The organism is Agriterribacter humi (assembly GCF_009192765.1).
Lineage (GTDB): Bacteria > Bacteroidota > Bacteroidia > Chitinophagales > Chitinophagaceae > Agriterribacter > Agriterribacter humi.
The window spans coordinates 57,672-288,357 of record NZ_VOHQ01000006.1; the positions used below are offsets into that span (position 1 = coordinate 57,672).

Annotated in this window: 198 protein-coding genes, 1 tRNA gene and 1 riboswitch (2 of these 200 only partly in view); of the genes, 123 read left to right on the plus strand and 76 right to left on the minus strand. The window is 42.1% G+C overall.

Annotated features, from left to right (window positions below; translation table 11 throughout):
• Window positions 1–899, plus strand: the final stretch of a protein-coding gene (locus FRX45_RS11865; RefSeq protein WP_152268648.1) for an ATP-binding protein. 946 nt of this gene lie to the left of the window's left edge; 899 of the gene's 1,845 nt are visible here — the last part of the coding sequence; its start codon lies beyond the left edge, outside the window; it ends in the stop codon at window positions 897–899.
• A 30-nt stretch (window positions 900–929) separates the two neighbouring features.
• Here the strand turns inward: FRX45_RS11865 and FRX45_RS11870 are convergent, their stop codons facing one another.
• Together FRX45_RS11870 and FRX45_RS11875 are read right to left on the minus strand one after the other, a co-directional pair.
• Window positions 930–2,732, minus strand: coding sequence for an ABC transporter ATP-binding protein (locus FRX45_RS11870; protein WP_152268649.1), 1,803 nt, complete (start codon window positions 2,730–2,732; stop codon window positions 930–932).
• A gap of 795 nt (window positions 2,733–3,527) precedes the next feature.
• Window positions 3,528–4,889 (minus strand): pyridoxal-phosphate dependent enzyme, encoded by a 1,362-nt coding sequence (locus FRX45_RS11875; protein WP_152268650.1) that lies wholly within the window; start codon window positions 4,887–4,889, stop codon window positions 3,528–3,530.
• A 71-nt stretch (window positions 4,890–4,960) separates the two neighbouring features.
• Between FRX45_RS11875 and FRX45_RS11880 the strand changes: the two genes are divergently transcribed.
• The gene (locus FRX45_RS11880; protein ID WP_152268651.1) at window positions 4,961–5,257 is read left to right on the plus strand and encodes a hypothetical protein; all 297 of its coding nucleotides are present in this window, start codon (window positions 4,961–4,963) and stop codon (window positions 5,255–5,257) included.
• A gap of 2 nt (window positions 5,258–5,259) precedes the next feature.
• Here FRX45_RS11880 and FRX45_RS11885 read toward each other — a convergent pair whose 3' ends face one another.
• Window positions 5,260–6,861 (minus strand): S41 family peptidase, encoded by a 1,602-nt coding sequence (locus tag FRX45_RS11885; protein ID WP_152268652.1) that lies wholly within the window; start codon window positions 6,859–6,861, stop codon window positions 5,260–5,262.
• Between the two features lie 61 nt (window positions 6,862–6,922).
• On the opposite strand from FRX45_RS11885, the gene FRX45_RS11890 reads away from it, so the two are divergent.
• From FRX45_RS11890 to FRX45_RS11910, 5 genes are all read left to right on the plus strand, one after another.
• Entirely contained in the window at window positions 6,923–7,768 is an 846-nt protein-coding gene (locus FRX45_RS11890; RefSeq protein WP_152268653.1) for an N-acetylglucosamine kinase, read from the plus strand.
• 60 nt (window positions 7,769–7,828) lie between these two features.
• On the plus strand, window positions 7,829–8,647 hold the full coding sequence (gene murQ / locus FRX45_RS11895) for an N-acetylmuramic acid 6-phosphate etherase (protein ID WP_152268654.1): 819 nt from the start codon (window positions 7,829–7,831) through the stop codon (window positions 8,645–8,647).
• 296 nt (window positions 8,648–8,943) lie between these two features.
• Window positions 8,944–10,125 (plus strand): FG-GAP repeat domain-containing protein, encoded by a 1,182-nt coding sequence (locus tag FRX45_RS23710; RefSeq protein ID WP_152268655.1) that lies wholly within the window; start codon window positions 8,944–8,946, stop codon window positions 10,123–10,125.
• Between the two features lie 109 nt (window positions 10,126–10,234).
• A complete protein-coding gene (locus tag FRX45_RS11905; RefSeq protein WP_152268656.1) occupies window positions 10,235–11,038 on the plus strand; it encodes a type II toxin-antitoxin system antitoxin SocA domain-containing protein in 804 nt (267 codons plus the stop codon).
• A complete protein-coding gene (locus tag FRX45_RS11910; protein WP_152268657.1) occupies window positions 11,035–11,379 on the plus strand; it encodes a hypothetical protein in 345 nt (114 codons plus the stop codon). Before FRX45_RS11905 ends, FRX45_RS11910 begins: the two co-directional genes overlap by 4 nt.
• Before the next feature lie 151 nt (window positions 11,380–11,530).
• Here the strand turns inward: FRX45_RS11910 and FRX45_RS11915 are convergent, their stop codons facing one another.
• Window positions 11,531–13,087, minus strand: a complete 1,557-nt coding sequence (locus FRX45_RS11915; protein WP_152268658.1) for a hypothetical protein — start codon at window positions 13,085–13,087, stop codon at window positions 11,531–11,533.
• Window positions 13,088–13,301: 214 nt separating this feature from the next.
• On the opposite strand from FRX45_RS11915, the gene FRX45_RS11920 reads away from it, so the two are divergent.
• The 13 genes from FRX45_RS11920 to FRX45_RS11980 all read left to right on the plus strand — a co-directional run bounded on the left by FRX45_RS11920 (window position 13,302) and on the right by FRX45_RS11980 (window position 32,328).
• Window positions 13,302–14,471, plus strand: a complete 1,170-nt coding sequence (locus FRX45_RS11920; protein ID WP_152268659.1) for a 2-isopropylmalate synthase — start codon at window positions 13,302–13,304, stop codon at window positions 14,469–14,471.
• An 80-nt stretch (window positions 14,472–14,551) separates the two neighbouring features.
• Window positions 14,552–15,949, plus strand: coding sequence for a 3-isopropylmalate dehydratase large subunit (gene leuC, locus FRX45_RS11925; protein ID WP_152268660.1), 1,398 nt, complete (start codon window positions 14,552–14,554; stop codon window positions 15,947–15,949).
• A gap of 35 nt (window positions 15,950–15,984) precedes the next feature.
• The gene (gene leuD / locus FRX45_RS11930) at window positions 15,985–16,581 is read left to right on the plus strand and encodes a 3-isopropylmalate dehydratase small subunit (protein ID WP_152268661.1); all 597 of its coding nucleotides are present in this window, start codon (window positions 15,985–15,987) and stop codon (window positions 16,579–16,581) included.
• A gap of 41 nt (window positions 16,582–16,622) precedes the next feature.
• On the plus strand, window positions 16,623–17,738 hold the full coding sequence (gene leuB / locus FRX45_RS11935) for a 3-isopropylmalate dehydrogenase (protein ID WP_152268662.1): 1,116 nt from the start codon (window positions 16,623–16,625) through the stop codon (window positions 17,736–17,738).
• 295 nt (window positions 17,739–18,033) lie between these two features.
• Entirely contained in the window at window positions 18,034–19,731 is a 1,698-nt protein-coding gene (ilvD, locus tag FRX45_RS11940; RefSeq protein WP_226805299.1) for a dihydroxy-acid dehydratase, read from the plus strand.
• An 83-nt stretch (window positions 19,732–19,814) separates the two neighbouring features.
• Window positions 19,815–21,593 carry a biosynthetic-type acetolactate synthase large subunit gene (gene ilvB, locus FRX45_RS11945; protein WP_152268663.1) on the plus strand — a complete coding sequence of 593 codons (1,779 nt, stop codon included), beginning with the start codon at window positions 19,815–19,817 and terminating at the stop codon, window positions 21,591–21,593.
• A gap of 163 nt (window positions 21,594–21,756) precedes the next feature.
• Window positions 21,757–22,344 (plus strand): acetolactate synthase small subunit, encoded by a 588-nt coding sequence (gene ilvN, locus FRX45_RS11950; protein WP_152268664.1) that lies wholly within the window; start codon window positions 21,757–21,759, stop codon window positions 22,342–22,344.
• 146 nt (window positions 22,345–22,490) lie between these two features.
• Window positions 22,491–23,540 (plus strand): ketol-acid reductoisomerase, encoded by a 1,050-nt coding sequence (ilvC, locus tag FRX45_RS11955; protein ID WP_152268665.1) that lies wholly within the window; start codon window positions 22,491–22,493, stop codon window positions 23,538–23,540.
• Between the two features lie 19 nt (window positions 23,541–23,559).
• Window positions 23,560–24,864, plus strand: a complete 1,305-nt coding sequence (gene ilvA / locus FRX45_RS11960; protein WP_152268666.1) for a threonine ammonia-lyase IlvA — start codon at window positions 23,560–23,562, stop codon at window positions 24,862–24,864.
• A 146-nt stretch (window positions 24,865–25,010) separates the two neighbouring features.
• Window positions 25,011–29,522: a glutamate synthase large subunit gene (gltB, locus tag FRX45_RS11965; RefSeq protein WP_152268667.1), complete on the plus strand. Its 4,512-nt coding sequence runs from the start codon at window positions 25,011–25,013 to the stop codon at window positions 29,520–29,522.
• Window positions 29,523–29,579: 57 nt separating this feature from the next.
• Window positions 29,580–31,091: a glutamate synthase subunit beta gene (locus tag FRX45_RS11970; RefSeq protein WP_152268668.1), complete on the plus strand. Its 1,512-nt coding sequence runs from the start codon at window positions 29,580–29,582 to the stop codon at window positions 31,089–31,091.
• Between the two features lie 40 nt (window positions 31,092–31,131).
• The gene (locus FRX45_RS11975) at window positions 31,132–31,323 is read left to right on the plus strand and encodes a hypothetical protein (RefSeq protein WP_152268669.1); all 192 of its coding nucleotides are present in this window, start codon (window positions 31,132–31,134) and stop codon (window positions 31,321–31,323) included.
• A gap of 324 nt (window positions 31,324–31,647) precedes the next feature.
• Window positions 31,648–32,328, plus strand: a complete 681-nt coding sequence (locus FRX45_RS11980; protein ID WP_152268670.1) for a porin family protein — start codon at window positions 31,648–31,650, stop codon at window positions 32,326–32,328.
• Window positions 32,329–33,094: 766 nt separating this feature from the next.
• Here the strand turns inward: FRX45_RS11980 and FRX45_RS11985 are convergent.
• Complete coding sequence (locus FRX45_RS11985) at window positions 33,095–35,542, minus strand: glycoside hydrolase family 9 protein (protein ID WP_152268671.1); 2,448 nt, start codon at window positions 35,540–35,542, stop codon at window positions 33,095–33,097.
• A 207-nt stretch (window positions 35,543–35,749) separates the two neighbouring features.
• On the opposite strand from FRX45_RS11985, the gene FRX45_RS11990 reads away from it, so the two are divergent.
• The 4 genes from FRX45_RS11990 (at window position 35,750) to FRX45_RS12005 (ending at window position 41,055) form a co-directional block, all read left to right on the plus strand.
• On the plus strand, window positions 35,750–38,098 hold the full coding sequence (locus tag FRX45_RS11990) for a hypothetical protein (protein WP_152268672.1): 2,349 nt from the start codon (window positions 35,750–35,752) through the stop codon (window positions 38,096–38,098).
• 88 nt (window positions 38,099–38,186) lie between these two features.
• Entirely contained in the window at window positions 38,187–38,663 is a 477-nt protein-coding gene (locus FRX45_RS11995) for an RDD family protein (protein WP_152268673.1), read from the plus strand.
• A 244-nt stretch (window positions 38,664–38,907) separates the two neighbouring features.
• Window positions 38,908–39,744 carry a rhomboid family protein gene (locus FRX45_RS12000; RefSeq protein WP_226805301.1) on the plus strand — a complete coding sequence of 279 codons (837 nt, stop codon included), beginning with the start codon at window positions 38,908–38,910 and terminating at the stop codon, window positions 39,742–39,744.
• Window positions 39,745–39,876: 132 nt separating this feature from the next.
• Complete coding sequence (locus FRX45_RS12005) at window positions 39,877–41,055, plus strand: hypothetical protein (RefSeq protein WP_193311677.1); 1,179 nt, start codon at window positions 39,877–39,879, stop codon at window positions 41,053–41,055.
• A gap of 175 nt (window positions 41,056–41,230) precedes the next feature.
• Here FRX45_RS12005 and FRX45_RS12010 read toward each other — a convergent pair whose 3' ends face one another.
• On the minus strand, window positions 41,231–41,779 hold the full coding sequence (locus FRX45_RS12010) for a hypothetical protein (RefSeq protein ID WP_226805303.1): 549 nt from the start codon (window positions 41,777–41,779) through the stop codon (window positions 41,231–41,233).
• 206 nt (window positions 41,780–41,985) lie between these two features.
• On the opposite strand from FRX45_RS12010, the gene FRX45_RS12015 reads away from it, so the two are divergent.
• Genes FRX45_RS12015 through FRX45_RS12070 form a run of 12 tightly spaced genes read left to right on the plus strand, consistent with a single transcriptional unit; the run spans window position 41,986 to window position 51,653 of the window.
• A complete protein-coding gene (locus FRX45_RS12015) occupies window positions 41,986–42,651 on the plus strand; it encodes a MarR family winged helix-turn-helix transcriptional regulator (RefSeq protein WP_152268675.1) in 666 nt (221 codons plus the stop codon).
• 3 nt (window positions 42,652–42,654) lie between these two features.
• The gene (locus tag FRX45_RS12020; protein WP_152268676.1) at window positions 42,655–44,163 is read left to right on the plus strand and encodes a phytoene desaturase family protein; all 1,509 of its coding nucleotides are present in this window, start codon (window positions 42,655–42,657) and stop codon (window positions 44,161–44,163) included.
• An 18-nt stretch (window positions 44,164–44,181) separates the two neighbouring features.
• Window positions 44,182–45,129 carry a fasciclin domain-containing protein gene (locus tag FRX45_RS12025; RefSeq protein ID WP_152268677.1) on the plus strand — a complete coding sequence of 316 codons (948 nt, stop codon included), beginning with the start codon at window positions 44,182–44,184 and terminating at the stop codon, window positions 45,127–45,129.
• A gap of 34 nt (window positions 45,130–45,163) precedes the next feature.
• Window positions 45,164–46,096, plus strand: coding sequence for a phytoene/squalene synthase family protein (locus tag FRX45_RS12030; protein WP_226805305.1), 933 nt, complete (start codon window positions 45,164–45,166; stop codon window positions 46,094–46,096).
• Window positions 46,093–46,554: a hypothetical protein gene (locus tag FRX45_RS12035; RefSeq protein WP_226805307.1), complete on the plus strand. Its 462-nt coding sequence runs from the start codon at window positions 46,093–46,095 to the stop codon at window positions 46,552–46,554. Before FRX45_RS12030 ends, FRX45_RS12035 begins: the two co-directional genes overlap by 4 nt.
• Before the next feature lies 1 nt (window position 46,555).
• The gene (locus tag FRX45_RS12040) at window positions 46,556–47,020 is read left to right on the plus strand and encodes an SRPBCC family protein (RefSeq protein WP_152268678.1); all 465 of its coding nucleotides are present in this window, start codon (window positions 46,556–46,558) and stop codon (window positions 47,018–47,020) included.
• A gap of 4 nt (window positions 47,021–47,024) precedes the next feature.
• Window positions 47,025–47,483 (plus strand): sterol desaturase family protein, encoded by a 459-nt coding sequence (locus FRX45_RS12045; RefSeq protein ID WP_152268679.1) that lies wholly within the window; start codon window positions 47,025–47,027, stop codon window positions 47,481–47,483.
• Window positions 47,480–48,199 (plus strand): lycopene cyclase domain-containing protein, encoded by a 720-nt coding sequence (locus FRX45_RS12050; RefSeq protein ID WP_152268680.1) that lies wholly within the window; start codon window positions 47,480–47,482, stop codon window positions 48,197–48,199. The genes FRX45_RS12045 and FRX45_RS12050 overlap by 4 nt, the downstream gene beginning before the upstream one ends.
• Window positions 48,196–48,981 carry a tryptophan-rich sensory protein gene (locus FRX45_RS12055; protein ID WP_152268681.1) on the plus strand — a complete coding sequence of 262 codons (786 nt, stop codon included), beginning with the start codon at window positions 48,196–48,198 and terminating at the stop codon, window positions 48,979–48,981. The genes FRX45_RS12050 and FRX45_RS12055 overlap by 4 nt, the downstream gene beginning before the upstream one ends.
• Before the next feature lie 3 nt (window positions 48,982–48,984).
• On the plus strand, window positions 48,985–49,545 hold the full coding sequence (locus FRX45_RS12060) for a lipocalin family protein (protein WP_152268682.1): 561 nt from the start codon (window positions 48,985–48,987) through the stop codon (window positions 49,543–49,545).
• The gene (locus FRX45_RS12065; protein ID WP_152268683.1) at window positions 49,535–50,839 is read left to right on the plus strand and encodes a cryptochrome/photolyase family protein; all 1,305 of its coding nucleotides are present in this window, start codon (window positions 49,535–49,537) and stop codon (window positions 50,837–50,839) included. The genes FRX45_RS12060 and FRX45_RS12065 overlap by 11 nt, the downstream gene beginning before the upstream one ends.
• Entirely contained in the window at window positions 50,832–51,653 is an 822-nt protein-coding gene (locus FRX45_RS12070; protein ID WP_152268684.1) for an NAD(P)H-binding protein, read from the plus strand. Before FRX45_RS12065 ends, FRX45_RS12070 begins: the two co-directional genes overlap by 8 nt.
• Before the next feature lie 282 nt (window positions 51,654–51,935).
• On the opposite strand, the gene FRX45_RS12075 is transcribed toward FRX45_RS12070, so the two are convergent.
• Together FRX45_RS12075 and FRX45_RS12080 are read right to left on the minus strand one after the other, a co-directional pair.
• The gene (locus tag FRX45_RS12075) at window positions 51,936–53,018 is read right to left on the minus strand and encodes a glycosylase (protein WP_226805309.1); all 1,083 of its coding nucleotides are present in this window, start codon (window positions 53,016–53,018) and stop codon (window positions 51,936–51,938) included.
• 182 nt (window positions 53,019–53,200) lie between these two features.
• Complete coding sequence (locus FRX45_RS12080; RefSeq protein WP_193311678.1) at window positions 53,201–55,780, minus strand: alpha-L-rhamnosidase; 2,580 nt, start codon at window positions 55,778–55,780, stop codon at window positions 53,201–53,203.
• 152 nt (window positions 55,781–55,932) lie between these two features.
• On the opposite strand from FRX45_RS12080, the gene namA reads away from it, so the two are divergent.
• Window positions 55,933–57,003 carry an NADPH dehydrogenase NamA gene (gene namA, locus FRX45_RS12085; protein ID WP_152268686.1) on the plus strand — a complete coding sequence of 357 codons (1,071 nt, stop codon included), beginning with the start codon at window positions 55,933–55,935 and terminating at the stop codon, window positions 57,001–57,003.
• Between the two features lie 72 nt (window positions 57,004–57,075).
• Here the strand turns inward: namA and FRX45_RS12090 are convergent, their stop codons facing one another.
• From FRX45_RS12090 to FRX45_RS12150, 13 genes are all read right to left on the minus strand, one after another.
• On the minus strand, window positions 57,076–57,585 hold the full coding sequence (locus FRX45_RS12090; RefSeq protein ID WP_152268687.1) for a DinB family protein: 510 nt from the start codon (window positions 57,583–57,585) through the stop codon (window positions 57,076–57,078).
• A 125-nt stretch (window positions 57,586–57,710) separates the two neighbouring features.
• Window positions 57,711–58,811, minus strand: coding sequence for an acyltransferase family protein (locus FRX45_RS12095; RefSeq protein WP_152268688.1), 1,101 nt, complete (start codon window positions 58,809–58,811; stop codon window positions 57,711–57,713).
• A gap of 118 nt (window positions 58,812–58,929) precedes the next feature.
• On the minus strand, window positions 58,930–60,099 hold the full coding sequence (locus FRX45_RS12100; protein ID WP_152268689.1) for a trans-sulfuration enzyme family protein: 1,170 nt from the start codon (window positions 60,097–60,099) through the stop codon (window positions 58,930–58,932).
• Window positions 60,100–60,217: 118 nt separating this feature from the next.
• The gene (locus FRX45_RS12105; RefSeq protein WP_226805311.1) at window positions 60,218–60,646 is read right to left on the minus strand and encodes an OsmC family protein; all 429 of its coding nucleotides are present in this window, start codon (window positions 60,644–60,646) and stop codon (window positions 60,218–60,220) included.
• A gap of 277 nt (window positions 60,647–60,923) precedes the next feature.
• The gene (locus FRX45_RS12110) at window positions 60,924–62,435 is read right to left on the minus strand and encodes a TSUP family transporter (RefSeq protein ID WP_152268691.1); all 1,512 of its coding nucleotides are present in this window, start codon (window positions 62,433–62,435) and stop codon (window positions 60,924–60,926) included.
• Window positions 62,436–62,590: 155 nt separating this feature from the next.
• Window positions 62,591–64,264 (minus strand): NADPH-dependent assimilatory sulfite reductase hemoprotein subunit, encoded by a 1,674-nt coding sequence (locus tag FRX45_RS12115; protein WP_152268692.1) that lies wholly within the window; start codon window positions 64,262–64,264, stop codon window positions 62,591–62,593.
• A 97-nt stretch (window positions 64,265–64,361) separates the two neighbouring features.
• Complete coding sequence (locus FRX45_RS12120; RefSeq protein WP_152268693.1) at window positions 64,362–66,059, minus strand: diflavin oxidoreductase; 1,698 nt, start codon at window positions 66,057–66,059, stop codon at window positions 64,362–64,364.
• Window positions 66,043–66,894, minus strand: coding sequence for a uroporphyrinogen-III C-methyltransferase (gene cobA / locus FRX45_RS12125; RefSeq protein WP_152268694.1), 852 nt, complete (start codon window positions 66,892–66,894; stop codon window positions 66,043–66,045). Before cobA ends, FRX45_RS12120 begins: the two co-directional genes overlap by 17 nt.
• Window positions 66,895–66,945: 51 nt before the next feature.
• Window positions 66,946–67,752, minus strand: a complete 807-nt coding sequence (gene epsC / locus FRX45_RS12130) for a serine O-acetyltransferase EpsC (protein ID WP_152268695.1) — start codon at window positions 67,750–67,752, stop codon at window positions 66,946–66,948.
• A gap of 64 nt (window positions 67,753–67,816) precedes the next feature.
• Window positions 67,817–69,061: a sulfate adenylyltransferase subunit 1 gene (locus FRX45_RS12135; RefSeq protein ID WP_152268696.1), complete on the minus strand. Its 1,245-nt coding sequence runs from the start codon at window positions 69,059–69,061 to the stop codon at window positions 67,817–67,819.
• Window positions 69,062–69,144: 83 nt separating this feature from the next.
• Entirely contained in the window at window positions 69,145–70,053 is a 909-nt protein-coding gene (gene cysD, locus FRX45_RS12140) for a sulfate adenylyltransferase subunit CysD (RefSeq protein WP_152268697.1), read from the minus strand.
• Between the two features lie 115 nt (window positions 70,054–70,168).
• Window positions 70,169–70,903, minus strand: a complete 735-nt coding sequence (locus tag FRX45_RS12145; protein ID WP_152268698.1) for a phosphoadenylyl-sulfate reductase — start codon at window positions 70,901–70,903, stop codon at window positions 70,169–70,171.
• A 260-nt stretch (window positions 70,904–71,163) separates the two neighbouring features.
• A riboswitch (SAM riboswitch) is annotated at window positions 71,164–71,286 on the plus strand.
• 139 nt (window positions 71,287–71,425) lie between these two features.
• Complete coding sequence (locus FRX45_RS12150; RefSeq protein ID WP_152268699.1) at window positions 71,426–71,770, minus strand: hypothetical protein; 345 nt, start codon at window positions 71,768–71,770, stop codon at window positions 71,426–71,428.
• A gap of 21 nt (window positions 71,771–71,791) precedes the next feature.
• On the opposite strand from FRX45_RS12150, the gene FRX45_RS12155 reads away from it, so the two are divergent.
• The 4 genes from FRX45_RS12155 to FRX45_RS12170 all read left to right on the plus strand — a co-directional run bounded on the left by FRX45_RS12155 (window position 71,792) and on the right by FRX45_RS12170 (window position 79,850).
• Window positions 71,792–73,117 (plus strand): O-acetylhomoserine aminocarboxypropyltransferase/cysteine synthase family protein, encoded by a 1,326-nt coding sequence (locus FRX45_RS12155; RefSeq protein ID WP_152268700.1) that lies wholly within the window; start codon window positions 71,792–71,794, stop codon window positions 73,115–73,117.
• Window positions 73,118–73,200: 83 nt separating this feature from the next.
• Window positions 73,201–74,268, plus strand: a complete 1,068-nt coding sequence (locus FRX45_RS12160) for a homoserine O-acetyltransferase family protein (RefSeq protein WP_152268701.1) — start codon at window positions 73,201–73,203, stop codon at window positions 74,266–74,268.
• Window positions 74,269–74,272: 4 nt separating this feature from the next.
• Entirely contained in the window at window positions 74,273–75,529 is a 1,257-nt protein-coding gene (locus tag FRX45_RS12165; RefSeq protein WP_152268702.1) for a homoserine dehydrogenase, read from the plus strand.
• Window positions 75,530–75,647: 118 nt separating this feature from the next.
• A complete protein-coding gene (locus FRX45_RS12170; RefSeq protein ID WP_226805313.1) occupies window positions 75,648–79,850 on the plus strand; it encodes a hybrid sensor histidine kinase/response regulator transcription factor in 4,203 nt (1,400 codons plus the stop codon).
• 149 nt (window positions 79,851–79,999) lie between these two features.
• Here FRX45_RS12170 and FRX45_RS12175 read toward each other — a convergent pair whose 3' ends face one another.
• Window positions 80,000–80,851, minus strand: a complete 852-nt coding sequence (locus tag FRX45_RS12175; RefSeq protein ID WP_152268703.1) for a dienelactone hydrolase family protein — start codon at window positions 80,849–80,851, stop codon at window positions 80,000–80,002.
• Window positions 80,852–81,206: 355 nt separating this feature from the next.
• Between FRX45_RS12175 and FRX45_RS12180 the strand changes: the two genes are divergently transcribed.
• Complete coding sequence (locus FRX45_RS12180) at window positions 81,207–81,482, plus strand: hypothetical protein (protein WP_152268704.1); 276 nt, start codon at window positions 81,207–81,209, stop codon at window positions 81,480–81,482.
• Between the two features lie 76 nt (window positions 81,483–81,558).
• On the opposite strand, the gene FRX45_RS12185 is transcribed toward FRX45_RS12180, so the two are convergent.
• The 4 genes from FRX45_RS12185 to FRX45_RS12200 form a co-directional block, all read right to left on the minus strand.
• Window positions 81,559–82,239: a T9SS type A sorting domain-containing protein gene (locus tag FRX45_RS12185; RefSeq protein WP_152268705.1), complete on the minus strand. Its 681-nt coding sequence runs from the start codon at window positions 82,237–82,239 to the stop codon at window positions 81,559–81,561.
• A 330-nt stretch (window positions 82,240–82,569) separates the two neighbouring features.
• Window positions 82,570–82,995 carry a hypothetical protein gene (locus FRX45_RS12190; protein ID WP_152268706.1) on the minus strand — a complete coding sequence of 142 codons (426 nt, stop codon included), beginning with the start codon at window positions 82,993–82,995 and terminating at the stop codon, window positions 82,570–82,572.
• A 572-nt stretch (window positions 82,996–83,567) separates the two neighbouring features.
• Complete coding sequence (locus tag FRX45_RS12195) at window positions 83,568–84,884, minus strand: Gfo/Idh/MocA family protein (protein ID WP_152268707.1); 1,317 nt, start codon at window positions 84,882–84,884, stop codon at window positions 83,568–83,570.
• Between the two features lie 22 nt (window positions 84,885–84,906).
• Entirely contained in the window at window positions 84,907–85,869 is a 963-nt protein-coding gene (locus FRX45_RS12200; protein WP_226805315.1) for a formylglycine-generating enzyme family protein, read from the minus strand.
• 274 nt (window positions 85,870–86,143) lie between these two features.
• Between FRX45_RS12200 and FRX45_RS12205 the strand changes: the two genes are divergently transcribed.
• Window positions 86,144–87,073, plus strand: a complete 930-nt coding sequence (locus tag FRX45_RS12205; protein ID WP_152268708.1) for a hydroxypyruvate isomerase family protein — start codon at window positions 86,144–86,146, stop codon at window positions 87,071–87,073.
• 8 nt (window positions 87,074–87,081) lie between these two features.
• Here the strand turns inward: FRX45_RS12205 and pdxA are convergent, their stop codons facing one another.
• On the minus strand, window positions 87,082–88,188 hold the full coding sequence (gene pdxA / locus FRX45_RS12210) for a 4-hydroxythreonine-4-phosphate dehydrogenase PdxA (protein WP_152268709.1): 1,107 nt from the start codon (window positions 88,186–88,188) through the stop codon (window positions 87,082–87,084).
• Window positions 88,189–88,253: 65 nt separating this feature from the next.
• On the opposite strand from pdxA, the gene rsmA reads away from it, so the two are divergent.
• The 14 genes from rsmA (at window position 88,254) to FRX45_RS12280 (ending at window position 104,125) form a co-directional block, all read left to right on the plus strand.
• Complete coding sequence (gene rsmA, locus FRX45_RS12215; protein WP_152268710.1) at window positions 88,254–89,006, plus strand: 16S rRNA (adenine(1518)-N(6)/adenine(1519)-N(6))-dimethyltransferase RsmA; 753 nt, start codon at window positions 88,254–88,256, stop codon at window positions 89,004–89,006.
• A gap of 143 nt (window positions 89,007–89,149) precedes the next feature.
• Window positions 89,150–90,073, plus strand: a complete 924-nt coding sequence (locus FRX45_RS12220) for an NAD(P)-dependent oxidoreductase (protein WP_152268711.1) — start codon at window positions 89,150–89,152, stop codon at window positions 90,071–90,073.
• Window positions 90,074–90,214: 141 nt separating this feature from the next.
• Window positions 90,215–90,688 carry a transcription elongation factor GreA gene (gene greA, locus FRX45_RS12225; protein ID WP_152268712.1) on the plus strand — a complete coding sequence of 158 codons (474 nt, stop codon included), beginning with the start codon at window positions 90,215–90,217 and terminating at the stop codon, window positions 90,686–90,688.
• A gap of 143 nt (window positions 90,689–90,831) precedes the next feature.
• Window positions 90,832–91,362, plus strand: a complete 531-nt coding sequence (locus FRX45_RS12230) for a hypothetical protein (protein WP_152268713.1) — start codon at window positions 90,832–90,834, stop codon at window positions 91,360–91,362.
• A 119-nt stretch (window positions 91,363–91,481) separates the two neighbouring features.
• Window positions 91,482–92,054 carry a carboxymuconolactone decarboxylase family protein gene (locus FRX45_RS12235; protein ID WP_152268714.1) on the plus strand — a complete coding sequence of 191 codons (573 nt, stop codon included), beginning with the start codon at window positions 91,482–91,484 and terminating at the stop codon, window positions 92,052–92,054.
• An 18-nt stretch (window positions 92,055–92,072) separates the two neighbouring features.
• Window positions 92,073–94,844 (plus strand): TonB-dependent receptor, encoded by a 2,772-nt coding sequence (locus FRX45_RS12240; RefSeq protein ID WP_152268715.1) that lies wholly within the window; start codon window positions 92,073–92,075, stop codon window positions 94,842–94,844.
• A 6-nt stretch (window positions 94,845–94,850) separates the two neighbouring features.
• Complete coding sequence (locus FRX45_RS12245; protein ID WP_152268716.1) at window positions 94,851–96,095, plus strand: MFS transporter; 1,245 nt, start codon at window positions 94,851–94,853, stop codon at window positions 96,093–96,095.
• 23 nt (window positions 96,096–96,118) lie between these two features.
• On the plus strand, window positions 96,119–96,664 hold the full coding sequence (locus FRX45_RS12250) for a carboxymuconolactone decarboxylase family protein (protein ID WP_152268717.1): 546 nt from the start codon (window positions 96,119–96,121) through the stop codon (window positions 96,662–96,664).
• 114 nt (window positions 96,665–96,778) lie between these two features.
• Window positions 96,779–97,330, plus strand: coding sequence for a carboxymuconolactone decarboxylase family protein (locus FRX45_RS12255; RefSeq protein WP_152268718.1), 552 nt, complete (start codon window positions 96,779–96,781; stop codon window positions 97,328–97,330).
• A gap of 20 nt (window positions 97,331–97,350) precedes the next feature.
• Complete coding sequence (locus FRX45_RS12260) at window positions 97,351–97,758, plus strand: HIT family protein (RefSeq protein ID WP_152268719.1); 408 nt, start codon at window positions 97,351–97,353, stop codon at window positions 97,756–97,758.
• A gap of 212 nt (window positions 97,759–97,970) precedes the next feature.
• The gene (locus FRX45_RS12265; RefSeq protein ID WP_152268720.1) at window positions 97,971–99,044 is read left to right on the plus strand and encodes a hypothetical protein; all 1,074 of its coding nucleotides are present in this window, start codon (window positions 97,971–97,973) and stop codon (window positions 99,042–99,044) included.
• Window positions 99,045–99,425: 381 nt separating this feature from the next.
• Window positions 99,426–101,168: a toll/interleukin-1 receptor domain-containing protein gene (locus FRX45_RS12270; protein WP_152268721.1), complete on the plus strand. Its 1,743-nt coding sequence runs from the start codon at window positions 99,426–99,428 to the stop codon at window positions 101,166–101,168.
• Between the two features lie 190 nt (window positions 101,169–101,358).
• Window positions 101,359–102,324 carry an N-acetylmuramoyl-L-alanine amidase gene (locus tag FRX45_RS12275; RefSeq protein WP_193311679.1) on the plus strand — a complete coding sequence of 322 codons (966 nt, stop codon included), beginning with the start codon at window positions 101,359–101,361 and terminating at the stop codon, window positions 102,322–102,324.
• Window positions 102,325–102,415: 91 nt separating this feature from the next.
• Window positions 102,416–104,125 (plus strand): serine protease, encoded by a 1,710-nt coding sequence (locus FRX45_RS12280; protein WP_152268723.1) that lies wholly within the window; start codon window positions 102,416–102,418, stop codon window positions 104,123–104,125.
• Between the two features lie 67 nt (window positions 104,126–104,192).
• Here the strand turns inward: FRX45_RS12280 and FRX45_RS12285 are convergent, their stop codons facing one another.
• Together FRX45_RS12285 and FRX45_RS12290 are read right to left on the minus strand one after the other, a co-directional pair.
• Window positions 104,193–105,152, minus strand: coding sequence for a hypothetical protein (locus FRX45_RS12285; protein ID WP_152268724.1), 960 nt, complete (start codon window positions 105,150–105,152; stop codon window positions 104,193–104,195).
• Between the two features lie 311 nt (window positions 105,153–105,463).
• Window positions 105,464–106,117, minus strand: coding sequence for an ABC transporter ATP-binding protein (locus FRX45_RS12290; RefSeq protein ID WP_152268725.1), 654 nt, complete (start codon window positions 106,115–106,117; stop codon window positions 105,464–105,466).
• A gap of 230 nt (window positions 106,118–106,347) precedes the next feature.
• Here FRX45_RS12290 and FRX45_RS12295 point away from each other — a divergent pair, with 230 nt between their 5' ends.
• The 4 genes from FRX45_RS12295 (at window position 106,348) to FRX45_RS23565 (ending at window position 108,275) form a co-directional block, all read left to right on the plus strand.
• Window positions 106,348–106,569, plus strand: coding sequence for a DUF2795 domain-containing protein (locus FRX45_RS12295; protein WP_152268726.1), 222 nt, complete (start codon window positions 106,348–106,350; stop codon window positions 106,567–106,569).
• Between the two features lie 292 nt (window positions 106,570–106,861).
• On the plus strand, window positions 106,862–107,095 hold the full coding sequence (locus FRX45_RS12300; RefSeq protein ID WP_152268727.1) for a hypothetical protein: 234 nt from the start codon (window positions 106,862–106,864) through the stop codon (window positions 107,093–107,095).
• 189 nt (window positions 107,096–107,284) lie between these two features.
• Window positions 107,285–107,917, plus strand: coding sequence for an MCP four helix bundle domain-containing protein (locus FRX45_RS12305; RefSeq protein ID WP_152268728.1), 633 nt, complete (start codon window positions 107,285–107,287; stop codon window positions 107,915–107,917).
• A 49-nt stretch (window positions 107,918–107,966) separates the two neighbouring features.
• On the plus strand, window positions 107,967–108,275 hold the full coding sequence (locus FRX45_RS23565; RefSeq protein ID WP_226805317.1) for a transposase: 309 nt from the start codon (window positions 107,967–107,969) through the stop codon (window positions 108,273–108,275).
• A 3-nt stretch (window positions 108,276–108,278) separates the two neighbouring features.
• Here the strand turns inward: FRX45_RS23565 and FRX45_RS12315 are convergent, their stop codons facing one another.
• The 21 genes from FRX45_RS12315 to FRX45_RS12410 form a co-directional block, all read right to left on the minus strand.
• A complete protein-coding gene (locus FRX45_RS12315) occupies window positions 108,279–108,695 on the minus strand; it encodes an SRPBCC family protein (RefSeq protein ID WP_226805319.1) in 417 nt (138 codons plus the stop codon).
• Between the two features lie 377 nt (window positions 108,696–109,072).
• Window positions 109,073–109,522, minus strand: coding sequence for a GNAT family N-acetyltransferase (locus FRX45_RS12320; RefSeq protein WP_193311691.1), 450 nt, complete (start codon window positions 109,520–109,522; stop codon window positions 109,073–109,075).
• Window positions 109,494–111,038, minus strand: a complete 1,545-nt coding sequence (locus FRX45_RS12325; RefSeq protein WP_152268732.1) for a carbon-nitrogen hydrolase family protein — start codon at window positions 111,036–111,038, stop codon at window positions 109,494–109,496. The genes FRX45_RS12320 and FRX45_RS12325 overlap by 29 nt, the downstream gene beginning before the upstream one ends.
• A 131-nt stretch (window positions 111,039–111,169) precedes the next feature.
• Window positions 111,170–111,898 (minus strand): YggS family pyridoxal phosphate-dependent enzyme, encoded by a 729-nt coding sequence (locus tag FRX45_RS12330; protein ID WP_262884208.1) that lies wholly within the window; start codon window positions 111,896–111,898, stop codon window positions 111,170–111,172.
• 98 nt (window positions 111,899–111,996) lie between these two features.
• Entirely contained in the window at window positions 111,997–112,902 is a 906-nt protein-coding gene (locus tag FRX45_RS12335; RefSeq protein ID WP_152268734.1) for an alpha/beta hydrolase, read from the minus strand.
• Window positions 112,903–112,944: 42 nt separating this feature from the next.
• Complete coding sequence (locus FRX45_RS12340; protein ID WP_193311680.1) at window positions 112,945–113,196, minus strand: winged helix-turn-helix domain-containing protein; 252 nt, start codon at window positions 113,194–113,196, stop codon at window positions 112,945–112,947.
• 95 nt (window positions 113,197–113,291) lie between these two features.
• On the minus strand, window positions 113,292–114,575 hold the full coding sequence (locus FRX45_RS12345) for a Gfo/Idh/MocA family protein (RefSeq protein ID WP_152268736.1): 1,284 nt from the start codon (window positions 114,573–114,575) through the stop codon (window positions 113,292–113,294).
• A 419-nt stretch (window positions 114,576–114,994) separates the two neighbouring features.
• Window positions 114,995–118,246: a PVC-type heme-binding CxxCH protein gene (locus FRX45_RS12350; protein WP_152268737.1), complete on the minus strand. Its 3,252-nt coding sequence runs from the start codon at window positions 118,244–118,246 to the stop codon at window positions 114,995–114,997.
• Between the two features lie 151 nt (window positions 118,247–118,397).
• A complete protein-coding gene (locus FRX45_RS12355) occupies window positions 118,398–120,014 on the minus strand; it encodes a RagB/SusD family nutrient uptake outer membrane protein (protein WP_152268738.1) in 1,617 nt (538 codons plus the stop codon).
• 11 nt (window positions 120,015–120,025) lie between these two features.
• Complete coding sequence (locus FRX45_RS12360; protein WP_193311681.1) at window positions 120,026–123,340, minus strand: TonB-dependent receptor; 3,315 nt, start codon at window positions 123,338–123,340, stop codon at window positions 120,026–120,028.
• A gap of 270 nt (window positions 123,341–123,610) precedes the next feature.
• Window positions 123,611–124,816 (minus strand): FecR family protein, encoded by a 1,206-nt coding sequence (locus FRX45_RS12365; RefSeq protein ID WP_152268740.1) that lies wholly within the window; start codon window positions 124,814–124,816, stop codon window positions 123,611–123,613.
• A gap of 293 nt (window positions 124,817–125,109) precedes the next feature.
• Window positions 125,110–125,694, minus strand: coding sequence for an RNA polymerase sigma factor (locus FRX45_RS12370; protein ID WP_152268741.1), 585 nt, complete (start codon window positions 125,692–125,694; stop codon window positions 125,110–125,112).
• A 238-nt stretch (window positions 125,695–125,932) separates the two neighbouring features.
• On the minus strand, window positions 125,933–126,094 hold the full coding sequence (locus tag FRX45_RS23300) for a hypothetical protein (RefSeq protein WP_193311682.1): 162 nt from the start codon (window positions 126,092–126,094) through the stop codon (window positions 125,933–125,935).
• Window positions 126,095–126,142: 48 nt separating this feature from the next.
• Window positions 126,143–127,495 (minus strand): amidohydrolase family protein, encoded by a 1,353-nt coding sequence (locus tag FRX45_RS12375; RefSeq protein ID WP_226805324.1) that lies wholly within the window; start codon window positions 127,493–127,495, stop codon window positions 126,143–126,145.
• Between the two features lie 22 nt (window positions 127,496–127,517).
• Window positions 127,518–129,911 carry a VPS10 domain-containing protein gene (locus FRX45_RS12380; protein ID WP_152268742.1) on the minus strand — a complete coding sequence of 798 codons (2,394 nt, stop codon included), beginning with the start codon at window positions 129,909–129,911 and terminating at the stop codon, window positions 127,518–127,520.
• A 7-nt stretch (window positions 129,912–129,918) separates the two neighbouring features.
• Window positions 129,919–132,429, minus strand: a complete 2,511-nt coding sequence (locus tag FRX45_RS12385) for a beta propeller repeat protein (RefSeq protein ID WP_152268743.1) — start codon at window positions 132,427–132,429, stop codon at window positions 129,919–129,921.
• Window positions 132,430–132,511: 82 nt separating this feature from the next.
• Entirely contained in the window at window positions 132,512–133,966 is a 1,455-nt protein-coding gene (locus FRX45_RS12390) for a RagB/SusD family nutrient uptake outer membrane protein (RefSeq protein WP_152268744.1), read from the minus strand.
• A gap of 104 nt (window positions 133,967–134,070) precedes the next feature.
• Entirely contained in the window at window positions 134,071–137,616 is a 3,546-nt protein-coding gene (locus FRX45_RS12395; RefSeq protein ID WP_193311683.1) for a TonB-dependent receptor, read from the minus strand.
• 259 nt (window positions 137,617–137,875) lie between these two features.
• A complete protein-coding gene (locus FRX45_RS12400; RefSeq protein ID WP_152268746.1) occupies window positions 137,876–139,132 on the minus strand; it encodes a FecR family protein in 1,257 nt (418 codons plus the stop codon).
• A gap of 119 nt (window positions 139,133–139,251) precedes the next feature.
• The gene (locus tag FRX45_RS12405; protein ID WP_193311684.1) at window positions 139,252–139,842 is read right to left on the minus strand and encodes an RNA polymerase sigma factor; all 591 of its coding nucleotides are present in this window, start codon (window positions 139,840–139,842) and stop codon (window positions 139,252–139,254) included.
• A gap of 53 nt (window positions 139,843–139,895) precedes the next feature.
• Window positions 139,896–142,202 (minus strand): DUF7133 domain-containing protein, encoded by a 2,307-nt coding sequence (locus tag FRX45_RS12410; RefSeq protein ID WP_152268748.1) that lies wholly within the window; start codon window positions 142,200–142,202, stop codon window positions 139,896–139,898.
• 243 nt (window positions 142,203–142,445) lie between these two features.
• Between FRX45_RS12410 and FRX45_RS12415 the strand changes: the two genes are divergently transcribed.
• From FRX45_RS12415 to FRX45_RS12430, 4 genes are read left to right on the plus strand one after another with little or no spacing between them, the layout of a single operon-like run.
• A complete protein-coding gene (locus FRX45_RS12415; protein ID WP_152268749.1) occupies window positions 142,446–142,757 on the plus strand; it encodes a hypothetical protein in 312 nt (103 codons plus the stop codon).
• Between the two features lie 33 nt (window positions 142,758–142,790).
• On the plus strand, window positions 142,791–143,327 hold the full coding sequence (locus tag FRX45_RS12420) for a hypothetical protein (RefSeq protein ID WP_152268750.1): 537 nt from the start codon (window positions 142,791–142,793) through the stop codon (window positions 143,325–143,327).
• 29 nt (window positions 143,328–143,356) lie between these two features.
• Window positions 143,357–143,707: a hypothetical protein gene (locus FRX45_RS12425; RefSeq protein ID WP_152268751.1), complete on the plus strand. Its 351-nt coding sequence runs from the start codon at window positions 143,357–143,359 to the stop codon at window positions 143,705–143,707.
• A 25-nt stretch (window positions 143,708–143,732) separates the two neighbouring features.
• Window positions 143,733–144,968: a T9SS type A sorting domain-containing protein gene (locus FRX45_RS12430; protein WP_152268752.1), complete on the plus strand. Its 1,236-nt coding sequence runs from the start codon at window positions 143,733–143,735 to the stop codon at window positions 144,966–144,968.
• 405 nt (window positions 144,969–145,373) lie between these two features.
• Here FRX45_RS12430 and FRX45_RS12435 read toward each other — a convergent pair whose 3' ends face one another.
• Window positions 145,374–146,759 (minus strand): Gfo/Idh/MocA family protein, encoded by a 1,386-nt coding sequence (locus tag FRX45_RS12435; protein WP_152268753.1) that lies wholly within the window; start codon window positions 146,757–146,759, stop codon window positions 145,374–145,376.
• Window positions 146,760–146,842: 83 nt separating this feature from the next.
• Entirely contained in the window at window positions 146,843–147,727 is an 885-nt protein-coding gene (locus FRX45_RS12440) for a TIM barrel protein (RefSeq protein WP_152268754.1), read from the minus strand.
• A 127-nt stretch (window positions 147,728–147,854) separates the two neighbouring features.
• On the opposite strand from FRX45_RS12440, the gene FRX45_RS12445 reads away from it, so the two are divergent.
• The 20 genes from FRX45_RS12445 (at window position 147,855) to FRX45_RS12540 (ending at window position 172,607) form a co-directional block, all read left to right on the plus strand.
• Entirely contained in the window at window positions 147,855–148,625 is a 771-nt protein-coding gene (locus FRX45_RS12445) for a 3-keto-disaccharide hydrolase (RefSeq protein WP_152268755.1), read from the plus strand.
• 194 nt (window positions 148,626–148,819) lie between these two features.
• Window positions 148,820–151,636, plus strand: coding sequence for a TonB-dependent receptor (locus tag FRX45_RS12450; RefSeq protein ID WP_193311685.1), 2,817 nt, complete (start codon window positions 148,820–148,822; stop codon window positions 151,634–151,636).
• Window positions 151,637–151,999: 363 nt separating this feature from the next.
• Window positions 152,000–152,884, plus strand: coding sequence for an ATP synthase F1 subunit gamma (gene atpG, locus FRX45_RS12455; protein WP_152268757.1), 885 nt, complete (start codon window positions 152,000–152,002; stop codon window positions 152,882–152,884).
• Between the two features lie 90 nt (window positions 152,885–152,974).
• Window positions 152,975–153,838, plus strand: coding sequence for an SMC-Scp complex subunit ScpB (scpB, locus tag FRX45_RS12460; protein ID WP_152268758.1), 864 nt, complete (start codon window positions 152,975–152,977; stop codon window positions 153,836–153,838).
• A 108-nt stretch (window positions 153,839–153,946) separates the two neighbouring features.
• Window positions 153,947–155,239: a phenylacetate--CoA ligase family protein gene (locus FRX45_RS12465; RefSeq protein ID WP_152268759.1), complete on the plus strand. Its 1,293-nt coding sequence runs from the start codon at window positions 153,947–153,949 to the stop codon at window positions 155,237–155,239.
• A 72-nt stretch (window positions 155,240–155,311) separates the two neighbouring features.
• Window positions 155,312–156,886: an HAL/PAL/TAL family ammonia-lyase gene (locus tag FRX45_RS12470; RefSeq protein ID WP_152268760.1), complete on the plus strand. Its 1,575-nt coding sequence runs from the start codon at window positions 155,312–155,314 to the stop codon at window positions 156,884–156,886.
• Between the two features lie 61 nt (window positions 156,887–156,947).
• Window positions 156,948–157,676 carry a 3-oxoacyl-ACP reductase FabG gene (gene fabG, locus FRX45_RS12475; protein WP_152268761.1) on the plus strand — a complete coding sequence of 243 codons (729 nt, stop codon included), beginning with the start codon at window positions 156,948–156,950 and terminating at the stop codon, window positions 157,674–157,676.
• 76 nt (window positions 157,677–157,752) lie between these two features.
• Window positions 157,753–158,979 carry a beta-ketoacyl-[acyl-carrier-protein] synthase family protein gene (locus FRX45_RS12480; protein WP_152268762.1) on the plus strand — a complete coding sequence of 409 codons (1,227 nt, stop codon included), beginning with the start codon at window positions 157,753–157,755 and terminating at the stop codon, window positions 158,977–158,979.
• Window positions 158,980–158,985: 6 nt separating this feature from the next.
• Entirely contained in the window at window positions 158,986–159,246 is a 261-nt protein-coding gene (locus FRX45_RS12485; protein ID WP_152268763.1) for a phosphopantetheine-binding protein, read from the plus strand.
• On the plus strand, window positions 159,246–160,130 hold the full coding sequence (locus FRX45_RS12490) for an LpxL/LpxP family acyltransferase (RefSeq protein ID WP_152268764.1): 885 nt from the start codon (window positions 159,246–159,248) through the stop codon (window positions 160,128–160,130). The genes FRX45_RS12485 and FRX45_RS12490 overlap by 1 nt, the downstream gene beginning before the upstream one ends.
• A gap of 446 nt (window positions 160,131–160,576) precedes the next feature.
• The gene (locus FRX45_RS12495; RefSeq protein WP_193311686.1) at window positions 160,577–161,134 is read left to right on the plus strand and encodes a restriction endonuclease subunit S; all 558 of its coding nucleotides are present in this window, start codon (window positions 160,577–160,579) and stop codon (window positions 161,132–161,134) included.
• A gap of 5 nt (window positions 161,135–161,139) precedes the next feature.
• On the plus strand, window positions 161,140–162,699 hold the full coding sequence (locus FRX45_RS12500) for a type I restriction-modification system subunit M (RefSeq protein WP_226805326.1): 1,560 nt from the start codon (window positions 161,140–161,142) through the stop codon (window positions 162,697–162,699).
• Entirely contained in the window at window positions 162,696–163,877 is a 1,182-nt protein-coding gene (locus tag FRX45_RS12505; RefSeq protein ID WP_152268767.1) for a restriction endonuclease subunit S, read from the plus strand. The genes FRX45_RS12500 and FRX45_RS12505 overlap by 4 nt, the downstream gene beginning before the upstream one ends.
• A gap of 1 nt (window position 163,878) precedes the next feature.
• A complete protein-coding gene (locus FRX45_RS12510; RefSeq protein ID WP_193311687.1) occupies window positions 163,879–164,415 on the plus strand; it encodes a TIR domain-containing protein in 537 nt (178 codons plus the stop codon).
• A 4-nt stretch (window positions 164,416–164,419) separates the two neighbouring features.
• Window positions 164,420–165,211 carry a TIR domain-containing protein gene (locus tag FRX45_RS12515; RefSeq protein WP_152268769.1) on the plus strand — a complete coding sequence of 264 codons (792 nt, stop codon included), beginning with the start codon at window positions 164,420–164,422 and terminating at the stop codon, window positions 165,209–165,211.
• Window positions 165,208–166,368: a toll/interleukin-1 receptor domain-containing protein gene (locus FRX45_RS12520; protein WP_152268770.1), complete on the plus strand. Its 1,161-nt coding sequence runs from the start codon at window positions 165,208–165,210 to the stop codon at window positions 166,366–166,368. Before FRX45_RS12515 ends, FRX45_RS12520 begins: the two co-directional genes overlap by 4 nt.
• 2 nt (window positions 166,369–166,370) lie before the next feature.
• Window positions 166,371–167,333, plus strand: a complete 963-nt coding sequence (locus FRX45_RS12525; RefSeq protein ID WP_152268771.1) for a hypothetical protein — start codon at window positions 166,371–166,373, stop codon at window positions 167,331–167,333.
• 16 nt (window positions 167,334–167,349) lie between these two features.
• Window positions 167,350–168,438 (plus strand): Fic family protein, encoded by a 1,089-nt coding sequence (locus tag FRX45_RS12530; protein ID WP_152268772.1) that lies wholly within the window; start codon window positions 167,350–167,352, stop codon window positions 168,436–168,438.
• Between the two features lie 249 nt (window positions 168,439–168,687).
• Window positions 168,688–171,912: a type I restriction endonuclease subunit R gene (locus tag FRX45_RS12535; protein WP_152268773.1), complete on the plus strand. Its 3,225-nt coding sequence runs from the start codon at window positions 168,688–168,690 to the stop codon at window positions 171,910–171,912.
• Window positions 171,912–172,607, plus strand: coding sequence for a M48 family metallopeptidase (locus FRX45_RS12540; protein ID WP_152268774.1), 696 nt, complete (start codon window positions 171,912–171,914; stop codon window positions 172,605–172,607). Before FRX45_RS12535 ends, FRX45_RS12540 begins: the two co-directional genes overlap by 1 nt.
• 132 nt (window positions 172,608–172,739) lie before the next feature.
• Here the strand turns inward: FRX45_RS12540 and FRX45_RS12545 are convergent, their stop codons facing one another.
• From FRX45_RS12545 to FRX45_RS12575, 7 genes are all read right to left on the minus strand, one after another.
• Window positions 172,740–173,861, minus strand: coding sequence for an ABC transporter permease (locus FRX45_RS12545; protein WP_152268775.1), 1,122 nt, complete (start codon window positions 173,859–173,861; stop codon window positions 172,740–172,742).
• Entirely contained in the window at window positions 173,858–174,964 is a 1,107-nt protein-coding gene (locus FRX45_RS12550; RefSeq protein WP_152268776.1) for an ABC transporter permease, read from the minus strand. Before FRX45_RS12550 ends, FRX45_RS12545 begins: the two co-directional genes overlap by 4 nt.
• A gap of 18 nt (window positions 174,965–174,982) precedes the next feature.
• Entirely contained in the window at window positions 174,983–175,726 is a 744-nt protein-coding gene (locus FRX45_RS12555; protein WP_152268777.1) for an ABC transporter ATP-binding protein, read from the minus strand.
• A gap of 9 nt (window positions 175,727–175,735) precedes the next feature.
• Complete coding sequence (locus FRX45_RS12560) at window positions 175,736–176,680, minus strand: ABC transporter ATP-binding protein (RefSeq protein ID WP_152268778.1); 945 nt, start codon at window positions 176,678–176,680, stop codon at window positions 175,736–175,738.
• A gap of 105 nt (window positions 176,681–176,785) precedes the next feature.
• On the minus strand, window positions 176,786–177,724 hold the full coding sequence (locus tag FRX45_RS12565; RefSeq protein WP_152268779.1) for an HlyD family secretion protein: 939 nt from the start codon (window positions 177,722–177,724) through the stop codon (window positions 176,786–176,788).
• Between the two features lie 17 nt (window positions 177,725–177,741).
• Window positions 177,742–179,022, minus strand: a complete 1,281-nt coding sequence (locus FRX45_RS12570; protein WP_152268780.1) for a TolC family protein — start codon at window positions 179,020–179,022, stop codon at window positions 177,742–177,744.
• Window positions 179,023–179,070: 48 nt separating this feature from the next.
• Window positions 179,071–179,685 carry a TetR/AcrR family transcriptional regulator gene (locus FRX45_RS12575; RefSeq protein ID WP_152268781.1) on the minus strand — a complete coding sequence of 205 codons (615 nt, stop codon included), beginning with the start codon at window positions 179,683–179,685 and terminating at the stop codon, window positions 179,071–179,073.
• A gap of 171 nt (window positions 179,686–179,856) precedes the next feature.
• On the opposite strand from FRX45_RS12575, the gene FRX45_RS12580 reads away from it, so the two are divergent.
• From FRX45_RS12580 to FRX45_RS12645, 14 genes are all read left to right on the plus strand, one after another.
• On the plus strand, window positions 179,857–180,285 hold the full coding sequence (locus tag FRX45_RS12580; protein ID WP_152268782.1) for a 3-hydroxyacyl-ACP dehydratase: 429 nt from the start codon (window positions 179,857–179,859) through the stop codon (window positions 180,283–180,285).
• Window positions 180,282–180,929: a hypothetical protein gene (locus FRX45_RS12585; RefSeq protein WP_152268783.1), complete on the plus strand. Its 648-nt coding sequence runs from the start codon at window positions 180,282–180,284 to the stop codon at window positions 180,927–180,929. The genes FRX45_RS12580 and FRX45_RS12585 overlap by 4 nt, the downstream gene beginning before the upstream one ends.
• Before the next feature lie 42 nt (window positions 180,930–180,971).
• Window positions 180,972–181,397 (plus strand): acyl-CoA thioesterase, encoded by a 426-nt coding sequence (locus tag FRX45_RS12590; RefSeq protein ID WP_152268784.1) that lies wholly within the window; start codon window positions 180,972–180,974, stop codon window positions 181,395–181,397.
• 120 nt (window positions 181,398–181,517) lie between these two features.
• On the plus strand, window positions 181,518–182,660 hold the full coding sequence (locus tag FRX45_RS12595; RefSeq protein ID WP_152268785.1) for a beta-ketoacyl-[acyl-carrier-protein] synthase family protein: 1,143 nt from the start codon (window positions 181,518–181,520) through the stop codon (window positions 182,658–182,660).
• A gap of 38 nt (window positions 182,661–182,698) precedes the next feature.
• Window positions 182,699–183,769 (plus strand): methyltransferase, encoded by a 1,071-nt coding sequence (locus tag FRX45_RS12600; protein ID WP_152268786.1) that lies wholly within the window; start codon window positions 182,699–182,701, stop codon window positions 183,767–183,769.
• A gap of 274 nt (window positions 183,770–184,043) precedes the next feature.
• Entirely contained in the window at window positions 184,044–185,288 is a 1,245-nt protein-coding gene (locus FRX45_RS12605; protein WP_152268787.1) for an NAD(P)/FAD-dependent oxidoreductase, read from the plus strand.
• A 140-nt stretch (window positions 185,289–185,428) separates the two neighbouring features.
• A complete protein-coding gene (locus tag FRX45_RS12610; protein WP_152268788.1) occupies window positions 185,429–186,073 on the plus strand; it encodes a hypothetical protein in 645 nt (214 codons plus the stop codon).
• Window positions 186,054–186,317, plus strand: a complete 264-nt coding sequence (locus FRX45_RS12615; protein ID WP_152268789.1) for a phosphopantetheine-binding protein — start codon at window positions 186,054–186,056, stop codon at window positions 186,315–186,317. Before FRX45_RS12610 ends, FRX45_RS12615 begins: the two co-directional genes overlap by 20 nt.
• A gap of 139 nt (window positions 186,318–186,456) precedes the next feature.
• Window positions 186,457–187,656: a beta-ketoacyl-[acyl-carrier-protein] synthase family protein gene (locus FRX45_RS12620; protein WP_152268790.1), complete on the plus strand. Its 1,200-nt coding sequence runs from the start codon at window positions 186,457–186,459 to the stop codon at window positions 187,654–187,656.
• The gene (locus FRX45_RS12625; protein WP_152268791.1) at window positions 187,656–188,705 is read left to right on the plus strand and encodes a beta-ketoacyl synthase chain length factor; all 1,050 of its coding nucleotides are present in this window, start codon (window positions 187,656–187,658) and stop codon (window positions 188,703–188,705) included. Before FRX45_RS12620 ends, FRX45_RS12625 begins: the two co-directional genes overlap by 1 nt.
• Entirely contained in the window at window positions 188,699–189,472 is a 774-nt protein-coding gene (locus FRX45_RS12630; RefSeq protein ID WP_152268792.1) for a polysaccharide deacetylase family protein, read from the plus strand. The genes FRX45_RS12625 and FRX45_RS12630 overlap by 7 nt, the downstream gene beginning before the upstream one ends.
• Complete coding sequence (locus tag FRX45_RS12635) at window positions 189,465–190,100, plus strand: LolA family protein (RefSeq protein WP_152268793.1); 636 nt, start codon at window positions 189,465–189,467, stop codon at window positions 190,098–190,100. Before FRX45_RS12630 ends, FRX45_RS12635 begins: the two co-directional genes overlap by 8 nt.
• The gene (locus FRX45_RS12640) at window positions 190,078–190,704 is read left to right on the plus strand and encodes a hypothetical protein (RefSeq protein WP_152268794.1); all 627 of its coding nucleotides are present in this window, start codon (window positions 190,078–190,080) and stop codon (window positions 190,702–190,704) included. Before FRX45_RS12635 ends, FRX45_RS12640 begins: the two co-directional genes overlap by 23 nt.
• Window positions 190,688–191,062, plus strand: a complete 375-nt coding sequence (locus tag FRX45_RS12645) for a 3-hydroxyacyl-ACP dehydratase (RefSeq protein ID WP_152268795.1) — start codon at window positions 190,688–190,690, stop codon at window positions 191,060–191,062. The genes FRX45_RS12640 and FRX45_RS12645 overlap by 17 nt, the downstream gene beginning before the upstream one ends.
• A gap of 35 nt (window positions 191,063–191,097) precedes the next feature.
• Here FRX45_RS12645 and FRX45_RS12650 read toward each other — a convergent pair whose 3' ends face one another.
• Window positions 191,098–191,370, minus strand: a complete 273-nt coding sequence (locus FRX45_RS12650) for a SelT/SelW/SelH family protein (RefSeq protein WP_152268796.1) — start codon at window positions 191,368–191,370, stop codon at window positions 191,098–191,100.
• Between the two features lie 46 nt (window positions 191,371–191,416).
• Window positions 191,417–191,821: a hypothetical protein gene (locus FRX45_RS12655; RefSeq protein WP_152268797.1), complete on the minus strand. Its 405-nt coding sequence runs from the start codon at window positions 191,819–191,821 to the stop codon at window positions 191,417–191,419.
• Window positions 191,822–192,120: 299 nt separating this feature from the next.
• On the opposite strand from FRX45_RS12655, the gene FRX45_RS12660 reads away from it, so the two are divergent.
• Window positions 192,121–194,082 (plus strand): acetoacetate--CoA ligase, encoded by a 1,962-nt coding sequence (locus tag FRX45_RS12660; protein ID WP_152268798.1) that lies wholly within the window; start codon window positions 192,121–192,123, stop codon window positions 194,080–194,082.
• A 335-nt stretch (window positions 194,083–194,417) separates the two neighbouring features.
• Here FRX45_RS12660 and FRX45_RS12665 read toward each other — a convergent pair whose 3' ends face one another.
• Window positions 194,418–195,545 carry an AI-2E family transporter gene (locus FRX45_RS12665; protein WP_152268799.1) on the minus strand — a complete coding sequence of 376 codons (1,128 nt, stop codon included), beginning with the start codon at window positions 195,543–195,545 and terminating at the stop codon, window positions 194,418–194,420.
• Window positions 195,546–195,645: 100 nt separating this feature from the next.
• Here FRX45_RS12665 and FRX45_RS12670 point away from each other — a divergent pair, with 100 nt between their 5' ends.
• Entirely contained in the window at window positions 195,646–196,911 is a 1,266-nt protein-coding gene (locus FRX45_RS12670) for a neutral/alkaline non-lysosomal ceramidase N-terminal domain-containing protein (RefSeq protein WP_152268800.1), read from the plus strand.
• A 60-nt stretch (window positions 196,912–196,971) separates the two neighbouring features.
• On the opposite strand, the gene FRX45_RS12675 is transcribed toward FRX45_RS12670, so the two are convergent.
• From FRX45_RS12675 to FRX45_RS12685, 3 genes are all read right to left on the minus strand, one after another.
• On the minus strand, window positions 196,972–197,976 hold the full coding sequence (locus FRX45_RS12675) for an aldo/keto reductase (RefSeq protein ID WP_152268801.1): 1,005 nt from the start codon (window positions 197,974–197,976) through the stop codon (window positions 196,972–196,974).
• A gap of 18 nt (window positions 197,977–197,994) precedes the next feature.
• On the minus strand, window positions 197,995–198,468 hold the full coding sequence (locus tag FRX45_RS12680; protein WP_152268802.1) for a GAF domain-containing protein: 474 nt from the start codon (window positions 198,466–198,468) through the stop codon (window positions 197,995–197,997).
• Window positions 198,469–198,633: 165 nt separating this feature from the next.
• On the minus strand, window positions 198,634–199,395 hold the full coding sequence (locus FRX45_RS12685; RefSeq protein ID WP_226805328.1) for a 3-keto-disaccharide hydrolase: 762 nt from the start codon (window positions 199,393–199,395) through the stop codon (window positions 198,634–198,636).
• Between the two features lie 332 nt (window positions 199,396–199,727).
• Between FRX45_RS12685 and hisG the strand changes: the two genes are divergently transcribed.
• The 6 genes from hisG (at window position 199,728) to hisB (ending at window position 206,071) form a co-directional block, all read left to right on the plus strand.
• Entirely contained in the window at window positions 199,728–200,579 is an 852-nt protein-coding gene (gene hisG, locus FRX45_RS12690; RefSeq protein ID WP_152268803.1) for an ATP phosphoribosyltransferase, read from the plus strand.
• Window positions 200,580–200,704: 125 nt separating this feature from the next.
• Window positions 200,705–201,976 carry a histidinol dehydrogenase gene (gene hisD, locus FRX45_RS12695; protein ID WP_152268804.1) on the plus strand — a complete coding sequence of 424 codons (1,272 nt, stop codon included), beginning with the start codon at window positions 200,705–200,707 and terminating at the stop codon, window positions 201,974–201,976.
• Window positions 201,977–202,082: 106 nt separating this feature from the next.
• On the plus strand, window positions 202,083–203,141 hold the full coding sequence (gene hisC / locus FRX45_RS12700) for a histidinol-phosphate transaminase (RefSeq protein WP_152268805.1): 1,059 nt from the start codon (window positions 202,083–202,085) through the stop codon (window positions 203,139–203,141).
• A 26-nt stretch (window positions 203,142–203,167) separates the two neighbouring features.
• Complete coding sequence (locus FRX45_RS12705; RefSeq protein WP_226805330.1) at window positions 203,168–204,460, plus strand: PQQ-dependent sugar dehydrogenase; 1,293 nt, start codon at window positions 203,168–203,170, stop codon at window positions 204,458–204,460.
• Between the two features lies 1 nt (window position 204,461).
• Window positions 204,462–204,890, plus strand: coding sequence for a c-type cytochrome (locus FRX45_RS12710; RefSeq protein WP_152268806.1), 429 nt, complete (start codon window positions 204,462–204,464; stop codon window positions 204,888–204,890).
• Window positions 204,891–204,928: 38 nt separating this feature from the next.
• On the plus strand, window positions 204,929–206,071 hold the full coding sequence (gene hisB / locus FRX45_RS12715) for a bifunctional histidinol-phosphatase/imidazoleglycerol-phosphate dehydratase HisB (protein ID WP_152268807.1): 1,143 nt from the start codon (window positions 204,929–204,931) through the stop codon (window positions 206,069–206,071).
• 53 nt (window positions 206,072–206,124) lie between these two features.
• Here hisB and FRX45_RS12720 read toward each other — a convergent pair whose 3' ends face one another.
• The 7 genes from FRX45_RS12720 to FRX45_RS12750 all read right to left on the minus strand — a co-directional run bounded on the left by FRX45_RS12720 (window position 206,125) and on the right by FRX45_RS12750 (window position 212,705).
• On the minus strand, window positions 206,125–206,697 hold the full coding sequence (locus tag FRX45_RS12720) for a hypothetical protein (RefSeq protein ID WP_152268808.1): 573 nt from the start codon (window positions 206,695–206,697) through the stop codon (window positions 206,125–206,127).
• 267 nt (window positions 206,698–206,964) lie between these two features.
• Complete coding sequence (locus FRX45_RS12725; protein WP_152268809.1) at window positions 206,965–207,591, minus strand: hypothetical protein; 627 nt, start codon at window positions 207,589–207,591, stop codon at window positions 206,965–206,967.
• A 137-nt stretch (window positions 207,592–207,728) separates the two neighbouring features.
• Window positions 207,729–208,544: a ZIP family metal transporter gene (locus FRX45_RS12730; RefSeq protein WP_152268810.1), complete on the minus strand. Its 816-nt coding sequence runs from the start codon at window positions 208,542–208,544 to the stop codon at window positions 207,729–207,731.
• Between the two features lie 16 nt (window positions 208,545–208,560).
• Window positions 208,561–209,235, minus strand: coding sequence for an O-methyltransferase (locus FRX45_RS12735; RefSeq protein ID WP_152268811.1), 675 nt, complete (start codon window positions 209,233–209,235; stop codon window positions 208,561–208,563).
• A 5-nt stretch (window positions 209,236–209,240) separates the two neighbouring features.
• The gene (locus FRX45_RS12740) at window positions 209,241–210,032 is read right to left on the minus strand and encodes a 3-keto-disaccharide hydrolase (protein WP_152268812.1); all 792 of its coding nucleotides are present in this window, start codon (window positions 210,030–210,032) and stop codon (window positions 209,241–209,243) included.
• A 186-nt stretch (window positions 210,033–210,218) separates the two neighbouring features.
• The gene (locus tag FRX45_RS12745; RefSeq protein ID WP_152268813.1) at window positions 210,219–211,889 is read right to left on the minus strand and encodes an alkaline phosphatase family protein; all 1,671 of its coding nucleotides are present in this window, start codon (window positions 211,887–211,889) and stop codon (window positions 210,219–210,221) included.
• Window positions 211,890–212,033: 144 nt separating this feature from the next.
• A complete protein-coding gene (locus tag FRX45_RS12750) occupies window positions 212,034–212,705 on the minus strand; it encodes a peptidylprolyl isomerase (protein ID WP_152268814.1) in 672 nt (223 codons plus the stop codon).
• 117 nt (window positions 212,706–212,822) lie between these two features.
• Here FRX45_RS12750 and FRX45_RS12755 point away from each other — a divergent pair, with 117 nt between their 5' ends.
• Entirely contained in the window at window positions 212,823–213,350 is a 528-nt protein-coding gene (locus FRX45_RS12755; protein ID WP_152268815.1) for a hypothetical protein, read from the plus strand.
• On the opposite strand, the gene FRX45_RS12760 is transcribed toward FRX45_RS12755, so the two are convergent.
• The gene (locus FRX45_RS12760) at window positions 213,311–214,399 is read right to left on the minus strand and encodes an acyltransferase family protein (RefSeq protein WP_193311688.1); all 1,089 of its coding nucleotides are present in this window, start codon (window positions 214,397–214,399) and stop codon (window positions 213,311–213,313) included. The two genes, FRX45_RS12755 and FRX45_RS12760, sit on opposite strands and share 40 nt — an antisense overlap.
• Window positions 214,400–214,640: 241 nt before the next feature.
• Here FRX45_RS12760 and FRX45_RS12765 point away from each other — a divergent pair, with 241 nt between their 5' ends.
• The 8 genes from FRX45_RS12765 to trpA all read left to right on the plus strand — a co-directional run bounded on the left by FRX45_RS12765 (window position 214,641) and on the right by trpA (window position 222,257).
• Window positions 214,641–216,077 carry an anthranilate synthase component I family protein gene (locus FRX45_RS12765; protein ID WP_152268816.1) on the plus strand — a complete coding sequence of 479 codons (1,437 nt, stop codon included), beginning with the start codon at window positions 214,641–214,643 and terminating at the stop codon, window positions 216,075–216,077.
• A 91-nt stretch (window positions 216,078–216,168) separates the two neighbouring features.
• The gene (locus FRX45_RS12770) at window positions 216,169–216,762 is read left to right on the plus strand and encodes an anthranilate synthase component II (protein WP_152268817.1); all 594 of its coding nucleotides are present in this window, start codon (window positions 216,169–216,171) and stop codon (window positions 216,760–216,762) included.
• A 47-nt stretch (window positions 216,763–216,809) separates the two neighbouring features.
• Window positions 216,810–217,802, plus strand: coding sequence for an anthranilate phosphoribosyltransferase (trpD, locus tag FRX45_RS12775; protein ID WP_152268818.1), 993 nt, complete (start codon window positions 216,810–216,812; stop codon window positions 217,800–217,802).
• A 125-nt stretch (window positions 217,803–217,927) separates the two neighbouring features.
• Window positions 217,928–218,710, plus strand: coding sequence for an indole-3-glycerol phosphate synthase TrpC (trpC, locus tag FRX45_RS12780; protein ID WP_152268819.1), 783 nt, complete (start codon window positions 217,928–217,930; stop codon window positions 218,708–218,710).
• A 5-nt stretch (window positions 218,711–218,715) separates the two neighbouring features.
• The gene (locus FRX45_RS12785; protein ID WP_152268820.1) at window positions 218,716–219,348 is read left to right on the plus strand and encodes a phosphoribosylanthranilate isomerase; all 633 of its coding nucleotides are present in this window, start codon (window positions 218,716–218,718) and stop codon (window positions 219,346–219,348) included.
• Window positions 219,349–219,455: 107 nt separating this feature from the next.
• Window positions 219,456–220,019 carry an REP-associated tyrosine transposase gene (locus tag FRX45_RS12790; protein ID WP_152268821.1) on the plus strand — a complete coding sequence of 188 codons (564 nt, stop codon included), beginning with the start codon at window positions 219,456–219,458 and terminating at the stop codon, window positions 220,017–220,019.
• A 157-nt stretch (window positions 220,020–220,176) separates the two neighbouring features.
• Window positions 220,177–221,397, plus strand: coding sequence for a tryptophan synthase subunit beta (trpB, locus tag FRX45_RS12795; RefSeq protein WP_152268822.1), 1,221 nt, complete (start codon window positions 220,177–220,179; stop codon window positions 221,395–221,397).
• Window positions 221,398–221,474: 77 nt separating this feature from the next.
• Window positions 221,475–222,257, plus strand: a complete 783-nt coding sequence (gene trpA / locus FRX45_RS12800) for a tryptophan synthase subunit alpha (RefSeq protein WP_152268823.1) — start codon at window positions 221,475–221,477, stop codon at window positions 222,255–222,257.
• Window position 222,258: 1 nt separating this feature from the next.
• Here trpA and FRX45_RS12805 read toward each other — a convergent pair.
• Window positions 222,259–222,331, minus strand: a tRNA-Gly gene (locus FRX45_RS12805).
• A gap of 16 nt (window positions 222,332–222,347) precedes the next feature.
• On the opposite strand from FRX45_RS12805, the gene hisH reads away from it, so the two are divergent.
• From hisH to hisF, 4 genes are read left to right on the plus strand one after another with little or no spacing between them, the layout of a single operon-like run.
• The gene (gene hisH / locus FRX45_RS12810; protein ID WP_152268824.1) at window positions 222,348–222,956 is read left to right on the plus strand and encodes an imidazole glycerol phosphate synthase subunit HisH; all 609 of its coding nucleotides are present in this window, start codon (window positions 222,348–222,350) and stop codon (window positions 222,954–222,956) included.
• Between the two features lie 24 nt (window positions 222,957–222,980).
• Window positions 222,981–223,694: a 1-(5-phosphoribosyl)-5-[(5-phosphoribosylamino)methylideneamino]imidazole-4-carboxamide isomerase gene (hisA, locus tag FRX45_RS12815; protein WP_152268825.1), complete on the plus strand. Its 714-nt coding sequence runs from the start codon at window positions 222,981–222,983 to the stop codon at window positions 223,692–223,694.
• Between the two features lie 42 nt (window positions 223,695–223,736).
• A complete protein-coding gene (locus FRX45_RS12820) occupies window positions 223,737–224,138 on the plus strand; it encodes a four helix bundle protein (protein WP_152268826.1) in 402 nt (133 codons plus the stop codon).
• Between the two features lie 29 nt (window positions 224,139–224,167).
• On the plus strand, window positions 224,168–224,947 hold the full coding sequence (gene hisF / locus FRX45_RS12825; protein ID WP_152268827.1) for an imidazole glycerol phosphate synthase subunit HisF: 780 nt from the start codon (window positions 224,168–224,170) through the stop codon (window positions 224,945–224,947).
• 133 nt (window positions 224,948–225,080) lie between these two features.
• Here the strand turns inward: hisF and FRX45_RS12830 are convergent, their stop codons facing one another.
• Complete coding sequence (locus tag FRX45_RS12830; RefSeq protein ID WP_152268828.1) at window positions 225,081–226,058, minus strand: DUF4249 family protein; 978 nt, start codon at window positions 226,056–226,058, stop codon at window positions 225,081–225,083.
• A 3-nt stretch (window positions 226,059–226,061) separates the two neighbouring features.
• Window positions 226,062–228,440 (minus strand): TonB-dependent receptor plug domain-containing protein, encoded by a 2,379-nt coding sequence (locus tag FRX45_RS12835; RefSeq protein ID WP_152268829.1) that lies wholly within the window; start codon window positions 228,438–228,440, stop codon window positions 226,062–226,064.
• A 473-nt stretch (window positions 228,441–228,913) separates the two neighbouring features.
• Between FRX45_RS12835 and hisIE the strand changes: the two genes are divergently transcribed.
• The 3 genes from hisIE to FRX45_RS12850 all read left to right on the plus strand — a co-directional run.
• Window positions 228,914–229,516 carry a bifunctional phosphoribosyl-AMP cyclohydrolase/phosphoribosyl-ATP diphosphatase HisIE gene (gene hisIE, locus FRX45_RS12840; RefSeq protein ID WP_226805332.1) on the plus strand — a complete coding sequence of 201 codons (603 nt, stop codon included), beginning with the start codon at window positions 228,914–228,916 and terminating at the stop codon, window positions 229,514–229,516.
• A gap of 212 nt (window positions 229,517–229,728) precedes the next feature.
• Window positions 229,729–229,983 (plus strand): hypothetical protein, encoded by a 255-nt coding sequence (locus FRX45_RS12845; RefSeq protein WP_152268830.1) that lies wholly within the window; start codon window positions 229,729–229,731, stop codon window positions 229,981–229,983.
• Between the two features lie 89 nt (window positions 229,984–230,072).
• Window positions 230,073–230,686 carry the start of a right-handed parallel beta-helix repeat-containing protein gene (locus FRX45_RS12850; protein WP_152268831.1) on the plus strand. It continues 895 nt past the right edge of the window, so the window shows 614 of its 1,509 coding nt (coding positions 1–614); it begins with the start codon at window positions 230,073–230,075; its stop codon lies off the right edge, out of view.

Consider the following 230,686-nt stretch of genomic DNA (forward strand, 5'->3'; position numbering starts at 1 on the left):
AATATAACCTGAAGCAAAAGGAGCAGCAAAACAAAATGCTGGGACTTGAAATCGCCAGGCAAAAACTCGAAAAGAGGAATATTCTTTTTATGGCATTGGGCATAGCGGCGTTGGCTGTTTCGGCCTTTATTAGTTTACTGCTTATAAGAAGAAAGAATAACCTGCTGAAAAAGCAAAATGAGTTGATACAAAAACAGAATGGTAAACTTGCCCGGCTTAATGCCGAAAAAAATTCTCTCATCAGCGTAGTCTCTCATGATTTGAACGGGCCTTTTACCAGCATAAAAATGTGGAGCCAGATATTATTATCGGATGTTTCTAATTTTACTGCAGACCAGAAAAAGGCACTCTACCGCATTCAGTCATCGGCAGATAATGGAGAGCTTTTAATACGAGATATTCTGTACATCGAAAAAGAGGAAATTAAACATCATACATTAAACCTGGAGCAGTTGGATGTGAATGCTTTTTTAGATGATATTGTAAATATGTACCAGCCACAGGCGCAGCAAAAAGAAATTAGTATACTATATACCGCGGGAAATGAGCCTGTAATACTGATCAGCGATCGTCATCTTATAAGCCGGATTTGTGAAAATTTGCTGAGCAACGCCATTAAGTTTACGCCCCGCGGCAAAAAGGTTTTGGTGAGCCTCCTGGATACAACAGATGAGATTCATATTAAAGTAGAAGATGAGGGCGTAGGAATAGCCAAAGAAGATATTCCATACCTCTTTTCCAAATACAGGAAAATCTCTTCCATGCCCACGGAGGGCGAATACTCCACCGGGCTGGGCCTGTCTATTGTTAAAAGGCTGGTGGAAGAGTTGAACGGGAAAATATTGTGCGAAAGCGAGCCCGGTAAAGGAAGCCTGTTTACTGTAATCCTTCAGAAATAAATGCAATCCTGAAAAAAGAAGCAATGCTTCTTAGACGGGTTCGGCAGGAGCCTCCTGTAGGGTGACCGGTTTTTTCCTTTCCCCGATTTGTTGCCTCCACATAGCATAGTATAATCCTTTTTCGTCTACCAGCGATTCGTGCGTGCCCTTTTCCACTATTTCTCCTTTTTCAAGTACATAAATCCTGTCGGCATGCATAATAGTAGAAAGACGATGGGCGATGAGTATGGTGATCTGGTTACGCTGGGAGGATACCTGCCTGATGGTGCCGGTAACTTCTTCTTCCGTAAGTGAATCCAACGCGGACGTAGCTTCATCAAAAATAAGCAGCCTTGGATGACGCAATAAAGCCCTGGCGATAGATAAACGTTGCTTTTCGCCCCCGGATAATTTTAATCCCCCTTCTCCTATCATTGTTTCTATTCCTTTTTCGGCCCTGCTCAGTAAATTGCTGCAGGAAGCTTTATTTAATGCATCTAAAAGGTCGTGCTCACTGGCAGCCGGATTTACAAATAACAGGTTCTCTTTAATAGTACCTGCAAACAATTGGGTGTCCTGTGTAACAAAACCAATCTGGTTACGCATGTCCTCATAATTAATGGAGCTTTCGTCAATGTCGTTGTATAATATTTTGCCTTCCTTTGGCCGGTAAAGTCCGACCAATAATTTCATGAGTGTAGATTTTCCCGCACCTGAGGGACCTACAAAGGCGATGGTTTCACCTCTTCGTACATTAAAGCTAATTTTGTCAATGGCATTTTGCTGGGCGGTCTGGTGTTTAAAAGCAACATTTCTGAATTCGAGTGTATTGATTTCGCCTAGGTGTAAAGGCGTATCCGGTTGTGGTTCCGGTTTTTTCTGCATTAATGTTCGAAAGTTAATGAGTGAGGCTTCCGCTTCGCGATACGAAAGGATAATATTTCCTATTTCCTGCAAAGGACCAAAAACAAAAAAAGAAAAGATCTGCATGGTTACCAATTGACCGGCATTCATTCTGTCTTTAAATATCAGCCAGAGCAGCATGAACAAGATTACCTGGCGCAATGTGTTTACAAATGTGCCCTGTATAAAACTGATGCTGCGTATGCGTTTTACTTTAGTGATCTCAAGTCCCAGTATTTTGTAGGTATTTGTATTTAAACGGCTTACTTCCTGGTGGGTAAGTCCAAGGCTCTTTACCAGTTCAATGTTGCGCAATGACTCTGTGGTAGCTCCCGCAAGAGAATTGGTTTGCGCAACGATGTTTTTTTGAATGGTTTTTACTTTTTTACTGAGGAGATTGGTAATGATGACCAACAAAAATATGCCACCAAAATAAATGGGAGGCAATGACCAGTGAATGCTAAAAGCAAATGCGCCTACGAAAGCGATGCCTATTATTACAGTAAAAAGCACATTTACGAAATACGACATGAATCTTTCCGTATCTGTTCTTACTTTTTGCAAAATGCTAAGCGTTTCCCCACTGCGCTGGTCCTCAAATTCCTGGTAGGGAAGCTTCATGGCGTGTTGCAAACCCTCTGTAAATACTTTTGCCCCGAATTTTTGGATAACAACATTCAAAAAATAGTCCTGGAAGTTCTTTGCTATGCGGCTGATCATGGCAACACCTATTGAAGCAAGCAGCAGCCACAGAACACTATTATAAGGTTTCGTAAAAAAATCAGACCATGCATAGCCCGTGGGATTTTTGGCATAGTCATTTGCCAGGTTCACTAAGTTGCCAAAAATGATTGGGTCAAATAAGGAAAAACCTATATTCATGGCAGCCAATACCAGCACCAGCAATACCAGCCATTTAAATGGTTTCAGGTAAGTGAAAAGAATTTTCATACTTAAAAGTAATAAGAGATTACGACCGGAAAAGACTTATTACATCAAATTATGTACAAATTTCATTTTTGTGACAGGATGGCTGGGAAATGTGAAAATGGGTTTAAAGAGGAAGTAGAACAAGTTCTACAAAATAAAAACCTCCACCCAAAAACAGGTGGAGGAATCTTTTTAATCGAGCCTACTAAGATTAGATGGGCTTCGCAGGATTGGACTTTGGTTCAACAGTAATAATCAATTCAATTCAATTTCGTTGTCCAAGGTTGTTGTTTCAGGTTTTGCAATATTGGATTCGATTCGGGGCGGTTTTTCAGGTCGTGGAAATTGGATTTTGATAAGATCTTTCGGTTTTAGGAACTGAACTTTTTTTCTTTGGATATAGGTTTTTGGTTTCCTCTATGGTATTGGGTTATTATTCAATATGGTTTAACAACAAAAAGAAAGTTGATTGATATTGGATTTTATTCTACCCTTTTCAAAGGATTTGGAATTCAATTTTTTTCAGGACGGTTTTCAGGACTTTTGGACGGTTGAGGCGTAGCTTCCTCATCAATCAACTTCAAAACAAAAATACTAACCAGTTATCCACCGTGCAAGAGCGCTTTTCCCCATTTTTTATGTTATGTTTTTACGGACTGGATACGTAAACCTGCTAAATATTTGTCGGGTATATACCATTCCCATTGCAGGTACAACTACTAAGCGGCAGTTAAAAAAGGAAAATATAAACTTATGAAATGGGCTGTTACACAGCGTTTGAGCGTAATTGATAAGGAATCATACCAAAGCTCAAAATTAGCCCCTGGTAAGAGATTGTATTATATCGTATTTAGTTATAATGTGTAAATCTCCTGTCTCATCCCTGCTTAATATGGCTCCATTGTCTTTATTGATCAGTTTGCCCAATCTTTCAACAGGTGTATCATACGACACAATAGGATAGGGCGGCTCCATCACTTTGCTTATTTCCTGGTTTTTAATATCGGGCGAAGCAAACATTTTACTGAATAAGCCACTTTCCGATACAGAGCCTTCAAGGGATCCGTCTTTCATTACCGGTATGTTTTCAATATCATATTTTTTCATCAGTTCAAATCCTTCTGCCACGGTTTGGTTAGGCTTAACCGTTACAATAGGCTGATTGCCTTTTCCGATTATAATATCTTTAAAGGTTTTAATTTCAAGAAATCCCCTTTCCAGCATCCATTGATCATTATAAACCTTGCCCACATAACGACTGCCATGGTCGTGAAATATGCACACTACCAGGTCGTCTTTTTTTAAAAGATGCTTTAACTGTAATAAGCCCTGCAGGCAGCTACCTGCACTATAACCACAAAAAAGACCTTCTTCTTTGGCCAGCCGTCTGGCCATTAAGGCTCCGTCTTTATCTGTAACCTGCTCAAAATGATCAATTACCCGCATGTCGAAATTTTCAGGAACAAAATCTTCACCAAAACCTTCTGATATGTAAGGGTGTACTTCTGTCATATCAATTTTTCCGGTGCGGAAATATTTTGTAAGCAGGGATCCATATGCATCAATTGCCCAGATCTTAACTGCCGGATTTTTCTCTTTCAGGTACATCGCTGTTCCTGTAACCGTTCCTCCCGTACCGGCCGTACTAACTAAGTGTGTAATCTTGCCGTCTGTTTGTTCCCATATTTCCGGGCCCGTAGTTTCATAATGCGCTATGCGATTGGCAGGATTATCGTATTGATTGCACAAAAAGGAGTCGGGAATTTCCTTCGCTAATCTTTTGGCAACAGAATAATAGCTTTTAGGGTCATCCGGTTCAACATTAGTAGGACAAACAATTACTTCGGCTCCTACGGCTTTCAGTATATCAAACTTTTCTTTGGATTGTTTATCGGTAGAAGTGAAAATGCATTTGTATCCTTTTACACTGGCCACCAAGGCAAGCCCCATACCAGTATTGCCCGAGGTACATTCAATGATGGTGCCGCCGGGTTTTAGTTTGCCTTCCTTTTCCGCCACCTCAATCATCTTCAGCGCCATCCGGTCTTTTATAGAGTTACCGGGATTAAAATAATCCACTTTTGCAGCTACCATACAGGGTAGCCCTTTGGTTATTTTATTTAATCTTATCAAGGGCGTATTACCAATGGTTTCGAGTATATCGTTTTTAATAGTCATGCTATAATTTTCTGTTGCAGTAAAGATACAATTTCAAAGGCTTTGTGTCCTTTATTATGAACAGGCACTTTATGTCTTTAAAAGCAAGTGTTAAACAAACAAAAGGCGGGAAAACTGTTTTTGCAGTAAATGATGATATGTATTCCATTACGGGCAATATAGCTATAGCGTCAGACAAAGGAACAATGAATGGAAAGATAGTTGAACCATTGATCAGTAAAATGAGTTGCGGAGATATTACTGAAGGAAACATTGAATTTAAGATAGATACTACTACGCCGGTATTGGATTTTGGAAATGGCGAATGCGATAAAAAAGGAACGGTGCAAATAGGCGCCTCCAGCTTTCCTGTTGATTTTCCTTTTTAAATTTACTGTTCATTCAATTCCTCCAGCGCTTTTATAACCATCGGATCCTTTGCATTGTTTACTTCATAAAATCCTTCATTCCGCCACTGCTGCCGCGCAAACAGGCTTTTCAGTCTGCGTATTATAAATTGCGTATCTGCTGCAGGCATGGTATTTATTTTAATACTGTCGTGTAATGCAAATGCGGCAAATGCATTCCAAACCTGTCCGCCGTGGCGGATATCAAATCCTTTTTCGAAATCAGCAGGATTTGCAAATAATTTAAAATGATCAATATGATCTACATAATACCGGTATACAAAATTTCCAATAGTGTTTTTTGTATACAATTGAGCTACTTTATTACTAATGCCCGTTGTATCCATAGCAACAAAAACATCCGGCGTTATACCGCCGCCACCATATACCAATTTGCCCTTTGGTGTATGATACGGCTCACCCGTAGCCATTTTATTGCTGTCGGCATTGATCAATGCACCATTATGATAACGATCGTATAATTCTTCATTATAACTTTCAATGCCTTTATCGTATGGCTTTTGTATAGAACGCCCCAGCGGGGTATAATAACGGGCAATGGTTAACCGTAAAGCAGAACCATCATTCAGGTTATATTGCTCCTGCACCAGCCCCTTTCCAAAGCTTCTTCTGCCAATTACCTCGGCTCTGTCCCAATCCTGTAGAGCGCCGGTAAGCACTTCACTGGCAGAAGCAGATCCTTCATCTATCAGCACTATTAATTTTCCTTTTTCAAAGATTCCTTCCCGTCTTGCCCTGAATTCCTGCTTTTTTACGTGGTCTCCCTGTGTGTAAACGATGAGCTTATTGCCATCTAAGAACTCATCGGCAATCTCTACAGACTCCTGCAAAATACCGCCACCGTTGCCCCGCAGGTCGAGTATTAATTTCTCTACGCCATTTTCTTTTAACTTTTGCATGGCTTCCATAAATTCCTCGTAAGTGGTTTCAGAAAATTTGTTGAGGCGGATATAACCCGTTGCCGGGGCAATCATATAACCTGCGTCTAACGAGTAGAGCGGAATAATACCCCTGGTAATCGTAAACTGCTTTATCTCCCTGCCACGAAGAAGGGTAACCTGCACTTTTGAGCCATGTAAACCCCTGAGCAATTGTTTTACTTCATCGGAATCGGTGTTGTTGCCTGCTACAGTTGAATCGCCTATTTTTAAAAACTTGTCGCCGGGATGTAAACCGGCATCTTCCGAAGGACTGCCTTTAAGCACGCTCAGTACGTGAATGGTATCATTAAAAATATTGAACTCAATGCCAATGCCTTCAAATTTGCCCGCAAGATCTTCATTTACCTGTTGTAAATCGCTCGATGGAATAAAGATGGAATGAGGATCCAGGTGGCTCAGCATTTCTTCAATTGCGGCATCGGCAAGCGTGTCGGTTTGTATAGGATCAACATATCTTTTCGAGATAAGATCAAGCACTTCCTGAACTGTTCCTTTTCGCTCGGCAGAAAAAAAACGGGCTGTAACCGGCATTTTTTCTTTCATCTTATATCCCAGAAACATTCCGCCAATCATTACTATGGAAAAGATCAGCGGCAGCCAGAGCTTTAATTTATTATTAACCATCAGTCTGTATTTGTATATTATCTTTGAGAGCACGAATTTCACGAAATAAGTTCAATTAAAGATGTCATCTGTAAAATTGATAGCCGATAGCGGGGCAACTAAGGCCGAATGGTGTTTATTGCAGGGCAAAAAGAAAAAGAGCATTTTTACCCAGGGGATCAGCCCCTATTTTTTTGATACCGCTCAAATAACGAACATACTGGAAAAGGAATTGCTTCCTTCCCTTAAGGGTATAAAAGTAGATGAAGTTTACTATTATGGAACAGGATGCATAAACCCCAACAATAACCAGATCGTAAAGCGATCCATAAAAAATATTTTTAAAGAATTAACTAAGGTTGAAGTTACACATGATGTGATGGCGGCAGCCAGGGCGTTATATGCCGACGATAAAGGTGTAGCCTGTATTCTGGGAACCGGATCCAGTTCCTGCTATTACAACGGGAAAAAAATAGTGATCAATAAACCCGGATTGGGTTATGTGCTGGGTGATGAAGGCAGCGGGGCCTATCTCGGTAAAAAGGTATTGCAATATTATTTATATAATACTTTCGATGAGGAACTGACGGGACGTTTTAATATCAAATACAATATAGGCACTACAGACATCCTGGAAAGTGTATACAAAAAGCCGCTGGCCAACCGTTACCTGGCATCTTTTACTCCTTTTTTATCTGAAAATCGCGGGCATTATATGATTGAAAATATAATAGAGGATGCGCTAAATGATTTCTTCTTTCATCATATTTGTAAATTCAGGGAAAGCTGGACTTTACCTGTCAGTTTTGTTGGCGGAGTGTCGTATTATTTTCAGGATGTGCTGAAAGAACTTTGCCGGTCGTACGAATTTACAATGGGGAAAATATTAAAAAACCCGATGGAAGGACTTGCTGTGTATCATCAGTAACCTTAGATGTAATGAAATGTTATATTTATCACTATACATCCATTGTAATTAATATAGCTTATGGCATCTTTTATAAAGATCACGGAACAACCTTCTGCTTACCGCCACCTCGAAAAAATGCCTGTTGCCGAAATTCTTACCCATATCAATGATGAAGATAAAACAGTTCCCTATGCTATAGAAAAAATGATTCCGCAAATTGAAAGATTAGTGGTAGTTGCTGTAGACAAAATGCTGGCGGGCGGCAGGTTGTTTTACATTGGCGCCGGAACCAGCGGGAGATTGGCTATAGTAGATGCCAGCGAATGTCCGCCTACATATGGCGTATCGCCCAACCTGGTTATTGGCATAATTGCAGGCGGAAAAAAAGCGATGACACAGCCCGTTGAATTTGCAGAGGATAGCCTTACCCAGGGATGGGACGATTTGCAAAAACACCATGTAAATAATAAAGATGTGGTAATAGGCATAGCGGCAAGTGGTACCACGCCTTATGTAATAGCCGCATTAAAAAACTGCCGCGAAAATGGAATTATAACAGGTTGTATAACCAACAATCCCGGATCACCCTTAACAAAGCAAGCCGATTATCCTATTGAACTGGCTGTAGGCCCCGAATTTGTAACAGGCAGCACACGCATGAAAAGTGGCACTTCCCAAAAGCTGGTGCTCAATATGATCTCCACTGCTATTATGATTCAATTGGGCAGGGTAGAAGATAATAAAATGGTGAACATGCAGTTGAGCAACCAAAAGTTATTGGACAGAGGCGCTAAAATGCTGATGGAAAAATTACCGGGTACGGATTATACCAAAGCCAAAGCCCTGCTGGTAAAATATGGGAGTGTAAAGAAAGCCATGGAATCGGCAGGTGGGTAAAAGCACTAAGAACCGAATCGCAAAAAACAAATTATATACAGATGATTCGTGCCACGGCGGACATGCTACCAATGACAAATAAAGTTAAATCCGAAGCCTGAATTTCGAAATCCGACGCCCATACAACCATAAACGATAAATCCAATATTGAAACTAATTTTTCCCTGCAACCTGTGTAGTACTCACCACTCAGCATTCAGGTATTCATCCTGTTGTTAGTAGTTAATCACCTGAAAGCCGAATGCTGAAAGCTGACTACTGATAGCTGATTGCCATAAATCATAAACCTGTACGTTATGTTTGAACAAAAAAAGAATATCTGCGCCATTGGACTATGCCTGTTATGCCTGGTTTCCCTTCACGCCGTATCACAAACAGCAGGCAACGATGTTAGGTTCAAAAAATATCATTTGTGGGATGAATTTTATACAGAAGCCGCTACCGTAGCTGATGTTAATAAGGATGGCAGAATGGATATCATAGCCGGCGCCAGGTGGTTTGAAGCACCGGACTGGAAGGCGCATGATATATGGAAGCACAAAAAATTTGATTACACCAAAGGGTACAGCGATTCCTTCCTCAATTTTGCCATTGATGTAAATGAAGATGGGTGGATGGATTTGATTTGTTTCGATTTCCCGGGTAAAGAAGTGTATTGGTTCGAAAATCCAAAAGGTGCTGATATGCTTTGGAAAAGATACCTGATTGATTCCATCGCTTCCAACGAATCGCCAATGGCGGTTGATATTAATAATGACGGCAAAACGGATTTGGTATTTGGGAATGAAAAGCTTGGACAAATGGCCTGGTTCAGCACGGTGGTAAAAAACAATAAAGTGAGCTGGCAACGGCATCCCATAAGCGAAGCAAATGCCAAAGGTGTTGGCATGTTTTCGCACGGATTGGGTTGGGGAGATATTAACGGCGATGGTATTAAAGACGTGATGATCCGCGGCGGCTGGTGGGAAGCGCCCCAAGACACGAAAACCTTTCCCTGGATATTTCATGAGGCTGATTTGGGAGCATCATGCGCGCAAATGATCACTTATGATTTTGATGGCGATGGCGATAATGATGTGCTTACCAGCTCTGCGCATGATTATGGCGTATGGTGGCATGAACAGATACGTGATGGTAAAGGGCAGATCGCTTTTAAAACGCATGCCATTGACACCACTTTTTCTGAAGGCCATAGCATCGTATTGCAGGATGTTAACGGCGATGGCCTGCCGGATTTTATCACCGGTAAACGATTTTTCTCTCACCAGGGCAAGGGACCCGGCGGACTGGAACCTGCGGTATTGTATTGGTTTGAATTATTGAAAGATGGAAAGAACAGGCCCGTGTGGGCACGTCATCTCATTGATAACAATTCGGGAGTGGGCATACAGTTCATTACGGAAGATATGAATAAGGATGGTAAGCCGGATATTGTTATCGGTAATAAAAATGGTGTGTATTATTTTGAGCAGGAATAGAAGGGAAATGGGACGGGGTAATCGCTTGTTGATAAAATTAGAACAATTATTTGTTTCATTTTAAAACAATAATTATTTTTGCTCAGTTCACTTGTAATTAACAAATGATATGAGTACAAAACTGTCACAAAAACAAATTGGTCAAAGGATAACTGAACTTCGTAAAATGAAGGGGTTATCTCAAGAAGATTTAGCGAAAAGTGTCAAGATTTCAAGACCTTCTTTGGCTCAAATAGAGTTGGGTAACAGAACTGTTGATGTTCTTGAACTGCAACGCTTGTCAATGATGCTGGGTTTTTCTTTGGATGATTTTGTGTCTAAAGATTTTTCAGTTAGTCAGGATGCAGAAGTTAAAGCCGAAGCAAAGGCAAAGAAAACAGAAGAGCGTATTTCTGTCCCAACGCTACGGGTCAATAAATTTAAGAATGTCCTCCTTTATATTTTAGAAAGATGTGCCGGTAAACCAAATGTCGGTGAAACGGTGCTATATAAGCTACTCTATTTTTCCGACTTTAATTATTATGAGCTGTATGAGGAACATTTAACTGGCGCTAAATACCGAAAGCTGCCTTATGGTCCTGTTCCGCAAAAGTTGGATGCTATCATTACTCAAATGATGGGAAGCGGGCAAATACAAAGAATTAAAACCAACTACTTTGACAAAATTCAAACCCGTTACATTCCGCTTGTGAAAGCAGATTTAACCGAACTGAAAGCCAGCGAAAAAGAAGTCATTGATAAGGTTATTCAGCAACTAAGTGATTGGAGTGCGGCTGCCATAAGCAATTATTCTCATCAGGATATGCCTTGGTTGGCATCTAAAGAAGGAGAAGAAATAAATTACGAATTGGCTTTTTACAGAGATGCTCCCTTCTCTGTAAGAAATTACGGAGACGAAATTGAAGAAAAATGACTTTTGATGAACTTGCGGAGTTTAAGAAGGATTTGAAAAGCCTTTTAAAAAAATACAGAACGCTTAACGATGATTTGGACGTGGTGAAAAAAGTATTAGAAGTAACACCACATGAAAAACCACCGTTTAGTTTTCGTATTGATAATTTGGGTTTGGAAACTTGTGTTATTAAAGTAAAAAAGATTGCGTGTAAAGCATTAAAAGGTAGAGGTGTAAATTCCGGATTGAGACTAATTTATGCTCACTTTGAAAAAGAACAAAAAATAGCATTCATTGAACTTTATCATAAGAACGATAAAGAGAATGAGGACAAACAAAGAATTTTAAACAATTTTAAATAAACAATATCATGAAAATTTAGAAAACTCAGGTAAAGAATGGTCAGCAAAAGCAGGAAAAAATTGCTTCATTTAATAATGAAATCTAATGGTTTCCACTGCCCCGGTACCTGTCTCACGTACCAGGTTCATTAATAAATTCAATGCCCTGAAATCACCTTTTCTTTGTACCCGTTGCCGTCTTGTACTTTTCCCGCATAATTTCCTGCACCGGCACATTTTTAATCTTACTTTCGAGCCACGAAATAATATCCAAATACATGAAGGAGCGGCTTTCGAGCGGGTTGTCTTTGTATTTTTCTAACTTTGCTTTTAGCGCGATAAATGCAGCTTTAACCTGCTTCTTATCCAGATGAAATGATTTTCTCAGGAAGCGGAAAATCTCTTCCTCCACCACGCTCAGGTTCTGCATTTTAGCCATAAAGCGGTACACCGACTTCACTAAGTATTCTAACAGGTCGTAATTGCCCAGTTCGTAGTGCGCGATAAGATGCAATAACCTGGAATAACATTGCAGGTCTGTACGCAGGTCTACTTTCCAGTTGATAATACGGTTAAGATATTCAATGGCTTTTTCATTGTCACCGCTGCCAAAGTACAGGCAGGCTATTTTATAGTAGAATACTAAAATGCGGTGCCGGTCCATCTTTAACCTGAATTCCCCGATCTTCTCTTCAATTTCAGGAATGATCTTTAAGCCCGAAGTAAAGCTGCCTTCCAGGAAATGCTTATTGAGTTTTCCCGTATATAAATAAATAAAAGATTGCACCCGGTTATTGTCGTTGCTGTTGGCCTGTTTGGAATGATAAAAATGTTCGAACTTATCAAGCACCATATTGAACTTGTCGTAGTTCTGCAATACAAAATGGGCATTCAGCAAATTGTGCAGGCCTTTAATATACAAGGGGGTGTCTACTTTTTTCATCAAAGGTTCCTGTTCAAAAGCATCTACCCATTTCTGGCAATAGCGATAATACATGAGCAGGTCCTGCAAAATAAACCCGTACCAGCAATAACTTTCATAGAGATAATGCTTTTCATAAAAACCACTATACAGGCCGGCGGCCGCCGGGAGATTGGATTCAAAAAAAGCTTTGATCGCCATCCTGTCCTTACCATCGCGGGCATGCCCAAGATTGATATACCAACTGTATAATTGAAGGGAAAGATTGGACAGCCTGTTCATCATGGTGAGCTTATCACCGGCTTCTTCTACATCTTTTGCCAGTGTTTCCGCCCTGTTTTCCATGCTGCGGGTAATGTACAACGCCTCAATTTTCTTTTCAAAAATCAATGCCTGCAGCCTGTAGGTAAGCTGGTGTTGCTCTTTGGCATATTCCTTTACGCGGTCTAAGGTTTTTAAACTTTGGAGATAAAGCCCTTTGTCGTAAAGAATCCGGGAATAGTCCATTAATTCATGCAACTGGAGCTGGATGTTATTGTCATCTTTCAATATCCGGAGGCTGGCCAGTATTTGGCGGTAAAGGTGCGATTTAAGGTTGGAGAGTTGCTGCTTCTTAATGTCTGTATTGCGTTTTAACAGCGACTCCTCGTCGTAATCCTCCAGCTTATCTAATGCATCGAACAATTGAACGGTTTTCATATCTGAACTGGTGGCATTCCGTTGCACAAAAAGCTTAAAATTCCGCTTTTCAGCCTTTTCTAGGGATTTAATCAACTGGAACAGTTCGTCTGTAGATCGTTTGGGCATCGTAATCAAATTTCTTTAAAACCCTTAACCATAAAGGTTTTTAACAAAAAAACACCGGCTTGCACAGCGTAATATAATGTTTAATTTGGTTTTATTCCTTTGTTATCAACCACTACATTCGTGACCGGATAGCAAATATCCGATTTTTAATAAAACAGTTATATGAAGTAATTGCCTTTTACGGTGGGCTGATTTGATCATCTAAAATCCATCTATGTCTCAAAACAAGATTTATATTTTTGATACGACGCTGCGCGACGGCGAGCAGGTTCCCGGATGCAAATTGAATGCAACTGAAAAGATAGAACTGGCGCTTGCTCTTGAAAATCTTGGAGTGGATATTATTGAAGCGGGATTCCCTGTTTCCAGTCCCGGCGATTTTGAATCGGTGCGTAATATATCGGCTGTTATTAAAGATGCAACCGTTTGCGGTTTAACCCGCGCCATAAAAAAGGATATTGAGGTAGCAGCAGAAGCATTGCAGGGTGCTAAACGCCCCCGCATTCATACCGGAATCGGGGTTTCTGATCTGCACATCGCCACCAAGTTTAATTCTAATAAGGAAGACATTCTGGCACGTGCTGTGGAAGCTGTAAAATTTGCCCGCAATTTTGTGGATGATGTGGAGTTTTATGGGGAAGATGCCGGTCGTGCAGAATTGGGTTTCCTGGCCAGGGTGGTGGAAGCTGTTATTAATGCCGGTGCAACAGTTGTAAATATTCCCGACACTACGGGCTATTGTCTTCCACACCAGTATGGCGAGAAGATTGCCTACCTGGTGAATAATGTGCCCAATATTGATAAAGCCATTCTTTCCTGCCATTGTCACAACGATCTTGGGCTGGCAACAGCCAACTCCATTGCCGGTGTAATAAATGGTGCAAGGCAAATTGAGTGTACCATTAACGGCCTGGGTGAAAGGGCTGGCAACACTTCTCTTGAAGAAGTAGTGATGATCATTAAGCAGCACGAATCATTGGGTTTATATACAGATGTTAAAGCCGAACAACTTAACCCGATGAGCCGTTTGGTGGCCGATACCATGCGGATGCCGGTGCAGCCTAACAAGGCTATTGTGGGCAGTAATGCTTTTGCGCATTCTTCGGGTATACACCAGGATGGATTTTTGAAGAATGCAGAAAATTATGAGATCATCCGGCCGGAAGAAGTGGGAGCAGACAGTTCAAAGATCGTTTTAACAGCCAGAAGCGGGCGGTCCGCCCTGGCGCACCGTTTTCAAAAATTGGGGTACAATTTTAACCGCAATGATATTGATGTATTGTACCAGGCCTTTCTTAAGGTTGCCGATGTAAAAAAAGAAGTGGGGGACGAGGATCTGAATGCATTGGCGGCCAATAATCATCCGGAAGTAGCCATTGCATAATAAGCAGATGTTTTCTCATGTTGCGTTAAGCACTCTGGTTAGCGTGACGCTCAGGCGTCACGCTTCTTTAAAAAAGAAAGATGGGTAAGACTTTATTCGATAAGATTTGGGACAGGCACGTGGTAAAAACCATTGCCGGTGGGCCTTCGGTGTTGTATATTGATAAACATTTTATTCATGAAGTAACCAGTCCGCAGGCTTTTAAAGGATTACAGCAAAGAGGACTTAAAGTATTTCGGCCCGGGCAGGTGGTGGCCACTGCAGATCATAATGTACCTACCTTAAATCAGCATCTTCCTATTAAAGAAGAATTATCGCGCATACAGGTAGAGCAGTTAAAAAAGAATTGCGCTGAATTTGGTATTGAATTATACGGATTAGGGCATCCCTACCAGGGCATTGTTCATGTAATTGGCCCCGAGCTGGGCATTACGCAGCCCGGGATGACTATAGTATGCGGCGACAGTCATACCTCAACGCACGGCGCTTTCGGCACTATTGCTTTTGGTATTGGTACCAGCGAAGTAGAAATGGTGCTGGCTACCCAATGCCTTATGCATACAAAGCCTAAGCTGATGCGTATTACTGTAGACGGGGAATTGAATAAAGGTGTAGTGTCAAAAGATATTATCCTCTATATCATTGCTCAAATTTCTGCCAGCGGCGCCACCGGTTATGCCGTGGAATATGCCGGCTCTGCCATACGGAATTTGTCTATGGAAGCCCGTATGACCATTTGCAATATGAGCATTGAAATGGGTGCACGTTGTGGTATGATCGCTCCAGATGAAACTGCGTTTGCTTATATAAAAGATAAGGAATTTGCGCCGCAGGGTGATGCCTGGGGGAAAGCAGTAAATACCTGGAGAACTTTATACAGTGATGCCGATGCGGTATTTGATAAAGAGCTGCATATAAGCGCTGAAAATATTGAACCGATGATCACCTATGGTACCAATCCCGGTATGGGTATAGGCATAACGGGTCATGTGCCGGCTTTGGGTGAGATTGATGAAAGAGAAAAACCTTCTTTTGAAAAATCGCTCCTGTATATGGGATTAACTCCCGGCGAAAATATTAAAGGTAAAAAAGTAGATTATGTATTTATAGGAAGCTGCACCAACAGCCGTATTGAGGATCTGAGAATGGTGGCTGCATTTGTAAAAGGGAAAAAGAAAGCCGGCAATGTAGAGGTATGGGTGGTGCCGGGAAGCAAGCAGGTAGAAAAACAGGCCATTGAAGAAGGGATCAATAAAGTGTTTGAAGACGCCGGATTTGTATTAAGGCAGCCCGGATGTTCGGCATGCCTGGGTATGAATGAAGATAAAATTCCCGCCGGAAAATACTGTATCTCAACTTCCAACAGGAATTTTGAAGGAAGGCAGGGACCCAATGCCAGAACATTGCTGGCAAGTCCTTTAACTGCCGCCGCGGCCGCTATAACGGGTGAAGTAACGGACGTAAGGGAATTGATTTAATTTCAAATTTGAAATTTGAAATCTCAAATTTAAACATGGGCAAATCAATCAATATAATACAAAGCAGGGCTGTTCCTTTAACAATAGAAAACATTGATACGGATCAGATTATTCCCGCCCGCTTTTTAAAAGCTACCAGCAGGGATGGCTTTGGGAAAAATTTATTCCGCGACTGGCGTTATGAGAATGGGGATGAACAAAAGCCAAAAGCCGGTTTTCCTTTAAATAATCCTGCGTATAGTGGGAAAATTTTGGTAGCCGCAAAAAATTTTGGATGTGGCTCCAGCAGGGAACACGCTGCATGGGCTATTAAAGATTATGGATTTGATGTGGTAGTGAGCAGTTTCTTTGCGGATATTTTTAAGAACAACGCCTTAAATAATTTTCTCCTGCCTGTGCTGGTATCAGAAAATTTTCTTCAGCAGCTATTTGATGAAGTACAAAAGGATCCGTCAACCGTATTGGAAGTAAATCTCGAAGATCAATATATAAAAATCGCATCAACAGGAGCAAAGGAATCATTTGATATTAACAGCTATAAAAAAACCTGCCTGTTGAACGGTTACGATGATATAGACTATTTACTAAACATGAAACCTGAGATTGAAAAGTTTGAAAAGCAGTATGCATAATTAATTCATGCGTAATCCTCCGTACCCCTGAACTAAAGTGTATGAAAAAAAAGATAGCAGTCATTTTTGGAGATGGCATTGGACCAGAAGTAACGCAGCAATCCATAAATATTCTTGATGCTGTTGCTAAAACATTCTCACATGAGTTTGAATATACGTATTGCCTGATGGGAGCAGATGCCATTGACAAAACAGGTAATCCATTACCCGATGAAACCATAGAAACCTGCCTGAACAGTGATGCTGTATTATTTGGGGCCATAGGACATCCCAAATATGATAATGATCCGGCAGCGAAAGTGCGTCCCGAACAGGGTTTATTAAAACTGAGGAAAACTTTGCAGTTGTACGCCAATATCCGCCCGGTTACCACTTACCCCTCTTTGCAGCATTTGTCGCCTCTGAAATCAAAAAATCTGGAAGGGGTTGATTTTGTTATTTTTCGTGAGCTCACCGGCGGTATTTATTTCGGAAAAAAGGAAACGAACGAAGAACAAACGCAGGCATCAGACGATTGTGTATACACCCGAAGCGAAATTGAACGTATAAGCCATCTTGCTTTTCAATATGCGCAGCAGCGCCGAAAAAAGCTAACACTTGTTGATAAAGCCAATGTGCTGGAAACTTCAAGATTATGGCGGAAAGTTGTGCAGGAACTGGCAGGTCAGTACAATGATGTGGCGGTGGATTATATGTTTGTTGATAATGCTGCTATGCAGATCATCATCAACCCCAAACAATTTGATGTGATATTAACGGAAAACATGTTTGGCGATATCATCAGCGATGAGTCAAGTGTAATTGCCGGATCGCTGGGGCTATTGCCTTCGGCATCGGTTGGGAATGGTGTTGCTTTATTTGAACCTATCCATGGTTCTTATCCGCAGGCAGCCGGTAAAGACATTGCTAATCCGTTGGGATCCGTCTTATCGGCAGCTATGTTGCTGGATCACTTTAACCTGAAAGCAGAAGCTGCATTGGTACGGGAAGCGGTAGACTGGACACTGAAGCACAATTTTGTAACCAAAGATATTGACCCGGTAAACTTTTATTTAACCAGTACCATTGGCGAGCTGATATGTGAATATGTAAGCAATAAAGTGCCGGGAGAGGAACATGAATCCGATATGGAATTGAGAAGGTCAACGATAATATAAAATTTCAAATCTCAAATCTGCCTGTCGGCAGACAGGTTTAAAATTTAAATAGTTCTTTGTTTTTTTTAATAGCGGGTGTATATTCGCATTATACAAATTAGAGTATGGGAACAATCAGGAGATATAATTTTGTTGACGCGGTTATCATTATCGTCGTTGTCATTATTATTCCTGCAATGCATGGAGGCGGAATTTGTATGTAAAACGATAAATACAGTATACAATATACCCCGCCTCCGCAAGGCGGGTTTTTTTATGCATACAATACACACAAAAAGGATAAAATAAATAGCAGATGAGCACAACAGATAAAAATATGGAGTTGAATAAATTTTCAAAAACAATTACACAGGATCCTACGCAGCCCGCTGCACAGGCTATGCTGTATGGTATTGGGCTTACCGATGAGGATCTGAAAAAAGCGCAGGTTGGTGTTGCCAGTATGGGATGGGATGGTAATACCTGTAATATGCACCTCAATGACCTGGCGAAGATTGTAAAACAGGGCGTATGGGATAATGATATGGTGGGACTGATCTTCAACACCATTGGTGTAAGCGATGGCATCAGCAATGGTACGGATGGTATGCGGTATTCATTGGTTAGTCGTGATATTATCGCGGATAGTATTGAAGCGGTTTGCGGAGCTCAATATTATGATGGATTGATAGCATTGCCGGGTTGCGATAAAAATATGCCGGGAAGCATTATGGCGATGGGACGGCTGAACCGCCCGGCTATAATGGTATATGGCGGTACTATTGCACCGGGTCATTATAAGGGCCAGGATCTCAATATTGTTTCTTCATTTGAAGCATTGGGACAAAAAATTGCCGGCAACCTCAGCGAAGCAGATTTTAAAGGTATTGTAATGAACAGTTGTCCCGGTGCGGGGGCCTGTGGCGGTATGTATACGGCAAATACAATGGCATCGGCTATTGAAGCGCTGGGTATGAGCTTACCTTATTCATCTTCGAATCCTGCACTCAGTGAAGAAAAGAAAGCGGAATGTCTTGCTGCAGGTAAAGCTATCCGACTGCTGCTGGAAAAAGACATCAAACCTTCGGATATCATGACACGTAAAGCATTTGAAAATGCAATTACAGTGATTATGATAACAGGCGGAAGCACAAATGCGGTACTGCATTTTATTGCAATGGCAAAAAGTGTTGGCATTGAAATAACACAGGATGATTTTCAGCGCATAAGCGATAAAACACCTGTGCTGGCTGATTTTAAACCTTCAGGGAAATACCTGATGCAGGATATGCATGAACATGGCGGTATTCCCGCGGTAATGAAATACCTGCTCGAAAAAGGCTTGTTGCACGGCGATTGCTTAACCGTAACCGGTAAAACCGTAGCAGAAAATTTAGCAGGTATTAAAAGTATAGATTTTGAAACGCAGGATATTATTTACCCCCTGGAAAAACCCATTAAAAAAACGGGTCATCTTCAAATCCTTTATGGCAACCTGGCCGAAAAAGGAAGTGTAGCCAAGATCAGCGGCAAAGAAGGTGAACGTTTTGAAGGACCGGCAAGAGTATTTGACGGAGAGAAGAATTTGATTGCCGGACTTTCCAGCGGACGTGTTAAGCCCGGCGATGTCGTCGTCATTAAAAATGAGGGGCCAAAAGGCGCCCCGGGCATGCCCGAAATGCTAAAGCCAACAGGAGCTATCATTGGGGCGGGCTTAGGGAAATCGGTGGCGTTAATCACTGATGGAAGATTTAGCGGCGGTACGCATGGATTTGTCGTCGGACACATTACGCCTGAGGCTTACGAAGGCGGGTTAATAGGTTTGGTGGAAGAAGATGATATAATTGAGATAGATGCAACAAAAAACCTGCTCTCCTTAAAAGTAAGTAATGAAGAGATTGCACGGCGCAAAGCAGCCTGGAAAAAACCTGCATTGAAAGCTACCAAAGGTGTTTTATATAAATATGCTGTCAGTGTTAAGGATGCCAGCGAAGGTTGTGTAACGGATGAATAATAGTAAAAGATGAAGGGAGAAGAAAAAATATGTTTAGTCTCTCCAAATCATTATTAAAAACAAGTTTTGATAAAAAGAATCGTATGAGTGATACAATATTGTCAGAAAAAACAAAGAGGACTTCCGGTAAGGAGAAACCTGCTGCCCAAAAAAACGGACGATACGCAGCAGGAACTGAAATCAGCGGAGCGCAGGCTGTAATGGAAGCCTTAGTAGCTGAAAATGTGACGGATTTTTTTGGTTATCCCGGCGGCGCTATAATGCCCATATATGATGCATTATATGATTATACGAATGTTTTAAACCATATTCTCGTTCGTCATGAACAGGGAGGAATACATGCGGCGCAGGGCTATGCACGCACATCGGGAGAAGTAGGAGTAGTGTTTGCCACCAGTGGTCCCGGCGCTACCAACCTGGTAACAGGGCTGGCTGATGCACAGATTGACAGCACACCGCTGGTATGTATTACCGGCCAGGTATTCGCTCATTTATTGGGTACCGATGCCTTCCAGGAAACAGATGTAATTAATATTACAACACCCGTAACCAAATGGAATTACCAGATAACGGATGCTACAGAAATCCCGTCGGTACTGGCTAAAGCATTTTATATTGCCCGTACCGGGAGACCGGGGCCTGTATTAATAGACATTACCAAAAATGCGCAGGTACAAAAATTTAATTATCCGGGGTATACGCCATGCAATCATGTGCGCAGCTATCGCCCAAAACCGATTGTGCGGAAAGAATATATTTCGGAAGCCGCAGCATTGATCAATGCGGCAGAGAGACCTTTTGTGTTGTTTGGACAGGGTGTTATTTTGGGTAAGGCAGAAAAGGAATTTAAAGCATTTATCGAAAAAGCGGGAATCCCCTCTGCATGGACGGTATTGGGCTTAAGCGCATTGCCCACAAGTCATCCGCTCAATGTAGGTATGTTGGGTATGCACGGCAACTATGGTCCTAATGTATTAACCAATGAATGCGATGTGCTGATAGCCGTAGGTATGCGCTTTGATGACCGGGTTACAGGGCGGCTTGATAAATATGCCCGGCAGGCTAAGGTTATTCATTTAGACATTGATCCTGCGGAAATTGATAAAAACATACAGACTACGGTGCCTGTATGGGGCGATTGCAAAGAAACCCTCCCTTTATTAACTGCATTAATTAAGCAAAAGCAATATCCTGAATGGCTGCAGAAATTTAAGGATATGAAAAAACAGGAAGAAGAAATTGTTATTAATGATGAATTGAACCCTGCCGGCGAAGTAATGACAATGGGAGAAGTAATAAATGTATTGAATGAACTTACAGAAGGCAACGCCATTCTTGTAACGGATGTGGGACAACACCAGATGGTAACCTGCCGCTACGCAAATTTCAATGAAAGTAAAAGCAACGTTACTTCCGGAGGACTGGGAACAATGGGTTTTGCATTGCCGGCTGCAATAGGGGCCAAATTTGGCGCACCTCACCGGAGTGTGATTGCTATTATCGGGGATGGCGGTTTTCAAATGACGCTTCAGGAACTGGGTACTATTATGCAGTTCAACGTGAATGTAAAGATCATTATTCTTAATAACCAGTTTTTAGGAATGGTTCGCCAATGGCAGCAATTGTTTAATGATAAAAGATATTCTTTTGTAAATATAACCAGTCCTGATTTTGTGATGGTGGCCAAAGGATATGGCATTGCAGGCAAAAATATTTCAAAACGGGAAGAATTAAAAAGTTCCCTTAATGAGATGTTGCAGCATAAAGGATCGTATTTATTGGAAATTATGGTAGGCAAGGAAAATAATGTATTTCCAATGGTGGCCCAGGGTTGTGGGGTATCCGAAATAAGATTGAAGTAGGGAGGTGAAAGGTGAGAAGGGGAAGGGGAGAAGGTACCAGCGGATCGCCCGGTTGGTGTCCTCGTCAGCCGGCAGCAAATGCACCCCGTGAAATATAAGAAGGAGCAGGAAAATATTTATATTAAAAATTAAATTTCCCGCAGTTGCGGGATGGAGGTTATATATGAAACAGGAATATACCATTACGGTTTACACCGAAAATCATATTGGTTTGCTGAACCGCATTGCCATTATGTTTTCAAGACGCAAGATCAATATTGAAAGCTTAAATACTTCGCCTTCTGAAATAGAAGGAATACATCGATTTACGATTGTGATTAATGAGGTGGAAGAGGTGGTAAAAAAACTAATCCGCCAGATTGAGAAACAGGTGGAAGTACTAAAGGCCTACTATAATAACAATGATGAAATTGTATGGCAGGAGCTGGCTTTGTATAAAGTGTCTACCGATAAAGTAATTGAAGATGTAAAAGTGGAAAGATTATTGCGCAAGTATGGTGCACGGGCGGTAGTGATCAGGAAGGATTATACTGTTTTTGAAACTTCAGGTCACCGCGAAGAAATCAATAATCTTATAGAAGTGCTTGGTCCCCTGGGACTGATAGAATTTGTACGCAGTGCAAGAGTAGCGATTATTAATGAGAGCAACGGTTTTTATGAAAAACTCAGGGAATTTGAAGAAGAGAAACCTGGTGATGAAATAGTGGAAAATGAGTTTTTAGACAGGCAGGATGAGGTGTTTAGTATGTAAATATTAGTTAGGCGGGTTGGTGGGGACACCCGCCCCCGTTTCATCCTTAACCAAACGGCATTAAAATAAGTATAGGAAAACTCTTTCAAAAAGGTTATAATTTAATAATTTTCAATTTTCAAATCATCAATTTTCAAATTAAAAAGATGGCAAAATTAAATTTCGGCGGTGTGGAAGAAAACGTAGTAACTCGCGAAGAGTTTCCACTAAGCAAAGCCCAGGAAGTATTAAAGAATGAAACAATTGCCGTAATAGGTTATGGCGTTCAGGGACCCGGGCAGGCTTTAAATCAGCGCGACAATGGCATTAATGTGATCGTTGGCCAGCGCAAAAATTCAAAAACATGGGATAAAGCAGTAAAGGACGGTTTTGTACCCGGCGAAACTTTGTTTGAAATTGAAGAAGCGCTACAGCGTGGCACCATTATCTGCTACCTGCTTAGTGATGCTGCGCAGATTGAATTGTGGCCAACAGTAAAGAAGCATCTTACACCCGGTAAGGCTTTATATTTTTCTCATGGTTTTGGGATTACGTTCAATGAGCAAACCGGAATCATACCGCCCAAAGATGTGGATGTGTTTTTAGTGGCTCCCAAAGGATCGGGCACTTCCCTGCGCCGCATGTTTTTGCAGGGACGTGGTTTAAACAGCAGCTATGCTATCTTCCAGGATGCTACCGGTAAAGCCAAAGAAAGAGTAGTAGCCCTGGGTATTGCCGTAGGCAGCGGGTATTTATTTGAAACAGATTTTAAAAGAGAAGTATACAGTGACCTTACAGGTGAGCGCGGTACTTTAATGGGCGCTATACAAGGTATTTTTGCCGCACAATACCAGGTGTTGCGCGATAAAGGTCATACCCCATCCGAAGCATTTAATGAAACGGTGGAAGAGCTTACCCAATCGCTTATGCCGTTGGTTGCCGAAAACGGGATGGACTGGATGTACGCCAACTGTTCTACCACTGCGCAACGCGGCGCATTAGACTGGTGGAAAAAATTCCGCGATGCAACAGCACCCGTATTTAAAGAGCTGTATGAAAGTGTGGCAGCCGGAAAAGAATCACAACGCTCCATTGATAGCAACAGCAAGCCCGATTATCGCGAGAAATTAGAAGTAGAATTAAAAGAATTAAGGGAAAGTGAATTGTGGCAGGCCGGTAAAGCCGTAAGAAGCCTGAGACCTGAAAATCAGAAATAAATTTATAAAGTTATACAAAATGAGTGTGGAGGATAAGATAAACGGGGCAGGAAAAAATACTCAAATAACCGATAGCCTTCCTGTATGGTCAGGGAGGCTTAATTTTTATGAGGCAGCTAACCGGTTAAAGGGAATATCTACTCATACACCGCTGATATACAATAGCAATTTGTCGCGTAAATATGATTGCGATGTGTATCTGAAAAGGGAAGATCTCCAGGTAGTGCGCTCTTACAAATTAAGAGGTGCATATAATATGATATGCGGCCTTGATAAAGATCAGCAGCAGAGGGGAGTGGTGTGTGCCAGTGCGGGTAACCATGCACAGGGTTTTGCATACAGTTGTAAAAAACTCAATATTAAAGGCGTGGTATTTATGCCCGTGATCACACCAAAACAAAAAATCAGTCAGACAAAAATGTTTGGCGAGGACAAGATTGAAATAAAACTGGTAGGCGATACTTTCGATGATTGTGCTATTGCAGCAAAAGCGTATACCCGGGCCAACAACATGATATTTATTCCTCCATTCGATGATTATAGTATTATTGAAGGACAGGGAACTGTGGCAATAGAAATACTGGAAGACCAGGATAATATTGACTATGTTTTTGTTCCTGTAGGCGGTGGCGGATTAGCTGCCGGTGTTGGCGCTTATTTTAAAAAATACAGCGCTAATACAAAAATTATCGGAGTTGAGCCTGAAGGTGCACCTTCAATGAAAGCAGCATTACAGGCCGGGCATCCCGTAACATTAGAGAATATTGACCGTTTTGTAGACGGGGCTGCCGTAAAACGCGCAGGCGATATTACATTTGAAATATGTAAAGAAGTGTTGGATGATGTGCAGTTAGTGCCCGAGGGCAGAATATGTACTACCATATTAAGGCTTTACAATAAAGACGCTATAGTAGCGGAGCCCGCAGGCGCTTTGTCTATTGCAGCCCTTGATGCCGCTTACGCTAAAATCAGGGGAAAGAAAGTGGTTTGTATTGTAAGTGGAGGCAATAACGATATTGACCGCATGCCGGAAATAAAGGAGAGATCGCTTCAGTATGAAGGACTGAAGCATTACTTTTTGATTAGTTTTGCACAGCGCCCCGGCGCTTTAAAAGAGTTTGTTAATAATGTATTGGGACCTTCCGATGATATTACCCGTTTTGAATATATGCAGAAAACCAATAAAGAAGCCGGACCTGCTTTAGTAGGTATTGAACTGCAGGATAAAAATGATTATCATAAGCTTATTCAGAACATGAAAGATTACCAGGTCAATTTCTCCGCGATCAATAGAGACGATAAACTATTTGGTTATCTCATATAGAAGATATTAACACTTGTTAGTAATTTTTAGACGGAAAATTGATTTGTCATGTTTTTTTAGTACTTTTAGGTTCTTGCCTGCCATATAATTAAATAATATTTAATAATTCTCTGTTTCTTTGATTTTTTATTAATAATTCCACGTCTATGGTTAGTAACGGTTTGTATAGGGCGGAATTTGAGCACGATGCATGCGGTGTAGGGTTTGTGGCTAATATTAAAGGCAATAAATCTCACCAGAATGTATCTGACGCACTTACCCTTCTTGAAAACATGGAACATCGGGGCGCCTGTGGTTGTGAAAACAATACCGGTGATGGCGCAGGTATTATGATACAGGTTCCGCATGAGTTTTTTTTCGCCGAATGTGTAAAGCTGGGTGTGCATTTACCCGCTTTTGGCCGCTATGGCGTTGGTGTAATTTTCTTTCCCAAAGAGGTAAGAATGCGGGAAGAATGCCGCGAAATATTTGCACGGGCTGCCGAAAAGCTCGGGCTGGAAATACTTACTTACCGCAAGGTACCCGTAAATGTTACTGATATTGGTCAAACCGCTCTTTCTGTTGAGCCGGAAATTGAGCAGGTGTTTATAGCATGCCCCGACCATATTCAAAATTCAGACGACTTTGAAAGAAAGCTGTTTATATTGCGCAATTACGCTAGCCATACCATTAATAACACGGTAAAGAAAGACAGCATTGGTTTTTATATAGCTTCTCTTTCTTATAAAACAGTTACCTATAAAGGGCAATTAACCAGTACGCAGGTACGCACTTACTTTCCCGACCTCAGCAATAAAAGGGTAGTAACTGCTTTTGGGTTAATACATTCCCGTTTTGCAACCAATACATTTCCTTCCTGGAAGCTGGCTCAGCCCTTTCGCTTTATAGCGCACAATGGTGAGATCAATACTTTGCAGGGTAATTTAAACTGGTTAAAAACCAGTGAAAACGGACTTTCTTCTCCTTATTTCAGTGAGGAAGAAATGGATATGCTGTTGCCTATCGTAACAAACGGGCAGTCGGATTCGGCCTGCTTAGATAATATGGTGGAATTGCTTACGTTGTCGGGCCGCTCTTTGCCGCATGTAATGATGATGCTCATTCCTGAAGCATGGGATGATAATGATAAGATGGATCCTGTAAAAAAGGCATTTTACGAGTATCATGCAGCCGTTATGGAGCCCTGGGATGGCCCCGCCTCTATTTCATTTACAGACGGAAAGATCATTGGCGCTACATTAGACAGGAATGGACTGCGCCCTTCCCGTTTTTGTGTAACCCACGATGACCGGGTGATAATGGCATCCGAAACAGGAGCTTTGCCCGTAGATCCGCGTATGGTAAAAAGCTATGGAAGGCTTCAGCCGGGAAAAATGTTCGTGGTGGATATGGAGCAGGGGCGGATCATCAGCGATGAAGAATTGAAACAGGATATCTGCTCGCAAAAACCCTACAGCGACTGGCTGAATCAGTATAAGATACGGTTAGAAGAACTGGCTTCTCCACGCGTAACCTTTACACATCTGTCTGAAGAATCTGTTTTTAAATACCAGAAAGCATTCGGCTACAGTACAGAGGATATAGATACCCTCGTTAAACCGATGGCTATTGATGGCAAGGAGCCCGTTGGATCAATGGGAACAGATGTTCCATTGGCTATCCTTTCCGATCAGCCCCAGCATCTCAGCAGTTATTTCAAGCAGTTATTTGCCCAGGTAACCAATCCTCCTATTGATCCTATACGCGAACGCCTGGTGATGAGCCTGGCCTCTTACGTAGGCAATAATGGAAACCTGCTGGTAGAAGAACCTCATCATTGTCATGCAGTTGCTCTTAAGCAGCCCATACTTACCAGCACCGAACTGGAAAAGTTGCGTAGTATTGATACCGGTATTTTCCAGGCTAAAACCATTCAATGTTATTTCAGATCGGATGGCAAGCCCGGATCGCTGAAAGCCGCTTTAGACCGTATTTGCCGTTATGCAGTAGATGCAGTGGAAGATGGGTTTGAAGTGCTTATTCTTTCGGACCGGGCAATAGACTCAGATCATGCTGCTATACCTTCTTTGCTCTGTGTTTCTGCCGTACACCATCATCTTATCCGCAAAGGATACCGGGGTCAGGTGGGTATTGTGGTAGAAGCCGGCGATGTATGGGAAGTACATCATTTCGCCTGTTTGATAGGATTTGGCGCAACCGCCATCAATCCCTACCTGGCACTGGCAACCATCCGTACCATGAAAGCCACCGGCAAATGGGAAACAGACCAGGCATGGGAAGTGCTGCGTAAAAATTATGTGAAAGCGGTATGCGATGGACTATTGAAAGTATTTTCTAAAATGGGTATTTCCACGCTCCAGTCATACCAGGGCGCTCAAATATTTGAAATATTAGGATTGAACCAGGATGTGGTAAACAAATATTTCACGGGTGCTGTAAGTCGTGTTGCGGGAATGGGATTAGATGAAATTGCGAAGGAAGCGCTTGCCAAGCATTCCCTTGCGTTCAATCTTAAAAATATTCCTGTTGATCGTTTATCCGTTGGCGGTATATACCAGTGGAAGCGCAAAGGTGAAGTGCACCTGTTCAATCCGCAAACCATTCACCTGTTGCAGCATTCAACACGCATGAATGATTACAATACTTTTAAAAAATACAGTAAGGCGGTAAACGACCAGGGCGAAAAAGCATGCACGTTACGCAGCTTGTTCCGGTTCAAACGCAACCGTCCTTCCATATCAATTGATGAGGTAGAACCGGCTGAAAATATTTACAAACGTTTCGCTACCGGCGCCATGTCGTTCGGGTCTATTTCCTGGGAAGCGCATACTACCCTGGCTATAGCAATGAACCGGCTGGGTGGTAAAAGCAATACCGGTGAGGGGGGAGAAGACGAAAGGCGCTATGAAAAATTGCCGAATGGCGATTCCATGCGTTCTGCTATAAAGCAGGTAGCTTCTGCCCGGTTTGGCGTTACCAGTTTATATCTTACCGAAGCAGATGAGTTGCAGATTAAGATGGCACAGGGGGCAAAACCCGGAGAGGGCGGACAGTTGCCCGGCCACAAGGTAGACGACTGGATAGGAAGGGTGCGTCATTCCACACCTGGTGTGGGATTGATTTCTCCTCCACCCCATCATGATATTTATTCTATTGAAGATCTTGCTCAATTAATATACGACCTGAAGAACGCCAACCGTGCGGCACGCATCAATGTAAAACTGGTGTCTAAGGCAGGTGTGGGAACAATTGCTGCCGGCGTTGCAAAAGCAAAAGCCGATGTAATTCTTATTGCAGGGTTCGATGGGGGAACGGGAGCGTCTCCGGTAAGTTCCATTAAGCATGCAGGTTTGCCCTGGGAACTGGGGTTGGCAGAAAGCCATCAAACACTGGTAAAAAACCGCCTCAGGAGCCGCGTGGTATTACAGGCCGACGGGCAAATGAAAACGGCGCGTGATATTGCTATTGCTACATTGCTTGGCGCAGAAGAATGGGGTGTGGCTACGGCTGCATTGATAGTAGAGGGTTGTATTATGATGCGCAAATGCCATCTCAATACTTGTCCTGTTGGCGTGGCAACGCAGGATCCCGAATTGCGTAAACGGTTTACCGGTAATGCCGATCATGTGGTAAACTTCTTTAAATTTATTACGCAGGATCTTCGTGAACTGATGGCTGAGCTTGGCTTTAGAACGATCAATGAAATGGTGGGTCAGGTAGATTGTCTGGAAAGAAGAGAGGGTGTTGATCACTGGAAGTACAAAAAGCTGGATCTGTCGCCAATACTGTATAAAGAACCCGCCGCCGAAGGCACGGGCCTATACCACCAGGAAGAACAGGATCACGGGCTGGCAGGGGTATTAGACTGGCAGTTGCTTGAAAAAGCAAAGCCGGCGCTGGAACAACGTGAAAGGGTATACGCCGAGTTCAGGATCCGTAATATTGACCGTACTGCAGGTACCATTCTCTCTAACGAAATTACAAAACGCTACAGGGCGGCCGGATTACCTGATGATACGATTCATTTTAAATTTACAGGTACAGCGGGACAAAGCTTCGGCGCCTTTAATACGAAGGGTGTTACGTTTGAACTGGAAGGTGATGCCAATGATTATTTTGGAAAAGGGTTAAGCGGCGCCAGACTTATTGTATATCCTTCAAAGGAAGCAGGGTTTGTTCCTGAAGAAAATATCATTATTGGTAATGTAGCTTTTTATGGCGCTACATCGGGTGAAGCATTTATAAGAGGTAAAGCAGGTGAACGCTTTTGTGTAAGAAATTCCGGCGCTAATGCTGTGGTAGAAGGAGTAGGTGACCACGGTTGCGAATATATGACGGGAGGCCGTGTGATAATATTGGGAGATACCGGCAGAAATTTTGCTGCAGGCATGAGCGGCGGCATTGCATATGTTTACGATGTAAAAGGCCAGTTTGCAGAAAATTGCAATCCCGAAATGATAGATCTGGATCCTGTCATCAATGGCGAATCGGAAGAGTTGTATGACATGATAACCAGGCACTATGCTTTTACCGGAAGCGCGGTTGCCAAATTCATACTCGATGATTTTGACAACCAGTTAAAGAATTTTATAAAAGTATATCCCAAAGATTATAAAAACGCGGTTCAAAAAGCAAAAGTGCAAGTGGAAAAAAGATAACCGGTGTCAAGGCCGGGAAATAAATATTTTTAATCTCATAATGCAGTAATTAGTACAATGGGTAAGCCAACAGGGTTTAAAGAATTTACGCGTGAACTGCCGGGGAAAAAACCAGTAGCAGAGCGGTTGAAGAACTACAATGAATTCATTGACCGTTTTTCTGAACCGAACCTGGTACAACAGGCTTCACGGTGTATGAATTGCGGGGTACCTTTTTGCCATAGTCACAACGGCTGTCCTTTGGGCAATCTTATTCCCGACTTTAATGATGCAGTATACCGCAAAAGCTGGCGCGAAGCATACGATATACTTACATCTACCAATAATTTTCCTGAATTTACGGGGCGAATCTGTCCTGCCCCTTGTGAAAGCGCCTGTGTATTGGGCATTAATCAGCCCGCGGTTACTATTGAAGAAATCGAAAGACATATTATTGAGATAGCATTTGAAAAAGGTTTTGTACAGCCACGCAAACCTAATATCCGGACAGGGAAAAAAATAGCGGTCATTGGTTCCGGTCCTGCAGGCATGGCAGCAGCAGCTCAATTGAATTATGCGGGTCACCTGGTTACTGTTTTTGAAAGAGACGATGCCGCCGGCGGACTATTGCGGTATGGCATCCCTGATTTTAAATTAGAGAAATGGGTGGTTGACCGCCGTATTGAGATCATGGAGCAGGAAGGCGTGGAGTTCAGGTACAATGCGAATGTAGGGGTGAACATAAGCATCAATGATCTGTTGCGCGAATACCAGGCCATTGTACTCGCCGGTGGTTCTACCAAACCAAGGGATCTGCCTATACCCGGTAATACCCTGAAAGGCGTATATTTTGCCATGCAGTTTCTGAAACAGCAGAACAAGCGGAATGCAAATAAAAACCCATTGGCGAATGCTTTAATAGAAAGCAATATCCTTAAAGAAGAAATAAAAGCTACCGGTAAAAATGTAGTAGTAATTGGCGGAGGAGATACCGGCAGCGATTGCGTGGGTACTTCCAACAGGCATGGTGCAGCATCCGTTACGCAATTTGAATTGATGCCCAAGCCCCCGGACGATCGTACACCATTTATGCCCTGGCCTACCTACCCCCTCATATTAAAAACATCTTCCTCACATGAAGAAGGCGCCGAAAGACGATGGGCCATTGCTACAAAAGAATTCCTGGGAGATGACAATGGTAACCTGAGGGCATTAAAAATAGTTGACCTGGAATGGAAATTTTCGGATGATCAAAGACCTTCCCGGTTCGTGGAAGTAGCCGGCACTGAAAGGGAAATTCCCTGTGAACTTACCCTGCTGGCAATGGGGTTTGTTCATCCTCAGCATGAAGGCTTGCTGGATGAAATTGAAGTGGAATATGATGAACGGGGTAATGTTAAAGCTTCCGAACGCGCTTATCAAACCAATATACCTAAAGTGTTTACTGCAGGTGATATGCGCCGCGGCCAGTCGCTGGTGGTATGGGCCATAAGCGAAGGAAGAGAATGCGCCCGGAAAGTGGATGAGTTTTTGATGGGTAGTTCTTTACTGGAAAGCAAAGATGCATCGCTGGTATCTTTGGCAATATAGATAAGAAGTAAGTGGTAAGTAGTAAGAAAATATACGCGTTATGATTACATTTTTGTTATGGCTAATATTGCTGGTGCTTTGTGCGCCGCTGGCTATACTTGCCATTGTACTGTATCCAATAGTATGGCTGCTGTTGCTCCCGTTTCGTTTGCTGGGTATAGCTGTTGATGGTGTGCTATCAATTATTAAATCGGTTTTTTTACTGCCTGCCAAATTGCTGCAGCGCATATAAGTTTTAATCCATAAAATTGCTAATACATTTGCCAGGTTATTGCCTGGCATTTTTTTGTAGATAATAAGGACGGACCCGATGGAATTACAAAGCACCAAACGACAAATAGCAAGAACCAGATAAATTTCAAATATTGAATTTCAAATTTCAAATCCTTTAACTGACATCTCACCATTCAAGTATGCATCCTGTCGTTGGTAGTTTACTCAACTGATACCTGGTACCACCCAACTTTAAGAACTCTTTAATAAAAGAAAATGCTAAAGACTAATGTTATGTGTATGCGGGCTATATCTTTGCCTCCACTAAATAATTTTACCCATTATGAAAAAACAATTCATTGTATTAACAACGGTATTGGTATTAGGCATTACGATGGCTTATGCGCAAAAAGGTGAAGACAAGCTCGTTTCCTTTGGAATAAGAGCGGGGGTTAATCTTCAAAAAATTTATGGCGATGATTTCATGGGCAATAAACTGACCAATGATTTTAAAACCGGTTTTCATGCAGGCATCAATGCCGACCTGTTTATTTCGGAAGGATTTTATTTGCAACCGGGGTTATTATATTCCACTAAAGGCGCTAAAAAAACAAATAACAATACCGAATACACGCAAAACATTTCTTATATCGAGCTGCCGGTGAATCTTTTGTTCAAACCGCAATTGGGCAGCGGAAGATTATTATTGGGCGCAGGACCCTACGCGGCCTATGGCATTTCAGGCAAAAGCAAAACCAAAAGCGGCGACGCGGCTGTAGAACTGGATGCGAAATTTAAAAACAAGATCAATGCGGCCGATTACCTGAATGGGCTCTATTATCTTAAGCCATTCGATTTTGGCGGTAATATATTAGTGGGATATGAGCTGAACAGCGGCTTCAGTCTCCAGTTAAACGCTCAGCTCGGGTTATCTGAAATCAATCCGGAGATAGATGGCGTTACCGCAGATAAAAGCAAATGGAAGAACATGGGCTTCGGCGCATCGCTGGGATATAGGTTTTAGTGGTGAGAGGTGAATAGTGAATAGTGAATACTGAGTAGTGAGAGATGAAAAGTGAATAGTGAGAAGTGAGGTGAAAGGTTTATTGTTTCACGTTTATCGTTTGACGAAGTGAGAAAAGCGAGAGCATATCTGCTAAACACATTTTTGTAAAAGGGTTGCACGGTTTTAATGGTGCACCCTTTTTTTAACGATCAGGATAATCAGGAAAATGAATGAATATTGTTTTTGAGTCCACAGTATGCTCTTACAGATTTCATAAACAAAATAATAATTAGAGTACCCATCTTCGCTCAGCATTCGCCGGGGTCTCACTCCACACACAATAGCCCGGCTGTGAAGACCCCAGCGCGACAATAATAAGTAGAGGAATGGAGGTTTGGCTTTTGTACTACAGTTCGGCACTCACTGCTGTTTGTTATAATTTACCCCGAAGCATTGCGGGCTGACACAGGAAGCATTCATGTTGTGAATCGTTATGGATGCTTTGTTGGGCTTTATTGCTAATGCTCAATCATACTCCTGTTGCTTGTCATGCTGACGCAGGAAGCATCCGTTTTCGCTGCAATGATTTTACTACCGCTTATCATTCACGATTCAGATGCTTCGTTCCTGCCAGATAAAATTAAATCAGAAGCCTGAAACCCGATGGAAATACAAAGCACCAAAAGATAAATAACAAGCACCAAATAAATACAGATGGTTCGTACCTGACAGGCAAAATCCGAAATTCGAAGCGAAATGCAACCGTGAACTGCAAACCACAAATTTAAAATTCAGCAATCAGGGATAGCCACCTTGCCGCCGAAGCTCCCCATAATTCTTTATAGGTAGCCGTATTAAACTGCGGCCAGTAAGGTATGTCTTCATTAAATCTCGACTGCATCCCAACAGGAATACCACCAACCGTTTCTCCCGGCAATGCGGTATAGAGTTGGGGATAATTACTGCCCTCTCCCCATATAATGGACTGACCGAACGGATTTTTTCCTACTATCCAAAAAAGTTGCTGTTCTGCAATATTGATCAGATCTTTATCATTAAGGAATTTGCCGGCCAATGCAGCGGCTTTACCTGTGGACAGATGTACAGCCGCATTGCCTTTAAAAGAAAACCATACAGGAAATACACGCAGGTAATGTTCCCTGTCGAGCTTAACGCCATTTTCTAATTGTTCTTTATAATCCTTTTCTGCTCCGCGGAAAATGCCTACCTGCACCTTATAAAAATTAACAGAATCTTTTACCTCATCAATATGGTACACACCACTGGGCAACATACCATAAGGTTGAACATACTGCATGATGGTTTTCAAATAGTCTCCATATAACCGGATGGATCCTTTCCACTTGTTATAATCCGCATGACCGGGCTGGGTTTCGCAAAGCATGGTCAGCGCCTGCATATATACCTGGTCGCGCGACTGGTGTGTATAATGAACGATGGATTTCTTATTTAGATCGCGATAAAAGAATCCTCTTAATTTATCCTTATCTTTAAGAGGCGCTGTGCGTTGGCAACTCAATGTATAACGTATGGCGTTTGCGGCCTCACTGGCGTAATAGGAATTACCTGTTAGTTTATAAAGTATGCTGGCAGCGAACGAAATGTTGGCCATGTACTGGCTGTTAGACGCCATAGCAGCATGATCCCCTCCGCCGCCAATGCTGCTCAGATCGTTAAAGCTCAGGCTGTCGAACCGGCGTTTTGCAAATGCGAAATCTTCTATAGCTACCTTTCGCAGGTTTTCTTTCAGCATTTTATCTTTCTCTTCCACCAGCGATGCATAAGCTTCTATACCCGCAAATACAAAGTTTTCAAAAGCCCTGTTATGCACATGAATGCGTCGCCTCCCTGTGGAGTCATCTTTTGTGCCAATGAACCCGTCTGTCCATAAATTGGTACCCCAGGTTTGTGCGCGGTAACCGTCTCCAAAACGGGATTTGAGTATCATATCAATTCCCCACGCTGCCTCCTCCATCAAACGCAGGTGTAAGGCCGTGTTGCCCTTTTGCCTGGCGCTTTCTGCCATTTCCAGTAGAGACTGTGCAATTTCCCCTGACTGCAATATTTGTTGCGACATATCAGCAGCATCGTGCCAGCCACCATTCATGGCAAACAGTTTACCATTATGTTCGCCGTTAAGGTCGGTGTGGCAAACACCGTGCTTTCCCGGAACCGGGTAGCCGCATCGCTCACAAAAAATAAAATTCAGCACACGCCATGCAGCATTGTCCCAGATATTTTTATTGATGTAAAAGGAAGGGGTTGTGATGTTTCCTACTTTAATATAGTATTCGCCTTCTTTTTTAAAATCGCTGAAGTCAATAGTTTCAAAGGATCCGAGTCTTGTTTTTTGTGATTGAATTTTTCCCTGGTACACCAGTCCGTTTGAAATATGATCTATCAATTGGAAGGTGCCATTATGATTTTTTACATTGACGATGGCTGTTTTTTGGCTTTCATCACCATAGCCGGTAGTCGAATAGATGATCCTGTTCTCAGCAGGCGCCCATCCGCTCACGACTTCGGGATTTTCTATCGTTTCAAGGGTAACGGCATCAATATCAAATTTTAATGAATCGCCCATGGTACGCTCTTTTCCAAACACCTCGATGGCAAACTGTAACGCTGTGACCTTATCTCTCGCCAGTTCGGGCATTTCCACAAAGCATTCGTTCCACTGGCCGTTAACCAGGTTTATCTCATGATAGCCTTCACGCCCATACTTATCCGGCACTTTTATTTTTCCATCATTAACCACGTAAAGATTAAGATAAATGCTGCGGGCGCCTTCACAATCGGGATATATAAAAAACCTGATGCGGTTGTATTTCTCCCAGTTAACTTCTCTCACATCGAAACTGGCAAGTGAGGTGCCAAAGCCCAGTCCCCAGCCGAGGAACTGCGGATAAGTGGTGGGAGCCACCAACCGAAGGCTATGGCTGCCTTCGATCCATCTTTCTGCCGTCATTGACATGCCGCCAATTCCCTTATGCGACCATTTGTCCATGTTTTCCATATTGCAAAGCATGTCAGAAACCAGTACTTTTTTGGTAAGCCCGAAAGACTCAAAGGACTTACTGTAATCCAGCGGCAATGGGCTGTGCACATAACCACTGTTGCGAATATCTTCTTTTAACTTTTCATCAATTTGCGCAAACAGAAAGCAGGCAGGATAAACAATCAAAAAAACAATTGTTGTTATTCTTTTCATTTTGGGGTAGTTGTTTTGCCTTTTATGACTGGAATATAATGGAGGAATAATGTACACGCTTTCACCACGGCCTTAGCAGGTATTAAATATACTATTTTTTTGTTGTGCCACATCAAAAATGGAGCAGGATATAACCATCTGCCTGTTTTGAGTATATTCGCTTTTCTTCCTTCTCTTTGAAGCATACCTCAACAATTATATATACCCATGCACAGACCTTTAGCAAAATTCATTTGTGTAATAATATTACTGCTTGCCTTTGTCTTTTCATCAACAGCCCAACCGGTGCAATTAAAAAACGCAGTAATACTTGTATCTCCATCTGTTCCCTCTGGTATGCAAACAACCGTTTCGCAGGTGCTTTCCGAAGAAATTGCCAAACGCACCGGCATTGTGCTTAAAAATGGTGACAATTGGCCGAAAAAGAGAGCAGCCGTTGTTGCATTGGTATTGTCATCAGATGAGCAATTGCTGGGAACCGCAATCCCTGTCCGGAATAATATGAATGGGGCTGAATATAAAAAAGAAGGATTTCGGGTAGTGAGCAGCGTTAGCGATAAGGGTACTGTAGTGTGGATTATTGGGGCCGACAGCCGGGGTATACTGTTTGGCGCCGGATGGCTCCTGAGAAATTTAAGCATGGAGCATAATCTCCTTCAGCTTGATGAAAAAACGGATGTAGCTTCTTCTCCTGCATATCCTATTCGCGGCCACCAGTTGGGATATCGTACTACAGCCAACTCATACGATGCGTGGACGGTAGCGCAGTTTGACCAGTATATCCGTGAATTGGCCATTTTTGGAACGAATGCTATTGAAGGTATTCCTTTCCAGGAAAGTGAAAACCCCAGTCCGCTGTTTACGATTCCGGTTAATGAAATGCGCATTAAACAAAGTGAGATATGCCGGAAATACGATATGGACTACTGGGTGTGGACGCCGGCAACTTTCGATCTAACGGATAAGGCTAAGCGAAAAGCTGAACTGGATATGCATGAAGATTTTTACCGGCAGTGCCCGAGGCTGGATCATATATTTTTTCCCGGAGGCGATCCAGGCGATAACCATCCTTCGGAAGTATTGCCTTTTCTCAAAGATTTGCACGACCGGCTGATCAAATACCATCCCAACGCTAAAATATGGATTTCACTGCAGGGGTTTAGTGTAGAACAGATTGATTATTTCTACCGTTATCTTGACCGGGAAAAGCCTACCTGGCTCCGGGGAGTAGTGTCCGGTCCCGGTAGCCCGCCTATAGCCGAAACCCGTTACCGGCTGCCCAGGCAATACCAGCACCGGCAGTACCCGGATATTACACATTCCGTGCGTTGTGAATTTCCTGTTGAGCAGTTCGACCAGGCCTATGCATTAACCTTAGGCCGCGAATCCGTAAACCCACGGCCTTACGCTTTCGCAAAGATCCATCAAACTTATGCCCGTTTTACAGATGGGTTTGTTTCCTATTCAGATGGTTGTCATGATGATATTAATAAAGTGATCTGGAGTATGCGGGCCTGGGATCCGCAAAAAGATGTAAATGAAATTTTAAAAGAATACAGCAGGTTTTTCTTTGGCGGAAATGGTGCAGCACTGATAGCTGACGGTATTGCCGCACTGGAACAAAATTGGAAAGGGCCTTTGGCAGAGAACGGTGGGGTAGAAGCTAACTTCTCTTTCTGGAAAAAGCTGGAATCGGATCATCCAAAATTAAAAAACAACTGGCGCTGGCAAATGTTGCTGCTGCGTGCGTATTATGATGTGTATACCCGCAGAAGGCTGATTTACGAACAGTTGCTTGAGCAGCAGTGCAATCAAATACTTGCGGCTGCAAAAAAAGAGCATATAAAAGATGCGATGGACATCGCGCTTGCAACAGTGAATAAAGCGGATAAGGACGGGGTTGCACCGGAACTCAGAAAAAAGATTGAGGGACTCTGTGCCGGTTTGTTCGCTTCTATCGGATTACAAACCAGTGTAACCACATACAAAGCAAAAAATTATGAGCGGGGCGCTGTGCTCGACCACGTAGATTACCCGTTGAATAACCGCTGGTGGCTGGCGGATGAGTTTGAAAAAATACGGTTAATGAAAACGCCGGAGGAACAAATGGAGGCGTTACAAACAATCGCTACCTGGGAAAATCCGGGTAATGGAAGCTACTACGACGATATTTCCAGCGTAAGCAAAGGCCCGCGGGTAAAAACCATTTCTGATGATGCTACCGATGTGGCCTGGTGGGACAATGGATTTAGCCGCAAACGACTTTCTTCCCAATTGTTCCAGAACGCTCCTGTGCTGGATTACGATAAACTGCAGCCGGGTGCAAGGTATGTTATCAGGGTTTGCGGGTATGGCGATGCATTGCTTCGTGTTGACGGGGTAAGGCTCTCTCCTGTAATATACAATAAGGAAGCGGATACTTTTAAAGAATGGATCGTTCCCCTATCGCTCACCGGTGACGGGAAAATAACAGTAACTTTCGATGAACCGGAAGAATCTAACCTGAACTGGCGGCAGCATTCCCGCATTTCGGATGTTTGGTTGCTGAAGCGGTAAGCCCGGAAGAAGGTTTTGATTTCTATGAAAGTATCATGCAATTTTTACAAATATCTTCCGTTCTAAAAAGACCTTAAACACTTAAACTATGGATGCACCTTCAACCCATCTGCTCACGGATATTGAAACAACCCATATTGTACAGGCAGGAACCGGTAAACGTTTTGCCAATTATATTATTGATGTTATTGTTTTTTATATTGTTGTGTTTTTCCTGGGAATGGTGGTTGCAGTCATTGATCCTTCTCTTCTTTTATGGATGGAAGCAACAGATGCGGGGACTAACCTGTTAAGCAGCTTAATCAGTTTGCTGTTATACGGCATTATTATGGGAATAACAGAAGCGATTACCGGTGGACGCTCGCTGGGCAAATTAATAACCGGCACCCGCGCGGTAAACGCCGACGGCTCTCCTGTTAGCATGCAAACTGCCTTTTGGCGTGGATTGTGCCGTGCTGTTCCTTTTGAAGCTTTTAGCGCGCTTGGGGCTCCTTCTTATCCGTGGCACGATAAGTGGACAAATACCTATGTGATAGATATAAAGCAATCGGTTCTGAATCAATAGGGGCCCTCCGTTATCGCATTTCCCGACAAAATATTACCTTCATTGCGTTTTTTTCGGGCTATACCTATTACCTGCTGATACAATATTTGTATTGCAGGAATAATGTGGCCTTTTTATTCATGCTTCTCTGTTAATTTGTAATGTTCAGGCGGCGGCTTCTTCGCGCGGTTCAGTGTTACCAGAAAATTCTGCATGCTGCTGCAACGGGCTATGCCGGTTCAAATGAAGCATAAATATATTCACTATGGGAATAGTAACACTGCTTCTTATCATTATCAATAGTACCGTAACTTATAAAGGACTCAGGAACCACAGCTTTTTTGAAAGCTATTCTTTTGAAATAGACAGGATATTCATTAATAAAGAATATACAAGGATGATCACGTCCGGCTTTTTGCATGTAAGCTGGATACATCTTATTGTTAATATGCTTTCTCTTTATTTTTTCAGTGATGCGCTGGAAATACAAATGGGGCTTATTAAGTTTTTACTTATCTATTTTGGCAGCCTGCTGGGTGGAAATATTTTTTCTTTGATCGTTCATAAAAATCACGGCAGTTACAGCGCTGTGGGTGCATCCGGTGCGGTGAGCGGTATTATCTTCGCAGCCATTGCTTTATTCCCCGGCTTTGGAATCCGTTTCTTTGGTATTCCTTTTTCTGTGCCTGCATGGTTATATGGTATTGCTTTTGTATTGTTCGCTATTTATGGCATCCGGTCGCCTAAGGATAATATCGGGCATGAAGCACATCTTGGCGGGGCGCTCACGGGTTTGATCATCGCCATTATAATGGAACCCTCATCGCTGGTATACAATTATCTGACTATCCTTATTATCCTCGTTCCTTCCGTAATTTTTATATACTTTATTTTAACCAAACCGGCATTTCTTTCTATTGACAATTACTTCCACAAAGAGCAGCGGAATTTCTATTCTATTGAGCACAGGTACAATGCGGAGAAAGCAGATGTTCAGCGAAAAGTGGATATGATATTAGAAAAGATCCATCGAAAGGGACTGGAAAGCCTCAGCAAAAAGGAAAAAGAAATACTGGAAGAATACTCCAGGAGGGGCAGATAACCGAGTGATAAAGTAAAGTCGGCAACTATTGATTTAGCTGATGAATTTATCTCAAGCGACATTTCATGGGAGGATAATTTCCCTCTTTTTTATAAAAATCAACAGACTTATTCATATTATTTCGGAAAGCGATTGTTTGAATTGCTAAAAGACGATAAAAATAGAATTAACCGTTTCATTGATTTGTCATTAAAAATAATTTCGGAAATTCCTGCACACGAAAGAAATGTTACAGTCCTTGGTGGGTTTATTGCTGATTCAAGTAATCAGATTAAAAATGAATTTTATTCAACAATAGCACAGTCAACGGAATATAGCTGTCTATTATTTCATTTTCTATCCATTGACACATCAGGTAAAAACTATTTTGATTTATTATTCACACTTATTGACAGCGACAAATGCCAACTGTCCAATTTTTATTCTTTTACTTATAGCAACGTTTTAGGTCAATTAAGTTTGGAGGAATTAAACAAGTTCAGCGAAAGATTATTTGCATATCCAGATGAAGGTTATGAAATAGTTTTTGACCTATATTTCGACCTTAGCTATGGAGATGAAACTAAAAAGCAATTGCTTTTACCAATCTATAAAAAGTGCCTTTACAAATTAGGTGTGAATAGGAAATTCAAAAGGCAATTAGATGACTATAAATGGTCAGAGGCGGTATTGCTAATCATATCAAATAAAGATGAAATTGATTTTGTCCAATTCATTAATAAATCAGTAATAAATTCCATTAGTTGGGAAAACTCATATCATCTTGATCACTATATACAAAAGGTTTATGAAATATTACTGAAAGTGCATTTCAATTCTATTTGGCCTGACCTTTCAGAAGCATTACTATCAAAAGAAGAGAATTACATAACTTTCTATGGCTTAAAACATATTCTCGGCTCTCATATTGGCGGTGTGGGCAGGACAATAGGTGTTCTATTTGAAGGAGACATTGATGCAATTTTTAATTGGTGCCATGAAAATAAACCATTAGCCCCGTATAGACTTGCAGAATTGGCCCCAATTTTTAGTAACAACAATACTGATTACTCAGAATGGCATCCAGTTGCTCTTCGATTGTTGAACGAGTTCGGCGACATAAAAGAAGTGCTTAGTAGTTTAAGCTCAAACATGGGTACATACTCATGGACAGGTTCCGTAGTTCCATTCCTTGAAGCAAAGAAGGAATTATTCAAGCAAATAAGCAACCATCCAATTGAACTAGTAAGAAATTGGGCGACTTCTTACATTGCCTATATAGACAAGGATATTGAACGGGAAAAAAATAGAGATGCAGAATCATTTATATAGTTATGATTGTTATGCTGACTAGCACGAACCGCTAACATTCCATTGGCAATATGGCGGGGTTGCAATTAAGAAGCACCAATAAATGCAACATGACTTTGCCTACTGCCAAAACAGGCGGGTTCGCGAAAATGCAAGCAGACGGAATACGTTCGTCACTTTTGGTTCTTTGAATTCATCATTCCTTTTCCTTCAAATCTTCCGATGTAGCCAAAGCAATCACTCTTCCTTTTTCACCCACCGCATTATAAAAATGATATACCACACCATTCCATTTTATTACCCAGGGTTTGTGCGCATATTGTTTATCATATGGCTCAGATGGTTCTATAAGATTTTCACCTTCCCATGCTGTCCAGTTCACAAGATCGTAAGAGCAGGCAAAGCGGTCAAAAGCAGAAGGGTCGCCATCTTTCCAGTTGTGTCCGAAATAAAACATAACATACAGATCTTCCATCTTTACAATTTGTGCATCCCCGCAAATGCCTCTCCCTTTCGATAGTAAAGGGCGATCGCCTTTGCGCTGCCAGTGCTGCATATCATTTGAAACAGCCATAGCAATGCTTTCAAAGCTATGCCCGTTAACACCCGTACTAGGGCCTGCGGCATTGTAATACATTACTAAAGGATAACCGGTTTTTTCATTTGATATGGCATTAAGCGTATCTGTTCCTTTAATTGTGACAACCACATCAAAAAGAATTCCCCTGCTGTTTTTGTCTTTCATGCTGCCGGCTATAGTTCCTGTTGTTCGGTTATTTAAAGAAAAAGCCAGGAAATAAGCGACAGGCTAAAATAGGATCAAAAATTATAATTAGAATAAAAATATACTAATTTTTACATCTTAAATAAAATAATGGTACTATTTTGGGTTAATTTTATAAATAAAGGTATATTTGTATTCTAATTTTGTTTATTGTCAAAAATTTGAAAATGAATTACCAGTTATTGAAAGACTTAATAGACCTGAGCAGTGAATTTGAGCATTCAGGTTCCGAAACAGGCAGTTATTCAAAATCCATTGATGGTTTTAAAAAATGGATTATTGATACTTATAAAACTGATCTCAAAGAAGACGAACCCGATTGGGAAGGAAAAAATAATGGCAGAAGCCCTGAAAGTGTTATTGCCAGCAGCATCGTTCACATGAACCGTTTTGGGAAAACCTATTTCAAAGCAGCCATTGATGGTTCGGAGTTTTCTACACAGGATGATGTGATTTACATGATTATTCTAAAGTTTTACCCTTCCATAACTAAAATGGAATTGATAAAAAGAAATGTGCATGAAAAGCCTGCCGGCATGCAAATTATAAACCGCCTGATTGCAAAAGAATGGGTAAAGCAAAGCAAATCCGAAACAGATAAGAGAAGTAAGGTTTTGAACATTACGCCAAAGGGCCTTAAAACCCTGGATGATTTATTTTTTAAAGTACGCCAGGCAACAAATATCGTATCAGGTGATTTAACTCACGATGAAAAAATGCAACTTATACGGTTGCTCAATAAGCTGGATGATTTTCACCAACCTATTTATTCTAAGAATTTAGAGCCTGCCGAATTATTGAAAACTGTATTAAAAGAAATCAATAAGAATTGAATAATGAGAAGGAAAATCGCCATTATAGGTTCCGGCTTTTCAGGCCTTTCGGCTGCAGCTTATGTGGCGAGGCAGGGGCATGAAGTTCATGTATTTGAAAAACATGATAAGCCAGGAGGCAGGGCAAGGCAGTTTACTACTACGGAAGGATATGTATTTGATATGGGGCCAAGCTGGTATTGGATGCCCGATATTATAGAAAATTTCTTCAACGATTTTGGATTCAATACTTCCGAATTTTTTGAATTGGTTTCATTGGACCCGCAGTTTGAGATCATTTTTGCTGATGAAAAACTTTCCCTGCCCGATTCGCTTCAGGAGATGAAAATGCTGTTTGAAAAAATGGAAAAGAACGCTGGTGGGCAACTGGAAAAATTCATGAAAGCCGCGCAATATAAGTATGAAGTAGGCATGAAAGATTTTGTGCAGAAGCCTTGCTACAAATGGCTGGAATTCATTTCGCCAAAAATTGCTGTAAGCGCGTTAAAATTAAATCTGCTCACCAATTTCAGAAGTTATGTATCCAAATACTTCTCAAACCCGAAACTGAAAGCATTGATGGAATTCCCGGTTATTTTCCTCGGCGCCTCACCCGGTAAAATTCCTGCACTTTACAGCCTGATGAATTATGGCGGTTACGCCCTGGGTACTCACTACCCAATGGGAGGATTTTACCAATTGGTTTTAGCCATGCAGAAAGTGGCTGAATTCCAGGGCGCCACTTTTCACTTCAACAGTAACATAGAAAGAATCAATACTCAAAACGGGAAAGTCACTTTACTAATCATCAACGGGAAAAAGCATTTTTTTGATGCAGTGGTTGCCTCCTCTGACTATCATCATACAGAATCCTTATTGGATGCATCGGTTAAAAACTACGATGAAAAATACTGGCAGCAGAAAACTTTTGCGCCTTCCTGCCTGATTTTTTATTTAGGATTCAACGAAAAAATTCATGGGCTCAAGCATCATACTTTATTTTTTGAAAATGATTTTGACGAACATATTGATGCTATCTATAGAAAGAAACGATGGCCTGAAAATCCACTCTTTTACTCCTGCTGTCCTTCTAAAACAGATCCGGGCGTAGCGCCAAAAAATCACGAAAATGTTTTTTTACTGATGCCTGTTGCAATTGGGCTGAATGACGAGGAAGATATCCGTCAAAAATACCTTGTCAATATGATAAGAAGAATAGAAAAACATACGGGCACAACCAACCTGATGGAAAAAGTTGTTTACCAGAAAAGTTATTGTGTGTCAGACTTCAGGAGTGATTACAATGCTTATGGTGGCAACGCTTACGGCCTTGCCAACACGCTGTCGCAAACGGCAGTTTTAAAGCCAAAAATCAGGAATAAAAAAGTTGGCAATCTCTTTTACACCGGACAATTAACAGTGCCCGGTCCAGGTGTGCCGCCGTCAATTATTTCCGGAAAAATTGTGGCAAATGAAGTAAGTAAATTTTTGACGATCCAAAATGAAAAACATCCGGTAACAGCACATTTTTAATAATTAAAATTTGAACAAATGAAAAGTAGATTCGTATCAAAAACTGGCATTGCAACCTTTGCCATTTTTTTCTTGGCATTTTCTTTTACTTCCTGTAAAAAAGACAAGGATAAAGAGGGTTCCCCAAAAACCATCACAGATGTCGTTTCAACAAATGCCAATTTTTCAACTTTAAAATCGGCAGTGGTAAAAGCAAACCTTGGAACAACCCTTAGCGGCCCCGGGCCTTTTAGCGTTTTTGCACCGGATAATGATGCTTTTACTGCTTCCGGAATTACCAGTAGTGTAATTGCAGCCCTTTCTGCCGCCCAGCTTAAAGACATTCTGCTCTATCACACTATTGGCTCCAAAATAATGGCTGCGGATGTTCCCGCCGGTCCAAATGCTGCGGTAACAACCGCAGGAGGAGGAACTGTGTATGTTACAAAAAGCAGCAATGGCGTTTTTGTAAATGGATGGAAAGTAACCGCTGCGGATATCGCGGCAAGTAATGGCGTAATCCATTCCATTGAACATGTGATGATGCCGCCTGCCGGTAATTTGGTTGAGGTGGCTCAAGCCAACAGTAGTTTAACTTACCTGTTAGCTGCCGTAGTGCAGGCTAGTGAGGGTAACACCAATGTGGCGGACGTGCTTTCTTCAGCCGGACCTTTCACTGTATTTGCACCAACCAACCAGGCTTTTATTGATGCAGGGTTTCCAACCATCGCTTCCATACAGGCCGCTGACCCGAATACATTGGCTTCCATTCTTACCTATCATGTATTATCTGCAAGAGCTTTCTCATCTGACCTGGCTGATGGACAAAGCTTAACTACGGTAAATGGCGGAACCATTAAAGTGGGCCTGGGCAGCACTGCAACAGTGAAAGGAAATAGCAATACAAGCGCTTCAACCATTACTGCGGTAAACATTATGGCTGCTAATGGCGTAGTGCATGTCATAGACAAGGTGTTGCTTCCTTAGCTGGAAGAACAAAGAGTGCCTGAACCGAAGTGCCATGAGTTGGATCAGGAGGCAGGAACATTACAAATTAAATGATGTTCCTGCCTTAAAACTCACAGACAGAAAAGTAATAAACGGCTCAATTAGAGATATGAAAAAGCTATTTGATGAACTTTCTTATGAAGTAAGTAAAAGCATCACGAAGAAATACAGCACCAGTTTTTCGCTTGGCATCCTTGCTTTGAAGCCGTCCATACGACCTGCTATTTATGCGATTTACGGATTTGTTCGGCTTGCTGACGAAATAGTGGACAGCTTTCATGGTTATGATAAAAAAACATTGCTGAACAGATTTAAAACAGAAACAGATTTGGCTCTGAAAGAAGGCATATCACTGAATCCTGTGTTGCAATCATTGCAGGAAACAGTAGCACAGTACAAAATTGAAAGAAGTTTGATAGACCAGTTTTTGCACAGTATGGAAATGGATTTAAATGAGATAAATTACAATAACGATTTGTATAAAGAATACATTTTTGGATCGGCAGAGGTAGTTGGCTTAATGTGTTTGCAGGTGTTTACAGAGGGAGATATGAACAAATATCACGCTTTGAAGCCTTATGCAATGAAATTAGGTTCAGCATTTCAAAAAGTTAATTTTTTGAGGGATTTAAAAGATGATTATCAGGTTTTGGGGCGTACTTATTTCCCCGGAATTGATATGAATGTATTTGATAATTGCGTAAAGTGCAGGATTGAAATAGAAATCGAACTGGAATTTAAAGAAGCTTTGGCCGGCATCAAACTTTTGCCCCATTCGTCACGGTTTGGCGTATATCTGGCATACAGGTATTATTTATCATTGTTCAAAAAAATTAAATCAACACCTGCACAGAAAATTTTGTGTGAGCGAATAAGAATTCCGGATTCACAAAAGCTTTCTGTAATGATGCGAAGTTACGTGCGGTATAAAATCGCTATGCTATGATGAAGTGGGTTTTGATTTACGGCTTCAGTACCTTATTATCAGATTTTGGAACAGTTCATGACATACGATTAAAGTTTCTGAGAGATAATTATGAAAAAGCTGTATCCGATAAAAAGCTGTGCGAAACCATAATTATTGATTTGGAAAGAAATTCAAAAAGCAATGTGCACCTCGCTTATTTGGGAGCATTCCAAACCATCTGGGCCAATCATGTTTTCAATCCTTTTAGTAAGTTAAAAACCTTTAATAAAGGGAAAGCAAATATAGAATCGGCAATGAAGAATGAGGATAGCAACATAGAAATTCGTTTTCTCAGGTTATCGGTACAAAAGAATTGCCCGGGATTTTTAGGATACGCCGATAATATAAAAAATGATAAATTGTTCCTGAAAAGTAATTTAGATGGAGTGCAATCCGGCCAGTTAAAGAAAATGATAGCAAATATTCTAATGAAGTGAAATGAAATATCAATTACATAGAGAGCAACAATTGAATTGTGATATTGACATTGCCTGGAAGTTTTTCTGTGATCCGCATAATTTGTCAAAGATAACGCCAAAGGATATGGGATTTGTAGTGTTAACCCAAATAGAAGATAAACCAATATATGAGGGGATGATAATTGAATATAAAGTGTCGCCTCTGTTTAATATGCCGATAAAATGGAAATCACGTATCACCCAGGTTGAGTATCATAAAAGCTTTACTGATTTTCAGGAAGAAGGACCATACAAGTTGTGGAATCACCACCACGAATTGATTCCCAATGGTAAGGGGGTATTGATGAAGGACAACCTGAAGTATGAATTGCCCTTTGGATTTTTAGGAACGATTGTTCACACTTTGTTGGTTAAAAACAGGCTGAATAAAATTTTCGAATATCGTTTTCAGGTTTTGGAAGACCTGTTTAACAGGGAAAAATAATAGTATGAATTATTTAATTGTTTTAATTGTTTTTATAGTTATGGAAGGAGCTACATGGCTCATTCATAAATATATAATGCATGGATTTTTATGGATGCTGCATAAAGATCATCATGACCATAGCAATGAGGGACCGCTGGAAAAGAACGATTATTTTTTTGTGATTTTTGCGCTTCCCACCATTGCATTATTGTGCGTTGGTTCACTAAACAATTTCAACTATCTGTTTTATATAGGCCTTGGAATCATGCTTTACGGGATGGCCTATTTTTTTGTGCATGACATTTTCATTCATCAGCGAATAAAATTTTTGACACACAGCAAGAACCCGTATTTTCTGGCATTGCGCAGGGCGCATAAGCAACATCACAAGCACATCGGCAAAGAAGATGGCGAGTGCTTTGGATTCTTATTTGTTCCGATGAAATATTTTATAATGTTTTTTAAGACCAGACAGGAATGATGCCTTTCACTTATTTATTAATTGATTTTTTCACTGTCATAGTCTGTTTTATTGCATCTTTTGATAAAAGGATTCAGTTCAACAATTACTTTGCGGCATTTCTGAAAGCCACCATGTTGGGGGCTATTCCATTTATTGCGTGGGATATTTGGTTTACGTCACACGGTGCCTGGTGGTTTAATCTCGACTATACTATCGGCCTTACAATCGCCGGATTGCCGGTGGAAGAATGGCTGTTTTTTATTTGTATCCCCTTTGCATGCGTGTTTACTTTTTTCTGTTTGGACAAATTTTTCCGGTTAGATTGGGCAAACGGATTCAACAACATTATTGTATTCGTAAGTGTTATCCTTTTTACTGTGACGGCCTTGCTGCACTACAGCAAAATTTATACACTGGTTACAGCCATAGCGACGATTTTCACGTTAATTTATTTGCATTTTATAGCCCGTGCAGAATGGATAGGGCGCGCCTCTTTTACCTATTTTGTTCTCATGCTGGGATTTTTTCCCGTAAATGGAATACTCACTGGCACGGGATTGGAGTCGCCTATAGTAAATTATAATCCCGATGCATTTCTGGGCATCCGGATGCTTAGCATTCCCATAGAAGATGCGGTTTACGGATATACCCAGTTTTTATTAGTGCTTTATTTTTTTAAAATATTTTCCCAAAGGAAAAGAGCAGTTATGAAACTTGACATTAATTCAGCATGAAGAAGACTTTTCAAATACTGAACGGTGTTGTACTGGTGATTACCCTGGTAATAAACTATCTATCCAACACAGGTGTTTTTAATGGACAGACCATGGAAACAGTATCGGACAAGTATCAAAATCTTTTTACACCGGCGGGGTATGCGTTTTCCATTTGGGGGCTTATTTACCTGGGCATGCTTGGTTTTGTGTTCTACTATGGTCCTTTGTTTAAGCAAAGTAAAGAGAAGGAGCAAGTCGTAATGCAAATCGAATGGTGGTTCATCGTCTCATGCATTGCCAATAGCCTGTGGGTGTTGACGTGGCTTTACGGCCTTATTTTATTGTCGGTGTTTTTGATGATTCTCTTGTTATTTTCTCTTCTAAAAATAGTGGTGAATACTAAAATGGCATTGCATAATGCGCCATTAAAAGAGCTCGTGTTTTTTTGGTGGCCATTTTGTTTTTATTCAGGATGGATATCAGTAGCATTGATTGCTGACATCGCAGCGTATCTTACCAAAATAGGGTGGAATCGTTTTGGAGTATCGCAAGCCACATGGACAATAATAGTTTTTGTGGTCGCAGCATCGATTCACATTTTTATGATTTGGAACCGCAACATGAGAGCATTCGCGTTGGTGGCAGTGTGGGCTTTGATAGCCATTGCAGTGGCCAACCAGCGTGGGAATGATTTAGTGTTTTGGGCGGCTATTATTGCAGCAGTAGTTGTATTTATAAATATCATAATTCATGGATGGCAAAATAGAAAAAATGCTTTTCTATATGCTTCAAAAAGATAGGCTATGAAAAATAGAGAGAAACTCTTCATTGGCTCTGTGCCTGTTGCGGCGGGTGTTGTTCTATCGTATTTTAGATCACGTTCTGATATTCATGAAGATGCAGAACCGGTAGAAGATTTTGATGTTAAATGCAACTTAGGAACGTGGTACGAAATTGCACAATTTGATTACCGTTTTGGAAAGAATATAGGCAATACGGTAGCGCAATACAGCCTGAACGATACTAAACATGTACAAGTGCGCAATAGTGGTTATGACCACAAAAAGCAAAAATGGACATTCGCAAAAGGAATCACAAAATTTAGGGATAAGACTACAGCAGCATCAAAGATCAGTTTTTTCGGTCGTCTCTGTGCTGGTTATCATGTGATTGCTTTGGATGAAGATTACCAATATGCGATGGGCACCGGAAGCAATCCTGACTATCTGTCGACTTTTTCACGTACGAAAACAATTCCTGAAAATATAAAAAGAGCATACCTGAAAATTGCAGAAAAAGAAGGCTATAACACTTCGGAATTGGTATGGGTAAAGCACGATAAAACCAATCCGTATGCTGCCTAAAGCTCAGGTGGTAATATTTTGGTTCAGACGCGATTTGCGCCTGGAAGACAATGCAGGTTTATATCATGCATTGCAATCGGCGGCGCCTGTTTTACCCATCTTCATTTTTGACACCAGCATTTTGGAAAAATTAGAAAATACAAATGACCGGCGCGTTGATTACATTCAGCAGGCATTACAGGCTATCAATCAGGGATTGAAAAAGTATGGTTCAAAACTGAATACGTATTTGGGACGACCTTTGGAGATATTTCAAAAGATGGATGAACAATTTGAAATTGAGGCCGTTTATTGCAACAGGGATTACGAACCGGAAGCGATAGAGCGTGATACCAATATTTATCATTTTTTCACACAAAGAAATATTCCCTTCAAAGCATATAAGGACCAGGTCATTTTCGACAAAGATGATATTGTAAAAGACGATGGTACGCCCTATACAGTTTATACGCCCTACTCCAGGAAATGGAAAGAAAATGTTCAACCTAAAAATTACCGATTGTATAGATCTGATTTTTCTAAATTTTACCAGCAACCTTTTTCAGAAATTCTTTGCTTAAAAGAAATTGGATTTGAGAAAACTGATATGCTTTTTGAAAAGCCGGCTTTAGATAAAATAATTATTGACACATATCATAAGTACCGCGATTATCCTGCCATGCAAAACACAACTCAGTTAGGTATTGCGTTTCGCTTCGGTACTATCAGCATCAGAAAATGCGTAGCTTTTGCTTTATCACATAGCCAAACCTGGCTTGGCGAATTGATATGGCGGGAATTCTTTATGCAGATTCTTTATCATTTTCCTTATGTTATTCATCACTCATTTAAACCCAAATACGATAAGATTGAATGGAGATACAATGAGGACGAATTTAAGCTTTGGTGCAAAGGGAAAACTGGTTATCCGATTGTGGATGCAGGGATGCGGCAGTTGAATGAAACAGGCTATATGCACAACCGCGTGAGGATGATCGCCGCCAGTTTTTTGTGCAAACACCTGTTGATAGACTGGCGCTGGGGAGAAGCTTATTTTGCTGAAAAGCTCAATGATTACGATTTATCTGCCAACAATGGAAACTGGCAATGGGCTGCCGGTTCGGGTTGTGATGCTGCACCTTATTTCAGAATATTCAATCCGGAACTTCAGACAAAAAAATTTGATAATGATTTTCAGTACATACGAAAATGGATTCCTGAATTTGGAACGGCGGCTTATCCTAAACCGATTGTAGAACACAGTTTTGCCAGGGAAAGGGCATTATCGGAATATAAAAAAGCTTTAAGTGAATAGTTCGAAACAAATATCTATTTTAGGCTGCGGGTGGCTGGGATTACCCCTTGCAAAACACCTTGCATCAAAAGGGCATAGAATAAAAGGCAGTATGAGAAAAAAAGAAAGCCTGTCTGAACTTGCCCAATCTCCTGCGCAGACTTATATTCTTGATGTTGGTACAAAAGGGATAACTGGCAATCTGCCAGGTTTTTTAAAAAATTCTGAAATACTCATCATTAGCATTCCACCGCGATTAAGAAAACAGTCATCCGAAAATTTTGTTGATAGAATAAAAATTATTGTGCCTCATATTGAGCAATCCGGTATAAAAAAAGTGCTCTTTATTAGCTCAACTTCTGTTTATGCCAATGATGATTCAACAGTGACCGAAGAGACTTTCCCTATGCCGGAAACAGAATCGGGAAAGCAACTTCTTGCTTCTGAGAATATCCTGAAAATGAATTCGCATTTTCAAACAACCATTATACGCTTTGGTGGGTTGATAGGACCCAATAGGCATCCTGTAACTTCATTAGCAGGGAGAAAGAATTTGAAAGATCCTCAAGCCCCTGTTAATCTGATCCATCTTGATGATTGCATACAAATCATAAGCAGCATCATAGCGCAGGACAAATGGGCTGAAATCTTTAATGCGGTTGCTTCTTTTCATCCAATGAAAGAAATATATTATGGACAAACCGCCCGTAAAATAGGATTAAGCGAACCTTATTTTAACAAAGCGTTTCCTTCAAGGGGAAAAATTGTTTGCAGCCGAAAAGTACAACATGTTTTAAATTATAGATTTATAAAAGGTGACTTGAATTCTTTGTAAAACTATTTTTTAATTGCAAATACATTCAAACAATCTTTGCCGGTATTAATTGGCAAATTAAATGCAAATGAACACAATCTTATTAGCGGGGCTTTATCGGTAAAGCGCTTGCCTCTTTTTTAATAGAGATCGGCTTCAAATTACAATTCTCAATTCAACGTTAGGAATGCCAAGCCCTGCCTTCAGCAATAGCTGAACCGTTATCGGTAATCAATTGTCGCTATAGACTCTTTACGGCCCGGGCCGTTCCGTGTAGATGAGACCCTTGCGAATGGAGATGTATCATTCCTTTTCCCTCAAATCCTCAGAAGTAGCCAAAGCGATAACTCTTCCTTTTTCACCCACCGCATTGTAAAAATGATATACCACACCATTCCATTTTATTACCCAGGGTTTGTGCGCATATTGTTTATCATAGGGCTCAGATGGTTCTATCAAATTTTGTCCATCCCATTCCGTCCAGTTCACAAGATCGTAAGAACAGGCAAAGCGGTCAAAAGCAGAAGGATCGTCATCTTTCCAGTTGTGTCCGAAGTAAAACATAACATACAGATCTTTCATCTTTACAATTTGTGCATCTCCGCAAATGCCTCTCCCTTTCGATAATAAAGGGCGATCGCCTTTGCGCTGCCAGTGCTGCATGTCGTTTGAAACAGCCATAGCAATGCTTTCAAAGCTATGCCCGTTAGCACCTGTACTGTCCCCCGCAGCATTATAATACATCACAAAAGGGTAACCGCTTTTTTTATCCGCATCATGAATAACCGAACTTTTAAAGATCGTTTTGTTATCATACCATCGGGACGATGAATCAATAGCCGACAGTACAGGCTGCGGCAGTCTCTCTAATTCCTTTGCTTCAGCTATATTACCTGTATACGCCATGCCCACGCCCAGGCGGCCTGCTTCATAGCCCTTATCGGCGCCTCCGAGGTAAGATATCCAGTAGCGTTCATTGTACTTCATGGGAGCATAAGTTCCGTTCCATGTAATGTCTACCAGTGCAGGATAACCCGCTTTTTGGTTGGAGTCCCATGTGTTTTCAGTAAAGGACATTATTTTTCCCCGCGTTTCCCATTGCAACAGGTCATCGCTTTCTGCTATCCAGGTTTCGTAACCCGTGCCATCAAAAATAATATAGGTCATATACCATTTACCATTCAACCGGAACACGGTTGGACTGTCGGCCATTTTCGTGGAATCGGGTGCTGTAACTACTATGCCGTATTTAAAAGGCGTTTTTACTTCTTCGTATACTTTTTGCATCGTTTCCTGCGAAACTATTTTGGGTGTTGTATCACTGCAACTCAGCAGAGCTATGAAAATCCAGAAAAGAGAGAAACGCATGATGATATTATTGTTCATAATTAAGGTGCTGTAATAAATATATAACTGCCGGAAGCAATGGCAAAACTAAGCTTACCGGCTTCTTGTTGTATATCAGTGATCCATTTATTTTGATTAATTGGCTGGTTACTTTCGGTGATGCTTCCTGTATTGGAAACAGGCAAAATAATTTGAGCGGTTGTATTAGCCGGAATACTTACTTACAATAATATTTTATTTCCTTCTTTTTTCCAGGCGGTGTGAATAACCCCGTTTGGCGTAGCATACGTGGCGCTTACGGCATTCATGCCATCTATCACCTGTGGCGCGATGCGAATTTTGCGATATCCCCGATCATCTTCCTGCTGGTTAATGCCTCCTAACCCGCTGTAAAGCCATTCCATCAAATGTCCCAGCATCATGTGATTATTGGAAACATATCTGAGGGCGGGCCAGGATTCCGTTAAAGCGGTTGCACCATGCCGTATCTGGTATCCGTAACCTGGTACATCATCCCTGTTGTTCATTTCATATAATAATTGTGAGGCGCCTCCGTCTTCAAGTACCCTTACTAAGTAACGGTAACCCACATCACCTGCGGTTAATGCCTTATTGCCGGCATGGATAGAAGCCACCAGGTTGTTGAATACTTTGTCGCGGTACTGTTCTTCCACGATTCCTGTAAACAGCGGCATGGCATACGCGGTTTGACTACCGGTGGCGTATACCTGTGTTTCTTTATCAAAAAATTTGTCATTAAAAGCCTTTTTAATATTTTCCGACAAATCGGCGAACCGTTTTTGATCGTCATCTTTTCCCAGAAGGGCTGCGGTTTTGCTCAGTATTACCGCGTCGTAAAAATAAATGGCGGTTGCTGTTAATGCCAGGGGTGTAAGCTGCGATGGCCCGGGATCTTTTGGTCCAAGGTCAAACCAGTCTCCCAGTCCATACGATAACATGTGACTATCCGCTTTCGTGGCTAAATAAGTCACATAGCGTTTCATCATATCATACGATTTTACCAGTGCATCTTTATCGCCATACCACAAATACATATACCAGGGGATAATGACTGAAGCGCTACCCCATTCGGGCGAATCGCGGAAGCCGCCTTCAAAAGGAACATATTCCGGGGCTATATCCGGTACCAGCCCGTTGGGCAATTGTGCTTCTATCATATCGTCAATGATCTTCCTGTACAGATGCTGAATGTTATAGGCGTAGCGCATGGAAGCGCCTACCAGGTGGGTTTGCTCCAGCCAGCCCAATTTTTCGCGGTGCGGGCAATCGGTGGCAACGCTTGCCATATTGCTTTTTATGGACCAGTCAATAAGCTGATAGATTTTGTTGAACAAGGAATCAGAACAGGAAAAGCTTCCTGCAGCCGGTGAACTGTTTCGGGTATGCAGCATCGTTACATCTATCCATTCCGGAGCAGATGCAGTGCCGATGTATTCTACCAGCGCATAGCGGAAACCGTAATAGGTAAACCGGGGTTCCCATGTTTCCACCTCCCCGCCTTTTAATATATAGGTAAAGTAATAGGGTTTCCCTGAAGCAGATTGTTCGGGCAGTCCATCGTCATTCAATAGTTCGGCAGGCGTAATGCGTATACTATCTCCTTTATTGCCTTTTACTTTTAGCCTTATGATGCCTGAAGCATTTTGTCCAAAATCATAAAGTGCTTTTGTTGCGGTAATATTGGTTTTCTTTTTTACGGCAAAACTATCCATCACTTTTAGGGGGTAATCGTCATGTGTTCTCATTGCTCCGCCAGGACCTTTTGCGATCAGCACTTTTTTCCAGCGGGTGCCGGCAAACCCGGGCTTGTCCCATCCTGCCTGTTCCATATTGGCATCATAATCTTCGCCACCATATATGCTCGTATATATAATGGGAGAGGGGGACGAACTCCAGCTTTCATCGGTTACGATTTCTTTTGTACTGCCATCCGTGAACCTTATAACCAGCCTGGCGCGCAGCATCGGGTATCCTTCGGCACGGATCAGTTTCCGGTACCTTTCGCGGTTGATGTAAAAAAAGCCTGTTCCAACCATAGCGCCAAGGGCATTTTGTCCCTGCTTTAAATGATCGGTAACTTCATAGGTATTGTACAGGCAACGTTTTTCATAATTCGTCCAGCCGGGCGCCAAAAAATCATCGCTTACTTTTTTGCCATTGAGGTGCAGTTCATAATGACCTAAGCCAGATATAAATATAAAGGCTTCCTTAACCGGTTTTCTCAATTCAAATGCTTTTCTGAAATAAGGAATCACAGGGCGTTTCATGGCTTTGCTGCCCAGCGCATTGCCGTTGCCGTGTACACCGGGTACTACTTTCATGCTGTCGGGTAAAATATCGTATGCTATCCATTTCGACATATCCCATTCCTTTTGCTCCAGCATGCCGGTGATAAAGCTGCTTGCTTCACTCCATGCAGATGGGTTACCGGCGGCATCCCATATTCTTACTTTCCAGTAGTATTTTTGGGCCGATTGTAGTGGCTTGCCGCCATAAACGTTATTGTTATTGCTGTTTGAAGCTATGCGGCCGGAGTTCCACATATCAGCATTTTTTTCGTCGAGTTTACCGGCGCTTGTGGCAACGAGTATTTGCCATGCAGATTGCACCACACCCCTCTCCGTTGCGTTGATCCACCAGCCCAATAAGGGCTTTGTATTTTCTATGCCATATGGATTGATCTTATGTTCGCAGTTGAGATGGTTCGGGAAGAAATTAGCTTTTACCATCACGGCATATAGGATCAACCAGCACAACAGGAATAATTTTTTATAATGCATGGTATATACTTTGCCTGAAAGATAACAAATGGAATATAATAATTGTCCTGTACATTCATGTGGGCACTCCATTCGGTTAAGGCATCGTTCGTGTTTAACTGGCTTTGTCCTTTATTTTTAGATTATTCCTTATTTTGAATAAACTTTTCATCATGTCCAGGCTGTTCTCATCTTATACATCTAAAAGCATAACCTTTAAAAACCGGATCGTGGTTTCACCGATGTGCCAGTATTCGTCGGATGATGGTTTTGCCACCGACTGGCACCTGGTACACCTGGGCAGCAGGGCGGTAGGGGGTGCGGCGGCAGTGATTGCCGAAGCTACTGCCGTTTCGCCTGAGGGAAGGATCTCAGCCGATGATTTGGGCATATGGAAAGATGAACATATGGATAAGCTGAAGCAAATCGCTTCGTTTATAAAAGCACAGCATGCTGTTGCCGGTATTCAACTGGCTCATGCGGGGCGCAAAGCCAGTACACATTCTCCATGGAAGGGTAATAAGCAGGTGCCCCCGGGAGAGGAAGGGCACTGGCAAACCGTAGCGCCCTCAGCCATTGCTTTTAATGAGGGGGAAAGCACACCTGCTGCCTTAGATGAGAAAGGTATTCAAAAAGTAGTCCTTGATTTCAGATCCGCGGCTCAAAGGGCAGTAGAGGCCGGGTTCAGCCTGATAGAGCTTCATGCGGCACACGGATACCTTATTCACCAGTTTCTTTCCCCACTCAGCAATAAACGAACGGATAAATATGGCGGAAGCTTTGAAAACCGCATTCGCTTCTTATTGGAAATCATTGCGTCTGTACAAATCGTATGGCCGGAAGCGTTGCCCCTGTGGGTTCGTATTTCGGCAACCGACTGGGCTGCGGGCGGATGGAATATAGACGAATCAGTAGCGCTGTCGGGCATCTTAAAGGAAAAAGGAATTGACCTTGTTGATGTGTCCAGCGGAGGATTGGTACCGCATGTGCAAATACCCGTGGCGCCTGCTTACCAAACGCCCTTTGCTTCGCGTATAAGAAAAGAAACGGGCATGCCAACCGGAACGGTGGGATTGATTACCGGCGCGCAGCAGGCCGAAAATATTTTGCAAAATGAAGAGGCGGACCTGATCGTTATGGCCAGGGAATTTTTGCGCGATCCGTACTTTCCCCTGCATGCAGCAACACAATTAGGCGATGATATAGCATGGCCGGTGCAATACGGGAGAGCGAAGAAAAAATAAAGGGGGGGGATAGGTGAAAAGTGAAAGGTGAAGTTTTTCACAACTTACCACTTATCACCTGTCACTTACGACTCACAAAAGATATCGTTCAGCCAGTATGCGTTGATGATGCGTCCAGTGGCCTGCAGTAATATATCCGAGGCTCAGTGCGGTAATGGATTTGTTACTGGCAATGCCTTTTGCCTGTAACATGTCATCAGTAAAACTTTCAAACAAAGCAACAGATGCTTTTCTCAGCAGGAGCATTTCTTCCTTTAGTCCATTTAACGAGCGGTGCTGAACAGCAGCGTTTTCTGCGTATTCGTTCTCATCAAAAGAAGGTAATGATTGCATTTCGCCACGCGCAATACACATGGCCCGGTAGGCAAAAACCCTTTCGGCATCTATAGTGTGCTGCAATACCTGCTTCACCGTCCATTTATTTTCTGCGTAAGCATAATCACTTTTGTTTTCGGGTACCGATTGCAGAAAGTTTTCCATATCGGGCAATGAGGTGGAAAGCGCCTGTTTAATATCGTCATTCTTTACCAGTGAAACGTAAGTTTCGTAAAATGGAGCATAGTCAGAGGGAAGTGGCCGCATGATTGTACATTTTTAATAATGATAATAGTTTCGGTAAAGGTATCAATGGTTTTTGACAGCCATATTGAAAATTGAAGGAAGTTTGGGATATGTTCAATGGTTGTCGTTTATGCAAAACTTTCGCTTTAAACTTTGACGAATATTTTTTTCCTGTACAAAAAGTACAACAGTAACCAAACCAATATCAATGCGCCCAATGCATTGCAGGCCGGTTGCCATTTTTCGGCTACATGCATATACCATCCGCCAAAAAGCAATTTCGAACTGTAATCAAAATCTATAAAACGCATTCCCAGGTAAATGACAAGCGAATTCATGCCGATCACCTTAAAAAAGAAAGCCCATTTGCGGTAACCCTGCACATCAATGATCCAGTAAAACAGTGCGAGGAAAAGAAAAGCCATGCCGGCCGTAAGAAGAATAAAAGAACTTGTCCATAAATGCTTGTTGAGCGGGAAGAACGTGCTCCACAAAAGTCCCGCACAAATTCCTGCGACACCCATTATCCCCATTTCCAGCAATTTTTTATATTCCGATTTTTGCTTTTGGAGTATGTCTCCGGCAAATGCACCCAAAACCGTAAGGCAATGCGCGGGCAGTTGGGTGAGCAAGGCATTTTCATCGTAGATTTTTTGCAGCAGGCGACCGGGCATAAAATGCCTGTCGAACCAGCCCACCAGGTTTCCTTCAAAAGAAAGATCACCCGCGCCATAACCCGGAACAGGTACCAGGAACAGGGCGGCACAATAAACGATCAGCATACCCCCTACCCAATACAGCCTTTGCCTGGAAGAGAGATTCACGTATAACAGGGTGGTAATAAAAGTGGCGATGCCAATACGACCCAGCACGGTACCATACCGTATTTGGGCCGGGTCAAAAATATTCAACGGAATATTTTTATCCAATATGCCCAGCACGATAAGTATAAGCATACGGCGGAATGCCTTCCTGTATAGTTCTTTTTTGTTCATTCCCCTGCTTAATCCTGATCGTATGGAATAGGATAGTGCAATACCCGCTGTAAATAAAAAGAGCGGGAATATAAAGTCGTAAAAAGTAAAACCATTCCACGCCGGATGTGTGAGTTGGTCGGCTGTCCAATCTATCCATGACAAACCGGTAGTTCCTTTGAGGCGGAGGATAAAAGCGCCGCCACCGGAAATGAGCAGCATGTCAAAACCCCGGAGTGCATCAACCGAAAGCAGTCGTTTTTGTTTTTCCATACAATCGTTTGCTATTTTAACAGTAAGCAGGTTATGTTCCCTGAAGATAAAAAAACAAAACGATCACCTCTGGAAAAAATGAGCACAAATCTTTTTTTACAAGATGGCAGGCCGGTTACTAACTCTTTTCCAATGCCTGTACAATGTCGGCAATAATGTCATCTGCATGTTCAAGCCCTACGGAAATGCGTATCAGTCCGGGCGTAATGCCCACAGATTCCTGTTCTTCCCTGCTAAGTTTGGAGTGTGTAGAAGATGCAGGATGTGAAGCAATACTGCGGGTGTCGCCTAAGTTAGAAGTTAAAGAGAGCATCTGTAAGGCATCCATAAATTTTTTGCCGCCTTCAACGCCGCCTTTCAGATCGAAGGTAACCAGGCCGCCTCCGCGTGTCATTTGTTTTCTGGCAATTTCATACATGGGATGAGAAGGGTGGAAAGGATATTTGATCCAGTTTAGTTTTCCGTGGCCATCCAGCGCCTTCACCAGTGCTTCGGCGTTATCGCAGTGGCGGTGTATACGCACATCCAGTGTTTCTAGGCTTTTGCTTAATATCCAGGCATTGAAAGGGGAGAGGGATGGACCGGTGTTTCTGCAGAATAAATACAATTCATTGATAAGGTCTTCTCTGCCCACTACTATGCCACCCAGCACACGTCCCTGTCCATCGAGCCATTTGGTTGCGGAATGCAATATCAGGTCGGCGCCGTATTCAGCGGGTTTTTGGAGGATTGGCGTAGCGAAGCAATTATCCACGAGCAGTATAATGCCATGTTTTTTTGCCAGCTTACCCAGCCACTCCATATCCACGATATCAAGCCCCGGGTTGGTTGGGGTTTCTACGTAGATCATTTTAGTATTGGGCCTAATCAGTGATTCCCATGTTTCGGGTTTATTGATATCCGCGTAGCTGTAATCTATTTTCCAGCGGTGGAGGTATTTGGTAACAATAGTATGGGTAGATCCAAAGATGGATTTACAACTCAGCAAATGATCGCTACTGTTTAAAAAAGCCATAAAGCAACCAAAGATGGCGCTCATGCCAGAAGAAGTGGCAAATCCGGCTTCAGTACCTTCGAGCACGCACATTTTATCAATAAACTCCTGAACGGTAGGGTTGCTGAACCTGCTATAAATGTTGTTTTCATTTTCTCCCGCAAAAGCGGCGCGCATTTCTTCGGCATTCTCAAAACAAAAACTGGAGGTAAGGAATAACGGGGTGCTATGTTCCATTTCACTGGTACGGGAGGTTTGAATACGCACAGCCTGCGTAATGGGATGTTGCTTCATCTGCTTAAGTTTTTTAAAAATTACCAAAAGTGAAGTGCGAAAGACTGGTATATAGCGGGCAGCTTGTTGCGAATAACGGCTACGCTGATGTTCATTTCACATTCCCTGCATGTTCATATCATAATTTCACCTCATTTCCATTCACCACTACTTTCCACTTTAATGCTGCTCCTGCCTTGCGTAAGGTTGCTGCAACAGAGCAATATTTATTCATGGATAGCTCAACCGCACGGTGCGCTTTGGCGCCATCAACCTCTCCGGATAACTGAAACGTAATCTCCACTTCTTCCCAGAGAGAAGGTTCTTTACCTTTTTCTCTTTCACCGTCTATACTAATAGAAAAGTCTTTTATAGTTTGTTTTTGTTTTTTTAATATGCTTACTATATCCACTGCGCTGCATCCGCCCAAACCGGCCAGTAATAACTGCATGGGACGAAAACCTTTGCTGTTGCCTCCCTGTTCTTCAGGGATATCAATAGACAGCTTATTACCTCCGGAATCTGTAGCGGTAAATCCATAGTCATTTTCGGTGCGGTGTAATTGCATTAACGGCATTGCTCTTAAAATTTGGGGGCAAAGATACAAAGCAATCGGGTTTTTTGAACTGTTCTGCTTAATTAACTGGTAGTTAAACCCTCTTGCAAGATCATATGCATTTCATTGCATAGCGTAATAGCGGGCTATCTATTGTTAAGTAAAGCGTTAAACGGCAGACGGGAAACCTGAGAATCCGACGTCTGTCGCCTGCCTGCAGGTAATTTCTCTTCTTACGTATAAAGGCGACAAAATATTATTTACACAACACTATATCAATAAAAGAATGTTATAATATCCCCGCCGACTTTAATAATATCCTGAGGCTCCAGATGATTACCATAGAACCTACGGTTATAAGCATGGTTTTGGCGGGTAGTTTACCAACCAGTCTTGCAGCCAGTGGAGCCGCTATCATACCCCCGATAATCAACCCGACAATAACCTGCCAGTGGCTTACACCAATCATAGTAAAAAAAGTTAGTGCACTGGCAAACGTTACAAAAAATTCTGTTATGCTTACGGAGCCTATCACAAAACGCGGGCTTCGGCCTTTCGATATCAGTGTGCTGGTAACCAGCGGACCCCAGCCTCCGCCGCCAAACGAATCTAAAAATCCGCCTGCACCGGCCAGCCATCCTACGCGTTTTACTTTTTTTGCTTTTTTACTTTTCTTCCTGAAAGAAATGATGAGGATGCGTACACCCAATAGCATGGTATAGGTAGCGATCAGCGGCCGGATGTATCCCGCATATTCCTCACCAAATTTGGAAAGCAAAAAAGCACCCAATACGGCGCCCACTATCCCGGGGATCAATAGCGCTTTGAATAATTTTTTGTTTACGTTGCCGAATTTATAATGGGTATACCCCGAAGCGCCGCTCGAAAACATTTCGGCAGTATGTATACTACCGCTGATAGCGGCAATATTAACGCCAAGCGACATTAATACCGTAGTAGACACCACGCCGTAGCCCATGCCCAGTACACCGTCTACCATTTGTGCAAGAAATCCGGCGAGGATCATCCAGTAAAACTTACTGTCTAATTGCTGTGCGCCATCTTTAATAGAATCAATAAGACTTCCTATGGGAAGGTAGGAGAGTACCACATGACCTGCGAACATAAAAAAGAATGCAAACAAGCACCAGGTAGCGATGCGCCGCCATCGTTTTTCACTATTGCTTTTTGCGTCAGGAATATCCTTTACAGAAAGCACTTTGGTAATGTGGTTCAGCTCATGTACTTTTTGTGCAAAATTGCCATTCATTTTTGCGCGCAGGGCTTCCATATTATGCAACACATCGTCTAATTCTTCGGGTAATACATCATTAAATGCTTCCTTCAAACGCTTGGCGATAGTAGGTGATTTGCCATTGGTTGAAATAGCTACTTTGAGATTACCTTTTCTTACAATTGATCCCAGGTAAAAATCACATAAATGCGGCGTGTCGGCAACGTTTACCAGTAAGCCTCTTTCGTGAGCGTCTGATCTTACCTGTTCGCCTAATGTTTTATCATTTACAGCTACTATCACCAGGTCGGCATCATTTAAAAATGTGTCATGATAAACGCTTTCAATAATGGTGATACTGGAATATCTTTCAGCCAAAGATTTTACGCCTTCCTTTACTTCCGGTGCAACAACGGTAATAGCAGTAGCAGGAGAATTTTGCAGCACTGCATGCAGCTTCTCCAACCCAACATTCCCTGCTCCTATAATCAGCAGCTTCAATTGTTCCAGCTTTAAAAAAACAGGGAAGAGCTGATTGGTTTCCTGTATGGTTGTTGTTTCAGTCATTATATTATTAAGTAAAAGCTGTCGTAGTTTATAATTTGTTGTTTATAGTTTAAGGTACAGGGTACAGGTTACAGGGTACAGGTTACAAGGTACAGGTTACAAGGTACAGGTTGCAAGGTACAGGTTGCAGGGTACAAGGCTGTCCAATTTCCACATTAGTATTCCACCCACTTCGCTCTTTTCGCAAAATCACCAAAGGTTTCACCGGCTTCGCGTTCATCACTGTATATTTTGAATAAACCATCCAGTTCCTCTACGATGGCTTCTTCATTTAAACTTTCTTTATACAATTTATTTAATCTTGTACCTGTTCTGTCGCCGCCAAGATGCAGATTATAATATCCATATGCGGTTCCTATAAATGCGATTTCTGCCGCATAGGGCCTGGCGCAACCATTAGGGCAACCTGTCATCCGTACACTAATTTTGTCATCATTCAATCCATACTTATTCAGTATGGGTTCCATTTTTGAAATCAAGCCCGGTAAAACACGCTGCGCCTCTGCCAGTGCCAGCGGGCAGGTATTGAATGCTACACAGGCAATTGATTCTTTGCGAACGGCACTTGCATTATCTGTATGATCACTGATCCTGTATTTTTTCAGTATAGCAGTAATTTCCGCTTTATCTTCTTCGTGTACATCGGCTATTATAATATTCTGATTGCAGGTAAACCTGAAATTGGTTTTACGCAACTGTGCGATTTCGAGAAATGCTGTTTTTAAAGCCTGTTGTTCATCATCGAGTATCCGGCCATTTTCAACAAAAACCGTATAGTACCATTTGCCCTCATGATTTTTGTGCCAGCCATAAAAATCTGTACGACCCGTAAATTCATAAGGCCGCTCTGGTTCAAGTGCAAATCCGCATCTTTTTTCCAGCTCAGCTTTAAAAGCATCCACTCCCATTTTGTCGAGCGTATATTTCAGCCGTGATAATTTCCTGTCGCTGCGATTGCCATAATCACGCTGAACAGTAATCATTTCGTAAACAGCTTTAAAAACTTTTTCTTCTCCCGAAACAAAGCCCAACACGGTTCCGAGCCGCGGATAGGTGGCGGCGTTACCATGCGTGGCTCCCATGCCGCCGCCGGCAGCAATATTGAACCCTACCAGTTTGTCGTTTTCCAGTATGGCAACCAGTCCGCAATCATTTGCAAAAACATCTACATCATTGTTGGGGGGAATGGCGATACCGATTTTGAATTTTCGCGGCAAATACCTGTCCTGGTATAATGGATCTTCCTCTTCCTTTTTATCTGTTAATGGTTTTTCATCTAACCATACTTCATAATAAGCCTTTGTTTTAGGTAACCCAAGCTGGCTTAGCTTTTTGGCATAACCGAATATCTCCTCATGTACAGGTGAAAATTTAGGATGTGCCGCACAAATTACATTCCTGTTCACATCGCCGCAGGCCGAAATGGAATCCAATTTGGCAGTATTAAATGCTTTTATTGTGGGCTTTACATTTGATTTTAAAATGCCGTGCAATTGGATGGTTTGGCGGGTAGTGATTTTAATTACACCTGTTGTATAGTTTCCTGCCACATGATGCAGCGCCTCCCATTGCTCACTGGTGATAAAACCGCCGGGAATGCGCAAACGGATCATAAAAGAGTAGAGCCATTCTAATTTTTTTGCACTTCTTTCTGCTCTCCTGTCACGGTCGTCCTGCTGGTACATACCATGAAACTTTACCAGCGCCCGGTCATCTTCCCGGATGGCGCCTGTTATCTGATCTCTCAGGCTTTCCTTTAAAGTACCGCGCAGACCATCGCTCTTCATTTTTATATGTTCTGTTGACGACAGGTTATTTTTTTCAGACATGTAATATTTGAGATTTGAAATTTAAGATTTGAAATTTGAGATTCAAGATTTAAGATTTAAGATTGGGGATTTGATTTCAAATTTGAAATCCCAAATCCTAATATACATCCAGCAAATACCTTCCTTCCTCTTTCAGCTTTTCAACAAATGAAACCGCTTCAGTTACCGATTTGCCGCCATAATGCTGTGCGATCTGGATCAGGGCATTTTCCACATCTGTACTCATCGGTTCCCTTGTTCCGCATACATAGATATAAGCTCCTTCATTAATCCACTGCCATAGTTCCGCCGCATGTTCCAGCATACGGTGCTGTACATATATCTTGGATTTCTGATCGCGTGAAAAAGCAAGATGTACATTCGTTAATACACCGGTATCGGCCCAGTTTTGGATTTCTGTCTGGTAAAGAAAATCGGTAACAAAGCATTGATCGCCGAAGAAAAGCCAGTTACGCCCGCCTGCGCCTGTGGCATCTCTTTCTGCAAGGAAAGACCTGAACGGCGCAATGCCTGTTCCCGGGCCAATCATAATAACATCTTTGCCGGCAGCGGGTAATTTGAACTGTGTATTCTTATGTACGTAAAAATCAATCGTGGAATCAGGCTCCAGTTGCGATAAGAAATCTGAGCATAAGCCATACTTTGTTTCTCCATTGATATTGAATTTATCTCTTGCCACTGTAATATGCACTTCACCGCTATGTGCTTCAGGTGAGGAAGAAACGGAATATAACCGTGGAGCAATGGGTTCAAGTACAGGTATTACCTGTTCAAACTGCGCCGCATCTTTTACGGGGTAAATACGCAGCAGGTCAATCAGGTCTATGCGTGTATCCGGTATTTCCTGTTGAATAACAGATGCATATTGTTTTACCACTCTTTCCGGAAGGTGAATGATATTTATTTTACGGGTTAATACATCGGCTATGGTATACCGCTCTTTTCTGAATTCAATTTGGTTATCCGGGTCTGCGCCGCTAAGGGCTAAAATATTTTCTACAAGATCTTTTCTGTTGTGCGGGATTAAGCCAATGGAATCACCGGGTTCGTAACTGATTTCTTCATCCACCGCAATCTCAATGTGATGTGTTTGTTTATTCGAGCCCCTGTCATTAAGGTTCAGGTTGGTGAGTATGGTTCCTGTATAATTTTTTTTGCCTTTTGGCTTTCTGGCAGGTGCAGGCCCTGTATTGCTGTTTCCGCCATCACTTAAAGCTTTCATTACCTGCGAAAACCAAATAGCCGCCTCTTCAGCATATTCAGTATCACATTTTTGCAGGGGCACAATACGTTTTGCTCCGAGTTTATTGAGCTGGCTGTCCACATCCTCACCTGCTTTGCAGAACATCGGATAGGAGCTATCGCCTAATGCCAGCACACTGAATTTCATTTTATCAAGCGAAAGCTGTTGCTGGTGAATATGATCGTAAAATTTTTTTGCGGTAACAGGCGGTTCGCCATCTCCCTGCGTGCTGATAACGAGGAATGTATATTCTTCTTTAACCAGGTCGGTAATGCGATACTGATCTATAGAACTGAGCTTTACATTAATACCATGTTTTTTTGCCTGTGCGGCAAATTCCGTGGCTACCTTTTTTGAGTTGCCGGTTTCGGTACCAAATAAAATAGAAATCTTATTTACACGGGGCGTTGCCTGTGCCTCTGCGGGTGCACCGGTTCCATTAGCCTCCGCCGATACCAATCCCGCAATAAATCCATTCATCCATATCAGTTCTTCACGTGATGACTGGGTAATAAGATCCTGGAACGCTTTTAATCTATGCTCTGCTAACATGGGCTTGCTGATTATTATTAATATTATTTTGTAATGATGCCACGGGTTTAAAATAATGTTCCCGCCCTGCACTGTTCGTTAACCAGGCGAACTGCTCATGCAGGGCTACTACTTTGCCTATGATGACCAGTGACGGAGACAAAAATGACATTTCACCGAATTGACCGTTAAAATCATATATATTAGCCGTATGCACCTGCTGGAAGGGTGTGGTGGCCTGTTCTATTACCGCAATATGCTTATCCCTGCCAACGCCATACCGGATAAGTTTGGATACGATGCCTTCTACCGTTTCGGCCGACATGTAAAATACCAGTGTGTCATTGGTTGCTGCCAGTTCCTGCCAGTACTGGTCAGATACAATATCGGATTTATAATAAGTGAGTAACCGCACCGCTGTTGCATATCCTCTTGCTGTTAAAGGGATACCTGCGCATGCTGCTGCACCTAAAGCGGCGGTTACTCCCGGTATTATTTCATACGGAATTTTATTTTCGGCAAGTACCTGCAGTTCATCCAGTATATTGGAGAAGATGGATACATCGCCGCCTTTTAAGCGAACTACTAATTTTCCGTTCTGTGCATATTGCAGCATCAGCCCGTTAATGGTTTGCTGGGGAGTAGACGCTCCGCGGCGGCATTGCTTGCCTACATATATAACTTCCGCTAAGGGATTTACATATTCCTTCAAAATATCGTTGCTCACCAGGCGGTCTGTTAATACGATATCCGCCTGCTTCAGGTAGCGTGCAGTCTTCACTGTAATCAATTCCGGATCGCCCGGACCCGCGGCTGCCAGTACCACTTTTCCATATGTAGAAATTTCTGCTGACATGATTAGTTAACTTATTTTGTAGACTTTCAAAAGAAAAAAAATTATTATTTATTAATGTTCTGTTTTCGCTGTTTGTGTTATGCCGCTCTGCTCTGCAATTGTATTCCGGGGCACACTTTTGGTTAGCCACATATTTCCGCCAATAACGCTGTTTTTACCAATCACCGTTTCTCCGCCTAATATGGTTGCACCTGAATAGATGATAACATTATCTTCAATGGTTGGATGACGTTTGCCTGTTGCTTTCTCCCTGGAACTGCTTAGTGCGCCGATGGTTACTCCCTGGTAAACTTTTACATTCTTTCCTATTATGGTCGTTTCACCTATTACAATACCCGTTCCGTGATCAATAAAAAATGATTCGCCGATGGTTGCACCCGGATGTATATCAATACCCGTTTTGCTATGGGCGTATTCAGTAAAGAGACGCGGCAGCATTTTTATGTGCTGTTTCCACAACTGGTTGGAAAACCGGTATATGGCTATTGCATAAAACCCGGGATAGGCAATGATTACTTCTTCAGGAGACTGAGCGGCGGGGTCGTACAGGAATATAGCCTGCGCATCTTTTTGCAAAGTATTGTACAGGCCGGGAAGCTCGGAAAAAAAATCATCGCTTGCCGTTTGCGCTGCTTTGCCATCTTTTACCACTTCATATACCAATGTAGAGAGGTGACTTTTCAGGGATTCAAAGGCCTTCTCCAGTTCGTAATGATTCTGCTGTCTTAAAGTAGCAGGAAGAAATAATAAGCTAAAAAGATCATCAATAAAAAGCGTAGCCAGTTCCGTATCGGGAATAGCTGAGAAAGTTTTGTTTTTCTGTTCGGCTAATTGCGCTATGAATTTTTTTTGAGACATTTTGGCTTTACGAGTATGTGTTGTTTTACATATGAAACGAAAATCGCTTTATTTTTTATTGCTGCTATTGGATCATGCAGGCGCCTACCGTTACATTACTGGTTTCATCAATTAATATAGCGCCCCCGTTAACCCTTAAATCTTTATAGCTGTCATATACCACGGGGAGTGCCGTTTTGATCACTACTTTTACAATATCATTCAGTTCCGCCTGCGCCGGGGCATAGTTTTTTTCTAATGAGTTAACATCCATCCGGTAGGTAATATCCTTTACTATACTTCTTACCCTTGTACTGTTGATCTGCAGTAAATATTTATTGCCGGGGATCAGCGGCTTGCTGTCCATCCAGCATAAGAGTACTTCCAGTTCCTGTGCGGTTTGCGGCAGATCATTGTTCAGCACAATAACATCGCCGCGGCTAACGTCAATATCTTCTTCCAGGTGCAATACAATTGCCTGTGTTGCAAATGCTTCATCAACGGGCCTTCCTCCATCTGTTTCTATCTCTTTGATCTTGCTGGTTGCTCCCGATGGTAAAACAGTTACGGCATCACCTTTTCTGTAAATGCCACTTATTATTTTACCTGCGTATCCACGGTAATCGTGTAGTGTTTCAGTTTGCGGGCGAATAACGTATTGTACGGGAAAACGTGCTTTATCCAGGTTGATCACTTTTTCTACCTCTACATTTTCCAGGAGGTGAAGCAACGACTGCCCTTCATACCATTGCAGTTCCGCAGATCGTTCTACAATATTATCTCCTTTTAATGCGCTGATGGGAATATAGGTCACATCATTTAATCCCAGGGCCCTGGCGAGTTTGGCATATTCTATAACGATGTTATTATACACGTCCTGCGAATAATCTACCAGGTCCATTTTATTAACGGCAACGATCACCTGCGGCATGTTAAGCAGGGATGCGATAATAGAATGCCGGCGGGTTTGTTCAGCAACGCCATTTCGTGCGTCAACCAAAATAATAATCAAATCGGAATTGGAGGCCCCTGTTACCATATTGCGGGTATATTGAATGTGCCCCGGTGCATCGGCAATAATAAACTTACGTTTGGGTGTAGTAAAATATTTATACGCCACATCAATGGTGATGCCCTGTTCTCTTTCTGCACGCAAACCATCTGTAAGCAGGGCCAGGTCAATATCGCCTTCTGCCCTGTTTTTGGTTTGCTTTTCCATGGCTTCCAGCTGATCCACCATTATGTTTTTACTGTCGTACAGCAAACGCCCTATTAGTGTGCTTTTGCCATCGTCCACACTTCCTGCTGTTATAAACCTGAGTATATCCATTAATATTATTTGTAGTTTATCGTTTGTAGTTTGTGTTTGCAGGTTTCAAAACCCCCTGCAACCTGTATCCTGTACCTTGCAACCTAAAAATATCCATTCTTCTTCCTGTCTTCCATTGCCGCTTCCGACACCTTATCATCTATCCTTGTTTCGCCCCGTTCACTTGTTTTGGTAGCAATAATTTCGCTGATAATATCCTCAATGGTTGAAGCATTTGAAGCCACTGCGGCTGTACAGGTCATGTCGCCCACTGTGCGGTAGCGCACTTTTTTCTGTACAATTACATCTGTTTCGTCAATCCGTATAAAATCGGATATTGCCACGTATTGTCCTTCGTATTCCAGCACTTCACGGTCGTGTGCAAAATAAATGGAAGGCAATTCTATTTTTTCGCGGCGTATATAGTTCCAAACATCCAGCTCCGTCCAGTTGCTGATAGGAAACGCTCTTACGTTCTCGCCTTTATGAATTTTACCATTATAAATGTTCCACAATTCAGGCCGCTGGCGTTTAGGATCCCATTGCCCAAATTCATCGCGAACAGAAAAGATCCTTTCTTTTGCCCTTGCTTTTTCTTCATCTCTGCGGGCGCCGCCAATACAGGCATCAAAACCAAACTCCTCAATGGTATCTAACAATGTATAGGTTTGCAACTGGTTGCGACTGGCAAACTTTCCTTTTTGTTCTGTAAGCCGTTTCGCTTTAATGGTGTCTTCCACATGCCGCACAATCAGTTTTTCTCCAATCTGCTCCGCCAGGTAATCCCGGAATTGTAAAGCTTCAGGGAAATTATGCCCGGTATCAATATGCACTAAAGGAAAAGGAAACTTTCCGGGGCGAAATGCTTTCAGGGCAAGATGCACCAGTGTTATAGAATCTTTTCCGCCGCTGAATAATAAGGCCGGTTTTTCGAACTGCCCTGCTACTTCACGAAAAATATGTATTGATTCCGATTCCAGTTCGTCTAAATAATCCAAATGATAGTTACTCATCTATTTTAATTAATTGCGTTATCGTTAAATTTCATTTTCACAGTTCCAAATTCTGTATGCGGTCCGACGTTCCTTCGTCACGTGCCGACCGCAACATTTTCCACATTTCCACACTTCATATTTTCACATTTTCCTCATGTACATGCAGTCCGCACTCTTTTTGAGTTGCATCTTCCCACCACCATCTTCCGGCCCGGAAATCTTCACCCGGCTTAACGGCTCTGGTACATGGCGCGCAGCCGATGCTTACAAAGCCTCTGTCGTGTAGGGGATTGTAAGGAATATTATTGGTATTGATAAATGCAATTACTTCATCTGTTGTCCAGTGAAGCAGCGGATGATATTTTATGATGTTATTGGTAGCGTCCCATTCTATTTGCTGCATATCGCTGCGATTGGGCGAATGTTCTGCACGGATGCCGGTGATCCATACTTTTTTATTTTTCAGGGCTCTTTGAAGAGGCTCTACTTTGCGGATAAAGCAGCATTGTTTGCGGTTGTCAACCGACTCATAAAAGCTATTGGGACCTTTTTCGGCAACAAATTGCTGGAGTGCAGAACCGTTGGGATAATAAGCTGTAATAGGCTGATTGTATTTTTCCAGTGTGCGGCTCCAGGTAGAATACGTTTCCGGAAACATGCGGCCGGTATCTAAAGTAAATACCTGTATATTCAGCGCTTCACTAAATATGAAGTGGGTGATTGCCTGGTCTTCCCAGCTAAAGCTGGTAGAAAAAACCACATCACCGGGATACTGCTCCGATATGTTCCGGAGATTTTGGATGATATCCGGCGTTTGAGTAAGTTGGGAAATTCTTTGAATTTCGCTTTGAGGAATCGTCTGAGTCATAATACACTAAAATTGATAGCAAGCAAAGGTATCCGTTGATACTATTTTCTCCTGAAGGTTGCGCTGAAATATTACCGGCAACAACAACAGCAACAATATTTTTTTTCGATTACCATCAAAGCGATATGATTACCCTATTAAACTGGTGGACAAAGATAATATAGAAATTTATACGGCCAACTTATTTCAAAAACAATTTGCATTTTTTTTTGATTATTCAATTGATTTGATCTTATCTTTGCGCCAGTTCTTATTATTATTACTTATCAAGAAAGGCTGAGGGACTGGCCCAACGAAGCCTTGACAACCTATTTCGCGCTGCAATTATTGCGGTGTGAGAAAAGGTGCCAATTCCATTTCCGCCCATGCGGAGCAGATAAGTCGGACGAAAAGCTGATTACTCTTAAACTGGTTATACTATCAAAGCTCTTCCCGCTGCTGCCGGAAGGGCTTTTTTATTTACTGGCTGCCGGAAAGCACTTGCTACTGGTTGTTAGTTGCTTTGCTCCTATTTCTTGCAGGTTATAATTTATATGAGAACAAACTTATTTGCCTGGATAGCTCTCCATTGGAATGATCATCCATTGATTTGCAGTTCCAGGCGAATATTAGCTCGGTGGATATACGGCGAAACTTTACGTCCAAAAAATTGGGAATGATGGTAAAGTCTATTAATTTTACCTGATATATTAGTGATATGTCATCAGCAACAATAAATAGAACATATTTTGTTAATGCATGCCCGTGCATTGGTTGCTGTTGTTGTATGCCTAACGGCATACCATCTGACATATAACCCCACTTCAGGTTGTTTACCGCTTTGCAGTATTCACAGCACTTCTTTTTTGTATATTTAATATTTATCATTACTCAATAAATTAATTTTCCATGAGCAACTATCGTTTCGAGACCTTACAATTGCATGCCGGCCAGGAAATTGATCCCACTACCAAATCAAGGGCCGTTCCTATTTACCAAACTACCGCATTTGGATTTGATAATACCGAACATGCGGCCAACCTATTCGGACTGAAAGAGTTTGGCAATATTTACACCCGTATTATGAATCCTACCACCGATGTATTTGAAAAAAGAATTGCAGCGTTGGAAGGAGGAGTAGCTGCGGTAGCAACAGCTTCAGGGCAAGCTGCCCAACTCCTGGCATTGCATAATATTCTGCAGGCAGGTGAGAATTTTGTAACCAGTTCTTACTTATACGGCGGCACGTATAACCAGTTTAAGGTAGCATTTAAACGGCTTGGAATAGAAGCCCGTTTCGCTGATGCTGATAATGTAGAAAGTTTTGTAAAGCATATTGACAAAAATACCAAAGCTATTTACCTTGAAACGATTGGTAATCCAAGGTTAAACATACCCGATTTTGAAAAATTCGCAGCATTGGCCAAAGAGTACGACCTGCCATTGGTTGTTGATAATACTTTTGGCGCCGGCGGCTATCTTTTCCGTCCGCTGGAGTGGGGTGCTAATGTGGTAGTAAATTCTACTACAAAATGGATCACGGGTCATGGCACAACCATTGGCGGTATAGTAGTGGATGGTGGAAATTATAACTGGGGCAATGGTAAGTTTCCTCAATTTACCGAACCCAGTGAAGGATATCATGGATTAAAATTCTGGGATGTATTTGGTGAAGGCAATCCACTGGGCCTGCCTAATATTGCTTTTGCTATCCGCACAAGGGTGGAAGGGTTGAGAGATTTGGGCGCCTGCCAAAGTCCTTTTAATGCATTCCTGGGTTTGCAGGGATTGGAAACGCTTTCATTACGGGTAGAACGCCATGTAGAAAATGCGCTGACATTGGCCAAATGGCTGGAATCGCACCCCCAGGTTGAATATGTATTGTATCCCGGATTGGAAAGCAGTCCCTATCATACACTGGCAAAAAAATACCTGACCAGGGGTTTTGGCGGTATCCTCAATTTCGGTATTAAAGGCGGTAAGGAAACCGGAAGGAAGTTTATTGATTCGCTGCAGTTGGTAAGCCACCTGGCCAATATGGGTGACACGAAAACTTTGGCTATTCACCCGGCATCCACTACGCACGAGCAATTAACCGAAGAAGAACAAAAGGCGGCAGGAGTAGAGCCCAACCTGGTAAGGATTAGTGTGGGTACCGAACATATTGATGATATAAAAGCAGATTTTGAACAATCATTTGAAAAAGTGTTTGCTTCCAAACATGCATTGAATTAGAAATAATGAAACGTGAAACCTGAAAATTTCACGTTTCCTTTTTATGTTATAAATACGATGCAATAAAGTTAGTTGCTACAAATATGTCTACACAGGTGTACACACATACAGAACCATTTATACTTGAAAGCGGAGAAACCATTTCCCAATATCATTTGGCTTATACAACACTGGGCAGGCTCAACGCCAGGAAGGATAATGTGGTATGGGTTTTTCATGCGCTTACTGCCAATAGCAATCCTACAGATTGGTGGCCGGGGTTAGTAGGCGAAGGAAAATTGTTTGATCCCGCAACCTGGTTTATTATTTGCGTAAACATGCCGGGAAGCTGTTATGGCAGTATTGGTCCGCTGGAAATTAATCCGGCCACCAATGAGCGCTGGTACCACGATTTTCCGCTATTTACCACAAGAGACATGGTAAGAACTTACCGTTCTTTGAGGGAACATCTCGGCATCAAAAAAATACAAATAGGGATCGGCGGTTCTATGGGTGGTCAGCAATTATTGGAATGGGCGATAGAAGAACCGGAGCTGTTTGAGCATGTAATCGCATTGGCCACCAATGCGCAGCATTCGCCATGGGGAATAGCTTTTAATGCATCGCAACGCATGTGTATAGAAACAGATGCTACATGGAAAGAGAAAATGCCGGAAGCGGGTTTACAGGGTATGAAGGCGGCGAGAAGTATTGCATTGCTCAGCTATCGCAATAACAATACGTATAATCTTACCCAACCCAGGGATAAAAAAACGGCCTGGCCTGTTTCGCATCCTTTTGGCGGAGAAGCGGCCGAAAGTTATCAGCGTTACCAGGGCGAAAAATTGGCCAAACGTTTCAATGCATTCAGCTATTATCGCCTTAGCCAGGCAATGGATGCGCACGATGTAGGCAGGGGAAGGAATTCTGTAGAAGAAGCTTTGGGCCGTATACGTTCCAAAACGCTGGTGATTGGCATTACCAATGATCTGCTTTTTCCGCCGGATGAGCAGAAAAAGATTGCGGATCATATACCCGGAGCTGTATATCATTTAATAGAATCGGCCTACGGACACGATGGCTTTTTGCTGGAATATGAAAAAATTGAACAGCTATTAAAGTCTTTTATAAAAGAAGATAAGGTGAGTTATTTAAAAATTGTAAATCAGTAAAGACATGAACACACAGCGGCAGTTGAATATTGGATTATTTGGTTTTGGAGTGGTGGGAGAAGGCCTGTATAAAGTGCTGGAGCAAACGCCTTCACTGCAGGCCACAATAAAAAAAGTTTGTATAAAAAACCCCGGTAAAAAAAGAAACGCTCCTGCCGCGTTGTTTACTACAGACAGGTTTGAATTGCTTAATGACCCTGACATCAACGTAATTGTAGAAGTGATCAATGAATCCGAACCCGCATTTGAGATTGTGTCTACCGCATTAAAAAATGGCAAAGCTGTAGTAAGTGCAAGCAAAAAAATGATCGCGGAACATCTTCCCGAAATATTGGCGTTGCAAAAGAAATATGATCAGCCTTTTTTATGCGAATCAGCCGCCTGCGCTTCCATACCGGTAATCAGAAACCTTGAAGAATATTACGATAATGATTTGCTGCATTCCATAAGGGCTATTGTAAATGGTTCAACTAATTTTATTCTCACCAAGATGTTTGAAGAAACGCTTGACTTCAAACAGGCTTTAATACTGGCGCAGCAATTAGGATTTGCCGAAGCAGATCCTTCATTAGACGTAGACGGATGGGATGCATTGAACAAGTGGACATTTTTGCTTACCCATGCTTATGGCATTGTTGAAAAACCGGAAAACATTGTTTTTAACGGTATTCAGAATATTAAGCTGAGCGATGCTGCTGTAGCGAGGGAAAGAAATTATGAAATAAAATTAGTGGCACAGGCTAAAAAATTAAATAACGGCAAAGTAGCCGCTTTTGTATTGCCGCAGTTTGTAACACACGATGATCCGCTGGCATTTGTAAAGAATGAATTTAACGGAGTGGTTATTGAAAGTAGTTTTGCCGACAAACAATTCTTTTATGGTAAAGGCGCCGGAAGTTTTCCCACGGCTTCAGCAGTGCTGAGTGATATTTCTGCGCTCAGGTATGATTACCGCTATGAGTATAAAAAACTCTACTATCATAATCCCCCTGAGCTTACCAATGATTTTTATGTCCGTACTTACCTGAGTTTTGACGAATGGAAGAGCATTCCCCGTGAAAAATTTGAGTGGATTGAGGAGTGGCATGCGGGTGAACGTAAATATCTTTCAGGAGTATTGCATTTTAACAACCTGAAAGGTGTTTCCTGGTGGAAGGAGAACAATGTTTCGCTGATACTCACCCCGGATGCGATTATCGAAGATATAGAAATACGAAAGCTTAAAAAGAAAAGCCTTGAACTGGCAGGCATTGTGGATTAAGTTTTTTTGTGCTGTTAAAAAAGAATAACTGTAATTGTTCGGGTATTAATCCTTTATCAAAAATAAAGTCGCTCTCTCAAAGAGGCGACTTTTATTTTATCTTTATCAGGGTAATGAATTGTTCCAAACCATAACTGCATGGGCTGCTGCTATGTGTATTAAGAAATGCTATATTTCAGGTATTATTCTGTTGTTTTGCCTGCGCGCTTCTTCGCAGGGAGAAGGATACCAGTTCATGCGGCTTGACCTGCGCCAGGGACTTTCACATAACCAGGTAAACTGCATATTAAAAGATAGCCGGGGATTTATGTGGTTTGGCACTATGTCGGGTTTAAACCGGTATGACGGCTATGATTTTAAAGTGTTTAAAAATGATCTTCGTGATTCCACTTCGCTTAGTGATAATTATGTAGAAAGAATTTTTGAATTGCCCGGCAGGAAGTTGTGGATAGCTACCCGGAACGGCAACAATATTTATGATCCTGTTACCGATAATTTAAGCAGGAATGATCTTCAGTATTTGTCGCAGTTGTCGCTCCCTCCCGGAAATGTATATGCTGTTGTAAAAGACCGGCAGGGAAATTACTGGTTCTTATACCAGAATAATGCAGGTGTATACCGATACTCGCCTTCCACTAAAAAAATCATGCCGTTGCAGCATAATCCGGATGACAGCTTAAGTATTGCTACTAATGATGTGGCGGCATTGGCACAGGATGGAAATAACAATATCTGGATCGTTCACCGCAATGGCATCATTGAAAAATTAGATAAAACTACCTACGATGTTATTCAGAGGAATGATCAAATGAAAAACATCACAAAAAACAGTATTCAGAATTATACCCTATTTATAGATAGTGACAATGAGCTTTGGGTGAGTGTATTGTTAGCCGGTAATCCGGGGGGTGTTTTTTATTATCAGCCTGCCGATGATCATTTGTCACATTTTTCTAAGGAAAAAGGAGCGATCAGGCTTAATACCAATATTGTAACCGGTATAACCCAGGATGAGGATGGTATGATATGGATAGGTACCGATCATGGGGGGATTAATATTGCAGATAAAAGAAACAAAACTGTTCGTTACCTGCTCAACGATGCCGAAGATCATACTACCATCAGCCAGAACAGTATTTATTCGGTATATAAAGACAGCAGCGGTATCATATGGCTGGGCACCTACAAACAGGGTATTTGCTATTATAATAACAGCATAGCCATGTTTAGTTTATTCCGGCATAAAGTTTCTGATTCCAATAGCTTGCCTTATGAAGATGTGAACAGGTTTGCGGAGGATGCAAAAGGAAATTTATGGATAGGGACCAATGGCGGAGGGCTGGTATATTATGACCGCAGTAATAATAAATTTTCTGTTTTTCGTCACAACCCCACCGACCCTAACAGCCTGAGTAATGATGTGATCGTAAGTTTATTTGTGGATCACCGGCAAAAGCTATGGATAGGTACTTATTTTGGTGGGTTGAATTGTTACGATGGTAAAAAGTTTACGCAGTTCAGGCACAGCGCTGCCGATACCAACAGCATTTCAGACAACAGCATTTGGGAAATATTTGAAGACAGTGATAAAAACCTGTGGATAGGTACGCTTAGCGGCGGATTAAACCGTTACGACAGGGAAAAAAATATTTTCCATCATTACAGGGTAGAAGACGGGCGTTCGCTGCATTCCAATTATATCTCCGCCATTATTGAAGATACCGGTCATAACATCTGGATTGGCACATCCAATGGCATTGATGTACTCAACAAAAAAACCGGCACTTTCCAGTACATGGGTCACGATGATAGTGACAGCACTTCGTTAAGCAATAACAATGTAATTGCCATTCTGCAGGACAGCAGGGGACTAATATGGACAGGCACGCGGGAAGGGCTTAACCTGCTCAATAAAAGCAACAATACATTTACTGTTTTCCGCAAGGAGGACGGACTGGCAGATAATACCGTTCTTACTTTACTGGAAGATAACAAAGGTGATCTTTGGGTGGGTACGCCCAACGGCTTAAGCAATGTGACAATAAAAAATATTTCAGGCAAAGTAACCATCCAGGTTGAAAACTATGATGAATCGAACGGTTTGCAGGGAAGGGAATTTAATGATAAAGCGGCTTTTAAAACCAGGGCAGGCGAACTTATTTTTGGAGGACCTTATGGATTTAACCTTTTTAATCCCGAAAAGTTTCTTTTGCATAAAACCATACCCAGGATAGCACTTACAGAGTTTTTGCTGTTCAACAAAACGGTAAATGTGGGAGAAAAAATAAATGGACGCATCGTATTAAATAAGGCTTTTACAGAAACGGAATCCATTACACTGCCCTATAATCAGAATGTATTTTCTATAGGGTTTGCTGCGCTGGGTTCCATCCAGTCGCTGAAGGGTAAGTTCATATATATGCTGGAAGGGTTCAACAAGGAATGGCTTACTACCGATGGTAAGCAAAGAATCATCACCTATACCAATCTTGATCCGGGCGAATATACATTCAGGGTGAAAGCGGAAGGCGACTTCCCGGAAACGAACAATGAAGGAATCGCACTGCGCATCACCATCCTCCCCCCTTTTTGGAAAACCTGGCCTGCTTTTCTGCTGTATATTGTTTTTGCGGCCGGCATCCTGTTGCTGGCACGCAGGCTTACCATTCAGCGGGCTAAAATGCGTTTTCAGTTTGATCATCAAAAAAAAGAAGCGCAACGCATACATGAACTGGATATGCTGAAGCTAAAGTTTTTTACAAATGTGAGCCATGAATTCAGAACTCCTTTATCGCTGATCATCACTCCTGTGGAAAAAATGATGAAACAGCCGGGAGATGACGGGCAAATAAAGCAGTTTCAATTGATATACCGTAATGCCAAACGGCTGCTCGGGCTGGTAAATCAATTACTGGATTTCAGGAAACTGGAGATGCGTGAATTGCGCCTTTATCCTTCTCTTGGCGATATTGTTGTTTTTGTGAAAGAGCTTACTTTATCCTTTACCGATCTGGCAGAAAGAAAAAATATCAGCTTTACTTTTTGTTCTTCGGCCGAATCATTGGAAATGCTGTTTGATCCTGAAAAGATCGAACGGATCATGTTCAATCTTTTATCCAATGCATTTAAGTTTACTCCGGAACATGGACGTATAAGCGTGAATATGGCTGTTAAAGAAACAGCAGATGCAGGGGAGCATATAGAAATTTCCGTTCAAGACAGCGGAATAGGGATCCCGCATGAAGAACAGGATAAAATATTTGAAAGATTTTTTCAGCATGAGGTTCCCGATAATATATTGAACCAGGGCAGTGGTATAGGCCTGGCTATTACACGTGAATTTGTTCGTTTGCATGGAGGAGGCATTGGGGTTAAAAGCAAACCCGGCGAAGGAACCGAATTTACCGTAAGTATTCCCGTGAAATCTCAATCTGTCATTCATGAGCGTGATGGCATTGCAGAGACGGAAATTGTAATGCATACTGCGCACGATAGAGCAGCAGATGAAATGCAACATAAGCCATCACGGAAAAAGGAAAGCGTATTGATAGTGGATGATAACGATGATATTCGTTTTTATATTAAAGATAATTTGCGGGCGAACTATACAGTATATGAAGCAATAGATGGAAAAGAGGGATGGAAAAAAGCGCAGGAATTTCAGCCCGACATGATCATCAGTGATATCATGATGCCTGGAATGAATGGTATGGAGTTGTGTCATAAAATAAAGAACGATGCACGAACCTCTCATATACCAGTGATATTACTAACGGCACGAAGTGCCGAAGAACAAAAACTGGAAGGTTTTGAAACAGGCGCCAATGATTATATCACCAAACCGTTCAGCTTTGAAATGTTGCAGTCGAGGATTAAAAGTTTACTGGCACACCAGGAAGCCTTGAGGAGATTGTTTCAAAAGCAGATTGAAATTGAGCCCAGCGCCATCAGTGTAACGCCTGTGGATGAACAATTTATAAAACAGGCAGTTGAAGAAGTGGAAAAGAACATAGGTGAATCTGAATTTTCTGTTGAAGATTTGAGCAAAGCGTTGTTTATGAGCAGGGTGGCTTTATATAAAAAATTACTTTCGCTTACGGGCAAAGCACCTTTAGATTTTATTCGTGCCATCCGTATGAAAAGAGCGGCGCAACTGTTGGTTAAAACCCAAATGACCATTTCCGAAGTGGCGTATGAAGTAGGGTTCAGCAATCCAAAATATTTTACAAAATTTTTTAAGAAGGAATTCAGCATGCTTCCTTCTGAATACATTGCCGCCAACAGGGGTAAGCAATCAAAAATGAAAGATAAGGAAGGATGAGTAGTGCAATAAGGAGTAAATGACAATATCAGGATTACAATAGTTTGCAGTTCAATTCGAAATACAACAGGTGAAAAAATTGAGCATTGAATACGGTTAAAACTTCAATGCTCATGGTCAGATTCTAATCGCGGAACACTTTATAATGTTTACTTCACATATTTTGCAAAAAAATCCATTGAGCGTTGCCAGGCTAATTTAGCGGCAGTTTCATTGTAACGGGTGGGCGCCGTGTCGTTGTGAAAAGCATGGTTCACTCCTTCATAAATATATTTCTCATAAGTAATACCGGCTTTTTTCAGCGCTTCCTCATAAGCAGGTATGCCGGCGTTAACGCGTTCGTCGAGCCCTGCATAATGCAATTGTACCGCAGCCTTTATTTTAGGCACGTCAGCCGCATTGGGTTGTCCGCCATAAAAAGCTACAGCCGCCTGCAGCGAGGGCACATTTACCGCTAATTTATTAGCCATACTGCCGCCCCAGCAAAAACCAACGCAACCTGCATGCCCGTTATAATCCCTGCGGCCGGGCAAATAGTCAAATACTTTAATAAAATTGGACAGGCTCTCTTCTGCGTTTAACTGCTGGAATAATTTACGGGCATCATCTTCATTGGCAGGTGTGCCACCTAATGGAGATAAAGCATTGGGTGCAATGGCCAAATAACCGGCGTTGGCGGCTCGGCGGGTAACGTCTTCAATATGTGCATTTAAACCCCGGTTTTCATGGATAACAACAATAGCCGGGTATTTTGCTTCTTTTTTTGGCCGCGCTACATAGGCCTGCATATTTCCTTTTTCTGCCGGATAACTGATGTTCTCGGTAAATAGATCGGCCGCCGGTATTGTGGCTGCATGAGCATAATTTAATTCGAGCATGGGCAATAACGCCATAGCCGCAGTAGTACTTCCTGCTAATTTTGCAAGGCGCCCCAAAAATTCCTGACGGCTTAAGGGTTTATGCGTGTACTCATCGTATAGATTAATGATTTGCTGATCCATATAGACTGATTTGGAAGTATAAAAATGAGAAAAATAAATTGTATACTAATATGGTTCAGGGTAGTTTTTTAATCAACAGCTTCAAAATCACCTTCTGTTTTAAGTGAGCCATTGCTGTTTGCCGTAATTTTTGTAGTAACTATAATATAAGTTAAAATTAAAATGCTAAAATAGCAAATTTATATCCGGCTGAAGAAAGAGCCCCAACTTCCGGACGGAATTATGAAATGAACAGGAATAATGGTTGGGAATTTTTCCCGGTGTGAAAAAAATTACTCAATAGCGGGCTTTTTTAAATGGTTTATCCTCATTTCTTATTGGCATGGTATTCGTTTTTTTACATAAAACAAATGTTATGGATAAAAATGAAAAACGCATGCTCATGGATAAAGTGCTCCGTGAGCTGGAAGATACCAGAAACACAGAGACATCCGTGGTTAAAAAGCTGGCGCAATTAGAAAGTGAAAATATTAACCTGGGAGACCGCTTCCTGGAAAAAAAATTGCCAGAAATATTCAACCTCGTAGACGATGCATTAAGTGCTACTATTGATTTACAAGCTGAATATACAGAGGTGAGGGATAAGTTTGTAAAGGACAATAAACTGGATGAAATTAATGCCGGGCAATAAATAAATTAAAAGCAAAGCTAAATTAACAGCAAAGCGTTTCAATTGCTGAAGCCTGAAACGCTTTGCCTGCTGTTTTTCATCCCTTTATTAAGGGCATCGAAAGAAGGTCTTTACTGTTGATCAGCACTTCAAGAAAATAGTTGCCGGGGGCCATCGTTCCGGTTCCATCCAGTTCGTATGTGTTTAATCCTTCGTTGCCGGTACCTTTTCTTTTAACAACCTCCCTCCCATTTTCATCAGTAACTTTCATAACAATATAGGCGCGGTTTTTCAGTTGTACATTAATGTGCAGATCTTTTAAGGCGGTATTTGGCGTTACGCTTACCATGTATAAGTCATCCGAATTATACAATTGTACCACCATTGTTTTTGAATACTTCACGTTGCCCTTATTGTCTGCAATTTTTAAACGGTAGTAATTGGTATTGCGTAGCGGGTTCTCGTCCGATAATGCGAATTCCGCTATTTGTTTATTATCGGAAAGTGTAGCTATGGCTGAAAAACGTTTTCCGTTGCTGCTGCGTTCTACTATAATATTATAGCAACAATTGCTTTTTATTTTGCAGAAAAGATCAATCTTTTTATTTTCTGCCGATTGTCCGCTAAAAGAAAGTATTTCTACACTTGCAGGAGGATCTAAGGCTTCGGAAGTGCTTTTCGCGGGGTTTAGGTCGGATGCATTTGCTGGAAAAGGCACAACTGTCAATAACATACAACAGCAGGCGATAATTGCAATATTCCCGATAATACGTTTCATTGTCTCTTGTTTTAGTTGATGAATACAGATTCGAACAGGGATGATTTCCTGATTGCCGGTTTTAATCAAAGGAGATAGAAATAGACAGATTACAACAAGGGATTAAGAAATGGTATTTCGGGGGGTATAGATATATTAACTTAACTATTTTGGAATACCCGGGATCAGATAGCCGGGGTATTTTTGCTGCTTACCTGAGAAGATACGACATCTTATTGAATGTACAACAACGGAATAAATAATATGGAGGTTTTTTTAAAGGCCCCTTAGACAAGGGGCCTTTTTCCGATTAGGAATTCACAACCTCTATAAACGCTTTCAAAAAATATTTTATAAAACCGGGGAAACTGCTTTGCTGAAGGTATATCCTTCACTGGTATCTACCTGTTTAATTCTGTACCTTAAGCTTTTCCCTTTTACGCCTTTGAGTTCATCTTTAAACTTATAATTTTTCACATCGTTGCTGTCGTCTAATGTAAATACGATAGCAATTGTTTTAAAATCTTCGCCGTTCGTACTTCTCTGAATTTCAAATTGCTTATTGTCTTTTTCGGTTATAGTGGACCAGTTGATTTCCGCCTTGTTTTTTACCAGTTTAACGGTCAGGTCTTCAAAATTGACAGGAAAATCAATCGCTGGTTTATTGTTAATGATAACAGAAGATGAAGGAACGATATGGTTGAACACACCCGCCTTTGCATATCCGAACAGTATTGTTGCAGCAGCTATATAAATCAATACGATCAACTTTTTCATTTTTATAGATTTAAGAGGTGGTAAAATCTTTTTTGGCCACAGGTAGAATTCGGATGGCTTTTGTACTGTGATATTGAAAAAGTGGATATGGTAATACAGCATTGCTGTATACGGCTGTAAACAGGATAAGGATGATTACGGTAATAAGAATGGTTATGACTGAAGCCTGAAAATACAATTCCAAATGACAGTTCCCGGATCAGGAAGTTTGGCTTTATTCAGGAAGTTCCCCGCGGGATAGTTATGATCTGTTGGGGTGGATTGTTAAAACAAAAATAGGGGATGCGAGGTAATAAAAGTTGGTTTATTGTGTGTTTTTAGTTGATATAGATCAATTAATGAAAAAGCATCAGGTGAGCCTGTGTTATCCTGCATGAATCCAGTATTTTACGCATATCCATAACTGTTATGTATGAAACAGGAAAAGAAAAAAGGATGCCATTTTGAAGCATCCTTTAGGTATCAGCTTAGCTGTTAGCTGTCAGCCTTGAGTTATCAGATAAAGATTACTACGATGGGCTATATACTCTCCTCTCACTTTTCACCTCTCGCTACTCACCAGCCATGGCACCTTATGCGTACGTTGTTACGCCAGGTACAGCTACAGGGTAAAACCCATCCGCATTGGGAACAACCGGCGGCATTGCTGCCCAGTCGTATTCTTTAGGATGAATGTCTATGCCTGAATTAATCGCTTTATCCCATTCAATAACCTGTCCGCTATAGGTAGCCATACGGCCAAGTATAGACGTCATGGTGCTTTTAGCTCCCCGTTCGGCATCCCAGAATTTAAATTGTCCTTTGGCCACAGCTTCGAACAGTTCATCATGCTCTGTTTGATAAGGATTGTTTTCTGTTTTGCGGTCAAACTGGTACAATACTTTTCCTTTATGATCTACGATGTTGGCGGCGCCTGTAAATATTTTTCCTTTTGTGCCTATCAGCAATTCATCAACTTTGCTCATGGTTTTAGGCTGGTGGCGGCACTGGCTGTTGAGTATAGAGCCATCGGCATAATGAAATTCCACAAAGTGATGATCGAATATTTCGCCATAGTCTTTTCCTTTTCTAACTTCTCTGCCCCCTATACCCTGTGCTTTAACAGGATAGGCGCCTTTAAACCAGTTGATCACATCAATATTATGAATATGCTGTTCAGTAATGTGGTCGCCGCAGAGCCAGTTAAAATAATACCAGTTACGCATTTGATATTCCATTTCAGTTTGGCCTTCTTTACGGGGATGAACCCACACGCCATCACCATCCCACCAGGCTTGTGCAGAAGTGATGTCGCCGATAGCATCTTTGCGTTTAAATAATTCACGGTAAGAATTTTGATAATGCCTTTGCAGGCCTACCACTACGTTTAACTTTTTTTGTTTGGCAATGGTTGCCGCTGCCAGCACTTTTTGAATGCCTGCAGGATCTGTTGCTACGGGCTTTTCCATGAAGATGTGTTTGCCTTGCTTAACGGCTTCTTCAAAATGTATGGGGCGGAAACCCGGAGGGGTTGCCAATATTACCACGTCGGCTAATGCTATGGCTTTTTCATACGCATCAAATCCAACAAATTTTCTGTCCTGCGGAACATCTATGCGCTTGGCATCTATTTCTTCAGAAATGGCTTTGTATGAATTGTCGAGCCGGTCCTGGAAGGCATCCGCCATTGCTACGAGCTTCACATTTTGTTTGGTAGATAAAGCCTGGGTAGCGGCGCCTGTTCCGCGGCCTCCGCATCCTACCAACGCTATTTTTATGGTATCATCGGCGCCGGAAAAATAATTGGCTTTTGAAAATAATGGTGCAGCCAGTAAACCTCCCGCAAGAAGAGAAGAGTTTTTTACAAATTCTCTCCGGGTTGATTGATTTGAAGAATTATTCTTATTCATACAACTTGTTTTATGTGAGCAATCATTTGTTTAAATACTTATTATAAAATGTTTCTGCTTCCTCTGCTGTGGGTTGTTTTTCGGGACGCACTATCCTGAATCCTACAAACATAGCATCGGTGAGCCACCAGCGGCTCCTCGGTATCTGGGGGTCTCTCTTGTTCCAGGAAGACTCCGAGTGCTGACGATCTGCACTTCTTAATCCTTCCGCCTCATCTAAGTAGCTTCCGCCTCTTATGCTCCTGGGATAACGTGTTGCCGGTGGCGTAAGCGGATCGGTAGCACCATCGCTTAACTTTTCGAAATACTTTTCATCATATTGATCCAGTGTCCATTCCGATACATTTCCCAGCATATCATATAAGCCCAGTGTATTGGGCTGTTTTTCTCCTACTTTGTGGTACTTGTTTTTACTATTGCCTTTATACCATGCATATTTACCCAATTCTTTCGGATTATCGCCAAAAGGATAAACGGTTGTGCTACCGGCCCTGCAGGCATATTCCCATTCTGCTTCGGTGGGCAAGCGATAAAAAATGCCCGTATTTTTATACAGCCAACGACAGAACATCAGCGCCGCATCCTGGCTCATGCTGTTAACGGGGTAACCACCTGTTTTACCCATTCCCCAGCTAAGATCTATATACTGCGGGGTGGGCCGTGTTACTGCATCCACTTCGGAACCAACGGGTGTGCCCTCATCGCGAAAAAAAGCATCAAATATATCATGCGATACTTCGTATGCGCCCATCCAGAAAGAAGAAACCGTTACTTTTTTGGCGGGTATTTCATCAGGTTGCTTTGCATTGTCCGCAGCATTGCTGCCCATGGTAAATGATCCTCCCTGAACAGGAACCATTTTTAAATTAAACTGTGTGCCGGGAACTTTTTGATCATACGCTTTAAAATCCTGTTGGGTACTGTTTTGCGCATGCGTAATAAATGTCAGATTGATCAATACACATGCAAATCCAAGCTTTCTCACTATTTGTAATCGTTTTTATATAAAGGAAAGGTAAGAAAAGAATTAATATCACCATTCATTTTCTTCGCATGCAGGCAAATTACAGAACAGCGGCATTATTGCTGTTCTGTGCTGTCCTGTAGAACCAATCATTTACCATAGCATTAAAAAATTGATGGGGAAAAATGAGCGGGATCAGCATTTATAAAAAGTAATGTGAAAGACAAGGATCATAAAAATGTTTTAATTATTGATGCGGTTTGTTCTATTTTTAACCCTTAAACTAACGATCAATATGCAACGCAGAAATTTTTTACAAAAAGGAATTTTGGCCGGGGCTTCTACTTTAGTGGGGTCGGCTGCTTTTGCCACTGGAAATAAAAATGAAAAAGGAAACAGTCCCCTGGCGGAAAAGACGTTTAACCTGAATTACGGTCCGCATGATGGCATGTTTAAGAATAGTGGCGGTAATGATTTTATTGACCAGATAAAATATATGTACGACCAGGGTTTTCGGTCTATTGAAGACAATGGAATGACAGGAAGGAGTACAGACCAGCAAACCAAAATAGGTGAAACGCTTGCCAAATTAGGAATGACAATGGGTGTTTTTGTAGTGCCAAAAGGTGGCAACGGTGAAAATACACTTGCTGCTGGTAAGCAGGAGAATATTGATATTTTTTTGAAGGGTTGCCGTCAGTCGGTAGAAGTAGCCAAACGTGTAAATGCAAAATGGGTAACTGTAGTGCCTGGTGATTTTGAAAGGAATTTGCCCATCGGTATTCAAACCGGTAATGTAATTGATGCGCTCAAACGGGGTGCGGAAATCCTGGAGCCACATGGTATTATAATGGTGCTGGAACCATTGAGCGATACGCCCAATCTTTTTCTGCGCACATCAACGCAAACCTATGAAATCTGCAGGGGTGTAAACAGCCCTTCCTGTAAAATATTGTATGATATTTACCACATGCAGAAAAATGAGGGCAACCTTATTAAGCATATAGAATTAACCTGGAAGGAAATCGCTTATTTCCAGATAGGCGACAATCCCGGCAGAAAGGAACCTACCACGGGTGAGATCAATTATAAGAATGTATTCAAATACATTTATGAAAAAGGATACAGGGGAGTTATGGGTATGGAACATGGCAATTCCAAACCGGGCAAAGAAGGAGAACAGGCGCTCATAAAAGCGTACAGGGAAAGCGATAACTTCCTGTAAGTGGAATATTATTTTTCTGCTTCTCCCGCTTCTTCTATCTTTTCATCTTCCACATTGGTGAGTACAACGTCCGACATCCGTTTCATTGGATTGGAGCGGTTTTGGGCGTATTCGTACTGCTGTTGCAAAATGTCAACTGCGGTGTATATGGATTGCCGGAAAGACGATTCATCGGCCTTATCTTTTCCTGCAATGTCAAAGGCGGTTCCATGATCGGGAGATGTTCTTACGCCGGGCAAACCCGCGGTATAATTGATGCCTTCGCCTTTTGCCAGCGATTTAAACGGGATCAATCCCTGGTCGTGATACATAGCTAATACGGCATCAAATTTTTCATAGCTTCCCCTGGCAAAAAAAGCATCCGCGCTATAGGGACCAAAGGCAAGTATATTATTGTGTTTGGCTTCCTTAATGGCCGGTTTTATTTGTTCTTCCTCTTCTTTTCCTACAAGTCCTTCATCACCTGCATGAGGGTTAAGTCCGAGCACGGCGATTTTGGGTTTATCTATGCCAAAATCTTTTTGCAGGCTTTCTTTTAGTATAAATAATTTTTTAAGAATGACCTGCCGTGTTATTTGCTGGGCAATGTCTTTTACGGGCACATGTTCCGTTACCAGTCCCACCCGCATATTATCGGAGCACATGAGCATCACTACATCATCTACCCCAAAAAATTGTTTTAAAAAGGGTGTATGTCCACTGAAACTGAATTCGGGCGACTGCACATTTTTTTTATGAATGGGCGCTGTAACTAAGGCCTGGATGTGTTTGGCTTTTAAGGCCTGTACTGCCGCCTGGAGCGATCTAACAGCATACTTACCGCCGGCATCAGTTAACTGGCCAGGGGTAATATTCACTTCCTCTTCCCAGCAGTTATATAAATTTACCTGCCGTGCATAGGGCCTTGCGGGGTCTTTCAGGTTTTGAAAGCTGAAGCTGGATTCCGGTAATGTTTTCCTGTAAAAGTTGATCAGTTTGTTGGAGGCGAAAATTACAGGTGTGCAAACATCCAGCATCCTGCTGTCGGAAAAAGTTTTAATGATCAATTCTATTCCAATGCCATTAATATCGCCGCAGGAAATACCAATAGCCGGTTTGCTGTTCTGATTTGACATACTACGCTGAGTTAATCCGCGAATTTACGGGATTGTAACTGGTTTTCGTATTTTTAGGCCTTTCAATGTATACTTTAAAGAAATCATTAGGCCAGCATTTTCTGCGCGATGAAAATATGGTGCTCAGGATCATCGCTGCATTGCAGGAGCGGCCTTTCGGGCAATTGCTGGAAGTGGGCCCCGGCGGAGGCGCTCTTACCAAACACCTCATTCAATTACCCGGTGTGGTATTTAAGGCAATAGAATTAGATGAAGAAAAGATCCGCTTTCTTGAAAATACCTGGCCCGAAATAAAAGGGAAGCTCATTCATCAGAGTATCCTGGATGCAGACCAACCCTTTGAAGGGAAATTTACTGTGGTGGGCAATTTCCCTTATAACATATCTTCGCAAATCCTTTTTAAAATATTGGACTGGAAGAAAGATGTGGAAGGAATGCTGGGTATGTTCCAAAAAGAGGTGGCACAGCGTATAGCCTCAAAGCCGGGTAATAAGGTATATGGAATTCTCAGTGTGCTGGTGCAGGCTTTTTTTGAGGTGGACTATTTATTTGAAGTGCATGAACAGTGTTTTACGCCGCCGCCCAAAGTAAAGAGCGCTGTTATTCGCTTAACGCCAAAAGCTGAACCACTGCAAATCCATAGTGAAAAACATTTTTTTTTATTGGTAAAAACCGCGTTCAATCAAAGGCGCAAAACCCTGCGCAATGCCGTTAGGAATTTGTTTGATGAAGAAACGCTGAAAAAACCGATTTTTGACAAAAGGGCCGAGCAGTTAAGCGTGGCCGATTTTGTGGCGCTGGGAGATATGATGAAATGAAGGGGGTAAGTGGTAAGTGGGCGGTTGTCAGGTGTGAGGGAATTTCCTGCAACATGCAACTTGTAACCTGCAATCTTCTCTTCTCACTTTTCACCACATACCCCGGCATTCACTATTCACTATTGACAATTCACAATATAAATATGAGAAAGGTAATCGTTACCGCAAAAGTACATCAGTACCTGTTAGATACCCTGCAACAAAAAAATTATACAGTAGTTTATTCCCCGCAGATCACTTACCAGGAGTTAAGTGATGAGATCAAAGATGTTGAAGGTTTAATTGTTACCACGCGTCTTAAAATTGACAGGGCTATATTGGATAAAGCGCCTCATTTGAAATGGATCGGCCGTTTGGGCAGCGGTATGGAACTGATTGATGTTGATTATGCCGAATCGAAGGGCATACAATGCGAAAGCAGCCCCGAAGGCAACCGCAATGCGGTAGGAGAGCATGTATTGGGGGTATTGCTTGCACTGATGAATAAAATTTGCAGCAGCAGGCAGGAAGTAGCGGAGGGCAAATGGATAAGGGACGCCAACAGGGGAACGGAACTTACCGGTAAAACAGTGGGTATTATTGGTTTTGGCAATGCAGGCGGCGCCTTTGCCAAACTACTGTCTTCCTTTGATGTGGAAATACTGGCCTACGATAAATATAAATTTGGTTTTGCCAGCGGTAAGGTACATGAAGCCGGTCCGGAACAAATAGTCCGTTATTCAGATGTGATCAGCCTGCACGTGCCTTTAACGGATGAAACTTTTCACATGGCAAACGATGCTTTTTTTGAGTCGTTGCAGCGAAAACCTTATTTTTTAAATGCCTGCCGGGGCAAGGTGCACGACATTAATGCTGTTATTAATGCCCTAAAAACCAATAAAATTTCGGGCGCGGGGTTAGATGTACTGGAAAATGAAAAATTGGATGCTTATACCGCAGCAGAAAAAGAGCAGTTAAACTGGTTGTCGGCACAGCCCAATGTAATAATTACACCGCATATAGCAGGCTATAGCCATGAAGCCTTTTATAAAATGTCGAAAATAATACTCGAAAAACTGGGCATCTAAGGATCAATATTTGCACCCCGCATCCTTGTTTGGCATGATTTTTTTACTACTTTTGCTTCATAATACAATTGCAACGCTTCAGACAACCGTTTGGGGCGTTGTTATTTTTTTATTTTTAATAATCTAAAAACGAAGTCAGCCATGAGTGAAGTAATGTACGTTACGCACGAAACACTGGAACAACTGAAAAACGAACTGCAAAAGATGAGAAGTGTGGACAGACCTGCTGCTTCAAGAGCAATTGCGGAAGCCCGTGAAAAAGGTGATTTGAAGGAAAATGCCGAATATGATGCAGCCAAAGAAGCACAGGGGATGCTGGAGGCCAGGATCGCCAAACTGGATGGCGAAATTGCCAATGCACGCATTATTGAAATAGAAAGTATTGATACCAGTAAAGTGAGCATACTCACCAAAGTAACTTTAACCAATCTCAATACAAAGAAAAGAGTAACCTACCAGGTGGTTTCCGAAAAAGAAGCCGATCTTAAAGTGGGAAAAATATCTGTTACTTCTCCCATTGGCCGGGGTATTCTTGGCAAACAGGTAGGCGAAGTGGCCGAGGTAAGAGCACCCGCAGGCTTATTGAAATTCAAGATAGAAGAGATTGCTATTTAACCAGGCATTTCAAAAATTGTATAAAGGAGGCGGATAATACCGCCTTTTTTTATTTAAAATTTTTCCTGCATAATAGTGAAAAAATATATAATTTGTGCAACTCATATGCCTAACTGCAGCTGAAAAAGATTGTAACCATATTCATGCTTGCTGTATACCTGTTTAACCTGGCAGGTTATTCCCTCGTTTTTCAGTTGATGATCAACCACAGCAATAAGCAAGCTTCTGCTGCTATTAATACCGGCAATTATTCCAATGCTGAACTGGTTCATATAAAAATACCCGTGCTGCTGCCCTATAGCACCAACTGGAGCGATTATGAACGGTACGATGGAGAAGTGGAATATGAAGGTATTTATTACAAATACGTCAAACGCAAAATATACAATGATACCCTTCACCTGCTTTGTTTGCCAAATTATAAGCGTACCCGGTTACAAAGCGCTGAAAATAATTATGCACGGCAGGTAAATAATGTGAATGCTTCTTCCAGTGAAAAAACTGAGAACCTGGCCAAAAAGAATACGGCGGCGTCTGAATATGATCAATTCCAAATGCAGTACACCCTCCCGGCTATACCTTTACATATACCTTCATTTCATAGCTTCATCTCTCCTTTTTTAACGGAGACCGACAGAGACTGTTTGATCCATCCTCCTGATGACAGGGCGTAATTTTTCTTATCCCATTGCTGTTTCGTGAACACCAATGGGTCTGCAACCTCATTTCATCATAGACATAATGTGGACTAAGCCACCTGAAGTATTTGTATTCAATCAATTCTGAATATACCATGCCTTATATAACATTGGAATCTCATTTACCCGGTATTACCGGACTGCTGGAATATCGTAAAGATTCAGCGCAACCTATCCGGGAGCTAACACAGTTCCTGCTTCGTGGACCTTCATCGTTATCGGAAGGTGAGAGAGAGCTTATCGCTTCCATAGTAAGCTCCGGTAATGAATGCCGCTTTTGCACTACAGCGCATACTGCCGCCGCCAATATGCTTTTGGGTGAAAATGAAACTTCGGACAAAGCACTTAAAGATATTGCTACAGCGCCTGTAAGCGATAAAATGAAAGCGCTGCTGGTTATTGCAGCCAAAGTAAGAGAAAGTGGTAAGTCTGTAACGAATGAAGTCATTGCCGCGGCAAAAGCTGCAGGTGCAACGGATATCGAAATCCATGATACCGTATTGATTGCCGCATTGTTTTGCCTGTATAACCGCTATGTTGACGGGCTCGATACTTTTACACCCACTGATCCGCAGTACTATGAAAACCTTGCTGATCGTATTGTACATCATGGGTATACCCGGCTTCCGGAAGGGTATGATCATTTAAAAAAAACAATTTCTTCCTAAACGTTACAACCAACTGCAATGAAAAATTTTCTTATTATAGTTCTGTTATTCGTTTCCACCGGTCTTTTTGCCCAGCAGGTAAAAATTACAGGCACGGTAACCACTTTCAATTCGGGTGAACCTGTTGAAGGAGCCAGCATCAGTGTTAAAGATAAGATCAGCGGTGCCGTTTCCGATTCTAAAGGTGCGTTTACGCTTTCACTTTCCAAAATTAAATTACCTTTTACTATTATCATTTCCGCAGCAGGTTATGCTAATGCAATAGTTGAAATAACCGATGGACAGCAAACTGTAAATGTGAAGCTGCAACAAAGGGAAGGCTGGTTGAATGAAGTTGTTTTTGCCGCATCCCGTGTGCATGAAAGCATTCTTCGTTCGCCCGTGAGCATTGAAAAAATGAATCAGAAGGCGATCAGGGAAAATCCTTCCTTTTCTTTTTACGATGGCATACAAAATCTTAAATCGGTGGAAGCGGTTACCAGCAGCGTTACCTATAAACAAATCAATACCCGCGGCTTTAATAATACAGGCAACCAGCGCTTCCTGCAATTGATTGATGGCGTAGACAACCAGACACCCGGTTTGAACTTCCCTGTGGGTAACCAGTTTGGCGTTTCTGATCTTGATGTTGAAAGTGTTGAAATTATCCCGGGCGCTGCTTCCGCTTTATATGGGCCTATCGCCTTTAACGGTGTGCTTATGATGCATACCAAAGATCCTTTTCAATACCAGGGATTGTCGCTGCAGGCCAAAACCGGTATCAATCATATAGGTGAAGATGATGTTAAACCACATGGCTTGTATGATTTTGCTTTGCGTTATGCAAAAGCGTTTAACAACCGTTTCGCGTTTAAAATAAATGCTGCTTACCTGGGCGGGCTCGACTGGTATGCGAACAATTATAATGATGTAGATCCGCAAACACCCGAAAATTTACGCGGACCCAATAATCCCGCACGGGATGCCGTGAATATATATGGCGATGAAGTTGTGCGTACCATAGAAGGTATTGGGCGCATATCAAGAACGGGTTACGAAGAAAAAGACCTGATGAATTACAACGTGTATAGCCTCAAATTAAACGGATCGCTGCATTACCGCATCAACAATAATATGGAGCTTTCTTACCAGTATGATTATGGCAAAGGAACCGCCAGCTATACGGGCAGCAGCCGTTTCGATCTGAATAATTTTGTGCTGCAAAGACACCGTGCCGAATTAAAGGGCAGCAATTATTTTTTACGCAGCTACGCCGTTATTGAAAACTCGCACGATTCCTATAATACCCGTTCGCTTGCACAGTTCATTAACCGGACATGGGTAAAAGATATTGCAGGCAATACCGTGGCGCCAAACCTGGCTGATGATACCTGGTTTGAAAGATACACGGCAGCATACAATGGTGATATTGGAAGTATAACTGCAGCTAATCACGCTGCTGCAAGAGCCTTCGCCGATGATGGAAAACTGGCGCCCGGTAGTTCTGCATTTGAAGCAGCTAAAGACAATTTGATCCATAACTATGGATTAAGCGGCGCCGGTGTTTTCAGCAACAGCAAGTATTACCATACCGAAGGGCAATATGATTTCAGCGATAATATCAAAATATTTGAACTGCTGGCCGGTGGTAATTTCCGCAATTATCACATGTTTACCAACGGGTCTTTGTTTGATGACAAAGACAATGATATTACCATCAAAGAATATGGCGCGTTTGTGCAGGTAGCAAAAAGATTATTGAATGATAAATTAAAAATAACAGGCTCCGTACGGTATGATAAAAATGAAAATTTTGAGGGCAGTTTTACGCCACGTATATCCGGTGTGTATACAGTTGCAAAGAATCATAATTTCCGCGCTTCTTATCAAACCGGCTTCAGGAATCCCACGCCGGTAGACCTGTACATTCACCTGAATGTTGGGCCCATTACTATTCTTGGCGGAGCGCCCGATAACAGCAAGGGAATGAACGTATATGAAAATTCATTCACTGCTTCTTCAGTGGGAGCTTTTGGCGCTGCTTTCGGACAGGCAATGGGCAGCGGTACACCTTTTCCGCAGGCAATATCAGAAAATAAAGGGCTGCTGGAGAAGTCGGATGTATCCTATATCAAACCCGAAAAACAAAAAGCATTTGAAGTAGGATATAAGGGACTTATTAATAATAAGCTGATGATAGACCTGAATTATTATTATAGCACCTACACCGATTTTATTATTAATACAGTGGTTATTCGTCCGGAACACACCATATTAGCGGGCGATGGTACAATCAGCAATGAAGCTGCCATGGATATACCTAACGGAGATATCCAGGTTTTTCAGTTGTATACCAATGCATCAGATAAAGTATCATCGCAGGGCATTTCGGCCGGACTTACCTGGATGATGAACAGGGGTTATACAGCAGGCGCCAATATTACCTGGGCCGATTTTAATCTGAAAGATGCCAATCCCAATAATATCCCCGCTTTCAATACACCCGAATACACTAGCAATGTAACTTTCGGAAACAGCAATGTGTACAAAAACTTTGGCTTTAACCTGGCATGGCACTGGCAGGATGCGTTTGACTGGTACGGGACCTTTAATGGCAACCGTCCCGGCCGTATCAATGCGTATTCGCAGGTTGATCTGCAGGTCAATAAAAAAATCCCTTCTGTTAATGCTATAGTAAAACTGGGCGGCAGTAATATTTTAAATCACAGGGTATATCAGGCCTTCGGATCACCCAGCGTTGGGGCGCTGTATTATGTATCGGTTGTATTTGACGGACTGTTGAATAAATAATTAATTATGAATAGCAGCATAACAAATAATGAAGGCCAAAAAATAACGCCATACCTCTGGATGTTTTTTGCCGTATGTTTTATCAGCAGTGCGTTTGGAGGTATCGTGTCTACGTTAATGTCTGTTTACCTCCCCGTTGTAATTAAGGATGTACAACTGTCATCAGACCCTGGCGAACATGCACGCATCAGCGCTTACATCAATGCGGTATTCATTTTTGGATGGGCCATTGGTGGCTTTGCATGGGGGGTGATCAGTGACCGGATAGGAAGAAAAAAAGCATTATTGCTTGCTATCGGCTCCTATGCGGTGTTTACCATTTTAACCGGCATGCTGCCCAACTGGTGGAGTATCGTATTGTGCAGGGTGTTGAGCGGGTTTGGCGTAGGAGGCGTGCTGGTGATTGGATTTACTTTTATAAGCGAAGTATGGCCCACAAAAAGCAAAGCCGTTTTCATGGGTATTTTGTCTATTGCTTTTCCCGTGGGCATTTTTTCTGCCGGTTTGATTAATTATATGGTATCATCGTGGCGGCAGGCTTTTTTATCAGGATTTGTACCATTGATCCTCGCTATTGCAGGAGTATGGATCATAAAAGAATCAGCAAGCTGGAAAAAAGGTAAGCAGCATATCCTGCAAAACAATAACCCCGCTGAAAGCTTTTTATCCCCGGAGTTCCGGAAAGACCTGCTGATCGGATCCATCACTTTTGGATCCATGTTAATTGGCCTGTGGGCAATCTTTTCGTGGCTGCCTACATGGGTGCAAAGCTTAATTGCAGATTCCGATGGTCAAAAGGAAAGAGGAATAACCATGATGCTGCTGGGCATGGGTGGATTAACAGGCGGGTTTTTTTCGGGCTGGTTCCTCAATGCGGTGGGCACACGAAAAGCGATGCTTATGTGCTTTGCGGTATGTTCGGTGTTGTCTTTCGTACTTTTTAAAACCAATACGGTATTTACGCCCTTAGTGTATATAGAAACGGGCGTTCTCGCTTTTTTCTTTGGCATAAGCCAGGGTGTGCTGTCTTATTATATACCGCAGCTTTTTCCTACAGGCATCAGGGCAACAGCAACGGGTTTTTGTTTTAATATAGGCCGGTTATTTACCGGCACCGCTGTATTGTTTGTAGGTATACTGGTAACGGTGCTGGGCGGCTATGGCAATGCTATATACTTGTTTTCACTGGTGTTTATAGTAGGATTGCTTGTGGTATTACTGATTAGAAAGATGGAACATAAACTTGTTTAAATCAACTTAAAAATTATTGACCAATGGCACATATCAACGTTCCGGAAGGCGTACCCGGTATAAGAAGCCTGGTAATGTTCAGACCCGAAACCGGGAAACATTTATACGAACTGGCACAGGTGCTGCTGCGGGAAGATTCTCCGCTATGCCCCGCCGACAGGGAACTGATAGCGGCTTACGTATCGCACAGGAACCATTGCATGTTTTGCAGGAACAGTCATGCTGCCGCTGCAAGATGCTTATATCATGAAGCTGCATCCGTAGTTGATGCGGTATTCCTGGATATGCAAGAGGCGCCCATAAGTGAAAAATTAAAGGCTTTACTCAACATAGCAGGTAAGGTGCAGATCAGCGGAAAAGCGGTTACTGCCGAAGACATTGAAGCGGCAAGGCAATTGGGTGCGGGAGACAGGGAGATACACGACACGGTTTTAATAGCGGCCGCTTTCTGCATGTTTAACCGTTACGTAGACGGGCTGGCAAGCTTTACACCAACCAATGCAGACGATTATGCGGAGATGGGCAGGCGTATGGTGGAGAAAGGATATGTGCTGCCGGGGGAGAGGTGAGTAGTAAGTAGTGAGTGGTGAGTAGTAAGTAGATAGCTTATGCGTGCAGGAGTATGAGCATTTAAGTAATCGGTAAATCAAAAATATCAAATCAAAAATCTCCAATTGCATCTTATGGCACATATTAATTTAAACAACGACTTGCCGGGTATTAGAGGCCCCATGGCATACCGGCCGGAAACTGCAAAGCCCCTGAATGAACTGGCGGAAATATTACTGCGTGATGACAATAACACGCTGAGCCGCGGCGACAGGGAACTGATTGGAGCTTATGTATCTTACCTCAATGATTGTTTTTTTTGCCAGAACGTGCATGGCGCCATGGCGCAGCATTATATGCAATGCGATATGCATTTCATTGACGGTATAAAACAGGATTTCACCGCTGCCGCTATTTCCGATAAAATGAAATCGCTGCTGGCCATTGCGGCAGCCGTGCAAAAAGGTGGCAAACATGTAACTGCTGCATTGATTGACCAGGCCAAAGAACAGGAAGCCACCGACACGGAGATACATGATACGGTATTGATCGCTGCAGCTTTTTGTATGTTTAACCGGTATGTGGATGGATTGGGCACTTTTGCGCCGCAAGACAGGCAGTTGTATGTTAACCGTGCGCCGCAAAGGGCCGAAGAAGGGTATGCAGGACTGGATTTATATAAATAGTATTTGCATAATTTTGCTGCATGACCATTTTTTCAAAAATCATAGCGGGCGATATTCCTTCTTATAAAATTGCGGAGAATGATAAATGTTATGCTTTCTTGGATATATTTCCATTGGTAAAAGGGCATACATTGGTAATTCCCAAAATTGAAGTGGATAACCTTTTCGATCTTCCTCAGGATTATTTAAGTGAGCTGCTGGTTTTTGCGCAGCCCATTGCCAAGGCCATTGAGCGCTCTTTTCACTGCAACCGCTGCGGGATCAGCGTTGTAGGACTGGAAGTGCCGCATGCGCATATTCACCTGGTGCCTATCAATAGTATGGACGATCTCAATTTTACAAGGGGAAAGCTAAAACTATCGCAGGATGAATTAAAGGAAGCGCAGCAGAAGATATTATCAAACTTAACAAACTCATCAGATAAGTAAGCATTGTCCGTTTTTACTAGTGCTAAGTCAGGCAAATTACCCTTGTATGTTATCGTGAAAAGTGAATGCCATTCGGACGGGGATAAAGGTGAAAGGAAGTGAATAGGCAATAGTGAATAGTGAATTCACCATTCCTCCACTCACTTCTCACGTTTGATGCAGCAGTAACACTTTAATTAACCTAACTTTAAGGTATCACTAAAACCAGGCAAATGAAATGTCTCTTTGTTTTTGGCACTATATTCCTGGTTTTATATTTTGCCTCCTGTGCTAACAATGCAAATACCAACATGCAACAGCAGCAACAAATTACAGAAGAGCTTACTCAAATTACAAAGCTACTCCGCGACAGCAGCTTCGCCTTAGACATGGCAAAAAACCAGGAAGCTGCTTATTACAGGGCAGAGGGCCAACCGGCGCAGGAATTTTTACCTGCCAATGAGGAACCCGGCACCATAGAAAGAAGTGTAAAGGATGAAAAGATCGCAACCAGCATAGCGGCCTTTTATGCACTGGAATGTGCTATTGGTGAATTAATGGAGCAGGAAGGAGGAACGCCGTTGGAGTGGCTGAATAAAATAAAAACGAACCAACTGGATTCTTCCGGAGTGTTACTGGTGAACCGTTTTGCCAATGCTACCTGGAAAGCGGGCCAGCCCTTTCGCGGACTGGAGCGTATTACCCGCGAGGTTTTTATATCACCGGTGTTTTTACCGGAGGCTGAAGTAAAGAAAGATTATGATCAGATATCCGCTGCGGCAGATAAACTGATAGAAGCCATGTGGGGTGTGAAGGATGCATCAAAAGAAAACCAGTTGCAAAAGCTGAAGGCGTTGCTGCAGGACAAATCATTTGCACTGGAGATGGCACAACATATGGAAGCCGCTTATTATACGGCGCAGCAACAGGACGTGCCTGTTTTTGTAAAACCCGGTGAAGATACTGCCACGGTCAGCAAAAACGCGAAAGAAGAAAAGATCGCTACCAATATAGCCGGTTTCTATGCGCTGGAATGCGGACTGAGCTACCTGGCAACGGCACAGCAAAAATTGCCTTCGGTAGTGCTGCAGTCTATAGTAAACGATAGCCTTAATGCAAAATACAAAAAATTGTTTGCACGTTTTGCCAATGCTACCTGGAAAGCGGGCCAGCCCTTCAGGGGGTTAGACAGGATCACCAGGGAAGTGTTTATTCCTTTTGACCTTCTCTCTAAGGAAGAACAGGAAAAAGACTGGGTGCAGGTAAAAGCGGCTGCGGAAAAATTGCTGCAATCGCTTTCTTTGTAACTTTATAACCATAAGCTCCGTTCCCCGGGGTAGTCAAAAATGCTTCGTCTGATTCAACTCCTTTCCATTTTATAGCCCACTCCACTGATGTATATTCCGCTCCAATGTAAATGGCTACTTCGCCTTTATGTGGGTGGAACCAATGATAACCGCTTTTTTGCCATCATAAGTTGTGGCTAAAAGCGGATGCTTTATTTCTTGTTCATCTTTTCTCATTGCTTTTATTTCTTCATAAATTATAATAGTGTAATCAATTGCATTCTTTTCTATCTTTATAGGGCCTACAACGGCAAGAAGGTGAGCAACCTTACGAGGAAAGGCATATCAGTCTATCCAAGGTGAAAGCCTGGTTAAGAAGGCGACTTTAATAAGCCTGATTTTATGTTTATTACATTACAATTTCCGTTGTTTGATTACCGCTTTTTTAAAGCGGATCCCAACAAAACGGAAAGACCCAAATGGCCCGAACCCGGCAGCAATGACCGGGTGCGCTATTTTGGAGAAATTTTAGGCCGAAATAAAAAATACCTCGGCCCGTGGGATGATGAAAAAAAATATTGCAATGCAGGCAGTGTATTGAATTTTTGCGGATTAAAGGACGAGCACTTTTTTAAATCTCTATACAGCGATCCATACCGCGCCAGGATTCTTTTTCGCAGGTTTCAGTCGGACGGCAGATGCATGGCCAAATTTGAAGTGGGTTTCAATGATCAACTGTGCAATAGGGTAGCTGCACAGGCGGCCGGCCAGGAAGTTTCTCCCTTTAATCTTTTTAAACATATCGAACGATATCTGCTCTGTCCTGTAAAAATAAAAATTGGCAGCCGGTTATCAGCATATCTTCCTTTAATTGAAGCGGGAGAAAAATTACGGGATGCCTATTACTGGACTACAACCAAAGGAAAAAAATCTTTCGATGCCAGAGATATACGGCACCAGGCAGAACCCTGTGAACCCGTGCTTTTAATACAGCTTCATGCCGGTGAAATAAATCCGGATCAACTGTTTGCGCAAAAGGTAGATATGCCCTTTCTCAGCAAAGAAGGCATTGAGCTGTACTGCACGCATATTCCTTATACTATCGGGCGAAGAAAGTATCAGCTAAAAACATGGATGATCATTACGGCAGGCGATGAGGCCAACCCTTTATATTCCGGACAATTTCGTGCATACAATCAAACGGTTCGTTACCTGCGGATCAACCTGCTGCGCATACATGTGGAAACATGCATGCAGAAGAAACTCATAGAAACTTTTGGCACTACGGATGAAGCCTATCAAATAAAGGATCCCGCGGTAAGAGACAGACTTTATTTTTACCTGCACAAGATTTTACTCAATTTAACCAATATTCAACGCAATGACCAGCCTCAGACTGCGCTGGTGGAAGCCGCATTCCGGCTGGATGAGTATTATTATGGCTCTATGCGCATCGAAGACCAGGTGAAAGTACTGGATGAATATAAAACCTGGCTGAAAGCATTGGAGCTTAATCCCAAAAATCAACAGGTGCTTGGATATATACAGAAGAATACCGAAGACCTCCGGGATCAGCAAAAGCAGAAACCCGAAAATTGTGTTGTTTTTATTTCCTATAACCATGCAGATGAAGCAACCGCCGCCTTGCTGAAAGATAAGCTGGAACAGGAGCGCATAACGGTTATCCTTGATTCGGCTTCCATGCAGGCTGGTACGGCTATAAAGGATTTTATCAGTAAAAGTATACTCATGTCACATGCTATACTTTCAGTGGTTTCCGTAAACAGCCTTACATCGGGTTGGGTAGGAGTAGAAACGATAAACGCTATGTTTATAAAAGACTTTTTTCCTGACAAGAAATTTATTGCCTGTTGCCTTGATGTCAATTTTATGGAGGACGATTTTACGGAAAAAGCCAATAAGAAAATTGATCAGCGGATTACAGCAATAAAGGAACTCGCCAGGTCACGGTCAGATAACGCATTGCGTTCAACCGATATAGATGACGAATGGAGGCGCCTGGAAAGCCTTCGTTTGAAATTGCCGGATATAATAACACATCTGAAGAATGATCTGGGTATTGACATAATGGCAAAAAACATCAATGCTAATTTTCCTAAAATCCTGGAAGCGATAAGAAATTAGAACAGTTATAAGGCAGTAGAACCAGTTGCAGCATTTTAAGACAGCTATTGCATTTCCTTTATATTTTGCTTACTTTTCTATTGGCCATACCGGTAACATTATTCCGTACCCCTGATTTAATGTTCGATGAATGTACCGATGTATGTATTACAGTTTACACAGGATGGTTAATGCTCAAAAATCTATTCCCATGCGTTTCACGTCACTCTTTCAACTGGAAGAAAATTTACTTCAAACCGGAAATAACGGTGAATATGCTTTTAATAAAATCTCAATTCCTGTTAAAGGAGAAGATATTGTTTTAAACGGTATGCTTACTACGGCTAAAAACCGTTCAAAATATTATTATGCAGTGGAGCATCCCAAACAAAGGATCGTTGTGCATTTTACGGCAGGGCAGCTTCGTTCCGACCTGTCGGCGCTTACCAGGGATAATTATCATGTTTCTGTAGCTTTTGTAATTGGCAGAAATGGTATGATCTACCAGTTGTTTTCTTCAAAATACTGGTCGGGCCATATTGGCAAAGGTATCGGCAATGAAGGAACGGGTAATGCGCAGGACAAATGCACAATAGGGATAGAATTATCGAACTATGGTTATTTAACTCAACGCAATGGCAATCTCGAAACTTATTATTCCAGGCAAAGAGATGCGCAGGGCCGGGAAGGTCCGGCTGATGTATATTGTTCATTGGATGAACTGGCGGCCTATCAAAAAATTGAAACAGCTTTCCGCGGGCAATCCTATTATGCTTCGTTTGCCGGCGAACAAATGGAAAGCCTGGTGATACTGCTACGCTATCTTACTGCACAATATAATATTCCACGGGCTTTCATGCCAGAACCTAAACGGTACCAGGCTACGGAAGAGGTGCTTTCATTTAAAGGCATCGTGTCACATATTAACTACCGTCCAACCGGTAAATGGGATATTGGTCCCGCATTCGACTGGAACACCCTCATCGCTGATGTTCAGGCGCCCGTATTTGAACCCCGGTTTGCAAAACCGGAACCAGAACCGAAAAGCATACTTGAAAACGCAGATATGGAACTGAATTCAGAGGAACAGTTAGACGCATTTTTGCCTGAGCCAATGGATGCCGCCCGTGAAGATGAGCCCTATGAGGAAATACCTCACTTTGAAACGAATAAATAAAACGTAGTTATTCCGATTGAGCTTTGCCGTAATGCTATAATGCCGGATTTTTCTTTTAGATTAAACAGGAGTGAAAGTTAAAATTGCAAAAATGTCTTTAGATGTAAATACTACCGCTTCACGTATTAAGGAAAGATTAGACAGGATGGATAAAAAAAGCGCCGCAGCATTGTGCGAAGAACTGATCCTATCCTTGTACGGGTCGGACGATGCATTTCCATCAGCCGAAGGCGAAAAGATATTGCAGTACCTGCGCAATAAAAGAATGTTTACACAAATGCAGCGGGTAGCAGATGCGCTCATTCAAACGGGCAGGGATACATTTACTATACAGCGACAATATGCGCAGTCGCTGATTGACCAGGGAAATTATACGGCTGCCCTGGCTGTGTTAAACCAGTTGATCGCTGAAACAGGCAAAGCGGATAATAAAAATGCAAAAGCCGCAAAAGAAAATATGGAATCAAGGGGCTTGCTTGGGCGGGTATATAAACAGTTATATGTTAATGCAAACAATAATAGTGTACGTAAGGCAGATTTTATCCGGCGGGCCATTGATGCTTATAAGGCGGTGTATAATGCTGCTCCCGGAACCGCTTTATGGCATGGCATTAACGTAGTAGCGCTTGTGCAGCGGGCAAAATCAGACGGTATAGAAGACCCCGCGTGGCCCAATGATCAGGAACTTGCCCAATCTATACTTACGCTAATTCAGCAAAGGTATGATGACCGGGAAGCCACGATATGGCAATTTGCCACGGCCTGCGAAGCATGCGTTGCGCTGCAAAAGCCGAAGGAAGCTATGCATTGGTTAAGCGGCTACCTGCGCATGCCCAACGTGGATGCTTTTGAAGTGGCAAGTATGCTAAGACAAATGAAAGAGATCTGGCGGTTAAACATGCATTCGGAAATGGGTCAAATGATCCTTCCCCTGCTACAGGCTGAACTGCTGAAGCGGGAAGGAGGTAGCTTTACAATAGATACAGGCATGTTGCAGGAGCAGGCCGAAATGGAAACGCATATTACCACTGCGTATGCAGGTATTAAGGGAAAGTCCTCATCCAATAAACAGATACCAAAATTAGAAAAGATCTTTGGAGAAGATTCCTTTAACACTTACAGGTGGTATATGACGGGCGCCAGCCGTTGTATGGCTATTGCCAGGATAGGCAGGGATGCTACCAAAGGATTTGGCACCGGCTTTTTGGTAAAAGGCACCGATTTGCATGAAAGCCTGGGAGAGGAGTTGTTGTTGATAACCAATGCGCATGTAGTAAGCAATGATGCCGCGGAAAAAGCGCTCCATCCCGATGAGGCCATAGTAACTTTTGAAGTGTTAGACAAAGGCGCTGCCGAACTTCGGATCTCAGAATTAATATGGTCATCGCCCAGCAGTTTATTAGATGCTTCCGTATTGCGTTTTGATAAGGAAAGCCTTGCTATAGTGAAAGCATTAACGAAGGATATTAGCTTTTATCCGTTGGCTAAAAGGTTGCCTGCTATTCAAACTGATGCGCCGGTGGAGGAACGGATTTATATTATTGGCCACCCGGCAGGCGGCACGCTGCAGTTATCTTTCCAGGATAATTTGTTACTGGATTATGAAGATCCCCGCATTCATTACCGTACGCCCACAACGGGTGGTAGCTCGGGCAGCCCGGTGTTTAATCAGCAGTGGGAGCTGATAGGATTGCATCATGCCGGAAGCGAAGAAATGCCCAGGCTGCATGGCAAACCCGGAACATACCAGGCCAATGAAGGCATGTGGATACAGGCTATTAAAAATGCGATCACATTATAGAACACAGATCATGCGAATACCGGAATCAGTGTTTTCGCCACAATCCGTGTTCTATATTCTTGCCATTTTAAAAAACATTTTCTTTCAGATCCACTTCTTTGATCTTCGCCTTTATGATAGCGTAAGTAATTTTTGAGAACGGGTTGTTGCCACTATCCTGTAAAGCATCTATTTCACTCATGCCATCGGGCGCCAGAATACCAAATCCGGAATAGTAAACAGGGTTGGCGCTGAGGATGGTGTCATAATCCGTTTTACGGGCCATTACCCATAATCCCGGGTTCAGGCAGCTTACTTTAACGGTTGACAAGTCGCCGCCCAATTCTTCCTTTCCCGCCTGGGTAAAACTTAATTTTACTGCCTGGCTTTGAAAAAGTATCTCAGGTTCTTTATCAAAAAGATTATCCAGCATGCCTGCAATGGAATTAACAGCTACTTCTGTAATGCCGCCGAATCCTATTAAAGACATAAGGTTTTTTGCGGAGTCGGATTTTGCAAAGGAAAATATCTTCTGCCACCATTTCGGCTCATCGTGCTTAACTACGTTTAATGAAATTTGTCCTACGCCACCCGGTAATGAAATGGGTTTATTTCCTAAAGCGGTTTCCGTGCTTTGTTTAAAATCCTTAGGTTCTGCTCTTTTTCTTTTCACTTCATTATATAGGTCCAGCCCGCCGTTAATGCAATAAAAGAGTTTTTCCAGTCCTGTAATTTTGTGTTCCTGTCCTACCTTTAATTGTAAAGTAGCTTTTGTTTTAGGATCAATGTTTTCATTGGAGCCGATTTTAAAGCCCTCAAAGTCGAGCAGCATATTAATGTCGGGTTTTTCCGTTCCCTTTAGTTTGGGCACTACTTCGGTAGTATTGAGCACCCTTTTATCACCGTCTGACAATTGCAAAAGAATGAACTGGTTAGATGCTTCATCAGCGCTTTCCAAAAATGATTTAGGCTGATTTCCTTCCTGCAGGTTTTGTTCCCAGGCTGCCTGGTTAAAAAGAGACCCGCTTTTTGATTGAAAAATGGGCATAGATAAAAGTTTACAGTGTAAAAAATAGAGCGGTATTTATTCTGAGGCGCTGTATCTTTCTGTGGCGGCTTTATTATTTTTAGGGTGGATGCTTTCGCAGATGCCGGATAAAAGGATTTCAGTCAGTATAGTAATATTGGAGTGTATATTTTCGCAGAGCAGGAATGTGAATTAACAGGAGCAATATGACATAGTGAATATAATAAAAATTAAATTACCATAGAAGTATATTTAACAGGTGGATAGTACGACAGATTGCCAGTGCAGTTCTTTGTCGGACTTGCTGGTTACTGGCTTTTACTTCCTTTTGATTATCCTACTATCTTTCCATCTTTCATATGCAAAACCCGGTCGCTCATTTTTGCCAGTTCCTCATTATGCGTTACAATTAGAAATGTTTGCCGGTAACTATCGCGCAACTGAACAAACAAGCGGTGTAATTCCCTTGCATTCTTAGAATCAAGGTTACCTGTTGGCTCATCGGCAAATACAATGTCGGGCTCATTTATAAGAGCCCGGGCCACGGCAACGCGCTGTTGTTCGCCCCCCGAAAGTGCGGAGGGTTTATGCTCCATACGGTCTTTTAGACCCAGTGTCTCCAATAATGCTTTCGCCCTGGTCTCTGTTTCTTTCTTCTTTTTATCCGAAAGCCATCCCGGTATACATACATTTTCGAAAGCGCTGAATTCGGGCAGGAGATGGTGAAACTGGAACACAAAGCCCATGTGCCGGTTCCGGAAACCTGCCAATTTTTTGCCATTAAGCAAATCCAGCCGCTGGTCCTGCAAGCTGATCTCTCCACTGTCTGCCTGATCAAGAGTACCGATAATGTGTAATAAAGTACTTTTTCCGGCACCGGAGGAGCCGGCAATACTCACAATTTCGCCACGTTGTATATTAAGGCTTACCCCTTTAAGCACCTGAAGGTTGCCATATGATTTTATTATATTTTTTACAGATAACATGTATAATGGCTTATTTAAAACTGAAAATTAGTCATTACCCACACACTTAACAAAAGCAACCGCAATAATTACCCCCTGTAATCGTTCAATTTTGCCCATTCGGATAAGTGAATTTGGAAATTACGTGCTAAACTTTACTTTTGCGGAAAAATTGGCCGTAAAACCTTCTTTTAAAAAGAGGGCAACGGCCATGAAAAGCAAAATCTGATCATCGTTTAAAAAAATAATAAATGTTCTGGACACTTGAACTTGCATCCTATCTTGAAGACGCTCCGTGGCCCGCTACCAAAGATGAATTGATTGATTATACCATCCGTAGTGGCGCACCTATAGAAGTAATTGAAAATCTGCAGGAGCTGGAAGATGAAGGTGAGATATATGAAGGTATTGATGATATATGGCCGGATTATCCTTCGCAGGAAGATTTCTTTTTTAATGAAGATGAATATTAAGGCAAGCGAATTGCCCGTCATATGCGATATGTAAGGAGCACAGTTGCCTGCATTTGTATAATACTTAACCGTTCTTAACAAGAGCGGTTTTTTTATGCCGGTACCGAATTGCGGTTGCTCATATCTTGCAGGAATGGTGAAGACTTTTCATTTTCCGGTCAATCTCCGGGCCCGCATTAGCTGATACTAAAAGAGTTATGAACGGACTCTTAAAAGCGTTACAAAAAATGTGAATAAAAAAGAACAGGCATAGGTTTATTTAGTAAATTTACTAACCCTAAATTCCTTAACGATGAGTTTTGTAAACAACCCTGAAGTGTTTCAAGCGCACTCTCCAAAAATTGCTTATACTCGACCATATTCCCCCTCCTGTTCTTTTCATGAATATAAAGATCAAATCATCGCCTATTTTTCCGATAGATCTTCTAATGGAGCATACCAGTGGGATACAGAAAAGCTTAAAAATCGTTTTGAAGCTGCCTGTACGCAAGTCGAAAGACTTATTCTATTGCAGAAAGAAGATTAAGTACGGCCGAAATATATCCCTATAACCTGCACAGTTCCGGGCTATTTTTGTCTGTACTCTATTTTTTCCTCCGATTTCCCGGTCGTGATATTATTATCTGCTTCAACAGCCGGGCAAGCGCTTCCTGAATCGGATTTATGCGTAAATTGAAGCCATTGAATATATTATTTTTACATTTAATATTCTTATATGAAATGGCCGGTAGAAAAGCGGACGATTGTTATGGTGTTATTAGCCATTCTGGTGCTGGCATTGATTAATAATTTTGTAAGCAGGCAGCAATATAATGACCTTACAAAAAATATATCTTCCATTTATAAAGACAGGCTTATACCTGCCAGTTATATTTTTCAGATGAACGGGCTTCTTTACCAAAAGCAGCTATTGCTGCAAGCCATGCCGGCAGAAGCTGCATCAGCACAGTTGAATCAGCACAATGCTGAGATATCGCGTATTATAGAAGCATATGAAGCTACTTACCTTACCAAAGAAGAGAAGCAGCAATGGGAAAGCTTCAGGCAACACCTCAAGGATTATAACGAAGCTGAAGGCTTATACAGTTCATCCGTTGAATATACACATAAGAATAACCTGCAATTAAGTTTTGATAAGGCACTTCAATCTTTAAAGCAATTAAATGAAACTCAAACCAGTGAAGGCATGCGACTCCAAAACGAGTCAAAGTCCATCATTAACAGCACAATAATCCAGGCTTATCTCGAAGTCTCTTTTCTTTTTATTCTTGGTATTATAGGATTAATGCTGCTAACCGCTTCAGAAAAAGTGGTTTATCCGGTTTCGCACAGGTATCTTCATAATTAGGGCTTGCCCAATAACTTAAAAACATGCAAATAGGGTGTAGTTGTATCTTTTGGGAATAAACAACGGAACAAATGCAAGGAAAAACGACAGAGCACTGCTGGTATCCCGGTATAATAAGTCTTTCAAATCAGCCGAAAGTTGCCCACCCCTTAATGGTGGTATTATGCTGGGAGCAGTCATAATCAAAAATATGCTCAAGCTTTCCGATCGCGATACCGTACAACAGATACAGGAAAATGTGTTCATGCAATATTTTCTGGATTATTCGAACCATCATTTTGATAAGCAAAGCCCTGAAAAAAATAATAGTGGCACCCATGAATATTTCTTGCAGATTCCTCCATGGTTCAAACAATAAAAGTTATTCTAATATCCTTTTCCACTTTACCGTTTCTGCAAATTCTTTTATGATATGGTTTCTGTGCGTAAGCAATTTTTTCAAATAGTTGGATAGTATAAGTTTGTCGGCCAATTTGCCAGCGAATCCAAAAGGAGATTGAAATTTAAAGATGTCCCGCATTACAATTTTGTCGTATTGCTTTTCAAAATAATGATCGTGAACAATAAATTTGAAAGGCCCTTTTAGTTGTTCATCTCTAAAATGAAATGGCCTGTGAAAAGCTGTTATTTTTGAGGTCAGTTTTTGTTTGATTCCAAAATGTGTAGCTTGCCAGGTTACAAATTCGTCAATATTTATCAATCCGCCTGTTTTTCCATCAATTGCTTTTTCGTTCGTTTTTGCAGTGGAAATCTGGTGCAGGTCAATACTTCTTGACAAATCAAAGCAAATTTCAATCTCAGATTTAATATGTGTTTCTAATTCAATTACTGGCATTTTGCTTGTCTTTCTGATGAAGCTCGTTTAGGGTTTGGTTTTTTTTGGCGCTTGGTTCGTGAAAGGGCAGGGCTTTAGGTGCTGGGCGTTACAGTGATTAGCCCTTAAATATACTTTACCTTATCCGGATTTTTTAAAACATTGCGAAAGCGTATCAACAGGTCATGAACAGGTATATTTTTATTGGCTATTGTATTTATCGGAAAATGATTTTATAGCATAAAAAGAGGTATCAGGCGCTTCAATGGTTAAATTGTGTGCTGTAAGTATATTCATTGCTATAAATGATTTTGCGGCAGACCTGTTTTCCTGAATTGGGTTTATTGCTTCAGCCTTTTCTCAAAACATACACTGTTTTCAATGCCTTCATACTGTCCGTAATTTGGAATAATACTGTATCCATTCTTTTGGTACAGCGCAATGGCTTCCGGTTGTTTTTTTCCTGTTTCCAATATGCACTTTTCGCAGCGCAATTCGGTTGCCCATATTTCTAATTCACGCAATACTTTACTGGCAATGCCTTTTCCCCTGCTGTCTGGCGAGGTATACATTCGTTTTACTTCCATGATATTTAGGCTATATGCTTTTAACGCACCGCAGGCAACTGGTTTATCGTTTTCATACGCAATAACTACATACTTGATTTTGTCAATGGTATTGAACTGCGCGTAAAATGAATGATCCGTCCCGTCCCTTTCGGTTAAATCCGCATCAAGATGTTTTACGAGTTCAATAAAGTCCCTATGGTTTGAATCGGTTCTTATTATCATCAATGAGCCTTAATTCATAAAAGTCTTTTCGCCTGTCTTTCAAATTTCTTACGCTGCCATAGCTGTGCAGTTCATCTAATAGCGAAAGATCAACTCCCGCTATCAGTATCATTTCTGTATTGGCTGTGGCTTCACTGATAATGCAGTTGGAAGGAAAGGTGAAATCGCTTGGCGTAAATACCGCTGCCTGCGAATATTGAATATCCATGTTCTCCACTTTGGGCAGATTGCCCACACTACCGGTAATGGCTACGTAACACTCATTTTCTATGGCGCGTGCCTGCGAACAAAGCCGCACACGCATATAAGCATTTTGCGTATCGGTAAGGAACGGAACAAATAATATCTGCATTCCTTCTTCGCTCAATAACCTGGGCAACTCCGGAAATTCTACATCATAACATATCAGTATGCCAATTTTGCCGGCATCGGTATCAAATACTTTCACACTATTGCCACCCTTTATTCCCCAGTGTTTGGCTTCATCGGGTGTGATGTGTATTTTTTCGTACTGGTCAACAGCGCCATTGCGGTGACATAAAAAGCCAATATTTTTCAGAGACTCTCCTTCTATGCTGGGCAGGCTGCCGGTAATGATATTTACATTATAACGGATGGCCAGTTCCTGGAAACGTACTTTGATCTCCGGTGTATATTGGGCCAGTGATCGCATGGCTTCTGCTTCCGGCATTTCGTTGAAACCCGCCAGCAGCGGGCCGTTGAATAATTCCGGGAACAGGGCGAAATCACTTTTGTATGCAGAAACAGAGTCAACAAAATATTCTGCCTGGCGAAACAACTCATCTAAATTATTGTAGGGCCGCATTTGCCATTGTATTAATCCCAGCCGCACAAATGTTTTTACATTGAACAGGTGTTTGGGATCGGGAACATAATATACATTGAACCATTGCAGCAGGGTAGCAAATTCTTTGCTTTGCTCATCTTCCGGCAAATAGTTGTGCAGCACTTTTACTACATGAAAATCATTAGCAAGCTGAAAGCTCAGTACCGGGTCATATATTTCTTTGCTTTTTACTTTCACTATGTATTCCTTAGGACTTAATTGATCCGCGTATTCATGATACATTGGCAATCGTCCGCCAAATACGATCGCTCTCAGATTCAGGTTCTCGCAAAGATCTTTGCGGGCATCATATAATCTTCTGCCCAGCCGCAGTCCGCGGTAATCGGGGTGAATGAATACCTCTATGCCATACAATACATCTCCTTTAGGGTCGTGTGTATTGAATGTGTAATTGCCGGTGATTTGTTTATAGGTATGATTGTCTCCAAATCTTTTGTAATCTACAATGATGGATAATCCACAGCCTACCACAACGCCATCCGCTTTGATCACAATTTGTCCTTCAGGGAATTTTTCGATGAGTCTTTCAATAGCGCCCGGACTCCAGTAGCCGCCCTGCCAGCCACCATACGAAGCTTTCATTGCTTCCAGCAGTTGCCTGTAGTCTTCAAAACGCAGCCCCCCTATTTCTATTTGCTCTATATTCATTTTTTATACTTTTCTTAGGTAGAACTTCTGTAATATAAATTATTCCTTTTGTTTTAATATTCGCTCGTATAAAATTACTTCGTTTCGTAAAGGTTGCCTAAAGAAAGCATAAGATATAATAGGCGCGATTTTTATTTTTCGGTTTGGTTTTCATTCCAGTAATAGCTGTCGGGGCGTATTCTTTTGCCAAATACAGCCGTGCCTACCCTTACCATTGTGGCGCCTTCGGAAATGGCCGTTTCCAGGTCGCCGCTCATTCCCATCGAAAGCTCGTCCATAGCAACATTGGCCAGGTTTAAGCCGGTAATTTGCTTTTGAATGTTTTTGAGCGATTGAAAACACTTCCTGACCTTTTCGGTTTCCGCGCTAAAAATACCAATCGTCATTAATCCTTTAATCCGGATGGCGTCCATTGCGGCTATTGCTTTAACCAGTTCAACAGCGTTTTCGGGCGCTACGCCAAACTTACTTTCTTCAGCGGAGGTATTAACCTGTATCAAAACAGCCATGCTCCTGCCTTCGTATTGGAGGCGCTGGTTGAGTTTTTGAGCCAGTTCCAGCCGGTCAACAGATTGGATGCAATCTGCATATTTAAGTACTTCTTTTATTTTGTTGGTTTGCAGATGCCCGATAAAATGGGTTTCGTGTGGGGTATCTTTTAGTGCTTCAAATTTTTCTTTCAGCTCCTGCACTTTGTTTTCGCCAATCAGGGTTTCGCCTTGTTTCAAAGCGATTTTAATATTTTCGGCAGATACGGTTTTGGTAGCAAGTAACAGCTTTACCGAACCTTCATCTCTGCCGCATTGATCGCAGGCGGATTTAATGCGCTGTTTAATGATCGCAAGGTTTTCAATAATCATGCTCATATTAATACAAAGGTGCCGATTAATTGAATGCTGCTTTGCTTTTATCCGCATCTGTATTTATCCGTAGCCGGAGACTGAACTTCCTTGCAATCTTAAAGGATCAGCCCCATTTCCTTCATCCAGTGCACACATCTGCCAAACCATTCATCAAAGGAGGGAGTGGTTAAAAAACCGTGTTCACCCTTTGCATAAATGTGTATTCCCACCGGCACGCCACTGCGCTGTAATGCATTATAAAAAGAAAGACTGTTGGCTACCGGAACTACTGAATCGGCATTGGAATGTACTAAAAAAGAGGGTGGCGTAGTTTTGTCAACCTGCAATTCATTTGAATAGAGGCGGATTTGTTTTTCCGTGGGAGCATCTCCCAGTAAGTTGTTTCGTGATCCTGTATGTCCTATGCTATCTGTAAAACTAATTACCGGGTTAATCAGAAGCATGAAGTCCGGACGAAGACTCACGCCTTTTGTATTTTCAATTAAGGCTCCACGGTAATGCGTACCTGCTGAGGCAGCCAGGTGTCCTCCTGCTGAAAAGCCCATGATGCCGATCTTTTGCGGATCAATATTCCATTCAACGGCTTTTTGCCGAACCAGTTGAATGGCCCTTTGTGCATCCTGCAATGGTCCGATGGATCTGTCTTTCATGGTTTTACCGGAAGGCAGCCTGTATTTCAAAACAAAAGCGGTTACGCCCAGTTTGTTGAAAGTTCTGGCTACATCTGTTCCTTCTCGTTTTGTAAGCAACACATGGTAGCCGCCTCCGGGGCAAATGATAACTGCAGTGCCGTTTGCTTTATCTTTTGGTGGAAGAAAAACAGTAAGCGTTGGAATGGATACGTTGAATGTGAGTGAATCTACCAGTTCATTCGCTTTTCTGTTTTCTTCATTTGGGGCGCCTGTTGAATTGGGAATCTTTCCGGCGTACAAAGGAATTTCCTGTTGTGCAAAACAACAGTTCCCTGTTAGTATAAAAAGTAAAGCAAGACGGTATATCATATTGGCACTGAATAAATTTTATTTGAGAATAGCATTTTTATATCAATCTGCAACTTCCCAATGTCCACCCTTTGCAGGACCAACACGGGTGAGTTTTTTAGACTGGACTAATTTCTTTATATTTTCCGCTACATTTGTTGGAGCTATGCCTACAAGCTTCGATAGTTCTGTGTTGGTTATCTTCTGATTGTCTTTTATAGCATTAATAATTCTTTGTTGGTTTGGAGAAAGTTTTTCACTCACGTTTACGATGTTCGTTCCTGTTTTTTTGCCGGGTATAAGATAAAGACACATGCAAACCATTGGGAATTTTTGTTTTAAACTAATATTCCCTGCAACCTGTAGCCCGTCAGCATCTCAAAATTCACTATTCACTATTCACCTTTCCCCTACAGCAAATCCCACTTCTTCCTTGGCTTTCTGGAAAGCAGGCCATTGGCTTCCCTGTCGCCAACAAACTTTTCTTTGTCTGCATTCCACTGAAGCGGTCTTCCGAGCCGGTAAGAAATTAATCCCAGGTGCATGGGCAATGTCATTTCGCGGGCATAAGCGAGGTTCGATTCGGGCTGCGATCTTGATTTCACCGCATCCACAAAATTTTGCTGGTGACCGGGTGACCGCGGTATACTTTTCGGTATTTCGGGAATGTCGGTAACGGTTTCGCCGTTGATGGTAATTTCCATTGAGCCATAATCGCAGATCAGTGTTCCTTTATCTCCTTCAAAGAAAGCACCAATGCCTCGCTTAGCCGCTCCCGGTACATCGGGTGGCTCGGTTGTCCAGTGTATTTTTAATCCATCAAATTCATAATCTACATTTATCCATTTGGGTGCGTCTGCTATGCCGGTTGGCGCTTCTCCTTTGGAGCTGATGCTTTTCAATCCTTTGGGCTGTATGGACCAGAATACGATATCCGCAATATGGCACCAGAAATCTGCAAACACGCCGCCGGAATAATCTAAAAAATAACGATAGGTGAAATGACATTTCGCAGGAATATAATCCACATAGGGAGCGGGTCCGAGCCACATATCCCAATTGAGCGTGGACGGTACAGGTTCGGGTGATGGTGAGCCCAGATCGGGAGGCGCACCGGTTTTCCACAAACGAACCGTATGTACTTTTCCTATAGCGCCCGATCGGATGATCTCTACCACGCGGTGAAAATTATCTCCGGCATGGATCTGGTTGCCGAGCTGAAATATCCTGTTGTATTTTGTTGCGTTTTTGAGCATCGTATTTCCTTCCTTTACATCATACGAAAGCGGCTTTTCGCCATACACATCTTTGCCCGCCTGGAATGCCAGGGAAGCAATGGTGGCATGCCAATGATCCGGCGTTGCACAGGTAATGGCATCAATATCTTTCCTGTCGAGAATATGCCGGAAGTCGCCATAGGTTTGTGCCTTTGTTCCGGGCTGAAGTTCCTGCAGGGTTTTCAGTGTACTGCCTAAGTGTAATTCATCCACATCGCAAAGCGCAACAATGTCCACTTCGGGAATATTGGCAAACCATTTCATATGATTGTTGCCCATGCCACCCAGGCCAATATGCGCGATACGCAACTTGTCGCTGGGCGCAGCTTTACTGTACAACGAAGGCAAAATGGCGAAGCCCGCGGCGCCTATTCCCACTGTTTTAATGAATTTTCTGCGGCTGAAATTGTGGCTCATACAAGTATTTTAGAAATAAGGAAAGATGAAAATTTCTTTAAACTTAAGAAAGAAATAGTTATCATCATTTTTTATCCGTGATAAATCTGCTATAACCCTGGCTAAGGTTACCGAATGGTGCTTGTTCATTTTAAAAGTTGAGCATTTAAAAGATGTATTTCTTTTTTGCTTGCCCAAAAAAGAAACAAAAAAAGGCACACGAAAACGATTACTGCCCGTTTTCGTGCTTGTTCCCTGAGGCAGCTTTTGTACTGCTGTGACCTCACCGACAGGAAGTCTATTGCAGGCATCTGGTTCAATCAGTTTGTTCAAATCGGTTCATTACCGGGACAAGGCTTATAGCAACAATTGTTCAGACAAAGTCGCTTTGCATAAAAGTTTTCACGGTTTAAACGACTAATTCTATAAGTTTTTCCAATCTATTTCACCACTTTTATCACCCCTTTCATGGTTTGCCAGTGGCCCGGAAAAGAACAAATGAAAGGATAATCTCCGGGTTTATCGGGCACTGTAAAATCCAGCCTGAAATTTTTACCGCTGTTCACCAATGGCGTTGCAAAAAGCACTTCGGGTATTTTGGGTACAAAGCTTTTTTCATAACCATCTTTCTGCGCTGCCATGGCTTCTGCTGCCTTACCTACTTTTTCGGAACTGCCCGGTTTTATAATTACAACATTATGCGGCATCCCGTCTGCATTTTCAAAAATCAACGCAACCTCGGCCCCTGCGGTAACAGTGATGGACGTTTTATCAAAGGCCATCCTGGCAGGTACCGCAGTTAAACGGATCACTGTTTTTCCGGGAATGGAAATTGTTGCGGGTTTTGTTTCTTCAACAGGCGCTTGAATGGTTTTTCTGAAATTATTTACGGCTATTACATCTTTTAATTCGTTGTAGTCTTTTTCTGTGAGGGCTTTGTAACCATATTTTGGCCATGCAGGATCATCGGTGATAAAGCCGGGAACCTGTAATTCCTTTTTGTTGGAAAGTGAGCCTAAGAGGTAACTGGCTTTTGCGGGTTCGTTGGCCAAAAAGTTCTTATCTTTTTTAAACATAGCCATCCACACAGGCTCTAAATGCCTGAAAGACTCTTTTAAGGCATAGTCAATATAATAGTCAACCGGCATTGTTGTTGTTGCCAGCAAAGCGTTTAATGCATCTTCCGTATTATAATGACTTAATGATATAATGGCCTGCAATCTTACTTTAGCCGAACTGTCCTGCGATAAGTTAATCAATTTGTTTTCTGCATCTTTTATATCAGTTCTCCAGTAAAATAAAACTCTTGCAGCGGCAGTTCTTATATACTGATCTTTGCTTTTCAATAATTCATTCAGCAATTTTTCATTAGGACGATTGAATTGCTGGTATACCCATAGCGCTTCCAATTTGTTTTGTTCGTACTCCTTATCATTATGATCAAGACCAGCAATCCATTTCTCTAAAGCGGGAATAACCGTTTCGGCAGGCAGTTGCCTGAGCTGTGTCCTGGTTGTGTATCTGTGCCTGTCTTCGTACACTTTAAGTTGATCAAGTAATTGTTCTAAGGAAAGTTTCGTAAGATCTACCGGTGTTAATAATTTTTTATGCTTATACGTCAGCCGCCATATTCTTCCATGTGTATGATCCCTTAGCGGTTCACGCAAAGCTCTTTCACCATGATTAATGATTGGATTGTACCAGTCTACTATATACAATGCACCATCAGGGCCAAACCGCAGATCAACCGGGCGGAAATTCGGATCTGTGGATTGCAGTAACGGTTCTGTTTCATGGGCGATGATACCACTGCCATCTTCGTGTATACGGTGCTGTTTGATGCCCTGAAAGCCAATGAAAGTGTTGAACAGCACATTGCCCTGTACTTCATCCGGGAACTGCCTGCTTGAAATGATTTCAGTACCACAGGTTTTGGGTTTGGCAGCGGATGTTAAAAAATCCTTCATGCCTGTGTGTTTTACAGGATAAGTGCTGGCAACAGAAAGTGGCGGAGCGAAATAGTTCATCCCTGTAGAAACATCACTTATAATTTGCGTTCCGTTCCGCAAAAAAACATGCCCCCAGGGATTGGCATAGGGATAGGAAACATATGGTTCTAATTTTTGGGTAAGTGGATCAAAACGCCATGTAATGCCATAGTCTCCCCGTTGTGGACCATAAGGCGTTTCCACCTGCGAATGCAGGAAAGTGCCGGTATGCCAGTACAATCCGCCATCGGGGCCCCAGGTATACGTATCTATGGAATGATGCACGTCTTCTGTTCCAAATCCATGCAGAATAATTTCTTTCTCATCTGCTTTTCCATCACCATCTGTATCCTTCATAAACAAAATATTCGGTGGCTGCGATACATAAATTCCTCCTTTGCCCAGTTCCATGCTGGTTGGCATGTATAAGCTGTCAGCAAAAATGGTTTCTTTATCAGCCGTCCCATCGCCATTGGTATCTTCCAGGATAACAATTTTATCATTGGGTTGAGCGCCCGGCAGATATTGAGGGTAGGAAGCCATATCTGCAACCCATAGCCTGCCTTGCGGATCGAATGTTATTTTTACCGGGTTGCTGATAGAAAAGTCAATTTCGGAGGCAAAAAGATTGATCTCATATCCTTCAGGCAAAATAAACTGGTCGGTGGATGGCTTTTTAAGAGCCGCTTTATCTATGGGGGTATACTGAATGGTATCATTTAATATTTTACCAGCGCTCACATAGTTATTTGCGTCATCGGCTTTGCTTTGCGCCCATACAATACTATCAAGGCGCGTAACCATATTGTTTAATTTAGCCAGTTCACCGGGGTAGGAGATAGGCCCGCCAGGTGGCTGAACCCAGGGTTCTTTGCGCCTGCCTACAATGTATTCGCTGTTCACGGCCCTGTATAAATAAAAGAACTGCTGGTTTTTTTGATCAATTATTTTTTTGAGCGTGATGGTATGACTGTCGGCCGCCCATGTAGCAGCAGGTAGCGCCAGTGATCTGGCTATTATTTCACTCACCGCTTTATACCCTTTATCATTGAGGTGAATGCCGTTAATGGTTACAGAGTCAGTGCCTGACTGTAATTCTTTTGTGGGCTCAAAAAGGTTGATGAGAGGGATGTTTAAGCTTTTAGCCACCTCCTGCATGCCATTGGTATACAATTGTAAATTTTGATTGTGGTCTGCACCATCGGGTAAAAGCCCGCCCAGGTTTTCATGAGCAATAGGTGAAACAAGAATGATTTCAGGGGGTGTTTTTTCATTGTATTTTTGCTGCTGCAGGTGCTGCAGAAAACCGGAAAGCTGTTGCTTGAAACTTTCAAGACTATCCGGTCCATTGAAGGCTTCATTGAGTCCGTAACAGGCAAAGATGATATCAGCTTTTTGTTTTGCCAGGTACTCATCCTGTGAAGGGAAATTTAACGGGCGGGATTGCATATTGATTTCGTCAGCGCTCCATCCCAGGTTCCTTACGGTAAGATTCCGATCGGGAAAGCTTTTATACAATAAGGGTTCAAAATAATTGTAGTTCTGCAATCTTTCTGCAAAAGTATTTCCTATAAAAACAATGTGGCTGTTTTGGCCGGGATCCAGTTGATGAACCACGCTCACTTTTGTGGAACAGGAAGACAAAAGGAAAAAAAAGAAAAGCCATACAGGAGAATAACGATGAAGGGAAAGCTTTTTTATCATGATAACACTGTATTTAATTTGAAAGATTTTGCATAGGGCATTGGCATATTAATAAAAAGAAAAGGAAATGGACACCTCACAATAATAAAAAATGAATATACGGTTTGTGTGGAATTCCATCTCCTTTTCCCATTAGCCTCTGTTCATTGTTTTACCAATCCTTGTTTTGTTCCAGGTTAGGATTTTTTTCCAACTCCCTTTGTGGAATCGGCATAAAGTACATTTTTTCCTGGAATACACAGGGCACTCCGTCAACAGGTTTTACTTCATATGTATATGAGCCGTTATCGTGTTTGGTTATATACATGGCTCCAAATTGTTTTCCGTTCAATACCGATACTGCAGTTTTCCACCTTCTCAGGTCCCAGTATCTTTTTTGCTCGAAGCCTAATTCAATATATCTTTCATGTCTTATTTTTTCACGCATTTGTTCTTTTGTAAGTCCTGCAGGCAATTGATACGGACTGAGCCCGGCTCTTTCACGAATTTTTTCCACAGCATCATATACCGTTTGATCCGGCGCAGCCAGGGTTTCATTTTTCGCTTCAGCATAATTAAGTAAAACTTCGGCAAACCTCAGCTCAATCCAGTTTTGATCGCTGCCACTGCCGCCATAATAGTCCTTGTTGGTTTCGTCGGTTCCTTTTCTCATTAAATAACCGGTTACTGTTTGATAAGGTATGTTAATACCATCTGCTCCACCAACGTAGGTATAAACGGGCAGTCCCTGGAATCCGAAAACGGACCCGTTGACGATCAATGTCGCATCAAAGCGGGGATCGCGGTCTGCATAAGGATCTGTGGGGTCGTAACCGGAAGTAGGATCATCAATGCTTTTACCATTCTTCATTTCAAAGGCATCAACAAATTCCTGTACAGGAGAGCGGCGTGAAGCATCCTGTCTTGATCTTGAATCGGGCATGGCCCATGAATCCCATCCATGTTCACGCAGCGTTTTCAGAAATTGCACACTGAAAATTTCCTCCTCATTGTTTTTATCCAGCATTATTCTCCTGAAGTTATCATGCAAACGGTATACGTTGCTTTCTATTACTTCTTTATTGATGGTTGCTGCGGTTTCCCAGCGGGCTGCTACATTATCGGGATTGTATAACGGGCTCGCCCAAAACAGCCATACTCTTCCCAGAAATGCCTTTGCAGAATGTTTATTAATCTTTCCTACATCAATAGAGCGATCTCCGTAGGTTTCCGGCAAAAGATCAATCGCTTCCTCCATTTCTTTAATGATAAACGCAAAGCTTTCATCGGTTGTAGCTCTTTTTACAAACAAATCATCGTCGAGATTCTGGGGCTCTGTTATTATAGGTACTCCCCCGTATCGCTTCACCATATCGAAATACAGTTTGGCGCGCAAAAACTTAACCTGCCCTGTCAGAGAAGATTTTTCCTCATCCTCCAGTACCGATTCATCTACTTTTGCAAGGAACATGTTTGTTCTTCTTACAGCTTCATAAGCCCAGTAGTCCATTGGATTGTTATCTGCAAACCATTGCCCCTGCACCACGTTTCGGGGTGCGCCACCCCAGAAATTCCTTGACTCATCGGTTATATTATCATAGAGGTCATGATCAAAAGAAGGAACATCAGCATATATATTGTTTACAAACAATTGAATCAGTGCCGGGTCATTAAATATTTTATCTTCCGGAATGGTGGTTTTTGATTCACGGTCGAGGAAGTCTTTGTTGCACGAGCTTGTTGTGCAGCATGCGGCAATCAATAATGCTATTATATTTAATTTTTTCATGAGTAGTAGGTTTAAAAGGTAAGATTAATACCCAGGTTTAAAGTGCGCTGCTGGGGATAGTATGCACCATCTGTATTTTCAATTTCCGGATCAAACATTTTCATCTTGTCAAACAGGAAGATGTTCGCCCCTGAAAAGTAAACACGGATAAGCTGAGCCCCTATTTTTTCGCTGGCAGATTTTGGGAACGTATAGCCGAAATCAATTGCTTTTAACCGGATATAGCTGGCATCCCTCAGGTATAAGCTGGATTCAAGAGAATTGTTTGGGTGTTGGTTTTCCCATGGCCTGGGGTATTTCGCATCGCGATTCTCCGGTGTCCAGTAATCGAGCAGGTCTGCAAAATTATTGTGAGAACCTCCGTTAAAGAATGTTTTGGATCTGCCGTTCAGCAATTTCTTCATTTTTGACGCTCCCTGAAATAGAATGGACAGGTCAAAACCTTTATATGATCCGCCAAATGATAAGCCGCCTAATATTTTTGGAATATTATTATCCATTGAAATAATGGTTCTGTCATTTGCATCAATTTTTTTATCACCATTGATATCAGCATATTTAACATCACCTGCTTTTTGTCCGCCATTAAATTGAGGCAAATAATTCTGCACCTCTTCGTCTGACTGGAAGAATCCCAAGGCTTGATATCCTACTAAAAATCCCAGCGGGCGGCCTGTTTGCAGCAGGTAGTCCGGGATATTTGCAGGTTCATCCAGTAATATTACTTTACTCTTTGCAAAGCTTGCATTGGCTCTTACAAAATAGTTCAGGGCGCCGATATTGTTCTGGTGGGACAATGATATCTCGATCCCCTGGTTATCAACTTTTGCATAGTTCTCCGCAGGCAATGCAGCGCCAATGGTACCCGGAATGGATCGGATCCTGCTGAGCAGAATATTGGATGTGCGTTTATAAAAATAATCTATCTCGAATTGAAGCAACCTGTTCCAGAAAGAACCGTCTAAACCTATATCCAGGATAGATGCACTTTCCCAGGTCACTACAGGGTTAGGTAGTATGCCCGGTCGTACACTGGTGTAAGCGTTGGATCCTGAAATAATGGTGGATGAAAGGTTATATACCTGTTGGTACTGAAATGTAGGAACTCTACCGGAATATACATTTCTATCGTTTCCTACTAATCCGTACGATGCCCTCAGCTTTAAATTGTCAAAGAAATCAAGGTTGCTGTTGTTCCTGAAAAAAGATTCTTCCGATATTTTCCAGCCTGCCGATACTGCCGGAAAGAATCCATATTTTTTGCTGGCGGGAAAGGCTACCGAACCATCACTCCTGAACGATCCTTCCAATAAATAACGATTTCTGAAAGCATAATCAACCCTTGCTACAAAACTGCGCCTTCCGTCATTAAATGAGCTTCCGTTGGCGTCTTTTTGAACCTGGCCGCCATATAACAATTCATCTAATCCAATAGCAGGAAAATTGGTTCTGAAACCGTAAAAGTTTTTTGATTTTGCATCAAACTGCTCGAAAAGGGCAATAGCCTTTACATCGTGTTCACCGAATGCCGCCTTGTAATTCAGGCTAGCATTTAAAGTAGTGGTATTGTAATCACTATAACTTTCTGTAAGTGCGGTTTTGCCATTCCATCCGCCAAATGGATATATTTCAAGGGTATTTCCATCGGCATCCTGCCTGTTCATAAAAATGGGAACCTGGTAAAATTTGGAAGTAAAGCCTTCCTTTCCAAAGGAAGCCCTGCCTGAAACGGACAAGCCGGTTATAAAAGGCAGCTCATGTTTTAAAGTAAGCGTAGCCTGTAAAACATCTGTTACGTTTCTTTGATATCCCGTTTTTATTTCTTCAACCGGATGCTGTTCACGGGTGTAAAAAATGGTTCCATCGGGATTATAGGTCCTGTCGAATGGATAGGCAGCCATAATATCACTGAATATGGCTTCGGGCGAATAGGAGCTGCCGTTACTGTTCCTGCGGCTCGCATCAAGGTCTACAGAAACCGTAAAGTTTTTATTGATGCTGGCATCCACATTCGAACGGATAGAATATCTTTTATAATTTAAATTATCATACAATCCGTTCTGGTTTAAATAGCCCGCAGCCATAAAGTATTTGACCATCTCTGTTCCCCCGGTAACACTTACATTTTGCTGGGTTTGAAAAGCGCTTTTATTAAGTGTTAAGTCGTACCAGTCAATTTCAGGCTTGGTGCCCTGCTGTATTTCCGTCATTTCCTGGTCCGTAAAAGCCGGCTGTAACCCCATGTTTTGCCTGGCTACGTTTTTGGTAGTGGCGTATTGAAGTCCGGTCATTAATTTGGGGTAGGCCGTAGGATTTTGAATTCCTGCAAAACCGTTATACGATATGGTAGGTTTTCCCGTGCGCCCTCTTTTTGTGGTTACCAGTATTACACCGTTCGCCGCCCTTGATCCATAAACAGCGGTTGCAGATGCATCCTTTAATATGGAAATGCTTTCAATTTCATTGGGATCAATCTGGTCGAAACTTCTCACGATCCCGTCAACAACGATCAAAGCGCTGTTATCTCCAAATGTGCTTACACCTCTTATTGTAATTTGAGATCCCGTTCCCGGCTTACCGTTGCCATTTACTGCTGTTATGCCCGGTAATCGTCCTGCAAGTGAGTTGGTAACATTTGTGGCAGACGATTTTACGAGGTCCTTACCATTAACGGAAGCTACAGATCCCGTAAGGTCTGTTTTCTTCTGGGTTCCGTATCCTACTACCACAATATCATCCAGTCCTGTTACTTCAGGCTCTAATATGATGCTTATGTTTGTTTGTGAGCCAACAGTTATTTTTTTTGATATAAATCCGATACTTGTAACCTCAAGTACAGCATTTTGCCCGTCAGGTATACTGAGCGTAAATCTTCCGTCAGCATCGGTTGTAGTGCCACCTGCTTGTCCGGTAATGCTTACAGATACGCCCTGCAACGGATTCCCGTCTTTGTCTGTAACTGCTCCTTTTATCTCCACAGGTGGAGCTAAAACTTTCTCAGGAATGGTTTCTCTTTGAGCAACTTCCTTCCGGGGTTCTATTACAATTGTTTTGCCAACAATGGAATAGCCGAGGTTTTGATTGCTCAATGACAACGATAATACTTCCTCTAATGGAGCGTTTTTTACTTCCAGCGTTACTCTGTTAGCATTTTCAAGAATTTTGTAGTTACAAAATACCGTGTAACCAGTTTGCTTTTTTATTGCTGAAAATACTTTTTTCAGCGAAACGTTTGTACCGGAAAAACTAACGTTTTGCGCATATCCCTCTGCATTTACCTGAATACAGGCCAGGAATAAAATAATTGCCGTCAATTTTACTTGCATAAGCAATCTTTTTGGATTAAGTGCCAACCTGCTTAAATGGGTTCGGCAAAAAGCTTCTAAATTCATAACTTTGTTTTAGTTTGGGTTATAGAATACCTGTTACCCCTTTCGGGGGAAATAATTAGCCTTATTTTGGGTTAGCCCAGACTTCATCCTTCCTTCCCGGAAGAATGCTGCCAGGAAGTGGTTCCAACACTTCCTGCTTTTATTTGGGTTAATACCAACTGCGTTGTTACTGACTTTATATTACCGATAAAATAGCTCTTCCATTTATTTATCATTTCCTTTAATAACTGTTACTTTTTTCCCTTCTATCCGAAACTTCAAGCCACTCATTTCCAAAACTTTTAAAACAGTTGACAAGGTAGCATCCCTTTGTATATCGCCCCAGTACTTGTCATCAGGCACAATCCCGTTTTCGTAATCCACTTCAATATCATACCATCGCGATAGTTGTTTCATCACTGTTTGTATATCTGTTTTATCATAGGTAAAGTATCCGTTTTTCCATGCTATTTCAGCTTCTACATTGGCGTTTTTTAGTATTTTGATTATTCCTTTTTTGTTTAATTGCGCCTGTTCGCCCGGCATTAACTGTTTTTCTGAATCTCCTTTATTAAACGCTATGCTTCCTTCTATTAACGTGGTTTTTATAAGGGATTCATCTTCATAGGCGTTGATATTAAAATGTGTGCCTGTTACTTTTATCGTTCCGCCATCATCGCCCGTGCCCGATAATATCTTCACTAAAAAGGGAACTTTTTCTTTTCCATTAGCAGCCTGCCGGGAAGCCACTTCAAAATATACTTCTCCTGATATTTCTACTGTTCTGCTGTTCTGTGTAAACCTTGCCGGGTAACGAATGGAAGACGCTGCATTGAGCCATACCCTTGTTCCATCTGAAAGCTGCAGTTTAAATTGTTTTGCCCGTGGTGTAGAAATAGTGTTGTATACCACTTCATTTGTGCTGCTGCTTTTAGAATCATAAATGAGCTGACCTCCTTTATTAATCACTTTTACATCCGACTGGATTGCAAGCGTTCCGTTGCCCGCACTGTCTAATACTATTTTCTCGCCATTTGCCAGGGTAAGGATAGCGCCATTTTCACCTGGTTGTATATCATTGCCTGGTTGTGGATCCGGCTTATGTGTTAGCGTTTCTTTTTTTTCCGTACTCCTGAAAAACAGGCTATAGGCGCCGGCTCCCATTATCAAAATAATAGCAGCAGCCGCCACAAAATGGAAAACACGGAACCTCTTTTGTGGAATAACCGGAACAGCATCTGTTTCATCAATTTCTCTCCCGATGCGCATTTGCAGCGTTTCCTTAAATGTTTCCTTTTCCTGTGCTGTCCATTCCCATTGGCCTTCTTCAGCAAGGGAAGCAAGCCATTTTTCAATAACAAGCTTTTCCTCTTCTGTGCATAATCCCATCCTGTATCGTTGCAGTAGTTCCTTAGCTTGCTCTGTATTCATTAATATTTACTTTTAAATAAGGGACTAATGAGGAATCATATATATGTTCCATTTATAAGCCTTTGGTAGTAGATTGAAAAAAATAAAAATAAAAATGCCTGTAGAATTGAAAAGGGGAGCCAAATGATCAACAAATAGTACCTGAAACGCGCCAATAGTATGTGGAATTATTTTATCCGTATGTTGGATGAAACAAGGCAACCACCGGTATAATGCATCAGTCTGTTTGATTGGCTTTGACTTTTGCCCGGTTGCAATAAATGTTCAGGTGTAATGTTATGTTATTTCTATATCTATGCAAATAGAGAAAAAAGGAATATCAATACCATAATATCTGCGCTGCTCACTTCAGTTCTGATCAGCTTTAATGCGTTGCTTACCTGTTTTTTAACGGTGGTTTCCGCTATTCCCAATCGTTTTGCAATTTCTTTATGAGAAAGATTTTCATGCCTGCTCAATACATATACTTCCTGCATTTTATGTGGCAGCCTGGCTACAACGCCTGCAAGCCTTGATTCAAGTTCCTGCAGTTCAAGTTTGTTCATAGCGGAGGTGTCTAAGTGCTCGTAGTATGCAGATAAAGCGTTTAAAAAACCCTGCTTATTGATGTTCTTTTCTATATAACGGATAGAGAGATTGCGAACGCTCTTTAAAAGATAGGCTTTCATGGAGCCTGAGAGGTTCAATTCATATCTTCTTTTCCAAATGGAAACAAACACATCCTGCACAATATCACAGGTATCTTCGGGTGAGCGGGTTATTTTGAGTACATATAAGGACATTTGTTCCCAATAGCGATCGTATATTTCAGCGAAAGCCTGCTTATCATTCTTGCGGAGCAAGCTTAATAATTCCTCATCCGTTAAGTGCTGGTACATGGCAGCGGCAATGTTAGATAAAATCGTTAAATGAAAAAAAATAAAATAGTGCTAAAATGTTTGTTGCAAATTGCTTCCGGCTGAAAGATAAAGGAAAGCTGTAAAATAAGTATCCTGTACATACATGGTTGCATGCAAAAGGTACAGTACTTGCAGACCTGAAATTAACGCGGTGCAGATTTTTGCTCCGCTTGTAATTTGTGAATCAATAATAGTTTATATACACGATGATATCTTTCTACTGTAACAATTTTAATAGTTCATCCTTCACCTTGTCATAATCATCCCCATGCTCACTCCATGGAACCGCTTCCGGCATAGAAACTTCACTTAAAGCCTTTGGAATTATTTTGTTGATGAGGTTTATAACTTTCTCTCTTCCCCATTTTTTTTCTGTCATTAACAGAATAAACCGTCCTGCCTCCAGTTGGCCTTTTGCTTCCGTAGCCTATTCATTGGAAGCAATCCAAACTCCATTGAGCATCACTTTTTCAATATCCCGCATGGCCTTAATATCAACCAATGGATTGCCCTTTATCATCACAAGATCTGCTATTTTCCCTTTTTCAATACTGCCAAGCCGGTCGTCAATCCTGAAATACCTGGCATTTTCAATTGTGGCACCCGTAATCACCCGGCCGTTGGGGATACCGCTTTCTACCCATAGCTCCATTTCCCGCTGATAGGCCCAACCCTCCTCCGCGTAAGGTATCATGGAATGAGAGCCAAGCACAAGGCGCACCCCGCCTTTACTTAATTTGGCCGTCATCGCCTTCATATTATTAAAGCCTGATAATTTTGCACTATCTATTGGGCCATTACCCGCCTGATATTCAAATGGACCTAAAGTGGGACTTACAAAAGTGCCTTTGCGCACTAAGTACCGGGTTAAACTATCCGCCGCAGCACTGTTAATATTGATATCCTTCCACATATTATAACGCCCCGGCTTGCGAAAATTATTATCGGCCAACATTCCCTGTCGATATTTCTCTCCTTCTCTTTTAGGCAGGAGTGATAAACCAAATGAAGTAATATGCTCCACTCCATCCAACCCCGCCTCAATGGCGATCATAGCTTCCGTAATTTCTAAGTGTGCGGTTACCGGGATACCGCGTTGATGAGCGGTACTGCAAATGGCTTGTATCATTCCGGGTGGAACCCTGAAATAAATTTTGAGGGCCGTTACACCCTGATCAGCCAGTGCGTTTACCTGTTGAATGGCTTCGTAATTATCCCGCACTATATAGGCATCGTAAGGATAGGCGGGAGGAGGCATGTCGAAATGCGGGCCGGTTAAAAACAGACGGGGAATCTTTTTACCTGATTTCCTTTCCTCATCATAAGCTTCTATCCACGCGCCGGGATCGCGAATGGATGTTACGCCATGCTGAAGAAATTTCGCGGGGAGCCCTTTAGTCCTGTCTAAATGAAAATGCGAATCAATAAATCCGGGTAGCAAATACATCCCACTGGCATCCGTAATTTCAGCAGCAGCGGGGATGGAAACATCACCCATCTTTCCTGCATATTGTATTATTCCCTCTTTAATCAACACACAACCTTCGGTAAGCGGTTCGCCTCCCAATCCATTAATGATGGTTACGTTAATAATTGCTTTACTATTTGTTCCGGTTGATATTTCGCCTGCATTAATTTCAATAATCTGGTGTTTATTTTTCTTCGTTTGCGCAATGGTAATGCTGCAGCTACAAAGCATAAGGATGAAAGATGATAACAGTGTGGTGTAAGTGCTCTTTTGATGTAGAAAAGAACTGGTAAAAAATTTGTTTGCTGTCATGAGCTATTAATTTTTTAAATTCTCACATCGCCTTTCCCTGCCAAACCCCGCCACCAAAGGTGATGATGAAAATTCTTGTCGGGTCGCGGATATCTAAGTCCACCCTTTTACCCCATTTAAAATCATATCCTTTTATGCGTTGCCAGGTTTCGCCTCCATCCTGAGAGCGATAGGCCGCACTATTAAAGCCACAGGCATAAAAAGTTTTAATACGCGGGTCGTAAGTTATATCATGAATGTGCTGATCATTCTGCAATACGGGTATCCAGCTTTTACCTTCATCTTTCGATATAAAAATACCACCTCCAATATCCGGCGTAAATTCATTCTTCGTTTTTCTTCCCCAGGCCGACAACAACAACCTTTCCGGATTATCAGTATCCACCACCAAACTCATTGGACCATTTGTTTCCTGTGGGAGTGGTATTTTTTTCCAGGTTTCCGCACCATCATCTGAGCGGTAAACAGCGCCATCGCCTTCGTTGCCTATACTGCCATCTTCGCCGCGGCGACAAACAACTAAAAACAAAGCCCCATCTTGTTCGCGGCGGGTTATTCTCCATGCAAAGGGTTCTTTTCCTTCAATCCCTTTATTTTTTTGTTTCCAGGTTTTTCCACCATCGGTTGATTTATAAACTCCTTTTCCAAATGCGCAGGCATATAAGGTTCTGTTGTTTTTAGCACTCAAAGGATCAATTAAAATATGCGTGATGGCAGCTTCACCAATATCGGCGCTAACGGGTTGCCAGCTTGCACCACCGTTTTCAGTAACTAATATACCGCCTTTATAATTTGATATACCGCTTCTTCTCCACATTTTTGGACGGGGCAGGTCATGCGTTCCACTCATAGCGGCCCATGCTTTTCCTTTTACCTGCGGATCAAACGTTAACCAGTAAGTACTATTAATCCAACTTCGTGGAATACCATTATTAACTGTTGCACTACTCCAGCTTTCAGCTCCATCTTTACTTTCCATTAACCCTATATCGGTAGCAGCAATAAAAACATGATCCTTGTTAAACGGATCAAACACAATGGCATAACTGGTGGTTACTTCCAGTCCCCGCGACATCCAGGCATCGCCTGATTTTTTTTGGGTATATACCTGCTCCCAGGTTTTGCCACCATTTACGGATTTGATGGTACGTCCAAAATCAGTAGCATAACATATATCAGCGTTAGCAGGTGCAACGCCAATGGCAAATGGGTTCTCTCCCCAGCCTGGGCCAAAGCGTTCATTGAGCCATCCACTTTTAAAATTAGGAGAAACCTTATCTCCATTTGCAGTAAATACATCTTTCCAGGCCAGCATCCATGTTTTTCCATAGTCTTCACTCTTAGCAACACCTATGCAAGTAGTATCCTTACCCAGTTTAAAATTGTTGTAAGAAACATAAAGCACTTGTGGATGCAATGCACTGGTAGCAATGGCTCTCCATTCGGGCAGGGCTGCGTTCTTCATACCTAACTGTAACAAACCATCCTGCCTGTTTTGCCAGGTTTTGCCTCCGTCACCGGTATAAAAAATTCCGGATTGACCGGCATTCGCATTAAAATAAGAAGTACCCGCCATGGCATAGATGATGAATTTGTTTTGTTGCGCATCAAACCCGCCGGTGCAGGAGGTAAGCAAAGCAACCCCTTGCGGACCTTTATTTAGTTTCCATGCGCCGCCTTCCCTTTGCATAATCGTATTTCTACCGGTAACGTATAGAGTACGGTCTTGCTTCGGAGAACCAGGTACGATAAAAATATTTGTTGCGCCATCTTCCAACTCTTTTTCCTTGGTCCATTGCACTCCTCCATCGTCTGAAAAATAAAGGGCGTTATTTTTGTTGATGGAAATAGCGGCGTATAATTTATTAGAGGCGGCGGGGTCAACCGCCAGGGCCAGCACATGTCTTCGGGTACTGTCTTTGGTAACCACCACTTCCTCCGCATGATCTCCTTTGGATACAAAGCCGGAAATTTCAGCGGGAGCGGGATATAGAACCTGCCAGGTAGCGCCTTTATCCATGCTTTTGTATAACGCAATTGAATTAGCGTATACGATATTGGAATCCAACGGATCAAATACATAAAAACGAACGGGGCTGTGCAGGTTAAACCTTGTCCACTTTGCACCGGCATTATGGGTAACATAAGCCCCGGTCATATCGCAACTCACAAACACATCATCGGGGTTATGCGGACTAATAGTTGGATGAAACATGGCGCCACCGCCGCCCGGCCCGGTATAAGCTGGGGCATTTGTTGTTGGGCTCAGGCTCGAACCTGTGGGTTTATCGGCGTCAGTCCGCGTTACATTATTACAGCCTTTAATCATGGCGCCTGCAAAAAATAGCAATGCTGCAAAAAAAATATTTTTGAGTGTTGAATGTTTTTTCGTGCTGACTGTAGAATAATTATTCATTGCCTGCTTATTCTGTTTCGGGATATCCATGTAAAACACCGGACCCAAAACTGGTGATATAAATTTTATCGTGCTGGTTCTCATCCACAACTATGCGATGACCCCAATGAAAATCATAGCCTTTTATTTTCTTCCAGCTTTTGCCATAATCATCGCTCCGGTAAGCCGCTTTATTAAACGTGTTGCAATATACCCGTCCGGGATGATAAGGATCTGTGGTAACATCGTACACATATTGCTGCTGATCAAAAATGGGAATCCAGGTTTGTCCGGCGTCTTCCGAAAGAAAAATACCACCGGGCATAGTAATGGTTTCATTGCCTCCGGTAGAACGGGCAACGGTGCCACCAATTAAATCGCTTAACGAAATGCTTGCCCAGCATGCCAGGTAAATGCGGTTGGGGTTTTGTTTATCAAAATCAATACCATTGGGGAAGAAGGGTTCCTGAACCACATTTGATTTTGTCCAGCTTTCTGCGCCATCCGTTGATTTATACACAGCGCCGGAATAATACTCCCGGCCTTGTTTCCCATTTTTATGCATGGGCGTGGGGCTTACTGTTACAAATAAATTTCCGTTGCTGGTTAAGGTTAATTCAAAGGCGCAGGTGTTTGCTTCAATACCCTTGTTTTTTAGTTCCCATGTTTTACCATCATCGGTTGATTTGAATATTCCTTTATTGTATACAGCGGCATAAAGTGTTCGGTTACCCGGAGCCGAGTTAGTGTCTAACACTATAGAAGTGGCGGGCGAATCAAAGCCCATTCCATCTGTGCTGGGTTTCCAGGTTAATCCGCCATCAACAGATACGCATATACCACCCTTGGCTCTTGCTTTCCATTTTGGGTTGCGCGTCATCTTGCCTCTCGGAAAATCGTGCATGCCCGACCATGCCGACCACACTTTGTTTTTCACTTTAGGGTCAAACTGTACCCAGTAGCACGTATTTGCCCATTCCGCGGGTACTCCTTGTACCGACCGGCTCCAACTCTTACCATTGTTAAAAGAATGGTGATAACCAATATCGGTATAGCTTATGGCAATATGGTTGCTATCAAAGGGATTAAAATGTACGCCGTAAGTAGTGGTAACATCCATACCATTGCTGGTATAGGTTTCATCGGGCTGCACCACGCTGTACATTTCATTCCAGCTTTTGCCGCCGTCCATCGTTTTCATGGTGCGGTACCAGTCTGTAACTATGGCAATATTTCCGTCTTTGGCATATACACCCACATCAATGAGTCGTATATATTCGCCGCCAAAAGCTTTTTCAACCCAGGCGTCTTTTAAATTGGCAACACCTATTCCATCTTTTACAGCATATTGGCCCGAGCCGCCGCCTCCTTTCCACACCCAGTTCCATTCTTTGCCGGCATCACTTGTTTTTATGGCGCCATACCAATAGATGCTGGCAGACGTGTCTTTTTTCTCTTCGTATTTATTACAAACAAGGTATGCCTGCCCCGCATCAAACTCAGCGCATTTTATCATGGAATAGCTGGGCTTTATGCCATCTTTTTTATTGGTGAGGAGTGGATGTTCCAACTGTTTCCAGGTTCCGCCTTTATCATCCGAAATCCATACTTCGGTATTGCCAAATTCGTCTTCCATATTATCATCAGCATTGTTATGCAACGCATAAAATATTATTTTCCCATCCTGTGCAAGCGTGCCGCCGGTAAAAGAATAGGCCGGTGACATGGAGGCTGGCAATTTTTTTTGGTTGAATAGTCCGGTTGATTTTTGAAAGATATACATGGATTGCTCCGTGAATACATATACTTCACCTTTTAAATCAACGGCGCTGGTATAAATGAAATCTATGTGTTGCTGAAGGTTTTCTTTTTTCCAGGTGTTACCATTGTCTGAACTGTAAAAGAAAAAATTACCCATACTAAAATAAATGGATTGTGCCGAAACCGGATCAACCCGTATATGGTCAATCATGCCGCTTTCGTATAATGAGCCTTCTACGGTTTGAATGCTGTAACTGGCATGATCGCCCTCATACGATGTCGCTTTAATTTCATTTTGCTTTGGATAAACCTGACTCCAGGTTCTTCCTCCATCTACGGATCGGTTTAAGGCTGCGGATCCTATATAAATGGTATTGGAATCGCCGGGGGTGTACGCAAATGCATTGGCGCCGTTTGCAAAGTTGATTTGTTGATAGGAATCGCCGCCATCCTTAGTTAAATACGAACCCGTCATATCGCAGCGCACCAAAAAATGATCGGGCGATTGATACGAAAAAGTAGGAATAAAAGTAGAGCCGCCGCCGCCCGGCCCCAGCTTTTGCCAGGCACGGGTATCGCTAAATGGTTTGCTATTGGTATTAGCGTTTTGGCAGCCCAATAAAAAGATAAGGGCTAAACCTATATAAGCAGTCAGGCTATTTTTATTATTATTCCTGTTCAAACTTTTTTCAACGGGCAGATAAAACTGAGGGCGATTGCGTATGAGATATTGCACAGCCAAATAGACTGGTTGGCATTTCAAAAAAAAATCAGTCATAGCTTTATTTTTCTAAATGAAAAGGGCTGGCTACTATTCTTCCAGCCTTTTTCTTTATGCCGTAAACATTTAAATAACGCTGCTATTCGTATCCTGGGTTTTGCCCAATAGACGCAGCATCCAACGATGGGATAGGTAATAAATAATCATTCTCATCATACCCATCGGCATTATCAGGTAGGTTCACCTGCTGTAATAATTTTTTTCTTAACACATCAAAATACCTGTCATTTTCAAAACAAAGTTCATAGCTTCTTTCGTCTATCACTTTTTGATCAAATTGCGCTTGCGTCATAGCCAATGTTGCCCGTGGCTCCGTACCCGTACCCTCATTAGCCCTGTCAATTATAAGATTTAAACGATCAACCGCCAGTTGTGTTGGTCCGCTACCCGCCATATTAGCCGCTTCGGCATATATAAGCAATACATCCGCGAACCGTAATAATTTCATTTCAATTCCGGCATCGCCGCCACTCACTTGCTGATCGTAGGTAAGATTAGGCATATTGAGTTTACCAATATAAGGTACTCCGTCTGAAGATTCGGACCAGTTTATGATGCGTGCCGATGGATCATAGATATCAGAAGTAAAATCTAAAAGGATATAGCTGTGTTTACGTGGTTGTTCAGGATAGATAGTAGTAGCCCATAATATTTTAACCGGGCCCGAACTCCATCCATCCATTTCTGAGGGGGCCCAAACGTTGCCGGGCATATAGGGAGCATCGGAAGAAGTTGTAAAAGCAAACATTATCTCCATATTGCGGTTATTGGATGTTTTAAATACATCCTCAAACTTCGGAAGTAATTCATAAGGGCCGTTCGTAATTACATCGTCGGCCATGTCTCTTGCTTTGGCGTAATTTTCCGTTTGATTTAGTGGCGCAGTGGCCCTGGTTAAATACACTTTTGCTAAAAATCCTTTTGCTACCCATTTGTTGGGTTTACCGGGAACAGCGGCATCATAATCTGCCATATTTTCTGCTGCATATATCAGGTCGGCCTCAATTAAGTCATAAATCGCTGCAATCTCAAGACGTGAATCGGGGGTTAACGGGGTTGCAATAGGATCGGGAGAATCCTCCGTTAAGTATGGAATTTTACCATACAACCGCACTAATGTAAAATAATTATAGGCCCTCAGAAATCTTCCCTGCGCAACCACATTCGCTATCACTTCGTCCGGGTTTCCAGTCAGGCTACCATCCTTAACCGCTTTTAAAACCGCGTTTATATTGCTAATTGATTTGTAATGCCAGGTCCATACTTCATTAAAAGAACCCACGCTAAAATCGAGGTCTGCGCCCTCAAATTGTCCATCGGGATAGGCTACTCCGTTTTGGTAACCATTCCAGGTTGAAAATAACGCGTTCATTGATCCCGCGTATGCAGCTTCGCACTGTCCTGCAGTGCTGTAAAAATTTGCAGGAGTTGATATTCCTTCGGGCGCTTCGTCCAGTTTTTGACAGGATGTTACCGTTATACATAAAAGTAATAAGAGCATGCCCGCATTTGAACTCATTTTATAATTTTTCATCTGCTATAATTTTTTGGTTTATTCACCTAACCAGGTATTTCAGACAATTTTATTTTCAGTAGCTATTGAAAACCCGGTGCAGGTTACTGAATCATGATGATGAATTAAAAAGTTAGGTTTATACCAAACAGGAATGTTTTTGATGTTGGGTAATTACTTAAATCAATACCTAAACCACCGGCGCCGGCCGCATTGAACGAACTCACTTCCGGATCATAGCCTGTATACTTCGTAATTGTAAACAGGTTAACTGCCGTAGCGTAAACAGATAAATTTGAAATATGTATTTTACTCAATACAGACAAAGGGATGTTATAAGTAAGGGTAATATTTTTCATGCGTATATAAGATCCATCTTCTATCCACCGGCTGGAACGCTGATCAACGCCTATGCCCGCAGTTTGATTGGAGCCCAGGTTAAGCAGGTTCCTGTCTCTGGAACTAAGGAAAACGGGCACATCCGTGTTTTGGTTATCAGGGGTCCACCTGTTATTTAAATTAACGCTGGTGCCATTAGACGGGTTTTCGGTTTTTATTCTTACCGCGTTAAAAATATCATTACCATAACTTCCCTGAATAAGAAATGTAAGATCAAAATCTTTATAACTTAAACTATTGTTCCATCCGTAAATAAATTTGGGGGAAGCGTTTCCAATTACTTCCTGTCCATCAGCCGCTCTCGTTATTTTTCCGTCCCCATCAACATCTTTCCATTTGGCTTCACCCGGCGCCTGTCCCATTTTTTTTGCATCTTCTCTTTCTGTCTCACTCCAGGTACCCAGGTTAACATATCCGCGCATCTGGTCTACCGGCTGACCTACCTGTAAATATTTCACTGAAAATCCACTCGCGTAAATCTGGTAACCGCCGCCGGTATTTGTTCTGATTGCAAGGGGCTGATCATCTAACAAAGCCAGCACCTTACTCCTGTTGAAAGAAACGTTTACTCCCGTATTCCATCTGAAATCAGTGCCGGCAAGGGGTATGCCACCCACTGAAATTTCAATTCCTTTATTTTGTATTGATCCAACATTGGCAAGTTTCGTTGAAAAGCCGGTATAGGCTTCTACCTGTTTATTCAACAACAAATCGGTCGTCACTTTTTTATACACATCAATGGTAGCGGTAAGGCGCTCATTAAAAAAGCCGAGGTCTATACCAATGTTTTTTTGTTCAGTGGTTTCCCATTTAAGGTCGGGGTTTCCCGGCCTTCCCAGTGCAAATCCAATATTGGCAGCGCTGTTGCCGTCATAAGGATAATTGAATCCTGAGGCAACAGTTGCGAGGGTTTGATAAGGCTGAATAGCCTGGTTACCTGTTTTACCCCAGCTACCTCTTAACTTTAGGTTTGAAATGAATTCTATTGTCTGCAAAAATTTTTCTTCGGAAACCCTCCAGGCTACGGCGGCCGAAGGAAAATACCCCCACTTGTTATTTGCGCCAAACACCGAAGAACCATCTGCCCTGTAACTTACGGTTAACATGTATTTCCCGTCAAAAATATAGTTGGCGCGTCCCAGGAAAGCGTTTAGTGTTTGCTTGGAAAGGAAATTGGTTTTTTCGTTGATCTGCCCGGCGCCGCCTAAATCATTGATTCCTGTTTCGTCGCTGAAAAAGCCCTGCGCATTAATATAGGAACCTTTTCCCTGTATTAATTGCTGTTCGGCCACGCCGGTTAAGGTTAAATTGTGTTTTTGATTAAATGTTTTATTATACGTAAGAATATTAGAGTTCTGGTAATATTCATACCGGCTTTCCGATAAATCTCCTACTCCGTTAACACCCCGGCCCGGCTGTGTTTTTGTGCTGTAGTAGTGTTTATCATCATTGCTGTTAATACTTGCAGCGCCAGCAACCCGTAAACTAAGCCCCTGTAATAATTGAAATTCGAGAAATGTGCTTATTTCATTGGTGATATTATTTTTTTCGGCCCTGGTTTCCCTGGCGGTTGCAACCGGATTCCATACATCATTGTCGGCATATATTTTAGAGTCATCGGGTCCTCCTTTTAAAGCTTTATAATTATAATTTCCATCGGCACCATATACCGGTGTTGCAGGATCGAACCTTGCCACGGTATTGATCACCTGTCCTAAAATATCTCCGTAACGGGTGCCTTCACCCACCGGCGGCACATTGCCTTTATCTTTGATCACATTCAGGTTAACACCGGCGGTTAACCACTTGTTCAGTTTCAGGTCTAAATTACTCCTTAAATTATAGCGTACATATTTTGTATTGATCACAATCCCCTGCTGATTCACATATCCGCCCGAAACAAAATAACGAACGTTTTCAGACCCCCCACTTATAGAAAGCTGGTGATTTTGTAAGGCCCCGCTACGGTACACTTCATCCTGCCAGTCGGTGCCTCCGGTGGCATCTAATGAAGCAATCTGTTCTTTTGTAAAAGGTATTACAGGTTCTATTGGGGAATTTACAGTACCGTTGGCAGTAGCTGCCCAGTCGTTTGATTTACGCGCATAATCCCCGGCATTCAATAAGTTCAGCTTGTTACTCAATTGCTGGGAACCGGCGCTAAAACCATAATTAAAAACGGGTTTGCCTGTTACTCCTCTTTTAGTAGTAATTAATATTACGCCATTAGCGCCACGTGCTCCGTAAATAGCGGTAGCCGATGCGTCTTTTAGTACTTCTAATGATTGAATATCATTGGGGTTGATGGTGCTGATATTCACACCCTGTATACCATCTACCACCACCAGGGCGTTATTACCGCCGGTAATAGAATTGCCTCCCCGTACACGTATAATGGCATTACCACCGGGGGCGCCATCGGTATTTTGCACCATTACTCCCGCCGCGCGGCCCTGCAATGCCTGGTCAACTCTTTGCGTAGGCAACCTGGTTAAATCCTCGCCTTTTACAGAGCTTACCGAACCGGTAAGATCGCTCTTTTTCTGCGATCCATATCCCACCACCACCACATCTGTCATTTCCGCTTCCACGGTCTGCAGTACAATCGGGTTTAAAGCGCCAGCTTTTGAAACCGGTAGTTCTACTGTTGCATATCCAATAAACGAAATAACAAGTGTGCCACCTGTATCCGGAACATCTAAGGTGAAATTACCACTGGCATCGGCGGTAGTGCCTTTTTCGGATCCTTTTACTTTTATGGAAGCGCCCGGTAAAGGATTCCCGTTCGCGTCAACAATCTTACCACTTACTTCAACCGGCGGAGGAGGAGATGGAGCAACAACAACGGTTTCCTGTTCAGCTTCCGGCTCCTTTACCTTTACCACTATTTGTTTTTCATCAATAACATACGCAATCGGCTGATCTTTAAAACAGAGATCCAGCACGGTTTGCAAACTGGCATTGTTTACCTGCACGGTTACTTTTTTGCAGGATTTCAATAGCCTTTCGTTGTAAAAGAAATGATATCCACTTTCTTTTTGAATGGCTTTAAACACTTTCTCAATGGGCACTTCTTTCAACGAAAGCGTAAAAGTTTGCGCAAAGCCTGTGGCATTTGCCTGAAGACAGGCTGCGAGCAATAAAACAACGGTTAACTTCATAACCATCAGCGTTTTTTTTTCCTGCCATAGCCGTGGCGAAGGCAGGGGGGCTGTTTCGGTATTCGATCCGCCTTCGTTAAAGCTTCGGCGGATAATGGCATTCAAATTCATAACTTTGTTTTTTTCCCGTCTATGCATTAGCGGAGACGGGTGTTTGGGTTAAACAATAAATAATCGCGCAACGATTGTTTTAAAAAGTTAATCCCTTTTTTGCCGGGTTCCGATCGCCATCGGGATCCGGTTTTATTTGGACTAACTGCTATCTTTATCCGAATCGCATGAACTATTTTTTTTAAATATTATTTAGTAATAAAGCATGCCGAAGTTTTATAGTTATTTTTAAGATTAGCAGGTATGCTGGTTCACTTAACTACGGAAGTACGGTGATCTTTCGGCCTTCGAGCTTAAAATGCACATCACTCCATTGCATCCATTTCAGCAGGCGCGAAAGGTTTACCGTTCTGCTTATTTTTCCTGTAAACCGGTCTTTAGGAATATCGCCGGCAAATTCCACTTCCAGGTTATACCAGCGTGCAGCCTGCCGCAAAACGGAGGGCAAATCGCTGCTGCTAAACTGGAAATAGCCATCCTTCCATGCTATTGCTTCTTCGGTGTCGGCCGCTTTATCAATCTTTATCTTTCCACTCTTTTGGAGCAGCGCCTGCTGTCCGGGTAATAAGGAACTGCTGGTATTTCCCTTTACTATTTTTACAGCCCCTTCCAGCAGGGTTGTTTTTATCGCATCCTCTTCCTCGTATGCATTAACATTAAAATGAGTGCCGAGCACCTGTATTTCCATACCCTCATTCTGGCTGGGTGTTGCGGAAGATGAGTTAACCAGTACAATAAAAGGTACTTTCTTTTTTCCTTCCTCTATAATCAAGGGAGCCACTTCAAAATACGCTTCGCCGGTTATGGTCACTTTTCTTTCTTTGCCGGTAAATGCGGTGGGAAAACGAATGGAAGAAGCTGCATTCAGCCAAACCACGCTACCATCCGGAAGAATCAATTTATATTGACCGCCCGGTGGCGTACTCATTGTATTGTACATTACTTCGCTTGCAGCCGAACCGGTTGAAACATAGGCAAGTTCACCGGCAGAGCGCATTCTCAATTCCGCATTTCCCTGTTTCGCCAGCAATCCGTTAGTGGCGCTGTCTAAAATAATTTGTGATCCATTGGATAAGGTAAGTACGGCTTTGTTTCCTCCCGGCGGCACATCCTGTTTCATTTGACGTGGAACTTTATTTTTTGCAATAACAGGCTGCTCTCGCTGGTAAAGTTTTACATAAGCAATACTGCCTGACATTAAAATAAATACCGCTGCGGCTATCCTTACCCAGGAGCGTTTCCAGTATGTAATGAAGCGGCTATTATTGACGAATTCAACTTCTTCTTTTCCTACTGCACCCTCTCCTGCATAAATAAAGGCATTAATTCGCTCCGACATGTCCTCCGGCATTTGCTTTATTGCTTTATGTTTTTGCCATGCCTGCTCCAATACCCCACTCAATTCTTCATCCTGCGAACAATGGTTAACCCAGTTAGCCAGTTCTATTTTTTCTTCCTCTTTAATTGTTTGGTTTAAAAACCGCTCTGCCAGGTATTTGATTCTTTCCGATGCCATACTGTTTTACGCTTTGCTATTGGTAAGACAAACGGGAAGTAAAACAGAACCAGTGAGGAAAGGAATTTTGTAAAAAAACCTGGAAGCCAGGTAGTCACGGGATTTACTTGCTGAATCGTTTAATAAATAAGGAAACCCATAATACCAATAACAGAGATGGAGTGGGGTTCAAATTTTTTTCTGATGGTTCGGAGCGCCTGCACAATATGGTTTCTAACGGTTGAAGAAGAAAGGTGCAGTTGATGGGCAATGTCTTCGTGTTTCAGTCCCTGTTCACGGCTAAGTGTGTAAATAAGTTTTTGTTGCGGGGGAAGATTTTGGATTGTTTCATGAAGCAGTTGCTCGGCTTCTTTTGTAACAAGTGTGTCATCGGCCTTAATGTTTGCACTGTTTTGTTGTGCCTCCAATTTTGAAAGAATGATGGTTTCCTTAGACATTCGTTTAAGTGCATTGATTGCAAGATTGCGGGTTGCTTTAAAGAGGTATCCCCCCAAATGATCAATAGTTTCCATGGAGGAGCGATTCTTCCATAATTTAAGAAAGGTATCCTGTATAATATCCTCGGCAATTTCGGGTGATGCGGTAAGCGATAGGAGGTAGCTGTATAATTTATGCTTATAGCGGTTAAATAAAAGGGTAAAGGCAGGCTCACTACCCTGAGAGGCACGTAACAGTAACTCTTTTTCGGTATGAATTGTTTCTGAATTCAAAATGAAAATGAACAGTTAGTTGTAGTAAAGATAATATAAATTTAAAGATACTATTACCACTTATTCAGCTCTTCCATCGTAAAAGATTGCTGCCGTTCATTCCAGTGTTGCCTGATTTTTATTACTTCATCACGCGTTATGCCGGAGGCATTGTTGTTCCAGTTTTTCCTTATATAACTCAGCACCTGGGCAATGGTTTCATCCGTAATATCCTTATTGTGAGCAAGTCCTGGCATATCACCATTTATTTCGGGCGACTTATATAATTTTTTATTCACTTTAACCGGACCAGTTAATCCGTATAATACAATGGCAATAAGCTTATCCCTGTCGCCGGTAACCCACTCCGAATTGTTGAGCGGTGGTGCTAATGCAGCTATTCCATTTCCGTCTTCGCCATGGCAGGTTTGGCAGGTGGATGCAAAAAGGCTCATACCTGCCGGGAATTGTTTCCTGAACAAGCTGGTATCTTTTTTGACCTGCCTGTTGCTGATATTGTATATTGTTTTTTTGAGTTGTATTATAATGGCCTTATTTGAATCTGTAATGGCTGTACTAATCTTTTGATAAAAAGTCTTTTCACGATTTTCAAGATTACTAATGATGGCATCGCTTACAAAAGGATCATGAGGAAAAGTCTTTGCGAGGCTCATTAACATATCATCGGCTAACGGCTTATTGAAAGGATCAATGGCCCGGATCCTGAAAGCGATATAAGGTGCGGCAACACTATCGTTATTATTGATCATGTGCTGCAGTACCGGCACAAATTGTTGGTAATTGGTTTTATTTACCACAGCCGGTAAAACAGTTATAGCCTGTACCCTGATCTTATTATTACTGTTTTGCAGCAGTGGTAATACATCTTCCGCCTGCAAAGCTTCCATGCCTTCCAATGCCCACAGGGAGTGAATAAGCGTTAAAGGATTATCCGTTTTTTTTAAATTTTCACGCAATATGGGAACCGCATTTGTAAGTTTGCCGTCTACCAGCATTTGCTGAGCCTTATCCCTTATCCAGCCATTGGGAGAGGCGAGGAGCGCTGCCAGCTTTAGCGGATCGGCAGGCACTGCTACCGGTTTCAATGATGCGCCTTCGGGAACTACTTTATAAATACGGCCGCAATTGAGTGGTTGTGAAAGCGATCTTTCACTAATTTCTTTTTTCAGGTAATCGGTTAAATAAAATTTGTGCTGAATAATGCCTCTGTACATATCCGTTATGTATAGAGCGCCATCTGGACCGTTATACAAATTGACTGGTCGAAAACGTTCATCAATGCTGGTAAGAAATTCCTTTCCTGCATAGGCCTGCCTGCCTTTAATAACATAACCATCTTCTTCCAGTATATTTCTCTTAATAAGGTTTGCAGAAGGTTCCGCCACAAAAGCGTTGTTGTGATAGGCGTCTTTAAATAAACCACCGCGGTAAATAACGGGGCCGCAGGCAGCAGTAAAATTTACGAGGCGCGAGTGATCATCAAGGATGTTTTCCATATATCCCCTGTTTACGCCGGGTGTGGGCCGGGCCGGGTACACCCTGTTGTTTTCTACTATCTTAACATTATATCCCGATATGCTGCGCTGATTGACATTGCCTGCTCCCGGCCCGGGCAGGAAATAATCGCCTAATAAATTCTGTGAATTGTTGTTATAGAATAAACGTCCGTAGTCATCCTGCGTTATTCCCCATTGCCCGCGAAAACGTGTCCATTCCGTAACCCAGTGATCGCCTTTTTTCCGGTAACGCTTTTCCGAATTGGCATTATATACCCAGTTGTCCATGGCTCGCATTAAACCATTGGCGTCATGTTCTACATTGCTGCCAATAGTATATGCGCCGTCCACCAGAACTTTTTTGCCCGGCCGGTCGTTCTTTATTTCAACATACCACAGGTTGGGAGGCGATGCTACAAGAATACCATCTTCTATTAAACATAAAGCCCTTGGCAACACCAGCGAATCCATAAATACTTTCCTGTTGTCTGCAATACCGTCTCCGTTCTTATCTTCCAGTATAATAATTTTACCATTGGGCCTGTTTTCCCCCGTTCCTGCTGTATCCGGCATATAGCCTTCCATTTCTAACACCCATATTCTTCCCTTTTCATCAAAGGTTAAAGCAACAGGGGCGCTTATTAATGGTTCGGCAGCCACCAGCTTTACCTCAAAGCCATCTTCAACTTCCATTGCTGCAAGTGATTTCTCAGGCGACAGAACAGGTGAATTGTTCAATATTTCTTTCCGTTCAAGCGAATTCAAAGGGGCTGGTTTTATATCCGTGCTTTCACCGGAATTGCAGCTTGCAAATAAACATGCAAGTATAAAAACAGGAATAATTTCTATCGTTCTTTTAATCATTTGTTTTCGGATCAATAAAAGCGCAATATGTCTGATGAAAAAAATTGGGAGACAAAAGTAAATAAATTATACTGTTTACGCCGTTGTTGATGTTCGTGAGCAGGGCAACGTGAGTTGGCATTACCAACAACTGAGTGATGGTTAACAGCTAACCCCTAAAGTGTGTGATAAATCCAAAGTCATCTATGTCTGTTTCATAGAATTTTACCTGTCATCGCAGGATTATTGCTTTCCCTCAATAGTATGGCTCAACTTATTACTCCGCTTAGTAGCGGCGATACTACTTTCACCCTGCCTGCCTATGCAGATGTCAACAGCAACTACCGTACCTATGCCAACAATGTATTTGGGTTGCTGGAAGCCGGCCGCGTGCCAACGGGGCTGCTTTTGGATTATGCTTTCGATTTTACGGAACCAAAAACCTTTAACGGTGTTACCCTGCACGACAGCATGATCGTTTTTATCGCCAAGGCCATTTACGAAATAAAGAAATATGTGCTACCCAACACGGAAATTTTATTTTTCAGGCTCATACTGATGAAAAAGTATTATTAGCTTTATAATATTGCCTTATTACTGAAAAATGTTTTGATTATGAAACGCCAACCTTTCCTGCTGTTCGCCTGCTTATTTTCCCTGTTACTATTATCCTCCCGTTGCAAAAAAGACAAGTTTGAACTTCCGCCTGAAACTACCACCGGCGCAATGACCTTTGGCTGCAAAGTGAACGGCAAAGTATTTGTGCCACGGGATGGAAGAGGACAACCTGGATTATTTTGCCAGTATTTAAACTTGGGAGAAGGTGAAGGTGGAGGCTGGTTTTTGAATATTCCGGCGGGTAATTGGCAGATTTCTCCTATTGAAAGTGTACATATCGAAACTGATAGTCTTTTAGTTGAAGAAGGTGTAATTTATGATTTTAAAAATCAAAAGGGATTTCCTCACGCTTTTTACTTTAAAAGTAGGGAGTATCGAAAATTGGATAATAATACTGGTTGGCTTCATATTACAACCCACGATAAAGCCAGGAGGATATTAGCTGGCACATTTGAATTTGTAGGCACCAATACCAGTACAGGGGAAAATATAAGCATTACTGAAGGTCGTTTCGATATTATTTATTAAACCTTTTCATAACCTTAAAATTACACTAAATGAGAAAATTTTTACCTGCCATCGCAGGATTGTTGCTTTCCTTCAATAGTATGGCTCAACTTATGACTCCGCTCAGCGGTGGCGATACTACCTTCACGCTGCCATCTTATGCAGATGTAAATAGTAATTACCGTACCTACGCCAACAATGTATTTGGGTTGCTGGAAGCCAGTCGCGTGCCTACCGGCTTGTTGCTGGATTACAGTTTCGACTTTATCGAACCTAAAACTTTTAACGGTGTTACCCTGCACGACAGCACCCTGGTAGAGGCGGGTATATTTTCGGAATTGTATAAAACCATTTTTACCGGTAAATTTAATAATACCGGTAACGGTTACCGTTGCCAATAAAACCTACAATGCGCCTTCCGGTTTATTGCCGCTTGATACTTATCCGGGTGGCTTTTACACGCTTACATTTGGCGGGCTTCCCAACAGTGTCGTCAACAATTCCTTTCAAACCTTTAACAGCAATTTTAATATAAGGTACAGGTTTGCTTTTGTGCATGCCACCAGTGCCTTATGCATCGGAGGTGGTAACCAAACGCTCACAAATACCCAGTATATGGCCCGGTATATTGGCGCAACCCCGCCAGCAGCGCCATTCAACACTCCATTTCAAAATTTTACTACTGCCTTTAATGCAAATGGTGCAGTGTGGGATTTTGAAAATGCAACAACGCGTAGGTTAAATAATGAACCGCATGAATGGTTTTTTTTGAGAAGCGCTAACTGGTTGGCTGCCGAATTGACTAGAACCGGTACCAATCCGGGACCGGCGTCTAATTGTTCGGCGCTTTGCGTCAATATGGCTATAACAGGTCCTGCGTCACTTTGTACAAATGCTAGCTATTCGGTTCCTGTTGTTGCAGGCGCAAACTATACATGGAGTGCTACGCCGTTGGGCAGTGTCACTTTTGGAGGAACGGGCAACTCGGTTACAGCTACCAAAAGCCCTTCGTTTAATGGAACTGCAACGATACAAGTTAATGTTACTCTGGCGGGGTGTGGCGACCGTCCTGCCACTATAAATGTATTGGCAGGCACTCCCCCGGCCACTATTACATCCGTGACTCAACCCCCGCCGTCATATGGTACAATAAATGTGTACTTTAATTTACCTGGCAGTGTCTCGCCCATTACTTCGCATAAATGGTATATAGACAATGTGATGGTGTATAGCTCCTCGGGAGTACCCAATAGCCCCACTATATTGAACGGCGGCAGTTGCGGTATGCATGGTGTACGCCTGGATGTTATCAGTGCCTGCGGAACCAGTGCTTCCAATTCATTTCAGTATTATAAATCGTGTGGTAGTATGTTTACGGCAGCGCCTAATCCTACCAATGGTCAACTGACCATTAATGTAATAGAAGAAAATACTGATTCCGAATTATCTCAAAGCAAACTGGCTCCTGGTCCATCAGCAACATCTCGAAAAGCATATAAGATTGCGATTACCGATATGACTGGAGTAAGACGGAAATATTTTGACTATAAGTCCGGAATCACCACAACTACAATCAATATTTCAGATTTGCGGGCAGGTATTTATAACGTGAGTGTATTTGACGGTAAAGAATGGGATAGTAGGAAGATTAATAAGCAATAATAAATCTAATTAAAGTAGGAGGCAGTTTCAAGTTTCCTTAAGCCGCCGTCCTCTCACACCACTGTATGCACATACGTGTACGGCGGTTTCTAGTTCTCCGCAGAGTCTGCCCGCGATTAGCGTGTGACTTGGCAGGCGACTCTGCGACAGGAAGACGATGATTATTCCCCCGCAGAGTCCAGCCAAAACACATGGCCCGGAGTTGAGACTCTGCGGAGAACGGAAAATATACCGCTACGCAGTCTTAGCAATCAGCAGTATATCTTTACGGCATTGACTAAGCCATTTGCCTGGTATAACTAAAATTGCCACAGATTCGCTGATTAATATACCATGTATAAAAATCCGGGAAGCTGTGGCTAAAAAATACATGCAATTATCAAACATTGATACTGTACATCCTTACTACACCTCGTTGGGAACTACATATGGCGGACGGTATACCCGTTTAAGCAAAGCATCTGCTTCTGTATCATTTACAAATTTTTCATTATCCATGTTGCCGCCCATAAATTTAAGCTCGCGGTTAAGGCGATAAGAAATATTGGCTAATAAAGGAAGCGATGATGAAAAGAATCCTTCATTAATGTCGCAATGCAGATCATCATTATTGTCTGACCGTATAGCGTCAATAAAATTGGCATAATGTTCAGTGCCACCGGGCGGGGTTCTTGGGTCAACTGGTTTTTTAACATCAGTCTTCTGCGAACCGGCAAATGGTTCTTTTTCTCTTTTGCGAAAAGCTTTCCATGTGCCCCCGTCTAATTCAAGATAACCTTCGGTTCCGTAAAACATATTTCCAATGCGGATATCAAGACTTGATTCGCCGTTTGAATACCTGCCCCTTGTTTCAAACTCAAGCATCTTTCCATCTTCGTATTTAAATATAGATGTTTGTGTATTGGGTGTTTCCTGGGCGCATTCTTTGGGATCAATGCCATAAATACCGCCATGTGAATAAATAGAAACCGGGTGTTCATTTTTATTGAGTCCCCAGCGGGCAATATCAAATTGGTGCGGTCCCTGGTTCCCGGTATCGCCGTTCCCGGTGTCCCAGAACCAATGCCAGTTGTAATGTCCTTTCTTTTCATTGTAGGGCCGGTAGGTGGCAGGGCCTAACCAGCGGTCGTAATGAAGCGTGGCAGGTGGTGCGCTGTCTTTAGCAATACCAAAAGAATCGCGTGGTTTAATGCAAAGCCCTCTTGCCATAAATACATCGCCAATACCACCATCGTGCAAAAATTTCATTGCTTCCATTACATTGCTGATAGAACGGTTCTGAAATCCAACCTGGAGGCGCTTGTTGTACTTGCTGGCGGCTTCAATCATTTTGCGACCTTCCCATATATCGTGCGATGCCGGTTTTTCAACATATACATGTTTGCCTGCCTGGCAGGCCCAAATGGCGCCCAGCGCATGCCAGTGGTTGGGCATTGCAATCGAAACCGCATCTATTTCCTTATCATCAAATACTTTGCGCATATCCCACTCCGTTAGTGGCTTTTCACCTGTTTTATCACTAACAATTTTCGCCCTCGAATCAAACCACTGCTCATCTGCGTCGCAAAGTGTTTTTAGCCGGATATTGCGACTGCTTTTTAGCGAACACCAGTTATTGATATGGGTTTGTCCCTGCCCGTGAATACCTATAACCGCTATATTAAGTCGTTCATTGGCGCCTGGTATTGCGGCATAAGATTTAGCGCTTAAACCCATAGCGCCAATAGTAACACCGGCGCCGGCTAAAGCAGATTTTTTAATAAACTCCCTTCTCGGGTAATTTTTTTGCATGATTGTTTTGTTTTTATATATGAGCAAATCGTTTTTTATTGGCATTGCCAGCCCTGTAACCTGAAACTTGTAACCTGCATCCTTTATTTTCTCTGCGCTTTTGCGACCATTTCGTTAAACACCGCCAGTTGTTCCTTCATAGCGGCTACCCTGTCTTTGGGTTCGGTGCGGGCTTCTAAGAGTATCCACCCGTTATATTTCATGGAGGTAAAAAGGTTCATTAATTGCTGGTAGGGATAGTCGCCTATGTTTAATTCGCGTACATGAACGGTGTCGCCAAACCATTTTTTCACTGAATTGAAATTCGCTTCAAGTCCTGGGGGCAACAGATCTTCGGGATTGCAGTTCCAGCATATTTTTACATTGGGTTCGGTAACCTGGTCAAAAATAGCTTTCATGTTGGGGATTTCCTGAGTTAAGTTGCCATGCACTTCCACTCTTACCAACTGGCCCAGGTTTTTTGCGAACTTCCCCACTTCATTAAAAGAGGCAGCAATCTGTGCAATTGTTTTTTCCCTGGGAACGCCAGCAGGAAGATTATTGGGTTTTACTTTTATACCAGTTGCGCCGATATCTTTACAAAGCCGGATATATGCTTTCGTTTGTTCAATATTCTTTTGCAGTTCAACGGGGTCGGGACTATGATACTCAAAATTAGAACCATACCCGATGCATGTAACCGGGCTATCGGCAAACCGCTTTTTTACTTCAATGCGCTGAGCGGCGGATAGGTTGATTTCAACCTTATGTGCATGCTGGGTCCGGAGCTCAATACCCCACAACCCTGTTTTTGCACAATTGGCAATCAAAGTCGGTAAATCCCAATCCCTGCCCCACTGATAGGTAACCAATCCAAACCTCATTTTGGGTCCTGCATTGTAATAACTGCTTAATGTTCCGGCGGTGGCCAATCCTAAACCGGTGAGGGCTGTATGACGTAAAAAATTGCGGCGGGATAGATCTTTCATTTTTTATGACAGGGGATTTTCTATTGTTTATTGCTAAAGGGTTATGCAATTTAAAATTATGTTGCTATTATAACCAATAAAACTGTGCTACTTCATATCTTACGCTTCGTTTAATAATTAAAGTTAAATGAAAAATATATTAAAAAAAGCAAAGCCACAATTGTGCATAGTAGTAATACTAATTATTGGGAGTTTTTCGCATGCGCAAAATACAACATTGCAGTTTGGGAAAATGAAGCATCTCAATGCTGTTGCTTCCGGTTCAAATGACCAGGGCGTTCCCATTAAATGGATGAATGTAAATACCGCTGGTAATACATGGTCATTAAAAGATGACACCCTGATCTGTACAGGATTGCCGATAGGCGTAATGAGAAGCGAAAAGCAGTATGAAAATTTTTTAATGCACATTGAGTGGAAGCATATGGAGGCAGGTGGTAATTCGGGCGTATTTGTATGGAGCAGCGCCCGGCCAGGCGAAAATCGTTTGCCAGACGGTGTAGAAGTGCAAATGCTGGAATTAGACTGGGTGAAGCTCAACAAAAGGGATGGCGTTACACCGCCCATTGCATATGTTCACGGTGAGCTTTTTGGTGTGGGAGGAGTAACCACCACGCCCGATAATCCCAGAGGTGAAAGGAGTAAGTCCATTGAAAAACTCTGTAAAGGCCGCGGCGAATGGAATACCTATGACGTTGTATGCGTGGATGGCGTGATCAAACTTTCCGTAAATGGAAAATTTGTAAATGGCGTTGCACATGCTTCTCAAAAGAAAGGCTACCTGTGCTTAGAGTCGGAAGGCGCGCCTATACATTTTCGCAACCTGCAAATCATTGAACTTCCTCCGGGTGTAACGGCCGCAAACCAGGTTGCGCCGTTGTTTGAGAGTAAGGATTGATAATTGCTAAAAAGGCCTGGTAAAAGAGATCTGGCAGATTCGCGGATAAAATCTATGAATCTGCAGCAAAAAGACTAAAGAATCAAACATTAACCTTATTTAACCTCTATTCTTTTTATGGTAATGCAGTTGAGCCTACTTTTGGGATGATCTGGCTTGTGTTGAATGATTACAGACAATCCCTATTGCATTTTATGAAACCCGGCATTTTACTCTTTATATTCCTGATCACTTTTTCTATAGCAGGTATTGCACAAACGAACCGAACGGTAAGAGGTAAGGTATATGACAGCAGCCATGTTATTTTACCGGGCGCTACTGTAATGCTTGTTCCGGATGGTAGTAAAGACACTTTAAAAGTGGTTACAGACAAAAACGGTCAGTTTGTTTTCTCCAGGGTAACAGCTACAAAATTTACATTAAGAGTAACCAATGCGGGACTGGAAGCTTCAGAGGAGCAATACGATGTGGAAGAGAGTAAAACAGATTTTAATGTTGGAAGCATAACCATGCTGCCCGCTTTTCAAACCTTGCAGGAAGTAGTGATCAGCCCGCCACCCATTGTTATTAAGGAAGATACCATTGAATTCAGGGCAGATTCCTTTAAGGTAAAAGCCAATTCGTCCGTGGAAGATCTTTTAAAGAAACTGCCCGGTTTAGAGGTAGATAAAGATGGTAATATTACTGCACAGGGTAAAACAGTATCCAAGATTAAAGTGAACGGCAAGGATTTCTTTGGGGGTGATCCTAAAACCGCTTCCCGCGAATTGCCTGCAGAAATTATAGACAAAGTGCAGGTGGTGGATGATTACGGCGACCTGGCTGCCGCATCGGGTATCAAGGATGGCGATCCGGATATTATCATCAACCTTCAGCTAAAAAAAGATAAGAACCAGGGTGTATTCGGTCGTGCATCTGCAGGTTACGGTACGGATGACCGCTACCAGGCTACATTAAATGCCAATGTGTTCAGGGAAAGTACACAGTTATCCGTTCTGGGAAATAGCAATAATATCAATCAGAACCTGTTTAATTTTGGAGGTAATGCTGGTGGTGGTAACAGGGGTGGTGGCGGAAGAGGAGGAAACTCCGGTGGTGGCGATGGCGGCACTTCCGATACCAATGCCGATCAGAACGGCATAACAGATAACAACTCTATTGGCGCCAATTTCAGAACCGATTTCAGCAAGGAGAAAGGCTCATTTTATGGTAATTACAGTTTTGCCAACCGCAATACGGTTACAATGCGTAATACTTCGCAGCAGAACTTTTTTGGCGATGGTTCTTTCATTAATAACAACAACAGCCTTTCCGATAACATTGGCAATAACCATCGGGCTAACCTCAATTTTGAATACAATTTCGATTCTTCCAATTATCTTAAGGTGAGTCCCAATTTTTCGTATGGTAATTCCAATAACAGGAGTTACAGCGATTTTAACTACTGGGAGGATGATATCTTTAAAACCCAGGAAGGATATAACGGAGATACGGTTCACAGAAAAACACCCAGCTTTAGCGGAGATATCAGTTATAACCACCGCTTTAAAAAAAGAGGCAGGAACTTTTCAACGCGGATCAGCCTGGGCACATCTTCCACATTAAGCGATGATGATAAGATCAATTTTACACGTGAATTCCTTAAAGCAGGTGGTTATTCCGATGCTTATCTTGATCAGTTGATAACACAGGATAATAACAATCATAATTATGGCATCCGTGTCACCTATACGGAACCGGTAGCAAAGAACAGGTTCCTGGATATCAGTTATTCCTACAACAACTCGTATGCAAAAAACGACAGGCGTACTTTCGACCGGGACTCGATTGGCAGTGAAATTCATTTTATTGACAGCCTCAGCAATGCGTATGAAAACACTTTTATCAATCAAAGGGTTGGCTTAAGCCTGCGCACGGTTAATAAAAAATATAATTATAGCATAGGACTTACCATGCAACCCATGGAGATCAATGGCTATTCTATTTCAAAAGACAGTGCATACACGCCCCAGAAAAGGATAAACCTGGCGCCTTCTGCAAGGCTCTCCTACAATTTTTCCCGAACCAAAAGGCTGAACATGAACTATAACGCTAATTACGAGCAGCCTTCTTTTGACCAGTTGCAGCCGGTGCGGGACGTATCCAATCCACAATATCAAACCCAGGGTAATCCGGATCTGAGACCCGAATTCAATCATAACTTCAGGGTGTTCTTCAATAATTTCAATTTTACAAGCGGCCGTGTAATGTTTGTTGGAATGCGGGCAAATATGATCCAGAACAGGATTGTAAATAATAACATGCGGCTCGACAGCAGCGGCGCACAGTTAAGTATGCCGGAAAATGTAAAAGGAAATTATAATATTTCGGGATTCTATAATTATTCAGTACCCTTCCAAAACAGGCGATACATTATTTCACTGCGTGGAAATGTAAACTATAACCATGATGTAGGACTGGTAGACAGCAAGAAAAATACCGGCAATAACTGGATCACCACGCAACGCCTGAATTTTGAATTCAATTTTAAAGAATGGCTTGAATTAGACTTTAGCGGGGCGTATAGTCTCAATTCCACAAAATACACCCTCTCTCAAAACGGTGACCGCCTCAGCTCAAACGCATGGACTTTCAGAAGCAATATGCGTATGGATATTCCGGGAGGGCTGATACTGCGTTATGATATTAATTATCTTATCAATAACGGGCTGGCATCTTCCGTAAACAGCAATCCTACATTATTTAATGCTTCTATCGAAAAAACCATATTCAAAAAGAAAAATGGTTTCATCCGCCTGTCGGGCTTTGATATTTTCAATCAGAATACCAATATCAGCAGGCAGGTAAATGGTAACTCTATTATAGACAGCAGGGTTAACCGGCTTACCCGTTATTTCATGCTCACCTTTTCTTACCGGCTTATGCAGTTCAAAGGCGGACAGCAACCTGCTGAGCAGAACAGGGAAATGGGCCCGGTCAGGGGTGGCAGAAGAGGAGATCGTCAATGGTGATGGAAGATACAAGTTACAGGTTTCAGGGTACAGGTTATAGGTTATAGGTTGAGGGATTGCACATTTGTTCGCCTTTCATCTCTCCCGTTTCACCTTTCACGTTGATCGTTTCATAGAGGTAAGACGTGAGAGCTAAGTAAAACATTCACTATTCACTTCTCACTATTCACCTCCCTGCACCCCTGCAACTTGCGCCCCGCACACCCTGTACCTTGTAACTTGCAACCCTCTTTATTCTTTCCACATCCACATTGTTTTTTCGCTCAATTCTAATACCTTTGCGGTCATTTTGGGATAACCTGCAATGAATAACTGATTGTTACCCAATTAACTAATTATCAATCAACTATTTAACTTTTTAATATGGCGGGCGCCTTAAAAGAAGTTCGTAACAGGATCAAATCGGTTCAAAGTACCCAGCAAATTACCAAAGCCATGAAAATGGTAAGTGCGGCAAAATTACGCCGTGCACAGGATGCTATTATTCAAATGCGTCCTTATGCCAAAAAGTTGCAGGAAATGCTCAGCAATATCGTGAGCAATACAGATGGTGATTCGGGCGGAGATCTGGCTATTGAGCGTCCTGTTGAAAAGGTACTACTGATCGTTATTTCCTCCGACCGTGGTTTGTGCGGGGCATACAATGCCAATGTGATTAAGCTCGCCCGTTCTGTAGCACAGGAAAACTATGCACAGCAGTTAGCCAAAGGCAATATCACCGTTTGGCCGGTAGGGAAAAAGGCATTTGATTTTTTTCAGAAAGGAAGTTTTGGAGTAAACCCTGCATATAAAGATGTATTGCATCATATTTCATTCGAACAAATTCAGCAGGTAGCGCAGGCCGCCATAGAATCTTTTGCAAAAAAAGAATTTGATGTGGTGGAAGTAGTGTACAGCGAATTCAGGAATGCGGCTACTCAGCGGTTTACAGCGGAAAGATTTTTGCCGATTCCTAAAGTGGAAAATAAAGACGGCAAAACAACCAAAGCGGATTTTATTTTTGAGCCCGGCAAAGAAGCGCTTATTGCGGAACTGATGCCCAAAATATTGAATACTCAGTTGTATAAAGCTGTGCTTGATGCCAATGCCAGCGAACATGGCGCAAGAATGACGGCCATGGACAAAGCCAGCGAAAATGCAAATGAACTGCTGAAAAGCCTCCGCATTTCTTACAACCGTGCAAGGCAGGCTGCCATTACAACCGAGCTTTCCGAAATAGTAAGCGGTGCTGCAGCATTGCAGGGATAGTATCGTAATTGATTATTATGCATTGACATTTTAATGCCCAACCCGGAACACAGGCTTATTTAATCATTAAACTTTGGCTGCGAGGAGCACATGGAAATTTCACAGATCATATTGCATATTGAAGCGCTGATATTTGCCAGCGAAAAGCCATTGACAAGTATAGAGCTGGTTGACCTGGTGAACAGTGCTTTGGGGTTTATTGAAGAACGTGCTACGCTGGAGCAGGTAGAAGCAGCAATGGACGGGATACGCGAAAAATATGCTACGGAATTTTATCCTTTTGAAGTGAGGCAGAGCGGTGGAGGCTGGCAGTTTCTTACCAAGGGCGATTTTCATAAAACCATAGCACAGTTAAATGGCGACAAGTTTTTAAAACGGCTGTCAGCCGCAGCCATGGAAACCCTGGCCATTGTTGCCTACAAACAACCCATAACAAAAGGCGAAGTAGAATCTATACGTGGTGTAAACTGCGATTACGTAATACAGAAATTGCTGGAAAAAGAACTGGTGGTGATTACCGGCCGGAATGAAGAGCTGCCCGGTAAACCTTTGATATATGCTACTTCGCGCTCCTTCATGGATTATTTTGGTATAAATTCTCCCGAAGATCTCCCCAGAATAAAAGAAGTATTGGCCGACCAGGTGGTATCGCCTACGCTGGTTAATGCCAGTCATTTTGAAGTAGAAGAGGAAAGCAATTTAATAGTGGCTGAAAACGGCGAACTGGTTCAGCATACAACCATAACAATTGAAGGATCTGATGAGCCTGCTGCGGAAGAGGACAAGTTACCTGCACCTGAGGAGGGAGAAATAGCCAATGAGAACGCAGGAGCGGATGATGATACTATAACAAATGACCCGGTTTCAGCGGAAACGGAGCCTGATAACAGCACGGATCCTGAATCATTTCCCGGAACAGATGATGAGGATGAAGAAAAGAATGATCTGCAATAAGCAATAAATAGCATCTGTAAATGGCTTCTGCTTAGAGTTCCCGGTTCATTCTCCCCGAAAATCTTAATTTAGCGCACCGGTTAGCTAAATATTGTTGAAAATTTACCCATGTCGTATTCACCCCGGACAGCTTTTCAGCCAGCAGCCACTATACAATCCATACAGCATCAAAAACTGCAGGAGTTATTGCAGTACATTCAAAACAAGTCGCCTTTTTATAAGGAAATGTTCGCTAAACATTCCATTGATATCTCCGCTATAAAATCAGTACAGCACCTCGCTCATATACCCACTACCGTTAAGGAAGACCTGCAGCAACGCAATGATGATTTTCTTTGTGTAAGCCGCGATAAAATAATTGAGTATACTTCCACTTCAGGAACATTGGGCAGCCCGGTTACCGTTGCACTAACCGAAAACGACCTGCAGCGACTTGCTTATAATGAGTATGCTTCTTTTGTTTGCGCCGATGGCAATCCAAAGGATGTATACCAGTTGATGCTCACGCTCGACAGGCAGTTTATGGCGGGCATGGCCTATTATTCAGGCATCCGTAAATTAGGCGCCGGTATTATACGTGTGGGGCCGGGTGTCCCTTCCCTGCAATGGGAAACCATATTCAGACTAAAGCCCACAGCGATCGTGGGCGTTCCTTCCTTTATATTAAAATTAATTCATTACGCCACGGAGCATGGTATTGATATCAATAGCAGTTCGGTTAAAAAAGCAATTTGCATTGGCGAAAATATAAGGAATACCGATTTTTCACTTAATGTATTGGGGCGAAAGATCAATGAGGCATGGAAGATCAATTTATATTCTACTTATGCCTCTACCGAAATGCAAACGGCATTTACAGAATGCGGCGCCGGAAGGGGAGGACATCATAACCCCGAACTGGTAATAGCCGAATTGTTAGATGAGAGCAACACGCAGGTTCCGCCCGGTGTGCCGGGTGAGGTAACCATTACCACATTGGATGTGGAGGGTATGCCCCTGCTGCGTTATAAAACGGGAGACATATGCATGTTTTTTGAAGAGCCCTGCACCTGTGGAAGAAATACCATCCGGTTGTCGCCGGTTATAGGCAGAAAAAAACAGATGATCAAGTTTAAAGGCACAACGCTTTTTGCCCCGGCCTTGTTCGACTTACTGAATGGAATGGAAGAGGTAAAAGACTATGTGGCAGAAATATATTCCAATGAGATAGGAACAGATGAAGTGGTGCTGCACCTTCTGCCGTTGCGCTATAGTGAAGAATGTGATCATAAAATAAGAGCATATCTCCAGGCTAAACTCAGGGTAACCCCTCATGTTAAGTATATTACTATTGAAGAGATGCAGCGCATGCAGTTTCCCGAAGCGGGGAGAAAAGCGCTTAAGTTTATAGACCGGAGGTGAACAAAAATTTGATACATTTACCAATATTTATTTTTTTTGCGGTCGCGTGTACTTTAAAATAATCTTCGTGCAATGATAAATGTAGGAGCCAGAACCCTTTCTTTACAAGATTTTTCTGAGATCGTATTCAACAACAGGAAAATTGAACTCAATACCCGGGCGCTTGAAAAAATGGAAGCCAGCTTTCAGTTTCTCAGAAACTTTTCGGATCAGAAACTTATTTACGGAATTAATACAGGTTTTGGACCCATGGCGCAGTACAAAGTAAGCGCCGAAAATGTTTTACAACTTCAGTACAACCTTATTCGCAGTCACAGCTCGGGCAGTGGCAATTATCTTTCTCCTTCGCTGGTAAAGGCACTGATGCTGGCCAGGCTTAACAGTTTGATGCAGGGGCATTCCGGCGTGCATACAGATGTAGCTGTAGTTTTGAAAGAATTGATCAATAACAATATTACGCCCTGCATTTTTGAACATGGCGGCGTTGGCGCCAGTGGCGACCTGGTGCAATTAGCCCACCTGGCACTGGTACTTATTGGTGAGGGGGAAGTGATCGTGGATGGAGAACCCCGGCCTACTGCAGAAATATTTAAAAAGTTCAGCATAACCCCGTTATCTGTATATATTCGCGAAGGACTGGCCATTTTAAACGGCACTTCGGCCATGACGGGTATTGGGCTTCTTAATGTAAAACAGGCAAAAAAATTATTGCAATATGCCGTAATGCTTTCTGCAATGACCAATGAGGTAGTAGAAGCATATGACGACCATTTTTCCTATGAACTGAATATTGTAAAAAAACACAAGGGACAAAATAGTGTGGCTGCCATGCTGCGTGATGTATTGAAAGATAGCAAGCTGATCCGTAGCCGCTCCGAACATTTATACAATCCTGAAAACATCAAACACGATGTTTTTGAGGATAAGGTGCAGGAGTATTATTCACTTCGCTGCGTTACACAGGTGTTGGGTCCTATTTTTGATACGATTGAGCAGGCTGAAAAAATTGTGGTGGATGAGCTCAATTCGGTAAATGATAACCCGGTAATAGATCATGAAAATCATAATATCTTTCATGGAGGAAATTTTCATGGCGACTATGTTTCTCTTGAAATGGATAAGTTGAAAACTGCTATTACCAAGTTGTCCATGCTGTCTGAAAGGCAATTGAACTATTTGCTGAACAATAAGCTGAATGAAAAATTTCCGCCTTTTGTAAACCTGGGTATACTGGGATTTAATTTCGGTATGCAGGGGATGCAGTTTACCGCTACTTCCACCGTAGCAGAAAACCAAACGCTTTCTTTTCCCATGTACGTGCACAGTATTCCTAATAACAACGATAACCAGGACATCGTAAGTATGGGTTGTAATGCAGCGCTGATCACCAAAAAAGTTATTGATAATGCTTTTGAGGTGCTGACCATACAAATGATAACGGTATTGCAGGCCATTGACTATGCGGAATGTGCTGATAAACTATCTCCCGCAACAAAAGAAATGTATACCACTGTAAGAAAGATCTTCCCTAAGTTTATTGACGATAAGCCACGATACAGGGAACTGGAAAAAGTAAAAGATCATTTCCTGCAAAACAATATCGGTTTTTTTGAAACGCATGCGGCAGCGCAGGTAGCTGTGCATTAGTCTTTCATCCAAATACATTATTTTACAACAAATTTTTACGGATCAATAAAAACAGATACGGATGAAATGTGCATTGGTTACAGGCGGTTCAAGAGGTATTGGCAGGGCTATTTGTATAAAACTGGCAGCGATGGATTATTATGTGCTGGTGAATTATAAAGCCAATGAGGAAGAGGCTGAAAAAACAATGTCATTACTTCGCGGAAAAGGTGGTAATGGGGAACTATTAAAATTTGATGTGGGCAATAAAGCGCAGGTAACACAGGTACTGGGCGGATGGATAGAAAAAAATGCAGAAAGTAATATAGAGGTGCTGGTAAACAATGCAGGCGTAAAAGACGATGTATTGCTGATGTGGATGAAAGATGAACAATGGGATACTGTGATCAATACGAGCCTGAATGGATTTTTTTATGTAACAAAGCTGGTATTGCAAAATATGTTAATGCAGAAATACGGAAGGATCATTAATATCGTTTCCCTATCCGGGCTAAAAGGATTACCCGGACAAACCAATTATTCCGCTGCAAAAGGTGGTGTAATTGCAGCAACCAAAGCGCTGGCGCAGGAGGTGGGCAGAAGAAATATTACTGTGAATGCTGTAGCACCCGGGTTTATTAAAACCGATATGACGGAGGGATTAGATGAAAAACAACTGCGTTCCCTTATACCGGTAAGCCGTTTTGGCGAACCGGAAGAAGTGGCTCATGCAGTAGGCTTTTTTGCTTCTGCCGAATCAGCTTATATTACAGGAGAAGTGTTGTCAATAAACGGGGGAATGTATTCGTAAGAAGATTTGAGATTTAAGATTTGAAATTTATTTGTTTCTTGTTATTTGATTTTTGGTTTTTAACCAGGGTTTTAAAATGAACAAACGGGTAGTCATAACAGGTATGGGTATTTACTCCTGTATCGGGAAAAATCCCGATGAGGTAAGGGATTCCCTGTATGTAGGCCGCTCCGGTATTATATTGGATCCTGTTCGTAAGGAAATGGGATACCGTTCCGGGCTCACCGGCTTTGTAGAAAGGCCTGCGTTAAAGGGAATGTTGGACCGTCGTTCGCGGATTATGTTACCCGAACAGGGCGAATACGCTTATATGGCTACCGTGCAGGCATTAGAGCAGGCCAAGCTGGATGAGGACTATATTAACGAACATGAAATAGGTATTTTATATGGCAACGACAGTTCAGCAAAACCTGTTATAGATGCTACCGATATTATGCGGGAAAAGAAAGACAACATGCTGATCGGGTCGGCTTCGGTGTTCCAAACGCTGAACTCTACGATCACCATGAATCTTTCTACCATTTTTAAGCTCAGAGGGGTAAACTTTACCATTAGTGCTGCCTGCGCCAGTGGTTCGCATGCTATCGGATTAGGCTATCATTTTATAAAAACGGGTTTACAGGATTGTATCATCACAGGCGGCGCACAGGAGATCAATTGCTATTCGATGGCCACTTTTGACGCATTGTCTGCTTTTTCCATTCATGAAGAAAACCCTCAAACGGCATCACGGCCGTTTGACCGTAGCCGTGACGGGCTGATCCCCAGTGGTGGTGGTGCCACAATTGTATTAGAAAGTTTGGAATCGGCTATAAAAAGAGGAGCTACAATTCTGGGGGAAGTAATAGGCTATGGTTTTTCGTCAAATGGAGAACATATTTCTAATCCTACTGTAAGCGGGCCTGTACGTTCTTTGCAAATGGCAATGAAAGATGCAGGGATGAATACGGCGGATATAGATTATATTAATGCACATGCTACTTCCACGCCGGCAGGCGATACCAGTGAAGCAAAAGCATTGTATACAGTATTTGGTGAAGGCACGGTTCCTGTAAGTTCTACCAAATCCATGACAGGGCACGAATGCTGGATGGCAGGCGCCAGCGAGATCGTATATTCTTTATTAATGATGCATCATGGTTTTATTGCACCAAATATCAATTTTGAACACCCTGATGAAGATTCTGTTAAATTGAATATTGTAAAAACTACCGCGGAAAAAGATATAAATGTATTTTTGTCGAACTCCTTTGGCTTTGGCGGTACCAACTCGTCGCTGATAGTCAGAAAATGGAGCAAATAGTTGTGTATGAAACAGAATGAAGAAATCATTGAGAAGATCAACCATTTCCTGTCTGAAGAATTTGAAGTAGATGAAGCCAGGATAACTCCCGGGGGAAACGTAAAAGAAGTACTCGAGTTAGACAGCCTCGATTATATAGACCTGGTGGTGGTAATAGAAAGTAATTTTTCTTTTAAAGTTAAACCCGAAGATTTTGCAAGCATCACTACTTTCAGCGATTTCTACAATTATGTAATTTCCCGCGTGAATTCTAAAGAACTGGCATAATGCCTTCATGGCGCGGAAAATCCAGCGGAAACAGGTTAGGGTACAGCATTTTTATAGCTGTGCTGAAAACGTTTGGTGTTCAACCCGCCTATGTATTACTGCGTGTAGTTAGTTTGTATTATTTTTTATTTGCATGGAAATCTTCCCGACACATCCTGTATTATTTTCAAAAAAGGCTGGGTTATTCTTTTGGAAGATCAATCACCGCATTGTATAAAAATTATTACTGCTTCGGGCAAAGTCTTATAGATAAAATAGCCATCATGTCGGGTATGGCTAAGCGCTTTTCATTTGATTTTGACGGGGAAGCACACCTGCACCAATTGGTGAGTCTTCAAAAAGGGGGATTGCTGCTCAGTTCCCATATCGGCAACTGGGAAGCCGCCGGGCATTTGCTGGAACGCTTAAATACCCGTATTAACGTGGTCATGTTCGACGGGGAACACCAAAAAATAAAGGATTATCTTACTTCGGTTACCGGTGAGCGTAATGCCCGTATCATCGTCATCAAAAATGATCTCTCCCATATTTACGCCATCAATGAAGCGTTAAAGAACAAGGAACTGGTTTGTATACACGCCGACCGTTTCGTGGAAGGCAACCGAACATTGATTGCTGATTTTCTTGGCAAAGCAGCCCGGTTTCCTGCAGGACCTTTTGTATTGGCCGCACAGTTTAAAGTGCCGGTTTGCTACGTGTTTGCCATGAAAGAAGGCAACACGCATTATCATTTTTATTCCACGGCAATAAAAATGTATGATTACGGCGATAAAACCACAGCCATGCAGCAAATGCTCAGCGACTTTACGGCTGAAATGGAGAAGAAAGTAAAGCAATATCCTGCACAATGGTATAATTATTATGATTTTTGGGCGAATGCATAAAGCCGGCCACCCCGGCATTTTTTTTAATTTTTAGAAATAAATGAATAGGTTTGATGACCAGTGCAGTTCCGGACCTATACCATACCCGGTATTGAACGCATCCGTTCCCTTGTATGAAGTTTAGCGATAAGAACTGAACCACAATATCCATTTGTACTGCTATGAAAATCGTATGGTTGAAGCAAAGCCGTTTAAAAACACTTCTAAGCGTTTTTAAACGTTTGTACCAGTCCCGAATGCTTTCGGGAGCACATTTGGCTTTGCCCTTTCCGCAAGCCAACCCTTCTTCAAAGCCAAAGGCCACTTTTTACCCTGCGCCACCAAAGACAGTGCAGACAATATTGCCTATACTTTGTAGGACCCCTACTTGGGATTATTTTCGAATAAAAATTTGGTAAATAGGAAATCCTGCCTATTTTTGTAGCGTTATTACAAAGGAATAAATTTTGAAAGCGCTAATAAAAGATATCACAAATATCCAAACCGGACTCTTCGCTAAGCCTGTTGGTACTGGTGAATTGGTGTATCTACAATCCAGGCATTTTGACGAATACGGTCAATTGCATGCTGTGCTTCACCCCGATTTGCTGGCTGAGGGGATTTCTGAAAAGCATTTGCTGAAAGACGGTGATGTGCTTTTTGCAGCCAAGGGAACCAAAAACTTTGCAGCCGTTTTTGAAAACCACAACGAACCATCTGTGGCTTCCACTTCCTTTTTTGTAATAAGACCAGCCGACAATAAAGTGTTGCCTCAATATTTGGCTTGGTTTCTAAATAACCATACGACACAAACCCTTTTAAAAGGTCAAGCCATTGGAACGTCCATTCCTTCTATCTCAAAACAGGTTTTGGAAAACCTGGAAATACCGGTTCCAGATATTAAAACTCAAAAAGCAATCGTAGAAATTTCAAAGCTCCGCAACAAGGAAAAATCTTTGAAGCAGAAAATTGAAACGCTAAGAGAAAAACAAATTCAACAACAAATAATCAACGCAATAAAATAAATATCATGGCTAAAATAACTCAGAAAGGCATCAACGATGCAGTTTGGAAAGCTTGCGACACCTTTCGAGGAAGCATTGACCCCAGCGTTTACAAAGATTATGTGCTTACAATGCTGTTCCTGAAATATCTCAGCGATGTGCATGACGATAAAATGGAAGGTTACTTGAAAAAGTATAATAGTGATGCAGAACGTGCCAAACGTGCCATGCAACACGAACGTTTTATTGTGCCGGAGCATAGCCATTTTAAATTTCTTTACGACTCACGCAATGAAGCCAACATAGGCGAACTCATCAACATTGCTTTGACTGATTTGGAAGAAGCCAATCGTGAAAAGCTATACAGTGAAGACGGTGCAGGGATATTCCAAAATATAGACTTTAACAGCAGCAAACTGGGTGAACCCAAAGACAAAAATCAACGCCTGAAAACCTTGCTCATTGATTTTAAATCCGACAAACTGGATTTGCGTCCTTCGCATTTAGACGGTAACGACATTATTGGCGGGGCTTACATGTTCCTGATTGAAAACTTTGCCAGTGATGCCGGTAAAAAAGCTGGTGAATTTTTTACACCAAAAGAAGTTTCTACCCTGATTGCTAAACTCACCAAAAGCAAACCCGGTTCACGAATATGCGACCCAACATGCGGCTCAGCCTCTCTCCTGATTAAAGCAGGTGAAGAAGTGGGCTCAGATAATTTCTCACTTTACGGACAGGAAGCCAACGGTAGTACCTGGGCATTGGCCGTGATGAACATGTTTTTGCATGGCTTTGATAATGCCACCATACGCTGGGGCGATACCATTCGCAACCCTAAACTGAAAGAAGGCGACCAACTGATGAAGTTTGATACGGTGGTAGCCAACCCACCTTTTTCCTTAGATAAATGGGGAAAGGTAGAAGACAAGGATGGAGAAAAAACAACCGTGAGCTACGACCCGGAAAGCGATAAATACAACCGTTTTTGGAGAGGGGTACCACCCAAAAGCAAAGGTGACTGGGCATTTATAAGCCACATGATAGAAACGCTGAACGAACACGGAAAAGCAGGTGTGGTAGTGCCACATGGCGTTTTGTTCCGTGGCAGCAGCGAAGGAAAAATAAGGCAAAAAACCATTGAAGAAAATTTGTTAGAAACAGTGATTGGGTTACCTGCCAATCTGTTTTTTGGCACGGGCATACCTGCGGCAATACTGGTGTTTAATAAGCAAAAGAGCAGCAACAATGTATTGTTTATCGATTCCAGCAAACACTACGAAAGTGCCAAAAATCAAAATAAACTGCGTGAAAGCGATATTGAACACATTGTAAATACCTACCGTGATTTTGCTGCCGGTAAACTACAGCCCGGTGTGGTGGAAGATAAATACAGCTATGTAGCCACACCTGAAGAAATACAGGAAAACGACTTTAACCTGAACATCCCCCGCTATGTGGACACCTTTGAAGAAGAAGCTGAAGTAGATATTGCTGCCGTGCAGAAGGAGATTGAGCAACTGGAGGGCGAACTGGTGAAAGTGCAGAAAGAGATTGATCAGTACTTAACCCAATTGACGAAATGATGGCAGAAACAAAAAATACAAAATCGTTTTACAATACTGAAATTCCAAGTGATTGGGAGGTTTTACGTTTGGAAAATGCTTGTAGTCATTTTAAGAGTGGATTTGGTATTACATCTGATAAAATTGCTGAAGAAGGTATCTATCCAGTCTACGGTGGAAATGGCTTACGGGGTTTTACCGACACATTTACCCACGAAGGAGATTTTTTACTAATTGGTAGACAAGGCGCTTTATGTGGGAATATTCAGAGAATATCTGATAAGGTGTATATATCGGAACATGCAATTGCAGTTCAGACGAACGAGCAGAATGACCTTGATTATTTAGCATACAAGCTAGAATACAAAAATCTTAACAGGTTATCTGAGTCTTCGGCACAACCTGGATTGGCAGTAGAAAAACTTTTGAGATTAAAAGTTGAGTTCCCTCCCCTCCCCGAGCAAAAAGCCATAGCCCAGGTGCTGAGCACGGCTGATGCCGCCATCCACACCACCGAAAAACTCATAACCCAAAAAGAACTCCGCAAAAAATGGCTCATGCAACAATTGCTTACGGGAAAGAAACGGTTGAAGGGGTTTAGTGGGGAGTGGAAGGAACATTCTTATGAGAAAATACTTAAAGTGGTAAAGAGAAATTTTGATTGGGATGAAAACGAATTGTATAAACTGATTAGCGTTAGACGAAGGTCTGGCGGTATATTCTTCCGTGAAGCTTTATATGGTCATCAAATACTAGTCAAAACTTTACGTACAGCGAACGAGGGAGATTTTTTGTTTTCGAAAATGCAAATCCTACACGGTGCATCAGCTTTGGTTACAAAAGAATTCGATGGGGCTAAGATTTCAGGTTCATATATAGCTGTGGTTCCAAAAGAAAAGAAGCAGTTGAATATGGAATTCTTTCAATGGTATTCACAAACACCATATTTCTATCATCAAACTTATATCTCAAGTTATGGTGTGCATATTGAGAAAATGACATTTGACTTTGATACGTTTCTTCAACTCGAAATGAAACTTCCATCCATCGAAGAACAAACCGCTATTGCTCAAGTCCTGCAAGCGGCAGATAAAGAAATCAGCCTGCTTAAAGCCAAAGCAGAGAAATTGCGGGAGCAGAAAAAGGGGTTGATGCAGGTGTTGTTGACAGGGAAGGTGAGGTTAAAAATAAATGAATAGTATGGAGAAAAAAATAAGAAACTGCTTTGTAAGCTACCATCACGAACGAGACCAAAAATACATCTCGAAACTGAGAAAGGTAATTACTCAAATGAAAGTTGCTGACTATTCACTGAAAGATGATATAGGGCATTTAACGGACGAGACCATTTATAAAAAGGTTAGGGAGAAAATGAGAAGCTGTTCCATTACTGTGGTCTTAATTGGCGAAAGAACGGGTCACCGCAAATGGATTGACTGGGAAATATGGGCATCGTTAAGGGGCTACACGCATCCGTATGACCCGTACAAGTCATTCAAGCCAAATGGCCTGCTTGGTATTTTTTTACCGGTAGAATCACATTCCATTCCGAACAGGTTGCAAGACAATATTGATTCAGGTTTTGCAGTAAGCATGAAATGGCAAAATCTGGAAAGAGATTTTGAAAGCAAGGTAAACTACGCATACTGGAACAGAACCAATGTTCCCCGTAAAATTGACAACAGCAGAGAACGAATGGAAGAAGATTATTGGGATCTTTTAGGCTTTAGAATATAGAAATATGGCAAACAAAGAATACTTCGTCACAAGGCTTTCTTTCAGAGAAGACAGACAACTTATCCGTGATGTTACAGTTTATGAATACAATGGCAAGAGCCTTGATAATGGTGCTACCCAGAACAGGCAGTGGATGGTTAACAAAGTTACGGCTGGTTACCAAATATCAATTATGACACCTAACCCAGAGGAACAAGGTAATTGGAAAAGGCATAATCCTTTTACCTATGAAGGAGGATATTTTAAATGGGAGTTTAAATTACCCTTGAACGACACAAAAAGAAAAACCTTTGTTAGTTATTACCATCATGACAATCAAGGCGACAGAACGATATTTGAGAATATTTTCGGGGATTTAATTGTAAGCAAATCCGTTGAATATGGCGACATAGATTCAGACAACAGCGATGAATATATAAAGCAATTGATACAGAAAGAATATCTGGCAGATACAACTGTGTTGGTTGTTCTTATTGGTCCGAAAACTAAATGCAGGAAACATGTTGACTGGGAAATTTCCGGGGCTTTGAATCGAAAAGTAGGAGATAACTATGCCGGCCTTTTAGGAATTAAGTTACCAGGACATCCAGATTTTGGAACAGGAAAACACAACTATGATTTACTGCCCGCTCGTCTATCAGATAATTTAAAAACTGGTTATGCCATTATCAGAGATTGGACGGATGATAGAGTGAAATTGCAATCCTATATAGAAGAAGCTTTTCAAAAGCGTTCTTCGATGGCTGATAAAAGAGCCAATTCACGAATTCAAATGGATAAAGATACTTGCGAATGAAAAACAGACTAAAATACCCATTATCAATTTTTGTGGCCTGGCATCCCGCCTTCGCTGAGGGAAAACAAATTGCAAATGATTTGTACAGTTCATTTTGTAGAGATATTGAGGAGCCATTATCAAGAGGCTTGGGAATACAAGTTTATTATCGCAGTGCTACGCTTATTCCCGTTGACAAGAACATTGCAAACCGAAATGCAATTATTCTGCTCATTGATGAAAATTACATGACAGATGGAGGCTTTCAAGAGTTCACAAAACAACTTGTTGGTCTTACGGACGACAATACCAGAATTTATCCAATTGCATTATGCAAACAAGCCACTGGTATTGGATGTGGGCTTGACTCCATTCAATTTATCAGGTATCATGATGGATTTATCAATATTCGGGACGAATATGAAAAAGGAATCAAAAAAATAAAATCCGAACTTTTACATGATTGTGCACGATTGCTGATGAAATTTCAACCAGTTTGGATGGATAAAGAAGGCAGTAAAATACCATCGCCTGTAAAATTATTTTTAAGTCACGCCAAAAAAGACGGAATAGAAACGACAAAGAAATTTAAACTATTCGTAGAATCTGAAACCAAACTCGATGTATTCTTTGATACTGTAGATATTGCCGATGGCTATGAGTTTGAAAAGCAAATAGAGGCCAATATTGAAAATGCCGCATTAGTTGTTTTTCATACAGACGAATATTCATCCAGAGAATGGTGCAGAATTGAAGTCCTTGTTGCCAAGCGGAATAAATGCTCCATTGTTGTAGTTCATGATATTAAGGATGGAGAAAAGAGAGCATTCCCATACATGGGTAATACACCAACCATTACATTAAAGGGAGACGAATCTTCCAGTTTCATGGAAATTCTGACTTTGACTCTCTATCAGGTAGTAAACAATCTGTACCAAAGAGAATTGTTGCAATCTTTTGAAACAGAGTTTAAGAATGACCAAGCCGAATTTGTGATAATCACATCACCCCCGGAGCTTTTCAATTATATAGACCTTTACAAAATGAAGGTAACAGAAAAAAGGAAACTGATTGTACTCTATCCTGAACCGCCGCTTGGAGCGGAAGAACTTCGAATATTGAATGACATAGATAAAGATATCAGATTTGTTACACCCATTTACCTACCAACATTATAAATATGGAAGCAGAAAAGAACATATCGGGTATTTCAGAAAATCTTGCGGAATCAATTGCAGAGCAAAAGGAACTGAAGCTAAAATCAAGGCAAAAAGGAATCCTTGATGGAATACGAATTGCCGTTTCGGCTTCTGATAATGAAGATTTAGAACATTTAGGGCTTTCAATTCAACATTTAAAGGATGTTATGATTGAACTGGCACGTTATATAATGGCAAATGGTGGAACACTTTTGTATGGAGGTCATTTGAAAAATGAAGGATTTACCCGGCTGTTCGCAGAATTGTCATATCAATATAAATATTTGGATGATAAATCATTTCGGTTTGTAAACTACTTCCCTTTTCCGAACAGCAACTCGCTTACACTGGTGATTAAAGCAGATTTTGTTAAACAGCAGGTTGAGCCTGTTACAATAGAGATACCAAAACATTTAGGAGATATTGATAAGAATCGGAAATATGATCCTTTTAATAATATCGAAGACCGATACATTTTTTCTGAATGCTTCTCAGACATGAGAAGAATTATGGCTAATGAAAGTCATGCAAGATTTTTACTGGGTGGAAAGCAAAGTAATTTCTTAGGCTATTTACCAGGTATCATTGAAGAAGCGTACTATTCACTACAGGCCAATAAACCTATATACATTATCGGTGGCTTTGGTGGTGCTGCAAAATCGCTGTCAAGAGTTATTCGTGGTGAAGTTCCAAAAGAATTTACTAATGAATTCCAATATAGCAATTCATTTATTCAAGAATTCAAAAAAACATATTCCGACAAAGCGAGTGTGCTTATTGATTACAACCAGCTATTTGACTTCTTCAAGCAATATAATCTTGAGAGATTTTCTAAAATGAATGGTTTATCTGTAGATGAAAACATTGTGTTGTTTGAAAGTCAAAATATTCATGAGATAGTTTTCCTTATTATGAAAGGACTTAAAGTGATTTCAAAAAAATAATTAATGCAGAAACATAATGGCATATAAAATACCACAACTTCCTTTGGATTTTGATATAGAAACCAAAGCAATCCTAAAAAAAACGGCGGCTGCCCGCAGTGCATTGGCCGAGATGAAAGGGGCTGCCCTGAGCATTCCGAATGAAAGCATTTTAATCAGTACCCTTTCATTACAAGAGGCTAAAGACAGTTCGGCCATTGAGAATATCATCACCACACATGATGAATTGTATCAGGGTGATTATCTGAAAAAAGAATTTAAGTCCATCGCATCCAAAGAAGTGCACAACTATGCCGAAGCATTGCGTTGGGGCTTTGAAACCGTAAGGCAAAAGGGAATATTGACAAACAACCACATCATTCAAATGCAGGCAACACTGGAAGAAAATGATGCAGGTTTTAGAAAAGTACCCGGCACAGAATTGAAAAATGAGCAAACAGGTGAAATAGTTTATACTCCACCGCAAACGCATGATGAAGTGGTAGCCTTTATGAGAAATCTGGAGCAGTTCATCAACGACAATTCACTCAGCGATTGGGACCCCTTGGTGAAGATGGCCATCATCCACCATCAGTTTGAAAGCATCCACCCTTTTTATGACGGTAACGGAAGAACGGGCAGGATTATCAATATCCTGTATCTGGTAAAAGAAGGCCTGTTGAATTTACCCATCCTGTATTTAAGCCGCTACATCAATCAAAACAAAGCAGATTATTACCGTTTGCTCCAAAAAGTACGCTCCGAAAACGCCTGGGAAGAATGGGTCCTGTACATACTTGATGGTGTGGAACAGACTTCTTTGCAAACCATCAAGCTAATAGACGGTATCAAAGCCATTATGCAAAGGCACAAACACAAGCTCAGAAGGGACTTACCCAAAATTTACAGTCAGGACTTACTCAACAATCTGTTCCGGCATCCTTATACCAAAATTGACTTTGTGATGGCGGATTTGGCTGTGAGCAGACCGACTGCAACACGGTATCTAGATGAACTTACGGCCATAAACATTGTGCATAAACACAAGCTGGGCAAGGATAATTACTATATTAACCATGAGTTGTTCGATTTGCTGGCGAATGTGAACTCAAATACAGGAACATGATAAGAAAAACGGAAAATCTTATCATGTCCGAACCCACATGTAAAGAAAACAGTACTTTTCTTTACATGACAAAGACTACATGTAAAGGTATTTATTTTTAAGTACAGGTTCTACAAAATCAACAGAGGTCAAAATATCCTTGCAAAAACAGGTTCATGTAAAGAAAACCGGCAAAACTACACATGAGCAAGGCAATGTGTATAGAAAACCGCACTTTTCTATACATGAAACAAACGAAATGACAAAGTAATGGACACACCAAGTTTTAAAGAAGACCATATCAGCCAGATTCCGGCATTGCAAATGTTGGTGAATTTGGGTTATACCTATTTAAATCCGGCAGAGGCCGACAGGCAAAGAGGGGGTAAAACCACCAATGTATTATTGGAAGATGTTTTGCGGAAACAACTGAAGGAAATCAACAGCATAAGGGTAAGTACCACCAAAACCAGCATTTTCACCGACGAGAATATTGAACGGGGCATTTTGGCACTGAAAAATCTGCCCATGAATGAAGGTTACATTGCAGCCAGCGAAAAAGCATACAACCTGCTCACTTTAGGTCAGGCATTGGAGCAAAGTGTAGACGGCGACAAAAAAAGTTTTACCCTTCAATACATTGACTGGAAAAACATTGGTAACAATGTGTTTCATGTAAGCGAAGAATTCAGCGTAATGCGTTCTACGAGCAAGGAACACTACCGTCCCGATCTCGTATTGTTCGTAAACGGCATTCCGCTTTGCATCATTGAGTGCAAAAGACCCGATATGAAAGAGCCATTGAAACAGGCTATCAGTCAGCAAACAAGGAGTCAACAGGAAGACGGGATCAGGCACTTATACGTCTATTCCCAATTACTACTTTCCATAAGCTGCACACAGGCTTTGTATGGCACCAATTCAACACCCGAAAAGTTTTGGGCAAAGTGGCAGGAGAAATTCAGCAATGATGAAGAAGAACGCAATTACAAAAGCAAATTACAGGAACTCAAAAACAAACCGCTTCCGATTTCCATAAAAGAACAACTGTTTTCTGACCGATTCAAATACGTTCGACAATATTTTGATGCCTTGGAACAAGAGGAAATTCTGCCAACTGAGCAGGATAATTATTTGTTCGGCTTATGTCGTCCAGAACGGTTGATGGATATTATTTTCAATTACGTTTTGTTTGACAATGGAGAAAAAAAAGTAGCCCGTTACCAGCAGTTTTTCGCTGTTAAGAAATCCATGCAACGCATCAAAAATGTTGAGAGCGGAAAAAGAAAGGGGGGTGTTATCTGGCATACGCAAGGAAGTGGAAAATCATTGACCATGGTAATGTTGGCTCAAGCTATTGCCATGGAGCCGAGCATCCGCAATCCTAAAATTGTGTTGGTAACAGACAGAACAGATTTGGACAATCAAATTACCAGTACGTTCAGGAAGTGTGGCAAGTTTGTAGAAAACGCAACAACGGGACAACGTTTGGTAGAATTACTGGAAAGTAAAAGCGATGCCGTGGTTACTACCATCATTAATAAATTTGTGGCCGCAATAAAAAAAATAAAGAATCCCCTGCAAAGTCATGATATTTTTGTTTTAGTGGATGAAGGTCACCGGACACAGCACGGCATTTTTAATATTGACATGCAAAAGACTTTGCCCAATGCATGCTTTATTGCTATGACCGGAACGCCTTTGTTTCACAAGCATAAGAACACAGCCGAACTATTTGGAGGCATGATTGATTCCTACACCGTTAATCAGGCAGTAAGTGACAAAGCCGTGGTTCCACTTTTATATGAAGGCAGAGTGGCAAAACAAACCGTGAATGAAAATCCGATTGATACTTTTTTCAGCCTGGTATCTGAACCTTTAACCGACTATCAAAAGGCTGATTTAAAAAAGAAATTTTCAAGAGCTGACCAACTTAACAGTGCGGAGCAAAAAGTTTATGCTATAGCCTGGGATATTAGTTTGCATTTCCGTGACAACTGGCAGGGCACACCGTTTAAAGCACAATTGGTTTGCGATAAAAAAGTAAATGCTATCCGCTACAATGAATTTTTAAATGAAATAGGAATTGTAAGCAGTGAGGTGCTCATTTCATCCATTGACGAAAGGGAAGGTGAAGAAAGTGCCTATGAAAAGTCAACAGAAAAAGAAAACCGGTTTTGGAGGAAGATGATGGATGAACACGGCAATGCCAAATCTTATGAGAAAAATTTAATCAGCCGGTTCAAGAATCAGAAGGATCCTGAGATAATTATTGTGGTTGACAAACTGCTCACCGGTTTTGACGAACCAAAGAACACCGTTTTGTATCTCACAAGAAATTTGCAGGGGCATAAATTATTACAGGCCATTGCAAGGGTGAATCGAATTTACCCCGATAAAGAATTTGGCTACATCATTGACTATTACGGAGTGATTGAAAATTTAGATGATGCGTTGGAGATGTATTCTTCATTTGAGGATTTTGACAAAGAAGATTTGCTTGGAACAATTACCAACATCAGCGATGAAATAAAAAAGCTTCCACAAAAGCATTCTGAATTGTGGGATATATTTAAAACCGTCGCCAACAAACGGGATGCAGAAGCCTACCAGATACTATTGAAAGATGAAGCAGTACGGGTTATTTTCTATGATAAGCTGGCAGCGTTTGCGAAAAGTTTAAAGCTGGCTCTTTCATCAATTCAGTTTCACGATGAAGTTGATGAGAAGTCAATAAACAGGTACAAAGAGGATATGGCAATGTTCCTAAAACTTCGTTTGACAGTAATTGAAAGATACAGCGATGAAGTTGATTACAAGCAGTACGAAGGACAGATTCAAAAACTGATTGACACGCACGTCACCACAGAGAAAATTGAAACCATCACTGAACTGGTAAATATTTTTGATAAAGATAAATTTCAGCAGGAGGTAGAGAACACCACAGGGAAAGCAGCTAAGGCGGACAAGATTGCAAGTAGAACAGCGAAGCACATCACTGAAAAAATGGATGAAGATCCTGCTTTTTACAAGAAGTTTTCGCAAATGCTGAAAGAGACGATTGCCGACTATGAAGCCAAACGGATCAGTGAGGCACAATACCTAAGCAGGGTTCAAGACATCATGAACAATGTGTTAGCTCATACCGACAATGATATTCCTGAGCAATTGAAAGGCAGAGATGTGGCCAAAGCCTTTTATGGTTTGACAGTTGAAGCACTGTCAGAAAAAATTCAAGACAATATAGTTCGAAAAGAAGTCGCAACACAGGCGGCCTTAAAAATTGACGACTTGATTCAAAGTTCTGTTTTAGACAATGGCAAACCCATTATTGACTGGCAATACAAAACAAGCATTACGGGAAAATTGCTTATTGAAATCGGAGACTATCTGATTGATGAGGTGCGAGATAAATACAGTATTGACTTGTCGTTCAGGGACATGGACAAAATTGCTGAAGATTTTATTGAAGTGGCTAAAATTCGTTACAAGTAATGACAGCAGCTATACAATTTGGAAGCAGAACAATAGATTTTCGTTTGGAGTACTCTGACAGAAAGTCGCTTGGCATTGCAGTCACTCCCGAAATGGAAGTGTTGGTAAAGGCACCGGCTAATACTTCCATTGAAAAGATAAAAGAGAAAATAAGGAAAAAAGCACCCTGGATAGTTAAACAACAAAGTTTCTTTCTTTCCTTTCAACCAAAGACACCACAACGAAAATTTATTAGCGGTGAAACACATTTATATTTAGGCAGACAATACCGTTTACTAATTCAAATTGGCAAGGAGGAATCAGTCAGGCTAAAAGGCAAAGTTATTGAAGTAACAGCCAATGAAAAGTCGAGAGCAAAGGACTTATTAAAGGATTGGTATTTACAAAATGCTCGGACAAAATTCCATTTAATTGCTGCACCACTGATTCACAAATTCAAAAAACACAAAGTAGAACCAAGTTCTATTGTTTTACGAGACATGCCGACACGCTGGGGAAGTTGCACACCAAAAGGAAAAATTATATTAAATCCTGAATTGATTAAAGCACCTAAAGGTTGTATTGAATATGTAATCATACACGAGCTTTGTCATTTAATACATCACGACCACACACAGAAATTTTTAGATTTACAAACCAAAGAAATGAAGGACTGGGAAAAGTGGAAAATGAAATTGGAAAAACTATTGGCATGAGAAGTTCACACACAAAAGTATACACATTTGTAAACCGCACAAGCCTGAGCACATACCACCCCTATTTCAGTGCCACTTGCAAATACCCCGCAATATGATTCTACACATTGCTGGTGTCGAATACTGCTCTGTTTAGGTAGTCTTCTTATAATTCCATATGGCCCAGCCGTTCAATACTACTGCAAATAATATCATGTAAAAAAATTCTGTTTTGATATCCCCGAGATCGCTTCCCTTCAATACGATCATTCGCACCACTTTAATGAAATGGGTAATAGGCGTAAGATGAGCGATCGCTCCTGCCCATGCAGGCATACTTTCAACCGAAGTAAATAAACCGCTCATAAGCATAAAGATCATCATAAAAAAGAAGGCGATGAACATGGCCTGCAACTGGTTGGCGCTGTAGGTGGATATCAGTAATCCAAACCCTAAAAGGGCCACCAGGTAAACAGCCGCGAACAAATAGAGTACCCCAAAACTTCCTTCAGGAAAAATGCCATACACCGCCCATGTTACAATCAGCCCCAAAGTAAAAACGATCATCCCTATTACCCAGAACGGAACCATTTTCCCTGCAATGAACTCCCATTTCTTAACTGGTGTTACATTAATCTGTTCAATGGTGCCGGCTTCTTTTTCTTTTACAATATTCAATGCCGAAATAAAACCGCCAATAAGGGTGAGGAGCAATACCAGCACGCCGGGAACAATATAATATTTGTATTCGCTCAATGGGTTGTACCAGTTGGAAAAGGTAATATCAATAACCGGTTGCGCCGCTGGTTGTTTTGTGATGGCTATTATATTGAGCTGTAGATTTTTATTAAAATCCGCAATAACCGAATTGAGGTATCCTGCGCCCAAAGCCGCTTTGGTGCCATTAATGCCATCCACGGAGATGGCAATTTTTTGTATGCCTTCTCTTACCAGGTTCCGTTCAAAACCGGCAGGGATTTCCATTATCATGTCAGCCGCCCCGTTTTCAATATAAGGCAAAGCTTTTTGATAAGACGTTCCGGCATTTATATAACGGAAGTACCCCGATGCTCCAACCTTTGTTACCAGCTTTTGTGAAAGACTGCTATGATCATTGTCTACAATAGCAATATTGATATCCTTTACATCAAAATTCATGGCCAAAGGAATAATGATGAGCTGAATGGTGGGCATCACAAACATCATGGCCAGAATACTCTTGTCTCTGAATATTTGCAGAAATTCTTTTTGAAGTATGTACCGCAATACCCTCATGCTAATCTCTTTTTAAAATTTTTGAGTGCAATGATTAAAAGAAGCACGGTCATGGCAACCAATACCAGTGTTTCTTTCCACACATATTCAAAACCGAGTCCCTTCAGCATTACAGCCTTCACAATTAAAAAATACCAGCGGGAAGGAATAATATTGGAAATGGCCTGAAATATCCAGGGCATATTCTCAAGGGGGAACATGAACCCGGTAAAGATCAGTGTTGGCATCATCAGTCCCATCATGGAAAGCAGCAGTGCGGTTTGCTGCGAATTGGTTGTGTTGGAAATGAGCAATCCAAAAGAGAGACAGGTAATAATAAAAAGTATGCTCTCTATATACAATAGTGAGAGGCTTCCTTTTACAGGAACATCCAATACATAAACCGACAGCAGCAGTATTAAGGTAAAATTGGCGATAGACAATGCCAGGAACGGGATGGCTTTTGCAATTAATACCATTACGGGCTTAAAAGGCGATACCAGCAATATTTCCATGGTGCCCAATTCTTTTTCCCGCACTACGGCTACGGAAGTGAGCGCTGTGCATACGATCATCAGCACAAGGGCAAGTACGCCGGGTACAAAATTCAGCGATCCGTTTGCATTTTCGTTATACAGTAACCTTGTTTCCGGAACAATGGAATAGGGCAAAGCCGCTGCAGGACTGATTTGATGCTGGTAATCTGCAATAATAGCCGTTAAATAGTTGATGAGCGTTTTAGCAGTATTCGGATCAGAACCATCGGCAATGATTTGTATCTGCGCTTTTCCGGAGCGCAGCAAATCGTTTCCAAAATGAGGCGGGAAAATAACCGCACATTTCAGCTCCCCTTTTCTAAAAACTTTTTCTATATCAGTATAATTTACGGTTGCTTCTTCTGCCAGGAAATAGGAAGAAGCTTTTATTTTATGAATGATCTGCTGCGCGTTCGCATCCTTTGCATTATCCGAAATAATGATTTTTGCATTCTTTACTTCGCTCGTCAGCGCAAAGCCAAACAGCAGTATTTGCGCTACGGGTATACCAAACATGATCAGCAGGGTTCGCCGGTCGCGAAACACGTGATAAAATTCTTTTCTTATGAAAACCAATAATTGTTTCATGCAAAAATGTTTTTTGTTTTAGTCTGCCGACCGTTTTGCTCCACGGGCCAACTGGTAAAAAACATCGTCTATACTCTTTACAGCGAATTGTTTTTTCAGGTTTTGAGGCGTGTCTAATGCTTCAATTTTTCCATCCACCATTACCGTTATGCGGTTGCAGTATTCCGCTTCATCCATATAATGCGTGGTTACAAAAATGGTGATGCCGGATGCGGCTGCTTCATAAATCATATCCCAGAACTGCCTGCGGGTAACAGGATCCACCCCGCCTGTAGGCTCATCTAAGAACACAATTTTAGGCTGGTGAAAGATGGCTACTGAAAAAGCCAGTTTTTGCTTCCAGCCCAATGGCAGGTCGCCAACTTTCTTTTTTGCTTCTGATTGCAGTCCGAGCTTTTCAACCAGGCTATTGCTTCTCCGTTTTATTTCTTTAGCGGGAACGCCGTAAACGCCGCCAAAAAAACGTATGTTTTCCAAAATAGTAAGGTCTTCATACAATGAGAACTTCTGGCTCATATAGCCAATATTCCTTTTTATATACTGCTGCTGCCTGTACACATTAAAACCTGCAACCGATGCTTCGCCGGAACTGGGGAAGGAAAGACCGCAAAGCATGCGCATGGCGGTAGTTTTACCTGCACCGTTGGCGCCCAGAAATCCAAATATTTCGCCTTTGTTCACTTCAAAGCTGATTTTATCTACCGCAATAAAATCGCCAAACTTTTTGGTGAGCTCTTTACAAATAATTACTTTTTCTTCCATGCTAAATAATTATGAGTGCGGAAGTGCCATTTCCTTCTTTTCATTCATTAACCTTATAAAACTATCTTCAATAGTGGGTTCAATATCCTTCACCTCAATATGGGTGTGTCCCTGTTTTTCTGCCCAGCTTCTCAATTCACCTGTATCCTTTTCATTGCCATTTTTTAACGTAACATGCAGGTATTCGCCAAAGGGATAGCTGCTTTCTACCTGTTCATTTTTTCTCAGGTCGCTTAATAGTTTATAAATATTGTTTGCCCTCATCGCGAATAACTTTACCGGGTAGGCTGCAATAATATGTTGTGGTGTATCTACCGACATGATCCTGCCGTTCTGTATCAACGCTATTCTTTCGCATAAAACCGCTTCGTCCATATAAGGTGTGGAAACCAAAATGGTGATGCCCTGCTGTTTTAGTTTTTTAAGCATTTCCCAAAACTCCCTTCTCGACACTACATCCACTCCTGTAGTAGGTTCATCCAGGAACAATACTTCCGGCTTGTGAATTAAAGCACAGCATAAGGCCAGCTTTTGCTTCATGCCGCCCGAAAGTTTACCTGCCCTGCGATTGTTAAAGGGTTTGATCTGTTCGTAAATATCCTTAATGAGATCATAGTTTTTCTCAATGCTGGTGCCGAACAGGGTGGCGAAAAAGCTCAGGTTTTCTTTTACTGTTAAATCCTGGTATAACGAAAATTTGCCGGGCATATAGCCAATCCTGTTGCGGATGGCCTGGTAATCTTTTACTGTATCAAAACCATCAACTGTTGCGGTTCCTTTATCAGCAAGTAATACCGTTGTCAGTATGCGGAAGATTGAAGTCTTGCCGGCACCATCGGGTCCAATGAGGCCAAACAATTCACCCTTATCTATAGTAAGCGACACATCATCCACAGCAAGCACTTTGCCTTTATCGTACGTTTTAGTAATATTTTGAAGTGTTACAGATTTCATTTGTTTCATCCGGTTTTGCAGTACAAGGGAGTGACACAACGATGTTCAATAGCCATTCAAAAGCTTGTCCCAGCAACAATCTGGTGATATATCAAATTGTTATTGTCAATTAAAAAGCACTTCGCCATACATGCCAATCTTCAGGTAACCATCGTTTTTTACGCTTACTTTTATGGCATATACCAGGTTGGCTCTTTCATCTTTCGTTTGTATGGTTTTAGGCGTAAATTCCGATTTGTCCGAGATCCATTGAATCGTTCCTGCATAGGTTTTATATTTTTTTTCACCCTGGTCAATCCGCACCTGCACCTGTTGTCCTGTTTTTATGAGTGGGAGTTGCCCGCCGGTTATATAGGCTCTTAAAAACAAGGTATCGGTGTTTGCAATTTTATATAGCGGCTTTCCCAATACAGCCATTTCTCCTTTCAGTGCATAATTGGTAAGCACTATGCCAGTGATGGGATTAACCACCTGTCCTTTGTTGATTTGTGCCTGCAATTGCTGTGCGGCTTTCTCAAGTGGTGCTTTTTCACTGAGTATGCTCCTGTTTTGAATGGCGGTGTTGGATTGATACAGGTTGATCTGTTCCCGCGTTACTGCCATCTGTTTTTGCAGTTGGTCAATCTGTGCATTCATATCATCTAATTGCTTGCGGGGGGCGGCATCGGCTTTCACCAGGTTTTGTGATCTTTCCCTTTCCCGGAACAGGTTATCCAATTGTGTTTGCTGGGCCGATAGTTGTTTTTTAACAACATTTACCTGGTTGCTGGCAGAACTTGTTTTTTGTTTGAGTGAAGATATGGAGGCTTCTGTTTGTTCTTTCTGAAGCTGCTGAACAGTCATATCAATCTGTCCCACTATGGCGCCTTCCTTTAACTGATCTCCTTCGTGTACAGAAAATGAAAGCAGTTGGCCGTTTTGTTGTGCTGATACAATTACTTCATCCGCTTCAAAATTACCCGACGCATCATAGTTTACTTTATTACCGTTGCAGGAGGCGAATACCATCCATACTGCAAATACTGCTATACTGTTGTATCTCATAAATAATAATTTTGCACTCAGTTGCCTGAAGTGTTTTTAAAATTGTATTGGGCCTGTAATAATTGAATGTTGTGAACAATGCGGGCCTGTTTCGCCAGGTTTTCTTCATTTAGCTTGGCAATATATTCATGTACGGTTATCACACCATTATCCAATTGTGCCTTTGCCGATTGTACCACAGCGGTAAGAAGCTCAGCAACGGCATTATCCTGCTCAAGGAGATCGCTGTATTTTTTGATATCTGCATTTTGCTGACTAAGTGTAAGGCGGGTATTGAAAAGAAAGGTTTCTTTGTCAGTATCTACGTTTTGCCGGTTGATTTCTAAAAGATGCCTGTTGTTCTTTAAGGAATATAAACTTCCCGCCGACCAGTTTAAACGGATCCCGGCAATCCACCACGGACCAAACTTATTTTCAATAATGTTTAACGTAGGACGGCCATATGCCCCCTGTACAAAAGCGCTGAGTTTGGGTGTGTATGCCGATCTCAATTGTTGTTCCTGTATATCAAAACTTTTTTTCTGCAGATCGAAGTATTTCAATTCCGGCCTGCTGATTCCGGGCGTAACGGGCAATGGTTCAGGTAAAACCAATATGGTGCTTTCATCAACAGGCCGGCCAATGAGCAATGCCAGCATATCCATAAAGGCGTTGCGGTTGGCCCTGAACGTTATAGCTGTCATATCTATATTAATAATCGCGGCTTTTAGTTCATCCACATTGCTTCTGAAGCCTGTTCCGTTTATAAACGCGGCATTGGCTTTATTCAGCGCACCCTGCAAATCGGTTTTCCTGATTTCATTTTGTTTTAATTGTTCGTTCATCAGCAGCACGGAAAAATAGATCTGGGTAACGCGGTCTTTCAGCGTGTTTAAATTCACTTCCAGGCTTTGTTGCTGAATTTGTTCATTGGCCCGGATCAATGCTTTTTGATGTTTGGTAACACCGCCATCATATATAGACTGGCTCAGCTCTGCCTGTATTTTATACTGGTCTTTATCAATGGTGGGAAAAGAGATACCGGGTATGGAAGGCAGGGCATCCGAAAAGCTGATGGTTTGCGATTGGTAGGTAGCCTGGCCATTTACGGTAAGCTGGGGAAGATAAAATTTTGAAGCATTTTCAAGTGAATACTGGCTGCTTTTGGCAATTAAATCCTGCTTTTTAATGAGCGGGTAATTTTCTTTTGCCATGCTGTAACAGGAGTCAATGGTAAGTTGTTTCGTTTGCGCATGGAGGTGTGTTAATGGCGTCAGCAAAAACAAAACGCCTATAGCCTTATTCAATGTAATAATCATAGCTTAAGTCATTTGTTTTAATCACCTGATCAAATTGTATGAAATAAATTATTTTGATTTTAATATCGCTTTAAGCCAAACAGGAATCAGTTCCTTTCGTTCCAGCATCATATCCACAAATGCTTTATCTTTCATATTGGCCATTTTCTGGAGTACAGGCTTCATCAAAAAAGGAAACAGGCATAGTCCCATGAGGCTCACAAAAAAATGGAAGGGATGAATATCGGGCCGCTTCTTTTCTATCTGTTGTATAAATACAGATTGATTCAGAAAATCGGCTTTTTCTGTAAGTTTTATAAAATGCTCCGGGTTGTTTCTCAGTTCGCTTAGCACAAATAATGGCAGCTCCGGGTTTTCTATGATCAGGTCAATATATTTTGAAGCAATGCTTTCCACTTTGGTTTCTAAGGAGGTTGATGCATCGTTCAAAACGGGCGCCAGTACGCCAAAATATTTCTGCATTTTTTCTGTCATTACTATTTCAAAAAGTTTTTGCTTGCTTCTGAAATAGTAATTCAGCAGTGCCAGGTTAATACCTGCCGCTTCTGCTATATCCCTTGTGCGGGTGGCGGCATACCCCTTTTGCGTAAAAACCTTCCGTGCTGCTTCTTTTATTTTTTCTTCCGTAGACAGATCGCTGCTTGCTTTTATTTTTCCGGGCATTTTTTTGTTATTGTTCTGCAAAGCTAAAAAACATTTTTTTGATTTAAACAAATATTTTAATCAAATGATTAAAATCATATTACCGCCGCCGGTTTTTTGACAATAAGCTTTAAATACATACTTTGCACAACAGAGCGCATTATTTTCCGGGCAGGTAAATTTATTGTTGTAATGAAAGATATATTGGCATATATCCCCCAGCGTCAGCCTTTTGTAATGATTGATGAACTGGTAGTTGCCAGCGACGATACCGCCGTAACGAAGTTTAAGGTGAAAAGCGATAATATTTTTTGGGTGAACGGGCAACTTACAGAGCCAGCCCTGGTAGAAAATATTGCTCAAACTGCTGCTGCCAGAATAGGCTATATTTGCAGCGAAAAAAACGAACCTGTTCCGGTGGGTTTTATAGGTGCGGTGCAAAACCTGCACATTATGGCTTTACCGGGGGTAGGTGATGAGTTGGAAACTGAAATTGTTATTAAAAACCAGGTATTTGATGTTACCATGATTGCGGGCAAGGTAAGTTGCAGGGGAGCCGTGTTGGCGCAATGCGAAATGAAAATCTTTATTCAGTCAACCAATAAATCTGCAATAATATGAAACAGGTGCTTTCATTAAAATGGCTGCTTGCCATAGTATTCCTGCTTGCAGGAACGCAACCCCTTTCTGCTCAGACATTAAAAGATTTTTTTAACTCTTCCGAGGTTCCGCTTACTTACCTGGGGGTTGATTTCACCCGGGCCAAAGTGTTTAACGACATTGCCGCCAACGCCATGGATATAAGAGACCGGCAGTTCGCTGCTATTAACCAGGTAATTGTAAATGAACCTAAAAAATACGATTTTCAGAAAGCGCTTTCAAAGTCCAATGTAACAAATGATATTAGTTTTGTTAATGCAAAGAATGCTAAAATAGACGCTGAAAAAATTATTGAGTCTAATAGTGCTGATGAAGTAAGGTTTACCAAAGCAACCATCGAATCTATTGTTAAGGGATATAAGTTTGCAGGTAAAAAGGGTATTGGCCTGATGTTCATTATGGAAAGCATGAACAAAGCTTCGGCCCAGGCTTCTATGTATGTTACTTTCATAGATATTGCTTCAGGTAAGGTTTTGCTTACAGAACGGATGACAGCCAAAGCAGCCGGATTTGGTTTCAGGAATTATTGGGCAAAAACGGTATACGAAGTGCTGGATGACATAAAAAAATCAAAATATAAAGAGTGGAAAGCCAATGCAGGCTGAGGTTCAGAGCGGAATAGATCATGGTTACGGAAAAAACAAATAATGGAGAAAACTTTATCCGGGAAAATTGAGATTAATGTGCGGTTTAATGAAGCTGATCCTTTGGGTATAGTATGGCATGGGCATTATATACGATATTTTGAAGACGGAAGGGAGGCTTTTGGCAATGAATATGGCATTGGGTATCTTGATTTTTACAGGCAGGGCGTTATTATACCTATAGTGAGTATTCAATGCGACTTTAAACGATCGCTAAAATACGGGGAAAAGGTTATAGTAGAAACGATTTACAAACCCTGCGAAGCTGCAAAACTCAGGTTTGAATACAGGTTGTTCAATTCAGCCACTAATCAACTGGTAGCTACGGGAACTTCGGTTCAGGTTTTTCTGAGCAGGGAAACATCAGTTCTGCAGTTAACCAATCCTCCCTTTTTTGAAGCGTGGAAAAAGAAACATGTGCCGCTCTAATTTTTAACAAGCCAATGAAACGCCGTGTAATTTTTTTTCGCATAGGAGAATGTATAAAAGGCGTTCTCCCGCCGTGCGGGACAGGCATCCGGCAAAAATGTAAAAAATAAACATGTACGGATGAAACCGGTTTTTGTTATTTCCGATAATATTGTATCACCCATAGCACTAACAGCAAATGAAAATTTTGCTCTGCTGAAAAAAGGCATTTCTGGCATACAATTGCATCATACAGCAATTGCTCCGGAACCCTTTTATGCTTCTTTGTTTAATGAAGATGTGAATTTTACGGGATCTGTCAATAACCCGGATGCCTACACTAAATTTGAGCAATTGCTTATCGCTTCCATACAGGATGCTTTATCGCTTTCCGGTACGGATATTACCAGTGCAAAAACCGCATTGATCATTTCTTCTACCAAAGGAAATATCAGTCTTATTGAATCAGGAGCAATAAATGAGTCTGTAAAAAAGCGCGTTGCTTTACATAGCTCGGCAAAAGCAATAGCCGGTTATTTCCGTTTCAAATCTCATCCTGTGGTCGTATCGCATGCCTGCATTTCGGGCCTGGTTGCGCTTATTACAGGTATGCGCTTATTACAATCCGGCCGCTGCGATCATGCGGTAATAGCCGGCGCCGACATCATTACACAATTTGTATTATCCGGCTTCCAGTCTTTTCACGCTGTCAGCGATGAACCCTGCAGGCCCTTTGATGCCAAACGAAATGGTATTACATTGGGCGAGGCCGCGGCTACCATTATTCTTTCGGTAGAAAAGCCCGATGCCAAAGAAAGTATACAGCTTTCAGGTGGAGCTATCAGTAACGATGCCAATCATATTTCCGGTCCCTCCCGTACCGGAGAAGAATTACACCAGGCTATTGAAGCCGCTGTTCAGGAAGCCGGTATTTCTAAAAATGAAATTGATTTTATTTCGGCGCATGGAACAGCTACGGTGTATAATGATGAAATGGAATCTAAAGCCATAAACCTCTCGGGATTACAACAGGTTCCTGTTAATAGCCTGAAGGGATATTACGGCCATACTCTGGGTGCTGCCGGTTTAATAGAAACCGTGGCCTGCGTGCATTCATTAAAAGAAAATATAATTTTGCCCACCCCGGGATTTAAAGATCCGGGCACAACACAGCCCTTAGTGGTAAGCAATGCGTTGCAAACGGGCGTATACAACAATTGCCTGAAAACCGCATCGGGATTCGGAGGTTGTAATGCAGCGATAGTATTACGGAAAGCAATTTGATTTTTAACTATAAACCATAACCCAGTACATTTTATTACATGGAATTTTTTAAAAAGGATAGCAAAACAGCTTTGGAGGCGAAAGGGCTGGCGCAATTCATCGCATTTGGACCTGTGGTATTCCAGGTAGCCAAAGTAATGAGGGATACCGGTATATTAAGCATCATAGAAGAAAGTGCATCAACCGGAATAACCATTGAAGAAATTGAAACCCGCGTACAATTGCCTCATTATGGAGTAAGAGTGTTGCTGGAATCATCATTGGGAATAGGATTGGTTTTGGAAAACAATGGTAAGTATACTTTAACCCGCACGGGTTATTTTATTTTGCATGATCCGCTTACAAAAGTAAACATGGATTTTGTGCACGATGTGTGCTACAAAGGGTTATTTGACCTGGATAAGAGCATTCAAAATGGAAAGCCCGAAGGACTTAAAGAATTCGGCGATTGGCCTACCATTTATGAAGGGCTTTCACAATTGCCCGCACATGTGCAGAAAAGCTGGTTCGCTTTCGATCATTTTTTTTCGGATACGGCTTTCCCGGCAGTAATAAAACATGTATATAAAGACGGCATTAAAAATATATTAGACATAGGGGGAAACACAGGCAAATGGGCCATTGCCTCCGCTAAGCATGCGCCGGATATACATATTACCATTATGGATTTGCCCGGACAGCTAAATATGGCCAAAAAAAGAATGGAAGAACTTGGACTTACCAACCGGGTATCTTTTTATCCAACGAATATTTTGGATGAAAGCCAGCCTTTTCCGAAAGGGTTTGACGCGATATGGATGAGCCAGTTTTTAGATTGCTTTTCTGAAGCCGAAATCGTTTCTATCTTAAAGCGCTGCGCCATGGCAATAGGTGATGATGGCTATGTACTGATTCTGGAAGCATTTTGGGATACACAGCGATTTGAAACAGCGGCTTTTTGCCTCCTGCAAACATCTATCTATTTCACTGCATTGGCCAATGGCAACAGCCAGATGTACGATTCAAGGGTTTTTAAGCAATGTATATACGATGCAGGCTTTGAAATTGTGGAACAAACCGATGGCATAGGTTTAAGCCATAGCCTGCTGAAATGCAGGAAGAAGAAGTGAATTTGAAAATGTGGAAATTTGAAAATGTGGTGGTCGGTACGCAACGAAGGAGCGTCAGACCGCAACATCGTGGAATGTGCTAATTTGGGAATTTGAAAATTTGGAAGTTTGAAAATGAGGTGGTCGGTACGCAACGAAGGAGCGTCAGACCGTGGGTAACAAAAGTTAACTGGTACTGACGGCTGACTGCTAATCGCTGATCGCGTTTGGATTTTAATTTTGTATTTTATTTGGTTTTTGTTATTTGTTTTTTGGTTCTTATTTATAATATATTATGCAAACAGAAAAAACAGATGTACTGGTTATTGGCGCCGGACCTTCGGGAACAGTTGCCGCCTCCATTGTTCACCAGGCCGGGTATAAAGTACGCATTGTTGAAAAAATGAAATTTCCGCGCTTCGTAATCGGCGAAAGCCTTTTACCCCGCTGTATGGAAGCCCTGGAGGAAGCGAAGTTCTTAGACGCTGTGGCGGAAAGAGGTTTCCAGGAAAAAAATGGGGCCAAGTTTGTAAAAAATGGAAAAATATGCGATTACCAGTTTGCCGATCAGTTTACCAAAGGATGGAAAAGAACCTGGCAGGTGCAGCGTGCCGACTTTGATCATACGCTTGCCCGAACCGTTGAAGAAATGGGCGTACCTGTTCAGTATGAAACTACGGTAACCCATATTGCTTTTAATGATGACGGAAAATCTGTCACCACTATTGAAGATGCCAATGGCAATAAACAATATATAGAAGCCCGCTTTATTATAGACGGCAGTGGTTACGGACGGGTGATACCGCGTATGTTCAATATGGAAAAACCCTCTAACCTGCCCGCAAGAAAAGCACTGTTTGCGCATACGGTAGATACCAAACGCGCCATGTCCGATGAGCCTAACCGCATCACTATTGTAGTGCACAAAAAAGCGGTATGGATATGGATCATCCCATTTGCCAATGGCATTACTTCTTTGGGGTTTGTAGGATTTCCTGAGTTCTTTGATGGGTTTGAAGGCTCACCGGAAGAAAAAATCCGGGCAATGATCGCTACAGAACCATATTTAAGTGAGCGGTTTAAAGATGTTGAACTGGTGTTTGAACCGAGAACATTGCAGTCGTGGTCATCCACCACCGACAGGTTTTATGGCAATGGATTTGTACTTACGGGAAATGTGACGGAATTTTTAGATCCGGTATTTTCTTCGGGCGTTACGCTGGCTACCGTTTCCAGCCAGATTGCGGCAAAACTGGTGATTCGTAAACTGAAAGGAGAGGATGTAGACTGGGATAAAGAATACATGGATATTATGATGCAGGGCGTAAATACTTTTCGCTCTTATGTAATGGCATGGTACGAAGGCACACTGGATACTATTTTCTTTGCCGATGATCAGGATCCGCTTATTAAAAGCCAGATATGTTCCGTATTGGCTGGTTATGTGTGGGATACTACCAATCCCTATGTAAAAGATCATACCACTGCCCTGCACAAGCTGGCGCGGATAATAACCATGAGAGATAGCCTGAAGGGGTAGTGAAAGGAGAGAGGAGAGATGAGAGAGGTGAAAGGCGAGAGAGAGGTGAATGGTGAGTAGTTGTCTTGCTGGCTGACGGCTGATAGCTGATGGCTGACAGCAGAACCAGCAGCATGCACACATAAAACAATATTAATATTTTGTCAGATACCCAAACATACATTACCGCTCATTGCTGCATTACCCAAAAAAAGGTATACAAAAACGGTATACTGCTTTTGAGCGATGAAACAGGCAGTGATACAACCGATTTCCTCCTTTCTGCATATAAATATTTTAATGTGGATTATCCCAAATTTTATAAAATGGATAATCTGTGTAAACTCGGGTTTTTAGCGGTGGAATTACTGCTGAAAGAAAGGCGGATTGCAGAAGAATACAGTCCCGAAACAGTTGGTATCGTATTGAGCAATGCCAATTCCAGTCTGGATGCCGACCTTAATTATTTCCAAACCGTTAAAAACATACCCAGTCCTGCCCAATTTGTATATACTTTGCCTAATATTGTGATTGGTGAAATCAGCATCAGGCACCATTGTAAGGGAGAGAACGCTTTTTTTGTGAGTGACAGGTTTGATACCGGCTTTATGCAGTTTTATGTGCAGGATCTGTTGGACCGTAACCGGATTAATGCATGCATTAGCGGTTGGGTAGAATGTTTGGGCGGGGAATATAAAGCCGTGGTTTACCTGACAGAAAAGCGTCCGGCTAAAGGATCTTTACCATTTAATATTGATCATATTCATCAAATTTACGAGATAGCTAATGGAGAAATTAATGGCTGATCTGAAGCAACAGATCATAGCGCAACTGAACCTGAAAGATTTGAAACCGGAAGATATCGGTGACGACCAGCCGCTTTTTGTGGAGGGACTGGGGCTGGATTCTATTGATGCCCTGGAATTGATTGTATTGTTGCAGCAGGAATATAAGATAAAACTTGCCAGCGCGGAAGAAGGTCAGCATGTATTCCGTTCCGTTAGAACCATGGCGCAATATATTACAGAACATCAGCCTAAAACAGTATAGTGGTACCGTACATGGTTGATTTGAATATTTATACTTTGTATTACCGGGAAGCAGGCATCCGTCCAAAATCTAAAATCTCACACCTGTCTATCGCCTTCCTGTCCGGTAGGCAGGGCAGGCAGTTTTCAAATCTGAAATAATGAGTACCCCCGTTTTCATTGCAGGCGCTGGTGTAATTTCGGCTATCGGTAATAATATAGCCGAAAATCTGGCTGCACTTGAAAATGGAGCCGCCGGGATGGGTGAAATGCAGTATCTCCATTCGGTGCATCGTCATAAGCTTCCCGTAGCAGAGGTGAAAATGAGTAACGCTGAACTGGCAGAACTGGCTGGCATGCCTGCGCATATCAGCCGCACAGCACTCCTTTCGGCTATTGCTGCAAAAGAAGCGCTTCAGCATGCTGCTATAGAAAACTTTAGTAAGCTACGTACGGGTTTCATTTCTGCCAATACCGTGGGTGGCATGGATAAGACCGAAGATTTTTTTGTTGATTTTTCAGGAGATCCGGGCAAAGGCAGGTTGCGTAATATTATTCATCACGAATGCGGTGCAGCCACCGAGCTGGTGGCCGACATACTGGGTGTAAAAAATTATATATCTACCATCAGTACCGCCTGTTCTTCATCTGCCAACGCTATATTTTTTGGTGCAAGACTCATCAGGCAAAATATGCTTGATGTGGTGATTGCCGGCGGAACAGATGCACTTACCAAATTTACACTCAACGGGTTTAATACTTTAATGATTGTAGACCATCATTACTGTCAGCCTTTTGACGAGAACAGGAGGGGATTGAACCTGGGAGAAGGCGCCGGTTACACAGTGCTTGTCTCAGAGCAGGTTGCCGCTTCGTTAAAAAATGATCCTGTTTGTGTATTAAGCGGGTATTGCAATGCCAATGATGCGTATCATCAAACGGCATCCTCCCCCGATGGCACAGGTTCATACCTGGCTATGAAAGGCGCGTTGCAGCAAAGCGGGTTACAGTCCGGGCAAATTGATTATATCAACCTGCATGGCACCGGCACACAAAACAATGATATAGCGGAGGGCACAGCAATTAAAATGTTGTTTGAAGGACATTATCCGCCCATGAGTTCTACCAAATCCTTTACGGGGCATACATTGGGCGCCAGTGGCGGAATTGAAGCTGTATTTTCAACGCTGGCTATACAACATGGACTGATTTATCCTAACCTGCGTTTGGAAACACCCATGAAAGCATTGCCTTTTATTCCGGAAACGCACTTTAAAAAAGGAGCAGCCATTCGCCACGTACTTTCTAATTCTTTTGGTTTTGGAGGTAATTGTTCATCACTTATATTTTCAAAAGCATAATGTTTATACAGGCTACGGCAGGCATATCACCCCAACCTTCTTTCAGTGCTTTATTAACTGAACCTGCTGTGTATGCCGGGAACAGGTTGAATTGTATAGAACCTGATTATGGCCAGATCATTGACCCTAAAATGATCAGGCGAATGAGCCGGATTATAAAAATGGGTGTCGCTGCCGCAATGGACTGTTTAAAAACATCTGCAACGGAAATGCCCGGCGCAATTATTACCGGAACGGCTTATGGCTGTCTTGCCGATACGGAAGTTTTTCTTTCGAAAATGGTGGAGAACAGGGAAGAATTGCTTACGCCTACGGCTTTTATACAATCAACCCACAATACTGTTGGGGCGCAAATTGCTCTGTTGCTCAAATGCCATAACTATAATAATACGTTTGTGCACAGGGGATTTTCCTTTGAAAGCGCATTATTAGATGCCATCACTTTATTACAGGAGCAGCATGCGTTAACTGTTTTGGTGGGAGGAATAGATGAGCTTACCGATACCAGCTTCAGGCTGCTCAGCCGGTTTGGATTGTATAAAAAAGATATTTCTTCCAATAGGGCGTTATACGATGGGGCTGCAAAAGGAACGATAGCGGGAGAAGGAGCGGCCTTTTTTTTATTGTCTGCAGAACCTTCCGGGAAAGACTATGCGCAGTTAAACGGATTATATACTTTTTATAAACCCGGGGATATTGCAGAAATCGAAAAAAATATTCAGTCTTTTTTATCGGCCCATGGTATTGGTGTGAATGATGTTGACCTCGTTATAACCGGTCAAAATGGCAATGTAAATGAAGATGGGATATATAAGCAACTTGCACAAACGACTTTCAAAGGCAAAGCCTGTGCCCGGTTCAAGCATTTGTGCGGTGAATATCCTACAGCGGCTTCCTTTGCATTGTGGCTGGCTGCCAATATTATAAAAACAGGAGTGGTTCCTTCCTGTACTTCGGTTAGCAGTGATAATAAACGCCCCGGGCGTATATTAATATACAATCATTACCAAAATACGCATCACGCTTTATACCTGCTGTCTGTATGCTGAACTTTAATACCATTAATATTGTTTTTATCACCTTGCTGATCGGAATGATCGGCTATCATTTCTTCTACAGTATTCCTGCATATACTTTTATTATACTGCTGGTGGCGTACTTATCCTTTCTTTTTTACGGCAGTTATAACGTAAGGTCTAATTTTTACCTGAAAACGATTTCCGCGGCCAATACAACACGCAGGCAAATCGCAATTAGTTTTGATGATGGTCCTATGCCTTTATATACGCCACAGGTGCTGCAGATATTAAAAGCGCACCAGGTGGAAGCTGCCTTTTTTTGCATCGGTAAACGAATTAAGGAAAACGAGGCCTTGTTAAAGCAGGTATATGATGAAGGACATCTTATCGGCAACCACAGTTATTCGCATGATCTGTGGTTTGATCTTTTTTCAGCGCAAAAAATGAATTTGGATCTGCAGATGATGAATGAAACTATGCTAAAGGTTACGGGCGTTAAGCCCCGCTTATTCCGTCCACCTTATGGTGTTACCAATCCCAATCTTAAAAAAGCCATCGAAAAAAATAATTTCATTCCTATCGGTTGGAGTGTCCGGTCTATGGATACGGTAGCAAAAGATGCACAAAAATTATTGTCAAAAGTTACCGGATCGTTAAAACCGGGAGCCATTGTATTGTTTCATGATACCAGCAAAGCTACGGTAGACATGCTTTCTGCATTCTTACAGGAGGTAAAGCAAAGCGGCTATGAAATTGTCCGGTTAGACAAATTGCTTAATTTGGAGCCCTATGCGTAAGCTTGTTTTAATTGGAATGCTGTGGATAACCGCAATAGCTGCGAAAGCACAATACCCGGGGTATACCTTGCTGCGGGATGCTTCTTCTTTTCAAACACAATTTGCCGCTGCATCACAAAAAACGAATACCATTAAAAGCGATTTTGTGCAGGAAAAGACCCTGAGCCTGCTGGCGGAAAAAATTGTATCGAAAGGAAAGTTCTGGTTCAAAAAAGAAAATGCCGTACGTATGGAATACACGCAGCCTTTTCAATACCTGATGATCATTAATGGAAGCAATGTATATATTAAGGATAGTCAGAAAGAAAACAAAATATCTACCAAATCCAATAAGCTGTTCCAGCAGATCAATAAAATAATGATAGATTGTGTAAATGGAAAGGCCTTACAAAGCAGCGATTTTAAAGTAAAGATATTTGAAGATAAAACTACTTTTATGGCGGAGCTTTCGCCGGTTAATAAAAATCTAAAGACTTTATTCAGTAACATCAATATGATTATTGAAAAGAAGGATTATGCTGTATCCCGTATTGAAATGCATGAGCCATCGGGCGATAATACCACCATTCATTTTGTGAACCGCCAGTTTAACACCCAGCTTGCCGATGCGTTGTTTGCTATACGTTAGTTGCTGGCTGATCTGCGCCGCCTGTTCTTCTTCCTACAAAAAATTACAACGCACGGAAGCTGATGCGGTTTGTGTTGAAGCTTTCAAACCGGTTTTTACACGGGCTTTATACAATACCCAGGTAAATGTAACCGGTAAACACCTGAGCGGTTTGCTCATTATCAAAACCATGCCCGACAGCAGTATAAGAATGGTTTTTTCCAGTGAAGCCGGCTTTAAATTCTTCGATTTTGAATTTTACAAAAATGAATTTAAGGTGCATTATATCTTCAGCCAGATGAACAAAAAGCCTGTGATCAAAACCCTTCGTAAAGATTTTGAGCTGGTGTTAATGCAACACCTTAATGCGCCGGGGTCCTATACACTAAAAAGCAATGAGGATTACTACCATGTATTTCCGGATGGTCAGGATTTTTATTATTACATTACCGACAGTGCCTGCAGCAACCTGTTGCGTATGGAAAGGGGAAGCAGAAAAAAAAGAATATTGGAAGCCATCATGCACAAAGGCAGCGATGGCATGCCCGATACAATTGGCATAAAACATCACAATTTTAGTTTTGATATTGGATTAAAACGTTTACAGGATGATACTGAAAGATGATTTTTATACTATCACTTCCTTAACAGTGGATAATGAAATTGCTGAGGCCTCACTGGAACTGAACCCGGCACACCCGATATTTGAAGGGCATTTTCCCGGGCAGCCTGTAGTGCCGGGCGTGTGTATGGTGCAAATGATAAAAGAAATACTGGAAACCGTTACCGGAAAAACTTTGATGTTAAAGCAGTCTGATCATATAAAATTTCTTTCCGTCATTAATCCGGTCGAAGCTAAGCCGGTTCAGGCATCTGTTAAATTCAGCGAAAGGGAAAATGATGAACTGCATGTAGTTGCTTCCCTGAGTTGTGAAGAAAGGATTTGCCTGAAATTAAAAGCTGTTTTTGTAATAACGGACTAAAGAACCAATCAACTAACCAACCAACCACCAATCCATCAGCCAGAATGCCCCAGGTCTTTGGCAGGGTTAACCACATCTCTTATTAACTGTTTCAATTCCTTAATTTCCGGGAAACGCCCTTCGGTTTTTCTGTCGAAAATAATTTTATTATTGATGCTGATGGTATAACGGCCGGCAGTATCCGAGGGCTGAAGCATTATCCCTTTCACATCTCCGGTAAAAGTAGTGAGCAATTCCTGCGCCATATAAGCCGCCCGCAACAGCCATCCACACTGTGGGCAGTATTCGATGGTAATAACATCTTTCATTGAACCTTGTATTGTGCTGTAAAAATATAAAAAGAAAACGGCGCTATTAATTCTTTCTCCTTTTTACCCGCTTTGGAGGCTCCGCCATTATTTCATCCACTGTTTTTAATTTTTCATCGTCTGCTTTCTTTTTTATATAGATAGTACGATACAGGATTTGCGAAGGGATTTGCCTTGCTTTTACGGTGATATCTACCTTTTCAACTGTGGGTTCAAAAGGTAACCATAAGCTGTTACCATAAAATTTTCCGTAGGAGGAGGTAAAAATGAGCTGGGTGCTGTCCATAGGGCGGAAATTACCATTGGAAAGTTTTCCAATTACATTAATATAATTGTATGTCCCTTTTTTCAGGCTGTCTGTATACAGATTAAAATATATGCTGTCAACTTTTTGTGCAAACAGTGTAGTAAATAATAGCAGTAAAACGGGTATGAGTAATGCTTTTTTCAAATTTCATCCAATTTTATACATTGTTATGACGTATAAACAGCTACAAAAGTACAGTTGCGAGCGGTATTTTACTGAATCTTTGCTTTTATGTAACAAATAGAATGGCGCTTCCTGCTGACCGAAGCGAATACAGATTCTTCTCCCGCTTTGAGGCGGGATCAGAATGACAAGCAGTGGTAGTGGGATTGAGCTTTTTTGCTAATGCCGGACAAAAAACCCATTGCCTGCCACCCTGGTTTTGTATTGTCGTTATAACGAAGGAAGGAATATTGGCAGTAATTATTTTACCTTAGTGCACTATGACCCCACCTATATTATGGCAACCTTCTGAACAATTTAAGCGCAATTCCAATCTTGCAAAATATATGCAATGGCTAAAAGATAATTTGAATTTGGAATGTAAAGATTATGATGCTTTATGGAAATGGTCTGTTGAACATCCCGCTGAATTCTGGAAGAGCATTTCGGATTATTTCAAGGGCATCCATCATTCTTCATACAGCAGTGTAATGAGCAATGATCCTATGCCCTATACAAAATGGTTTGAAGGAAGTACATTGAATTATGCAGAGCATATTTTCCGTAATGCAACGGACAAGCACCCGGCCATCTTATTTCAATCCGAACGCCAGCCGCTTGCCGCCATCAGTTGGGAAGCGTTGAAACAAAGGGTAGCAGCATTACAAAGTTTTTTTATACAGCAGGGCATACAACCGGGCGACAGGATTGCCGGCTATTTACCCAATATTCCTGAAGCTACCGTATCGCTATTGGCCGCTATGAGCGTTGGCGCGGTATGGAGCAGTTGTTCACCCGATTTTGGTTCTGCAAGCGTAATGGAACGTTTTCGGCAAATTGAACCCAGAATATTGATTGCTACCGATGGGTATGTGTATAACGGCAAATCCTTCAACCGTATGAAAGATGTAAAAGCCATTAAAGCGGCGCTTCCTTCGGTCGAAAAATTAATACGCATACCCTTTACCGGTAGTATCATTGAAGAAGGAAATACGGCCGGAGCTGTATTATGGGATGAAGTAATGCAGACCTCATATACAGCTTTGCAATTTACTGCGGTTCCTTTTGGTCACCCCATATGGATATTATATTCCTCCGGTACAACCGGTATACCAAAAGCAATTACGCATAGTCATGGCGGCGTATTGCTTGAGCATTTTAAATACCTGGCTTTTCACAATGATGTTCAGCCAGGTGAAAATTTTTTCTGGTTTACCACTACCGGCTGGATGATGTGGAATTATTTGCATGCTGCACTGCTTTTGGGCGCCACTATAGTATTGTACGATGGAAGTCCGGGTTATCCGGATATCAGCGCATTGTGGCGTATGGCGACAAAAATACCGGTACATCATTTTGGCACCAGCGCTCCCTTTATTATGGCCTGTAAAAAAGCAGGTATCCTTCCGGGTGAGTATGGCGATCTTTCCGCATTGCGTTCTGTGAGCTCCACCGGTTCGCCGCTTCCGCAGGAAGGATTTGATTATGTGTATGAAAAGATTAAGAAGGATTTGTGGCTGTGCAGCATGAGTGGCGGAACGGATGTTTGCACAGCATTTGTGGGTGGATGCTCCCTGTTGCCGGTATATGAAGGAGAAATCCAATGCAGGGCTTTAGGTTGCGAAATGTATGCTTTGGATGAAAATGGCAACCGTATAACGGATGAGGTAGGGGAAATGGTGATTACCAGGCCCATGCCTTCTATGCCTGTATTTTTCTGGAACGATAAGCAGTTTGAAAAATATCTTTCCAGCTACTTTGAAACCTATCCCGGAATATGGCGGCATGGCGACTGGGTGAAAATAACACCACGCAACGGCGTTGTTATTCTCGGAAGATCGGATGCTACACTTAACCGGCAGGGCGTACGCATTGGAACAGCAGAAATATACAGGGCGGTAGATACTGTGCCGGAGGTAAAAGACAGTCTTATTGTTAACATTGAATTGCCCGGCGGCGGTGATTATATGCCCTTATTTGTAGTAATGAAAGAAAATCACAGCTTAACCGCGGAAATAAAAGATACTATCAAAAGAACCTTACGCAGCACCTACTCTCCGCGTCATGTGCCCGATGAAATTATTGCGGTTAATGATATTCCCTATACCATCAGTGGTAAAAAAATGGAGATGCCCGTTAAAAAGATATTAATGGGTAAGCCATTAGAGCAATCAGTGAACGCCGGTTCAGTAAAAAACCCTGAATCGCTGGAGTTCTTTAAAACATTTGTGGTGAAAAAATAGTGCAAGGTTCCGTTGCAGGTTACAAGTTACAGGGTGGCAATCTGTAAAAATGAACCTGATTCGGGTAGTTTTGCATCTGAGTATCCTATATGCCTGAAGTGCCTGCCTTGTGGCAAGCTATTGCGCGGGAACAGTTCAGTGTTTAGGTTAATCACAAAATTCGAAACCCGGAGAAACACCCAAATTCAAAAAATAAATTTCAACCCTCCTTTCGCCACGGTGTGCCTATTTGAAGATGCCAGAGATTCAAAGGCCAGCAATAGGCTCATAAATGATGCTGCTCTCAAATCCCAAACGACCTCATCTCAAATTTGAAATTTAAAATCTCAAATATCTTATTCTTCCTCGTCTTCCGCATCGGGCTTCCGCACATGCCTGTTCCTGAGCCGTACCGCCGGGTTGGTCATGGGGCTGAGCCCGGGACGTTCATCACCCAGCAAAATACCCCAGTGCCGGAATTCTGTGGTATGATCAAAAATAATTTTAAGTATGGCAATCATAGGCAGCGATAAAAACATGCCCGAAACACCGGCGAGGGTGCCACCTATTATAACGCCAATGATACTTACCAGGGCATTGATTTTTATTTTGGATCCCACAATGCGGGGCATAAGAATATTATTATCCAAAAACTGAACAACCGTAATAACAATCAGCACGGCAAACACATGCCATAGTTCAGGGGATGAAGTAAGCGTGAGCAGCACACCGATAATATTTCCAATGAGAGCCCCTACATAAGGAATAAGGTTAAGCACAGCGAAAATGATGGCAATCAGCATGGCATGCTTAATTCCTATGATCATCAAAATGCCCCCTAACAGTATCGTCATATAGGTTACCTGTATCATTAACCCGATCAGGTAGCTTTTAACCATTACTTCGGTTTCGCGTAAAGCGGATTCTACCTGCGGATGATCATCCCTGTTGAACCACAGGAAGATAAAACGCAGCAGCAGGTTTTTATAAAACAGGATAAGAAAAATATAAATGGGAAGCAATCCCATAAATACAAATACCCCGGTAAGCGATAAGGCGGCGCCGCTGAGGTACGAACCCGCATTGTTCAACAGGTTGGTGCCCTGTTCCTGCAGCACTTTGATCTGCTGGTCTGCAGAAAGGTTAAGGTTCCTGTTAACCCAGTCGCTTAAAGTTGTCCAGTGCTGGTTAAGATTTTTCTCTAATTGGGGAAAATCTTTTACTAATGATGCAATTTGCAGGGACAAAAAGCCCAGTATCAGTATTACGATTAATGCTGCAGCTAAAATAACCAGCACAATCGCAATGATCTCAGGTATTTTTATTTTTCGCAGAAACCGGAACATGGGCAACAGCATGAGGCTTATGAAAAACGCCATCAGCAAAGGCATTATGATAGCATTCGCCACAGAAAAAAGGGCTATGATCAAACATAACCCCAGAAGTTCTATGGAACGTTTTACTGTTAAAGGCAATTGATTCATACAGGGAATATTGTTACCAAGTTACATAAAAAAATATGCCAGTTAAAAATGTGATTTTGGTAGAGAACAAATTACTTATTTTTAAATAAAGATTGCTGTTATGAAAAAAGGATTGCATCTTATTGTTTTCTTTTTTGCAACCACGGTTCTTGCAGCTCAGCATAATGACTCCGGGCACTTACTGGCGGGTGCTGCTGAGGCCATTATAAACCCGCCTGCCGGAACTTACCTCGCGGGATATGATCAGAACAGGAAAAGTACCGGCGTGCACGACAATCTTTTTGTAAAAGCCGTTGTGGTAGCCAACCGGCAAAATGCACTGGCCCTGGTTACCATAGACTGCATTGGGTTGCCCTACCCGGTTGTGCAGCAAATAAGAGACGCGGTAGAATTAAAACTGCCTGCCAATGTATTCAATGCAGGGCATATTATTATTTCTTCTACCCACACCCATTCGGGTCCGGACGTAATCGGTATTTGGGGACAGGATATGCTGCACACCGGAACCGACAGCAGCTATATGCAGTTTTTAATCAATACCGCTACAGCCGTGATTGTAAAGGCATGGAAGCGCAAACGGGCGGTTGTGGCAAAGTATGCAGATAGCGCATTTGGAGAAGGTTGGGTTGAAAATGTTTCAGACAGCCTTGAGATAGACCGTTCAGTTGGGGTTGTGCAATTTACCACTCCGGGTGGAAAAAATATTGCTACGCTTACCAACTTTGCCTGTCACCCTACTTTTTTGGGAAGAGAAAATACATTGGTGAGTGCGGATTTTCCTTCTGGGTTTTATAAGCAGATGAATGCTAAGCTGGGCGGGATAAACCTGTATATGCAGGGAGCGATAGGAGGATGGGTGCAGCCTGAAAAAGTAGCCCGTACATTTGAAGAAGCAGAGCAAAAAGGAAAAGCGCTTGCCGCAGTGGTTAGCAGTGCATTGAAACGATCAAAAATGCTTGAAGGGAACGAGGTATCATTTTCTTCCAGCCGATTTGAAATGCCTGTAAACAATAAAGCGTTGAAGCAAATGGCCGATACCGGAATTATCCGGAGAGATATTAGCGAAGGCACTCCAACAGAAGTGGCGTGGTTTAGTATTGGCAGCGCAGTATTTGCCACGCATCCGGGAGAAACCTCTCCGTTATATTCTTTTGCAACCAAAAAATTAATGAAGAATAAAGGACCAAAATTTGTTCTGGGACTGGGGCAGGACGAATTAGGCTATATTCTGAAACCCGATTTTTTTGATCCGGGCACAAAGCTGCATGCTGCTCCTTATCTTACCAGCATGTCGCCAGGCAAAAAAGCCGGGGCTGCAATGATGCAGGTGCTGGCTGATCTCGCAGAGAAGAACGATGGCAGGTAGTCAGCAAACAGTGGTAAGGTGAATGCAGTAGCCACTCACTATTCACACCTCACTACTCACTTACTGATTCACCAGTTTCATAGCGCCTTCGCTGTACCTGTTGCCAACATTGGGGTAGCGCGCTACTAAATCATTGATCTTTTTCAAATCATTTTCCGATAGATGAACATCCACGGCGCTGGCATTTTCTTCTAAGTATTTTCTTTTCTTGGTGCCGGGTATGGGAATAATATCATCACCCTGAGCCAGTACCCATGCCAGGGCAAGTTGAGCAGGTGTTGCGTTTTTGTTCTTAGCCAACGCTGCAAATTCATTCACCAGTTTAATATTGTTTTGTAAGTGTTCCTCATCAAAACGGGGTAATGTGCGGCGAAAATCATCGGCGGCTAATTGTGCAGGATCATTTACCGTAGCAGTAATTATTCCTCTTGCCAGTGGTGAATAAGGAATTAATGAAATGCCCAGTTCATGTACAGTATCTAATATTTCGCCCTCTATATCCCTGCTCAGTAATGAATACTCGCTCTGCAATGCAGCAATAGGGTGAACGGCATGTGCTTTCCGTATAGATTTTGCAGAGGCCTCGCTAAGCCCGAGGTAACGTACTTTACCTTCTTTTACCAGTTCGGCCATTGCGCCAACCGTTTCTTCTATAGGAATATTTTTATCTACGCGGTGAGCGTAATACAAATCAATCGTATCAATTTTTAATCGCTTCAAGCTCTTTTCTACAGCCGTTTTTATATATGCCGGCGATCCGTCAACATAAGTGCCTGGCAGGCCGCTATGTCCTGGTGCACTGTCTTTAAAACGAAAACCGAATTTAGTGGCAATAAAGACTTTATCCCGGTTCTGAGTCAGCACCTGCGATACCAGCTCTTCATTTTTTCCGTTGCCATACATATCAGCCGTATCCCAAAAATTAATGCCCAGGTCTAAGGCCTTATGCAGCGTGGCGATGCTTTCGGTATCATCGGTAGGTCCATAAGCATAGCTCATACCCATACAGCCAAGTCCTATAGCGGATAATTTTTCTTTTGTGTTGCCCAAATTCCTGTATTGCATAAGATATTATTTATAAGGTTACCAGTGTATTAATTCAACTATTTTCTCAAGATATTGCTGGTCGGTTGTGTCAAACTGGTTGTATGCTTCACTGTCTGCATCCAGTACCCCTACTACTTTATTGTTTCTTATAACCGGCACCACAATTTCTGACCTGGATAAGCTACTGCAGGCTATATGGCCCGGGAATTTTTCAACATCGGGCACAATAATCGTTTGGGCTTTTTCCCAACTGGCGCCGCATACGCCTCTTCCCCTACGGATACGGGTACACGCCACCGGGCCCTGGAAAGGACCCACCACCAGTTCATTTTCCCTAACGATATAAAACCCTGCCCAAAACCAGCCGAATTGCGCTTTAAGCGCCGCTGCTATATTGGCTAAATTAGCCACCAGGTCGGGTTCGTTCTCCATTAATGCTTTTACCTGCGGAATAAGCGATTGGTATTGCTCCGCTTTGGAACCCGTTGCAATAATCAAATCTTCTGCCATGCTGCAAAGGTAGCAAGTTACCGGGTAGAAGTTGCAAGGTACGGGTTGCGGGGTGCAGGGAGGACTATTCAACCTATGCCTTCTCCCTTTTCACGCCTGCCTGCAGACAGGTTTCTCTTCTCACGTTTCTCACCATTCACCACTCACTACTCACCCCTCACATTCCTACAAAGGCCTTACCCATATATTCCTGAAAGCAGTAGGGTTGCCGTGATCCTGTAATTCGATGGGTTCTTTATCGCTATGCTTTTCGTAATTGGGCGTGCCGACATATTGCGTGGAGCCCCAGATGGTAGTATTGTTTTGTACCAATACGCCATTGTGAAATACGGTGATTCTTGCGGGTGTTCTAACCGTGCCATCTTCCTGAAAGGTAGGAGCGGTAAAAAGTATATCGTATGTCTGCCATTCGCCGGGTCCGCGGGAAGCATTTACCTGTGGAGGCGTTTGTTTATAAATACTTGCGGCCTGTCCGTTGGAATAGGTTCGATTATTATAAGAATCCAGTACCTGCAGTTCATATCGGCCCATCAAAAAAATACCACTGTTGCCACGACCCTGGCTTTCGCCTTTTACTACAGCAGGAGTGCGCCATTCAATATGCAACTGGCAATCGCCAAAGCCTTCTTTTGTTTTTATATTACCAGTACCGCTTTCTACTACTAAAGCATCTCCTTCAATTTTCCATTTTACCGGACTGCCGTCTTTGGCAGACTTCCATTTAGAAGCGTCTTTTCCGTCAAACAATACAATAGCGTCTGAAGGTGCATCAGCGGCGGTTTTGCCTGGCGTAATAACACGTACGGGAGGATCCCAGTATTCGGTTAATTTTGGATCGCCCTCCCGGGGTGCTTTTTGTGCAAAACTAGCGGAAACAGCCAAGCATAAACAAGCGCTCATTACAATTTGAGATAAACGAATGATCATAATTAAAATTTGTTGCGTTTATAAAAGAGGGTACAATTTATAAAAAAATATGGTTTGAGACAGCTTTTAACAAACGCGCAACGAATTAGAAGTTTGAAGATTTCTAATTTATTAGTTTATGGCCCTTAAAAGAACCCCACATAAATTTTGCCACGTAAAAGCTGTACCTTATTTTTGCGGCGTTAAAAAAATGTAATAATGATCCATCGCACACATCACCACCATCATTTCTTGCCCAAAGGGTAGGCCGGTGCTGTATGTGCAGATTTCAATACAACATGTTTAGAGGCTTACCGTTAGGTAGGTCTTTTTTATTTTAAATACATCAGATAATGCTTAAACTGGCAATACAAAAATCGGGACGGCTGCATGAAGATTCGATGAAGCTGCTAAAAGAATGTGGCATCGCTATTTCCAATGGCGCCAATAAACTTAAAACGGAAGCCACCAATTTTCCGCTGCAGGTGTTTTTCTTAAGGGATGATGATATACCTCAGTACGTGGAAGATGCGGTAGCAGATATTGGTATCGTTGGCGAGAATGTGGTATATGAAAAAAACAAGTCGGTAAAAACGGTAGAGCAACTGGGTTTTGGTGGTTGCAGGTTAAGTATTGCAGTTGTAAGAGGCGAACAGTATAACAATATTCAATCGCTTGAAGGAAGGCGCATTGCCACCAGTTACCCGCATCTCACTAAGCAATTTCTTAAAAAAAATAAAGTGAATGCCGAAATACATGAGATCAGCGGTTCGGTGGAAATTGCTCCGGGCATCGGCTTGTCCGACGCGATCTGCGACCTGGTAAGCAGCGGATCTACTTTATTGACCAACGGATTAAAAGAAGTGGAAACTATTTTGCAATCCCAGGCGGTGCTGATCCGCCATAATAATTTTAACGCGGCGCAGCAGCAGGTGCTTGATAAATTATTGTTTCGCATACACGCAGTAAGAAAAGCGAAGAACAATAAATATATTTTATTGAATGCACCAAATGATAAGCTGGATGAGATCATTGGTTTGCTGCCGGGAATGAAAAGTCCCACGGTATTGCCCCTGGCAGATAAAGGATGGAGCTCGGTGCACAGCGTATTAAGCGAAGATGAATTTTGGGATAAAATAGAGCAATTGAAAGCCGCAGGCGCACAGGGTATACTGGTGGTGCCGATTGAGAAAATGGTGATGTAGGTGCAAATCCGAAAGGATAAATCCGAAATCCGAAGTAGAAGAACCAATAGCCAAAAACAGAACCCAATAAAACCTGCCTGCCGCGACTGATTTCAAATTTCAAATCTTAAATTTCAAATCGTCTTATGAACGTTATCATCCATCCCCCGCGCAACGAATGGCCTGCATTGCTGCAACGGCCGGTGCTGGATCATTTCACGCTCGAAACTGCCGTGCAGGAGGTCTTGAACCATGTAAAGAAGAACGGCGATGAGGCGCTGGTTGAATTAACCCAACGTTTTGATGGGGTGCTTATAAAAAATATCCGGGTACCTGAGCAGGAAATAGCAACAGCAGCGCAAACCTTACCGGTGGAACTTAAAAAAGCCATAACGCAGGCAAAGGAAAATATTGAAAAATTTCATACTGCACAGATGCAGGCGGTAATAAAAATGGAAACCATGCCGGGCGTGCAGTGCTGGCGCAAAAGCATTGGAATAGAAAAAGTAGGGTTATATATTCCGGGTGGTTCAGCACCGCTCTTCTCTACTGTTTTAATGCTCGGCATACCGGCAGTGCTGGCAGGCTGCAAAGAAATTATTTTATGCACACCTCCCGGTAAAGATGGTACTATTCATCCTGCTGTTTTATATGCGGCAACAGCTGCCGGGATCACTCAAATATATAAAGCCGGCGGTGCACAGGCCATAGCAGCTATGGCTTATGGAACGGAAACCATTGCTGCGGTATATAAAATCTTTGGCCCGGGTAACCAGTATGTAACCTGCGCCAAGCAATTGGTACAACGCGATGGCATTGCCATTGATATGCCGGCCGGCCCTAGCGAAGTATGTGTGCTGGCCGATGAAACGGCCAATGCAGCTTATGTTGCCGCCGACCTTTTATCGCAGGCCGAACATGGGCCAGACAGCCAGGTGTTGCTGGTGAGTACTTCGGCCGCTATGACTGAAAAAATTATTAAAGAAAAGCAGAAGCAATTGGCCGCACTTCCGCGAAGGGATATTGCCACAAAGGCATTGGCAAACAGCAAAGCCATTATTGTGGAAAATATGGCTGATGCTTTGGCATTGATTAACGCGTATGCGCCGGAACACCTGATCATTAGCTGTGAAAATGATGAAGCCATAGCGGAGCAGGTGGTGAATGCCGGTTCCGTGTTCCTGGGCAATTATTCGCCCGAAAGCGTTGGGGATTATGCCAGCGGAACCAATCATACCCTGCCTACTAACGGCTATGCCAAAGTGTACAGCGGCGTGAGTGTTGACAGCTTTGTAAAAAATATCACTTATCAAAAGTTAACACAGGAAGGCCTGAAAAATATCGCTTCCACTGTAATCAGTATGGCAGAAGCCGAGGGACTGCAGGCGCATGCCAATGCGGTGAAAGTGAGAATGTAAGTAATGAAAATTATAAACTATAAATTCTAATGTGAGTGGTGAGTCGTCAGTAGTGAGTGGGGTTATCTTAACCACAAACAATAAACCACAAATTGAAATATCGGCTATGAATTTTAACATAAACGACCTGGTAAGAGAAAATGTAAAAAAACTGGTTCCCTATTCTTCTGCCCGCGATGAGTTTAGCGGGGAGGCAAAGATCTTCTTAGACGCAAATGAAAACAGTCTGGGGTCGCCCACAACAAAGTGGTATAACCGCTATCCCGATCCGCACCAGCAAAAAATAAAAGAAAAGCTTACCACTATAAAAGGCGTGCCGTCAAAAAATATTTTTTTGGGCAATGGCAGCGATGAGTGTATTGACCTGCTGTTCCGTGCTTTTTGTAATCCCGGAAAGGATAATGTAATTATTTGTCCGCCTACTTACGGTATGTATGAAGTGAGCGCCCATATTAATGATGTGGAATTGCGTAAAGTGCCCCTGCTTGAAAACTTCCAGTTAGATCTGGTACACCTGGAAACGAAGGTGGACGATTTTACAAAGATCATCTGGTTGTGCTCGCCCAATAATCCCACCGCCAATTCGCTCAACAGAGAGGATATAGAAATAGTGCTGAATAATTTCCCCGGCATCGTGGTCATTGATGAGGCCTATATCAATTTCTCACGCCACCGGTCTTTTGTGCAGGAACTGGCCGAGTACCCTAATCTTGTTGTTTTACAAACCCTTTCTAAAGCATGGGGGCTCGCAGGATTGCGTTTGGGTATGGCTTTTGCGGGAGAAGAGATCATAAGTATCTATAATAAAATAAAGCCGCCTTATAATATCGGTCAGGCAACACAGGAAATAGTATTGAATGCGCTGGATCATGTAGAGGATGTGAATGAAATGATAAGGGTGCTGGTGCGGGAACGGGATATGATGGCGGAACAACTGTTATCGGTTGCTGTGGTGGAACAAGTATATCCCTCGGATGCCAATTTCCTGCTGGTAAAGGTGAAGGATGCGAGGGCTGTTTATACCGCTTTATTGAGCAAGGGTATTGTGGTTCGCGACCGGAGCAATGTGCAGCTATGTGAAGGCTGCCTGCGTATAACGGTAGGTAGTCCTGCAGAAAATACAGCCCTCGTGAATAGTTTAAAGGATTTTGTCACGACTTTGTAATTTTATGTTTCTAAAAACGATATGATATGAAAACGATCAAATGGTATCTGTCATGTTTGGTTTTTACATGCATGATAGTGGTATCTGCATGCGCGGAAGAAAATAAAAACATATCCGATACTACAGCTATACTACCGGCTGGTTCCGTTAATCCCGGTTTAACATTACCCGATGGCTTTACGGCAACTACGGTGGCGGAAAACCTGGGAAGTGTGCGGCATATTGCGGTAAGCAGTAACGGAGATATATACGCGAAACTGGAGAAGCTGAAAGATGGCAAAGGCATTCTGCTGCTGAAGGGAGGAAATGCGACAGCGGTGAGTAGTTTTGGCAATTATCCCGGTACGGGCATCTCTATTAAAGATGGTTATTTGTATGCGTCTTCCAACTCGGCTGTATACCGCTACAAACTGAACGCCAATAATGAAGTGGAGAACCCCGGTAAACCGGAAACCATTATAAAAGGACTGACTGACCGCGGACAGCATAACTCCAAATCCATTACGCTGGATGATGCAGGTAATATTTATGTAAACATAGGTGCACCCTCCAACTCCTGCCAGGTGCAGGACAGGGCGGTAGGATCAAAAGGACAGGATCCCTGCCCGATATTAGAATATGCCGGGGGGATATGGCAGTTTAAAGCAGGCACGCCCGGCCAGGAATTTAAAGATGGCGTACGCTATGCCACCGGCATCAGGAATTCCGTTGCGTTAAGCTGGAACAGCAGCGCCAACGAATTATATGTATTGCAGCACGGGCGCGATGACCTGCACCGCATGTTTGATGATCTGTATACCACTAAGGACAATGCTGAATTACCGGCTGAAGAATTTTTATTGGCCAAAAAAGGATCGAACTTTGGTTGGCCCTATTGTTATTATGACGGAAAGCAACAGAAAAAAATATTAGCGCCGGAATATGGTGGTGACGCCAAAACGCAGGGCCGTTGTGAAAGCGTAGATAAGCCCATCATGGCGTTTCCGGCTCACCTGGCGCCCAATGCATTGCTTTTTTATACAGGCAGCCAGTTCCCTGAAAAGTATAAAAACGGCGCTTTCATTGCTTTTCATGGATCATGGAACAGGGCGCCGGAGCCGCAGGCCGGATTTTTTGTAGTATTTGTGCCCATGAAAGATGGTAAACCCAGCGGCGAATGGGAAGTGTTTGCAGACGGGTTTGCCGGCAGCGATGAAAAGAAAGCCTCCGGCAGGGTAGATTACCGCCCCTGCGGTTTGGCGCAGGCGCCGGATGGCGCTTTATATGTGTCGGATGATAACAAGGGTAATATATGGAAGATTACTTATAACGGTAAATAATATGCGAAGAAGACTGATTCCTGTAAATGTGGTGATTGCCGCTCTTTTATTTATTTTGCTGAGCCTTGAGCCCGATCAAACCAAACCACCCGCAGCGGTAATGGAAAGAGGCAAAACGGTATATACAAAAGAGTGTTTAACCTGTCACCAGGCAGATGGACTTGGGGTGCAGCGTATGAATCCGCCATTGGCAAAAACGGAATGGGTGCTGGGGCCAAAGGCAAGGCTTATAAAAATTGTAGTAAACGGGTTAACGGATCCTATAGAAATTGATGGGGATACTTTTCATAACCCTATGCCGCCTCATCCGCATTTAACCGACCAGCAGGTGGCAGATGTGCTCACCTATGTGCGCAATAGCTTCGGTAACAAAGCCAGTGCCGTTACCATACGGGAAGTAAAGAAGGTAAGAGCGGAAAAAAAAAGCTGAACAGATGATTTAACAACTAAACCCCTGAAATAAGAATTATGGCAAAACGGATTTTATTTATTGACAGAGACGGCACATTGATTTATGAAGCTCCTCCCACCTACCAGTTGGATGCATTTGAGAAGCTTACTTTTTACCCGCACATGTTTGAATACATGACCAAAATTGCCAGGGAATTAGACTATGAACTGGTGATGGTAAGCAACCAGGATGGATTGGGAACGGATGTGTTTCCGGAAGATACATTTTGGCCTTTGCATAATTTAGTGATGAAGAGCCTCGAAGGGGAAGACATTTTTTTCAGCGCGGTGCATATAGACAGAACCTACCCGCATGAAAATGCGCCAACCCGTAAACCGGCCACCGGTATGCTCACGCAATATTTGAATAACGAGGATTATGATATCGCCCATTCATTTGTCATAGGCGACCGCATAACAGATATACAATTGGCCAAGAACCTCGGCTGCAGGGGCATCTGGCTCAACAATGATGCTTCACTGGGCGCTGCCGAAATTTCGGATAAGGCAGCTGCGCTGCAGGATACCATTGCACTGGAAACAACGGAATGGAGCAAAATATATGAATTTTTAAAGATGGGATTGCGTTCGGTTACCCAGGAGCGTAATACCAATGAAACAAAGATCAGCGTGGCATTGAATGTTGACGGGTCGGGGAAAGCAGACATTTCAACAGGCATTGGTTTTTTCGATCACATGCTTGAACAAATTGCCCGACATGGTAAAATGGATTTATCTGTTCGTACCAAAGGCGATCTGCACATTGATGAACATCATACCATTGAAGATACGGGCATTGCGCTGGGAGAAGCTTTTGCCAAAGCTTTGGCCGATAAAAGAGGGATGGAACGCTATGGATTTGCCCTGCCCATGGATGAAGCCGATGCCAAAGTGCTGATTGATTTTGGCGGGCGGAACTGGCTGGTATGGAATGCAGTATTTAAGCGCGAGAAGATAGGGGAGATGCCCACGGAAATGTTCTATCATTTCTTTAAATCATTTTCCGATGCTGCTAAATGCAATCTCAATATTGAGTGCAGGGGCGACAACGAACATCACAAAATAGAAGCCATATTCAAAGCTTTTGCCAAAGCCATCCACATGGCGGTAAAGCGCGACCCGCTGAGCAATTATTTGCCAAGCACAAAGGGGGTATTATAAATCTATTTTCCGGTATTGCCGGAGGCGATAATAACATCCTGTGAGTGGAAGGCTCAATGGACTGGTTGTGAAGACTCGATCGTAACAAATAATTCGCTTAATTCGTTCTCAAGAGCTTCTTCTCTTTTTTTTCTAACACCGAGATCAGAAGAAGCTCTAAGATTTAATGCATATTGTTGAACGTTTGTATTTGCTTTTGAATTATCACCTTCTTGTTTTTCGACTGTGACAAACTTATCAACTTTTTCGGCGAAAGAGTAGAGCATATTTCTTGCTCGTTCACGAACTGCTTGTGGAAATGGTAGTGAATTTCTTTTCTTCGCTAATAAAAGAAATAAAGTGTAGAAGTCCGTCTTTTTTGACCATATAGTTTCGGGTATTAGTGGCAGTGTAAAAACTATTTCTCTCAAGACAATATCAAATGTTTCTTTGAGTCTATCTCTTTCAGGAAATTCACTCTCATATAATTCATAATATTTATCCAGAGTCAATTTTTTGTTTTGTAGCCCATGAAGAATCCCTACCGCAAGTTCACTGATAAATTCAACGTCTAACATTCGTTTAATGTCATTATTTGTGAATACATCTACCTTGCGCCATAGCTCAACATCCGCTAAATTGTTCATGGTTTTGATAAATGGCCCCCAATAGGTAGTGTAAGGAAACGGTTTCTTTAATTATATCGTCGATTAGTTCTTGTTTCATGTCGCGTTGAATGGCAGCAATGCCCTTAGTTGTTACGCCCTATTTTGTTTAGACCAGCCCTGTGGTTTTTTGCCCTTACAACAAAAAACACCAGTTATGCAAAGCCATGCGCTGACCAGGGTAAAATTATTTCTTGTTTATAGCCAGCCAGAAAGTTATTGAGATGTTGAGAGGATATTCTTTTTATGCTATAGTATTTTAAATGCCCTGGGGCCTTTAAGGGTTAAGGATTGTGCAGTGTCTGTATTGTAGAGTAAAATCTCATCAATTGATATAACGCTCCCGCTTTCCAGGTTCGATATGGTTTCTATAACCGCCTTTGGAAAATGTTTGCCATTTACCTGGTAATGCTTCCCGTCAATACTGAGTGCGTATCGGGTAAGCGTGAAATTATCAAACAACTTGTCGCCCGAATTTTTACTGCCCGCAATATGTAAAGCGCCACTTTTCAAAACGGCTTGTTTCGAAACAACGGCCTGGTTTAAATAAATTGAATCCGTTAATGCGATAACAAACCGCGGGAAATAATCGGCCTCAAAAGTGAAGGATTTTTTAGCGGCTGTAGTTTCAACTTCAATTACAAAGGCTCCCTTATTTACCGGGTATACAGTGAGTGTATCTCCTGCGCGGTGTATCGATCCGCCAGGGGAATTTATTTTTGTAACGGTATTGGTATTGCCTTCAAGCATCAACTGGTTTTGTATGCCGATATAAATGGCTCTTGAATCCTTTCCCCAAAGATTGGCAATCGTAATGTTTTGTGCCACGCCAGGGAGGGCACTCAGCAACAGTAAAATGGAAAACAGCCATCGCATACTGTGTATTTTAGTGGGTTTGCTATAGAAGGACTGATCCATAAATATACACATTAAGCTGCCCGGTAAATAGCTGAGCTTACTTAAAATGTTCACAAAAGTTAGTGGATTAACTTAATTGTATTCAAACTGAAACTTTAACCCAAAGCCACATCGAGTACCATCATAGTGGCAAAACCCAGCATGGCCCCAATGGTAGACAGATCCGTTTCATCTCCACTTTGAGATTCCGGGATCAATTGTTCCACTACTACAAATATCATGGCGCCGGCGGCAAATGAAAGCGCGTAGGGAAGTAAAGGGGTAACTGTAAAAACAAGGTAGGCTCCGATAACCCCGGCAACAGGCTCCACAACGCCGGAGAGTTGCCCGTAAAAAAAAGCCCTTCGCCTCGAAAAACCCTCCCTGCGCAGGGGTATGGAAACGGCTGCGCCTTCAGGAAAGTTTTGCAACCCAATGCCTATGGCAAGCGAAACAGCGCCGCCAAGCAGTCCGATATCGGGATTGTGGGCTAAGGCGCCAAATGCCACACCCACCGCCAGTCCTTCCGGGATATTATGCAGTGTAATAGAAAGAATAAGCAGCACACTCCTTTTCCAGGCGGTTCTTATTCCTTCGGCCTTGTTCATAGGCCGGCCAATATGTAAGTGGGGTAATATCTTATCTGCCATTAATAAAAAAGCACCGCCTGCTAAAAATCCAACCACTGCGGGTACCCAGGGAATGCTGCCGTTTTCTTCCGCCATTTCAATGGCTGGTTTCAGCAGCGACCAGAAGCTCGCGGCTATCATTACACCTGCCGCAAAGCCCAGCATAGCATTCAAAATGTTTTTGTTGATTTTCTTAAAAAAGAAAACCATAGACGCGCCTAAGGCGGTAACAAAATAAGTAAATAAGGTAGCAAAGAGCGCCAGTAACACAGGGTTGTAATCGAGCAGCCAGTCTAGTTTCATGATTCAAATCGTGCTGTTATGGTATTTCATTCACTATCGCCAGTGCCATGCCATCATGGTACTTACTGCCGACGGTTTGAATGATGGTAGCGGTAACCTGTTTGGTAGCAGCCAGTAATGTAATAAAACGTTTCACGCCGGTTACATTAGTATCGGTGCTGTTTTCTTCAAGTATCTTTCCTTCGCGCACTACATTGTCTGCAATGATGAGCGTGCCCGGCCGGGAGAGTTGTAAAGACAATTCAAAATATTCGGCATAAGGTTCCTTATCGGCATCAATGAATATAACGTCAAAGGGCCCCGCGCCTTCTTTTTTCAATTTGGGCAATTCCTCCAGTGCATTACCCACACGAATTTTAACTGTATTACTTAGACCTGCATTTGAAATATTGGCAAGGGCCACATCTGCGTGGTGCTGATCCAGTTCAAGGGAAATCAACTGCCCGCCTTCCTGCAATGCTCTTGCCAGCCAGATGGTACTGTACCCGCCCAGTGTGCCTATCTCTAATATTTTTTGGGGATTATTGAGTTTGGCCAGGATATGCAGGAACTTGCCCTGGTTTTCGGAAATGCTGATGAGCGGAAGATCGCCGTCAATAATGGCTTGTTTGGTTTGTTGCAATGCATCATCTTCCTTTACAAACAAATTATTGATAAACTGGTCTACTGCGCCAAAAATATTTGTATCCATATTGATTATTTCCTTTTTTTCCTGTACTGCTTTTCGAGGTTAATGATCTCCACCTTCCTGAATTCAACGGGATGACTTTCGCTTTGCAGGGAAATATAACCGCTCTTCAAAAGTTGCCCGTCTTTCTTTACAGCAGGATCATAATGGCTTACACTACCGCCGCCTATTTGTGGTTTTCGATATACCAGAACGGTATCTCCGTTTACAATTTGTTTTATCACTGAATCGCCCAATACCAGCACTTCAGCTCTTACCCATTCTTCATTGCGGAAAGTTTTTGATTTGGAATTGATGCAATGTGGCGTAAACAGTTTTCCATCCATTTCTACATTGGTGCCCGGTGTACAAAGATTGCAGGTTGTTCTTTCGCCGGTTGAATCGCCGCCCAGTAACTGATCTTCTATTGAAATAGGAAAATCCTGGTCTTTAAGCATGGTGGATGGCGGCTGGCAATGCAGCATAATGCCACTGTTTTTATAAGCCCATCCCGGCCCGCCTTCAACCTGTTTGCCCACAAAACGATATTCAACCGCAAGCAAATAATACGAATAAGGTGTTTTATAAAAAATATGACCAAACTGGTTGTTGAATGCAGTATACTGGTCATAAGACACTACCATTTTCCCATCTTCAACGCGGAATGTGTTGCCGTAATTATCATTTAATTCATGCCCGCTGATCTTAACTGTCCAGCCTTTCAGATCTTTGCCATTGAAGAGTTGCTTCCATTTTCTTTTGTCCTGGGCAAAAGAAGTGATGGTGAAAAGCGTGAAAAGTAATACCAATAAATTTTTCATAAGTGCAAGATAATAAAAAGAGAGGATCGGCGGATACGGTAAGCTTGTTGAATAAGTATCCGGCAGCCGGAGCTTGATCCGCGTGTAACTGGAAATAAATGAAAATAACTTTGTGCCTCCTTGTCGCTTTGTCTACAGTGTTTCAAAACACAGGCATACTAATTGGCTGTAATAAACAGGTTAATCTTATGCTTTTTTCAGGAATAATTTATTTGCCGGAACAAGTTGTTTGGGAATACCGGGACCTTTATAAAATACATCGAGCCAGTAACCGCCTGCCGCATTGAAAAATTCAACTTTTATTTTCTGCAGGCCTGCTTCTAATGTAATGTCGCCTGCCTCTTCTGTTACACCATGATCTCCATCATTGTTTACCACTGCTTTATCATTGATGAACAATTTGCTGCCATCATCCGATTGAGTAGAAAAGCGGTATTCTCCGGGCTTATCAATTTGTATATAGCCATCGTACACCAAACCAAAGGTTGAATTTCCTTTTTCCTGCAAAGGCGAGATTGTTTTTTCATCAACAGAAAATTCATAGCTGTTCCATTTTTTTGCCGGAGTAAGCTTTCCAAAAGCAGGGAGTTTTTTCCAGCCGCTGCCTTTAAAATAAGCAACAGTTAGGCCATTGTTTGTGCCCGGCTTAATCATTCTGAAATAAGCAACGCTCACCCCGCTTTCATTGCCTTTGTTGTCAAAAGCTTTTGCCTGAACCACCGTAGTGCTGTCAATGCTAAAGGGTTCTTTGTATACAGGCGAGTTGCTGTCGGGAACGTCGCCGTTTAAGGTATAATGAATGACGCTGTTATCGGTAATCGCACTCATCTTAACCGTAGCCGGTTCATTAATATACAGTCCGCCGGCTTGCTGATACAAATTCCTTTTAGGGAATATGGTAGGAGATGCAATTACCTCTTTTCCTTTCCATAAATTAGCCGGTTCCTCAAATCCTTCAAAAGCCGCTTTTATGGGGCGCCCGATCCATGCGTAGGGCGGTGTAAGGTTAAGCGCGAATGCGATAGTGGCGGCAAGGTCGTAAGTATATACCTGCTGCTGAATTTTATAGCCTTTCTTTATGTCTTTACCGTGAAGTATCATGGCAATCTCAGCTTCTTCCGGTGTAGGCCCGCCATGACCCTTGCCCATACCGCCATGGTCAGCGGTAACAATAACCAATGTGTTTTCTTCAATACCGGTTTCTTTAATGGCTTTCAATACCTCACCTATTAATGAATCTGCTTTTGCCACTGCGGCATAGTATTGTGGTGTACCATGACCATCGTGATGTCCTGCATGATCAACATGATCGAAATGCACGAATCCAAAAGTGGGTTTTTTGGTTTTGATATAGTTGATGAAATCCGCTGCTGTAGAGTCTTCCGTTGAAAAGTTTTTATCATAGTTCACGGCTTTCTTTTCAAACAATCTGCCGAAGCCGCTCCAGTGGTAAACCGCTCCAATTTCTGCATCGGGTTTTTGCTCCCGGATGATTCCGAAAATAGAAGGGAATATACCTTCTTCGCCCGCTACTATGGGGGGAAGCGTATGATCATCTCTTTCCCAGTCGTTATTAATAATGCCATGTTGTTCAGGGCCGGCGCCCATGATCATGGAAGCCCAGTTCTGGCTACTGGCAGTAGTTAATACAGTGCGTACATTCCATTTTACAGCGCCACCGGCAATCATGCTGTCCATTACCGGTGTTGTGGCATTGCGTATGCCATCGGGACTCATGCCATCCACCCCAATTACGATAACATGTTCGATCCCTGCCGGGTAGCTTTCTGTTTTTTGAGTTTGACAGGAGACTAAAAAATAAATTGCGAATACATAAAGCAGGTTTTCCTTTCTCATAAAATGATTTTAAAATGATGTAGTGTGGGGTTTAATGCAGGTTTTGCAAAAGTGCGCTTGCTGTATAATCAAATTGTTAACAAAGGCTAATCAAAAGGTTAAGTAATATTAAAGATAGAAAAAGAATTTAAAATGGCGATACCATTATTTTTCTTTGGCAGATGGAGAAATATTTACTGGAATTTCCTGCTGCAGCCGGTGTATGTTGAGGATGGTAACGGGAGGAATAAAGCGTTGATTATCTTCAGGTTGCCGATAGATTTTCATTACTGTTTCCATACCTTCCACTACTGCGCCAAAAGCCGAGTAACCCTTCTCATCCGCATTATTTTTGCCTCCGTAATCAAAACCGGGTTCATCTTCCACACAAATAAAAAATTCCGATGTGGCAGTTCCCGGTTCGTTTCTTGCCATTGAAATGACTCCCCTTGTATGAAGTATTCCGGTTTGATTGGTAGGCTCATGCGGAATAGGATTGAATTTACTTTTCAAATCGGGATTGGATTGCCATATACCTCCCTGTATCAGGTGAGAATGGAGTGCCCCGGTTACCTGGTTATCATTGCGTAACACCCGATAGAACGAACAATTATCAAAGTAGCCCGAATCAATATTCCTGAGAAATGCTGACACTGTAGCCGGCGCTTTTTGCGGATACAATGCTACTGTTATATTGCCAAACTTTGTTTCAATCACCACCACCGGGTTATTGTACTTTTTTTGAGAAGCACAACCAGCAATTCCTCCACACACTATTATTGGAGCTATCCAATAAACAAAGCATATTTCTCTCAAACGGAAATACCTGTCTTTCATGCAGACAAATGTATTGCCTTTTACCAATACTATTGCTGCTGCACTTTGGCAGGATTGCTAATAATATTGAACCAGTCGGGAAAGCGCATTTTGTGGAACCCGGCTATTGGATCACAGATGAAACTTTTCTTGCCCGCCTGTCCGGTAGGCAGGCGACGCTCCCTGTCTACCGGACAGGCAGACGTTTATCCGCATCGCACGGATTATTATGAAAAGAGTTTCACTCAATATGAAACAGGAAAATTTGTGAACGAATACAATGGAATTGCTAATGTGTTTCAAAGTTTTTACGCAATGGATTCGGATGGTCAGGAAGCAAAAGGAATGGCAAGTTGCCAACTTGTTTATTTTGATGACTGTTGGTGGATTTCCGATGTCTTGTGGACAACAAACACAAACGGGATTCCGATTCCCCAAAATATTTTAAAAAATAATGTTACTGTTGGAATTGGACAGGTACTTCGGCAGGCGGATTTTAATTTTGAAATTTATCCGCCCCGGCGGACAGGCCTGCCTGCCGGTAGGCAAGTTTGGTTCTTGTTATTTGCTATTTGGTTCTTTGTATTCCCACGGATTTCGTGCTTTACTCTTCGTGCTTTCCACTCCTACAATCTAAAAAATATCTTTTTCTTATATAAAAAATAACACAGCCCCCATTCCAATCCAAAAATGGTGAGACAGGTAACCAGGTCCATCAAAAAACCGGGGAAATGCGCCATGCCCATCAATCCATTGGTAACGGCGGCAACATAATCGTTAAACCACCTGTGCCCTACAATTTCAAAGAACAAATAAATAAAAATGGAATTCATGCCCACCACTGTAAAAAATAAAAGATGCTTGCGGTGGTTACGCATATCAATCCACCAGTAACAGGCGGCTAAGGCCAGCAGGCACCAGCCTAATGAAGCCAGTGTAAAAGAAGTGGTGGCAATGCGTTTAATTATAGGCGTTATGTGCAGCCAGTCTAAACCAAAGCCTGCTATCAAACAAATAATACCCCATAGTAATAACGGTTTTACTTTTTTTGCATGTTCACTCAGTAGTAATTTGCCCGCCAATGCTCCGGCAATGGTATGTACGGCTGTAGGAATACAATTGATGGCCACCCATCCGCCGCCGTTAATTTTATTCATTAATAAAAGATCAACATAATTGCCAAAGTTGTGCTGGTCTGTAAATGGCTGGTCAAAGCCCGGTACGTTGGTAAAGCGGTACAATATTTCTGTAAGCAACAATATGCCAACACATATGATCATTTGAGTGCTGATGCTGAACCTGAAGATCAAAAAAGCCACAAGCAGTGTAAAAGAGAGTTGTGTTAGTACATCCCAAAGTTCAAACGAAAGACCGGTTTTTCTTACGGCATAATCCAAAACACCCCAGAAAAAAAGCCATCCGCTTCTTTTCAATGCCTTGCGAAACGATTGCGACCAGGGAACGCCATTCTGCTGTTGTTTATGCAGGGAATAGGCCATTGCTGTACCGGCAATAAACATAAAACCCGGTTGAATCAGGTCCCAGAACCGAAGTCCGTTCCATTGATGATGATCAAACTGTATGGTTATATTGTGCCACCAGCTTCCTTCGGCAGCACCATTCAATACATGGTATAATCCTGCGGCTTCCAGCGCTAATAATACCATAATCAAACCGCGGAGGAAGTCGAGCGAGAGCAATCTTTTTTGAACCATTGGAAAAAAAGCGTTAGGGGATGATTGAGAATAATTCTGAAAAACTAAGTCAAAATTTTTTTTTTAACAAAAAAGCATAGACATTTGTGCCTCAATCATGAAAAATAATACAAATAAATACTGGTGGTGGCATACAAACTCTCTGTGGGGCTTGTAATGCTGTTATCGTATTTTAGTATATTACAATATTCAGGCCCCGGTAATCACCGGGGTTTTTTTATGAAAATGGAATAAGGCAGTTATGAAGAAAGTTGAAATAAAAACGCAGTTCAAAAAAATGCTTTCCGATGTGTATACGCCGGTGGGCATATACTTAAGGGTGAGAGACCGTTTCCGCGATACCATTTTGCTGGAAAGTACCGACTATCATGCCGCGGAAAATAGTTTTTCCTTTATCTGTATCAATGCCATTGCCGGTATGGAAATTACCAGCCAGCGGTCCATTGAGTTTAAGTTACCGGGACAAAAGCCGGAACGGCTGCCGGTAAATGATCCCGCCGAAGTGCCCGCTATGCTGTGGAATTTTATGCAGCGCTTTGATGTGGAGCAGTCGCCGGATAAAATCGTTGCTGCCGTTCAGGGGTTATATGGATATGCTACTTTTGATGCTGTTCAGTTTTTTGATACCATTACTTTTTCCGATCGCCACTCACCGGACGCTTCAGATCATTCGCCATTTGCAGCCATACCGCTCATGCGTTATCGCTTATACCAGTACGTTATCGCCATCAATCATTTTAAAAATGAAATGTACATCTGCGAGAATATTATTCCCGGATTGGCCAGTGATATGGAAATGGTGGAATCGCTGATCAGGAGTAAGGATGTGCCGGTATTCCCATTCAGTGCAAACGGTGCGGAAACGTCCAACATGACAGATGAAGCTTACCGGCAAATGGTGGAGAAAGGGATACAAAGCTGTTACCGCGGGGATGTATTTCAGATTGTGCTGAGCAGGCGTTTTGCCCAGGGCTTTACAGGCGATGAATTTAATGTGTACCGCGCCCTGCGGAATATAAACCCCTCGCCCTATCTTTTTTATTTTGATTACGGCGATTATAAGCTCATGGGCTCATCTCCCGAAAGCCAGTTGATCATAAAGAACGGGAAAGCGGTGGTACATCCAATAGCAGGCACATTCAAAAGAACCGGCGATGATGAAACGGATCAGAAAATGGCGGAGCAATTATTACTTGATGCCAAGGAAAACGCAGAACACGTGATGCTGGTTGACCTGGCCCGAAACGACCTGAGCCGGCTTTGTGATGAAGTGAAAGTGAAGCATTACCGGCAGGTACAATATTATTCGCATGTTATTCATTTGGTGAGTGAAGTCAACGGCAATGTAAAACCGGGAACCAATCCTTTTCATTTACTGGCTGCCACTTTCCCGGCGGGCACTTTAAGCGGTGCGCCCAAATTTAAAGCCATGCAGCTAATTGATGCATACGAGCCTACTTCGCGCAGCTACTATGGAGGAGCCATTGGCTTTGTGGGTTTTAACGGCAGTTGCAATCATGCCATTATGATCCGCACTTTTTTAAGCAGGAACAATACGCTGATTTCACAGGCGGGAGCAGGTATAGTGGCTGCATCTAAGCCCGAAAGTGAATTGCAGGAAGTGAATAATAAATTGAACGCATTGAAAAAAGCCGTGGAGCTTGCGGAGCGGATTTGAGTAGATATAGGTTACAGGGTACAAGTTACAGAGTAAGGAATGTAGCAGCGGGCACAACAAACAATAAACCACAAATCACAAACAAACAAGTATGAAAATATTGGTTTTTGATAATTATGATTCCTTTACCTATAACCTGGTGCACCTGGTAGAAAAGATATTGCATCAGAAAATAGATGTGTACCGGAATGACCAGATCAGTCTTGATAAAGTGAATGAATACGATAAGATCATTCTTTCGCCGGGACCCGGATTACCCGGGGAGGCGGGATTGTTATTACCATTGATCAGGCAGTATGCGTCTTCGAAATCTATACTGGGCGTATGTCTGGGTCACCAGGCCATTGCTGAGGCTTTTGAAGGTAAGTTAATAAATTTAAGCACGGTATATCATGGGGTGGCAACGCCCGTTACATTGTTTAATGATAAGCAGCCTGAACTGTTTGCAGGCCTTTCTGCCACGATTGAAGTAGGCAGGTATCATAGCTGGATAGTAGGCGATGATGGTTTTCCTGAGCAACTGGAAGTAACGGCAAGAGACGAAAACAATTATATAATGGCATTAAAGCATAAGCAATATGATGTACAGGGAGTTCAGTTTCACCCCGAAAGTGTATTAACCCCCGATGGGGAAAAGATCATGCGAAACTGGTTAAGTTCATCCATGAGTATAAAGAGTAAATAGTATAAACTTGATTCCACAATCAAAAATTTCCTTTTAGGGATAAGGATATGAAAAAAATATTGCAATATCTGTTCGAATACAAAATGCTTTCGCGGCAGCAGGCCAAAGATGTGCTGGTAAATATTTCCAAAGGCGCATATAATGAAAGTGAAGTAACGGCATTTGTAACAGTATACCTTATGCGCACCATAACCATTGAAGAGCTGCAGGGTTTTTCGGACGCGCTGCTGGAATTGTGTGTACCCGTTCATTTGGAGGGTTACGAGTTAACCGACATTGTGGGTACAGGAGGGGATGGTAAAAACACATTTAACATTTCAACGCTGGCCTGTTTTATTGTTGCCGGCACAGGACAAAAAGTAGCCAAGCACGGTAATTATGGCGCTACATCTGTAAGTGGTGCTTCTAATGTAATGGAACAATTGGGATACCGTTTAAAATCAGACATCAGTGCATTGGAAAAAGAAATAGACCAGGCGAATATCTGTTTTTTGCATGCGCCGCTTTTTCATCCCGCATTAAAAGCCGTAGGCGCTATACGCAAAAACCTGGGTATCCGTACTTTTTTCAATATGCTGGGCCCCATGGTTAATCCGGCCAATCCGGACTTTCAATTAGTGGGTGTTTATAACCTGGAGATGGCGCGGATATACAATTACCTGTTGCAGCAAACCGGTAAAGCGTTTACGATCATCCATAGCCTGGACGGGTATGATGAGATATCGCTGACCAACGATACCAAAGTAATTACCAAAGAAGGTGAACGCATTATGACGCCGGAACAGTTAGGCAAACGCATGGTGAGTGCAACAGATATATATGGTGGTGCTACAGTTGAAGAAGCTGCCAAATTGTTTATGACTATATTAAAAGGAGAAGGCACCTGGGCGCAAAATGCGGTGGTGCTGGCCAATGCAGCAATGGCATTGCACTGTACAGGAGCTTATGGCGATTATAATGATGCGTATCTTGCAGCAGTAGAAAGTTTGGAAAGCGGAAGAGCCTTTGATGCGCTGAAGAAGCTGAAGGCGTTGCAGTGAAGAATCCATGAGGTTTGTGGGGCCGGAATTGCAAGGAGTGAGTAGTGAGAGGTGAAAAGTTGAAACCTGCACCCTGAAACCTGTAACTGTCCTTGCCCCCTGTAACCTGTAACCTGAGACCTTATATGAATATTTTAGAAACGATAATTGAACAAAAGAAAATTGAAGTAGCAGCACGGAAGCGGCAAACGCCGGTAGCTGTGCTGGAGCAGATGGAATGGTTTTCAAAGATCCCCTTTTCGTTGCGGAAGTTTTTACTGGATGAGAATAAAACCGGCATCATCGCAGAGTTCAAAAGAAAATCGCCGTCAAAAGGATGGATCAATGCGGATGCTGATCCGGGTGTTGTTACAGCCGCATACACGCAACATGGCGCTTCCGGGCTTTCTGTTTTAACAGATGAAAAGTTTTTTGGCGGAAGCTTGGATGACCTTAAAAAAGCAAGGACCAATAACATTCCTGTTTTGCGAAAGGATTTTATAATTGACACCTACCAGGTAGTGGAAGCGAAAGCTGTTGGAGCCGATGTGATTTTGCTTATTGCCGCTAACTTAACACCAGCCCGGGTAAAAACATTAGCCTCAACCGCAAAAAGCCTGGGCCTGGAGGTATTGCTGGAGATACACAACGAAGAAGAGCTTGAACATATTTGTGATGAAGTGGATATTGTTGGCGTAAATAACCGCAACCTCAAAACATTTGAAGTAAGTATTGAAACATCGGTGTACCTGGGCGGTTTAATTCCGCAAGATAAACCAATGATTTCCGAAAGCGGTATAGCTGATGTCGAAACGATAAGAAAATTGAAGCAACATAACTACAAAGGGTTTTTAATTGGCGAAAATTTTATGAAAGCGCCTGACCCCGCGATTGCTTTTGCCGCATTTGTTGAGCAACTTAAAAGCTAAAGACTATGCGTATAAAAGTTTGTGGAAACACACAGTTAAACCAGGTGTATGCCATGGATGAAATGGGCGTTGAGTTCGCGGGATTTATCTTTTATCATAAATCGCCACGATACGTTGTGGGGCGCATTGGCGAAGAAGAATTAAAGAGGGCAAAGCTAAAGATCAATAAAGTAGGCGTTTTTGTGAATGCAGGGTATGATGAGGTAATGAATTATGTAGAGAAATACGGGTTGTATATGGTGCAATTGCACGGTGATGAATCACCCCGGTTATGTGAAAAGATAAGTGAGCAGGTTCCCACCATTAAAGTATTTCGTATTAAAGAGGGTGATCATATTGACTGGAAGGTAAGGGAATACAAAAATGTGAGTGATCTTTTTTTATTTGATACCGATTGGTCTACTTATGGTGGAAGCGGAAAAAAATTCGACTGGAAAATATTGGATGGGGCGCATATCAATAAACCTTTTTTGCTGAGCGGGGGCATTGGAATAGAAGATGCGGAAGTATTGCGGTCTTTTGCTGACGGTAAACATGGCCCAAACCTTTTTGCGGTGGATGTGAACAGTAAATTAGAAAGTAGTCCTGGTATAAAGGATATGGAAAAAGTTAAAGCATTTGTGGAAGCACTGCGATAGCTGCAGTACGAAGAGTGCTGCTGTACGAAGTCTCCGGACTTCAGTTACTGTACGAAGTCTCCGGACTTCGTACTCCTATGTTCTTCAAAGTTTAAAACTTTGCACTTATGAATAACACCATTTTCCGGGATGGCTACGCCATCCGCGATCAGTTTGCTGCCTATTTTCTTACGTTTACGGTTTGTGGCTGGATTGATTTGTTTACCCGAAAAATATATAAGGATATTCTTATGGATTCGTTTAAATATTGCCAGTTGAAGAAAGGATTAGTGTTAAACGCTTTTGTCGTTATGAGTAATCATGTGCATTTAATTGCCAGGGCCGGAAACAGGGAGATTACCCTGAGTGATATCATAAGAGATTTTAAAAAGCATACGCATCATAGTATGATGCCTGTTATTCAGAGTGATGCTGAAAGCCGGAGGTTGTGGATGCTGCACCAGTTTAAGTATTATGGAACGAGAAACAGTAAAAATGAAAACTACCAGATATGGACGAATGGTAATCATCCGGAGGAGTGTTTTAGCCATGGATTCACTCAGGTGAAGATCAATTATATTCATGAAAACCCGGTAAGGGCAGGCATTGTAAATCATGCGGAAGATTATGTGTATTCAAGCGCAGCGAATTATGCCGGTAAGCGGGGCGTAATTGATGTGGAAGTATTATAAATATAGTCGGAGACTATGAAGAACATAAAAAATGCGAAGTCGGAGACTTCGCATAGCATTGCTGCAGTACGAAGAGTGCTGCTGTACGAAGTCTCTGACTTCGTACGATTATGTTCTTCAAAGTTTACAACTTTGAATTAATTTAAATAAGTGTGCAATGATAAACAGAACAATAGCCCTCGCCAAATATAAAGGCACATTTGAGCAGCCGGATATCTTTGGCTACTATGGAGGGTTCGGCGGAGCTTATATTCCCGAAATGTTGTATCCCAATGTGGAGGAATTAAAAAGCCGGTACCTGAAAATTATGTATGAAGATGATTTTCAGAAGGAGTTCAGGGCCCTGCTGAAAGATTATGTAGGACGACCTTCGCCATTATACCATGCAAAAAGATTAAGTGAAAAACATGGTACAACTATTTTTTTAAAAAGAGAAGATCTGAATCATACCGGTGCGCATAAGATCAATAATACGATTGGGCAGTTGCTGTTGGCAAGGCGGTTAGGCAAACACCGCATAATAGCCGAAACCGGCGCCGGTCAGCATGGCGTAGCCACGGCAACCGTTTGTGCATTAATGGATATGCAGTGTGTGGTGTATATGGGCGAAAAAGACATTGAAAGACAGGCGCCCAATGTGGCCCGGATGAAAATGCTGGGTGCAACAGTTATACCCGCAACCAGTGGTAGTAAAACATTAAAGGACGCCACCAATGAGGCAATTCGCGACTGGATCAACAACCCGGTAGATACGCATTATATAATAGGCAGTGTGGTAGGCCCGCATCCTTATCCTGATATGGTAGCAAGATTTCAAAGTATCATTAGTGAGGAAATGCGCTGGCAGTTAAAGGAGCACACCGGCAGTGAATTTCCTACGCATGTGGTTGCATGTGTGGGCGGCGGCAGTAATGCAGCCGGTGCGTTTTATCATTACTTAGAAGAATTTGCCGTGCAGTTGGTTGCTGTAGAAGCGGCTGGTTGTGGCATACGAAGCGGTATGAGTGCAGCAACCACGCAATTGGGCAAGGCCGGTATTTTACATGGCAGTAAAAGTTTGGTAATGCAAACGGAAGATGGGCAGGTAGTGGAACCGCACAGTATTTCAGCGGGATTGGATTACCCCGGCATAGGTCCTTTGCATGCGCATTTATATGAAACCGGGCGGGCTTTATTTTTAAGCGCAACGGATGAGGAAGCTATAGATGCAGCCTTTGAGCTAACCCGCCTGGAAGGGATTATACCCGCATTGGAAAGCGCTCATGCCATAGCCGGACTGGATCAACTGAAACTAACGTCAAAGGATACTGTAGTGGTTTGTTTAAGCGGCAGGGGCGATAAGGATATGGCGGCGTATATGAAAGCGATGGGGGAGTAGTGAGTGGTAAGTGGTAAGTAGTGAATGGTCAGTTTTGACAAAAAAAAATAACAGTATATTTTTTCAGGAGAAACAATATGAACAGGATACAACAATTATTTAAAACGAAGAGCAGCGGAGTGTTGAATATTTACTGTACAGCGGGCTATCCGCAACTGGATAGTACACTAAAAGTAATGAAAGCTTTGCAGGACAATGGTGCGGGTATAATTGAACTGGGCATGCCTTACAGCGACCCGTTGGCTGATGGCCCGGTTATACAGGAGAGTGGGGGCGTGGCATTGCAAAATGGCATGACCCTTAAAGTGCTTTTTGAGCAATTAAAAATAATGCGGAATACGGCCGGTAGCGGCATAACGGTTCCTGTGATTTTGATGGGCTATATGAATCCTGTTTTACAATACGGCTTCGAAAAGTTTTGTGCTGATGCCTCGGCAACAGGAGTTGACGGGCTCATATTGCCCGACCTGCCTATACGTGAATTTGAAACAGAATATGGCCCGGTGATCAGGAAGTATGGATTAGATTTTATCTTCCTGGTTACACCTGAAACCCCGGAGGAAAGAATAAGGAAGATTGATGCCCTGAGCACGGGATTTATTTACGCGGTTTCTTCTTCGTCTACTACCGGCAAGGATAAAAATTTTTCGGAAGTGGAATTGTATTTGCAAAAGCTACAGGATATGCAGTTGAAGAACCCTGTATTGGTTGGCTTTGGTATAAAAGATAAAATCACCTTTCAATCCGCCTGCAAATACGCAAATGGAGCTATTATTGGGAGTGCCTATATAAAAGCGCTGAATGAAAACCCGGCAGTGGGAGAAACGACTAAAAAGTTTTTGGAAAGTATATTAAAGTAAGAGCGGAAAACGGGATTCGAACCCGCGGCCTTCAGTTTGGGAAACTGATGCTCTGCCAACTGAGCTATTTCCGCAAAAAATAAAGTTACGATGAATCTGGTAATTATAAAATATAATGCGGGCAATATACAATCGGTTTTATATGCCCTGGAACGTATTGGGCTGGAGGCGAAGGTTACCGATAATGTGGAACAGATCCGCAGCGCCGATAAAGTAATATTTCCCGGCGTGGGTGAGGCCAGCAGCGCCATGCGGTATTTAAAAGAACGGAAGCTGGATGAAGTGATCAAAAACCTTGCACAACCGGTGCTGGGTATTTGTCTGGGTATGCAGTTGATGTGCAGGTTTTCTGAAGAAAATAATGTAAACTGCTTGCATATATTTGATGAAGATGTGAAACTTTTTAAACAGGTAGTGAAGCAGCAAGCCGGCAATATTAAGATACCCCAGATAGGCTGGAATAATATTTATGATCTTAAAACGGATTTGTTTAATGCTGTTCCTGAAGATAGTTACACTTATTTTGTGCACAGCTATTATGCAGCTTTAGGTGCACATACTATCGCTACAACCAATTATATTATTCCTTACAGTTCAGCGCTCCATAAAAATAATTTTTACGGTGTACAGTTTCACCCCGAAAAGAGTGCGGATACGGGCGAACAGATCCTTAGAAATTTTATTGAACGCTGCAATTAAAATCATTACGGTATATACAACAATATGGAAATCATACCCGCCATTGACATTATAGACGGCAAATGCGTTCGCCTTACGCAGGGCGATTATGCACAAAAAAAAATCTACAATGAACATCCGCTGGAAGTGGCCAAACAATTTGAAGATGCCGGTTTGCAACGCCTGCATTTGGTTGATTTAGACGGGGCCAAAGCCGGGCAGGTAAAAAACTGGAAAGTGCTGGAAACGATTGCCGGGAAAACCGGGCTCAGTATTGATTTTGGAGGAGGCATTAAACAACAGGAGGATGTGAATATTGTTTTTAATTCGGGTGCAGCACTGGCAACAGTTGGCAGCATAGCTGTTAAAAATGAAGCCGAACTGGTAGAATGGTTTATGATTTTTGGCGCAGATAAGTTTTTATTGGGCGCCGATGTAAAAGATGAAAAGATAGCCATTGGCGGCTGGCTGGAAACAACGGATATATGGATATACGATTTTATTGAAAAATATATCGGTCATGGTATAAAACAAATATTTTGTACCGATGTAAGTAAGGATGGAAAGCTGGAAGGCCCTGCAGTAGAACTATATAAAAATATTGTTCAAAAATTTCCGGCATTGCATTTTATTGCCAGTGGCGGCGTAAGTTCTGTTGATGATTTACATGCACTGCGTGATGCCGGCTGCAAAGGCGCTATAGTAGGTAAGGCGATTTATGAGGAAAGAGTGAAGATAAATAAGTTAGGGAGTTTTTAGTTTATAGTTTGTAGTTTTAAAGCCTGCTAATGAAATGAAATTATGCTTACTATTTTAAAATTTGAAGAACTCGAAATTTGGAAGCAGGCAAGAGTGCTATCCTTAAAGATATTTCACTTTACTCAAAAGGAAAGTTTCGCAAAAGAATATAAGCTTAAGGAACAGATAAAATCTTCTGCCGGTTCTGTTATGGATAATATAGCGGAAGGGTTTGAAAGAGCATCAAGACTGGAGTTTGTTAATTTTCTTAGCATTGCCAAAGGATCATGTGGAGAAGTTAAATCTCAGTTGTGCCGCGTACTCGATCAAAAATTCATTACTGAGTCAGAATTTAACGAGGTATATACTCAATACGAAGGATTGTCTGCCGGTATCGCGGCCTTTATGAATTACCTGAATAAATCCGGAATAAGAGGGCAGAAATTCCGTAATCGTGAGCCATAACTTCCAAACTATAAACCATAAATTATTCTATGCTTTCCAAACGCATTATCCCCTGTCTTGATATTAAGGATGGGCGCACGGTAAAAGGCACCAATTTTGTAAACCTGCGCGATGCCGGTGATCCTGTTGAACTGGGTGCATTGTATGCTAAGCAGGGCGCCGATGAACTGGTGTTTTTAGATATTACCGCAACGGTTGAAAAAAGAAAAACCCTGAGTGAACTGGCTAACCGCATTGCGCACCATATCAATATTCCTTTTACCGTAGGCGGTGGTATTAGCAGCGTAGAAGATGTAAATGTATTGTTACAAAACGGGGCGGATAAGATTTCTGTAAACACAGCGGCTTTTAAAAAGCCGCAACTTATCAACGAACTGGCAAAAGAATTTGGAAGCCAGTGCGTGGTGTTGGCCATAGATACCCGTAAGGAAGATGACGGAGAATGGTATGTATATCTGAATGGAGGAAGAACGAAAACTGAAATGAAATGTGTGGATTGGGCGAAGCAGGCCGTAGAGCTTGGTGCAGGAGAAATACTGTTAACGTCAATGAATCATGATGGCACCAAACAGGGCTTTGCCCTGGATATTACACGCACATTATCAACACTCTTGCCCGTGCCTGTTATTGCCAGTGGAGGCGGTGGAACAATGGAGCATTTTGTAACTGTTTTTAATGAAGGCAAAGCCGATGCTGCATTGGCCGCCAGCATTTTTCATTTTAAGGAAATAGCCATTCCGGAACTTAAGCAGTTCTTATTTGAAAATAATATTCCTGTGCGCATACTGCAGGAAAACATAAACAAATAATGGATGAAGTTATTGCCGGGGGAACCTTTGCGGAATAGCGGACGGAACCGTGAACGGAGCGTCGCCACATCAGTTACATCAGGGTGTTGCTGCCGGTAAAATAGTAAGCGCTGTTATTTGGCATGCTGCTGCATTAATTCATTATGATAGTTGCAGCGCTGATGGCCAGCCCGCTAAAACAACCCGTTACATTTTTACCGTTAATGGTATTCAATAAGGATGCAGGTGTAGACAGCGGACCACTGCTGTTCCTGGCTTTATTATAACTGTCCCAGAAATTATATACGCTTCTTGGCACGTTAGCCATGTAATAAGTGATGCTGTCGCCTTTCACAAAACCATAGGAGTTGGTAAGGTGCATGTAGCTGCCATTGTTATTTTCATCCGAGTTGATGATTCTTTTGCTGGTGCCCAGGCTGCCCCAGCCAAAGCTTTTTTGATTATCACTGTGCCGCCAATAAAATAGCTGGCAGTTACCGGTAGTATCCGGGTCTTTAAAATGCACCGTAATGCGCCCTTTGTTGCTTCCATCTTCATCGGTATAATGATAATCGGTGCTCAGGTGCTCTATCGGTATTGGATATAATAAAGGGGTAGAAGCAGTATATGATTCGCCATCCACTTCAATCTCCAGCAAATAATATTTCCCGGAAATACCCCGCAAGGCCCGGGCCGGGTCGGTTTGCAGTTTGGGGTCTGTATAAATACCATCGCCGATGCCTGCAGGAACGTCGGGAAGCGTCGTTTCTTCTAAAATTACAGTAGAGCTCCTGTCCCACACTATAGTATTGTTCTGCATTAAGCTGCCCTCTGATATTTTAACCATTGCATTTTTTACAGGGATACTGGAGATGTCGGCATTTTCAATGGTTTGGCTTTTGCTGAGAATTACATAGTTGTATGCCGGTATTTCAGTGTTAATGTAGGCTTCTACCACCAATTGCGGTTCGGTGTAGTCCAGGCCTATATCAAAATTTTTTTCACAGCCCGTAAAGAGCAGCAGTATGCAACCGATAAATATAATATTCAGTGCCGGGTAATAAAACCGTCGTTTTAACGTGTTCAGGTTTACAGGTTGGTAAAGTTGTAAAGCCTTCTTTGCATCATTCATACCTCAAAATTTAAAATTCCATCCAATAGCAGGTGTAATGGGAAAGAGATACACCATTTTACCCTGCAGGGATTTTTCTGATTGATTGATGTCCATATAAATAAAATAAGGATTCTGCCTGTTGTAAACATTATATACATTGAAATTCCAACTGCTGCTGAACCGCTTTTTTTTCTTTTGCCCTGGTGTATAGGTGGCGCAAATATCAAGGCGGTGATAGGCAGGTAAGCGATAATTATTGATCTCTTCATACTGATTCATACTGGTATATGATGCTGTGCGTTGGCTTACGTTAAATCCCACATTATAATTCACTCTTCCTGTAGGCATGGTAAGCGCGTTGCCGGTGCCGAACACAAAAACGGATGAAAAATTCCACCGCTGGCTTAATGTATAATTTGCCACGATGCTCAGATCATGCGTTCTGTCGTAACGGTAAGGAAATGGTTTGCCGTTGTTCATTTCCGCATACTTCCTTTGTGTTTTGCTTAATGTATAACCAATCCAGCCTGTTAATTTTCCTTTTTTCTTTTCAGCATACAGCTCTATTCCATATGCTTTTCCTTTTCCGAACATCATTTCGCCCTCAATATTCTGGTTGAGCAATAACTGGGCTCCCTGCTTAAATTCTACCTGGTTGTTTAAATCTTTATAATAAGCCTCCACATTAAACTGGTACATATTGTTGCGGGTATTTCTGAAGTAACCTATGGAAACCTGTTGGGCGATACCAGGCTCAACAATTTGTCCGGCTGGTATCCAGATGTCGCTGGGAAAGGTTGCTCCACTGGTTGTGGCCAAATGCAGGTACTGGATGGTTTTGGTATACGAAAGTTTTATATTTGAAAGAGAAGATATGCTATAATCCAAATTTAAGCGGGGCTCAGGGTATTGGTAATGCGCTATGCTTTCGCCTTTTTTATACAATTCTGTTTCTCCTGTTGGATTGCCATCATCATTATAGATTACTCTCTCGGTGGGTCCCACCTGGTTAAAATAACTGTATCTTAAGCCAGTTGCAGCACGAAGGCGTCTGCTTATTCTGAAGCTTGAGCTTAGATAGACGGCAGCTTCCCTGGCAAACTGATTGTTTATTTTTGTTTTAAATTCCTGGATGCCTTTTGTGATATCGCCTGCGCCCGGTTTAAACTTGTGCCAGATATATTGAAAACCCCAGTTGAAGTTAAATTTATGGGATGGCGAATAGTTCCAGTCGTTTTTAACCTGGTAATCGTTAACAGCGGAGGTAAAAATATAATCCGAAAGATCATAGCCGTAATAGCTGTCTAAGTCAAATGCGTTATAGATCATTGAAACAGATTGCTTCAGCTTTCCGTGCAGCATTTGTTGTTTCCAGGTGACCCCGGCAATGGTATTTCCCCAGTTGGCATCGAATAAGTTGTTTTTATCGTTGGTGTATGAAAATTTGTCTTTCCCGTTGTAAAAAGTAAACAGCAGTTTATTGTTGTTGTTTATTTCATAATCAGCTCTCGCATTTATATCATAGAAATAGTATCCGTTATTGCCGATTCTTTTCTTTGCAAAGACTTTTGCCACCTGGTCAATATACGTTCTGCGGCCGCTTATGATGAAAGAAGCTTTGTTTTTAACCAATGGCCCCTCTATTGAAAGTTTGGACGAAATTAAACCGATGCCGCCGCTGATTTTCAGTGAATCTTTATCGCCCTCCCTGGTATCAATTGATATTACGCTGCTTAACCTGCCTCCATAAGCTGCATTCATATCGCCTTTTTTAACGCTTACACTTTTTATGGCTTCACCGTTAAATACGCTGAAAAAACCTAAAAGATGATTCGGATTGTAAACAGGAATATCATCTAAAAGAATCAGGTTCTGATCGGGTCCCCCACCTCGTACATATATGCCTGAGCCCGCTTCTCCCCCGCTTTTTATACCGGGCAACAGGGTAATTGTTTTTAACGGATCTGTTTCACCCAGAATTACAGGCAGTTTTTTTAACTGATCAATACCTAAAGAATAGAAACTCATTTCATTTTTGCTGTTGTTTTTTCCTGCGGTAACAACAACATTGCTGAGTTCGTTTTCCTTTTGAATAAGCACCAGGTTAATGGTAGTATCGGAAAGCAGGGTGATGTTCAGCAAGCGGCTGTAATATCCTACTGCACTGGCTTCTACCAGGTGATTTCCCTTTGCACAAACCTGCAACAATTTTCCGGTTGAATCGGCGAGCATACGATACCCGTCTATCTCAACAGTAGCATTGCTTACGGGAGTTTGTATGTTGTTTAAGATATGAATGCTTACACTAACGGTTTGGGCATTAGCAGTGTAAATGCACTGCAACAAACAAAGCAGTAGGAGACCTTTTACAAAACAATATGTTGTTCTGAGATTGCGCATGCCAGTATTCACTTTTAAAATGGTACGAATGGACAACCTTTATGGTTGTGCCAGAGTTTTCGGCATGGCTTTTCACACGGATCGGGTGTTTCATGAAGTTGAAAGAACGGACTACAAGGTATTTATTTTAGCTAATTATTGTGTAAACCTGTATCTTTTTTTCGGCTGTTTGTGCCCATATTGAAGTATTAATGCTGCTGTAAAGTGTAAGGGGGTGATCCACAAACTATTAAGGGGAAACACGTAGCGTTGACAAATGATACTTTTTTACCGAATCAATGAAAATGGTTCTTTAAAAGCCGCTTTTTTGCCAAAATAAAACCTGGGGGTGGGCTATTGGGCGATCATTCTTTGTTTTACTTGTTTTGATAAACCCGATGCGGGTACATCATTAATTAGGGGAACCATTTGTGGTTGATACAATGATCCGGCATTTCCCGCTAACCCTTATTTTATATCTTTGCCGCTCAATTATGAACATGAATATTGATTTTAAAAAATACAGCGATGGATTAGTGCCGGCTGTAGTACAGGATAATGATACACAAAAAGTGCTGATGCTGGGTTTTATGAATGATGAGGCTTTACAAAAAACCATGAAGGAGGGAAAAGTTACTTTTTATAGCAGGAGTAAAAAAAGGTTATGGACCAAGGGAGAAGAAAGCGGGAATTTCCTGGAATTAAGATCTGTTGCCGCCGATTGTGATCATGATACTTTGCTGATCAAAGCCCATCCCCTGGGACCGGTATGTCATACGGGAGCAGATACCTGCTGGTCAGAAAAAAATCACAACGAAAACTTTTTACAATACCTGGAAGATATTATTGAACTGCGGAAAAAAACTTCACCTGAAACTTCATACGTGGCATCATTGTTTTCCAAAGGCATTAATAAAATTGCCCAGAAAGTAGGTGAAGAAGCGGTTGAAACGGTAATTGAAGCCAAAGATGATAACGATGCGTTATTCCTTAATGAGGCAGCCGATCTCCTGTTTCATTATCTCATTCTTTTAAACGCAAAAGGATACCGCTTAAAAGATGTTACCCGCCTACTGCAGGAACGGCATTCGAAATAAGAGAAAATTTTAACTGCTTCCTGATGGTTGGGGGAAAGGTGTAAGGTGTAAGGTATGAGGTGTAGGGGGTAAGGCAAAAGAAGAGTGCTACGTTTACTATTTTTAGAATAAAATATGACACATGTCTGCTAACGGGCAATGCTATCCACCTGCGCCAGTTTGGAGGTTAAGCCGATAATCCAACATATTATCTGCAACCAATTGAATTCAGCATGACGAATAGTTTTTGTAACTCAAATATTTTTCCTCATAGCTTTAACAGCAGGCGCTCATTTGATCTGGCAATGCGGGAATCTGTTGTAGATAAATTCAATAGTAAAAAGCCACAGCAAAAAATGCAACTGATTCCTGTTGGACAGGCTTTGAATGGTGAACCATTAGTTACCGTCAGCGAAGAAACGGCGATCAGGCTGAAAACCATTGCGTGGGAGTCTGTTAAAAAATATAAAGCAAAGTGCAAGCCTTAGTAATATTCTTAAAACAGAATGGTGCAGATAAATCTCCGGAATTTGATTGTATGGGATGCATAAAATTTGAAAACGGTAAAATAAGTTAAGTGAAAAAGCGAACAGCTATATTTAAATCTCTTTTGCCATTATTATTGTTTAGTGGAAACGCAGGAGCGTTCAGGTCTGATTTTCAGGAAAAAATAAAAGATCCGCAACAGGAAATCTTTGTTTCTCCTGCAGGAAAAGATTCGGACCCGGGTACGCTAAAAAAGCCATTGCGTACCATTCAAAAGGCAATAAACAAAGCCACTGCCGGAAAAACAGTTACATTGCTTGCAGGCGAATACAGCCTTAATGCCCCGGTTACCTTGTCAGCAAAAGGCACTCCCAACGGATGGATAACCCTGCGCGGAGCAAAAGGTGCTAAAGTAATCCTTGATGGAATAAAAATAAATATTCCTGATTCCGGAATGTATCCAGGGAATAATGGATTAATACAAGTTCAGGATGCCGGATACATTCGCATTCAGAATATTCATGTGCGCAATTCGCATCGCGCCGGAATCAATATTCAGGAAAGCAAATATGTGGATGTTGTAAACTGTATTTCCGAGAACAGCCTTTCACCGGGTATTGCTGCCTGGCAACGTTGTGAATATATCCGGGTTTTAGGAAATACGGTTATTAATGCCAATGATATGAAAATGAGCTGGACGCCCTA

What these genes read in the sequence shown, in the direction of transcription:
- FRX45_RS11870 (WP_152268649.1), bottom strand. Translation starts at nt 2,732, where the DNA reads ATGAAAATTCTTTTCACTTACCTGAAACCATTTAAATGGCTGGTATTG.
- FRX45_RS11875 (WP_152268650.1), bottom strand. Translation starts at nt 4,889, where the DNA reads ATGACTATTAAAAACGATATACTCGAAACCATTGGTAATACGCCCTTG.
- FRX45_RS11880 (WP_152268651.1), top strand. Translation starts at nt 4,961, where the DNA reads ATGTCTTTAAAAGCAAGTGTTAAACAAACAAAAGGCGGGAAAACTGTT.
- FRX45_RS11885 (WP_152268652.1), bottom strand. Translation starts at nt 6,861, where the DNA reads ATGGTTAATAATAAATTAAAGCTCTGGCTGCCGCTGATCTTTTCCATA.
- FRX45_RS11890 (WP_152268653.1), top strand. Translation starts at nt 6,923, where the DNA reads ATGTCATCTGTAAAATTGATAGCCGATAGCGGGGCAACTAAGGCCGAA.
- murQ (WP_152268654.1), top strand. Translation starts at nt 7,829, where the DNA reads ATGGCATCTTTTATAAAGATCACGGAACAACCTTCTGCTTACCGCCAC.
- FRX45_RS23710 (WP_152268655.1), top strand. Translation starts at nt 8,944, where the DNA reads ATGTTTGAACAAAAAAAGAATATCTGCGCCATTGGACTATGCCTGTTA.
- FRX45_RS11905 (WP_152268656.1), top strand. Translation starts at nt 10,235, where the DNA reads ATGAGTACAAAACTGTCACAAAAACAAATTGGTCAAAGGATAACTGAA.
- FRX45_RS11910 (WP_152268657.1), top strand. Translation starts at nt 11,035, where the DNA reads ATGACTTTTGATGAACTTGCGGAGTTTAAGAAGGATTTGAAAAGCCTT.
- FRX45_RS11915 (WP_152268658.1), bottom strand. Translation starts at nt 13,087, where the DNA reads ATGCCCAAACGATCTACAGACGAACTGTTCCAGTTGATTAAATCCCTA.
- FRX45_RS11920 (WP_152268659.1), top strand. Translation starts at nt 13,302, where the DNA reads ATGTCTCAAAACAAGATTTATATTTTTGATACGACGCTGCGCGACGGC.
- leuC (WP_152268660.1), top strand. Translation starts at nt 14,552, where the DNA reads ATGGGTAAGACTTTATTCGATAAGATTTGGGACAGGCACGTGGTAAAA.
- leuD (WP_152268661.1), top strand. Translation starts at nt 15,985, where the DNA reads ATGGGCAAATCAATCAATATAATACAAAGCAGGGCTGTTCCTTTAACA.
- leuB (WP_152268662.1), top strand. Translation starts at nt 16,623, where the DNA reads ATGAAAAAAAAGATAGCAGTCATTTTTGGAGATGGCATTGGACCAGAA.
- ilvD (WP_226805299.1), top strand. Translation starts at nt 18,034, where the DNA reads ATGAGCACAACAGATAAAAATATGGAGTTGAATAAATTTTCAAAAACA.
- ilvB (WP_152268663.1), top strand. Translation starts at nt 19,815, where the DNA reads ATGAGTGATACAATATTGTCAGAAAAAACAAAGAGGACTTCCGGTAAG.
- ilvN (WP_152268664.1), top strand. Translation starts at nt 21,757, where the DNA reads ATGAAACAGGAATATACCATTACGGTTTACACCGAAAATCATATTGGT.
- ilvC (WP_152268665.1), top strand. Translation starts at nt 22,491, where the DNA reads ATGGCAAAATTAAATTTCGGCGGTGTGGAAGAAAACGTAGTAACTCGC.
- ilvA (WP_152268666.1), top strand. Translation starts at nt 23,560, where the DNA reads ATGAGTGTGGAGGATAAGATAAACGGGGCAGGAAAAAATACTCAAATA.
- gltB (WP_152268667.1), top strand. Translation starts at nt 25,011, where the DNA reads ATGGTTAGTAACGGTTTGTATAGGGCGGAATTTGAGCACGATGCATGC.
- FRX45_RS11970 (WP_152268668.1), top strand. Translation starts at nt 29,580, where the DNA reads ATGGGTAAGCCAACAGGGTTTAAAGAATTTACGCGTGAACTGCCGGGG.
- FRX45_RS11975 (WP_152268669.1), top strand. Translation starts at nt 31,132, where the DNA reads ATGATTACATTTTTGTTATGGCTAATATTGCTGGTGCTTTGTGCGCCG.
- FRX45_RS11980 (WP_152268670.1), top strand. Translation starts at nt 31,648, where the DNA reads ATGAAAAAACAATTCATTGTATTAACAACGGTATTGGTATTAGGCATT.
- FRX45_RS11985 (WP_152268671.1), bottom strand. Translation starts at nt 35,542, where the DNA reads ATGAAAAGAATAACAACAATTGTTTTTTTGATTGTTTATCCTGCCTGC.
- FRX45_RS11990 (WP_152268672.1), top strand. Translation starts at nt 35,750, where the DNA reads ATGCACAGACCTTTAGCAAAATTCATTTGTGTAATAATATTACTGCTT.
- FRX45_RS11995 (WP_152268673.1), top strand. Translation starts at nt 38,187, where the DNA reads ATGGATGCACCTTCAACCCATCTGCTCACGGATATTGAAACAACCCAT.
- FRX45_RS12000 (WP_226805301.1), top strand. Translation starts at nt 38,908, where the DNA reads ATGGGAATAGTAACACTGCTTCTTATCATTATCAATAGTACCGTAACT.
- FRX45_RS12010 (WP_226805303.1), bottom strand. Translation starts at nt 41,779, where the DNA reads ATGAAAGACAAAAACAGCAGGGGAATTCTTTTTGATGTGGTTGTCACA.
- FRX45_RS12015 (WP_152268675.1), top strand. Translation starts at nt 41,986, where the DNA reads ATGAATTACCAGTTATTGAAAGACTTAATAGACCTGAGCAGTGAATTT.
- FRX45_RS12020 (WP_152268676.1), top strand. Translation starts at nt 42,655, where the DNA reads ATGAGAAGGAAAATCGCCATTATAGGTTCCGGCTTTTCAGGCCTTTCG.
- FRX45_RS12025 (WP_152268677.1), top strand. Translation starts at nt 44,182, where the DNA reads ATGAAAAGTAGATTCGTATCAAAAACTGGCATTGCAACCTTTGCCATT.
- FRX45_RS12030 (WP_226805305.1), top strand. Translation starts at nt 45,164, where the DNA reads ATGAGTTGGATCAGGAGGCAGGAACATTACAAATTAAATGATGTTCCT.
- FRX45_RS12035 (WP_226805307.1), top strand. Translation starts at nt 46,093, where the DNA reads ATGATGAAGTGGGTTTTGATTTACGGCTTCAGTACCTTATTATCAGAT.
- FRX45_RS12040 (WP_152268678.1), top strand. Translation starts at nt 46,556, where the DNA reads ATGAAATATCAATTACATAGAGAGCAACAATTGAATTGTGATATTGAC.
- FRX45_RS12045 (WP_152268679.1), top strand. Translation starts at nt 47,025, where the DNA reads ATGAATTATTTAATTGTTTTAATTGTTTTTATAGTTATGGAAGGAGCT.
- FRX45_RS12050 (WP_152268680.1), top strand. Translation starts at nt 47,480, where the DNA reads ATGATGCCTTTCACTTATTTATTAATTGATTTTTTCACTGTCATAGTC.
- FRX45_RS12055 (WP_152268681.1), top strand. Translation starts at nt 48,196, where the DNA reads ATGAAGAAGACTTTTCAAATACTGAACGGTGTTGTACTGGTGATTACC.
- FRX45_RS12060 (WP_152268682.1), top strand. Translation starts at nt 48,985, where the DNA reads ATGAAAAATAGAGAGAAACTCTTCATTGGCTCTGTGCCTGTTGCGGCG.
- FRX45_RS12065 (WP_152268683.1), top strand. Translation starts at nt 49,535, where the DNA reads ATGCTGCCTAAAGCTCAGGTGGTAATATTTTGGTTCAGACGCGATTTG.
- FRX45_RS12075 (WP_226805309.1), bottom strand. Translation starts at nt 53,018, where the DNA reads ATGAACAATAATATCATCATGCGTTTCTCTCTTTTCTGGATTTTCATA.
- FRX45_RS12080 (WP_193311678.1), bottom strand. Translation starts at nt 55,780, where the DNA reads ATGCATTATAAAAAATTATTCCTGTTGTGCTGGTTGATCCTATATGCC.
- namA (WP_152268686.1), top strand. Translation starts at nt 55,933, where the DNA reads ATGTCCAGGCTGTTCTCATCTTATACATCTAAAAGCATAACCTTTAAA.
- FRX45_RS12090 (WP_152268687.1), bottom strand. Translation starts at nt 57,585, where the DNA reads ATGCGGCCACTTCCCTCTGACTATGCTCCATTTTACGAAACTTACGTT.
- FRX45_RS12095 (WP_152268688.1), bottom strand. Translation starts at nt 58,811, where the DNA reads ATGGAAAAACAAAAACGACTGCTTTCGGTTGATGCACTCCGGGGTTTT.
- FRX45_RS12100 (WP_152268689.1), bottom strand. Translation starts at nt 60,099, where the DNA reads ATGAAGCAACATCCCATTACGCAGGCTGTGCGTATTCAAACCTCCCGT.
- FRX45_RS12105 (WP_226805311.1), bottom strand. Translation starts at nt 60,646, where the DNA reads ATGCAATTACACCGCACCGAAAATGACTATGGATTTACCGCTACAGAT.
- FRX45_RS12110 (WP_152268691.1), bottom strand. Translation starts at nt 62,435, where the DNA reads ATGACTGAAACAACAACCATACAGGAAACCAATCAGCTCTTCCCTGTT.
- FRX45_RS12115 (WP_152268692.1), bottom strand. Translation starts at nt 64,264, where the DNA reads ATGTCTGAAAAAAATAACCTGTCGTCAACAGAACATATAAAAATGAAG.
- FRX45_RS12120 (WP_152268693.1), bottom strand. Translation starts at nt 66,059, where the DNA reads ATGTTAGCAGAGCATAGATTAAAAGCGTTCCAGGATCTTATTACCCAG.
- cobA (WP_152268694.1), bottom strand. Translation starts at nt 66,894, where the DNA reads ATGTCAGCAGAAATTTCTACATATGGAAAAGTGGTACTGGCAGCCGCG.
- epsC (WP_152268695.1), bottom strand. Translation starts at nt 67,752, where the DNA reads ATGTCTCAAAAAAAATTCATAGCGCAATTAGCCGAACAGAAAAACAAA.
- FRX45_RS12135 (WP_152268696.1), bottom strand. Translation starts at nt 69,061, where the DNA reads ATGGATATACTCAGGTTTATAACAGCAGGAAGTGTGGACGATGGCAAA.
- cysD (WP_152268697.1), bottom strand. Translation starts at nt 70,053, where the DNA reads ATGAGTAACTATCATTTGGATTATTTAGACGAACTGGAATCGGAATCA.
- FRX45_RS12145 (WP_152268698.1), bottom strand. Translation starts at nt 70,903, where the DNA reads ATGACTCAGACGATTCCTCAAAGCGAAATTCAAAGAATTTCCCAACTT.
- FRX45_RS12150 (WP_152268699.1), bottom strand. Translation starts at nt 71,770, where the DNA reads ATGATAAATATTAAATATACAAAAAAGAAGTGCTGTGAATACTGCAAA.
- FRX45_RS12155 (WP_152268700.1), top strand. Translation starts at nt 71,792, where the DNA reads ATGAGCAACTATCGTTTCGAGACCTTACAATTGCATGCCGGCCAGGAA.
- FRX45_RS12160 (WP_152268701.1), top strand. Translation starts at nt 73,201, where the DNA reads ATGTCTACACAGGTGTACACACATACAGAACCATTTATACTTGAAAGC.
- FRX45_RS12165 (WP_152268702.1), top strand. Translation starts at nt 74,273, where the DNA reads ATGAACACACAGCGGCAGTTGAATATTGGATTATTTGGTTTTGGAGTG.
- FRX45_RS12175 (WP_152268703.1), bottom strand. Translation starts at nt 80,851, where the DNA reads ATGGATCAGCAAATCATTAATCTATACGATGAGTACACGCATAAACCC.
- FRX45_RS12180 (WP_152268704.1), top strand. Translation starts at nt 81,207, where the DNA reads ATGGATAAAAATGAAAAACGCATGCTCATGGATAAAGTGCTCCGTGAG.
- FRX45_RS12185 (WP_152268705.1), bottom strand. Translation starts at nt 82,239, where the DNA reads ATGAAACGTATTATCGGGAATATTGCAATTATCGCCTGCTGTTGTATG.
- FRX45_RS12190 (WP_152268706.1), bottom strand. Translation starts at nt 82,995, where the DNA reads ATGAAAAAGTTGATCGTATTGATTTATATAGCTGCTGCAACAATACTG.
- FRX45_RS12195 (WP_152268707.1), bottom strand. Translation starts at nt 84,884, where the DNA reads ATGAATAAGAATAATTCTTCAAATCAATCAACCCGGAGAGAATTTGTA.
- FRX45_RS12205 (WP_152268708.1), top strand. Translation starts at nt 86,144, where the DNA reads ATGCAACGCAGAAATTTTTTACAAAAAGGAATTTTGGCCGGGGCTTCT.
- pdxA (WP_152268709.1), bottom strand. Translation starts at nt 88,188, where the DNA reads ATGTCAAATCAGAACAGCAAACCGGCTATTGGTATTTCCTGCGGCGAT.
- rsmA (WP_152268710.1), top strand. Translation starts at nt 88,254, where the DNA reads ATGTATACTTTAAAGAAATCATTAGGCCAGCATTTTCTGCGCGATGAA.
- FRX45_RS12220 (WP_152268711.1), top strand. Translation starts at nt 89,150, where the DNA reads ATGAGAAAGGTAATCGTTACCGCAAAAGTACATCAGTACCTGTTAGAT.
- greA (WP_152268712.1), top strand. Translation starts at nt 90,215, where the DNA reads ATGAGTGAAGTAATGTACGTTACGCACGAAACACTGGAACAACTGAAA.
- FRX45_RS12230 (WP_152268713.1), top strand. Translation starts at nt 90,832, where the DNA reads ATGCTTGCTGTATACCTGTTTAACCTGGCAGGTTATTCCCTCGTTTTT.
- FRX45_RS12235 (WP_152268714.1), top strand. Translation starts at nt 91,482, where the DNA reads ATGCCTTATATAACATTGGAATCTCATTTACCCGGTATTACCGGACTG.
- FRX45_RS12240 (WP_152268715.1), top strand. Translation starts at nt 92,073, where the DNA reads ATGAAAAATTTTCTTATTATAGTTCTGTTATTCGTTTCCACCGGTCTT.
- FRX45_RS12245 (WP_152268716.1), top strand. Translation starts at nt 94,851, where the DNA reads ATGAATAGCAGCATAACAAATAATGAAGGCCAAAAAATAACGCCATAC.
- FRX45_RS12250 (WP_152268717.1), top strand. Translation starts at nt 96,119, where the DNA reads ATGGCACATATCAACGTTCCGGAAGGCGTACCCGGTATAAGAAGCCTG.
- FRX45_RS12255 (WP_152268718.1), top strand. Translation starts at nt 96,779, where the DNA reads ATGGCACATATTAATTTAAACAACGACTTGCCGGGTATTAGAGGCCCC.
- FRX45_RS12260 (WP_152268719.1), top strand. Translation starts at nt 97,351, where the DNA reads ATGACCATTTTTTCAAAAATCATAGCGGGCGATATTCCTTCTTATAAA.
- FRX45_RS12265 (WP_152268720.1), top strand. Translation starts at nt 97,971, where the DNA reads ATGAAATGTCTCTTTGTTTTTGGCACTATATTCCTGGTTTTATATTTT.
- FRX45_RS12270 (WP_152268721.1), top strand. Translation starts at nt 99,426, where the DNA reads ATGTTTATTACATTACAATTTCCGTTGTTTGATTACCGCTTTTTTAAA.
- FRX45_RS12275 (WP_193311679.1), top strand. Translation starts at nt 101,359, where the DNA reads ATGCGTTTCACGTCACTCTTTCAACTGGAAGAAAATTTACTTCAAACC.
- FRX45_RS12280 (WP_152268723.1), top strand. Translation starts at nt 102,416, where the DNA reads ATGTCTTTAGATGTAAATACTACCGCTTCACGTATTAAGGAAAGATTA.
- FRX45_RS12285 (WP_152268724.1), bottom strand. Translation starts at nt 105,152, where the DNA reads ATGCCCATTTTTCAATCAAAAAGCGGGTCTCTTTTTAACCAGGCAGCC.
- FRX45_RS12290 (WP_152268725.1), bottom strand. Translation starts at nt 106,117, where the DNA reads ATGTTATCTGTAAAAAATATAATAAAATCATATGGCAACCTTCAGGTG.
- FRX45_RS12295 (WP_152268726.1), top strand. Translation starts at nt 106,348, where the DNA reads ATGTTCTGGACACTTGAACTTGCATCCTATCTTGAAGACGCTCCGTGG.
- FRX45_RS12300 (WP_152268727.1), top strand. Translation starts at nt 106,862, where the DNA reads ATGAGTTTTGTAAACAACCCTGAAGTGTTTCAAGCGCACTCTCCAAAA.
- FRX45_RS12305 (WP_152268728.1), top strand. Translation starts at nt 107,285, where the DNA reads ATGAAATGGCCGGTAGAAAAGCGGACGATTGTTATGGTGTTATTAGCC.
- FRX45_RS12320 (WP_193311691.1), bottom strand. Translation starts at nt 109,522, where the DNA reads ATGATAATAAGAACCGATTCAAACCATAGGGACTTTATTGAACTCGTA.
- FRX45_RS12325 (WP_152268732.1), bottom strand. Translation starts at nt 111,038, where the DNA reads ATGAATATAGAGCAAATAGAAATAGGGGGGCTGCGTTTTGAAGACTAC.
- FRX45_RS12330 (WP_262884208.1), bottom strand. Translation starts at nt 111,898, where the DNA reads ATGATTATTGAAAACCTTGCGATCATTAAACAGCGCATTAAATCCGCC.
- FRX45_RS12335 (WP_152268734.1), bottom strand. Translation starts at nt 112,902, where the DNA reads ATGATATACCGTCTTGCTTTACTTTTTATACTAACAGGGAACTGTTGT.
- FRX45_RS12340 (WP_193311680.1), bottom strand. Translation starts at nt 113,196, where the DNA reads ATGTGTCTTTATCTTATACCCGGCAAAAAAACAGGAACGAACATCGTA.
- FRX45_RS12345 (WP_152268736.1), bottom strand. Translation starts at nt 114,575, where the DNA reads ATGAGCCACAATTTCAGCCGCAGAAAATTCATTAAAACAGTGGGAATA.
- FRX45_RS12350 (WP_152268737.1), bottom strand. Translation starts at nt 118,246, where the DNA reads ATGATAAAAAAGCTTTCCCTTCATCGTTATTCTCCTGTATGGCTTTTC.
- FRX45_RS12355 (WP_152268738.1), bottom strand. Translation starts at nt 120,014, where the DNA reads ATGAAAAAATTAAATATAATAGCATTATTGATTGCCGCATGCTGCACA.
- FRX45_RS12360 (WP_193311681.1), bottom strand. Translation starts at nt 123,340, where the DNA reads ATGCAAGTAAAATTGACGGCAATTATTTTATTCCTGGCCTGTATTCAG.
- FRX45_RS12365 (WP_152268740.1), bottom strand. Translation starts at nt 124,816, where the DNA reads ATGAATACAGAGCAAGCTAAGGAACTACTGCAACGATACAGGATGGGA.
- FRX45_RS12370 (WP_152268741.1), bottom strand. Translation starts at nt 125,694, where the DNA reads ATGTACCAGCACTTAACGGATGAGGAATTATTAAGCTTGCTCCGCAAG.
- FRX45_RS23300 (WP_193311682.1), bottom strand. Translation starts at nt 126,094, where the DNA reads ATGACAGAAAAAAAATGGGGAAGAGAGAAAGTTATAAACCTCATCAAC.
- FRX45_RS12375 (WP_226805324.1), bottom strand. Translation starts at nt 127,495, where the DNA reads ATGACAGCAAACAAATTTTTTACCAGTTCTTTTCTACATCAAAAGAGC.
- FRX45_RS12380 (WP_152268742.1), bottom strand. Translation starts at nt 129,911, where the DNA reads ATGAATAATTATTCTACAGTCAGCACGAAAAAACATTCAACACTCAAA.
- FRX45_RS12385 (WP_152268743.1), bottom strand. Translation starts at nt 132,429, where the DNA reads ATGACTGATTTTTTTTTGAAATGCCAACCAGTCTATTTGGCTGTGCAA.
- FRX45_RS12390 (WP_152268744.1), bottom strand. Translation starts at nt 133,966, where the DNA reads ATGAAAAATTATAAAATGAGTTCAAATGCGGGCATGCTCTTATTACTT.
- FRX45_RS12395 (WP_193311683.1), bottom strand. Translation starts at nt 137,616, where the DNA reads ATGAATTTGAATGCCATTATCCGCCGAAGCTTTAACGAAGGCGGATCG.
- FRX45_RS12400 (WP_152268746.1), bottom strand. Translation starts at nt 139,132, where the DNA reads ATGGCATCGGAAAGAATCAAATACCTGGCAGAGCGGTTTTTAAACCAA.
- FRX45_RS12410 (WP_152268748.1), bottom strand. Translation starts at nt 142,202, where the DNA reads ATGATTAAAAGAACGATAGAAATTATTCCTGTTTTTATACTTGCATGT.
- FRX45_RS12415 (WP_152268749.1), top strand. Translation starts at nt 142,446, where the DNA reads ATGGCTCAACTTATTACTCCGCTTAGTAGCGGCGATACTACTTTCACC.
- FRX45_RS12425 (WP_152268751.1), top strand. Translation starts at nt 143,357, where the DNA reads ATGAGAAAATTTTTACCTGCCATCGCAGGATTGTTGCTTTCCTTCAAT.
- FRX45_RS12435 (WP_152268753.1), bottom strand. Translation starts at nt 146,759, where the DNA reads ATGCAAAAAAATTACCCGAGAAGGGAGTTTATTAAAAAATCTGCTTTA.
- FRX45_RS12440 (WP_152268754.1), bottom strand. Translation starts at nt 147,727, where the DNA reads ATGAAAGATCTATCCCGCCGCAATTTTTTACGTCATACAGCCCTCACC.
- FRX45_RS12445 (WP_152268755.1), top strand. Translation starts at nt 147,855, where the DNA reads ATGAAAAATATATTAAAAAAAGCAAAGCCACAATTGTGCATAGTAGTA.
- FRX45_RS12450 (WP_193311685.1), top strand. Translation starts at nt 148,820, where the DNA reads ATGAAACCCGGCATTTTACTCTTTATATTCCTGATCACTTTTTCTATA.
- atpG (WP_152268757.1), top strand. Translation starts at nt 152,000, where the DNA reads ATGGCGGGCGCCTTAAAAGAAGTTCGTAACAGGATCAAATCGGTTCAA.
- scpB (WP_152268758.1), top strand. Translation starts at nt 152,975, where the DNA reads ATGGAAATTTCACAGATCATATTGCATATTGAAGCGCTGATATTTGCC.
- FRX45_RS12465 (WP_152268759.1), top strand. Translation starts at nt 153,947, where the DNA reads ATGTCGTATTCACCCCGGACAGCTTTTCAGCCAGCAGCCACTATACAA.
- FRX45_RS12470 (WP_152268760.1), top strand. Translation starts at nt 155,312, where the DNA reads ATGATAAATGTAGGAGCCAGAACCCTTTCTTTACAAGATTTTTCTGAG.
- fabG (WP_152268761.1), top strand. Translation starts at nt 156,948, where the DNA reads ATGAAATGTGCATTGGTTACAGGCGGTTCAAGAGGTATTGGCAGGGCT.
- FRX45_RS12480 (WP_152268762.1), top strand. Translation starts at nt 157,753, where the DNA reads ATGAACAAACGGGTAGTCATAACAGGTATGGGTATTTACTCCTGTATC.
- FRX45_RS12485 (WP_152268763.1), top strand. Translation starts at nt 158,986, where the DNA reads ATGAAACAGAATGAAGAAATCATTGAGAAGATCAACCATTTCCTGTCT.
- FRX45_RS12490 (WP_152268764.1), top strand. Translation starts at nt 159,246, where the DNA reads ATGCCTTCATGGCGCGGAAAATCCAGCGGAAACAGGTTAGGGTACAGC.
- FRX45_RS12500 (WP_226805326.1), top strand. Translation starts at nt 161,140, where the DNA reads ATGGCTAAAATAACTCAGAAAGGCATCAACGATGCAGTTTGGAAAGCT.
- FRX45_RS12505 (WP_152268767.1), top strand. Translation starts at nt 162,696, where the DNA reads ATGATGGCAGAAACAAAAAATACAAAATCGTTTTACAATACTGAAATT.
- FRX45_RS12510 (WP_193311687.1), top strand. Translation starts at nt 163,879, where the DNA reads ATGGAGAAAAAAATAAGAAACTGCTTTGTAAGCTACCATCACGAACGA.
- FRX45_RS12515 (WP_152268769.1), top strand. Translation starts at nt 164,420, where the DNA reads ATGGCAAACAAAGAATACTTCGTCACAAGGCTTTCTTTCAGAGAAGAC.
- FRX45_RS12520 (WP_152268770.1), top strand. Translation starts at nt 165,208, where the DNA reads ATGAAAAACAGACTAAAATACCCATTATCAATTTTTGTGGCCTGGCAT.
- FRX45_RS12525 (WP_152268771.1), top strand. Translation starts at nt 166,371, where the DNA reads ATGGAAGCAGAAAAGAACATATCGGGTATTTCAGAAAATCTTGCGGAA.
- FRX45_RS12530 (WP_152268772.1), top strand. Translation starts at nt 167,350, where the DNA reads ATGGCATATAAAATACCACAACTTCCTTTGGATTTTGATATAGAAACC.
- FRX45_RS12535 (WP_152268773.1), top strand. Translation starts at nt 168,688, where the DNA reads ATGGACACACCAAGTTTTAAAGAAGACCATATCAGCCAGATTCCGGCA.
- FRX45_RS12540 (WP_152268774.1), top strand. Translation starts at nt 171,912, where the DNA reads ATGACAGCAGCTATACAATTTGGAAGCAGAACAATAGATTTTCGTTTG.
- FRX45_RS12545 (WP_152268775.1), bottom strand. Translation starts at nt 173,861, where the DNA reads ATGAGGGTATTGCGGTACATACTTCAAAAAGAATTTCTGCAAATATTC.
- FRX45_RS12550 (WP_152268776.1), bottom strand. Translation starts at nt 174,964, where the DNA reads ATGAAACAATTATTGGTTTTCATAAGAAAAGAATTTTATCACGTGTTT.
- FRX45_RS12555 (WP_152268777.1), bottom strand. Translation starts at nt 175,726, where the DNA reads ATGGAAGAAAAAGTAATTATTTGTAAAGAGCTCACCAAAAAGTTTGGC.
- FRX45_RS12560 (WP_152268778.1), bottom strand. Translation starts at nt 176,680, where the DNA reads ATGAAATCTGTAACACTTCAAAATATTACTAAAACGTACGATAAAGGC.
- FRX45_RS12565 (WP_152268779.1), bottom strand. Translation starts at nt 177,724, where the DNA reads ATGAGATACAACAGTATAGCAGTATTTGCAGTATGGATGGTATTCGCC.
- FRX45_RS12570 (WP_152268780.1), bottom strand. Translation starts at nt 179,022, where the DNA reads ATGATTATTACATTGAATAAGGCTATAGGCGTTTTGTTTTTGCTGACG.
- FRX45_RS12575 (WP_152268781.1), bottom strand. Translation starts at nt 179,685, where the DNA reads ATGCCCGGAAAAATAAAAGCAAGCAGCGATCTGTCTACGGAAGAAAAA.
- FRX45_RS12580 (WP_152268782.1), top strand. Translation starts at nt 179,857, where the DNA reads ATGAAAGATATATTGGCATATATCCCCCAGCGTCAGCCTTTTGTAATG.
- FRX45_RS12585 (WP_152268783.1), top strand. Translation starts at nt 180,282, where the DNA reads ATGAAACAGGTGCTTTCATTAAAATGGCTGCTTGCCATAGTATTCCTG.
- FRX45_RS12590 (WP_152268784.1), top strand. Translation starts at nt 180,972, where the DNA reads ATGGAGAAAACTTTATCCGGGAAAATTGAGATTAATGTGCGGTTTAAT.
- FRX45_RS12595 (WP_152268785.1), top strand. Translation starts at nt 181,518, where the DNA reads ATGAAACCGGTTTTTGTTATTTCCGATAATATTGTATCACCCATAGCA.
- FRX45_RS12600 (WP_152268786.1), top strand. Translation starts at nt 182,699, where the DNA reads ATGGAATTTTTTAAAAAGGATAGCAAAACAGCTTTGGAGGCGAAAGGG.
- FRX45_RS12605 (WP_152268787.1), top strand. Translation starts at nt 184,044, where the DNA reads ATGCAAACAGAAAAAACAGATGTACTGGTTATTGGCGCCGGACCTTCG.
- FRX45_RS12615 (WP_152268789.1), top strand. Translation starts at nt 186,054, where the DNA reads ATGGAGAAATTAATGGCTGATCTGAAGCAACAGATCATAGCGCAACTG.
- FRX45_RS12620 (WP_152268790.1), top strand. Translation starts at nt 186,457, where the DNA reads ATGAGTACCCCCGTTTTCATTGCAGGCGCTGGTGTAATTTCGGCTATC.
- FRX45_RS12625 (WP_152268791.1), top strand. Translation starts at nt 187,656, where the DNA reads ATGTTTATACAGGCTACGGCAGGCATATCACCCCAACCTTCTTTCAGT.
- FRX45_RS12630 (WP_152268792.1), top strand. Translation starts at nt 188,699, where the DNA reads ATGCTGAACTTTAATACCATTAATATTGTTTTTATCACCTTGCTGATC.
- FRX45_RS12635 (WP_152268793.1), top strand. Translation starts at nt 189,465, where the DNA reads ATGCGTAAGCTTGTTTTAATTGGAATGCTGTGGATAACCGCAATAGCT.
- FRX45_RS12640 (WP_152268794.1), top strand. Translation starts at nt 190,078, where the DNA reads ATGCGTTGTTTGCTATACGTTAGTTGCTGGCTGATCTGCGCCGCCTGT.
- FRX45_RS12645 (WP_152268795.1), top strand. Translation starts at nt 190,688, where the DNA reads ATGATACTGAAAGATGATTTTTATACTATCACTTCCTTAACAGTGGAT.
- FRX45_RS12650 (WP_152268796.1), bottom strand. Translation starts at nt 191,370, where the DNA reads ATGAAAGATGTTATTACCATCGAATACTGCCCACAGTGTGGATGGCTG.
- FRX45_RS12660 (WP_152268798.1), top strand. Translation starts at nt 192,121, where the DNA reads ATGACCCCACCTATATTATGGCAACCTTCTGAACAATTTAAGCGCAAT.
- FRX45_RS12665 (WP_152268799.1), bottom strand. Translation starts at nt 195,545, where the DNA reads ATGAATCAATTGCCTTTAACAGTAAAACGTTCCATAGAACTTCTGGGG.
- FRX45_RS12670 (WP_152268800.1), top strand. Translation starts at nt 195,646, where the DNA reads ATGAAAAAAGGATTGCATCTTATTGTTTTCTTTTTTGCAACCACGGTT.
- FRX45_RS12675 (WP_152268801.1), bottom strand. Translation starts at nt 197,976, where the DNA reads ATGCAATACAGGAATTTGGGCAACACAAAAGAAAAATTATCCGCTATA.
- FRX45_RS12680 (WP_152268802.1), bottom strand. Translation starts at nt 198,468, where the DNA reads ATGGCAGAAGATTTGATTATTGCAACGGGTTCCAAAGCGGAGCAATAC.
- FRX45_RS12685 (WP_226805328.1), bottom strand. Translation starts at nt 199,395, where the DNA reads ATGATCATTCGTTTATCTCAAATTGTAATGAGCGCTTGTTTATGCTTG.
- hisG (WP_152268803.1), top strand. Translation starts at nt 199,728, where the DNA reads ATGCTTAAACTGGCAATACAAAAATCGGGACGGCTGCATGAAGATTCG.
- hisD (WP_152268804.1), top strand. Translation starts at nt 200,705, where the DNA reads ATGAACGTTATCATCCATCCCCCGCGCAACGAATGGCCTGCATTGCTG.
- hisC (WP_152268805.1), top strand. Translation starts at nt 202,083, where the DNA reads ATGAATTTTAACATAAACGACCTGGTAAGAGAAAATGTAAAAAAACTG.
- FRX45_RS12705 (WP_226805330.1), top strand. Translation starts at nt 203,168, where the DNA reads ATGAAAACGATCAAATGGTATCTGTCATGTTTGGTTTTTACATGCATG.
- FRX45_RS12710 (WP_152268806.1), top strand. Translation starts at nt 204,462, where the DNA reads ATGCGAAGAAGACTGATTCCTGTAAATGTGGTGATTGCCGCTCTTTTA.
- hisB (WP_152268807.1), top strand. Translation starts at nt 204,929, where the DNA reads ATGGCAAAACGGATTTTATTTATTGACAGAGACGGCACATTGATTTAT.
- FRX45_RS12720 (WP_152268808.1), bottom strand. Translation starts at nt 206,697, where the DNA reads ATGAACAATTTAGCGGATGTTGAGCTATGGCGCAAGGTAGATGTATTC.
- FRX45_RS12725 (WP_152268809.1), bottom strand. Translation starts at nt 207,591, where the DNA reads ATGCGATGGCTGTTTTCCATTTTACTGTTGCTGAGTGCCCTCCCTGGC.
- FRX45_RS12730 (WP_152268810.1), bottom strand. Translation starts at nt 208,544, where the DNA reads ATGAAACTAGACTGGCTGCTCGATTACAACCCTGTGTTACTGGCGCTC.
- FRX45_RS12735 (WP_152268811.1), bottom strand. Translation starts at nt 209,235, where the DNA reads ATGGATACAAATATTTTTGGCGCAGTAGACCAGTTTATCAATAATTTG.
- FRX45_RS12740 (WP_152268812.1), bottom strand. Translation starts at nt 210,032, where the DNA reads ATGAAAAATTTATTGGTATTACTTTTCACGCTTTTCACCATCACTTCT.
- FRX45_RS12745 (WP_152268813.1), bottom strand. Translation starts at nt 211,889, where the DNA reads ATGAGAAAGGAAAACCTGCTTTATGTATTCGCAATTTATTTTTTAGTC.
- FRX45_RS12750 (WP_152268814.1), bottom strand. Translation starts at nt 212,705, where the DNA reads ATGAAAGACAGGTATTTCCGTTTGAGAGAAATATGCTTTGTTTATTGG.
- FRX45_RS12755 (WP_152268815.1), top strand. Translation starts at nt 212,823, where the DNA reads ATGAAACTTTTCTTGCCCGCCTGTCCGGTAGGCAGGCGACGCTCCCTG.
- FRX45_RS12760 (WP_193311688.1), bottom strand. Translation starts at nt 214,399, where the DNA reads ATGGTTCAAAAAAGATTGCTCTCGCTCGACTTCCTCCGCGGTTTGATT.
- FRX45_RS12765 (WP_152268816.1), top strand. Translation starts at nt 214,641, where the DNA reads ATGAAGAAAGTTGAAATAAAAACGCAGTTCAAAAAAATGCTTTCCGAT.
- FRX45_RS12770 (WP_152268817.1), top strand. Translation starts at nt 216,169, where the DNA reads ATGAAAATATTGGTTTTTGATAATTATGATTCCTTTACCTATAACCTG.
- trpD (WP_152268818.1), top strand. Translation starts at nt 216,810, where the DNA reads ATGAAAAAAATATTGCAATATCTGTTCGAATACAAAATGCTTTCGCGG.
- trpC (WP_152268819.1), top strand. Translation starts at nt 217,928, where the DNA reads ATGAATATTTTAGAAACGATAATTGAACAAAAGAAAATTGAAGTAGCA.
- FRX45_RS12785 (WP_152268820.1), top strand. Translation starts at nt 218,716, where the DNA reads ATGCGTATAAAAGTTTGTGGAAACACACAGTTAAACCAGGTGTATGCC.
- FRX45_RS12790 (WP_152268821.1), top strand. Translation starts at nt 219,456, where the DNA reads ATGAATAACACCATTTTCCGGGATGGCTACGCCATCCGCGATCAGTTT.
- trpB (WP_152268822.1), top strand. Translation starts at nt 220,177, where the DNA reads ATGATAAACAGAACAATAGCCCTCGCCAAATATAAAGGCACATTTGAG.
- trpA (WP_152268823.1), top strand. Translation starts at nt 221,475, where the DNA reads ATGAACAGGATACAACAATTATTTAAAACGAAGAGCAGCGGAGTGTTG.
- hisH (WP_152268824.1), top strand. Translation starts at nt 222,348, where the DNA reads ATGAATCTGGTAATTATAAAATATAATGCGGGCAATATACAATCGGTT.
- hisA (WP_152268825.1), top strand. Translation starts at nt 222,981, where the DNA reads ATGGAAATCATACCCGCCATTGACATTATAGACGGCAAATGCGTTCGC.
- FRX45_RS12820 (WP_152268826.1), top strand. Translation starts at nt 223,737, where the DNA reads ATGCTTACTATTTTAAAATTTGAAGAACTCGAAATTTGGAAGCAGGCA.
- hisF (WP_152268827.1), top strand. Translation starts at nt 224,168, where the DNA reads ATGCTTTCCAAACGCATTATCCCCTGTCTTGATATTAAGGATGGGCGC.
- FRX45_RS12830 (WP_152268828.1), bottom strand. Translation starts at nt 226,058, where the DNA reads ATGAATGATGCAAAGAAGGCTTTACAACTTTACCAACCTGTAAACCTG.
- FRX45_RS12835 (WP_152268829.1), bottom strand. Translation starts at nt 228,440, where the DNA reads ATGCGCAATCTCAGAACAACATATTGTTTTGTAAAAGGTCTCCTACTG.
- hisIE (WP_226805332.1), top strand. Translation starts at nt 228,914, where the DNA reads ATGAACATGAATATTGATTTTAAAAAATACAGCGATGGATTAGTGCCG.
- FRX45_RS12845 (WP_152268830.1), top strand. Translation starts at nt 229,729, where the DNA reads ATGACGAATAGTTTTTGTAACTCAAATATTTTTCCTCATAGCTTTAAC.